The sequence below is a fragment of the Streptococcus mitis subsp. hohhotensis genome (assembly GCF_000722775.1).
In the GTDB taxonomy this organism is placed as follows: Bacteria; Bacillota; Bacilli; order Lactobacillales; family Streptococcaceae; genus Streptococcus; species Streptococcus carlssonii.
Genome location: NZ_JPFZ01000013.1, coordinates 1 through 195154, shown reverse-complemented (window position 1 = coordinate 195154; position 195154 = coordinate 1). Strand labels below are relative to the sequence as shown.

Below are 195154 nucleotides of genomic sequence, written 5' to 3'. Positions count from 1 at the left end.
CCGTGCAGAAACTGCTGATACAGAAAGACCAAAAGTATCAATTGACTATGATGATGCAGCATCTAGAACAATTTGGGTAACACCAACAGAAGAAACAAATATCACTGGACGTATCAAAATTACAGATAACAGCGGTAAGATTGTTAAAGGTTGGATGCAAAAAATGGGTAGTGGATCTGAAACTGATATAGGGTATGGATTACACAACTCTAATATTGATCGTGAAGCAACAGCCACAGCTGACCATCCAGCGACACTTAGCATTACTGGAAAATTACAAGCGCGCCTTAATGGAAATCCGTGGAAAAATGGTTCAACCGTAGTATCACGTAAAGTTCGTGCTAAAGATGCAAGTAACAATGAAATGGACAACGAAGGTTCATCTGATCCAGATGCTCAAGTATGGTTCAAAGTTCGTTCACAAAACGTAAAATACACAGAAGATTTAGCAAATAAAGCTGCAAACTTTGATAAGGTTGCTGTAGCTGATCCAGCACAACTTCAACAACCAGAATTGGATCAAATTAAAGCTAAATTACAAGAAGGTGACGGAAACAACCTTAACGGTAAGATTGCTACAGTTACTCAATCAGGAGATAAAGTTGTTATTACTTATAACGATGGAACAACAGCTGAAAGACCAGTAACTGACTTCACACGTGTAAACCAAGCACCAACAGCGGAATTTCCTTTCTCCAATGCAGCAGCTAAAGAAATTTATGTTTACGGTGCAGAAGAAAACTCATTTGATATTAAAATCAAAGATGATAGCGGAAAAATTTCAAGTGCAACAGTAAGACGAGGTGGTAACAGAGAATTTGATCCAGTTCCGGGTGCAACAAATAAAATTAGTACTCAATATGGATACACAGCGACTACTATTACTACTGAGACGCCAGCAACAGATGCAAATCCAGCGGTAATCACTTACTCAGGTACACCAGCGGCGACAGATGGTTTAAAACAAGATAAGTTAGATGCAGCGACTAGAGGAGAAACCCCAGCAGGTTTAACTTTAGGATGGCGTTTCCTACGAGTTGCAGATGCTGATGGAGGAGAAATTGGAGGAAGCGCAACAGGTGCAGATGATCCAGGTTCTTTCGTTGTTATCCTTAAACCACAAACTCAAAAATACGATGTTACAACACCTGAAAACGAAGCTGCTAAAGTACCAGTAGCTGATGCTAATAATGTAACAGCTGAAGAGTTCGCAAAAATAGTTGGTGCAAACAATGCAAACATCAAACTTCACTATTCTAAAACGAATACAGATGCTAACTTAGTTGCGAAACAAGGTCAAAATGTTGACGATAAAGATGCTAAGATTAAATCTGTTACAAAAGTAGATAACAATATGGTGGTAACGTATAAAGATGGATCTACAGATACATTACCATTAACTAAATTTGCCCGTACAAACGCAGCTCCAACAGTAGAAATTCCTTACTCTGTAGAGGGTAAAAAAGACGTTTACGTGTATGCGAACGAAGATTTTGAAATTCCTGTTAAATTTACAGATGATTCAGGAAAAGTAGCATCTGCTACAATTAAACGTGGTGGAAATCAGGATTCACCAGCTAAAGATGCATCTAATCCTGATGTTTTAGATAATCAGTACAATACAACAGTTGAAAAAATCTCTACAGAAACCCCAGCAACTGCTGAAAATCCAGCTATTGTAAAAATTAAAGGGAACATTTCAAAAGATAACTCTGGAATTGCTGAGAATAAATTCCCTAAAGAAGCAGGTCAAGAACTTACAATTGTAACTCGTTATGCAACAGCTACAGATACTGATGGTGCATTTATCGAGAATACTGCAACTTCTAATTCATATGCGACTGACCCAGGTTCATTCACTATCAAACTAAAAGCTCAAACAGCCAAATATGATATTAAAACTCCAGCTACAAAAGTTCCTGTAGTGGATGCTAATAATGTCACAGAAGCTGAGTTTAATGAGATTAAGAAAAATATTAAAATTCAATACTCTACCGAAAACCCAGATAAAAATCTAGCTGATAAAAAAGGTACAGAAGTAGAAAATCAAGATGATCGTATTGAATCTATTACAAAAGATGGGAACAATGTTGTAGTAACCTATAAAGACGGTTCTAAAGATAGCAGACCATTAACTGACTTTGCACGTACAAATCCAGCTCCAACAGTTGAACTTCCATACTCAAACCCAGATAAGAAACAAATCTATGTTTATACTGGTGAAAATACTGACTTAACATTCAAAGCTTCAGATGATGCAGAAGTTAAAGATTTGTACCTACGTGGACCAGGTGGTGTTGGAACTGATAACACTGCAGGTTATGGATTTACAACAGGTAAGATTGATAACGATGTAGTTACAAATGGCGAAGGAACAGTATCTGACGATAAGAGAACAGCAACTATCAAGATGACTGGTGTTACAACACTTACAGCTCCAAACCAATGGACAAGTTTTGTTGTTGCTAATGACAATGATAATGCTAGCTCATTCCCAACGGATCAGAACTTTGATGCTTCGACTGATGACGCAGTACGTCAACAAAAACCAGGATACGTTCAGTTCATCGTTAAATCTCAAACAGACAAGTACGATATCAAGGCGCCAACTGAAAAAGTAGCTGTAACAGATCCAGCTAACGTTACAGAAGCAGAATTAGCTAAAATCAAAGAAAAACTACAACTTGAGCACAATAAGAATAATGACGATGCAAATATCTCAAAAGATGCTCCAGTTACAGATAAAGATGCTAAAATTGCTTCAGTAACAAAAGATGACCAAGGAAATCTTGTAGTAACATACGCAGATGGTTCAAAAGATACAAGACCATTATCAGAGTTTGTAACTCTAGACAAACAACCTGCTATCGATGCGGTTAATAAAGCAGCTGACAAACAAATCCAAGCTATCAATGATAACGCAGCAGCAACTCAAGAAGAAAAAGATGCAGCAATCGCTAAAGTAAATGCAGATAAAGCTAAAGCTCTTGAAAATATTGCTAACTCTAATGCTACAACTAAACCTGAGTTAGATAAAGTAGAAAAAGCAGGAACTGATGCAATTGCAAAAGATAACCCAGTAGTATCTGCAAAACCAGAAGCTAAGAAAGCAATTGACGAGGCTGTTAAAGCTAAAGAAGCAGCAATTGACGCTCGTACTGATTTAACTCCAGAAGAGAAAACTAAAGCTAAAGAAGCAGCAAAAGCAGCAGCTGATAAAGCTAAGGAAGCTGTCGATGCAGCAACAACAGATGCAGAAGTTACTAAAGCTAAAGAAGCTGGAACTAAAGCAGTTGCAGATGTAACTCCAGTAGCCAAAGCGGAAGCTAAGAAAGCAATTGCAAAAGCATTAGAAGATAAAAATAGCGAAATTGATAAGCGTACAGACTTAACTGATGAAGAAAAACAGCAGCTAAGAATGAAGCAAAAGATAAAGCTGATGCACAATTAGCGAAAATTAAAGAACAACCTGATGCAGCAGCTACACCAGAAGCAGCTAAAACAGCTCAAGATGTAGTAGATGCAGCTAAGGAAACAGGTGTAGATGAAGTTACTGCAGTAAATCCAGTAGCTAAAGCTAAACCAGAAGCTAAAAAAGCAATCGATAAAGCGTTAGAAGCTAAAAACCAAGAAATCGATGCTCGCACAGATTTAACTCCAGAAGAGAAAACTAAAGCGAAAGAAGTAGCAAAAGCGCAAGCAGATGTAGCTAAAGATGCTGTTGATGCAGCAACTACAAATGCAGCAGTTGATAAAGCTAAAACAGATGGAACTACAGCAGTTGCAAATGTAACTCCAGTAGTTAAAGAAGCGGCTAAAAAAGCAATCGCAGATGAATTAGCAGAAAAAGAAAAAGCAATCGATGCACGTAAAGACTTAACAGATGCAGAGAAAGCAAAAGCTAAGGAAGAAGCACAAGCGAAAGCAAAAGAAGCAACAGACGCTATTAACAAGCAGCCAGATGTAGCAACTACACCAACAGCAGCTAAAACAGCTCAAGATGCAGTAGATGCAGCTAAAGCTAAAGGTGTAGCAGATGTTAAAGCTGTAAACCCAGTAGCGAAAGAAGCAGCTAAGCAAGCAATCGCAGATGAATTAGCTAAGAAAGTTGGAGAAATCGATGCACGTCCTGACTTAACTGACAAAGAAAAAGATGTAGCTAAGAAAGATGCTCAAGCAAAAGCTAAAAAAGCGACAGATGCTATTAACGCACAGCCAGATAACGCAGAAACACCAGAAAAAGCAGCAGAAGCACAAACAGCAGTAGATGGTGCAAAAGATAAAGGTGTAGCAGATGTTAAAGCTGTAAATCCAGTAGCGAAAGAAAAAGCTAAAGAAGAAATTGCAAAAGAGTTAGCTAAGAAAGAAGAAGCAATCGACGGGCGTAAAGACTTAACTGACGAAGAAAAAGATGCAGCTAAGAAAGATGCGCAAGCGAAAGCAAAAGAAGCAACAGATGCAATCGACGCTCAACCATCTATCGCAGAAACACCAGAAAAGCAGCAGAAGCTAAAAAAGCAGTAGATGGTGCAAAAGATAAAGGTGTAGCAGATGTTAAAGCTGTAGATCCAGTAGCGGCTAAGAAACCAGAAGCTAAAAAGCAGTAGATGAAGCTCTTAAAGCTAAAGTAGACGCAATTAACGCACGTGAAGACTTAACTCCAGCAGAAAAAGATGAAGCTAAGAAAGCAGCAGAGAAAGCAGCAGATGACGCTAGAAAGCAATCGATGCAGCAACAACAGATGCAGCAGTAGATGCAGCGGAAAAATGCTGGTACTGGAGAAGTTGCGAAAGTAAATCCAGTAGCGAAAGAAAAAGCTAAAGAAGAAATTGCAAAAGAGTTAGCTAAGAAAGAAGAAGCAATCGACGAGCGTAAAGACTTAACTGACGAAGAAAAAGCAGCAGCTAAGGAAGAAGCTCAAGCTAAAGCGAAAGAAGCAACAGATGCAATCAACGATCAACCAGCTAATGCAGAGACACCAGAAAAAGCAGCAGAAGCTCAAAAAGCAGTAGATGGTGCAAAAGCTAAAGGTGTAGCAGATGTTAAAGCTGTAAATCCAGAAGCAGTAACTAAACCAGCAGCCAAGAAAGCAATCGAAGATAAATTAGCAAAACAATTGGAAGATATTGCTAATACTCCAGATGCTACTGATGAAGAGAAGAAAGTTGCAGCAGATGCAGCTAAAGCTCAAGCAGAAGAAGCTAAGGAAGAAATCGATAAAGCTGGAACAGATGCAGATGTTAAGCAACTTCAAGAAGCAGCTGAAGGTGAAATTGAAAAATCTGTACCAGTTGTAGAAGATAAACCAAATGCTCGTAAAGCAATTGATGAAGAAGCAACAGCTAAGAAAGCAGAAATCGATGCGCGTAACGATCTAACTCCTGAAGCTAAAGCTAAATTAAAAGCTAAAGTAGATAAAGCTGCGGAAAAATCTAAAGCAGCAATTGATGCAGTAAGTAGTGTAGACGATGTTAATACAATAGAAGAAGCTGATAAGGCGGCTATTAAAGCAATTGGAGAAGTAAACAGACCAATTGATAAAGTATTAGTAAAAGATCCAAGTGCATTAACAGATGAAGAAAAAGCTAAAATCTTAGAAGAAGTTAAGAAAGTTAACCCAACAGCTAAAGAAGTTAAATATGATGAAAATGGAAACATCGAAGTAACAACAGAAGCTGGCGATAAAGGAATTATCAATCCGACAAAATTAGTGAAAACTGAGGACCAGTTAGATAACGGTAAAGGTGGAAATGACATTAACAAACCACTTGATAAAGTTATCGTAAAAGATCCATCGAACTTAACTGACGAAGAGAAAGCTAAGATTGTTGCTAAAGTTGAAGAGGTAAATCCAGATGCTATCGTAACAATCGATGAAAATGGAACTGTTTCTGTTTCTACTCCAGAAGGTAAAACTGCAGCAATTCCAGCATCAGAATTAGTAGGAACTAAAGAAGATACTTCTAACCCAGATGCAGGAAATAGTAAAATTGTTAAACCAGCAGACAAAGTAGCCGGTGAAGCAAATGATCCGGATGATCAAGCTAAAGTAGAAGAAAAATTAAGAGAATTAAACCCAGAAACTAAATCTGTTAAATTTGATGAAGATGGTAATGCGACAGTTACACTGAAAGATGGAACTACTGCGACAATCCCATCAGAAGATTTATTCAAATCAGAAGTAGATGCAACTAAACCAAATGCAGGTAACGACATCGTTAAACCAGCAGATAAGACAGTAGTAGCAAATCCAGAAAAACTTACAGACGCTGAGAAGAAAGCGATCGAAGATAAAGTTAAAGCTGTAAACCCAGATGCAACAGTAGTTGTAGATGATAAAGGAAATGCGACAGTCACAACTCCAGAAGGTAAGACAGCTGTAATTCCAGCAGCAGACTTGACGAAAGATCCAGAAGCTGCAACTAAACCAAATGCAGGTAACGACATCGTTAAACCAGCAGATAAGACAGTAGTAGCAAATCCAGAAAAACTTACAGACGCTGAGAAGAAAGCGATCGAAGATAAAGTTAAAGCTGTAAATCCAGATGCAACAGTAGTTGTAGATGATAAAGGAAATGCGACAGTCACAACTCCAGAAGGTAAGACAGCTGTAATTCCAGCAGCAGACTTGACGAAAGATCCAGAAGCTGCAACTAAACCAAATGCAGGCAACGACATCGTTAAACCAGCAGATAAGACAGTAGTAGCAAATCCAGAAAAACTTACAGACGCTGAGAAGAAAGCGATCGAAGATAAAGTTAAAGCTGTAAATCCAGATGCAACAGTAGTTGTAGATGATAAAGGAAATGCGACAGTCACAACACCAGAAGGTAAGACAGCTGTAATTCCAGCAGCAGACGTAACTAAGTCAGCAGCAGATGCAGGTAAAGCAAATGCAGGAAATGCAGTAAACACACCAGCAGCTAAGGTAGAAGTTAAAGATCCAGCCAAATTAACAGATGAAGAAAAAGCAAAAGTTAAGAAAGCAATTGAGGCAGTAAACCCAGGATCTAAAGTTGTAGTAGACGATAAAGGAAACGCAACAGTAACAACACCAGAAGGAAATACAGCCGTAATTCCAGCAGCAGCCGTAACTAAGTCAGCAGCAGATGCAGGTAAAGCAAATGCAGGAAATGCAGTAAACACACCAGCAGCTAAGGTAGAAGTTAAAGATCCAGCTAACTTAACAGACGCTGAGAAGAAAGCGATCGAAGATAAAGTTAAAGCAGTAAACCCAGGATCTAAAGTTGTAGTAGACGATAAAGGAAACGCAACAGTAACAACACCAGAAGGCAATACAGCCGTAATTCCAGCAGCAGCCGTAACTAAGTCAGCAGCAGATGCAGGTAAAGCAAATGCAGGAAATGCAGTAAACACACCAGCAGCTAAGGTAGAAGTTAAAGATCCAGCTAACTTAACAGACGCTGAGAAGAAAGCGATCGAAGATAAAGTTAAAGCAGTAAACCCAGGATCTAAAGTTGTAGTAGACGATAAAGGAAACGCAACAGTAACAACACCAGAAGGCAAAACAGCAACAATTCCAGCAACAGACTTAACTAAGTCAGCATCAGACGCAGGTAAAGCAAATGCAGGAAATGGAGCAAATACACCAGCAACTAAGACAGTAGTTAAAGATCCAGCTAACTTAACAGATGAAGAAAAAGCAAAAGTTAAGAAAGCAGTAGAGGATGTAAACCCAGGATCAACTGTAGTAGTAAATGATAAAGGTGATGTAATCGTTACTAAAGGTGATGGAACAGTATTAGTAATCCCAGAACTTGACTTAGTAATTCCAGAAGATAAATTAACTGATCCAACTCAACAAAATGGTGTAAATACACCAGCAACTAGAGTGTTAGTTGGAGATAAAGCTAAATTAACAGCTGATGAAATTGAAAAAGTTAAAGAATCAATTAAAGCAGTCAACCCAGGATCAACTGTAGTAGTAGACGAAAACGGAAATGCGACAGTAACAACTCCAGAAGGTAAGACAGCAACAATTCCAGCAGCTCAATTAGTTAAAGATGCTAAAGATGTTGCAGCTAAGAACAATGGTGAAAACATCAACGTTGACTTCGAAAAAGAAACAGTAGCAGACTTCAATAACTTAACAGATGCAGAAAAAGAAGCTGCAAAAGCTAAGATTAAAGGAGCAAATGCTGATGTAGTAGAAGTTATCTTCGACAAAGCAGGAAACGCAACTGTAATTACTAAAGATGGTAAAGTTTACACAATCGTAGCTAAAGATATCTTTAAACAACGTCCATATGTACCATCAAATGGTGGAGGCAATAACAGTGGTAACGGTAACGGAACTTCTGACAATAACGCAGCTAATAACACTGATGCAAAAGTGAATAAAGCTAAGTTAGAAGGTGCTATCCATCAATTAGATGAATTGATCATTAAAGAATCAGCTAAACTTGATGCAGAAACTGCAAAAGAAGCGAATGCATTATCAGCAGATGCTAAGAAAGTACTTGCTAATGCAGACGCAACTCAAGCAGAAGTGGATGCAATGGTTAAACGTATCGAAGACTTCATGGCGAAAGTTGCTCCATCAACTGATCATGCAACTCCAGCTAACGACCAAGCTGCTCAAACACCAGCTGTAGCTCCAGCTACAACTCAAGCAGCGGCTAATGCTGGTCAAACAGCATCAGCACAAGCAAATGCGCGTAAAGCAGCTAAAGAGTTGCCAAATACAGGTACAGCAGATTCTACTGTAGCTATGGTAGCAGCTGCCGCAAGTGCATTACTTGGTCTTGGTCTTGCAGGCCGTCGTCGTAAAGAAGACGAAGAAGCTTAATTGGTAGATTGTTTGATAAACATCAGATGATAAATCCGATTTTCAAAGCTTAAGCAAGTACCTCTCATAAGAAAATCTCCTAGCAGGAAAGTCTGCTAGGAGATTTTTGTATTTCAGGAAGTGGACAGCTGACTTGGTAACCAGCTGAGGGTGAAGGTTAGCTGATCAGCTTTTAGGAGGTCTTGGTGTTGAATAGTTGATACTAGAGTTGTGTCCAGTCGGCATTCTTTGACAAAGTTAAAATGGTTGTGGTTTTGCTTAGTATGAATATCTAGCCATTTATTTTCTTTAGCTAGGTAGATACGGAGGTGATTAAAGAGAGGGATTCCGAGATCATAGCTTGGTTTTCCTGGACAGGTCGGATAAAATCCGAGAGCTGACCAGATGTACCAGGCTGAGAGACTGCCATTGTCTTCATCGCCAGGATAGGCTTCCCAACTTGGGTGAAAGGCCTTCTGACGGAGCGTCTTGATGAGAAGGGCAGTGTAGTCAGGGTAGTTGCTGTAACGGAATAGATAAGGAATGTGGAAGCTAGGTTGGTTAGAAATGGCGAGTTGCCCAAAAGGAGCAGTAGCCATTTCGCTCATTTCGTGAATTTCGTAACCATAGCCTGTTGTCTCAAAGAGGGGAGCCTCCTGACAGGCTTTTAAAAGATAGTTGTTAAAGGCTTCTTTTCCACCCATAAGCTGGATCAAGCCTGGGATGTCGTGGAGGACACCTAAAGTTGCTTGGATGGTAGAGCATTCGGCATAGTCGCGTCCCCAACTATAAGGAGAAAAGTCAGGGCGGAAGTTACCTTGGCTGTCTCGCGCTCTCATGTAACCTGTCTCAGGATCAAATAGATGGCGGTAATTTTGTGATGCAGTCTTGTAGGTTTCAGCGATTGCTATTTTCCCTAGTTTTTCGGCACAGCTGGCGATACAAAAGTCGCTATAGGCATAGTCAAGAGTGTGACTGACACTTTCGTGGTGGTCGGTAGAGAGATAACCTAATTCTTGGTATTGGGCTAGTCCGTGGCGGCCATTGATGCCGAGAGGATCGGCCTTGCTGGCTGTTTCGAGCATAGCTTGGAGGAGTTCTTCTTCCAAGTCGGGAGCCATGTCCTTGCAGGCGCTATCTGCTATAATACCGTCTAAAAGTGTACCTGGCATCATGCCACGTTCATCTGGAGCCAGCCATTTTGGAAGAAAACCAGTATCGCGGTAGCTATTGAGGAAACCTTCTAAAAAGCGGTGATAGTGTTCCGGTATGACAAGGGCAAAGAGGGGGAAGGTGGTGCGGAAGGTATCCCAGAAACCATTGTTGCTGAAGAGGACACCGGGCTTGACAGTGCCAGTAGCCAGATCCATGTGGATGGCTTGCCCTGATTCATCAATCTCATAAAAAGTTTGAGGAAATAGGAAGAGTCTGTAAAGGCAGTGGTCAAAGAAGGTTCTGTCAGCCTCTCCTGTCTCGATAACGTCAAAACGATGGAGAAGATTTTCCCAGTCCGCTTGGGCACTTGCTTTACAGCTATCAAAATCTTCTTGGGGTAGATTGAGTAGTGCTTGAGAAGGGGAGATGAAAGAAGTGGCTAGCTGAATCTCAGCATGGCTATCTGCTAAGTCGATTCGCCAGTCTCCACCTTCTTGGCTAACAGCAAGAATATCCGTGTTTATTTGCAGAGAAGTGAACCGTATCAGTGGATTTTTGTTGGTTTCAGTTTTACCTTCTTGTCGCAGGGCAAGATTCCTCTTATCTACTTGCTCTACTGTCAGTTCATCTGCTGCGTGGAGATAGAGGGAGAGGGCTTTGCCTTGCTTTTGCTCCAAACGAATAGAAGCACCGTAGCAAGTCGGTGTGAGCTGGCTTTCAATCTGATAGCGCAGGGAGAAAATTTTCAGATAATGAGGTTGGAAAGAGGCCTTATCCATATCATAGGAAGACTGACGATGGAAGAGGCTGTCTCCACCTAGCTGGCCTGTGACAGGTGTCAGAAGGAGCCAAGAATAGTCCCCAATCCAAGGACTGGGCTGATGGGTCAATCGAATTCCCTGAAAGATGGGCAGATGCGGATCGAAAAACCAAGATCCTTCCTGGTCACTGGTCTGGGGTACAAAGTAATTCATCCCAAAAGGAACGCCTGTGTATGGCAGGGTATTTCCCCGAGAAAAGGCATGCTTGCTGGCAGTACCAAAGCGGGTATCGATGGTTTCAAGTAGTGGTTTCATAGTCTTTCCTTTAGCTGTTTTTCTACATTATATCAGAAAAAGATAACCTTTAGAAAAGGAGTTTCAAAGATAACTATTTTGTAGAAAAATGACTATCATTTGTGTATGTATTTTCTGTCTCAAAAGCTATATACTGAAAATGAAGCTTGTTTGAAAGAGGATACTGCACGATGATTTATTCAAAAGAAATTGTTAGAGACTGGCTAGATGAAGTGGCAGAGCGGGCTAAGGACCATCCAGAGTGGGTGGATGTTTTCGAGCGTTGCTACACCGACACCTTGGACAATACGGTTGAAATCCTAGAAGATGGTTCAACCTTTGTGCTCACAGGGGATATTCCTGCTATGTGGCTTCGGGATTCGACAGCCCAACTCAGACCCTACCTTCATGTGGCTAAAAAAGATGCCCTCCTGCGTCAGACCATTGCAGGTTTGGTTAAACGTCAGATGACCTTGATTCTCAAGGATCCTTATGCAAATTCCTTTAACATTGAGGAAAACTGGAAGGGGCACCACGAGACCGACCACACAGACCTTAATGGCTGGATTTGGGAACGCAAGTATGAGGTGGACTCGCTTTGCTATCCTTTGCAGTTGGCTTATCTCCTCTGGAAAGAAACTGGCGAGACTAGTCAATTTGATGAAACTTTTGTCACAGCGACTAAGGAAATTCTCCATCTGTGGACGGTAGAACAAGACCACAAGAACTCTCCTTATCGTTTTGTCCGGGATACGGACCGCAAGGAAGATACCTTGGTAAATGATGGCTTTGGCCCTGATTTTGCAGTGACAGGTATGACTTGGTCAGCCTTTCGTCCGAGCGATGACTGCTGTCAGTATAGTTACTTGATTCCGTCAAATATGTTTGCTGTAGTAGTCTTGGGTTATGTCCAAGAAATCTTTGCAGAACTAGACCTAGCTGATAGCGAGAGTATTATTGCTGATGCTAAGCGTCTCAAAGCGGAGATCCAAGAAGGCATCGAAAACTACGCCTACACAAGCAACAGCAAGGGCGAAAAGATTTATGCCTTTGAAGTGGATGGTCTAGGAAATGCCAGCATCATGGATGATCCAAACGTACCAAGTTTGTTGTCTGCACCTTATCTGGGCTACTGCGATGTCAACGATGAAGTGTATCAAGCAACTCGTCGTACCATTCTGAGCCCTGAAAATCCATATTTCTACCAAGGAGAATACGCTAGCGGTCTCGGAAGTTCTCATACCTTCTATCGCTATATCTGGCCAATCGCCCTTTCTATCCAAGGTTTGACAACAAGAGATAAGGTAGAGAAAAAATTCTTGCTGGATCAGCTGGTTGCTTGCGATGGTGGTACAGGTGTTATGCACGAAAGCTTCCACGTGGATGACCCAACTCTTTATTCTCGTGAATGGTTCTCTTGGGCTAACATGATGTTCTGTGAATTGGTCTTGGATTACTTGGATATCCGTTAAGGAGCTCGCTTTAGCGCAACTGATTCTTGGAAAGAATCACAAATTTACATTTAAAACGTTAACAATAAAAATTTAAATTTAGAATGAGGTTTTACTTCATGGAAAATGTTGTTGTACATATTATCTCACATAGTCACTGGGACCGTGAGTGGTACTTACCTTTTGAAAGCCACCGTATGCAGTTGGTGGAATTATTTGACAATCTTTTTGATCTCTTTGAAAATGACCCTGAGTTCAAGAGTTTCCATTTAGATGGGCAAACTATTGTCCTTGATGACTACTTGGAGATTCGCCCGGAAAATCGCGACAAAGTCCAACGCTACATTGACGAAGGAAAATTGAAGATTGGTCCCTTTTACATTTTGCAGGATGATTACTTGATCTCCAGTGAAGCCAATGTTCGCAATACATTGATTGGTCAAGCAGAATGTGCAAAATGGGGCAAATCAACCCAGATTGGTTACTTCCCAGATACCTTTGGAAATATGGGACAAGCTCCTCAAATCCTTCAAAAATCAGGCATTCATGTGGCAGCCTTTGGTCGTGGTGTGAAGCCGATTGGATTTGACAACCAAGTTCTCGAAGATGAGCAGTTTACTTCCCAGTTTTCAGAAATGTACTGGCAGGGTGCGGACGGAAGTCGTGTTCTTGGGATTCTCTTTGCCAACTGGTACAGTAACGGGAATGAAATCCCAGTTGATAAAGATGAGGCCTTGACCTTCTGGAAACAAAAATTGTCAGATGTGCGTGACTACGCTTCGACCAACCAATGGTTGATGATGAACGGATGTGACCATCAGCCTGTACAGAAAAATCTGAGCGAAGCCATTCGTGTGGCAAATGAACTCTTCCCAGATGTAACCTTTGTTCATAGTTCTTTTGATGAATATGTCCAAGCCGTGGAAAGTGCCCTGCCAGAGCAGTTATCGACTGTTACAGGTGAGTTGACCAGTCAGGAAACAGACGGCTGGTACACACTTGCCAACACTTCTTCATCTCGTATTTATCTCAAACAAGCCTTCCAAGAAAATAGCAATCTCCTAGAGCAAGTGGTAGAACCCTTGACAATTATCACTGGGGGTCATAACCACAAGGATCAGTTGACATATGCTTGGAAAACTCTTTTGCAAAATGCGCCGCATGATAGTATCTGTGGCTGTAGCGTGGACGAAGTTCACCGTGAGATGGAAACTCGTTTTGCCAAGGTTAACCAAGTCGGAACCTTTGTTAAGAGCAATCTTCTTAATGAGTGGAAGGGTAAAATTGCTACGTCTAAGGCTCAAAGTGATTATCTCTTTACTGTCATTAACACAGGCTTGCATGATAAGGTTGATACTGTCAGCACAGTGATTGATGTTGCGACTTGTGATTTCAAGGAATTGCACCCAACAGAAGGTTACAAGAAGATGGCTGCTCTTACCTTGCCAAGTTACCGTGTGGAGGACTTGGATGGGCGTCCTGTAGAGGCTAAAATCGAAGACCTTGGGGCTAATTTTGAGTACGATTTACCAAAAGACAAGTTCCGCCAAGCTCGTATCGCTCGACAAGTGCGCGTGACCATTCCAGTTCACCTAGCGCCGCTTTCTTGGACAACTTTCCAATTGCTGGAAGGAGAACAAGAACACCGCGACGGTATTTACCAAAACGGAGTGATTGATACGCCATTTATAACGGTGAGTGTGGATGACAACATCACAGTTTATGACAAGACAACTCACGAAGCCTATGAAGATTTTATCCGCTTCGAAGACCGTGGTGACATCGGAAACGAGTATATCTATTTCCAACCAAAAGGAACAGAGCCAATCTATGCAGAGCTTAAGGGCTACGAGGTCTTGGAAAACACAGCTCGCTACGCTAAGATTTTGCTCAAACATGAATTGACCGTGCCTGTCAGTGCAGATGAAAAGCTAGAAGAAGAGCAAAAAGGCATCATCGAGTTTATGAAGCGTGAAGCTGGACGTTCAGAAGAATTGATAAGTATTCCTCTTGAAACAGAGATGACTGTCTTCGTTGATAATCCACAAATCCGTTGCAAGACTCGCTTTACTAACACTGCCAAAGACCACCGTATCCGTCTCTTGGTCAAGACTCATAACACGCGTCCAAGCAATGATTCTGAAAGCATCTATGAGGTGGTGACACGACCAAACAAACCAGCATCTTCATGGGAAAATCCTGAAAATCCTCAACACCAACAAGCCTTTGTCAGTCTGTATGACGATGAAAAAGGTGTGACTGTATCTAACAAGGGATTGAATGAATACGAAATCCTTGGAGACGACACCATTGCAGTGACCATTCTGCGTGCGTCAGGTGAGCTAGGTGACTGGGGTTACTTCCCAACACCAGAAGCACAATGCTTGCGTGAGTTTGAAGTCGAGTTTGCGCTTGAATGCCACCAAGCCCAAGAACGCTTCTCAGCCTATCGTCGTGCTAAAGCCTTGCAGACACCATTTACCAGCCTTCAGCTTGCTAGACAAGAAGGAAGCGTGGCTGCGACTGGTAGCCTCTTGAGCCATTCTGTTCTCAGTATACCGCAAATCTGCCCAACTGCCTTTAAGGTAGCTGAAAATGAAGAAGGCTATGTCCTTCGTTACTACAATATGTGTAGTGAAAATGTGCGTGTACCGGAAAGTCAACATCTCTTCCTTGATCTACTTGAACGACCATATCCAGTTCATAGAGGCCTCATTTCACCACAAGAGATTCGTACAGAATTTATCAAAAAAGAAGAAATTTAATTTCAAAAAGTAAACATAAAGAGAAAGGAGGGGCGAAAAGGTAAGAACTAACTGCTGATTCGCCCCTTTTTATGGTAAAAACAATGACTATTGCAACGATTGATATCGGAGGGACTGGGATTAAGTTTGCCAGTCTGACTCCTGATGGGAAAATACTGAATAAGACAAGCATTCCAACGCCTGAAAATTTGGAGGATTTACTAGCGTGGATAGACCAGCGCTTGTCAGAACAGGATTATAGAGGGATTGCTATGAGCGTTCCAGGCGCGGTCAATCAAGAGACAGGTGTGATTGATGGCTTCAGTGCGGTGCCCTACATTCACGGCTTTTCTTGGTATGAGGCGCTTAGCTCTTATCAGATTCCTGTCCATCTAGAAAATGATGCCAACTGCGTTGGACTCAGTGAATTACTGGCTCATCCAGAACTTGAAAATGCAGCCTGTGTCGTGATTGGGACAGGGATTGGCGGAGCCATGATTATCAATGGTAGACTTCACCGAGGTCGCCACGGCTTGGGTGGAGAATTTGGCTACATGACAACTCTCGCCCCTGCTGAAAAGCTCAACAACTGGTCGCAACTAGCGTCAACTGGAAATATGGTACGATACGTGATTGAAAAATCTGGTCAGACTGATTGGGACGGTCGCAAGATTTACCAAGGGGCTGCAGCTGGGAATGCCCTTTGCCAAGAAGCCATTGAGCGCATGAACCGTAATCTGGCGCAAGGCTTGCTCAATATTCAGTATCTCATCGATCCAGATGTCATCAGTCTGGGAGGCTCTATCAGTCAAAATCCAGATTTTATTCAAGGTGTCAAGAAGGCTGTTGATAACTTTGTCGAGAACTACGAAGAATACACGGTGGCACCTGTCATCCAAGCCTGCACCTATCATGCAGATTCCAATCTCTACGGTGCCCTTGTCAACTGGCTACAGGAGGAAAACCAATGGTAAGATTTACAGGAATTAGTGACAAACAAGCGCAAGCTATTGAAGTATTAAAAAATCACATTTCTCTGCCAGATGTAGAGGTAGCAGTCGCTCAGTCTGATCAAGCCTCTATCTCTATCAAGGGTGAGGGTGGTCACTATCAACTAACTTATCGCAAACCTCACCAACTCTATCGTGCCTTGTCCTTGTTGGCAACAGTTATAGCAGAAGGTGACAAGGTAGAGATTAAGGAGAAGGCGGCTTATGAAGATTTAGCCTACATGGCTGACTGTTCGAGAAACGCGGTGCTAAATGTGGCTGCTGCCAAGCAGATGATTGAGGTCTTGGCTCTCATGGGCTACTCAACCTTTGAGCTTTACATGGAAGACACCTACCAGATTGAAGGGCAGCCTTACTTTGGCTATTTCCGTGGAGCTTATTCGGCTGAGGAATTGCAGGAAATCGAAGCCTATGCCCAGCAGTTTGATATGACCTTTGTGCCATGTATCCAGACCTTGGCTCACTTGTCAGCCTTCGTTAAATGGGGTGTCAAGGAAGTGCAAGAACTCCGTGATGTGGAGGATATTCTTCTCATTGGCGAAGAAAAGGTTTATGACCTGATTGATGGCATGTTTGCTACTCTATCTAAACTACAAACTCGCAAGGTCAATATCGGGATGGACGAAGCCCACTTGGTTGGTTTGGGACGCTACTTGATTCTGAATGGTGTTGTGGATCGTAGTCTCCTCATGTGCCAACACTTGGAGCGCGTGCTGGATATTGCTGATAAATATGGTTTCCACTGCCAGATGTGGAGCGATATGTTCTTTAAACTTATGTCAGCGGATGGTCAGTACGACCGTGATGTGGAAATTCCAGAAGAAACTCGTGTTTACCTCGACCGTCTCAAAGACAGAGTGACTTTGGTTTATTGGGACTATTATCAGGATAGCGAGGAAAAATACAATCGCAATTTCCGCAACCATCACAAGATTAGCCATGACCTTGCCTTTGCAGGTGGTGCTTGGAAGTGGATTGGTTTCACACCCAATAACCATTTCAGTCGTCTCATCGCTATTGAAGCCAATAAAGCCTGTCATGCCAATGATATCAAAGAAGTCATCGTGACGGGTTGGGGGGACAATGGTGGTGAGACCGCTCAGTTTTCTATCCTACCAAGTTTGCAAATCTGGGCAGAACTCAGCTATCGCAATGACCTAGACCGACTGTCTGCTCATTTCCAGACCAATACTGGTCTATCGGTTGAGGATTTCATGCAGATTGACCTTGCCAATCTCTTACCAGATCTACCAGGCAATCTCAGTGGGATCAATCCTAACCGCTATGTCTTTTATCAGGATGTTCTCTGTCCGATCCTTGACCGACACATGACACCTGAACAGGACAAACCGCACTTCGCTCAGGCTGCTGAGACGCTTGCTGATATTAAAGAAAAAGCTGGGAACTATGCCTATCTCTTTGGAACTCAGGCCCAGTTGAACCGAATTTTAAGTAGCAAAGTCGATGTGGGACGACGCATTCGTCAGGCCTATGAAGTAAACGATAAAGAAAGTCTGCAAGAAATTGCCAGACAAGAATTACCAAAACTTAGAAGCCAAATTGAAGACTTCCATGCCCTCTTTAGCCATCAATGGTTGAAAGAAAACAAGGTCTTTGGCTTGGATACGGTCGATATCCGTATGGGCGGACTCTTGCAACGCATCAAGCGAGCAGAAAGCCGTATCGAGGCTTATCTGGCTGGTCAGATTGACCGCATCGACGAGCTAGAAGTGGAAATCTTACCATTTACAGACTTCTACGCAGACAAGGACTTCGCAGCCACAACAGCCAACCAGTGGCATACCATTGCGACAGCTTCAACCATCTACACGACATAAGAAACAAGAACACCGTGCTATTACTCAGAGTGTTTCTCGTGAAACATCCCTTTCTTCAAAAGTACTCCACATAAAATAATTTGTGGAGTTTTTTCTATAATTAGTAGTTTAACCTAACCTGCAAATAGGAGTATACTAATAATGTAATCGTTATCAAAAGTCTAAAAAAGAATTTTTAGATGGATATCAAAATAAAAAGGGAGGAAATTATGAATAAGTTTTCAAAAACCTTGAGAGACAACTGGATCTTTCTCTTGATGGTTTTACCAGGGGCACTCTGGTTGATTCTATTCTTCTACATTCCAGTATTTGGGAACGTGGTTGCCTTCAAAGACTACCACATGACCAGTAATGGTTTCATAGATAGTATCATGAATAGTAAATGGGTCGGACTCGATAATTTCAGATTCTTATTTAGTTCAAGAGACGCCTTTATTATCACACGAAATACTGTCCTCTACAATCTTGGCTTTATTTTTATTGGCTTGATTGTATCTGTAGGGATTGCCATCATCCTCAGTGAACTCCGTTCTAAGAGAATGGTTAAGATCTTCCAAACTTCCATGTTGTTCCCTTACTTCTTGTCTTGGGTTATCATCAGTTTCTTTACAGATGCTTTCCTAAACATCGATAAAGGGGTGTTCAACCATTTCCTAGAATCTATCGGAATGAAGGAAATCAATTTCTACGCTAACTTGGGCATCTGGCCATATCTTCTACTTTTCCTAGGTATTTGGAAAGGTTTTGGATATAGCAGTGTCATGTACTATGCGACAATCATGGGAATTGATCCAACCTACTACGAAGCAGCGACAGTGGATGGGGCCAGCAAATGGCAACGAATTCGCAATGTAACTATTCCGCAGTTGACACCGCTGGTAACCGTATTGACTATCCTTGCAGTCGGAAATATCTTCCGTGCAGACTTTGGTCTCTTCTACCAAATCCCCCACAATGCTGGTCAGCTTTATAACGTAACCAATGTCTTGGACGTATATGTATATAATGGCTTGACTCAGACAGCGGATATAGGGATGGCTTCAGCGGCAGGTCTCTATCAATCAGTAGTCGGCTTGATTCTGGTTATCCTATCAAACTTACTTGCAAGACGAGTTGATCCAAACTCAGCCTTGTTCTAGAAAGGAGGAGAATATGGCAGAAAAGAAAATTAAAAAGAAAAAATTGATAATGTCGGCATTCACTCCTTCAGTAAGAAAGCAGATATCTTCTTCAGTATCATTTCTGGTTTGATCGCCCTATCTTGTATCCTACCCTTTGTATTCGTTATCGTGATTTCGGTGACAGATGAAAAGAGTATCCTGCAAAATGGATATAGCTTCTTCCCATCTCAATTTGGCTTAGACGGTTTTGAGTTCTTGGCACAGTTTAAGGATAAAATCCTCCAAGCCCTCTTCATCTCAGTCTTTGTAACAGTGGTGGGGACTATCACAAACGTTTTTATCACAACAACCTATGCCTACGCCATCTCGCGGACAACCTTTAAGTATCGCAGATTCTTTACGATTTTTGCCCTTCTTAGTATGTTGTTCAACGCTGGTTTGGTACCAGGCTATATTGTGGTGACTCGTTTACTTCAACTCGGTGATACAGTTTGGGCCTTGATTGTTCCAATGCTTCTCTCACCATTTAACATCATCTTGATGCGTTCCTTCTTCAAGAAGACTATCCCAGAAGCCATTCTTGAGTCCGCTCGTATCGATGGTGCTAGTGAGGCTCGGATCTTCTTCCAAATCTGTTTGCCATTGTCACTACCAGGTATCGCAACCATTACGCTCTTAACAGCTCTTGGTTTCTGGAATGACTGGTTCAACGCCCTTCTTTACATCAAGAGTGACAACTTGTATCCATTGCAATATTTGCTCATGCAAATCCAGCAAAATATGGACTACATCGCCAAAGCGGTCGGCCTCTCTGGTCAACTGGGCGTTGCACTACCGAAAGAAACAGGACGTATGGCCATGGTTGTGGTCGCAACCCTTCCAATCGCAATCTTGTATCCATTCTTCCAACGCTACTTTGTAAAAGGTTTGACTATCGGTGGTGTGAAAGAATAGTGCTTGTTGAGAAAAAATATTTCTCAGTTCCCAACTTCCCTTGTGTGAAGTTAATACTCTTCGAAAATTAAATTCAAACCGCGTCAACGTCGCCTTGCCGTACTCAAGTACAGCCTGCGGCTAGTTTTCTAGTTTGCTCTTTGATTTTCATTGAGTATAAGATCATTACATTGTTTATAAGTTTAAAATAAAAAAGGAGTTTTTGTCATGAAAAACTGGAAAAAATATGCTTTTGCATCTGCTAGTGTAGTCGCTTTGGCTGCTGGTCTCGCTGCTTGTGGAAACCTTTCAGGTAACAAAAAGGCTGCTGACTCAGCTTCAGGTGATAAGACTGTTATCAAAATGTACCAAATCGGTGACAAACCAGATAACTTGGATGAATTGCTAGAAAATGCTAACAAAATCATCGGTGAAAAAGTTGGTGCTAAATTGGATATCCAATACCTTGGATGGGGTGACTATGATAAGAAAATGTCAGTTATCACATCATCTGGTGAAAACTACGATATCGCATTTGCATCTAACTATGTTGTAAATGCTCAAAAAGGTGCTTATGCTGACTTGACAGAATTGTACAAAAAAGAAGGTAAAGACCTTTACAAAGCACTTGACCCAGCTTACATCAAGGGTAACAGCATTAACGGTAAAATTTACGCAGTTCCAGTTGCAGCCAACGTTGCATCATCTCAAAACTTCGCCTTCAACGGAACTCTTCTTGCTAAATACGGTATCGATATTTCAGGTGTCACTTCATACGAAACACTTGAACCAGTCTTGAAACAAATCAAAGAAAAAGCTCCAGATGTAGTACCATTTGCGGTTACTAAGAACTTCATCCCATCTGATAACTTTGACTACCCAGTTCCAAATGGACTTCCATTCGTTATCGACCTTGAAGGGGACACTACTAAGATCGTAAACCGTTACGAAGTGCCTCGCTTTAAAGAACACTTGAAGACTCTTCACAAATTCTATGAAGCTGGATACATTCCAAAAGACGTAGCAACAAGCGATACTTCATTTGACCTTCAACAAGATACTTGGTTCGTTCGTGAAGAAACAGTAGGACCAGCTGACTATGGTAACAGCTTGCTTTCACGTGTTGCCAACAAAGATATCCAAATCAAACCAATCACTAACTTCATCAAGAAAAACCAAACAACACAAGTTGCTAACTTTGTTATCTCAAACAACTCTAAGAACAAAGAAAAATCAATGGAAGTGTTGAATCTCTTGAACACTAACCCAGAACTCTTGAACGGCCTTGTTTACGGTCCAGAAGGCAAGAACTGGGAAAAACTTGCAGGTAAAGAAAACCGTGTTAAAGTCCTTGATGGCTACAAAGGAAACACTCACATGGGTGGATGGAACACTGGTAACAACTGGATTCTTTACATCAATGAAAACGTTACAGACCAACAAATCGAAGATTCTAAGAAACAATTGGCTGAAGCTAAAGAATCTCCAGCACTTGGATTCATCTTTAACACTGACAATGTGAAATCTGAAATCTCAGCTATCTCTAACACAATGCAACAATTCGATACAGCTATCAACACTGGTACTGTAGACCCAGACAAAGCTATTCCAGAATTGATGGAAAAATTGAAATCTGAAGGTGCCTACGAAAAAGTATTGAACGAAATGCAAAAACAATACGATGAATTCTTGAAAACAAAAATAATCAGCTAAATTGATTTCGTGTATTCATTCCTAATTCCTAAAAACTGAATCACTGTTTTCCTCAGGTTTATCTGGGGAGGCAGTGATTTTTTGAAACGATAGCATATATATCCATGTTTTCTTATCACTATTTAACCATTCAGGAAATTTCGAGAACCTTCTACAATTTCCAGTCAAATAAATTGCATTCGTTTTCTCAAGCAGGTATACTTATAGTTAGATGAAAAATTCTGAAAATTTAAGAATAGAAAAGAGAACAAATCTTATGGCAAAAGATATTCGTGTCTTACTTTACTACCTTTACACTCCAATTGAAAATGCAGAGCAATTTGCTGCAGACCACTTGGCTTTCTGTAAATCAATCGGCCTTAAAGGCCGTATCCTAGTCGCTGACGAGGGAATTAACGGAACAGTTTCAGGTGACTACGAAACAACTCAAAAATACATGGACTACGTTCACAGCCTCCCAGGTATGGAAGATCTTTGGTTCAAGATTGACGAAGAAAGTGAACAAGCCTTCAAGAAGATGTTTGTTCGCTACAAGAAAGAGATTGTCCACCTTGGTTTGGAAGACAACGACTTTGACAATGACATCAACCCACTTGAAACAACAGGTGCTTACTTGTCTCCAAAAGAGTTCAAAGAAGCTCTTCTTGACGAAGATACAGTTGTCCTTGACACACGTAACGATTATGAGTATGACCTAGGACATTTCCGTGGGGCTATCCGTCCAGATATCCGCAACTTCCGTGAGTTGCCACAGTGGGTTCGTGATAACAAAGAAAAATTCATGGATAAGCGTGTCGTAGTTTACTGTACAGGTGGAGTTCGCTGTGAGAAATTCTCAGGCTGGATGGTCCGTGAAGGCTACAAAGATGTTGGTCAATTGCACGGAGGAATTGCAACTTACGGTAAAGACCCAGAAGTCCAAGGTGAGCTTTGGGATGGGAAAATGTACGTCTTTGACGAGCGTATTGCCGTAGATGTTAACCATGTCAACCCAACTATCGTAGGAAAAGACTGGTTTGATGGAACACCATGTGAACGTTATGTCAACTGTGGAAATCCATTCTGTAACCGTCGTATCTTAACATCAGAAGAAAATGAAGACAAATACCTTCGTGGATGTTCACACGAGTGCCGTGTTCACCCACGTAACCGCTATGTTTCAGAAAATGAATTGACACAAGCTGAAGTTGTCGAGCGCCTAGCCGCTATCGGTGAAAGCTTGGATCAAGCAGCTACTGTATAAGATTAAACAGTCCTTAGGGGCTGTTTTTCTATGCTTTTTACTCAAAAATCTAAAGTTTGTTTCTGTATCTTTCAGGAAAATAAGGTATACTATATGTAAACGATTTCAAAGGAGTCCAGTTATGACGAAAACATTTTTAATTCCAAATAAACAGAGCATTTTAGGAGAACAAGAGATTTTGACTGCCAAGTCGATCTTGGCCTTGGTAGATGGTTTGGAGTCACATAGCTATGATGCTGTCTATCTCCGTCAGCCTCTTAACCGTCTTGAGTATATCGAGTGTGCGATAGTGAGGCAATCACAATTTCTCTTTAAGGTCAGTTATGCTGATGGTCAAAAGGGTTACCGTGTCGATCTTCCTGACCTACTTACGAAGACAGACTGGCAGATTATCAAATCATTTTTAGATGCTCTGCTTGCTTACACAGGAACTGAGATTGAAGGGCTAGATGGTTTTGACTTTGAAGCTTATTTCCAAGCAAGTATTCAAGCCCATTTGGCAGATAATGCAGCCCGTTTTACGATTTGCCAAGGAATTTTTAATCCTGTTTTCTTTAGTCATGAGGATTTGAAAAGCTTTTTAGAGGAAGATGGCTTGGCTCAGTTTGAAGCGCGTGTGCGTGCGGTTCAAGAGACAGATGCTTACTTTGCAAGAGTTTCCTTCTATCAGGATGGAGAAGAACAAGTTCACGGTGTTTACCATCTGGCTCAAGGAGTCAAGACAGTATTACCGAGAGAACCGTTTGTTCCTGTAGCCTATATTGAGCAATTGGTGGATAAGGAAGTGCAGTGGGAGATTGACTTGGTTCAAATCACAGGAGACGGCTCTAAACCAGAAGACTATGAAGCCATTGCCCGCTTGAACTATGCAAGATTCCTAGAGTCACTACCAAAAGCATTTTACCAGCAATTAGATGCCAATCAATTAGAAGTACAACCCATCCTAGGACAAGATTTTAAAGCATTAGCACAAGAAGAGTAAATCAGAAGCAGGTCAATCGACTTGCTTTTTGATATATAAAAAATCCTGCCATGGAAGACAGGATTGCTACTCAATGAAAATCAAAGAGCAAACTAGGAAGCTAGTCGCAGGCTGCTCAAAACACTGTTTTGAGGTTGTAGATAAGACTGACAAAGTCAGGAACATATATCTACGGTAAGGCGAAGCTGACGTGGTTTGAAGAGATTTTCGAAGAGTATGAAGTTTAAAGAAAGGCCAAGATACGAAGGTAATCTCCAATCAGTGCGACTTCAGCTACAAAGAAGAGGAGGATAATGACTCCGTTCACAAGGACAGACAAGAATAACTGATAGAAGGAGTCGGTTTCACTTGATTGACTAGGTCTCGTAATGATATGGAGGCTGGCAAGCAGAATGATTCCAATGCTAATCACACACAAGAGGGCTGTAAATCGTAGGCTGTCAAAGAAGGCAAAGAAACTAGCAATAGCAGTGAGGAAGATTGGAATTGCCAAGAGTTGACTATATTGTTGGAGAACCTTTTCTAGCGTCCAGTCCTTTTCTTGGTAGATAAATCGTCTCACAACGAAACTACCCAAGAGGAATGAAAAGAAGAAGAGTGTTGTTGCTACTAGGATAGAGATAATCGAAAAGAGATTTAATGAAGCAAATTGTTCAGGGAAGTGATTATGCATAGTTGCTATATGTCCATAGTAAGCATGTTTGATGTGGTAGATACTAAAGAAAAAGGAAGACGCAGAAAACAGAATGAGCAAGAGAAAGGCTGTGTAACTGTGTGTGCTACTTGTTTCAAGATTGCTCGTAGGAGATTTGAGAGCCTCCACTAGCCAAGACCAAAAATCAAGCGCTTGCTCTTTCCATCTATCCGTAGATTTTGGAGTTTGGTCGGGGATATAGGGACTTTCTAAGGATTGACTGATAAGAAGTGGCTCTTTCAAGATTGTTTTTTGCTGAGGAAGTGCTTCTTGACTCTCTTCAGCTATAGTGACTTTTTCTGTTCCTTTAGAAAGGTCTTGCTCTTCCTCAGTAGAATCTAATGCTTTCTTTTCTTCTATTTCTGTTCTCGCTTCACCGTTTTCAGGCGTTTCAATTTTCTCTTCTTGCTGGCTTTCAAGTTCGACTTCAGCTTGAGAGACTTCCTCCTCTACTTGAGTATTTTTTTCAATTGGTTTATCGAGATCGGCTATCGTTTCTTCAGCCTTGTCTGCAACCTCTTGAGCTTGCTCTTTAGGTTTGTTCTTGCTTGTTGTTTTTACAAAATCATTACTTTCAAACCATTCTTGTTTCATGGTAGAACCTCCTTTTTAGTTAGATAAATATGCTTCCATAGTAGCAGATGTAAGCGCTTTTGTCAACGATTTCTAGAAGAAGATTCGTGTTCCTCTGATTTGAGTAGATAGATATCCTGATCTGCCCTTGCGATGAGTTGATCTTTTGCATCTGCTTTTTCTGTTTTATAAGGATTGCTTAATCGTTCATCTTTGTTTTCTTCGTTTTTAAACGAACGCCTTCCTTCTCTTAAAAAATGATGAATAGAGCCATGTTTTGTTGAAAGATCTAAGTTGATTCTTTGTTTTTCTTCTTCGGAAAGTAGCAGTTGTAGGTCTGTTTTCGCCATCAATTCCACCTTACCGTGTACTTGGATTTTTTCAGCGTGGAAGTGATTTTCTGTTGACTCTAGCTGACTATCTGTCAGTTCTGTGCTAAAGATATTGATGATATTTGGTGTTGTGAGTTTACTGTTTTTGATACGACTTCCTTCAATTCGGAGGAGATAGCTGTTTGTATTGAGGGTCGCATTTTCAAGGCTAGCATTTATGATGGTGGTTTGTCCACGATTGGCTGACACGTTGATCCCTTTTAGACTTCTTCCTTTTGGAACTTGGAGAATAACTTCTTCAAAACGACGAGAGTAGCTACTTGCGATATGGAGAATCCCGCCAATTCCAGAAGAGAGAAATGGGGTTTCAGACAGTTTCTTATCAGTGAGGCTTAGAGTTTTGTCGTTTTGATTCGTAACAAGATCATGGTGAGCAGAGAGTGATGGATGGTAAGAAATGTGGATTTGATCATCCAAAGAGTCTGTGATGGTGAGTGCGTGTTGGTGGAGAGTAATTTCTAGGTTTTCGACTTCCTTGCCAAAGGTTAGCTCTTCCGTACGGCTATCATAGACAGGTTCTTTGGACATGGCAAGTAGGCTCTTAATTCCGTCAGATTGGATGCCTACAAAGAGCAGGAAAAAGCCGATAACGGTAGTCACAACACCAAAAATGAGAAATCCTTTTGTCAATTTACGCATGCTGGTCACCTCTCTTTCCTTTTTTGAGAACAAATTGCACTAGGCGAACAATGAGTAGGCCGAAGAAGCGGGCTACATAGGAAATACCTAGTAAGACTAGTGAAGAAGCACCGATGGCTAGTAAACCAGAGCCGAAAATCAAGATAAAGGCTGATTTAGCTTGGGCTAGGACAGTGAAACTTTCAACTAAAAATAGGAATCCGCCGATGATACCAAGTATGGAAACCGCAAAGAAAGCTAGAATGACAGTCAAGGCTGCCACAAGGATTGCGAACAGGGACACGAGGATGGCGATTCCCAGAGGAATACCGATGGGTGCTGCAAGGAGAGCTAACAAGGCGATATGCAAAATTTGTCGGTTATTCTTTTGAGCGGGTGCCTCATTGATTTTTTTATCGAGGAGATTGGAGAGGACTTCATGAGCTGCTTCTTTGGGAGTTCCTAAACTAGCGATGAGTTCTTCTTCTCCCTCGACTCCAGCATCGTCAAAGAGTTCTCTGAAATAGTCCATGGCTTCAATTTGGTCAGCCTGAGGCAGTTTTTTGAGATAGAGTTCTAGCTGAGTCAGGTATTCAGTTCTTGTCATGGCGGATACTCCCTTCTATGATGCCATTGATGGTGTCTGTATAGAGTGCCCATTCATCTTTTAGGGTCACGAGCTGTTCTATACCACCATTTGTCAAGGAGTAGTATTTGCGCATGCGACCTTGGAACTCTCTAGAATAGGTTGTCAGAAAGCTATTGCCTTCCAATTTTTTTAGGATAGGATAGAGTGTAGATTCTTTGATATTAGCGATCAGCTTAATGGTTTGGCTAATCTCATAACCATAAGAATCATCCTGCTCCAGTACGGCCAAGATGAGAAATTCAATCAAGGCAGAGGATGTTGGAAAGTACATGGGGAACCTCCTTTTCTAATGTGTAAGATTTTTATATATAATTTTTCTACACATACATTGTACATCTAAAAGAAAGCCCTGTCAAGAGAAATGTGTAAAATTTTTATATATAAAAAACTTCTAGCCAAAACTAGAAGTTTAGAGGATTTTATCAGCTCTGTCCACTGTAAAGAGGGCCACAGTCATCAGGATATCTACGAGCAAGAGAGCAGCTACAGCTGGTACCCAAGAGTGGAAAAGGTCAAAACTGTAACCAAATAGAGTTGGCCCAAAGGCTGCTAGGATATAGCCTCCTGTTTGAGACAAACCAGACAATTGGGCAGTCTTTTCAGGGGCGCTTGTCTTGAGTGAAAAGTTGACCATGAGATAAGGGAAGAGGGCGCTGGTTGCGGTTCCGATGAGGAGATGGATGGCAAGCCAGTAAAAGAAATTACCGATTGGGAAAAAGAGCATGGAAATGCCGACAACACCAGCTAGTGAAACCAGAGTGAGCATGAGCTGACGGTTGCGAGTAGACAAGCTGGTTGTCAGGCTTGGGATGGTCATTGAAAAAGGAATGCTAATCAGAGAGAAGATAGAAGTCAGCAAGCCAGCTTCGTGACTGGATAGGCCTGCATGGATGGCCATGGTAGGTAGCCAGGTCATAGCGGTATAAAAGAGCAAGGATTGAAAACCTGCAAAGACAATCACTGCCCAGACCTGTTTATTATGCATGACCTTTGTTTTGCTTTTTTGTTTGGTTTGTGGAGCCAGTCTGTGATTATAGCGGTGATTAGGCAGCCAGACCAAAAAAGTTGCTAGGCAGAGCAGGGTGAGGAGGATGATAAGTCCTTTCCAAGAACTGGCTTGTGTAATAGGCACAGCCAGATAGGAGGCCAGAGCCGTTGCAATCCCCATAGAGGTTACATATAAGGTGGTTAGAAAACCAATCTTCTTTGGTTGATTGGCTTGGATGAGACTAGGAAGCAGAACATTGATGACTGCGATACTTGCCCCAACCATCAAGGTTCCTAGATAGAGCAGGGGTAGATTGATTAGTCTAATGATAGAACCGATAGTCAAGAAGAAGAGGCTGTAGGTAAAGAGATGTTCTAAGCCAATTTTCTGAGCCAGTCGGGTAGAAAAGAGCGAGAAGAGGGTAAACATAAGGAGAGGAAGGCTGGTTAAGATACCAAGCGAACTAACTTCTACTCCTAGCCCTTGCGAAATATCTCCCAAAATAATGGGTAAAACAGTAAAAGGAGTCCGCAAGGAAACACCAATCAGGATAATACCTGGAACAAAAAAGAGTGATTGCTTTTTCATATAATACCTCTTCTAGTTGATTTTAATAACAGCTTATTTTAAGGCTTTCTCACTATAATGTCAAGTAAGGTTTCTGGCTTTCAAGATAAAAATGGGAAAGTCTTGAAAATTATGATAAAATAGTGGAAGGAAAAATTCAGGAGAGTAGTAGTGACTCAAAATGTTGAAAGTCTTCTCGTATCCATTGTAATCAGTGCATACAATGAAGAAAAATACCTGCCTGGTCTAATTGACGACTTAAAAAATCAAACCTATCCTAAAGAAAATATTGAAATTCTATTTATAAATGCTATGTCTACAGATGGGACAACAGCCATCATTCAGCAATTTATAAAAGAAGACACAGAGTTTAACTCAATTAGATTGTATAACAATCCTAAGAAAAATCAAGCTAGTGGTTTTAACCTGGGAGTTAAACATTCTGTAGGGGACCTTATTTTAAAAATTGATGCTCATTCAAAAGTTACTGAGAGTTTTGTAATGAATAATGTGGCTGTTATTCAACAAGGTGAATCTGTCTGTGGGGGACCTAGACCGACGATTGTTGAAGGAAAGGGAAAATGGGCAGAGACCTTGCATCTTGTTGAGGAAAATATGTTTGGCAGTAGCATTGCCAATTATCGAAATAGTTCCGAGGATAGATATGTTTCTTCTATTTTTCATGGGATGTATAAACGAGAGGTTTTCCAGAAGGTTGGTTTAGTAAATGAGCAACTTGGCCGAACTGAAGATAATGATATTCATTATAGAGTTCGAGAACATGGTTATAAAATCCGCTATAGCCCAAGTATTCTATCTTATCAGTATATTCGACCAACATTCAAGAAAATGCTGCATCAAAAGTATTCAAATGGTTTGTGGATTGGCTTGACAAGTCATGTTCAGCCTAAGTGTTTATCATTATTTCACTATGTTCCTTGTTTATTTGTTTTGAGTCTTGTGTTTAGTCTAGCATTGTTACCGATCACATTTGTATTCATAACTTTACTATTAGGTGCTTATTTTCTACTTTTGTCATTACTCACTTTGCTGACTTTATTAAAACATAAAAATGGATTTCTAATTGTGATGCCCTTTCTTTTATTTTCCATTCACTTTGCTTATGGCCTTGGAACGGTTGTAGGTTTAATTAGAGGATTTAAATGGAAGAAAGAGTACAAGGGAACAGTAATTTATTTGGAAAAATAAGCCAAATAAATTAAAATGTGCTACAATAACAATATAGTAAAACTCTTTTAAGGAGGAGTAGATTGACATGAATAAAAAACTAACAGATTATGTGATTGATCTGGTGGAAATTTTAAATAAACAACAAAAGCAGGTTTTCTGGGGAATATTTGATATTTTCAGTATGGTGGTTTCCATCATTGTATCTTATATTTTATTTTATGGGCTGATTAATCCAGCACCTGTTGACTACATCATCTATACGAGTTTGGCCTTCCTGTTCTATCAATTGATGATTGGATTTTGGGGGTTGAATGCTAGTATTAGTCGTTACAGCAAGATTACGGACTTTATGAAAATCTTTTTTGGTGTGACTGCTAGCAGTGTTTTGTCTTATGGAATCTGCTATGCCTTCTTGCCACTTTTTTCAATCCGTTTCATCATTCTCTTTATCTTGTTGAGTACCTTCTTGATTTTATTGCCACGGATTACTTGGCAGTTAATCTACTCTAGACGCAAAAAAGGCAGTGGTGATGGAGAACACCGTCGGACCTTCTTGATTGGTGCCGGTGATGGTGGGGCCCTCTTTATGGATAGTTACCAACATCCAACCAGTGATTTGGAACTTGTTGGTATTTTGGATAAGGATGCGAAGAAAAAAGGACAAAAACTTGGTGGGATTCCTGTTTTGGGTTCATATGATGAATTGCCTGAATTAGCCAAACGCCACCAAATCGAGCGTGTTATCGTTGCGATTCCGTCGCTTGACCCGTCAGAATATGAACGTATCTTACAGATGTGTAATAAGCTGGGTGTCAAATGTTACAAGATGCCTAAGGTTGAAACCGTTGTTCAGGGACTTCACCAAGCAGGTACTGGCTTCCAAAAAATTGATATTACGGACCTTTTGGGTCGTCAGGAAATTCGTCTTGACGAATCGCGTCTGGGAGCAGAACTGACAGGTAAGACAATCTTGGTTACAGGTGCTGGTGGCTCAATCGGTTCTGAAATCTGTCGCCAAGTTAGTCGCTTCAATCCTGAACGCGTCGTCTTGCTCGGTCACGGGGAAAATTCAATCTACCTTGTTTATCATGAATTGATTCGTAAGTTCCAAGGGATTGATTATGTGCCAGTTATCGCAGATATTCAAGACTACGACCGTCTCTTGCAAGTCTTTAAGCAGTACAAGCCAGCTATTGTTTATCATGCGGCTGCCCACAAGCACGTTCCTATGATGGAACGCAATCCAAAAGAAGCCTTCAAAAACAATATTCGTGGAACCTACAATGTTGCTAGAGCTGTTGATGAAGCTAAAGTACCTAAGATGGTTATGATTTCGACAGATAAGGCGGTTAATCCACCAAATGTTATGGGAGCAACCAAGCGCGTGGCTGAGTTGATTGTCACTGGCTTTAATCAACGTAGCCAATCGACCTACTGTGCAGTTCGTTTTGGGAATGTTCTTGGTAGCCGTGGTAGTGTGATTCCAGTCTTTGAACGTCAGATTGCTGAAGGTGGGCCTGTAACGGTGACAGACTTCCGCATGACCCGTTACTTTATGACTATTCCAGAAGCTAGCCGTCTGGTTATCCATGCTGGTGCTTATGCCAAGGATGGGGAAGTCTTTATCCTTGATATGGGTAAACCAGTCAAGATTTATGACTTGGCCAAGAAAATGGTCCTTCTAAGTGGCCATACCGAAAGCGAAATTCCAATTGTTGAAGTTGGAATCCGTCCAGGCGAAAAACTTTACGAAGAACTCTTGGTATCAACCGAACTTGTTGATAACCAAGTTATGGATAAGATTTTCGTTGGTAAGGTTAATGTTATGCCTCTAGAAGCCATCGATCAAAAGATTGAAGAGTTCCGTACTCTCAGTGGAGATGAATTGAAGCAAGCCATTATCGCCTTTGCTAATCAAACAACCCATGTTGAATAAAAAAGAAAAACGCATATTATCAGGTCAGTACAGAAGCACCTTGGTAATATGCGTTTTGTTATGTAGAGACTTGCTTCATTTTCTTCTGAAATAGAGTTGTCGCCCAGTCTATGTTATTGAAAATACGCCAAAACTTCTATGGGTTTGTGAGCGATATAATCAGGCTGATAGTTGAGCAAATCTGCTTGCTCTCCAAATCCCCAAGTGACGGCCAATTTCTGAATGCCTGTTTCTTGAGCTCCAAGCATATCAAACTTGGTATCTCCGATGATGATGGCTTGTTCCGGTGCTAGTTGATGTGTCTGCAAGGCTTGGCGAATGGCATCTGCCTTATGGGGTGCTTCAGGGCTGGAACCATAAATGCCATCAAAGAAATGATGGATTCCCAAGTTTTTAGTCATATCTTGAGCAGTTGGAGTATTCTTTGTAGTGGTGATGTAGAGAGGGTAATTCTTGGATAGTTCTTGAAGTAAGTCTACAATCTGAGGAAAGAGTTGAGCTTCATAGATTCCTTTTTCCTTGTAGTAGGAACGGTATATCTGGACAGCCTCAGAAATTTGTTCTTTAGGCAGGCAGGTCGCAAAACTACTTTCAAGAGGCGGCCCCATAAAACCACGAATAGTTTTGGCATCAGGGCTAGGCACCCCCAGCACCTTAAAGGTATGGGTAAAGGCATTGTGAATCCCGATAGAACTGTCAACGAGGGTTCCATCCAGATCGAAAAAGATAGCTGTGATAGAGATCATGGTTTCTCCTATTTGATAAGCTTATTCTCCGAAAATTTCTTTTTGGAGGCGACGACCAGTAGGTGTGGCAGCGAGTCCACCTTCAGCTGTTTCACGAAAGGCAGTTGGCATGCTTGCTCCTACTTGGTACATGGCATCGATAACTTCATCCACAGGAATTTTAGATTCGATACCTGCCAGGGCCATGTCTGCTGCGATGAAGGCAAAGCTAGCTCCCATGGCATTGCGTTTGACACAGGGAACTTCGACCAAGCCGGCAACAGGGTCACAGATGAGGCCTAGCATATTTTTAATGACAAAGGCAATGGCCTGGCTGGCCTGATAAGGTGTTCCGCCTGCAGCTAGAGTCAAGGCTGCAGCACTCATAGCAGATGCTGAACCAACCTCAGCTTGGCAACCGCCTTCAGCACCTGAGATAGAGGCGTTGTTTGCGATGACTAGTCCAAAGGCACCGGCAGCAAAGAGGAAATCCAGCTGTTGTTCGTGGCTGAGGTCTAATTTTTCAATAGCAGCTGTTAGAACTGAGGGCAGACAGCCAGCACTTCCTGCGGTCGGAGTGGCACAAACCAAGCCCATTTTAGCATTGTGTTCATTGACTGCGATGGCATTTCGGGCAGCCGAGAGAATCGTATAATCTGACAGAGTTTTTCCGTTTTTGATGTAGTGATCCAATTTGGCAGCATCTCCACCTGTCAGGCCACTACGAGATTTATTTTCATTGAGGCCAAGTTGGACAGAGGCTTTCATGACTTCCAGATTGCGTTCCATGAGAAGGAAGACTTCTTCACGTTCGCGACCGGTCAATTCAAACTCTGTTGTAATCATGAGTTCTGCGACATTTCCTTGAAAGTCCAGTTCTGCCTGCTCGACCAATTCTTTGATAGAATAAAACATGCTTCCTCCTATTTAAAGAAATTGACATTGTGGAGATGAGGGATTTTACGAATTTCTTCGATGGCCTCATCACAGTTGCGACTGTCGACTTCGATAATCATAATGGCTTTTTCACCAGCTTTTTCACGAGTAACATTCATCTGGGCGATATTGATACCATAGCGTGAAAGGGCTTCTGTTACGAGGGCAATCATACCTGGAATATCTTGATGAACAATGATGATAGTCGGTGTATTCATATTGAGAGAGACGGCAAAGCCATTGAGTTCGGTGACCTGAATATTCCCTCCACCGATAGAAATACCAGTTACGCTGATGGTCTTGTGGGCATTTTTGACGGTAATTTTAGTGGTGTTTGGGTGGGGGGCATTGCTGTCTTTCTGAATGGTCCAGACAATCTTGATGCCACGCTTGTGGGCAATCTCCAGACTATTTGGGATTTCAGGATCATCTGTATCCATGCCTAAAATACCTGCAACAAGGGCTAGGTCTGTCCCGTGACCACGATAGGTCTTGGCAAATGAGTTAAATAGTTGGAATTCGACTTCTGTCGGAGTATCATCAAAAATGGAAGAGACAATCTTCCCAATACGAACAGCACCAGCTGTATGGCTACTAGATGGGCCAATCATAACTGGTCCGATGATATCAAAGACAGATTGAAAACGAAGTGATTTCATCAGTTTCCCCTTATAAAAATTCTTATCTCTATTATATCAAAGAATAAAGGTCTTGGCTTTAATTGTAGATGAAAACCTTTCTAATACCTCAAATAGCATAAAAATAGTATCTTTTATGACAAAAAACACATTATTTAGGGAAATAAAAAATAATTTTGTAATATTTCTACATAAAAGTGTCAAGAAACAGTAATATTTAAAGGGTATGATAGAAGTATAGAAAGAAGGAGAATTTTCAAATATGAAATCAACAACTAAAAAGATTAAAACAACTCTTGCAGGAGTAGCTGCCTTGTTTGCAGTATTTGCTCCATCATTTGTGTCTGCTCAAGAATCATCAACTTACACTGTTAAAGAAGGTGATACACTTTCAGAAATCGCTGAAACTCACAACACAACTGTTGAGAAATTGGCAGAAAACAACCACATTGACAACATCCATATGATTTATGTTGGTCAAGAGTTGGTTATCGACGGTCCAGCAGCGCCAGTAGCACCAGCTTCAACGACTTATGAAGCTCCAGCTGCCCAAGATGAAGCTGTTTCAGCTACAGTGGCAGAAACTACAGAAGTAGCAGAAGAAGCTCCAGTGGCAAGCGCACCTGCAGCAGAAGAAACGGTTGCTTCAACTGTAAGCGGATCTGAAGCAGAAGCCAAAGAATGGATCGCTCAAAAAGAATCAGGCGGTAGCTACACAGCTACAAACGGACGTTACATCGGACGTTACCAATTGACAGATTCATACTTGAACGGTGACTACTCAGCTGAAAACCAAGAACGTGTAGCAGATGCCTATGTTGCAGGACGTTACGGTTCATGGACAGCCGCTAAAAACTTCTGGCTTAATAATGGCTGGTATTAAGAACTAACGAACAAATAATATGTAAAAGTCGAGGAATCTCCTCGACTTTTTATTTTTCCTTCGCTTGGTAATAGATCTCTACTTCTTTTTTGAGATGAGACAGCATAGAAGTTTCCTCGGTCAGCTCTAGAAGTGAGAAACCTTTTTGGATAAGTCTAGCCTCATCCCTACAAATCCCGATGCGGACATAGCAGATAGCAAGCCTATCGTAGCTTTTCTTGTTCTTAGCGTCCTCTAGTAAAGTATAGCAGATTTGTTGACACATGTTTTTGTCTTGATGGTATAAGTAAATGGTGGACAGATTGAGTAGGATTGCCATTCGCAAGTCATATAAATGTTGGTAGTTTTTATAGACTTCCAAGCGTTGCAAGATTTTTCCAGTGATGAGATGGAGGTGTTCAATAGGAAAGCTGAAAAGGATGGTATTGAGGATTTTTAGGTCATTTTCATACCATGTATCTTGTTTTTCAATTTTTTCCCAAAGTTTTTTGACAGTCTGTTTCACTTGGTTTGACAGTTGCTCTGTACCATGTTGACGGATATGAATGACAATTTCCAGCATATCCCTTATTTCTTCTATAGGAAGGTCGTGATGGGTCTTGAGATAGTTTTGGCATGTTTCAAAAAAATCAACTAGACTACTGCTGCCAATGATAGAACTCATATTGAGATAAGTTTGCATGATTTCTGTTCGTTGGTTAGGTTGATAGAGATGGCAGATATAGTCAAACTCTTCAAAACTCATATTAATCTGTCGGAGAAGAAATTCCATGTTTTCATATTTGGGAGTTACCTTGCCACTTTCAATCTTTGATAGGCTGGTTCTTGAAAGGACATCTCCGCAGATCTCTTCTTGGGTCAAACCTTTTGACTCACGTATTTCTTTATAAACATTTCCAAAATCGTAGCGCATGATTTCCTCCTTTTCGTGAAAAAAGTTAACAAATAATAAAATTCAATTAAAAATATTGTATCATAGTAATATAAAAAGTAGAAAATAAAAGTAAAATAAGCTTGATGTAATTTTAGAATGAGCTTAATGACTATAATGATGTAGCTAGAAAAGGGGTGGAAAAATGTTTAAAAATAAGGAACTTTTTCGAGTAGTCATGATATTTGTGATAGGAACTATCCTAATTTTAATGACACCCGTCTTATTTAAAGTTGTTATGGAACTATTTTCAAAATAAATAGGCCTCTGCTTTGGGCGGAGTAGTGAATCAGGAGGTTAAGTGATGAACTACAATTTAAAATATATCTTATCAGGACTATTTAGCATAGGCTTTATAGGTTTCCTAGTCTGGATGCGTTATTTTAATCAGAAGAAGGAAGAAGAGCATTCGGATGTGTCTTTTGAAGCGAGGTTAGATAGTGAGGTCAAGGCCTTATATAAACAACTAGGATTGGGTGAGGAGCCTCATTATTTCTTAGCGTATCGCTACCTACATCCTTGGTTCAACTTGGCGATTTTACCACCAACAGTTGAAATTTTCTTAACTAAAATAGCGCTGGTGATGGTAACTCCAGATGAACTACTGATAAGAAATCTTGGGAATGGGATGACTTTCACAAGTGAGCATCATCGCGATTTGCGGCAAGGACTTATCCGCATTCCAAAATCAGAGATGAAAGAATTTGAGATTCGCAACTGGAAAAGAGTTTTTATATTTGGCGATTTTTTGACAATTAAAACAAGCCAACATAGCTATTATTTGCAGGTTAGAGATGATGGACTTCAAAAAGGAAGTCTTTCTACCAAACATTTCTCTTACTTGAAACGACAAGATTTTCTCGGATTATTGACAGATAAACGGACATTCTGATTGACAATTGCCCTAGTGGCTTATTGTAAACTTTACAAATGAGCTGTAAACACTAGAATTCATTCAGAAAGGCAATTCCTATGAAAAATAAAATTTTAATCATTGTTTATATTTTAGCCTCGCTAATCATCAGTTTTATAATCTTTTCACTTTTGCATATTGATTTTAAATGGTGGACAACTCTGGCTATAAGTGCAGGATTTATTTACACCTACTTAAGGTCTAGCAAAAAATAAAAAGTACCTGCACCTATCTCGCTTTCGTCTCTTCACGGGAGGTATCTCTATGAAAAAAATCAGTCATCTTTGTATGCTCCTGCTCTTGCTGTGTACTACGTTTTTTGTCCTGAATGTAAATGTTACACGTGAAATAGTGCGGATTCAGGAGATGGGCAAGACAACTTATTCATTTGACTTGTACTTAAAAGATGTCACTAAACCGACAGAAACGATTCTCCAGTTTTTTGAAGAGGTTGCAAGTCAAGACAAGGTCTCTATTATCAAAGTAGATAATGGCGATGAGGCCGTCAAGGCTGGTGTTTTTGATAAAGATACCTTCCCCTACCAAGAGTTTGGGATTTCTTCTCTTGACTTTTCAAAGAATGAGAAGGGAGTCTACAGCAACCAGGACCTTCCCAATAATCTAGGAACCATTCCCACCTTTTTAAAGGTGAAACTCATTCGACTCCAGACCTTCCGATCCTATATTGAGGATAAATCCCATACTGTAAATGGGCGCTACATGATTACCTCCAGCAAAGAGATAGATCGCGATACCATTCTACAAAAGTGGAGTGATTTTTTCCAGATAGATAAGACGATTTTATTAGAACCCACTTACCGAAGTCAGGTTGGAGTGCTAAATCAAGCTTTGTTACTATCTATCATTATCTTTATCTTGGCAGTCTTGCTTGTGATTTTAATGACAGTGTATCAGCCGATGATGGAGATGAAACGAGTGGGGGTTCAAAAGTTACTTGGTTTTCAAAGCAGGGCGATTTTAGCTGCTTTTGTAAAGACTAATTTTTATCTTCTCTTGGGTGGAAGTCTTATTATTGACTTGGGACTATTTTTAGTGCTGGACTACAGACCAAAACTTCTGTTCCCAAGTTTACTCTTATCCCAATTTCTACTTTTACAGTTGTATTTGTTCATCAGTTGGTTGACTTACCTCTTAATCCAAAAAATGACAATCAGCTCTCTGCTGAAAGGTTTTTCATCTTTCAAATTTGGTCTTATCTTCAATTATGTGATGAAAATAGGGACAACTATTTTACTGACGGCCTTACTGATTGGGGTGGGCAGAAGTTTAGAACAAGAAAACAAAGAACTTGCTTATCAGCAACAGTGGGTAAGTCAAGGTAATTACCTGACCTTAGAAACCTTCAAACTCAATGATAATCTGTGGCAAGAAGAGCTAGCAGGTTCAGGGAAATCTACAGATTATTTCTATCGATTTTATCAGGATTTGGTAGAAAAAACGCAGGCGGGCTATGTGCAGAGTAGCAGTCTTCCTGTAAAAAATTTTGTCCAATCAGAACAGATTCAGCAATATCAGTTAACAGATACGGTGGATGTTTACTATGCCAATCGCAATTTTCTAAAGAGCAAGGGATTCAAGTTACCAGATACCAGCACTAAAAAAGTTATTTTGATGCCAGCCAGTGTCAAAGGACAAGAAGGCAAGAATCAGTTCTTGGGAAAATCCATCGCCTATCTTTCTATGAGGTATGAAGATCAGCAAAAGCAAACAATAGAAGATATGGATGTAGAAATTGCCTACTATGAAGGAGATTGGTCTTTCTTCCCTTATAATAATGAGCGAAAGGATAATCTCCACAATCCAATCATTAGTCTGGTAAATGATCAAGACATGATGTGGGAAGAAAAGACTCACTTGTCAACGACAGGTTTAAACAACCCGATGAAAATTGAAAATACAGAGCAAAATCAAAAAGTGATTACAGAGTTAGTCGATAACTTATCTGATGGTAGCTATTTAAAATTTTCATCGATTCAAGCAATTCAAGAGGGGATGGTTGATACCTATCGGGATTCTGTTCGTAATTTTAACGTTCTTTTTGCCTTATTTGCTCTTCTCAGTATGATTGTCTCCTACTTTTTACTCGTTACCACTTTCTTGTTGAAGCGCAGGGATATCATTACCAAGAAGTTTATGGGGTGGAAACTGGTCGATCGCTACCGTCCTCTCCTCGTTCTGCTCTTGCTGGGCTATAGTCTGCCTCTTCTAGTCTTGATTTTCTTTGCCCATGCGCTCTTGCCACTCCTACTTTTTGCAGGTTTTACATGTTTGGATATACTATTTGTACTAGGCTTGGCTTCTAGGATGGAGAAAAGAAGTCTAGTAGAGTTATTGAAAGGGGGCATCTTATGATTGAGTTGAAAAATATTACCAAAACCATTGGGGGAAAAGTGATTTTGGATAACTTATCTCTCAGGATTGATCAGGGGGATTTGGTAGCCATTGTTGGCAAGAGTGGTAGTGGTAAGTCGACCTTGTTAAATTTATTAGGTTTGATAGATGGTGATTATAGTGGACGGTATGAGATTTTTGGCCAGACAAATCTAGCGGTCAATTCTGCTAAGTCGCAAACAATAATCCGTGAACATATCTCTTATCTGTTTCAAAATTTTGCCCTGATTGATGATGAAACGGTCGAGTACAATCTCATGCTGGCACTGAAATATGTGAAATTGTCTAAGAAAGACCAGCTCAAAAAGGTGGAAGAGATTTTAGAGAGAGTAGGTTTGTCATCTACTTTGCATCAAAAGGTTTCCGAGTTGTCTGGTGGGGAGCAACAACGAATTGCAGTTGCTAGAGCCATCTTAAAACCCAGCCAGCTGATTTTAGCCGATGAGCCGACAGGTTCGCTGGATCCTGAAAATAGAGATTTGGTCTTGAAGTTTCTCTTAGAGATGAATCGAGAAGGGAAAACAGTCATTATCGTGACCCACGATGCTTATGTAGCCCAACAATGTCATCGTATCATTGAATTGGGCAAGGGGAAATGAGTTAGCTCTGCTTATTTTGACTGACTGAATACTCATGTTTTTCAGAGAGAAATAGCATAAATACGCCTAGTAATGACATTTTTATGTAGTATTTCTAGGTTTTTTTGTTTCAAATTGAAAAATTTTTCAATTTAGGCTTGACAAACGATGAGGATAGGAGTATTATTTATACAATAAAAAAGAATAAACATAAAGGAGGTTTTGTTATGAATAAGATGAAGAAGGTGTTGATGACGATGTTTGGTTTAGTGATGCTCCCCCTACTATTTGCTTGTAGTAACAATCAATCGGCTGGAATGGAAGCCATCAAGTCCAAAGGAAAATTGGTTGTAGCCCTCAATCCAGATTTTGCTCCATTTGAATATCAAAAAGTGGTTGATGGGAAAAATCAGATTGTGGGTTCAGATATCGAATTAGCCAAGGCTATCGCAACAGAACTAGGTGTCGAATTGGAACTATCTCCCATGAGTTTTGACAATGTACTGGCTAGTGTTCAATCAGGAAAAGCCGATCTTGCCATATCTGGTGTTTCTAAGACAGATGAACGGAGTAAGGTATTCGATTTTTCAACTCCCTACTATACTTCAAAAAATAAGCTCATTGTCAAAAAATCTGATTTAGCCACTTATCAGTCTGTCAACGACTTAGCGCAGAAAAAGGTCGGAGCGCAGAAAGGTTCGATTCAAGAGACGATGGCTAAAGATTTGCTTCAAAATTCTTCCCTCGTATCTCTGCCTAAAAATGGGAATTTAATCACAGATTTAAAATCAGGACAAGTGGATGCCGTTATCTTTGAAGAACCAGTTGCCAAGGGATTTGTGGAAAATAATCCTGATTTAGCAATCGCAGACCTCAATTTTGAAAAAGAGCAAGATGATTCCTACGCGGTAGCCATGAAAAAAGATAGCAAGGAATTAAAAGAGGCAGTTGATAAAACCATTCAAAAGTTGAAGGAGTCTGGAGAATTAGACAAACTCATTGAGGATGCATTTAAAGCGTCCATTGAAAAATAGAAAGAAGGAAAAGAACATGAGTAAAGAAAAAGTAATTTTGGCCTATTCTGGCGGTTTAGACACATCAGTTGCTATTACCTGGTTAAAGAAAGACTATGATGTTGTTGCAGTTTGTATGGATGTGGGTGAAGGGAAAGACTTAGATTTCATCCATGATAAGGCTCTCAAGGTTGGGGCAGTCGAATCTTATGTCATTGATGTTAAGGACGAATTTGCTACAGATTATGTGCTAGTGGCTCTCCAGTCACATGCCTACTATGAACAAAAGTACCCCTTGGTATCTGCCTTGAGCCGCCCTCTTATTTCTAAAAAATTGGTTGAAATCGCGCATCAGACAGGAGCGACTACAATTGCTCATGGTTGTACAGGTAAGGGGAATGACCAAGTACGTTTTGAAGTATCCATTGCAGCCTTGGCTCCCAATTTAAAAGTGATTGCGCCAGTTCGTGAATGGAAATGGTCTCGGGAGGAAGAAATTCATTATGCCAAGGAAAATGGAGTACCTGTTCCTGCTGACCTTGACAATCCCTACTCTGTCGACCAAAATCTTTGGGGACGTGCCAATGAGTGTGGTATTTTGGAAAATCCATGGAATCAGGCTCCAGAAGAAGCCTTTGGCATCACAACTTCTCCAGAGCAAGCTCCAGATATCCCAGAATACATTGATATTGAGTTTAGTGAAGGTGTCCCTGTTTCCCTTAATGGAGAAGGGTTAAAATTGGCAGATTTGATTCAAAAACTCAATGAAATAGCTGGAAAGCATGGAGTCGGACGGATTGACCACGTGGAAAATCGCTTGGTGGGGATTAAATCAAGAGAAATCTATGAGTGCCCAGGGGCAGTGACTCTGCTGACAGCTCATAAGGAAATTGAGGATTTGACGCTTGTGAGAGAAGTGGCTCATTTTAAACCAATTATAGAAAATGAATTATCAAATCTCATTTATAATGCTTTGTGGTTTAGTCCGGCTACGCAAGCCTTGATTGCTTATATTAAAGAGACTCAAAAAGTTGTCAATGGGACTGCAAAAGTCAAACTGTATAAGGGAAGCGCTCAGGTCGTGGCTCGGGAATCACCAAATTCACTTTACGATGAAAATTTGGCGACGTATACTAGTGCAGATACCTTTGACCAAGATGCAGCTGTTGGCTTTATTAAGTTGTGGGGACTTCCAACCAAGGTTCATTCTGAGGTTCAAAAAAGCGCCAAATAGGGCGATTGGATAGAGAGGTGGATGTGATATGGCTAAGAATACAAAATTATGGGGTGGTCGCTTTGAAGGTACTGTCGAAGACTGGGTAGAGCGCTTTGGTGCGAGTATATCTTTTGACCAGAAATTAGCTAAATTTGATGTGATTGGTTCCTTAGCCCACGTTCAGATGTTGGGTCAGACGGGTATTTTGAGTTTGAATGAGTCAGAAAAGATTCAAGAAGGTTTGAAAGAGCTTTTAGAAGAGTTAGAGGCAGGCCAACTTGACTTTGATATCGCAAACGAAGATATTCATATGAATATGGAAGTGTTGCTGACAGAAAAAATCGGTCCCCTTGCAGGGAAGTTACATACAGCTCGTTCTCGAAATGACCAAGTTGCGACAGATATGCACTTGTATCTCAAGGAGCAACTAGGCCATGTCCTAGATAAACTGGCTCATCTCAAGGGTATTTTATTAGACTTGGCGGAAAATCATGTGGAGACGATCATGTCGGGCTATACCCATCTGCAACATGCCCAACCTATTAGTTTTGCCCACCACCTGATGGCTTACTACAATATGTTTCAAAGAGACAGTGAACGCTTTGAATTTAATCAGAAGCATACAGACTTATGCCCTCTAGGTGCGGCAGCTTTGGCAGGAACGACTTTCCCCATTGATCGCCAATTGTCTAGCGATTTGCTGGAGTTTAAGCAACCTTATACAAATTCTTTGGATGCTGTTAGTGACCGCGATTTTATCTTAGAATTTCTATCCAATGCCAGCATACTCATGATGCACATGAGCCGTTTTTGCGAAGAAATGATCAATTGGTGTAGCTTTGAGTACCAATTCATTACCTTGTCAGATACGTTTACAACAGGTTCCTCTATTATGCCCCAAAAGAAAAATCCAGATATGGCTGAGTTGATTCGAGGAAAGACTGGTAGAGTTTATGGGAATCTGTTTGGACTATTGACAGTCATGAAGTCCTTGCCTTTAGCTTATAATAAGGATTTGCAAGAGGATAAGGAAGGAATGTTTGATACGGTCGAAACGATTTTAAATTCCCTTGATGTGTTGGCAGGTATGTTATCTAGCTTGCAGGTAAACAAGGAAAAAATGCAAGAGTCGACAGAGAAGGACTTTTCAAATGCAACTGAGTTGGCAGATTATTTGGCAGGGAAAGGCTTGCCATTTAGAGAGGCTCATGAGGTTGTGGGAAGATTAGTGTTAGACTCTATCAAGTCTGCTAAAAATATTCAAGATTGGACTTTGGAGGAATTGCAAACCTATCATTCCCTCATTGCTGAGGATATTTATGTCTACTTGCAACCTAAAACTGCTGTTCAAAGACGAAATTCTTTGGGAGGTACAGGGTTTGACCAAGTGAAATACCAGATAGAACAAGCTAAGAAAGAACTTAAAGGGAAAAATTGATTTGTTTGCAAAGTAAGAAAGAGAGGCTGAGATGATTTATCAGCCTCTTTCTTATCGTTAAAAAAGTGAGAGATATTGACTTTTGAAAAAAGATGTCATAATTGAGTTGGGATAAACGTAAAAGTCATACTTTCTCGTTAAATCGTTCGGCGATTCATGGTGACATGGACACATAGTAGTAAGCACACCATGTGGCTTGGCAGAGCTAAAAATTTCTGGCTTAACAACGGTTGGTATTAAGAAATAGGGAAAGAGCTTTGAATGGCTCTTTTTTCTTACATTTCTAGAAGTCTGTTCACTCTTTGTAGACAATATGACATAATCTTCTCAAAAAAGTAGTATAATGTTTTTATAGAATATAAATAGTGGTGGTTAGCATGCATGCATTATTAGCAACAAGATTAAAAAATAAGCGAAAAGAGCTGGGCTGGTCGCAAAAAGAATTGGCAGAAGGAATTTGCCAACAAACTCAGATAAGTCGCATGGAACAAGGCAAATATATGCCAGGAGCAGATTTGTTATATAAATTATCTGAAAAAATGGGCTTAAATATGGACTATTTCTTTTCAGGAGAAATTTCGAAAGAGTTTCTAGGCTTATCTGCTTTCAAGAGGTTGTCTGAAACATTGTTGGAAAATCAAGATTATGCCTCTTTGAAATATGCTTTTGAGGGAGAAAGAAAGCAACAGACTTCCTTATCTTTTGATGAAAAGATTTATCTGGACTGGATAGATGCCATTCTAACCTATCAATGTGAACATCAATTAAAACTAGCTATTTCAAAAATAGAGGACATCCTCAGTAGGATTAGTATTGATAAAGTGGACTATTTGTATATTTTGAATACCCTGCTGATTTTCTTAGGCTATGATGAGGATAAGGAGAAATTTGAACAACTATATGATCAGGTTTCCGTAGCTCTTTCAAAAATCGATACCAGTGTGCGTGAACAAATTGAGTTGTATATCAAAATAAAATACAATTATTGTTACCACCTTTGGAAACAGGAGGAGATGGATAAGTCCAGAGCGCTATTATTGGAGATAATTGAATTTTGTAACAAATATCATAGTAGCTTTAGGTTAGCAGATTTATATTGTTTGTTGGGAAATGTAACAGAGGATCTTGATATCTCTGTTGCTAAGGACTATTATATGAAAGCTAAGGTGCTCTATCTAATTGAAAATAATGAAGTTATGGCACTCAAGGTAGAACAATATCTGATCGATAAGTAGTCAGAGAATGTATGAGGCTGGGAAAAAAGTCTTTAAAATAAAAAAACGCATAATATCAGGTTTTGAAAAAACTGATACTATGCGTTTCATTATGGGGATATTTACTTCATTTTATCCTGAAATTGAGTTTTAGATTATCCTCTTCATACACAAAATATAACTATAATTCTTTTTTAAAAATATATGATTTTTTTACTTTAATTACTTGACAGTTTATATGTGCTAATTTATAATATAGGTGAAAGAAGGTGACAAGATGGGAAAATTAAAATCTGGACATTTGAAAGCGCTATCTATATTGCTTATTGTGCTAATTCTACTGAGTAATAGTCGAAGTTTTATTAGTACTACTCTAGTTACTCGAGGTATTGATACAGGAGCGTACTATTCTCCCAGTTAAGAGTAAGTTCGTTGTTTAAAATGAAATGAGATAGAAGGAAGGGGAGTCCAATGAGCTATCTAGTGATTACATAAGATTTTCTGTGAATGCTAATATCGTTTTTAAAGTAGTTATTCGATAAATTTGAATTAATTATAAAAATTAACCTTTTATAAATCATATCACCGTAACAGATATCATAATATGCATGATTCAAAAATGCTTAATATTGTAGCTATTTAGCATATATGGTATAAAAGTTAGATTAATTCTAAAGAATTGAGTATTTCTATGTTAAAAAAATATCCTTGTACGATGCAACATGATCAGTCAGATTGTGCTGCGGCAGTTGTTTCAACAGTTCTTTTATCTTACAAAAAGGAACTATCAATCATGAAGATTCGGGAAATTATTGGTACAGACATGTATGGAACGACTGTCAGTGGTATTGTTTCAGGTCTGAATAAGTTGAATTTTACAGTAAAAGCTGTTCGAGTAGCACTGGAAGATTTGACTCCAAAATTAACATTTCCTGCGATTCTTCAAGTTAAGAATGATTTAGGTCAAAATCATTTTGTGGTACTACATAGTATCAAAAGGAATAGTAAATTTTACGTAGCAGACCCTGCTAGTGGCATACGCAAGATGTCAAGTGACGAATTGGGAGAAATTTATCAAGGTATTACTCTTTTTATGGTCCCAAATTCTGATTTTGAAAGAGGAAAACTAAAGGGAAAAGGACTTCTGGATTTATTTGGAAGGTTAATTTTTAATCAAAAAGGCTTGATTAGTACAGTCGTATTAGCTTCTCTTGTTTTAAGCATCATTGGTATTTTATCGAGTCTCTTTTCAAAAGTTATCATGGACGAGGTGATTCCATATGCTTTAAAAAATAGTCTGTATATGTTCTTGATAGTATTTGGAATAGTGTCGTTCTTACAGACTCTTCTATCTGCATTTCGTCAGCACGTTCTTTTGTTTCTATCTCGAAAAATTGATATACCGGTTTTAATGGGATATTATGACCATATTATTCATCTTCCTTATAGTTTTTTTGGAAGTCGTAGAGTTGGTGATGTTTTAACAAGATTTCAAGATGCGATGACGATAAAGAATGTGTTTACGTCAGTCTCTATTTCATTAGTCATGGATATCACCTTGTCAGTTATTAGTGCGGTTGTCCTTTGGACTATTAATCAATCTTTATTTCTGATATTAGTTTTTATGGTTATTGTTAACATCATTCTTATATACTGTTTTAAAAAGCCTTATAAAAAAATTAATCATGAACAAATGGAAGCAAATGGACTTCTTAATTCACAGTTAATTGAATCCATTCGTAACATTGATACCATTAAGTCTCAGCATGACGAGGAACAACGTTTAAACAAAATTGAAGAAAAATTTGTTCATACTTTAGAAATTGGTTATAAAGAGGGTGTTTTGAAGAATATTCAGTCTACAATATCCTCAATGACCTCAACCATGGGTGGGTTATTATTTATGGGAGTGGGCGCCTTATTTATCATTGATGGAAAAATGACTATTGGGGACCTCTTGGTTTTTCAGACATTAAGTCAATATTTTACAGAACCTATTCAGAATCTAGTTGGTTTGCAGTTAACCTTTCAAGAGGTACAGGTTGCGGTTAGTCGACTTCAAGAATTGATGGAAGTAGATCGTGAAGACATTGCCTTGGATTATAGTATTAGAGACTTCACCTTGTGTGATGATATTGAGTTTAAAGATGTAACATTTGCCTATGGTTCGCGCCCACCTGTTATCAAGAACTTTAATTTGCGAATTAAACAAGGAGAAAAAATAGCTTTTGTTGGAGAAAGTGGAGCAGGAAAAAGTACGATAGTTCGTTTATTATTACGATTTATAAACCCTAGTGATGGGAAAATTTGTATAGGAGCAAATGACTTATCAGACCTTGACTATGGTAAATTACGTAAGAAAATTTCCTACATTCCTCAAACCATAGAACTCTTTACAGGGACAATTATTGATAATCTAAAAATTGGTAATCCTTCTGTCACATATGAGGATATGGTGAGAGTTTGTCGTATTGTTGGTATTCATGATACGATTCAACGTCTTCAAAATCGTTATGGCTCCTTCGTAGAAGAAGGCGGTCAAAATTTCTCGGGTGGTGAGAAACAACGATTGGCTATTGCAAGAGCACTGCTGAGTAAAGCTGACTTGTATATATTTGATGAGGCAACCTCTAACTTAGATTCATTTAGTGAACAGATTATTCAGGATTTAATCTTTAATAAAATAATAGATAAGACAACAATTGTAGTAGCCCACAGGCTGTCTACAATTCTTCGATGTGATAAGATATGTTTTTTGGAGAATGGTTCCATTGTAGAATATGGGACTCATGAGGAATTAATGGCTAAAAATGGAAAATATGCTAGAATGGTCGAGTTACAGAGCTTTTATATGAAGCAACAAGTAGAACCGTCGGTTATGTTAGATGCAGAGGAGGTTACTTATGGCTAAACTGGAGATTCAAGATAATAAAAAACTAGTATTAAAGTCAGTTATCTGTAAAAAGTTGTATGATATAAAAGTAGAAAATATAAATCAAGAGATTGAAAAGTTTTATCAACATTTGCAGTTGTTAAAAGCACAAATTTTTGGTCCATTAATTGTAAAAAGTTGTGGTACAACTATTCATGATGATGGATTAATAACGACTGATTTTGATTTTTATATTCAAGCTCATAATGCTCAACAGTACAGTAATATTTATGATGTACAGGATTCCATCTCTGTTCCATATTGTTTATATGTTCGTTTTGAAGATAGCCCTGAGTATATGCAGTATGCGTATTCTAAATTGGACCTATATGTCTATGAAAATGATATTCAAACGGATGGGATTGTCTATACAGTTTATGTTAATTCTTCTCCTGAAAAAATGGTAGTAGATATTTTTAGACCAATTGTAAGCCTATGAAATTATATAATAAATCAGAATTACGTTATTCTCGTATTTTCTTTGATAAGAGACCACCAGCTTTTGCGTTTATTCTCATTATTTCAACTGCTATTGTCTTAAGCGGTGCATTGATTGGTGCAGCTTATATACCCAAAAACTATATTGTAAAAGCGAATGGGAATTCAGTTATAACAGGTACAGAGTTCCTATCAGCAATTAGTTCAGGGAAAGTAGTTACTTTACATAAGTCAGAAGGAGATATGGTAAATGCTGGAGATGTCATTATTTCGTTATCAAGTGGACAAGAAGGTTTACAAGCGAGCTCTTTGAATAAACAATTGGAGAAGTTACGCGCAAAAGAAGCTATTTTTCAAAAATTTGAACAATCATTAAATGAGAAATACAATCATTTATCTAATTCTGGTGAAGAACAGGAATATTATGGGAAAGTTGAATACTATCTGTCTCAGTTAAACTCGGAAAATTATAATAATGGTACCCAGTATTCAAAGATTCAGGATGAATATACGAAGTTGAATAAAATAACAGCTGAAAGAAATCAGTTAGATGCCGACTTGCAAGCTCTACAAAATGAATTGCTTCAACTTCAACAGCAAGGAGACTCACCTTCTCTATCAGATACGACATCAGCTGATAACAAAGCTAAGTTAGAAACTAAGATATCAGAAATAACAACAAAAATCGAAGCATTAAAAACAAATATTACTTCTAAGAATAGCGAGATTGATAGTCAACAAAGCAATATTAAGGATATGAACCGTACCTATAATAATCCAACTTCTCAGGCTTATAATATTTATGCTCAATTAATTAGTGAGTTAGGTACTGCTCGTTCAAACAACAATAAAAGTATTACAGAGCTTGAGGCTAATCTTGGAGTGGCAACAGGTCAAGATAAAGCACATAGTATATTAGCGCCAAATGAAGGTACTCTGCATTATCTGGTACCTTTGAAACAAGGAATGTCTATTCAGCAGGGGCAAACGATAGCAGAAGTTTCAGGGAAAGAAAAAGGTTACTATGTAGAGGCTTTTGTACTTGCGAGTGATATTTCTCGTGTTTCAAAAGGAGCAAAAGTTGATGTTGCTATTACTGGTGTAAATAGTCAAAAATATGGAACACTGAAGGGACAAGTCAGACAGATTGATTCAGGAACAATTTCCCAAGAAACGAAAGAGGGGAATATTAGCCTTTATAAAGTCATGATAGAATTAGAAACCTTAACTCTAAAACATGGAAGTGAGACAGTCGTCCTCCAAAAGGATATGCCAGTTGAAGTGCGGATTGTCTATGATAAAGAAACCTATCTTGATTGGATTTTGGAAATGTTAAGTTTCAAGCAATAATTGGTTTTAAACATTAAGTCACCTATAAAATAAAGTAAGATAAAGGAAAGATATCTTATCTAGGTAACTAAGTGCTATAAACAAAGTCAACGATCACTTGTTAGGAAGCTATCCTAACCATGCTTAATAAAAAAGGAGAAAATAAATGGAACTCGTATTACCAAATAATTATGTTGCTCTTGAGCAAGAAGAGATGATGTATCTTGATGGGGGGGCTTATTTAAGTAAGAGTGATTGTCAAGGAATTTGTGCAGCTTTAGCTATGAGCCCAGGGACTTTTATAGCATTAGCTGGAGCTGCAGTTTTAACCAAAAAACTAATAAACTATATTAAAGTTGGAGGCCTTGGAGGTTGGCTTATTGGTGCAGCAGCAGGTGTATTGGCTGGGGCTGCAGGAAGAATAGCTTACTGTATTGGATATGGTGCTCTTAATAGAGGTTGTGATATTAACGGAAACCCCTATCCTTGGGATGGATTCATATCTGCGACAGTAAGATGAGTAATGTAGATAACATTCGAAAAATACATATTATCGTGTGGGGTGCCTATCTATTTTTATCATTAAGGGCGCCGTTAATTAGCAGTACTGAGTATTTCTTGCTTATTTTTTTAGCATTTATCTACTCAATAGTATCACTACCTCTATATTCTGTGAAAAATAAAATAGTATCTATCTGTCTAGCCATAAATTCGATTCTGTTAATGAGTTTTCCAATTTTAATCAATAAATTTTTCCCAGGAAACGTTTCTACTTATATCGTATTAATAAGTATTTTTATTCTGGAGTTCTTAATCTTTAATAAAATTGGTAGAGATTTTGATACTAGATTAGCTAGTGAATATAGGAAAATCAGTCAGTTTAAAAGTAAGATGTCTCAATCTCCTTGGATAAAATATTTAGAGATTTCTAGTTTTATATTAACTATATTTCCATTTATTCTTCATGGTACAGTTGATAATCGTGTATTGGCTCTTATCTTTTTGATAAAAATTTGTGTAGATACTACGATAAAGCTTCTATTAAACAGAATCTTTAATTCAAGTGAGATGATGAAAAGGAGGATATTTTCTCTTTTTGCACTAGATTTGATGGTCTATATATTTTTAAGTTATGTTTTAGTGATACAAAAAGACGGATATCTGTTTTCGATTCTACTAATTTTTTCTAATTTTTCAGTTCCATTTATCAAAGAAAAGGAATACGAATTATTTAAAAATAGCAAGTAATAGAAATATGGATTAAATCTTAGAACGGCTTAAAATCAGACATGATAAAGGAAAGCTATCTAGGTAACTAAGTGCTATAAACAAAGTTGACGATCACTTGTTAGGAAGCTATCCTAACCATGCTTAATAAAAAAGGAGAAAATAAATGGAACTCGTATTACCAAATAATTATGTTGCTCTTGAACAAGAAGAGATGATGTATCTTGATGGGGGTGGTGTTGGTTGTAACTGGTGGAACAAACGTGATAATATTGCTTACGCAATTAATATTGCTGCAGCTGCAGTTTCTGGAGGGATGTCAGTATACCAGACATATGCCATTAAAAAGTTAATTGCTAATCGTGGTATGATGAGCCGAGTCGTTAGAAGTGCTATAACAAGATATATTGGTGGAGTTAGTATGGCAACTATTACTAATGCTCTTAATATTGCGGCTACTGTTGCTGAAGTATTCTCATTAGGAGGAGCCATTGCATATGGTTTAGATATCGTAGACGGTAAATTTGATGGATATTTATGGGCGTAAAACTATAGCTATGAAACATTTTTTTGCAGGAATTGGTGAAATTCATTTTTTGTTATTTTTATTATATCTAAGCATGTCTACTAGTCCAATTATTGGACTAGTGATTGGATATACTAAAATAAATCTAATAAATTCTATTATTATAGCTCTTGGTATGATATTGGCATTAATTTTGGTATTATCAAGAGTGTATAGAAAATATTTTTATAGAGACGATGATGACTAAAGTTTTTATCAATAAAAACCAGTGGTTCGTAGATTATCACCCTCTTTCTTGTCTTCTCTAATCAAGCATGTTATAATGAATACTGCTCAAGCGACCTTCAATCGTGAAGCACACACGACCTTCAATCGTGAATAAACGAATAGATGGGAGACTTACCATGAGTGATAACTCTAAAACACGTGTTGTCGTGGGGATGAGTGGTGGTGTTGATTCGTCGGTGACGGCTCTTTTGCTCAAGGAGCAGGGCTACGATGTGATCGGTATCTTCATGAAGAACTGGGATGACACAGATGAAAACGGCGTCTGTACGGCGACCGAAGATTACAAGGATGTGGCTGCGGTAGCAGACCAGATCGGCATTCCCTACTACTCTGTCAATTTTGAAAAAGAGTATTGGGACCGCGTTTTTAAGTATTTCCTAGCGGAATACCGTGCAGGGCGCACGCCAAATCCAGACGTTATGTGCAACAAGGAAATCAAGTTCAAAGCCTTTTTGGACTATGCCATGACCTTGGGGGCAGACTATGTAGCGACTGGGCATTATGCTCGAGTGGCGCGTGATGAAGATGGTACTGTTCACATGCTGCGTGGCGTGGACAATGGCAAGGATCAGACCTATTTCCTCAGCCAACTTTCGCAAGAACAACTTCAAAAAACCATGTTCCCTCTGGGGCATTTGGAAAAGCCTGAAGTTCGCAGACTAGCAGAAGAAGCAGGACTTGCGACTGCTAAGAAGAAAGATTCGACAGGGATTTGCTTTATCGGAGAAAAGAACTTTAAAAACTTCCTCAGCAACTACCTGCCAGCTCAACCTGGTCGTATGATGACAGTGGATGGACGCGATATGGGCGAGCATGCAGGACTTATGTATTATACAATCGGTCAGCGTGGCGGTCTCGGTATCGGTGGACAACACGGTGGTGACAATGCCCCTTGGTTCGTTGTCGGAAAAGACCTAAGCAAGAATATTCTCTATGTAGGCCAAGGTTTCTACCATGATTCGCTCATGTCAACCAGCCTAGAGGCTAGCCAAGTCCACTTTACTCGTGATATGCCAGAGGAGTTTACGCTAGAATGTACGGCTAAATTCCGCTACCGTCAACCTGATTCGAAGGTGACCGTCCATGTCAAAGGAGATAAGGCAGAGGTCATCTTTGCAGAACCGCAACGCGCCATCACACCAGGACAGGCAGTTGTCTTTTACGATGGCGAAGAGTGTCTAGGTGGCGGTTTGATTGACAATGCTTACCGTGATGGACAAGTTTGTCAGTACATTTAGATTGACAAATTTTCTCAATTTGCTACAATAATAAAAGCAATAGAAATGATGGTCAAAGCTCATGGATGTTGCAGGCTTTTTTGTCCTGCACTTCTTTGGAGTTTTGACTGTTTTTGTATCGTTTAAGGGAAAGGACAAGAATGACTCAACAAGACTTTCGGACAAAAGTAGACAATACGGTTTTTGGTGTTCGGGCGACAGCTTTGATTGTCCAAAATCGCAAGCTCCTAGTTACCAAAGATAAGGGCAAGTATTACACAATTGGAGGTGCGATTCAAGTCAATGAAAGCACGGAAGACGCGGTAGTCCGTGAAGTGAAGGAAGAACTAGGTGTCAAAGCTCAAGCTGGACAGCTAGCTTTCGTAGTTGAAAATCGTTTTGAACAAGACGGTGTTTCCTATCACAATATCGAGTTTCATTATCTGGTGGATTTGCTTGAAGATGCCCCATTGACCATGCAGGAAGATGATAAAAGGCAGCCCTGTGAGTGGATTGACTTAGACCAGCTTAAGGGTATCAATCTAGTTCCAGCCTTTTTAAAAACGGCCCTACCAGATTGGGACGGCCAACTAAGACACATCCATCTTGAGGAATAGGAGAGAAACATGACTTATAATTTTACTGAAGAATACGATATTATTGTAATCGGTGCGGGACACGCTGGGGTCGAGGCTTCCTTAGCTGCTAGCCGTATGGGCTGTAAGGTCTTGCTTGCGACTATCAACATTGAAATGCTGGCTTTCATGCCTTGTAATCCCTCTATCGGTGGTTCTGCCAAGGGAATTGTCGTGCGTGAAGTTGATGCCCTCGGTGGCGAGATGGCTAAGACCATTGACAAGACTTACATCCAGATGAAGATGCTCAACACAGGTAAGGGGCCAGCTGTTCGTGCCCTTCGTGCGCAGGCTGACAAGGAGCTTTACTCTAAGGAGATGCGCAAGACAGTTGAAAATCAAGAAAATCTGACCCTTCGTCAAACCATGATTGATGAGATTTTGGTGGAAGATGGCAAGGTTGTCGGTGTGCGTACAGCTACCCATCAAGAGTATGCTGCCAAGGCTGTTATCGTGACGACAGGAACAGCCCTCCGTGGGGAAATTATCATTGGAGACCTTAAGTATTCATCAGGTCCTAACCACAGCCTAGCTTCGATTAACCTAGCTGACAATCTCAAGGAACTGGGCCTCGAAATCGGTCGTTTCAAGACGGGAACCCCTCCACGTGTCAAGGCTTCCTCTATCAACTACGATGTGACAGAGATTCAGCCAGGAGATGAAGCACCAAACCACTTCTCTTATACCTCGCGTGATGAGGATTATGTCAAGGACCAAGTGCCATGCTGGTTGACCTATACCAATGGTACCAGTCATGAGATTATCCAAAACAACCTCCACCGTGCGCCTATGTTCACAGGTGTGGTCAAGGGAGTGGGACCTCGTTACTGTCCGTCGATTGAAGACAAGATTGTACGCTTTGCGGACAAGGAACGCCACCAACTCTTCCTTGAGCCAGAAGGGCGCAATACTGAGGAAGTCTATGTTCAAGGACTTTCAACCAGTCTGCCTGAGGATGTCCAGCGTGACTTGGTTCATTCCATCAAAGGTTTGGAAAATGCAGAGATGATGCGGACAGGTTATGCCATTGAGTATGATATGGTCTTGCCTCATCAGTTGCGTGCGACTCTGGAAACCAAGAAAATCTCCGGACTTTTCACTGCTGGTCAGACAAATGGAACATCAGGTTATGAAGAAGCTGCTGGCCAAGGGATTATCGCGGGTATCAATGCGGCTTTGAAAGTCCAAGGCAAGCCTGAATTGATTTTGAAGCGCAGTGACGGTTATATCGGGGTGATGATTGATGACTTGGTGACCAAGGGAACCATTGAACCCTATCGTCTCTTGACAAGTCGTGCTGAGTACCGTCTCATTCTCCGCCATGACAATGCTGATATGCGTTTGACTGAGATGGGACGCGAGATTGGACTTGTGGACGATGAACGCTGGGATCGTTTTGAAATCAAGAAAAATCAATTTGAAAATGAGATGAAGCGCCTAGACAGCATCAAACTCAAGCCAGTCAAGGAAACCAATGCCAAGGTTGAGGAGATGGGCTTCAAGCCGTTGACAGATGCGGTGACAGCCAAGGAATTCCTTCGCCGTCCAGAAGTTTCTTACCAAGATGTGGTAGCCTTCATCGGACCAGCTGCAGAGGACTTGGATGACAAGATTATCGAATTGATTGAAACAGAAATCAAATACGAGGGTTACATCTCAAAAGCTATGGATCAGGTTGCCAAGATGAAACGCATGGAAGAAAAACGCATTCCAGCTAATATCGACTGGGATGACATTGACTCTATCGCAACCGAAGCCCGCCAGAAGTTTAAACTCATCAATCCAGAAACCATCGGCCAAGCCAGCCGTATTTCGGGAGTAAACCCAGCAGATATTTCTATTTTGATGGTGTATTTGGAAGGTAAAAATCGTAGTATTTCTAAAACTCTTCAAAAATCAAAATGATACGTCGTCGGCTTCTTACGAATGAGTTCAAAGCTTGGCTTTGATTCATCTCCAGCCTCCCATAGTTCCCCGAACTATGGGAGCTAACTCAAGTTATGCTTTCGCCTAGCCTTCTAGTCTGATTTCGATTTTTATTGAGTTTCAATCTCAAAAGAAAGCATAGAGAAAAACAGCTCCGTTTTCGGGGCTGTTTTCTTGCTTTATTCTTCATCTGGTGTGAGGATCATAGGGATGATAATCGGTTCACGTTCTGTATTTTCATAAAGGAAGGGGCGAATAGCGTTGACAATGGCACCATTGACAGATTGCACGCTAGCATCCTTATTTTTCAGTGCGATACGAATGGCATTGAAGAGGATGCGTTGGCTTTGGCGAATCAAGTCGCCAGACTCTCTCATGTAGACAAAGCCTCGACTGAGGATGTCTGGTCCAGACAGAATCATCTGCGATTTGAAGTCAACAGTTGCGACTGCCAGAACGACACCGTCTTCAGATAGATCACGACGATCTTTGAGGACAGCTGCGCCGATTTCACCGATACGATTTCCATCGACATAGATATCTTGGGCGTTGAAATGACCTGCTATACGAGCTGAGTCAGCAGTGAGGGCAAGCACATCACCATTGCTCATGATAAAGATATTGTCCTTCTCAACACCAGTATCTACCGCTAGTCCAGCGTGGACTTTTTGCATGCGGTATTCACCGTGGACAGGCATGAAGTATTTTGGCTTAATCAAGCGGAGCATGAGTTTTTGCTCTTGCTGACCACCGTGTCCAGATGTATGGATATTGTTAACCTTACCGTGGATAACTTCGACACCAGCTTCAGAAATGATGTTAATCAGCTTGTTGACGCTAGTCGTGTTTCCAGGGATTGGGCTAGAAGAGAAGATAACGGTATCACCTGGTTGAAGTTGCACCTGACGGTGGGTTCCGTTGGCGATACGAGAGAGGGCTGCCATTGGCTCGCCCTGACTACCTGTACAGAGGATGAGAATCTCGCCTGCAGGGTAGTCTTTGATTTCATTTGGCTCGATAAAGGTTCCCTTAGGAGCTTTGATGTAACCAAGCTCAATTCCGTTGACAATAGCCTTTTCCATAGAACGGCCAAAGACCGCAATCTTACGTCCAGTCTTAACAGCAGCTTCTGTTGCTTGCTGGAGACGGAAGATATTTGAGGCAAAGGATGCAAAGATGATACGTCCTTCGATGCCTTGTATAATCTTCATAATGGACTGGCCAACGACTTTTTCAGAGTTGGTAAAGGTTGGCACTTCTGCATTTGTCGAGTCCGAGAGAAGACAGAGCACGCCTTCTTCACCAAGAGCCGCCATACGGTGCAAGTCTGCTGGTTCACCAACTGGAGTAAAGTCAAACTTAAAGTCCCCCGTACAGACGATTTTCCCTTGAGGAGTATGAATGACAATTCCCAAAGGCTCTGGAATAGAGTGAGTGGTTCTAAAGAAAGTTGCCTTGAGATTTTTAAAGGTCAACTCAGTATTGTGGTTGATTTCGTAAAGTTTGGCGTTGCGCAAGAGGCCGTGTTCTTCGAGTTTCCCACGAATCAAAGCCAAGGCAAGCGGTCCAGCATAGATAGGGACATTTGCTTGCTTGAGCAGGAATGGAATCCCACCGATGTGGTCCTCGTGTCCGTGGGTAATCAAAACAGCCTTGACGCGGTCGATGTTGTCTACGATGTAAGAGTAGTCAGGAATGACATAGTCGATACCCAGCAAGTCATCTTCTGGGAATTTAATCCCAGCATCGACGATGATAATCTCGTCTTGGTATTCAATTCCGTATGTGTTTTTCCCGATTTCTCCCAGACCACCGATGGCAAAAACGCCGACTTCTTCAGGTTTAAGAGTATAGGCCATATTAGAACTCCGTAATTTCGAAGGCGCCAGTTTCTTTTTCGTAATCTAGCAATTTGTCAGACAAGCGTTCGATATACTCGATGTTGTACTCTGGGCGATTTTCTTCGACAAGTTGGCGAGCAGCGATACGGCCCTCAAGTTCTGAGCTGGCATCGATGTCTAGGTAAAGTGCGCGTGTTGTTTCACGGCGTGGGCTACGTTCTTTTGTTTCTTGATAAAAAACTTTGTAAATCATATAGTTCCTTTCTATTTACAGGTCAGCTTATTCCAAACTTTTAGCATAGATTTGCTTGATTTCATTCCATTTTGTGTCTAGATTGACCTTGATTCGTTACAATTATTTCAATTATACCACAAAATGAAAGATTAGTAAAAGACAGAAACGAGAAAGTCACAGGACGATTTCCTTGGTAAGCGCTTGCAAAAACAAAGAAAATGTGTTATATTGATAACGGAAGTGAAATTTATTGCTTGTCATAATTCCATATAGATTTTAAGTCAAGGAGGTTGCCCTATGTATAACTTATTTGCTTTTGCTATCGGAGCTCGCTTGGTAGCTTTTATTGTTTTTGTTGCTTGCGTTTATGGAGGGAATCTTCTATTTGCCAAAATGGAACGACGACAAACCAAGTTCTTGTGGAAAATGACCTTTGTGACTCTCTACTCGCTTTTTCTCCTCCTCGTGACCTATGTCGTTTGGTTTGTATTTTACTTTGGATTAAATGCTTAGATGCCCTGCTTATGCTGGGGCATTTTTGTTTGGGGATAAAGAAAATTCCCATGTGCCAGCTTTTGTAGTATAATAGTAAGCAGACAAAAAGATAGGAATGTGTTATGAAAGTATTAGCTTTTGATACGTCCAGCAAGGCTCTTTCTCTCGCTATTTTAGAGGACAAGCAGGTTCTTGCCGAGACGACGATTAATATCAAGAAAAATCACAGTATTACCCTCATGCCAGCCATTGATTTTTTGATGGAGAGTTTGGACTGGACGCCCAAGGATTTGGACCGAATCGTGGTGGCAGAGGGGCCAGGTAGCTACACAGGCTTGCGAATTGCGGTCGCAACTGCCAAGACTTTGGCTCATACTCTGAACATTGAGTTAGTTGGTATGTCTAGCCTCTTGGCTCTGGTGCCCTACCAACAAGAAGGTTTGTTCGTTCCTTTGATGGATGCGCGTCGCAACAATGTTTACGCAGGATTTTATGAAAATGCCAAACCTGTCATGCCAGAAGCACACCTGCCTTTTGAGCGAGTGCTTGAGCTAATCAAGGGTGCTAGTCAAGTAACCTTTGTTGGAGAAGTTGGCCCCTTTGTTGAGCAGATTCAAGAACACTTGCCAAGGACTAATTACAAAGAAACCTTACCAAATGCAGCCAATCTTGCTCTTTTGGCTTGGGACAAGGAAGCAGACTCCTTGCATGATTTTGTGCCTAACTACCTCAAGCGTGTCGAGGCTGAGGAAAACTGGCTCAAGAACCACACCGAATCTGGCGAGTCTTACATTAAACGCCTATGATAGAAATCAAACGAACTCAACAGCAACCTGATCTGGCTCAAGCCATCTACGCTGTTATGGCAGCTGTTTACCCAGTCAGTCTTTGGACGCTAGAACAAATTCAAGCAGATTTGTCCCAAGACCAGACTTGGTATGCTCTAGCTTATGATGGGGCAGAAGTGATTGGCTTTCTAGCTGTTCAGGAGAATCTTTTTGAGGCAGAAGTCTTGCAAATCGCTGTTAAAGGAGCCTATCAGGGTCAGGGAATTGCGTCAGCCTTGTTTTCTCAATTGCCGACAGATAAGGAGATTTTCCTCGAAGTCAGAAAGTCAAATCAACGAGCGCAAGCATTTTACAAGAAAGAAAAGATGGCGGTCATCGCTGAGCGCAAGGCCTACTACCATGATCCAGTCGAGGACGCCATCATCATGAAGAGAGAAATAGATGAAGGATAGATATATTTTAGCATTTGAGACATCCTGTGATGAGACCAGTGTCGCCGTTTTGAAAAACGACGATGAGCTCTTGTCCAATGTCATTGCTAGTCAAATTGAGAGTCACAAACGTTTTGGGGGCGTCGTGCCGGAAGTAGCCAGTCGTCACCATGTCGAGGTCATTACAGCCTGTATCGAGGAGGCGCTAGCAGAAGCAGGAATTACTGAAAACGACGTGACAGCTGTTGCGGTTACCTATGGACCGGGCTTGGTCGGAGCCTTACTAGTTGGTTTGTCAGCTGCTAAGGCTTTTGCTTGGGCACATGGACTTCCACTTATCCCTGTTAACCACATGGCTGGTCACCTCATGGCAGCTCAGAGCGTGGAGCCTTTGGAGTTTCCCTTGCTAGCCCTCTTGGTCAGCGGTGGACACACAGAGTTGGTTTATGTTTCGGAGGCTGGTGACTACAAGATTGTTGGGGAAACGCGAGATGACGCGGTTGGTGAGGCCTATGATAAGGTCGGCCGTGTCATGGGCTTGACCTATCCTGCCGGTCGTGAGATTGACGAGCTAGCTCATCAGGGGCAGGATATTTATGATTTTCCTCGTGCCATGATTAAGGAAGATAATCTGGAGTTTTCATTCTCAGGTTTGAAATCTGCCTTTATCAATCTTCACCACAATGCAGAGCAAAAGGGAGAAAGCTTGTCCACAGAGGACTTGTGTGCTTCCTTCCAAGCAGCTGTCTTGGATATTCTTATGGCTAAAACCAAGAAGGCTTTGGAGAAATACCCTGTTAAAACCCTTGTCGTGGCAGGTGGTGTGGCAGCCAATAAAGGTCTCAGAGAACGCCTAGCAACTGAAATCACAGATGTCAAGGTCATCATTCCACCTCTGCGCCTCTGCGGAGACAATGCAGGAATGATTGCCTATGCCAGCGTCAGCGAGTGGAACAAAGAAAACTTTGCAAACTTGGACCTCAATGCCAAACCAAGTCTCGCTTTTGATACGATGGAATAAGGAGTCAGCTTAAGGCTGGCTTTTTTGCTCTCTTAAATGTCAGAATATTTTGACAAAACTATAAAAATAATGATATAATATGCAAAATCTAGGAGGTGACAAGATGATTGAGAGAATGGAATTGGGGGAATTTTACAAGGAATTGCGCTTGGCTAGAAAGCTCAAGCAGTCAGATGTGGCTTGTGCTGGACTAACAGCCTCTCAGTTGTCAAAGTTTGAGCTAGGGCAGTCTATGCTATCTGCGGATAAGTTGATTCTAGCCATCCAAGGGATCAATATGAATTTTGATGAGTTTGGTCATAAGCTCAACAATTATCAAGAATCCCTACATATGCAAATTGGTAGAAAGGTTGTGGATCGCTTTGCCCACCAAGATATAGCTGGTTTAGTGCAACTATTAGAGGAGGTCAAACAAGAACAGATGGCAGAGACCTATCGTCGTTTGAATGCTATTGTAATCAAAGATGCCATCCATTCCTTAGATAAAAGCTATCCGCTAGCAGAGGAGGATAGCGAATTTTTGACCACCTACCTCTATGCTATTGAGTCTTGGACCTGGTTTGAACTCTATCTCTTTTGCAATACCATGCCCTTCTTGAGCAACCAAGATTTGATATTTTTATCAACCTCGTTACTTGAAAAATCCAAGGAATTTAAAGAGTTAGTACATAATAGACTGTATATGAAAAGTGGATTTCTGAATATTATATCAGAACTCATGGAGCGCAAGCTATTTTCTTATATTCCAATCTTTGAAGCTGAGCTGGAGCGCATGCTCCGTCCATACGATGTTTTTGAAAAAGTATTGTGGCAGTTTTTAAAGAAAATGCAGATTTTTCTTCAAACCAAAGGAAGCAATCAAAAAGAGATTGAACACTTTATCCAATCTCTGCAAGTATTAGAAAATCCACAATTGACAGCCCTTTTTGAATTGCGTTTGCAGCAATACAAAGAGCTTATCGATTAGTTAGAAATGGGAAAAAGATAATAATATCAGCAACGATCGTCAATAATGTTAAAACTTGTTTCTTCATATTACTTCCCTCCTCATTAGTAATAACTTTATTATACCAGGGAAATAATCAAATCTACCAAAATCGCAAATAAGAAATTGCTACAAGAAAAAATGTCAAATATGCGATTTTCTAAAATAAGCTAATTTTCGTGTTATACTGTCCTTGTAAAGCACTTGAAGCAAATCCTAGGTCGCAGAAGTGGTTTACAAATGAAGATAATTGAAGGAGTGTAAAAGATGTTAAATTTACAATTTGCAGAAACAATGGAATTGACAGAAGCTGAGTTGCAAGATGTTAGAGGAGGAAATATCGTAAATTCTATGGGAGGTGGCGGAAGAGGCGGTATATCTGGTTGGGGTGTCCCAGGAATTTACCCTGGTTGGGGCAATCAAGGGATGAGTCCTAATCGTGGAGCTTTTGATTGGACTATAGATTTAGCAGATGGATTGTTTGGTCGTCGTAGAAGATAGGCTCTTATAGGAGATAATAGGATGAAGAAAATGAAAGAAATGAAATTTCACCTAGCAACTGGATTGTTGATTTTGACTTATTACCTCATTTTTAATGTCACATCAGGCTTAGATTTTATGGTTGCTTTGTCTGATAATATGTACTATGTGTTCCAAGTTTTATTGGTACTTATTCTGGGAACTATAGCTACAATTGCTTTTGTCAAAAGTGAACATTGGAAAGAGTGTGGTCGTTTCCAGTTTCGTTGGTCTTACCTGGGTGTTTTCCTTCTTTCTTTTTTCTTATTGTTCGTGTGGGCAAATCTAACAACCTATATCTTTCCTCGTACCCAGAATGGAAGTGTAGTCGTGGAGGTAGCCACCAGTTTAACAGGAACTAGCTATTTTGTTACGCGAATACTTTATACTAGTATTATCGCACCTGTATCAGAAGAGGTTGTTTGTCGTGGCTTTTTGATGACAAGTTTATCTAAAGTTAAAAGATACTATCTTGATGTTCTTGTTTCCGCTGCCATATTTGGGGCTATGCATGTTTTGCAGTATGGTTGGATAACGACAGATTTCATAAAGTATTTTGGAATGGGCTTGATATTTTGTATGATGTTTCGTTACACTCGCTCCATCTATTGGGCTATAGCTCTGCATGCTTCATGGAATAGTTTCTTACTCATTGTTACTTTATTGGTGTTTGGATATTAGAAAGATGAAATATGAAAAAGATAATTTCTAAATACTATTTTATTGTAGTTGTTATGCTTATCATTGCTGACCAGTTCTTCATTCGTTTGCTTTTACATAGCGATCTTGCTGCTGGTTTATCCGACTTTGCCTATTATTTGTCGGATATGATGTTGCATTTTCTTGTCGTTTTTATTGCTTTTTTTGCTATGATTTGGTCGGGGAAATGGCAACAAATCAACAGTAGAAAGTTTAAAGGATCCTATCTTTTCTATTCCTTCCTAGCTTTGCTTGCTTTTGTTGTTTGGAATTTTGTCACCTTTTTTCTTTTCCCGCCTACCAAAAATGAAATTTCTTATCAACTGGATGTTCCTACTTTTACAGGAGCTACAGCATTTTTGATGTATTTTCTCTATCCTGTGATTGCAGGTCCCATTTTTGAAGACATGATTTATCGTGGATTGGTGATGACTGCTCTGGAAAAAGGAAAGAAGTGGGGACTAGATGTGCTTGGCTCAGCTACATTATTTGGAATTTTGCACATTAGTAATCACGGTTGGGTTTTGACAGACTTTTTCGTATATATGGGTGGCGGTCTCATATTTGCAGTCTTGTTTAGGGTAACCAAGTCCATTTATTGGCCTATTGGACTGCATATAGTCTACAATGGTATTGGTCAGCTTTTGATGTTACTGTAATTTTGGTTGTTAGTAGTATCGCGGTCTATTCTTGGGGAAAGATTCCCATTTGAATTTAAAAAGGAGTTGTAATGAAAGTATTTCTTCAAAATAGAGATTTTAGGCAATTAACTATCAACCAGTGGATTTCAACGCTTGGGGATACGATTTTTTATCTGGCCTTCCTGAATTATGTGGCAGATGCCTCTTTTGCTCCTTTGGCGATTTTACTCATCACGATTTCAGAAACCCTTCCTCAAGTTCTACAAATCTTTCTGGGAGTTTTGGCGGATTTTCAACATCATCGTGTCTTGAAATACACAGTCATTAGTTTTGCAAAATTTTTGCTTTACTCTATAGTATCCTTATCGCTTTCAGGGCAGTCCTTTTCCTTGCTATTAGTAGCATTTATTTGTCTGATCAACCTCCTGTCTGACACATTGAGTTATTTTTCAGGCGCCATGCTGACTCCGATTTTCATTAGAATTATTGGGCAAGACCATCTGGCAGAAGCTATTGGGTTTAAACAATCAACTGTTAGTTTAGCGAAAACAATCAGTAATATTCTAGGAGGAGTCTTACTAGGTATTCTATCTATCCAGTTTATTTCCTTGCTGAACGCTCTTACCTTTTTAATCGCATTTTTAGGTATCCTTTTCATAAAAACTGACCTCTTGAAAGTAGAAAAAACGATTAGCTATCAAGAAGGACTCTCTGTAAAATCCTTTTGCCAGCATTTGCTCCAATCATCGAAATTGATATGGAATATGAATAAGGTGCTCTTGGTTTTGTTTATTATTTCTATTAGTCAAGCAGTGATAAATGTTACAGTTCCTGTTTCTACTCTGTTTTTGAGGAATCAGCCCTTTTTGAATTTACAAACAGGTCAATCTCTTGCCTTGTTATCCACCCTTGAGCTGTCAGCTCTTATTGTCGGAAGCCTTGTGAGTGGCTATCTGAAGAATACAATCTCTATAAAACTAGCCCTATATGCCTCGCTTATTATCCAATTACTCCTTTTAGTTGGCTTTGTGGCAGTTCGTTTTGACTGGATTCTTATCTTTAGTGCCTTGGATGCTTTTTTCGCAGGTATTCTCTCTCCTCGATTACAGGAACTCGTTTTTAAACAAATACCTGAGGAGTCAATGGGAGCAGTTCAATCCTCTATCGGTGCTATTACGGTTGTTTTACCGAGCTTATTTACAATAGCTTTGGTAACCATTGCTACTAGCTTTGGAACTCTGGCAGTTAGCTTTGTTTTACTGATATTTCTTCTAGTTGCCTTTGCCATGCTACTAAATATCAGTGAAAATATTTAGCGGAGAATTTGTATAATATATGTTTGAGACTGGATTGCCAGTCTTTTTATGATAGCTACAATCAGCAGACTTTTTTCTCTTTCCTGAATGTGTTATAATAGTCCATGCTGTGGCTGGAACCTTTTCAGCCCATTTATTAAGACAATATGAGGAGAAAGATGAAAGAAAAAGGATTTTGGGAGGGGGCGCAGGCAGCCATGCCAACGGCCCTTGGTTATGTCAGTATTGGCCTTGCCTGCGGGATTATTGGTGCGCCCTATGTGACGCCTGTTGAGATGGGCTTGATGAGCCTCTTTGTTTATGCTGGGAGCGCCCAGTTTGCCATGTTGGCCTTGATTGCAGTGCAGGCACCTGTGGCAGCCATTGCCATGACGGTTTTTCTAATCAATTTGCGTCTCTTTTTGTTGAGTTTGCATGCGTCGACCTATTTCCGTCATACCAGTCTTTGGCACAATATCGGTATGTCTAGTATCTTGACAGATGAGACCTATGGCGTTTTAATGGGCGAATTAGCCTATACAGATAAGGTCAATCCTATGTGGATGCACGGGAACAATCTCAACAGCTATGTGGCTTGGTTTGTGGGAACAGTTGTCGGAACGGCTTTGGGTGGCCTGCTACCAAATCCAGAAATCTTTGGATTGGATTTTGCCCTTGTTGGGATGTTTATCGGAATTTTTGCTTCGCAATTCCAGATTATGCAAAGACGGATTCCTGTCCGCAATCTGCTCATTATCCTAGCGGTTGTTGCGGTGTCCTTCTTTTTGCTCTTGACAGTGGTGTCTCAGTCACTAGCTGTTCTGTTTGCGACGCTACTTGGTTGTACAATGGGGGTGGTTTTAGATGGTCAGTAAGTATCTTTTATTAGCAGTTATTTTCTCTGGCTTGGTGACTTGGATTCCCCGTATGATTCCCTTCATCTTGGTCAAGTATAAGGGTCTGCCTGCGATAGTTGAGCGTTTTTTGAAGTTCTTGCCCGTTTCTATTATCTTTGCCTTGATTCTTTCAAGCGTAGTGACAGGCAAGGTTGGTAGTCTTCCTCAAATCAAATGGCTGGACTTCTTAGCAGTCTTTCCAACCGCTTGGGTAGCCTTTCGCTACCGCAATCTAGTCGGAACAGTTCTCTTTGGAGTAGTCTTGATTGCCGTCTTGCGCTTGGTCTTTTAAATTAGCCATAAAAAAAACTTATCACAGAGATAAATATCATATAATGGCGTAAATGGTCTTTTTCTGTTAAGATTATAAGGTATTCTATTTTGGAGGAAATGACATGAAAAAAATCGTTAAATACTCATCTCTTGCGGCCCTTGCTCTTGTTGCTGCAGGTGTGCTTGCGGCTTGTTCAGGTGGTGCTAAGAAGGAAGGAGAAGCAGCTAGCAAGAAAGAAATTATCGTTGCAACCAATGCTTCACCAAAACCATTCAACTATGAAGAAAATGGCGAATTGACTGGTTATGAGATTGAACTAGTTCGCGCCATCTTTAAGGACTCTAACAAGTATGATGTCAAGTTTGAGAAGACAGAATGGTCAGGAGTCTTTGCAGGACTTGATGCTGACCGTTACCAAATGGCCGTTAACAACATCAGCTACACTAAAGAACGTGCTGAAAAATACCTTTATGCAGCTCCAACTGCTAAAAACCCTAACGTTCTTGTAGTGAAAAAAGACGACTCTAGCATCAAATCGCTTGATGATATCGGTGGAAAATCAACAGAAGTTGTTCAAGGGACAACATCTGCTAAACAGTTAGAAGACTACAACAAACAACACTCAGATAATCCAACTGTCCTTAACTATACTAGAGCTGACTTCCAACAAATCATGGGACGCTTGAGCGATGGCCAGTTTGACTACAAGATTTTTGATAAAATCGGTGTTGAAACAGTTATCAAAAACCAAGGTTTGGATAACTTGAAAGTTATCGAACTTCCAAGCGACCAACAACCTTACGTTTACCCACTTCTTGCCAAAGGTCAAGATGAGTTGAAAACATTTGTAGACAAACGTATCCAAGAGCTCTACAAAGACGGAACTCTTGAAAAATTGTCAAAACAATTCTTCGGAGACACTTATCTACCAGCAGAAGCTGATATTAAATAATTTCTTGAAATCATCCATTCTGAATAAGATGGGTGATTTCTCAGTTTTTAGGGATATAGTTTTAAACTATATATCTGACTACATAATAACAATTTGTGAAATCAAACAAATTGTGAGATACTAGTACGGTATTATTTTTAAGGAGAAAGAATCATGAAAATCAAAAAATGGCTTGGTGTAGCAGCCCTTGCTACAGTCGCAGGTTTGGCTCTTGTCGCTTGCGGAAACTCAGAAAAGAAAGCAGACAATGCAACAACTATCAAAATCGCAACTGTTAACCGTAGCGGTTCTGAAGAAAAACGTTGGGACAAAATCCAAGAATTGGTTAAAAAAGACGGTATCACTTTGGAATTTACAGAGTTCACAGACTACTCACAACCAAACAAGGCAACTGCTGACGGCGAAGTAGACTTGAACGCTTTCCAACACTACAACTTCTTGAACAACTGGAACAAAGAAAATGGGAAAGACCTTGTAGCGATTGCTGATACTTACATCTCTCCAATCCGCCTTTACTCAGGTTTGAATGGAAGTGACAATAAGTACACTAAAGTAGAAGACATCCCAGCAAACGGAGAAATTGCTGTACCGAACGATGCTACAAACGAAAGCCGTGCGCTTTACTTGCTTCAATCAGCTGGCTTGATTAAATTGGATGTTTCTGGGACAGCCCTTGCAACAGTTGCTAACATCAAAGAAAATCCAAAGAACTTGAAAATCACTGAATTGGACGCTAGCCAAACAGCTCGTTCATTGTCATCAGTTGACGCTGCCGTTGTAAACAATACCTTCGTTACAGAAGCAAAATTGGACTACAAGAAAGCACTTTTCAAAGAACAAGCTGATGAAAATTCAAAACAATGGTACAACATCATCGTTGCGAAAAAAGATTGGGAAACATCACCTAAGGCTGATGCTATCAAGAAAGTTGTTGCAGCTTACCATACAGATGAAGTGAAAAAAGTTATCGAAGAAACATCAGACGGTTTGGATCAACCAGTTTGGTAATAAGAAACAGGGAGGTGGGAGAGAAGATTCCACCTCTTGCTTTTGTATAGAGCATGGATTGTAAAGAAGACTATAGGTTCATAGAAAGGTAGAGAGAATATGGTTTTTCCTAGCGAACAAGAACAGATTGAAAAATTTGAAAAGGATCATGTGGCCCAGCATTATTTTGAGGTTTTGCGTACCTTGATTTCTAAGAAGTCGGTCTTTGCCCAACAGGTTGGACTTAAGGAAGTTGCCAACTATCTGGGTGAGATTTTCAAGCGTGTTGGAGCTGAAGTGGAGATTGATGAGACTTATACAGCGCCCTTTGTCATGGCGCATTTCAAGAGTTCGCGTCCAGATGCCAAGACCTTGATTTTCTATAACCACTATGACACTGTGCCAGCGGATGGGGATCAGGTCTGGACAGAGGATCCCTTTACGCTTTCGGTCCGCAATGGCTTCATGTATGGGCGTGGGGTTGATGACGACAAGGGTCATATCACGGCTCGTTTGAGTGCTTTGAGAAAATACATGCAGCACCACGATGACCTGCCTGTCAATATTAGTTTTATCATGGAGGGAGCGGAGGAATCGGCCTCGACAGACCTAGATAAGTATCTGGAAAAACATGCGGATAAACTCCGTGGTGCAGATTTGTTGGTCTGGGAACAAGGGACCAAAAATGCTTTGGAACAGCTAGAAATTTCCGGTGGAAATAAGGGGATTGTAACCTTTGATGCCAAGGTAAAAAGTGCTGATGTCGATATCCACTCTAGTTATGGTGGGGTTGTGGAGTCAGCTCCATGGTATCTCCTTCAAGCCCTACAGTCTCTTCGTGCGGCAGATGGCCGTATCTTGGTTGAAGGCTTGTACGAAGAAGTGCAGGAGCCAAATGAACGAGAATTGGCCTTGGTGGATGCCTATGCTCAACGCAATCCTGGGGAAATCAGCCAGATTTATGGCTTGGAATTGCCTCTCTTACAAGAGGACCGTGTAGCCTTTCTAAAACGTTTCTTTTTTGAGCCAGCTCTTAATATCGAAGGGATTCAGTCAGGTTATCAAGGACAAGGAGTCAAAACGATTTTACCAGCAGAAGCCAGCGCTAAGCTAGAGGTTCGTTTGGTTCCTGGCCTAGAACCGCATGATGTTCTGGAAAAAATTCGGAAACAGCTAGACAAAAATGGCTTTGATAAGGTAGAATTATACTATACCTTGGGAGAGATGAGCTATCGAAGCGATATGAGCGCACCAGCCATTCTCAATGTGATCGAGTTGGCCAAGAAATTCTATCCACAGGGCGTTTCAGTCTTGCCGACTACAGCTGGGACAGGGCCTATGCATACGGTCTTTGATGCCCTAGAGGTGCCAATGGTGGCCTTCGGTCTAGGAAATGCCAATAGTCGAGACCACGGTGGGGATGAAAATGTGCGAATCGCCGATTATTACACCCATATTGAATTAGTAGAGGAGCTGATTAGAAGCTATGAGTAGAGATATTATCAAGTTAGATCAGATCGATGTGACTTTTCATCAAAAGAAGAGAACCATCACAGCGGTCAAGGATGTGACTATTCACATCCAAGAAGGGGATATCTACGGAATCGTTGGATATTCTGGAGCAGGGAAATCAACCCTTGTACGGGTGATTAACCTTTTGCAAAAGCCATCTGCAGGGAAAATTACCATTGACGATGATGTGATTTTTGATGGTAAGGTCACCTTGACGGCAGAGCAGTTGCGTCGTAAACGTCAAGATATCGGAATGATCTTCCAGCATTTTAACCTGATGAGCCAAAAGACAGCAGAGGAGAATGTAGCCTTTGCCCTCAAACACTCTGGACTCAGTAAGGAAGAAAAGAAGGCTAAAGTAGCCAAGTTGCTGGACTTGGTTGGCTTGGCAGACCGTGCTGAAAACTACCCTTCACAACTATCTGGAGGGCAAAAACAGCGTGTGGCCATTGCGCGTGCCTTGGCAAATGATCCAAAAATCTTGATTTCAGACGAGTCAACTTCTGCCCTTGACCCTAAGACAACCAAGCAGATTTTGGCCTTGTTGCAAGATTTGAACCAAAAATTAGGCTTGACTGTTGTCTTGATTACGCATGAAATGCAGATTGTCAAAGATATTGCCAATCGTGTAGCAGTTATGCAGGATGGGCATTTGATTGAGGAGGGTAGTGTCCTTGAAATCTTCTCAGATCCTAAACAACCTTTGACTCAAGACTTTATCTCAACAGCCACAGGCATTGATGAAGCTATGGTCAAAATCGAGAAGCAAGAAATCGTGGAACACTTGTCTGAAAACAGCCTTTTGGTGCAGCTCAAGTATGCAGGGGCTTCAACGGATGAGCCACTTTTGAATGAATTGTACAAGCGTTACCAAGTAACGGCTAATATCCTCTATGGAAATATCGAAATTTTGGATGGTACTCCTGTTGGAGAATTGGTGGTGGTCTTGTCAGGTGAAAAAGCAGCGTTGGCAGGTGCCCAAGAAGCCATTCGTCAAGCAGGTGTGCAGCTAAAAGTATTGAAGGGAGGACAGTAAGATGGAATCATTGATTCAAACCTATTTACCAAATGTTTATAAAATGGGCTGGGCTGGTCAAGCAGGCTGGGGAACAGCCATCTACCTAACCCTTTATATGACAGTTCTTTCCTTTATTATTGGAGGTTTCTTGGGGCTGGTGGCAGGTCTTTTCCTTGTCTTGACAGCGCCGGGTGGTGTTTTGGAAAATAAAGTTGTTTTTTGGATTTTGGATAAGATTACCTCTATTTTCCGTGCGGTACCATTTATCATTCTCTTGGCAGTCTTGTCACCCTTCTCTCATCTAATCGTAGGAACAAGCATTGGTCCAAATGCGGCTATCGTACCGTTATCTTTTGCAGTCTTTGCCTTCTTTGCCCGTCAAGTACAGGTGGTATTGGCTGAGCTAGATGGTGGTGTCATTGAGGCGGCTCAAGCTAGCGGAGCGACATTCTGGGATATCGTAGGTGTTTACCTATCAGAAGGCCTTCCAGATTTGATCCGTGTGACGACTGTAACCTTGATTTCACTAGTCGGTGAAACAGCCATGGCGGGAGCGGTCGGAGCAGGTGGTATTGGTAACGTAGCTATCGCCTATGGATTTAACCGTTACAATCACGATGTGACCATTTTGGCAACTATCATTATCATTTTGATTATCTTTGCAATCCAATTCTTGGGAGATTTCCTGACCAAGAAATTGAGTCATAAATAAAAAAGAGCCGTGTGGCTCTTTTTTAGTAATCAGATTTTTTGTGCCAATTTTTTACTCAAGGCTTGTCCAATCAAAGCACCCACTAGGGCTCCGATGACAATACTTGCGATAAATAGAAGGACGGTTCCAGGGTTTGGTGCGACCATGATACGGTCGATATATTCTTGCGATTTTCCTCTTGCCAGAAGGGTAGCCATATAGGCTTTGGGAGTAATCCACATAAGCAAGATTGGTCCTGTTGTACTAAAGGCAAAAATAAGGAAAGAAAGGAGGTTTTTTGTTTGGTCCTTGTATTTTCCGAGTTTAGCTACTCCATCTGCTAGGAGGCCACAGATAATTCCAGGAAGGAAGGCACCGGCACCGTGTTTAGTTCCCAAGAAAAAGAGGGCAATGACAAGGCCGATAGTGGTAATGGCTCCAAAGCGCGGAACTTTTGCGACTAGGATCATATAGACGCTACCGCCGACAAGGGCAGTAAAGGCAGGCGCATAAAACATGTTTCCAGCTTGGTCAAAGAGATTGCCCAAAAGGACACCAATCCCCATGCAGAGGAAGTAAAGAACTGCAAAAAGCAGTGTAGTTAAGATAGATTTCTTCATGAATTGTCTCCTGATAATTTTTTCACAATTCTCATTTTACCATGGTTTGGTGGGATTGTAAATGGATACTAGAAGTTTTTGAAAACGCTTGAAATATGATATAATAGTTTCATAGTTATTTTTAGGGGGATATCATGGGGAGATTTTTAGACTTTGTCTTTAATCGTTTCTTTTTAGGGATGATTGCGACAGCCTTCTTTTGGCTATTAACTTTAGCAGGAGGGATTATCCTTGGTCTAGCGCCGGCTAGTGCCACCTTGATGAGCCTATATGCAGAACATGGTTATAGCTTTCGGGAATACAGTTTGAAGGAGGCTTGGTCTCTTTACAAGCAAAATTTTGTCTCAAGCAACCTGATTTTCTATAGTTTTTTAGGAGTGGATCTAGTTTTGGTTTATGGCTTGTATCTCTTGGTGCAATTGCCTCATCAGACTATTATTCATTTGATTGCGACCTTTTTGAATGTCCTAGTAGTTGCCCTGATCTTTTTGGCCTATACAGTGTCTTTGAAATTACAAGTTTATTTTGATTTGTCCTATCGAAATAGTCTCAAACTATCCTTGATTGGCATCTTTATGAGTCTAGCAGCTGTGGCCAAGGTTCTCCTTGGGACAGTGCTACTTGTGGCAATTGGTTACTATATGCCTGCTCTACTTTTCTTTGTAGGAATTGGGATGTGGCATTTCTTTATCAGTGATATGTTGGAACCGGTCTATGAAAGTATCCATGAAAAATTGGCGACAAAATAGAATGAAGCAGTTTTGGCTACATACGCTTCTGAGAACCTACAGTTCAGTTATGATGATTATTATTGCGAGTTTTGCAATCTTACTCTCCTATGCTGACTGGGATTCACGGGAAAAGGAAGCTCAGAGAGTAGCCCAGCGTGTAACCACTCGAACAGTCGAAGAGGTGGAGTATTATTATCGCGAATCAGCCCAGCTAGCGCAAGATTTAGTAGCCAATCAAGACCGTATACAAGGGGTTTATAAGTACTTTAGCCTGTCAACTTCTGAGTATTTTTATTGGCTGTTGGAGCATCAAGCAGCTTCGTCAACTTCTATTTCTCTGTATGAAAATATCGATGACCTATATGTTCAGAATGACTATATAACGGGTGTTGCAATCGTCTTGCAGGACTTTAAAGAAGTTTATGTTTCGAGCAGAAATGAGAGAGGGGGTCATTCGGTACTTGCGGAAGGCTTTAAACCGGAGGCCAATAGTTTTGGAGTTCCTATTTTAGATCCAGCGACGGATCAATCTATAGGGGTTGTTTATATTTCCTTGGATCCAGAAATCTTATACCATGCTGTAGACAATACCCGAGGTCATATCCCGATGGCTGTTACTGTGACATCACCATTTGATACGGAGATTTTTCATATTGGTGAGAGGGTCGATAGGGAACATGAGAACTGGTTTGTCGGTGTGACCTCTCATGGCTATCAGGTTCAGGTGGCAGTTCCCAAAAATTTTGTTTTACAAGGAACGGTGACCAGCTCTGCTTTGATTGTGGGCTTGAGCCTTCTCTTTATTGTCATTCTCTATCTGACTTTGAGGCAGACATTTGCTAATTATCAAAAGCAGGTAGTGGATTTGGTGGATTCCATCCAAGCTATTGCCCAAGGAGAGGAAGGTCTTCGTATTGACACACTTGAAAAGGATCAGGAATTGCTCTTAATCGCGGAGACCACCAATGATATGTTGGATCGATTGGAAAAGAACATCCATGATATTTACCAGTTAGAGCTTAGTCAAAAAGATGCCAATATGCGAGCCCTGCAGGCGCAAATCAATCCTCATTTCATGTATAATACGCTGGAATTCTTGCGCATGTATGCAGTTATGCAGAGTCAAGACGAGTTGGCGGATATCATTTATGAGTTCAGTAGTCTCTTGCGTAACAATATTTCCGACGAAAGAGAAACTCTTCTCAAACAGGAATTAGAATTTTGCCGTAAATACAGCTATCTCTGCATGGTTCGCTATCCCAAGTCCATTGCCTATGGTTTCAAGATAGATCCAGAGTTAGAGAATATGAAGATTCCCAAGTTTACCTTGCAACCGCTGGTAGAAAACTATTTCGCGCATGGTGTTGACCATAGACGGACAGATAATGTGATTAGCATCAAGGCTCTTAAACGAGATGGTTTTGTGGAAATTTTAGTGGTCGATAATGGCCGTGGAATGTCGGCTGAAAAGCTGGCAAATATCCGAGAAAAATTAAGTCAGAGACATTTTGAACACCAGGCAAGCTATAGTGCAAAAAGGCAGTCTATCGGGATTGCCAATGTCCATGAGCGTTTTGTGCTCTATTTTGGGGACCGCTATGCCATTACTATAGAGTCTACAGAGCAAGCCGGTGTTCAGTATCGTATTACAATTCAAGATGAGTAGAAAGGGAGAAAATGTATAAAGTATTATTAGTAGATGATGAGTACATGGTGACAGAAGGTCTGAAACGTTTGATTCCCTTTGATAAGTGGGATATGGAGGTCGTCGCAACAGCCAGTCATGCCGATGAAGCCCTAGAATATGTTCAGGAAAATCCCGTCGATGTCATCATTTCAGATGTCAATATGCCCGACAAAACAGGGCTTGATATGATTCGGGAAATGAAAGAAATCTTACCAGATGCTGCCTATATCCTGCTCTCAGGTTATCAGGAGTTTGATTATGTAAAAAGAGCTATGAACCTTAGTGTGGTGGACTATCTGGTTAAGCCTGTTGATAAGGTAGAGTTAGGAAATCTGCTGGAGAAGATTGCAGGTCAGCTTGGAGAGAGAAGAAAGAAAAGTCAGACTCTCAGTCAAGATTTAGACGATGCTGGATTTGTCAGTTATTTAGGAGGTAAGGAGAATTGGTGGATAGGTCTATCCAAGGAAAAGCAAGGTTCCTTCACCATTCCCTACTATGTCTTGGGTCAAGACTGGCAGATTTTTATTTCTGATCAACCCCTAGATGGTTTAGTCGTTACTCCCTTTGAAGCTCCCTATCAAGAACACTTTGAACGCTGGAAGTTGAATGCTGAGAAAGCCCTCTTTTACGGCTCTGTAAATCTACAACAGTCTCAGAGTCTATTTGCCTACTACGAACCGATTTATAGGGTTATCATTCAGGGGAATCTCAATCAAATCGTGGAAGAGTTAAACCTCTTGGAGAAGGTGGTTCTTGAAAATACGCCGCGTGTTCCGATTACCAAACAGCTTTTTATCCAGTTTGTCATGGATGTTTTCCACTTGTTTGAACATCTCAAAGCTGATGATATGACGAATATCGTCAAAACGATTCATGCTATTCAATCCTTCGATGAATTGGTTCCTTATATCAAGGAAACTCTGACTCGATTCTTTGGGCAATATCGTATGAATGAAAATGTGGTCAGTGTGCTGGAAGTCATTGGGCGTGATTATCAGAAAGAACTTTCCCTCAAGGATATCAGTAAGGATCTTTTTATCAATCCTGTCTATCTGGGTCAGTTGATTAAGCGAGAAACCAATTCTACCTTCGCAGAGTTACTAAATAAACAACGCATTAAGGCTGCCCAGCAGCTCTTACTTTCAACCAGTGACAGTATCGAAGATATTTGTTATGCTGTTGGTTACAGTAACGTGGGATATTTCTATAAAGTGTTCCGAAAATTGTGCGGAAAATCACCAAAAGCCTACCGAAAACAGGTAGAAACGATACTATAAGACTTGTATTCCCTTACAAAAGGTGCTATAATATCAATAATAACATCAGGAGGTTCTATCATGAAAAAGAAACCGATTTATCTATGGGTCTTGCTAATCTTGTCTGCTCTTATTTCAGTTTCATCTCTGTTTGGAATGTTGGGTCCCATACCTAGCAAAGAAGTCCTTCGTTCCGCTGCCGCTCAGAAACAGGTTGCAGGGGTCAGTGCTCAGCAGGTAGAAGATAGCATTAATTATAGCTATAGAGTGGCAGAAATATCTCATTCTATTTTTAATGTTGCTTTGATTGTGCTATCTGCTATTTTAGTTGTAGTAGCGATTGTCTTCCTTATTCGTAAGAATTTGCAATATGCAAACTATACTTATGTTGGCTATGTTTTGTTAGCTATTATCGGTTCGATTTATGGCTATGTTGGTTTACAGGACGCTGTGCAGTTGGTTCAAGATGAGACTATGCGTTTGACAATGAGTATTGGTTCAAAAGCTGTCAGCATTTTCTATATCGTCATCAATATTCTCTTCCTAGCCCTTGTCTTCTATAAGATGTGGCGACAACAGAAAGCCTTGGCAGAAGAGGAAACAGAAGAAGTTGCTTAAGTATTGACAAAAAAGAGCTATCAAGTTACAATCTTGGTAGTTCTTTTTCGATTATAGATAAAATCATGGAGGTACATATGAAGACAATTTCTTTAGTTTATATCAGTCTGAGTGGCAATACTGAGAGTTTTGTGACACGCTTGAAAGACTATCTCTTGTCCCAGTACGAGGGAATTGAGGTTCAAAAGATTCATATCAAAGATTTGGTCAAGGAAGGCCAAGATTTCTATGAAATGGACCATCCCTATGTCGCTTTTTTGCCAACCTACCTAGAAGGTGGGAATGGCGTTGATAACGGAGATGTCGAGATTTTGACAACACCAGTGGGGGATTTTATCGCCTATGGTGACAATGCTAGTAAGTGTTTTGGCGTGGTTGGCTCAGGAAATCGTAACTTTAATAATCAATACTGCCTGACAGCCAAGCAATACAGTCAACGTTTTGGTTTCCCTGTCTTGGCTGACTTTGAAATGCGAGGCATGCTGGGAGATATCAAACATGTCGCAGCAATTATCGCAGATTTGTATGAGTTGGAAAGAGAGAATTAATACTTAATGAAAATCAAAGAGCAAACTAGGAAGCTAGTCGCAGGTTGCTCAAAGCACAGCTTTGAGGTTGCAGATAGAGCTGATGTGGTTTGAAGAGATTTTCGAATAGTATAAAGTTCTTATAAGAGGTGGTTGAAGTTGTTCAACTGTTTTTTGAGTATAAACAGTCTTTGAGAACGTAAAAAAGCATAAGTTCAGGTCTTCAAAACCTTGTTCTTATGCTTTTTATCATAGAAATATTTACTGAATTTTCTCTTGAAATGAAACCTTATACTCAATGAAAATCAAAGAGCAAACTAGGAAACTAGCCGCAGGCTGTACTTGAGTACGGCAAGGCGACGTTGACGTGGTTTGAATTTGATTTACGAAGAGTATTATCTTCATCTCGCGCTTTGTTAGTTATCCTGCTTTTCCGATTGCAAGTGCATAGATAAAGAAGATGGCGAAACCAAAGAGGAAAATCAATCCTGCAATGGCAAGATGCTTGAGCCAAGAAGGAAGATTTTTGTTTTCACGCGTTACCAAGACATAATTCAAAAGAGCGAAGAAAGGTGTTGTCAGGAAAGAACCAATCATAGCAAAGCGAAGCATAGTTGAAACCTGACCAGCGAAGAACTTGATAATGACGATACCGATGATAGCAGTGATGGTCATCCAGATGTTCAAAGATTTACTACTGTCTTCTTTTTGACTGATTAGCAGTCGGAGAGATTCCTGATTGACACGAGAGTAACCATCGATAACAGTAATAACTGTTCCAAAGATACACAGGAAGGCAATAAAGGTAATCAAGTAACGGGACCACTCGCCAAGAACAGAGGCATACATGCCCACGAATTGAGAGATGTATTTGGCTGAAGCAGCTTCAACTGCTTGCCCTGTAGGATATTGAATCAATGCTCCCAGTGCTACAAAGAACACAGCTAGGATAGCTGTTCCAATGTAACCAACGTTAAAGTCAAATAGAGCGTCCTCGGTGTTAAAGTTGACGGTCTTTTTCTTTTCAGCAGACCAAAGTGAATTGATAGCTGAAATTTCAATAGGAGCTGGCATCCATCCTAAGAGGGAGACGATGAAGGGTAGAGCTGCCATTTGCCAAGGTGTTTTCTCGACAAAATCAGAGCTGTATTCGGGATGCTTGATCGCCGCGATGATAACTGCAAGAACAGTTGCAATGGTCAAAGCTGACATGATCCATTTTGCCATGCCGTCTAAGAGTTTGTAGCCTCCAAAGAGTAACATAGCCCAAATGATTGCAACGAGAATGAGGGACCACTGAGTGATGCTAAGTCCAATCATTGGGAAGGCACTGGCGATGATAGCTGAGCACAGAATGGCGACACCAGCTGTGTTGACCATAGCCGAAAAGACATTGAGGATAAAGAAAATCCAGAGATAGAGTTTTCCTTTTTCGGCATAACCTTCAACCAAAGTCTTTCCAGTATCAGCGGTGTATTCAGCACCAAAACGGAAAAATGGATATTTAAAGACATTGGCTAAGATGACCAAGAGGAGTAGCGACCACCCATAAGAACCACCAGCTTGAGTGGAAGATACAATGTGAGAACCACCAACAGCGGCAGAAGCCATTAGGATTCCAGGCCCCATTGCTTTTAGTTTACTTGTCCAGGTTGATTGATTTAACGAAATAGCTTGTGACATGATAGATGCTCCTTTTAGAATTTTCAGAATAATCTGGATATGTAATCTATATTCTACAAAAAACTTTGGGAAAATGCAAGAATATTTTGAAAAAAGATAGAAAATTACAGAAAATTTACAAAGAAGATCTGAAAATAACCGCTATGATAGAAAGGTGCAGCAGGATAAAGAAAAACCGAGAAGTTTCTTTCTCGGATTTGCTTATTATGAGGTTCTTACTTTCTATGCTCCAAGAGTTGATTGATATGGTCTACTTTTTTTGATGCTTTTTTATAGGAAATAGTCCAAATGATGAGGTAGACAATCGCAAACTCGATAATGAGCTGGAGATAGAAGAACCAGTGGAAAGGGAACCAACCTGCTAGGGTTGCTAGTGGGACAAAGCCAACCAGCATGAGGAAGAAATGGGAAAGCGTCGCACGAAGCATGCTCCAGTCACGGCTGAATAATCGTTTGCCAAAGTTGAAGAGAATACCAATGGCTGCCCAGATAAGAGTGCAGTAGAGCAAGACCAAGGCACCGTGAACTTGATGTTGAGTCATCATTTGTCCGATGAGAGAGTCGGGACTTAACGGGGCGTAGGTACTTGGTGCATAAATGAGTGAAAAGATGATAGAGAGGATGAGACCGATGAGGACACCAGTAGCTGCGTCGTGGAAGATTTGTTTTTTCATAGTTCTAATTTCTCCTTGATGGTTTTTAGGTAACGGCGTGAAGAGTAGGTGAAGCTTTCATTTTTCAAGAAAATTTCTACTAGGCCGTTGGGGGTGAGCTTGAGATGAGAGATGGAATCGATATTGATGATTTCTGATTGGGAAATTTGGATAAAATTGGTTGGCAGAATTTCAAGGACCTGATAGAGTCGCAAATCAATGCTGTAGGTCTGACTCGCCGTTTCTGCTAGAACCTTCCGATTCTCGATATAGAAGCGCTGAATCTTGCCAATCTCAACGAGATAGACCTGATTATCTATTTTACCTTTGATTTTTTCTTTTCGGTCAAGATTTTCTGCGAACTCGATGACTTTCTGGACTTTATCTGTCGGCTGAGGTGCTTGAACAATCAGCTTTTCCTCTTCGTAAGTTTCACTAATCTGTAGTTCTACTTTCATAAATTTCTCTCCTTGTTTTTCATACAAAATTGTGATCACTTCTTGTACACCTTTATTAAACACTATTTTACGACACCTGGCAAGGGACTTTGTCTATGTGGAGGGATTTGGATCCTATGTGGTGCTTGCTTTTCTGTCCTATCTGAAATATGGTATAATAGCACTAATCAATTTCTAGGAAAACAGATACAGAAAGGGGCTGAAAAATGTCTCATATTATTGAATTGCCAGAGGTGTTGGCAAACCAAATCGCGGCTGGAGAGGTTATTGAACGTCCTGCCAGTGTGGTCAAAGAGTTGGTAGAAAATGCTATTGATGCGGGATCTAGTCAGATTATCATTGAGATTGAGGAAGCAGGTCTCAAGAAGATTCAAATCACGGATAATGGTCATGGAATTGCCCACGATGAGGTAGAGCTGGCTCTGCGTCGTCATGCGACCAGTAAAATAAAAAATCAGGCAGATCTCTTTCGGATTCGGACGCTTGGTTTTCGTGGTGAAGCCCTTCCTTCTATCGCGTCTGTCAGTGTACTGACTCTGTTGACGGCTATGGATGGTGCAAGTCACGGAACTCAGCTAGTCGCGCGTGGGGGTGAAGTAGAAGAAGTCATCCCAGCGACCAGTCCTGTGGGGACCAAGGTTTGTGTGGAGGACCTCTTTTTTAACACGCCTGCCCGCCTCAAGTATATGAAGAGTCAGCAAGCGGAGTTGTCTCATATCATTGATATTGTCAATCGTCTGGGTTTGGCCCATCCTGAGATTTCTTTCAGTTTGATTAGTGATGGTAAGGAAATGACGCGGACAGCTGGGACTGGTCAACTGCGTCAAGCTATTGCAGGGATTTACGGTTTGGCGAGTGCCAAGAAGATGATTGAAATTGAGAATTCTGACCTTGATTTCGAAATTACAGGTTTTGTGTCCTTGCCTGAGTTGACTCGAGCTAATCGCAATTATATTAGCCTCTTCATCAATGGCCGTTATATCAAGAACTTTTTACTCAATCGTGCTATTCTTGACGGCTATGGTAGTAAGCTTATGGTAGGTCGTTTTCCACTGGCTGTCATTCATATTCATATCGACCCTTATCTAGCGGATGTCAATGTGCATCCAACCAAGCAAGAGGTGCGGATTTCCAAGGAAAAAGAACTGATGACCTTGGTTTCAGAAGCTATTGCAAATAGTCTCAAGGAACAAACCTTGATTCCAGATGCCTTGGAAAATCTTGCTAAATCGACCGTGCGCAATCGTGAGAAGGTGGAGCAAACTATTCTCCCACTCAAAGAAAATACGCTCTACTATGAGAATACTGAGCCGACAAGACCTAGTCAAGCTGAAGTAGCTGATTATCAGGTAGAATTGACTGATGAAGGACAGGATTTGACTTTATTTGCCAAGGAAACCCTGGACCGATTGACCAAGCCAGCAAAACTGCATTTTGCAGAGAGAAAGCCAGCTAACTATGACCAACTAGACCATCCGGAGTTAGACCTAGCTAGTCTTGATAAGGCTTATGACAAACTGGAGCGAGAAGAATCATCCAGCTTCCCAGAGTTGGAATTTTTCGGGCAAATGCATGGAACCTATCTCTTTGCCCAAGGGCGAGATGGACTTTACATCATAGACCAGCATGCGGCTCAGGAACGGGTTAAGTACGAGGAGTACCGTGAAAGCATTGGCGATGTTGACCAGAGCCAGCAGCAACTACTAGTGCCCTATATCTTTGAATTTCCAGCGGATGATGCCCTTCGTCTTAAGGAAAGAATGGCACTTTTGGAGGAAGTTGGAGTCTTTCTAGCAGAGTACGGGGAAAATCAATTCATCCTACGTGAACATCCTATTTGGATGGCAGAAGAAGAGATTGAGTCAGGCATCTATGAGATGTGCGACATGCTCCTTTTGACCAAGGAAGTTTCTATCAAGAAATATCGAGCAGAGCTGGCTATTATGATGTCCTGCAAGCGATCTATCAAGGCCAATCATCGTATTGACGACCATTCGGCTAGACAGCTCCTCTATCAACTTTCTCAATGTGATAATCCCTACAACTGTCCCCACGGACGTCCTGTTTTGGTGCATTTTACAAAGTCGGATATGGAAAAGATGTTCAGACGCATTCAGGAAAATCACACCAGTCTCCGTGAGTTGGGGAAATATTAAACTAAAAGGAAAACTATGTACGAATATCTAAAAGGAATCATTACCAAAATCACTGCTAAATACATTGTTCTTGAAGTCAACGGTATCGGTTATATCTTGCATGTGGCCAATCCCTATGCCTACTCAGGACAGGTCAATCAGGAGGCTCAGATTTATGTGCATCAGGTTGTGCGTGAGGATGCTCATCTGCTTTATGGATTTCGCTCAGAAGACGAGAAAAAGCTCTTTCTCAGTCTGATTTCGGTTTCTGGGATTGGCCCTGTATCAGCTCTTGCTATTATCGCTGCCGATGACAATGCTGGCTTGGTTCAAGCCATCGAAACCAAGAATATCACTTATTTGACCAAGTTTCCTAAAATTGGTAAGAAAACAGCCCAGCAGATGGTGCTGGACTTGGAAGGCAAAGTAGTAGTTGCAGGAGATGACCTTCCTGCCAAGGTGGCAGTACAAGCTAGCGCTGAAAACCAAGAATTGGAAGAAGCCATGGAAGCAATGTTGGCGCTGGGCTACAAGGCAACAGAGCTCAAGAAAATCAAGAAATTCTTTGAAGGAACGACAGATACAGCAGAAAACTATATTAAGTCTGCCCTCAAAATGTTGGTCAAATAGGAGCAGAGCATGACAAAACGTTGTTCGTGGGTCAAGATGACCAATCCGCTCTATATCGCCTATCATGATGAAGAGTGGGGCCAGCCCCTCCATGATGACCAAGCATTGTTTGAGTTATTGTGTATGGAGACCTATCAGGCAGGCCTGTCTTGGGAAACGGTGCTCAACAAACGCCAAGCTTTCCGTCAAGCCTTTCATGGCTATCAAATTCAAGCGGTCGCAGAGATGACCGATACCGAATTGGAAGCCTTGCTGGAGAATCCAGCTATCATCCGAAATAGAGCCAAGATTTTTGCTACACGCGCTAACGCCCAAGCCTTTCTACGACTACAGGCAGAATATGGCTCTTTTGATGCCTATCTTTGGTCCTTTGTTGAGGGGAAAACGATCGTCAATGATGTTCCCGATTACCGCCAAGCCCCAGCTAAAACCGCTTTGTCTGAGAAATTAGCCAAAGATCTCAAAAAACGAGACTTCAAGTTTACAGGCCCAGTCGCTGTTTTGTCTTTCCTACAGGCTGCAGGGATAGTTGATGACCACGAGAATGATTGTGAGTGGAAAAGCGGTCGTTAGTATGTACAGGTAACTAGCATATCTGAGAATATAGAAAAAAGCTGAGAAATTTTTCCCAGCTTTTTATATATACTATTAGATTTGTTAGAGTGAAGTCAAAAAAGTGATTCCACCTAAAATAACACCAGCTGAATTTGGAATGATTAGTATCCAATCCTTCTTAGGTTCCTTTGTCCATCCATAAATAACCCAGATTAAGCAAGATATAGCAGCTGATAAAGGTTGAAATGGTTGAGCTTTATTTCCCTGTAAATTAGCGATAATTTGAGGTATGTAGGCAATAAATACTATGATTCCAATAAAGGCACCAATAGAACCTACGATTCGATTAATTTTTTGTTTTGTCATATACACCTCCTTCAAAAGGATATCATAGAAATTAGCGAAATGCAATAAATTCAGATACAAATTGTAACGAAAACGAATACAAAAGCACAAAAATAGAGACACTATTTATTTTTTGTTATAGTCAAAGCGAATGACTTGTTTCTGTGCATCTACATGGGCATAGACTCCAAAGGGGATAATTGCTCTTGGAGTCGCGTGGCCGACATTCAGATTATAGACAATCGGGATATTGCTGTCAATGATATCCAATAGCGCCTCTTTATAGTCGTCATAGAAAGTTTCATCCATAGGTTTTCCGACTAAGAGTCCACTGATGACCGCGAATATGCCAGTGTCCTTTAAAGCCCGCAACATCTTTTTGAAGTCTTCTGGCTCAGGCTTTTCTTCGCTTGTTTCTAGCAAGAGGATCTTTCCTTCCCAGTCTGACAAGTCAGGGAAAAGTTTGTATTTTTGGCAGAGCTCAGTGCTATCTGCGTATCGAGAGTTGTCAAAGATATCGTAGAGGGATTCGAGGCAACCGCCGAGGATTTCCCCCTCGAACTGGGCATTTCCTTGTAACAAGTCAAAACCAGTATTTGTATGACTGATACGAGGTGTTCCTAGAGCCTTGGGACTAAAATCAGTTCGTTCCTCATACCAAACGTCACTAGGGCGGATTTCTGAGATTCTTCCCGTCTCAATCAATTCTTTAAAGTAGTGAAGGCTATAGGGCAACATCTCCTTGTCTAATTCACAAATGTCTGCTAAGAAGGATTGACCATAAAAAGTCTTGATTCCTAGTTTATGCAACATGAGATGGTTCATAGTTGTATCCGAGAAGCCAAGAAAAATCTTTTGTTTGATAACCTTTTGTAGTTGCTCATTTTCAAAAAGATAAGGTAGTAAGCGATAGGTATCGTCTCCACCGATGGCGCATAGGATCATGTCGATGCTATCATCAGAAAAGGCATGAATCAAATCCTCTGCACGAGCTTCAGGATGGTCCTTGATAAAGTCTAATCCTTTTAGCGAATGAGGCAAAAAGGTAGGATTGAGTCCCAGGTTCTTGAGACGTTGGACACCCAAGTCCACTTCGTGTTTGACAAAGTCCTCTCCGATAATGCCACTAGATAAACTAACAACACCAATAGTAGAAACCATATTTCTTCCTCCTAGAAATTGATTGAGCCTATTTTATCATAAAAGATGGGAGAAAACTATAGGGAAAAGGGTAGAGGGAAGCTTGTAGGCAAGCAAGTGAAAAAGCAACCGCTGGTGCAGTTGCTTTTCGTTTTCTAATCAGTAATCTCGCTAGATATGAGTTACTTGGTCAACTCTTGATTATAGGAGAGAGCCAAATCAATCCAGTAAGGCAATTCTTTTTGGCCTTCTATATCTAAGTCTATATACCCATGATAAAGGCGCCCCCTCATCAATGTAGTATGAGCTCCTGTTCGGGGTAGAACTTGCTTCTCCATTTCCTTGCCAATTCTGACCATAACCAGTTCATCCTTTCTGGAACTGACAGTAAGGACCATTTTACCACGAATCATAAAGGCCAGGCCACCAAACAGCTTCTTTTCTTCTAGCTCTTCTTCGAAAATTTGGGGAGGAAGTTTGAGCGCTAGAATTTTTCGAATCTGCTGAGCTAAAGATTGACTATATGCCATAGCTCTTTCCTTTTCTTAGTAACGTGTTGGCCCTGCACTTGCGCTGCGGATGTTCAAGCGTTTTTTGAGATAGAAGCGAAGGGCTAGGAGGGCTGCTCCGATAATAGCCAGTGGCAATGGAGCAAGTACTGGATTAAGGCTAGCTGGTAGGAAGCTTGTTGCAAAGAAGACAAGCAACCAAAGGAACATAGAAGCTAGGATAACCAGTACAGATTTCCAGAAAGGTGGGCGTTGACTGCGATCCATGTCTGGTCCATAATACTGGTAAACAAAGTAGTACATCAAGTAGAAGGCAAATCCACCAACCAGTCCAACTAATAGGAGAGTAATTAAACCGTAACCGATAGCTTGATCTGCTGAGAAGAAGGTTGTGAGGGCACTGACGAGGGCAAAGAGGCTAGTGATGAAAAAAGCTGAGTCCATAATCATGAGTTTTGGATCATCATTTTCTCTTGGATGCTCTTTTTCATATTGTTCCTTGACAGTGAAACTATGAGCCCAATGGGTTGGTGCGCCATAGAGGGAACGAGCAGTCGTACCCTTGGCTTGCTCTTCAAGGATTTGAGGAATGACTTCCTCAAAAATAGTCTTGATTTCAGCGTCTGTTTTCCCATCTTTGATGAATTGTTGGGTAGCGATGTGGACAAACTCTTGGTTTTTCTTTGTTAATTTTTGTAGATCAATCTGAGACATAGGAACTCCTCTTAGAACCATTTTTTATGGATGAGATAGAGAGTGAGCGAGACACTCATAGCAAAGGCGATAAAGACGATTAACCAAAAGGCATTTGGCTCGCCGTTTAGGGGGATTTCATTATCCTTAAAGTTCATCCCGTAGGCAGAAAAGACCATGGTTGGGATGGACATGACGATGGTCACAAGGGCCAAGGTTTTCATGATGTTGTTCTGGTTGTTAGAAATGATAGAGGCGAAGGTCTCTGTCATAGAATGCAAGACGTTTCCATAAATGTCTGCCATCTCGATGGCCTGTTGGGTTTCAATCAGGGTATCTTCAAGCAGGTCTTCATCCTCAAGGTATTTCTTGATATTACTTGTTGAGCTGGTCAATTTCTTAATCACACGCTCATTTGTTTTGAGGGAAGCCTTGAAATAGACGATGGTTTTTTCTAATTCCATGAGTTCAATCAATTCTTCATTACGAGTTGATTGATGCAGTTGACTTTCGATTTGTTCACTCTTGCGGTCAATCGAACGAAGGGCTGTTAGGTAAAGCTCTGCATTGCGATAAAGAATCTGGAAGATAAAACGCGAACGCATAAAAGTATAGAAATTACGCAATCGACGGTTGATAAAGACATCAAGGACAGGTAGTGGTTCCAAACACGTAGTGATAATGGTTTCCTCAGTGATGATGATACCAAGCGGGATGGTTACGTAGTAGGTGCGGTTATTTCTTTCTTCTGTGACCGGCACGTCAACGATAATCAGGGTATACTCGTCTTCAATGGTAATACGAGACATTTCTTCCGCATCGAGCGGTGCTCGAAGGTCCGCAATATCGATATCGAAGGCGTTAGCGATTTCGAGTGATTCATTTTGAGTCGGATTGACGAGATTGATCCAAGTACCCGGTTCAAGCGTATCGATCTCTTTAAATTCAGTTGTTGTAGAGAGAAAAACTTGTTTCATATCCCTTATCCTTTCTCATTTTTCAGATTTTTTCACACCGTACTATTATACTACAAATTCAGCCTTTTGGGTAATAGAATCTCACTTTTTTTGGTATAATGGTAAGCAATAATGGACTAGAAAGAACAAAGATGCAAGATAAAATTGTCATTCATGGGGCGCGTGCCCATAATTTAAAAAATATTGACGTGGAAATTCCACGAGACAAGTTGGTTGTCGTGACCGGTTTGTCAGGTTCAGGGAAATCCAGTCTGGCCTTTGATACCCTCTATGCGGAGGGACAACGTCGCTATGTGGAGAGTTTGTCAGCCTACGCTCGCCAGTTTTTGGGAAATATGGAGAAGCCTGATGTAGATGCCATTGATGGCCTCAGCCCAGCTATTTCCATCGACCAGAAAACGACTAGTAAAAATCCTCGCTCGACCGTGGGAACCACGACTGAAATCAATGACTATCTGCGTCTCCTCTACGCGCGTGTGGGAACGCCTTACTGTATCAACGGGCATGGAGCTATCAAGGCTTCTTCTGTGGAACAAATCGTGGATAAGGTTTTGGAGTTACCTGAACGCCAGCGCTTGCAGATTTTGGCCCCTGTCATCCGCAAGAAAAAAGGCCAACATAAGAGTGTTATCGAGAAGGTTCAGAAAGATGGGTATGTCCGTGTCCGTGTGGATGGGGAAGTCTATGATGTGACCGAAGTGCCAGAGTTGTCCAAGAGCAAGCAACACAATATTGATGTCGTGGTTGACCGTATTGTTATCAAGGAGGGCATTCGTAGTCGTCTCTTTGATTCCATTGAGGCTGCCCTTTGTATTGCAGAAGGTTATGTCATTATCGACACCATGGACGACTCTGAGTTGCTCTTCTCTGAGCATTATGCCTGCCCAGTTTGTGGTTTTACTGTTCCAGAGTTAGAGCCGCGTCTCTTCTCCTTCAATGCTCCTTTTGGTTCTTGTAGTGAGTGTGACGGCTTGGGCATCAAGCTGGAGGTGGATACTGATTTGGTAGTACCAGATGCCAGCAAAACCTTACGTGAGGGGGCGCTAGCACCTTGGAATCCTATCTCATCTAACTACTATCCAAACATGCTAGAGCAGGCTATGACAGCCTTTGGAGTGGATATGGATAAGCCTTTTGAGGACTTATCAGAAGAGGATAAGAACTTGATTCTCTACGGCTCAGATGGTAAGGAATTCCATTTCCACTATGAGAATGAATTTGGTGGCGTGCGCGATATCGATATTCCTTTTGAGGGAGTTGTCAATAATATCAAGCGTCGCTACCATGAAACTAATAGTGACTACACCCGCACCCAGATGCGTCTTTACATGAATGAGCTGACCTGCGGAACTTGTCACGGCTATCGCCTCAATGACCAGGCCTTGTCTGTCCGTGTGGGTGGCGAGCAAGGGCCACATATCGGAGAAATTTCAGACCTGTCTATCGCAGACCACTTGGACTTGGTGAGCCAGCTGATCTTGTCTGAAAATGAAGCCATCATCGCTCGTCCCATTCTCAAGGAAATCAAGGACCGCTTGACCTTCCTCAATAATGTAGGCCTCAACTATCTGACCCTATCTCGATCGGCAGGAACCCTTTCAGGTGGGGAAAGCCAGCGTATTCGCTTGGCGACCCAGATTGGTTCCAACCTATCAGGTGTCCTTTATATCCTGGATGAGCCGTCAATCGGTCTCCACCAGAGGGACAATGACCGCCTGATTGCCAGTTTGAAAAAAATGCGAGATTTGGGCAATACTCTCATCGTAGTGGAACATGATGAAGATACCATGCGCGAAGCGGACTATCTGATTGACGTTGGTCCTGGTGCAGGTGTTTTTGGTGGGGAGATTGTTGCTGCAGGTACGCCCAAACAGGTGGCTCGTAACAGCAAGTCTATCACAGGCCAGTATTTATCAGGTAAACGTGCTATTCCAGTACCAGAAGAGCGTCGTGTGGGAAATGGTCGCTTTATCGAGGTGACGGGAGCGCGTGAGAACAACCTGCAAAATGTCACAGCTCGTTTCCCATTAGGAAAATTCATCGCGGTGACAGGGGTATCAGGTTCAGGGAAATCGACCTTAATCAACAGTATCCTCAAAAAAGCCATTGCCCAGAAGCTTAACCGCAATTCAGACAAGCCTGGCAAATTCAAGACCATTACCGGTATTGAGCATGTAGACCGCTTGATTGATATTGACCAGAGTCCAATTGGACGAACGCCGAGGTCTAACCCTGCTACCTATACAGGAGTTTTTGACGATATACGTGACCTTTTTGCCCAGACAAATGAAGCCAAGATTCGAGGCTACAAGAAGGGTCGTTTCAGTTTCAACGTCAAGGGTGGTCGTTGTGAAGCCTGCTCAGGTGATGGGATTATCAAGATTGAGATGCACTTCTTGCCAGATGTTTATGTAGCTTGTGAAGTTTGCCACGGGACCCGTTACAACAGTGAAACCCTAGAAGTCCATTACAAGGAAAAAAATATCTCGCAGGTCTTGGATATGACTGTCAACGATGCGGTGGAGTTCTTCCAACACATTCCGAAAATTCATCGTAAACTTCAGACCATCAAGGATGTGGGGCTAGGCTATGTAACGCTAGGGCAACCTGCTACCACCCTTTCTGGGGGAGAAGCCCAGCGTATGAAGCTGGCTAGTGAACTCCACAAACGATCGACAGGAAAATCTTTCTACATTCTGGACGAGCCGACGACAGGGCTTCATACCGAGGATATCGCTCGCTTGCTTAAGGTTTTAGCTCGCTTTGTCGATGATGGCAATACAGTTCTTGTCATTGAGCACAATCTGGATGTTATCAAGACGGCAGACCATATTATTGACTTGGGACCTGAGGGCGGTGTCGGTGGTGGAACCATCATCGCAACAGGAACTCCAGAAGAAGTAGCTGCTAACCAAGCCAGCTACACAGGACATTATTTGAAAGGAAAATTACATCATGAATAAACGCGTACAAGCATTTCTAGATAAAATGCAAGAAAAAGAACTAGATGGCATCATCATCAATAACCTTAAAAACGTCTATTATTTGACTGGTTTTTGGGGCTCAAACGGAACAGTCTTTATCAGCCGTGACCGTCAGGTCTTGGTGACAGACTCTCGCTATATCATTGCAGCCAAGCAAGAAACCAGTGGTTTTGAGATTGTGGCTGACCGTGATGAATTGGCTGTCATTGCAGGAATTGTCAAGGACATGGGCTTGTCTCGAATCGGTTTTGAAGATGAGATTTCAGTGTCTTATTATCACCGTATGCAGGCAACCTTTGAGGGAATTGATTTGCTTCCACAAACTCAGTTTGTCGAAGGTCTTCGAATGATTAAGGATGAAGTGGAGATTGCAGCTATTCGCAAGGCTTGTTCAATCTCAGACCAAGCTTTCCGCGACGCGCTTGACTTTATTAAGCCAGGAAAGACTGAAATTGAGATTGCCAACTTCCTTGACTTCCGTATGCGTGAGTTGGGAGCTTCAGGCCTATCATTTGATACTATTTTAGCAAGTGGCATCAACTCTTCCAAACCTCATGCCCATCCTATGCACAAACCAGTGGAGCTAGGAGAAGCCATTACAATGGACTTCGGTTGCCTTTATGACCACTATGTCAGTGATATGACACGGACTATCTATCTAGGGCATGTTAGCGACGAGCAGGCAGAAATTTACAATACGGTTTTGAAAGCCAACCAAGCCTTGATTGACCAGGCTAAGGCAGGATTAGGTTTCCGTGACTTTGACAAAATCCCTCGTGATATTATCATCGAGGCAGGCTATGGCGACTACTTTACCCACGGTATTGGCCACGGCATTGGTCTGGATATCCATGAGGAACCATACTTTAGCCAGACTTCTACAGAAACTATTAAGGCAGGTATGGCATTGACAGATGAGCCAGGTATCTATATCGAAGGCAAATACGGCGTTCGTATCGAGGATGATATTCTGATTACAGAGACAGGTTGTGAATTATTGACCCTAGCTCCAAAAGAGTTGATAGTTATTTAAGAGTTAAACAACTCAAATAATTGACTTTTAAATTTTAAAGGTTTATACTGAAAGAAGAAAACGGTAGGTGAGGCTACCATAGGGATACGGATGACTACCGCAAAGCAGTGGAGACACTACTCGTTGGTCAACAGTCCTGGTCGCGAAGGCCAAGACTAAGCTCATTTCATTGCCCTATGGAGTTAAAGCTTGAACGAAAAACAGATAATTAGTTTTTTAATCCTGCCATTTTATGGTGGGATTTTCTACTGTTTAAAACAAAGAAAGGAGACAGACGATGCAAATTGACGACCATCCGGAACCGCACATACACAGCCAATCGCTGATTTGTGTCGTTCTGCCCTTATAAAGTGATTGGTCTCTGTGTATGAAACACATCATTCATACAGATAGGAGAAACCAATGAAAACAACAAAAGAAAGATTAGCAACAGCTATTCATACATCTTTAAACGAAACTCTATCTTTTTATAAGACAAGTCTAACAGGCTTGACTGAGGAGCAGGTGGAGAAAAATCGTGACCTATATGGTGAAAATACCATCACAAAGGGTCAAGAAGACAGTATCCTCAAAAAAATTTACGAATCCATTATCAATCCTTTTACGATCATCTTACTGGTCATCGCCGTGATTTCCTTGGTGACCAATGTCTGGTTGGCAAAACCAGGTCAAGAGGATCCGACGACTTCTATAATCATCGTTGTCCTAGTCCTCATTTCTGGTGGCATACGCTTTGTCCAAGAACTACGTAGTGATAAGGCTGCGACCAATCTATCAAAAATGATTGTCAACACAGCGACTGTCATTCGTCAAGGAGAAATTCAAGAAGTACCTATCGATGATTTGGTAGTGGGTGACGTGGTTAAATTAAGCGCTGGAGACATGATTCCAGCAGATCTTCTTTTATTTGAGTCGCGCGATTTCTTTGTACAACAGTCGGGCTTGACAGGTGAAAGTGAATCGGTTGAAAAATTGGCCTTGACCAAGGCAACAGTTCAACAATCTGATAGTCTGCTAGAAGCAGAAGCGCTCGCCTTTATGGGAACCAATGTCTTGTCTGGTAGTGCCAAGGCCGTGGTTTTAGCAGTTGGTGATGATACCATGATGGGGGCCATTGAGCAGACTTTGAACACCTATGACGAGCCTACTTCGTTTGAGCGGGAGATGAATAGTATTTCGTGGCTCTTGATTCGTTTGATGCTGGTCATGGTGCCCATCGTTTTCTTGTCCAATGGTTTAACAGATGGAGATTGGTTAGAAGCTGGCGTATTTGCTTTGAGTGTTGGTGTTGGATTGACACCTGAGATGCTTCCTATGATTATCACGGCCAGTCTAGCAAAGGGCTCCATCATTATGGCCAAGGAAAAAGTAGTTATCAAGAAACTCAATGCCATACAGGACTTAGGGGCGATTGATATTTTGTGTACAGATAAGACAGGAACTCTAACCCAAGACGAAATTGTCCTTGAATATCCCTTGGACATCCACGGACGCTTGGATTTGACCGTCTTGAGACGAGCTTATCTCAATTCTTATTTTCAAACGGGCTTGAAAAATTTGATGGACAGAGCCATCATCAAACGGACTGAAAAGGAAGCCAAAGAACACACCCTCTTACAAAATCTGGCTCAAACTTTTCAAAAAATAGATGAGCTTCCCTTTGATTTTGAACGTAGACGGATGAGTGTTATCGTTAAGGATGAACACGAAGTTGTTAGTTTGGTAACCAAGGGTGCCCTAGAGGAAATGTTGACGATTTCCAGTTATGCGGAATACCAAGGAGTGACTACTCCCTTGACAGATGTTATTAGAGAAGAAATTTTAACAGAAGTCAGACAACTAAATCAACAAGGTTTGCGTGTCTTAGGAGTGGCCTATAAGTCAGGTTTGAAGGAAGGTCATGCCTATACAGTTGATGATGAAGGGGATATGATTCTAACTGGTTATTTAGCCTTCCTAGATCCTCCTAAACCATCTGCTGCACCAGCAATTAAGGCTCTGTTAGAGCATGGGGTTCAAACAAAGATTTTGACGGGAGACAACGAAAAAGTTACCCAAGCAGTCTGTGAAAAGGTTGGTTTGGATATCAATCAGATGCTGTTAGGATCTGAAATTGATCAGATGAGTGATCAAGAATTGGCCCAAGCCGTAGAGGAGGTAACCGTCTTCGCCAAACTTTCTCCTGACCAAAAAGCAAGGATTATTTTGCAATTTAAGGCTAATGGTCATGCTGTAGGCTATATGGGGGATGGAATCAATGACGCTCCTTCTATGAAAGTTGCAGATGTGGGGATTTCTGTTGATACAGCAGTAGATATTGCCAAAGAAACAGCTGATGTTATCCTACTTGATAAGGATCTCATGGTGCTTGAAAAAGGACTTGTTGAAGGGCGTAAGGTCTATGCCAATATGACTAAATATATCAAAATGACAGTGAGTTCTAATTTTGGGAATATCTTATCCCTATTGGTCTCTGGAATCTTTTTGCCATTTTTACCAATGGCACCAGTCCATTTGATTATCCTAAATCTAGTCTATGATTTGTCTTGTATTGCCTTGCCTTTTGACAAGGTGGATAAAGATTTTTTGAGAAATCCGCATACCTGGGAAGCTAAGTCCATCACACGTTTCATGGTTTGGATGGGGCCTATATCTTCTGCCTTTGATATTTTGACCTTTATTTTGCTCTATTTTATCATTGTACCCATGACGACAGGTCAAGCCTATGTTCATGGGGCAGAATCTGCCGTAGGATTTATTGTCTTGTTTCAGACAGGTTGGTTTATCGAGTCCATGTGGTCACAGACCATGGTTATCCATATGCTGCGTTCAGCCAAAATTCCCTTTTTACAAAGTCGTCCAGCTTGGCTAGTCCTTGTGACAACCTTATTGGCTGCAGCCTTTGTGACCTTCCTTCCCTACAGTCCACTAGCTAGCCTTCTCCATCTAACTCCTTTAAAACCGATTTATTTCATCTTTTTACTTTTCATCATTATTTTGTATATGATTAGTGTGACAATTGTGAAAAAAATCTATATCAAGAAATATCAAGAATGGCTGTAAATTTCATTTTGTCAAGAAAAAAGTACGAAAATGACGAAAAAAGTCAAAAAAATTTAAAAATAGGTCGCAAGTCGGATGTTTTTTATGGTATAATAGACTAAACTGATAGTAACATGTAGCGAAAGGGGTAGGTACATGATTAAAATTTATACAGTCTCAAGTTGTACTAGCTGTAAAAAAGCAAAAACCTGGCTCAATGCCCACCAGTTAAGTTATAAAGAACAAAATCTTGGTAAAGAAGGAATTACGCGAGAAGAATTACTGGATATTCTGACAAAAACAGATAACGGAATAGCCAGTATCGTCTCGTCTAAAAATCGCTATGCCAAAGCCCTTGGAGTGGATATTGAAGATTTGAGTGTCAACGAAGTCCTCAATCTGATTATGGAAACACCGAGAATTTTAAAGAGCCCAATCCTTGTAGATGAAAAACGCCTGCAAGTTGGCTATAAGGAAGACGATATTCGTGCCTTCCTACCACGCTCTGTCCGTAATGTAGAAAATGCAGAAGCACGTTTGCGTGCAGCTCTATAAACATCAAGGCTGGGAGCAATTCCCAGTCTTATTCTATTTTAATTTCAAAAAGAAAGAAGAAAGAAATGAAAAAAATAGTTCTTGTTAGTCTAGCTTTCCTTTTTGTCCTGGTTGGTTGCGGACAGAAAAAAGAAACTGGACCAGCTACAAAAACAGAAAAGGATACGCTTCAATCGGCATTGCCAGTTATTGAGAATGCTGAGAAGAACACAGTTGTCACCAAGACTTTGGTCTTGCCCAAGTCAGATGATGGCAGCCAGCAAACCCAAACCATTACTTATAAAGACAAGACTTTTTTGAACCTAACCATTCAACAAAAACGTCCAGTCTCTGATGAGTTGAAGACCTATATTGACCAACATGGAGTGGAAGAAACCCAAAAAGCTCTTCTCGAGGCGGAGGAGAAGGATGAGTCCATCATAGAAGCTCGTAAATTGGCAGGATTTAAGCTTGAAACTAAACTATTAAGTGCAACAGAACTTCAAACAACGACTAGTTTTGATTTTCAAGTTTTGGATGTCAAGAAGGCTTCTCAATTGGAATATCTGAAGAATATTGGCTTGGAAAATCTCTTGAAGAATGAACCAAGCAAATATATTTCAGACAGATTGGCAAATGGCGCGACAGAACAGTAGAAAATCCAAATAAATAGACTGCCTGAATTGTAGAACGTAAGGAATTATGCTATAATGGTACTATTCTAAGGAAAGAGGGTGTTAGAATGGGATTTACTGAAGAAACAGTACGTTTTAAATTGGACGATTCCAATAAAAAAGAAATTAGCGAAACTTTGACTGATGTCTATGCTTCGTTGAACGATAAGGGCTACAACCCAATTAACCAAATTGTAGGCTACGTATTGAGTGGAGACCCTGCCTACGTTCCTCGTTATAATAATGCACGAAATCAAATCCGTAAGTATGAGCGTGATGAAATCGTTGAGGAATTGGTCCGCTACTACCTTAAAGGACAAGGAGTCGATCTATAACCTATGAGAATTATGGGATTGGACGTCGGTTCAAAAACGGTAGGGGTGGCGATTAGCGATCCGCTCGGTTTTACAGCTCAAGGGCTTGAAATCATCCAAATCAATGAGGAGCAAGGCCAATTTGGTTTTGACCGCGTTAAGGAGTTGGTTGATACTTACAAGGTGGAACGATTTGTAGTAGGCTTGCCTAAAAACATGAACAATACAAGCGGACCGCGCGTGGAAGCTAGTCAAGCATACGGAGCAAAGCTAGAAGAGCTTTTTGGTTTACCAGTAGACTATCAGGATGAACGCTTGACAACAGTTGCCGCTGAGCGCATGTTGATTGAACAAGCAGATATCAGTCGCAATAAGCGCAAGAAAGTCATTGATAAGTTAGCAGCTCAGCTGATTTTACAAAATTATTTAGATAGAAAATTTTAATATAAAGGAGAGGCTATGTCACACGATCATAACCACGATCACGAAGAACGTGAATTAATTACATTAGTAGATGAGCAAGGAAATGAAACCTTGTTTGAAATCCTTTTGACGATTGACGGAAAAGAAGAATTTGGTAAAAACTATGTTCTTCTAGTACCAGTTAACGCAGAAGAAGACGAAGACGGACAAGTTGAAATTCAAGCTTACTCATTCATCGAAAACGAAGATGGAACAGAAGGCGAATTGCAACCAATCCCAGAAGACTCAGAAGACGAATGGAACATGATTGAAGAAGTCTTCAATAGTTTTATGGAGGAGTAAAAATGTTCAGTGAACATTTTTACCCCAGTTCCTTAAAATAAGAGAGAACTGGTAAGTCCGGGGGACGTGTTTAGCCCTGCGCTAGAAAATAGAAACGCAGGCATATCCAGTGGATGTTTTTACCCCACGTTAACTTCATAGTAGCTAGTGATTAGCTAACCAGGTAAGAGGTCGGGACGAAAATCCTGACCTCATTTTTTGTTATCTACGGAATTTTACTAGATAATTGATTAGACTTTTGTCAAGGAGATGTGTATGTTTGAAGTGGAAGAATGGCTTCATAGTCGGATTGGTTTGAATTTTAGGTCAGGTTTAGGCCGAATGCAGCAAGCAGTGGATTTGTTGGGGAATCCCGAGAAGTCTTATCCTATTATCCACGTAACAGGAACTAATGGAAAAGGATCTACCATTGCTTTTATGAGGGAGTTATTTATGGGACATGGCAAAAAAGTTGCGACCTTTACCTCCCCTCATATCGTCTCTATTAATGATCGAATCTGCATTAATGGGCAACCTATAGCAGACACAGACTTCATCCGTTTGGCTGAGCAGGTCAAGGAGATGGAAAAAATGCTTCTGCAAACTCATGACCAGTTGTCCTTTTTTGAATTGCTGACCTTGATTGCTTTTCTTTATTTTAGAGAGCAAGAGGTGGATTTGGTTCTACTAGAAGTGGGAATTGGTGGCTTACTTGACACAACCAATGTGGTAACTGGAGAGATTGCTGTCATTACCTCCATCGGACTTGACCATCAGGAGACTCTGGGTGATAGTATAGCAGCAATCGCAGAGCAGAAAGCTGGTATTTTTAAGGCTGGTAAAAAGGCAGTGATTGCTAAGTTGCCTTCAGAAGCTAGGCTTGTATGTCAGAAAAAAGCCGAATCTTTAGCTGTTGACCTTTATCAGGCAGGTCAGGATTTTTCAATGCTGAATGGTGATTTTTCAAGTTCTTTGGGAACTTTTTCGCAGTTGAAAATAGGATTGGAAGGAACTTATCAGCAGGAAAATGCGGCCTTGGCGTTGCAAACTTTTCTTCTTTTTATGGGAGAAAGAAAGGAAGTTGTTGATGAGCAGGTTGTAAGACAGGCTTTGGAGAAGACCCATTGGGCTGGCCGTTTGGAGCGTATTCGTCCTCAGATTTACTTGGATGGTGCTCATAACCTTCCTGCCTTGACTCGCTTGGTTGAGTTTATCAAAGAAAAAGAGCGGGAAGGATATCATCCTCAAATCCTATTTGGAGCCTTGAAACGTAAGGATTATCAAGGGATGTTAGGTTATCTGACTGAAAATTTGACTCAGGTGGAACTCAAGGTGACTGGTTTTGACTATCAAGGTTCTCTGGACGAGACAGATGTAACAGGTTACCATGTAATTCCCTCTTACCGAGAATTTATCAGCAGTTTTGAAGAAAGAGCCGATACCAAGGACTTGTTATTCATTACAGGGTCTCTCTATTTTATCTCAGAAGTACGGAGCCACATACTGGGGCATGAGCAGATAAGTTGACCACTTTAGTAAGTCTTAGTCTCTTAGTAGCTTGTTCACAAAGAGTTCAACAGGTTCAACAACCAGCAGCTCAACCGCAAACACAACAAACTCAGCAATCACAATCTGCTGCTTCATCTTCCACAGAAAATACAAACCGGGCAACGACAAGTTCTTCACAGAATGCGCCTGAGGCTCAACCAACTAATATTGATGGAACTTATACTGGTCAGGACGAAGGAGACCGTATCACTTTAGTGGTAACTGGAACAACTGGCACCTGGATACAGGTAGAAACTGATGGGGAACAAGAAATCAAGCAGGTTAGCTTTGATGCCGCTAATCAACGAATGATTATTGGGATTGGGGATGATGTCAAGATTTATGCAATCAATGGCAGTCAGATGATTATCGACGATATGGATAGAGAAGCGTCTGATCGCATTGTTTTATCAAAATAGACTAGAAGGAGACTGGATTTTTTAGTCTCTTTTGCTTTTGCTCAGAAAAATGATTATAAATACTTGCCTTCTACCGAATACCTGAGTTATACTAGTTTTAATTACCTGTTTTTATCATTCAAACTATCAAGGAGGGGATATGAAATATAGAAAATTTCAATTATTGATGTCCAAGTATGGTTTTAGTCTTTCGATTATGCTGCTTGAACTGTGTCTTGTTTTTGGTCTCTTTCTTTATTTAGGGCGTATGGCCCCTATTCTTTGGGTTGTTCTCTTAATCTTCATGAGTATGGCGACTATCGTAGCGATTGTCAATCGTTCCATGGCGCCTGAAAGCAAGGTAATGTGGTTAGTGGTGACTTTTGTTCCGGTCATTGGCCCCTTGCTCTATCTGATGTTTGGTGAAAGACGATTATCCAAAAAAGAAATCAAGCAGTTGGACAAACTTGGTTCTATGCATTTTCGGGAGGATAATAGCAAAGCTCTCCGCCAGAAATTGAAGGAAGAGGATAAGGCGGCTTACGGAGTTATCAAATCTTTGTTAAGTATGGATAGTAACGCCGATGTCTATGATCGAACAGACTCACAATTCTTTTCTTCGGGTGAAAGCATGTGGCAATATATGTTGGAAGACCTCAAGAAAGCTGAAAAGTTTATCTTTCTAGAGTATTATATTGTCGAAGAAGGTCTGATGTGGAATAGCATACTAGACATACTAGAGCAAAAGGCAGCTCAAGGTGTAGAGATCAAGATGCTCTATGATGATATCGGCTGTATGGCAACTTTGCCTGGAGACTATACTATTCAACTTCGTAGTCGAGGAATTGAAGCCCATAAATTTAACAAGGTGGTTCCTCGCTTGACGGTGGCTTACAACAATCGGGACCATCGTAAAATCCTTGTCATAGATGGTCAGGTAGCCTATACAGGAGGCATTAACTTAGCCGATGAGTACATCAATCATGTAGAACGCTTTGGCTACTGGAAGGACAGTGGGATTCGCATAGATGGTCTTGGTGTCAAGGCTCTCACCCGTCTCTTTTTGATGACTTGGTATATCAATCGTGGGGAAATCAGCGATTTTGACCAGTATCACTTGGAAAATCAGCCTTGTTCTGGCCAAGGGCTCTGCATTCCTTACGGTAGTGGACCCAAGCCCATCTTCCGTGCCCAGGTAGGGAAAAAAGTCTATCAAAGTTTGATTAATCAGGCCACTGATTCAGTCTATATCACAACGCCCTATTTGATTATTGACTATGACTTAACAGAGAGTATTAAAAATGCGGCCATGAGGGGTGTTGATGTCCGTATTGTGACCCCTTTCATTCCAGATAAGAAATTAATCCAACTCATCACAAGAGGGGCCTATCCGGATTTGTTGTCAGCAGGAGTAAGGATTTTTGAGTATAGTCCAGGCTTTATCCACAGTAAACAAATCTTAGTGGATAAGGACTTTGCTGCAGTTGGGACCATTAACTTAGATTATAGAAGTTTGCTTCACCACTATGAAAATGCAGTCTTGCTATATAAAACAGAATCAATCGCTGAGATTCAAAAAGATTTTCAAGAGATTTTTTCAGCATCGCAAGAAATTTTCCCTCATACGATAAAAAATAGCTGGTATCAAAAGCTTGTAAAAGAAATCGCCCAGTTATTCGCCCCTATCTTATAAGAAATCTAGGACTGAGGACACAAACCAGTCCTCTTTTTCTTGTCTTTTACGAATAAGAAGATGTAGGAGGAAAGATGCTGACCCAGAAAGAATTGAACTATATCATGACATTTAAACAGACACATTTACACCGATTTCGAGAAATTGAAACCTTTGTGAAACTATACAAAAAATCACTCAAACACCCATCGCAAGCTGACAATCCTAGGACTTTTTGATATACTAAGACAGATAAATTGAATAGGAGAAACGATATGAGTGTGTATGGTAGAGTAGAAGAAGTTCATCAGGAGAATCGTGAACCTCTAGAATACCAAATCGAACAAGAATCGCATCATCGTGAATCAAGTCGTCTTCCTTTGGTAAAAATTTTACTATGGAGTACGCTTGTAACAGGGATAACTCTAGGAGTACCGCTATTACTCGATTTAATGAGTGCACAGGAAGTGCAGGATTTTTATGCAGGTTGGGCCCTTCATCAGACAGGGAAGATTTACAGCGACTATTATGGAAGTCAAGGTTTGCTTTATTATTTGCTGACTTACGTGACTCAGGGCGGATTTTTCTTTGCCATTTTTGAGTGGTTAGCCTTGGTAGCAGGAGGATTTTTCCTCTTTCGATCGGCAGACACCTTGACAGAGCAAGGAGACCAAGCTGGACAACTGGTGACTATTTTTTATATGCTAGTTACAGGTCTTGCGTTTGGTGGAGGTTATGCGACTCTTTTAGCGCTTCCCTTCTTATTCGCGGCCTTTAGTTTAGTTGCTGCTTACCTAAGCAATCCAAGCCATGATAAGGGATTTGTACGGATTGGGCTGGCTTTGGCAGGCGGATTTTTCTTTGCTCCCTTGTCATCTCTCCTGTTTATTGCTGTAGTGAGTTTAGGCTTGTTGGTCTTTAACCTTGGGCATAGACGCTTTGCGCATGGATTTTATCAGTTTCTTGCAGTGGCTTTAGGTTTCTCACTGGTCTTTTATCCAACTGCCTACTATAGTGTTGCAACAGGAAGTTTTGAGGATGCGATTAGTGGAATTTTGTATCCAATTCATTCCATTCGTTTGACTTCTGTTTCGGCATTGTTAGAAAATGTTTTGTTTTACGGGTTGTTGGCTCTTGGCATAGGAGTTTTGGTTTTTGTCTTTTTAGGTCTCTTTCAATCTAAATCCTCTAAACTATATGTCATCTCAGTGCCTGCGAGTCTATTCCTGATTTTAGGTTTGGTAGTGATTTTCTTTACACAGGATCCCCTACATGCCTCGCGTTTGATGCTCATTTTCCCTGTCTTTCTTCTGCTTTTAGTATCCAATATCAAGGGGCAACAGAGTGGTCGTAGCGTTAGAAGAAGACGCAGAGAAGAGCCTGTTGGTCTCTGGCATCGCTATACTAAGGGGAATCTTTACCTACCGATTTTAACTCTGTTATATCTTTTGGCTGTTCCTTTTTTGATGAGGTTTGTCCTTTATCCAGTACCTTATCAAGAACGTGAGCGTCTTGCTGATTTGGTGAAAGAGGAGACAAGTACGGAAGATGCTATCTATGCATGGGATGATACTGCAACTCTTTATCGTAAGAGTGAGCGCTTGTCGCCATCGGCTATTTTGTCCCCGATGCACTATACAGCAACTGAGGAAAATCGGAATAAGCTACTCAATGACTTGAAAGAAAAACAACCCAAGGTGATTGTGGTGAACGATAAGGTAGCAGTCTGGTCTGAAGTGGAAACAATCTTGAAAGAAAATTACCAACCAGTAAAGACTGATTACTCAGAGTTTAAAGTCTATAAAATTAAATAACTAAATCAATATCTTGTGTATTTTTAAAAATTTTAGGATTTTTAACACAAGATATTGATTTTTCTTTTTAGAGTGGTATAATACTTTTTAGAAAGAACATTTTAGAAAAGAGCATGCATATGATTGCACTAGAAGAAAAAATTACAATTTTGCCAACTCTCTTCGTCGAGAAACGAGATGGGAGACGTGTTGTATTTGATGTGGACAAGATTGACAAGGCTCTCCACAAGGCGGCTGACAAGGTTATGGATGTGACACCCTTGGTTGAAAAGCGCCTAAATGCTCTGACCGAGCGAATTGTCACAGAAATTCATAGTCGCTTTCCAAAGGGAGTTAAGATTTACGAAATCCAAAATATCGTAGAACATGAACTGCTTGAAGCTAAAGAATATGCGCTGGCTGAAGAGTATATCACTTATCGAACACAGAGGGATTTTGAGCGCTCAAAAGCGACAGATATTAACTTTAGTATCCATAAGCTTCTCAACAAAGACCAGGCAGTTGTCAATGAAAATGCTAATAAAGACAGCGATGTCTTTAATACCCAGCGTGATTTGACAGCGGGCATCGTTGGAAAATCAATCGGACTGCAAATGCTTCCTAAGCACGTAGCCAATGCCCACCAAAAGGGGGATATCCACTATCATGATTTGGATTATAGCCCCTACACACCTATGACCAACTGCTGTTTGATTGATTTTAAAGGTATGTTGGAAAATGGTTTTAAGATTGGGAATGCGGAGGTAGAGAGTCCCAAGTCTATTCAGACTGCGACAGCTCAGATTTCCCAAATCATTGCCAACGTTGCTTCTAGCCAGTATGGAGGCTGTTCAGCCGACCGTATCGATGAAGTTTTGGCGCCGTACGCAGAGAAGAATTACCAAAAACATCTCAAAGATGCAGAAGAATGGGTCTTGCCTGAAAAACGGGAAGATTATGCTTGGAAGAAAACCCAAAAAGACATCTACGATGCCATGCAATCTCTCGAGTATGAAATCAACACTCTCTTTACTTCAAATGGACAAACACCTTTTACTTCTCTAGGCTTTGGTCTAGGAACTAGTCGTTTTGAACGTGAAATTCAAAAAGCTATCTTAAACATTCGAATTAAGGGCCTCGGTTCAGAACATCGTACGGCTATCTTCCCTAAACTGATTTTTACTCTGAAAAGAGGTCTTAACTTGGAAGAAGGGACTCCCAACTACGACATTAAGCAGTTGGCTCTTGAGTGTGCAACCAAGCGGATGTACCCAGACGTCTTGTCTTACGATAAGATTGTTGACTTGACAGGTTCTTTTAAGGTGCCTATGGGTTGCCGTTCGTTTCTTCAAGGGTGGAAGGATGAAAATGGTGTAGAAGTCAATTCGGGTCGTATGAATCTGGGTGTTGTGACGGTTAACCTGCCTCGTATTGCTCTTGAGTCTGAGGGCGACATGAATAAGTTCTGGGAAATCTTCAACGAGCGGATGAATATCGCTGAAGATGCTCTTGTTTATCGTGTCGAACGCACTAAAGAGGCGACGCCAGCGAATGCTCCTATCCTTTATCAGTACGGTGCTTTTGGCCATCGTTTAGGTAAAGAAGAAAGTGTTGACCAGCTCTTTAAGAATCGTCGCGCAACCGTTTCTCTGGGTTACATCGGTTTGTATGAAGTAGCGACTGTTTTCTTTGGTAACAGCTGGGAAAGCAATCCAGATGCTAAGGAATTCACGCTGGATATCATTCGTGATATGAAACGCCGTGTAGAAGAGTGGTCTGACCAATATGGCTACCATTTCTCTATCTACTCAACACCGTCCGAAAGCTTGACAGACCGTTTCTGCCGACTAGATACAGACAAGTTCGGCTCTATTCCTGATATCACAGATAAGGAATACTACACTAACTCTTTCCACTACGATGTTCGTAAAAATCCAACACCGTTTGAAAAATTGGACTTTGAGAAAGTCTATCCAGAAGCAGGTGCGTCAGGTGGTTTTATCCACTACTGTGAGTATCCAGTTCTTCAGCAAAATCCAAAGGCCTTGGAAGCTGTCTGGGACTATGCCTATGACCGTGTAGGCTATCTAGGCACCAATACTCCGATTGACCGTTGCTACAAGTGTGATTTTGAAGGGGATTTTGAACCAACTGAAAGAGGATTTGCTTGTCCAAACTGTGGCAATAGCGACCCTAAAACAGTAGATGTGGTCAAACGAACTTGTGGCTACCTAGGTAATCCTCAAGCGCGTCCGATGGTTAATGGACGTCACAAGGAAATCGCTGCGCGTGTCAAACATATGAATGGCTCAACGATTAAAATGGCTGGCCATCAAGTAACAAATTAGAAAGAAATGAGATGGGAAAATATCAATTAGACGATAAGGGTCGCGCACAAGTGACCCGTTATCACGAGAAACACTCTAAAGGTGGAGCTGGTAAAAAAGAACGCTTGCTCAACCTCAGAGAACAATTTTTAAATAAGAATAAGAAAAAATAAAAGTGAGAGTCAGCTCTCGCTTTTCTCATAGTGGGAGGTAAGGATGGAATTACGCAGACCAAGATTATCAGATAAAGAAACAGTTTTAGACATGATGGCAGAGTTTGAAAAGAGCCAATCAGCCCATGATGGTGGATTTTGGGATACAGAGAACTTTGTGTATGAAGAGTGGTTGGAAACAAATATGCAAAAAGAGATGGGAATAAACTTGCCTGAAAATCGTGTTCCTTCTATTCAATTTGTATCATTTGATGATATAGGTCGTGCTCTAGGATTTTTGAATCTGCGATTAAGACTGAATGAGGATTTACTGAATTATGCTGGCCACATTGGCTACTCTATTCGTCCATCTGAAAGAGGGAAAAGTTATGCTAAGGAAACTCTCCGTCAGGGCTTGCAAGTCGCTAAGGAAAAGAACATCAAGAAAGCTCTGGTGACCTGTAGTGTGAATAATCCTGCTAGTAGAGCAGTCATTCTAGCAAATGGTGGAATATTTGAGGATGCTCGTAATGGAGTCGAGCGTTATTGGATAGAGGTAGCGAATGAATAATCCAAAACCACAAGAATGGAAAAGCGAGGAACTTAGTCAAGGTCGTATCATTGACTACAAGGCCTTTAACTTTGTAGATGGAGAAGGCGTGCGTAACTCTCTCTATGTATCAGGCTGTATGTTTCACTGCGAGGGATGTTATAATGTTGCGACTTGGTCTTTTAATGCTGGCATTCCCTATACAGCAGAATTAGAAGAGCAGATCATGGCAGATCTTGCTCAGCCCTATGTTCAAGGCTTGACCTTACTGGGAGGGGAGCCCTTTCTCAATACGGGTATTCTCTTGCCGCTCGTTAAGCGCATTCGGAAGGAATTGCCAGATAAAGACATCTGGTCCTGGACGGGCTATACTTGGGAAGAAATGATGTTGGAAACTCCAGATAAACTGGAATTATTGTCGCTAATAGACATCCTTGTCGATGGACGGTATGACCGAACTAAGAGGAATCTCATGCTCCAGTTTCGAGGTTCGTCCAATCAACGAATTATCGATGTGCAAAAATCGCTCCAAAGTGGGCAAGTAGTGATTTGGGACAAGCTCAATGACGGAAAAGAAAGCTATGAACAGGTGAAGAGAGAGTAACTTTCTTCTATAAAATACTTAAATAAATGACCTGTCAAAAAAGAAAACATTTTCATGTTAAAAATTTTAAAAAACAGCAACAAATCCCTTGCAATCGCAGGGGCTTTGTGTTATTCTATTATGGTGCTGTAAATTACAGCCTTAGCTTTGATGCAAGAGGTTGCGACACGCTCGGTTGCATTGCCACGCAACACCGCGTCGGTTTTCTTGTGGAGCTAGCCTATTATCTTAAATAGACGAAAAGGAGAAAAAGATGGCAAACAAAAAAATCCGTATCCGTTTGAAAGCTTACGAACACCGTACGCTTGACACAGCGGCTGCAAAAATCGTAGAATCAGCTACTCGTACAGGTGCACAAGTTGCGGGTCCAATCCCACTTCCAACTGAACGTAGCCTCTACACAATCATTCGTGCGACTCACAAATACAAAGACTCTCGCGAACAATTTGAAATGCGTACACACAAACGTTTGATCGATATCGTTAACCCAACTCAAAAAACAGTTGATGCTTTGATGAAATTGGATCTTCCAAGTGGTGTAAACGTAGAAATCAAACTTTAATCTAAAATATAAAAGAGCAGAGGCTGGTGTTTCAATCTAATTGAACACGGGCTAAACTCGGTGTGAAAAAGATAAACTTCCTAGTGTCTGCTAGACACTGCGTCAGTTTCCTGTTTTCACTTTGAGTTTGACGCCCTTTGTATCTTAGACTTGAGCATAAAAAACGCTCGTTAAAAACTTTTTGAATAAAAAATATAGAAAAGGAACTATTTTCTCATGACAAAAGGAATCTTAGGGAAAAAAGTGGGAATGACTCAAATCTTCACTGAAGCTGGCGAATTGATCCCTGTCACAGTTATTGAAGCAACTCCAAACGTTGTTCTTCAAGTTAAAACTGTTGAAACAGACGGATACAACGCTATCCAAGTTGGTTTCGATGACAAACGCGAAGTATTGAGCAACAAACCTGCTAAAGGACATGTAGCGAAAGCTAACACGGCTCCTAAGCGCTTCATTCGTGAATTCAAAAACGTTGAAGGCTTGGAAGTTGGCGCTGAAATCACAGTTGAAACATTCGCGGCTGGAGACGTTGTTGATGTAACTGGTACTTCTAAAGGTAAAGGTTTCCAAGGTGTTATCAAACGCCACGGACAATCACGTGGACCAATGGCTCACGGTTCTCGTTACCACCGTCGTCCAGGTTCTATGGGACCTGTTGCACCTAACCGCGTATTTAAAGGTAAAAACCTTGCAGGACGTATGGGTGGCGACCGCGTAACAATTCAAAACCTTGAAGTTGTACAAGTTGTTCCAGAAAAGAACGTTATCCTTATCAAAGGTAACGTACCAGGTGCTAAGAAATCTCTTATCACTATCAAATCAGCAGTTAAAGCTGGTAAATAATAAAGAAAGGGGAAATCAGTCACAATGGCAAACGTAACATTATTTGACCAAACTGGTAAAGAAGCTGGCCAAGTTGTTCTTAACGATGCAGTATTTGGTATCGAACCAAATGAATCAGTTGTGTTTGATGTGATCATCAGCCAACGCGCAAGCCTTCGCCAAGGAACACACGCTGTTAAAAACCGCTCTGCAGTATCAGGTGGTGGACGCAAACCATGGCGTCAAAAAGGAACTGGACGTGCTCGTCAAGGTTCTATCCGCTCACCACAATGGCGTGGTGGTGGTGTTGTCTTCGGACCAACTCCACGTTCATACGGCTACAAACTTCCACAAAAAGTTCGTCGCCTAGCTCTTAAATCAGTTTACTCTGAAAAAGTTGCTGAAAACAAATTTGTAGCCGTTGATTCTCTTGAATTTACAGCTCCAAAAACTGCTGAATTTGCAAAAGTTCTTGCAGCATTGAGCATCGATTCTAAAGTTCTTGTTATCCTTGAAGAAGGAAATGAATTCGCAGCTCTTTCAGCTCGTAACCTTCCAAACGTGAAAGTTGCAACTGCTACAACTGCAAGTGTTCTTGACATCGCAAATAGCGACAAACTTCTTGTCACACAAGCAGCTATCTCTAAAATCGAGGAGGTTCTTGCATAATGAATTTGTATGATGTTATCAAAAAACCTGTCATCACTGAAAGCTCAATGGCTCAACTTGAAGCAGGAAAATATGTATTTGAAGTTGACACTCGTGCACACAAACTTTTGATCAAGCAAGCTGTTGAAGCTGCTTTCGAAGGTGTTAAAGTTGCCAACGTTAACACAATCAACGTAAAACCAAAAGCTAAACGTGTTGGACGTTACACTGGTTTTACTAACAAAACTAAAAAAGCTATCATCACACTTACAGCTGATTCAAAAGCAATCGAGTTGTTTGTTGCTGAAGCTGAATAATCTAAGGAGGAAATATCGTGGGAATTCGTGTTTATAAACCAACAACAAACGGTCGCCGTAATATGACTTCTTTGGATTTCGCTGAAATCACAACAAGCACTCCTGAAAAATCATTGCTTGTTGCATTGAAGAGCAAGGCTGGTCGTAACAACAACGGTCGTATCACTGTTCGTCACCAAGGTGGTGGACACAAACGTTTCTACCGTTTGGTTGACTTCAAACGTAACAAAGACAACGTTGAAGCAGTTGTTAAAACTATCGAGTACGATCCAAACCGTTCTGCAAACATCGCTCTTGTACACTACACTGACGGTGTGAAAGCATACATCATCGCTCCAAAAGGTCTTGAAGTAGGTCAACGTATCGTTTCAGGTCCAGAAGCAGATATCAAAGTCGGAAACGCTCTTCCACTTGCTAACATCCCAGTTGGTACTTTGATCCACAACATCGAGTTGAAACCAGGTCGTGGTGGTGAATTGGTACGTGCTGCTGGAGCATCTGCTCAAGTATTGGGTTCTGAAGGTAAATACGTTCTTGTTCGTCTTCAATCAGGTGAAGTTCGTATGATTCTTGGAACTTGCCGTGCTACAGTTGGTGTTGTCGGAAACGAACAACATGGACTTGTAAACCTTGGTAAAGCAGGACGTAGCCGTTGGAAAGGTATCCGCCCAACAGTTCGTGGTTCTGTAATGAACCCTAATGATCACCCACACGGTGGTGGTGAAGGTAAAGCACCAGTTGGTCGTAAAGCACCATCTACTCCATGGGGCAAACCTGCTCTTGGTCTTAAAACTCGTAACAAGAAAGCGAAATCTGACAAACTTATCGTTCGTCGTCGCAACGAGAAATAATATTAAACTAGTCGCTTAAGCAACTAGTAAATCCGCCAGCTCGGTAGCGCTCCATGTGAGCGCAAGCCGCTGTGGTACAACATTTAAAGGAGAAAATATAAAAATGGGACGCAGTCTTAAAAAAGGACCTTTCGTCGATGAGCATTTGATGAAAAAAGTTGAAGCTCAAGCTAACGACGAAAAGAAAAAAGTTATTAAAACTTGGTCACGTCGTTCAACGATCTTCCCAAGTTTCATTGGTTACACTATTGCAGTTTATGACGGACGTAAACACGTACCTGTTTACATCCAAGAAGACATGGTAGGTCACAAACTTGGTGAATTTGCACCAACTCGTACTTACAAAGGTCACGCTGCAGACGACAAGAAAACACGTAGAAAATAAGGAGAACATAAATGGCAGAAATTACTTCAGCTAAAGCAATGGCTCGTACAGTACGTGTTTCACCTCGTAAATCACGTCTTGTTCTTGATAACATCCGTGGTAAAAGCGTAGCCGATGCAATCGCAATTTTGACATTCACTCCAAACAAAGCTGCTGAAATCATCTTGAAAGTTTTGAACTCAGCTGTAGCTAACGCTGAAAACAACTTTGGTTTGGATAAAGCTAACTTGGTAGTATCTGAAGCATTCGCAAACGAAGGACCAACTATGAAACGTTTCCGTCCACGTGCGAAAGGTTCAGCTTCACCAATCAACAAACGTACAGCTCACATCACTGTAGCTGTTGCAGAAAAATAAGGAGGTAAAATCGTGGGTCAAAAAGTACATCCAATTGGTATGCGTGTCGGCATCATCCGTGATTGGGATGCCAAATGGTATGCTGAAAAAGAATACGCGGATTACCTTCATGAAGATCTTGCAATCCGTAAATTCGTTCAAAAAGAACTTGCTGACGCAGCAGTTTCAACTATCGAAATCGAACGCGCAGTAAACAAAGTTAACGTTTCACTTCACACTGCTAAACCAGGTATGGTAATCGGTAAAGGTGGTGCTAACGTTGATGCACTCCGTGCAAAACTTAACAAATTGACTGGAAAACAAGTACACATCAACATCATCGAAATCAAACAACCTGATTTGGATGCTCATCTTGTAGGTGAAGGAATTGCTCGTCAATTGGAGCAACGTGTTGCTTTCCGTCGTGCACAAAAACAAGCAATCCAGCGTGCAATGCGTGCTGGAGCTAAAGGAATCAAAACTCAAGTATCAGGTCGTTTGAACGGTGCAGATATCGCCCGTGCTGAAGGATACTCTGAAGGAACTGTTCCACTTCACACACTTCGTGCAGATATCGATTACGCTTGGGAAGAAGCAGATACTACATACGGTAAACTTGGTGTTAAAGTATGGATCTACCGTGGTGAAGTTCTTCCAGCTCGCAAAAACACTAAAGGAGGTAAATAACCAATGTTAGTACCTAAACGTGTTAAACACCGTCGTGAATTCCGTGGAAAAATGCGCGGTGAAGCAAAAGGTGGAAAAGAAGTAGCATTCGGTGAATACGGTCTTCAAGCTACAACTAGCCACTGGATCACTAACCGCCAAATCGAAGCTGCTCGTATCGCCATGACTCGTTACATGAAACGTGGTGGTAAAGTTTGGATTAAAATCTTCCCACACAAATCATACACTGCTAAAGCTATCGGTGTGCGTATGGGATCTGGTAAAGGGGCACCTGAAGGTTGGGTAGCACCAGTTAAACGTGGTAAAGTGATGTTCGAAATCGCTGGTGTATCTGAAGAGATCGCTCGCGAAGCGCTTCGTCTTGCTAGCCACAAATTGCCAGTTAAATGTAAATTCGTAAAACGTGAAGCAGAATAAGGAGAAGGCATGAAACTTAATGAAGTAAAAGAATTTGTTAAAGAACTTCGTGGTCTTTCTCAAGAAGAACTCGCGAAGCGCGAAAACGAATTGAAAAAAGAATTGTTTGAACTTCGTTTCCAAGCTGCTACTGGTCAATTGGAACAAACAGCTCGCTTGAAAGAAGTTAAAAAACAAATCGCTCGTATCAAAACAGTTCAATCTGAAGCGAAATAATAGACTAGGGAAGGAGAAATTTCAATGGAACGCAATAATCGTAAAGTTCTTGTTGGACGTGTTGTATCTGACAAAATGGACAAGACAATCACAGTTGTAGTTGAAACAAAACGTAACCACCCAGTCTATGGTAAACGTATTAACTACTCTAAAAAATACAAAGCTCATGATGAAAACAATGTTGCCAAAGAAGGCGATATCGTACGTATCATGGAAACTCGCCCGCTTTCAGCTACAAAACGTTTCCGTCTTGTAGAAGTTGTTGAAGAAGCGGTCATCATCTAATCAAACCTGAAAGGAGAAAACTGAAATGATTCAAACAGAAACTCGTTTGAAAGTCGCAGACAACAGCGGTGCTCGCGAAATCTTGACTATCAAAGTTCTTGGTGGTTCAGGACGTAAATTTGCAAACATCGGTGATGTTATCGTGGCATCTGTAAAACAAGCTACTCCTGGTGGTGCGGTTAAAAAAGGTGACGTTGTTAAAGCAGTTATCGTTCGTACTAAATCAGGTGCTCGTCGTGCTGATGGTTCATACATCAAATTTGACGAAAACGCAGCAGTTATCATCCGTGAAGACAAAACTCCTCGCGGAACACGTATCTTTGGCCCAGTTGCACGTGAATTGCGTGAAGGTGGCTTCATGAAGATCGTGTCACTTGCTCCAGAAGTACTTTAATTTTTAGAAACAAACTAGTCCCCTGGATTTACCTCCAGGGTGCCCTTATGGGCGTAAGAAAAATCAAGGAGAAACCTAATGTTTGTAAAAAAAGGCGACAAAGTTCGCGTAATCGCTGGTAAAGATAAGGGAACAGAAGCTGTTGTCCTTACTGCCCTTCCAAAAGTAAACAAAGTTATCGTTGAAGGTGTTAACATCGTTAAGAAACACCAACGTCCAACTAACGAGCTTCCTCAAGGTGGTATCATCGAGAAAGAAGCAGCTATCCACGTATCAAACGTTCAAGTTTTGGACAAAAATGGTGTAGCTGGTCGTGTTGGTTACAAATTTGTAGACGGTAAAAAAGTTCGCTACAACAAAAAATCAGGCGAAGTGCTTGATTAATCACGAAGGAAAGGAGAAGTATAATGGCAAATCGTTTAAAAGAAAAATATCTTAATGAAGTAGTTCCTGCTTTGACAGAACAATTCAACTACTCATCAGTGATGGCTGTGCCTAAAGTAGATAAGATCGTTTTGAACATGGGTGTTGGTGAAGCTGTATCAAACGCTAAAAGCCTTGAAAAAGCTGCTGAAGAATTGGCACTTATCTCAGGTCAAAAACCACTTATCACTAAAGCTAAAAAATCAATCGCCGGCTTCCGTCTTCGTGAAGGTGTTGCGATCGGTGCAAAAGTTACCCTTCGTGGTGAACGTATGTACGAATTCTTGGATAAATTGGTTTCAGTTTCACTTCCACGTGTACGTGACTTCCACGGTGTTCCAACAAAATCATTTGATGGACGCGGAAACTACACACTTGGTGTGAAAGAACAATTGATCTTCCCAGAAATCAACTTCGATGACGTTGACAAAACTCGTGGTCTTGACATCGTTATCGTAACAACTGCTAACACTGACGAAGAGTCACGTGCATTGCTTACAGGCCTTGGAATGCCTTTTGCAAAATAATATAGGAGGTAAATCTAATGGCTAAAAAATCAATGATTGCTAAGAACAAACGTCCAGCGAAGTTCTCTACTCAAGCTTATACTCGTTGTGAAAAATGTGGTCGTCCACATTCAGTTTACCGCAAATTTAAACTTTGCCGTGTTTGCTTCCGTGAATTAGCTTACAAAGGACAAATCCCTGGTGTAACAAAAGCATCTTGGTAATTTAAGATATCAAGGGCGTCAAAACTCCAAGTGAAAATAGGAAACTTGACGAAGAAACTAAAGTTTCTAGGAAAGTTTATCTTTTTCACACAGAGTTTAGCCCGGGTTCAGTTGGGCTTGCCAATTTGAACACGAGCTACAGCTTTGGCAAAAAAGACCAATTTTCTTTGGAGCATCGCTCCTGCATCAAATTGCCTATTTTTGCTCTTGCTGTTACGCTCTTTGTATCATGTATTAACTAGCAAGTGCAACTTGCAAACTACTAGTAAGAGGAGAAAAACAAAATGGTTATGACTGACCCAATCGCAGACTTCCTAACTCGTATTCGTAACGCTAACCAAGCGAAACACGAAGTACTTGAAGTACCTGCATCAAACATCAAAAAAGGGATTGCTGAAATCCTTAAACGCGAAGGTTTTGTAAAAAACGTTGAAATCATCGAAGATGACAAACAAGGCATCATCCGTGTATTCCTTAAATACGGACCAAACGGTGAAAAAGTTATCACTAACTTGAAACGTGTTTCTAAACCAGGACTTCGTGTCTACAAAAAACGTGAAGACCTTCCAAAAGTTCTTAACGGACTTGGAATTGCTATCCTTTCAACTTCTGAAGGTTTGCTTACTGATAAAGAAGCACGCCAAAAGAATGTTGGTGGGGAAGTTATCGCTTACGTTTGGTAATATTTAGCTCCCAATTTCTTTGTGACTCTTCGTTATCGTCTCTTGCCTAACCCAAAGTTATGCCTGCGAGACGATGCCTAGATTCACTTTGAAATTGAAACCTAAATGTTCCTTTAAATCGAGAAATCGATTTACCCCCGTGAAAACTGGCCGTTCTGGCCTGACAATTTAACAGGAGAAAATAAACATGTCACGTATTGGTAATAAAGTTATCGTGTTGCCTGCTGGTGTTGAAATCACTAACAATGACAACGTTGTAACTGTAAAAGGACCTAAAGGAGAACTTACTCGTGAGTTCTCAAAAGATATTGAAATCCGTGTGGAAGGTACTGAAGTAACTCTTCACCGTCCAAACGATTCAAAAGAAATGAAAACTATCCACGGAACTACTCGTGCCCTTTTGAACAACATGGTTGTTGGTGTATCAGAAGGATTCAAGAAAGAACTTGAAATGCGCGGGGTTGGTTACCGTGCACAACTTCAAGGATCTAAACTTGTTTTGGCTGTTGGTAAATCTCATCCAGACGAAGTTGAAGCTCCAGAAGGAATTACTTTTGAACTTCCAAACCCAACAACAATCGTTGTTAGCGGAATTTCAAAAGAAGTAGTTGGTCAAACAGCTGCTTACGTACGTAGCCTTCGTTCACCAGAACCATATAAAGGTAAAGGTATCCGTTACGTTGGTGAATTCGTTCGCCGTAAAGAAGGTAAAACAGGTAAATAATGTTGAGTGGTTGATTCTCAACCATCAACCTATTTTCCAACTTTGTGCATAGCACACGATTTAAAACTAAAGAGGTGAAAACTGTGATTTCAAAACCAGATAAAAACAAACTCCGCCAAAAACGCCACCGTCGCGTTCGCGGAAAACTCTCTGGAACTGCTGATCGCCCACGTTTGAACGTATTCCGTTCTAATACAGGCATCTACGCTCAAGTGATTGATGACGTAGCGGGTGTAACGCTCGCAAGTGCTTCAACTCTTGACAAAGAAGTTTCAAAAGGAACTAAAACTGAACAAGCCGTTGCTGTCGGTAAACTCGTTGCAGAACGTGCAAACGCTAAAGGTATTTCAGAAGTGGTGTTCGACCGCGGTGGATATCTATATCACGGACGTGTGAAAGCTTTGGCTGATGCAGCTCGTGAAAACGGATTGAAATTCTAATAGGAGGACACTAGAAAATGGCATTTAAAGACAATGCAGTTGAATTAGAAGAACGCGTAGTTGCTGTCAACCGTGTTACAAAAGTTGTTAAAGGTGGACGTCGTCTTCGTTTCGCAGCTCTTGTTGTTGTTGGTGACCACAACGGTCGCGTAGGATTTGGTACTGGTAAAGCTCAAGAAGTTCCAGAAGCAATCCGTAAAGCAGTAGATGATGCTAAGAAAAACTTGATCGAAGTTCCTATGGTTGGAACAACAATCCCACACGAAGTTCTTTCAGAATTCGGTGGAGCTAAAGTATTGTTGAAACCTGCTGTAGAAGGTTCTGGAGTTGCCGCTGGTGGTGCAGTTCGTGCCGTTGTGGAATTGGCAGGTGTGGCAGATATTACATCTAAATCACTTGGTTCTAACACTCCAATCAACATTGTTCGTGCAACTGTTGAAGGTTTGAAACAATTGAAACGCGCTGAAGAAGTTGCTGCCCTTCGTGGTATTTCAGTTTCTGATTTGGCATAAGAAAGGGGATAAAATGGCTCAAATTAAAATTACTTTGACTAAGTCTCCAATCGGACGCATTCCATCACAACGTAAAACTGTTGTAGCACTTGGACTTGGCAAATTGAACAGCTCTGTTATTAAAGAAGATAACGCTGCTATCCGTGGTATGATCACTGCAGTATCTCACTTGGTAACAGTTGAAGAAGTAAACTAATGAATTTTTAGGGGATGTGCACTATACCATCCCCTAAAACTAGATATAGTCATCTATGATGACGTCGTATAGGCGAGTTGATGGGGGAGACAACCTTTTCTCCCTTATCGGCGCTAGCATTTTACAAAAGAGGAGAAAATAAAAATGAAACTTCATGAATTGAAACCTGCAGAAGGTTCTCGTAAAGTACGTAACCGCGTTGGTCGTGGTACTTCATCAGGTAACGGTAAAACATCTGGTCGTGGTCAAAAAGGTCAAAAAGCTCGTAGCGGTGGCGGAGTTCGCCTTGGTTTTGAAGGTGGACAAACTCCATTGTTCCGTCGTCTTCCAAAACGTGGATTCACTAACATCAACGCTAAAGAATACGCAATTGTGAACCTTGACCAATTGAACGTCTTTGAAGATGGTGCTGAAGTTACTCCAGTTGTTCTTATCGAAGCAGGAATTGTTAAAGCTGAAAAATCAGGTATTAAAGTTCTTGGTAACGGTGAGTTGACTAAGAAATTGACTGTGAAAGCAGCTAAATTCTCTAAATCAGCTGAAGAAGCTATCACTGCTAAAGGTGGTTCAGTAGAAGTCATCTAAGAGAGGTGACCTATGTTTTTTAAATTATTAAGAGAAGCTCTTAAAGTCAAGCAAGTTCGATCAAAAATTTTATTTACAATTTTTATCGTTTTGGTCTTTCGTATCGGAACTAGCATTACAGTTCCTGGTGTGAATGCCAATAGCTTGAATGCTTTAAGTGGATTATCCTTCTTAAACATGTTGAGCTTGGTCTCAGGGAATGCCATGAAAAACTTCTCAGTTTTTGCTCTTGGTGTTAGTCCCTACATTACGGCCTCTATCGTTGTCCAACTCTTGCAAATGGATATTTTACCCAAATTTGTAGAGTGGGGTAAACAAGGGGAAGTAGGTCGAAGAAAATTAAATCAAGCTACTCGTTATATTGCTCTTGTTCTAGCCTTTGTGCAATCTATCGGGATTACAGCTGGTTTTAATACTTTGGCTGGAGCTCAATTGTTGAAAACAGCTCTTACTCCACAAGTCTTTATCATGATTGGTATCATCTTAACAGCTGGTAGTATGATTGTGACTTGGTTGGGAGAGCAAATTACAGATAAGGGATACGGAAATGGTGTTTCTATGATTATCTTTGCCGGGATTGTTGCCTCAATTCCAGAGATGATTCAGGGCATCTATGTGGACTACTTTGTGAACGTCCCAAGTAGCCGTATCAACTCATCTATCATTTTCGTAATCATTTTGATTATTACTGTATTGTTGATCATTTATTTTACAACTTATGTTCAACAAGCAGAATACAAAATTCCAATCCAATATACTAAGGTTGCACAAGGTGCTCCATCTAGCTCTTACCTTCCTTTGAAGGTAAACCCTGCTGGAGTTATCCCTGTTATCTTCGCAAGTTCGATTACTGCAGCGCCTGCGGCTATTCTTCAGTTTTTGAGCGCTACAGGTCATGATTGGGCTTGGGTAAGAACAGCACAAGAAATGCTGGCAACAACTTCACCAACTGGTATTGCCATGTATGCTTTATTGATTATTCTCTTTACATTCTTCTATACGTTTGTACAGATTAATCCTGAAAAAGCGGCAGAGAACCTACAAAAGAGCGGTGCCTATATCCACGGAGTTCGTCCTGGTAAAGGTACAGAAGAATATATGTCTAAACTTCTTCGTCGTCTTGCAACGGTTGGATCTCTCTTCCTTGGTGTAATTTCTATTTTACCGATCGTAGCAAAAGATGTTTTCGGACTTTCAGAAGCAGTTGCTTTTGGAGGAACCAGTCTTTTGATCATTATCTCTACAGGTATTGAAGGAATCAAACAATTGGAAGGCTACCTATTGAAACGTAAGTATGTTGGTTTCATGGATAGAACAGAATAAAAGTATTTACTGATACTCTTCGAAAATCTCTTCAAACCACGTCAGCTTTATCTGCAACCTCAAAGCAGTGCTTTGAGCAACCTGCGGCTAGCTTCCTAGTTTGCTCTTTGATTTTCATTGAGTATGAATCAGTAAATACTGAGGGAGTGGAGGTTTAAACTCAGACATTTGTGAGAGTTTGGTCTCCCCTCTTCTATTTTGTTTTTAAATAGGGGTGAAAAGATGTTTTGCTTCTATTTAAAAATAAAATAAGGAGATCAAATCATGAATCTTTTGATTATGGGCTTACCTGGTGCAGGTAAGGGAACTCAAGCAGCAAAAATCGTAGAACAATTCCATGTTGCACATATCTCAACAGGTGATATGTTCCGTGCTGCTATGGCAAATCAAACTGAAATGGGTGTTCTTGCTAAGTCATACATTGACAAGGGTGAATTGGTTCCTGACGAAGTTACAAATGGAATCGTAAAAGAACGTCTTTCACAAGATGATATTAAAGAAACGGGATTCTTGTTGGATGGTTACCCACGTACAATCGAGCAAGCTCATGCCTTGGACAAAACATTGGCTGAACTTGGCATTGAACTAGAAGGTGTCATCAACATTGAAGTGAATCCAGATAGCCTCTTGGAACGCTTGAGTGGCCGTATCATCCACCGCGTAACTGGAGAAACTTTCCACAAGGTCTTTAACCCACCAGTTGACTATAAAGAAGAAGATTACTACCAACGTGAAGATGATAAGCCTGAGACAGTAAAACGTCGTTTGGATGTGAATATTGCTCAAGGGGAACCAATCATTGCTCACTACCGTGCCAAAGGTTTGGTTCATGACATCGAAGGTAATCAAGATATCAATGATGTCTTCTCAGATATCGAAAAAGTATTGACAAATTTGAAATAAAGCGTTTTTCACACTTGCAAAAATCCGCTACAAATGTTATACTAAGATAGTCTGACTTATAATTGTTGTCTCTGTGTCTAGAGGCATCGAATCGAAATTTATGGAGGTGCTTTTGCGTGGCAAAAGACGATGTGATTGAAGTTGAAGGCAAAGTAGTTGATACAATGCCGAATGCAATGTTTACGGTTGAACTTGAAAATGGACATCAGATTTTAGCAACAGTTTCTGGTAAAATTCGTAAAAACTATATTCGTATTTTAGCGGGAGATCGTGTTACTGTCGAAATGAGTCCATATGACTTGACACGTGGACGTATCACTTACCGCTTTAAATAATCGAAAAACTTGGAGGGATAAGAAATGAAAGTAAGACCATCGGTCAAACCAATTTGCGAATACTGTAAAGTTATTCGTCGTAATGGTCGTGTTATGGTAATTTGCCCAGCAAATCCAAAACACAAACAACGTCAAGGATAAGATAGAAAGGAGAAAACATGGCTCGTATTGCTGGAGTTGACATTCCAAATGACAAACGCGTAGTAATCTCATTGACTTATGTTTATGGTATCGGACTTGCAACATCTAAGAAAATTTTGGCTGCTGCTGGAATCTCAGAAGATGTTCGTGTACGTGATCTTACATCAGATCAAGAAGATGCTATCCGTCGTGAAGTGGATGCAATCAAAGTTGAAGGTGACCTTCGTCGTGAAGTAAACTTGAACATCAAACGTTTGATGGAAATCGGTTCATACCGTGGTATCCGTCACCGTCGTGGACTTCCTGTCCGTGGACAAAACACTAAAAACAACGCTCGCACTCGTAAAGGTAAAGCTGTTGCGATTGCTGGTAAGAAAAAATAATATAGGAGGTAAAAGTCTTGGCTAAACCAACACGTAAACGTCGTGTGAAAAAGAATATCGAATCTGGTATTGCTCATATTCACGCTACATTTAATAACACTATTGTTATGATTACTGATGTGCATGGTAATGCAATTGCTTGGTCATCAGCTGGTGCTCTTGGTTTCAAAGGTTCTCGTAAATCTACACCATTCGCTGCTCAAATGGCTTCTGAAGCTGCTGCTAAATCTGCACAAGAACACGGTCTTAAATCAGTTGAAGTTACTGTAAAAGGTCCAGGTTCTGGTCGTGAGTCAGCTATTCGTGCGCTTGCTGCCGCTGGTCTTGAAGTAACAGCAATTCGTGATGTGACTCCAGTGCCACACAATGGTGCTCGTCCTCCAAAACGTCGCCGTGTATAATCATCGCATTACACTGCTTTTCGTTTAAGAGGGAGTAACTAAATGATCGAGTTTGAAAAACCAAATATAACAAAAATTGATGAAAATAAAGATTATGGCAAGTTTGTAATCGAACCACTTGAACGTGGCTACGGTACAACTCTTGGTAACTCTCTTCGTCGTGTACTTCTAGCTTCTCTACCAGGAGCAGCTGTGACATCTATCAACATTGATGGTGTGTTACATGAGTTTGACACAGTTCCAGGTGTTCGTGAAGACGTGATGCAAATCATTCTGAACATTAAAGGAATTGCAGTGAAATCGTACGTTGAAGACGAAAAAATCATCGAACTAGATGTTGAAGGTCCTGCTGAAGTAACAGCTGGTGACATTTTGACAGATAGCGATATTGAAATTGTAAATCCAGATCATTATCTCTTTACAATCGGTGAAGGTTCTTCCCTAAAAGCGACTATGACTGTTAACAGTGGTCGTGGATATGTACCTGCTGATGAAAATAAAAAGGATAATGCACCAGTTGGGACACTTGCTGTAGATTCTATTTATACACCAGTTACCAAAGTCAACTATCAAGTTGAACCTGCTCGTGTAGGTAGCAATGATGGATTTGACAAACTAACCCTTGAAATCTTGACAAATGGAACAATTATTCCAGAAGATGCTTTAGGGCTTTCAGCACGTATTTTGACAGAACATCTTGATTTGTTTACAAATCTGACTGAGATTGCTAAGTCAACTGAAGTGATGAAAGAAGCTGATACTGAATCTGACGACCGTATTTTGGATCGTACGATTGAGGAACTGGACTTGTCTGTGCGTTCATACAACTGTTTGAAACGTGCCGGTATCAATACTGTGCATGATTTGACAGAAAAATCTGAAGCAGAGATGATGAAAGTACGAAATCTTGGACGCAAGAGTTTGGAAGAAGTGAAACTCAAACTCATTGATTTGGGTCTTGGATTAAAAGATAAATAAAGGAGGAATAAATGGCTTACCGTAAACTAGGACGCACTAGCTCACAACGTAAAGCAATGCTTCGCGATTTGACAACTGACCTTTTGATCAACGAATCAATCGTGACAACTGAAGCTCGTGCTAAAGAAATCCGTAAAACTGTTGAAAAAATGATTACTCTAGGTAAACGTGGTGATTTGCATGCACGTCGTCAAGCAGCTGCTTTCGTACGTAATGAAATCGCATCTGAAAACTATGATGAAGCAACTGATAAGTACACTTCTACTACAGCACTTCAAAAATTGTTCTCAGAAATCGCACCTCGTTATGCTGAACGTAACGGTGGATACACTCGTATCCTTAAAACTGAACCACGTCGTGGTGATGCAGCGCCAATGGCGATCATCGAATTAGTATAAAATCATCAATTTTGTTGAGTGTTATGATGATGGAGTCTTGTGCTCTTAGTCTAGCTCTGGTCTACCGCTAGGATTTCGGTCCTAGCGGGAACACTCATCATAAGTTGGGATAGTAGACGCTTGTTTACGAAATTGTTTTTTGCTTAAGAACAACTTCGTAAGCAGGCGTTTTTGAGTATTTTAGTTAGAATTATGCTATACTATTTGAAAAGAATCCTGTTTAATGTTCAGGTTTCTTATTTTAAGAAGAATTGGAGTTTGCTTATGAAAGCGATTATAACTGTTGTTGGTAAAGATAAATCTGGAATTGTTGCAGGTGTTTCTGGTAAAATTGCAGAATTGGGTTTGAATATTGATGATATCTCTCAAACTGTTTTGGATGAATATTTCACGATGATGGCTGTTGTCTCTAGTGATGAAAAGCAGGATTTTACTTATCTGCGAAATGAGTTTGAAACTTTTGGGCAAACTTTGAATGTGAAAATCAATATTCAGAGTGCAGCGATTTTCGAAGCTATGTATAATATCTAGGAGGTTATCATGGATATTAGACAAGTTACTGAAACCATCGCTATGATTGAGGAGCAAAACTTCGATATCAGAACTATTACCATGGGGATTTCCCTATTAGACTGTATTGATCCAGATATCAATCGTGCTGCGGAGAAAATTTATCAAAAGATTACGACCAAGGCAGCTAATTTAGTGGCTGTTGGTGATGAAATTGCTGCTGAGTTGGGAATTCCTATCGTTAATAAGCGTGTATCGGTGACTCCTATTTCTCTGATTGGGGCCGCGACAGATGCGACGGACTACGTGATTCTGGCAAAAGCGCTTGATAAGGCTGCGAAAGAGATTGGTGTGGATTTTATTGGTGGTTTTTCTGCCTTAGTACAAAAAGGTTATCAAAAGGGAGATGAGATTCTCATCAATTCTATTCCTCGTGCTTTGGCTGAGACGGATAAGGTCTGCTCGTCAGTTAATATCGGCTCAACCAAGTCTGGTATCAATATGACGGCTGTGGCAGATATGGGACGTGTTATCAAGGAAACGGCTAATCTATCAGATATGGGAGCAGCCAAGTTGGTTGTATTTGCTAATGCTGTTGAGGACAATCCGTTTATGGCGGGTGCCTTTCATGGTGTTGGGGAAGCAGATGTTATCATCAATGTCGGAGTTTCTGGTCCTGGTGTGGTCAAGCGTGCCTTGGAAAAAGTTCGTGGAGAGAGTTTTGATGTAGTAGCCGAAACGGTCAAGAAGACTGCCTTCAAGATTACTCGTATCGGTCAATTGGTTGGTCAGATGGCTAGTGAGAGACTGGGTGTGGAGTTTGGTATTGTGGACTTGAGTTTGGCGCCAACTCCTGCGGTTGGAGATTCTGTTGCACGTGTCCTTGAGGAAATGGGGCTAGAAACAGTTGGAACGCATGGAACGACGGCTGCCTTGGCTCTCTTGAATGACCAAGTTAAGAAGGGTGGAGTGATGGCCTGCAACCAAGTTGGTGGTTTGTCTGGTGCCTTTATCCCTGTTTCAGAGGATGAAGGAATGATTGCTGCAGTGCAAAATGGCTCTCTTAATTTGGAAAAACTAGAAGCTATGACGGCTATCTGTTCTGTTGGTTTGGATATGATTGCCATCCCAGAAGATACGCCTGCTGAAACCATTGCTGCCATGATTGCGGATGAAGCCGCAATTGGAGTCATTAACATGAAAACAACGGCTGTTCGTATCATTCCAAAAGGAAAAGAAGGCGATATGATTGAGTTTGGTGGCCTATTAGGAACTGCGCCTGTTATGAAGGTCAATGGGGCTTCGTCTGTTGATTTCATCTCTCGCGGTGGACAAATTCCAGCACCAATTCATAGTTTTAAAAATTAAGAAAATAGGAGAAATTGATGAAAAAAGAAATGAAACGTGCTTTAGTAGCTTTAGGACTGTCGACATTACTAGTCCCAAGTTTTACCAATCAAGTAGTTTATGCACAAGAAGAAAGCCATGAAACTGTAACTCAGGTAACTTTAGAATTCTTTAAAAATGAAGTAGAGCAAGCTAAGAAATCTTATAAAGAGTTTTTAAGTAAGAATAAAGAAAAATTATTAAATGAAGCGGATCAAGTAGATTGGAGTATCCTTTCCTTTTCTCAGGATGATATAAAAATAATTAAGAATAATGCTATAGAAAGACTTAATAAAGAATACCAATCTTTTTTAGAAGAGATAGAAGGAGTGGAAAAAGAAGCATTAGAGACTTCAAAGGATTTTCAAGGTGCTGTAAATAGATTACATGATTCTATGAGTTACCGTATTAACACAAATTTTGACTCTAGTTATAGAATCAAAAAAGAAGCTTTAAATTTAGTAATATTAAAGAAAAAGGAAAAATTAATTCCTAAAATAAAGGCAAATCAAGATTATACGGCTAGAGAAAAATCAAATGTGTTAGAAAATCTTGAGTCGACAATTGATTTTAAAAATTTTGAACCTGATAGTTATTATGATAAGACAAGTGTAAATGAATATTTAAAGAAACTTATTCCGATTATGTCAGATGAGTTCCATATCTATATTTCACTTCCGATAGAGAGATATCGTAAAGAAATTAAAGCAGTTGCTTTTATGGAGAAAACAGCTATTAGTAGTGATGATTTTCTTTCTAAATCTGAGAAGATCGCTTTATTGAATAATGTTGAGGATATATTAGAAGAGGGACTAGCAAAAATTGGCACACACTCTGGTGGTTACATTCCTGATAATGGAACTGATATTGTTAATATGCTATCTCCTGAAGAGTTATCTGTATTTACTAAGCGTATCGAAGATGTTTACCAAGGAAAAGCTAATCCTAAGGTGACAAAAGAAGAGGCTATTCAAGCAGTTTCTACTGGAACTTCATCCTCAGTTTCAGCTTTGACTTCCACTCAATCTACCGTCACTGTTAAAGAAGATACTAAGAAAGATCATCAAGCAAGTAAGTGGTTTAAAGAGTCTGGCAAATGGTACTACAATGACCTGTCTGGCAATCTTGTAAGAAACCGTTGGGTAGGGCGTTATTATCTAAAAGCAGATGCTTCAATGGCTGTAAGTGAATGGATTTATGATGAAGATTATAAGAGCTGGTTTTATGTAGATTCAACTGGTAGTTATGTGGAGAAAGCTTGGCAGGGTGAATACTACCTAAAACGTGGCGGTTACATGGCTAAGAGTGAGTGGGTATTTGATTCTCAGTATGATAGTTGGTATTATCTGAACCAAGATGGTAAGTACGCTCGCAATCAATGGATTAAGGATGGGGATAAGTGGTATTACTTGTTAGCTGATGGGAAATTGGCAAAAAATATGACCATTAACGGCTATAAAGTAAATGAAAAAGGTGAATGGGTATAATTTTTTAAGTTCTATTTAAGGTTGGATGTGTATACTATAATCATTAAATAAAGACCTCCTAATATTATTTGAAACAGATAACACTGATTTAGTTTGAATTTGATTTTCATCTAATATCTTTATTTAATAGAACTCCTAAACTTTTTCATAATAATCTCCTGCAAAAGTCGCCTGTATGGGTGGCTTTTGTTTTATCATCCATGATATAATAGAAGCAAACGGAGGACGGAAAATGGTAAAAGTACGATTGTATTTGGTACGTCATGGCAAGACTATGTTTAACACGATTGGTCGCGCGCAAGGTTGGAGCGATACTCCCTTAACAGCTGAAGGTGAGCGAGGGATTCAAGAATTAGGAATCGGTTTGCGAGAATCTGGTCTACAGTTTGAGCGTGCTTATTCGAGTGATTCTGGTCGCACTATTCAGACAATGGGAATTATCCTTGATGAACTTGGCTTGCAGGGAAAAATCCCTTATCGCATGGACAAGCGTATCAGAGAATGGTGTTTTGGTAGTTTTGACGGAGCCTACGATGGCGATCTTTTCATGGGCATTATTCCTCGTATCTTTAATGTGGACCATGTTCATCAATTGTCTTATGCTGAACTGGCTGAGGGCTTGGTAGAGGTCGATACAGCTGGTTGGGCTGAAGGCTGGGAAAAACTCAGTGGTCGAATCAAGGAAGGTTTTGAAGCGATTGCCAAAGAAATGGAAGAACAAGGTGGGGGCAATGCTCTCGTTGTCAGCCATGGAATGACCATTGGAACCATTGTTTATCTGATTAATGGTATGCATCCGCATGGTCTCGATAATGGTAGCGTGACAATCCTTGAATATGAGGACGGGCAGTTTAGCGTTGAAGTTGTCGGTGACCGTAGTTACCGAGAACTAGGACGGGAGAAGATGGAGGAAGCCTCTATTTAATTAGTCTAGACTTGCTTGCTCTGAACTAGGGATTTAATAAGAATATCAAGATAAGAAAAAACAGCCGAGGATAATCTTTTCGGCTGTTTTTGATGGGGGAAACTAAAGTGTAATGCTGTTGCTTTTAGAGATTTTCATAAACAAGAGCAAGGAAGCTACTGTTAGAACAGTCAGGATAGTTGACAAGGCTGCGGCTACGCCGTAATTCCCTCTGAGAACCTCTGTATAAATGGCTACAGTCATTGTTCTTGTTTTGACATTGTAGAGGAGGATAGAAGTAGAGAGTTCTGAAATCATTGTGACCCAAGATAGGATGGCTCCAGAAATAATACCAGATAGCATCATTGGAGTTGTAATCTTGGCAAAGGTATTGAGACGGCTACTTCCTAAGCTTTCCGCGGCTTCTTCAATACTTGGTGCTATTTGTTGCAAGCTAGCAACAGATGAGCGAATAGTATACGGTAATCTTCTGACAGATAGGGACATAATCAAGATGAAAGCTGTCCCTGTAATCATAAGAAATCCACTTCCAAATAGACCGGTATTGAAGGAAGAAATGAAGGCAATCCCTAGAACGGTTCCTGGTACAATATAAGGGACCATACTGAGGCTGTCAATTAAGTTTGTAAACAAATTCCGTTTTCTAACGGCTAGGTAGGAGATAAATGTTGCGAATAGGACAACTAGAACTAAGGCAATCAAAGGGATACGAATGGTATTGAAAATAGCAGATCCCATACGATTGAAAGCTACCTTGTAACTGTTTAGAGAATAACCTGTGACAAATACCATACCTGATGTTTTTAGGAAAGAAGTATAAATCAAGTAGACTTGAGGTAGAACAGAGAACAAGATAATTCCGTAGACTGTTGCATAAATGGCAGCCATTTTTCCTTTTGTAGTTTTTTTAGGCTCAATTGGATGGAGCGAATTCATACTGAAACTGTAGCGGTTTGAGATGTATTTTTGGATAAGGAAAATTGCCAAGGCAATGATAATCGCCATAATTGCTAAAGCAGATGCAAAAGCAGAATTTCCTCCAACCTCGCTAATGAATTGGGTATAAATCAGGACAGGGAAAGTCCGATATCCTTCACCAATCAACATAGGCGTTCCAAAGTCTGAGAATGCTCTCATAAATACAAGTAGGGCAGCTGCTAGTAAGGTTGGAACTAGGAGAGGTAAAACAACTGTTACGATACGCTTAAATCCGAAGGAACCCATGCTTTCAGCGGCTTCAAGTAGAGAATTGTCAATACTTTTCATTGTCCCAGCAACGTATAGAAATACTAGTGGGAATAATTGTAGTGTAAAGACAAGTACAATTCCTTTGAATCCATAAATATCAATAGCTGGAAGATGAAAGGCATTTGTCAGGAATTTAGTAATGACCCCATTTCGTCCCAGCAAGAGAATCCAGGAGTAGGCTCCCACGAAAGGAGCTGACATAGAAGCAATGATAATCAATATTTGTAGAAATTTCTTTCCCTTGAAGTCATACATAGAGAAGAGATAAGCTAATAGGGTTCCTACAACTAAGGAAGTGACAGTAGCGGTAATGGAAACCTTGAAACTGTTGACAAGTGTCTCAGAGTAGTATGCTTTACTAAAGAAAGTGACAAAATTAGCTAGTGAGAATTGTCCTTCATGTATAAGTGCTTGCTTGAGCACAGTAACGATAGGATAAACGAGAAAGACAAGATAGGTAAGAAAGATGAAGAAAGAGGAGGCTGTCCAAATATTTAGTTTTTTACGTTCCATGGTTGACTCCTTTTATCAGGTTTTGAGAACCATCTGCAGAAAAGACGTTTAATTTTTGAGTATTGATTCGTAGACGAATACGATCGCCTTTTTGTAGATCTTCTTCAAAAGTTGATTCTTCGCTAACTTGAATTTTTGAGGCAAAGCCTGTCTCGATGAAATATTCAGTATTCAGTCCAAGATAGACGCTATCGCTAATAGTTCCTTCAATATCTCCAGATTCATCTTTGATAAACTCTTCAGGACGAATGCTTACATGAATAGCTTGTGCTTCAGCCTGATCAAGGGCTGGCATTCGAAGGGCATAGCCATCTGAAAAGACGATATAAGCGCCGTCGCTCCGTTTTTCGAGATTGGCAGGGATGATATTTGTGCGTCCGATAAAGGTTGCTACAAACTCATTAGCTGGTTTATGATAGAGTTCTTTTGGTCGGCCGATTTGTTGGATAACCCCATCTTTCATAACAGCAATTTGATCTGAAATAGCCATGGCTTCTTCTTGGTCGTGGGTTACATAAACGGTTGTAATTCCCACTTCGTGTTGGATTTCTCGAATGGCTTGACGCATATCCAAGCGAAGTTTGGCATCTAGGTTACTAAGTGGCTCGTCCATGAGGAGAACACTTGGATTAACAGCTAAGGCGCGTGCCAGGGCGACACGTTGTTGTTGTCCACCACTAAGTTTATCGGGCTTCCGATCCGCATATTGAGCAATTTGCATGAGTTCAAGATACTTGTTGGTCTGTTGGACCAATTCTTCTTTTGGAACCTTCTTTTGCTTGAGACCAAAAGCAACATTATCTCGGACAGTCAAATGTGGGAAAATAGCGTAGTTTTGGAAAACCATCCCGATATTGCGTTTGCTGGGTTCCATATTATTGATTTTTGTATCATCGAAGTAAAATTCTCCACCTTCGATACTGTTGAAACCTGCAATCATACGAAGAAGGGTCGTTTTCCCACACCCTGAAGGCCCAAGAAGGGTAAAGAGACTTCCTTTTGGAATTGTAATGTTCAAATTCTCAATAACAGGGACATCGTGATAGATTTTTTTTGCGTTAATAATTTTGATCTCACTCATAGTGAACCTCTTTTACTGTTTAGATTGGATATCTGTAAAGACTTCGTTGTATTTTTTAACGATATCTGATTTATTCTTGATGACATAATCATAATCTTCAGTGAGTGTTTTGATTTTGTCAATTGGTTTCATATTTTCGCTCGTTTTAGCATTTTTACGAACAGGACGGTTAGTAGTGGTTGTACCAAGTGTATCTTGTACTTCTTGAGAGATTATAAAATCGATAAATTTCTTGGCATTTTCCATATTTTTAGCTTTTTTAACGATAGCAGCACTAGCAGGTAGGAAGACTGTTCCTTCTTTCGGATAGACTACCTTAATGTTAGCTCCGTCATTTAAGAGTTTAACTGCTGGATCTTCATAAGAGAGACCAACAGCCATTTCTCCGTCAGCAACTGCTTTATAGACACCAGATGAGCTTGAACCGATTTTGCCATCAATAAGTGTGAAGAGATCTTTTACATAAGACCAAGCTTTATCGTCTTTGTAACCACCTTGAGCTTGTAGCATATTTGTTAATTGAGCAAAGGCGCTAGAAGAGTTTGCTGGGTCAGCAGTTGCGATTTTTCCTTTTAGTTCAGGTTTGAGAAGGTCGCTATATCCTTCGATGTTCATGCCTTTCGTTAAATCAGGATTGACGATTAAAACACTACCATCCAGTGTATAAGGCGTAGAGTAGCCAGTTGTGTTTTGATATTCTTTGATAACATTATCATTTTCTTTTGAAGTATAGTTTTCAAAGAGTTCTCCGTGGGTAGCATATTGTGTATAAGAACCACCAAAGATGACATCGGCTACAGGAGCTTCTTTTTCTGACTCTAGTTTTTTGAAAAGTTCTCCAGTACCAGCTTGAATCAGTTCTACTTTGATACCATATTTTTCTTCAAAGGCAGGAATAGTTGCTCCGATTAAGCCCTCTGAGTTTGGTGAATAAACGACTAGCGAACCGCCGTCTCCTTTATCAGATGAACCGCCATCGGCAGATTCATTAGAAGAACAAGCAGCAAGACCAAAAAGGGCTAGTCCGCAAGCAGCATAATACATCCATTTCTTTTTCATGATGGATACCTCCGTTATGTTATTTAAGTTTATTTTAAAATAATGTAAGCGTTTTTAAAACCGATAATTCTATTCTATTAGAGTAAAATTCTCTACAAAAACGGAAGTAATCTTTTTGATTTTATACTAGGGTACGACAGTTAATCTTTGGAAAGTCAAATTTTATTTTTTAGATTGGATATCTGTGAAAATATCATTGTACTTTTTAAGAATAGCAGATTTGTTCTTGATGACATAATCTGAATCTTCAGTGGCAACATTGATTTCTGTCATAGCCTTCATATTTTTATTGGTTTTAGCATTTTTACGAATGGGTCTGATTGTAGTTTCAGTTCCTAGCTTATCTTGGATTTCTTGAGAAAGGAGGAAATCGATAAACTTCTTAGCATTTTCCATATGTTTGGCGTTTTTGATGATAGCTGCGTTACCAGGTAAAAAAACGGTTCCTTCTTTTGGATAAATAACTTTTACATCAACCCCATCATTTAAGAGTTTTAAGGCAGGATCTTCATAGGTGAGTCCTACAGCCATTTCTCCATCGGCGACAGCTTTGTAAACATTTGAAGAGCTAGATGCAATCTTTCCATCTACTAGGGTAAAGAGATTTTTCACATAGGTCCAAGCTTGTTCATTTTCGTATCCACCTTGGTCTACAAGCATGTTGGTTAACTGAGCAAAAGCGCTAGAAGCATTACTTGGATCAGCAGTAGCAATTTTTCCTTTTAATTTAGGATTGAGTAGATCATTGTAGCCTTCAATTTTAATATCTTTTGTAAGAGCTGAATTGGCAATGATAACACTGACATCCAGTGTGTAAGGTGTGTAGAATCCTGTTTTATTTTGATATTCAGGGATTATCTGATCGTTCTCTTGAGAAATATAAGGTTCAAAAAGATTTTCGTTAGAAGAGAAGAGGGCGTAGGAGCCTCCGAAAATGACATCAGCTACAGGGGATTCTTTTTCGGCCTCAGCTTTTTTGAACAATTCACCAGTGCTGGCTTGTACTAAGTCAACCTTAATACCATATTTTTCTTCGAAGGCTGGGATTGTTTCTTCGATAAGGTCTTCAGGGTTAGGCGAGTAGACAACCAAAGTGCTATCTGAATCTTTTTCAGTGCTAGTTTCCGCTTCTATAGGTGAAGAACATCCTGATAAAGAAAGGAATATCCAGCCACAAGAGAGAAAGAATAGTATTTTTTTCATAAGTATCTCCTTTTTTACGAACATTTTCTCTACCTAGATTATTAATGTTTTTAAATTGTAGAGTTCTACAGGATATAATAAAAACCTTAAAGAAATCTAAAACGAAAAATAGGAAATGAGTTCCTAGAGCAAGGATGGGTAAACTGTAGCTGGGATTTCGATGGGAAGTATAAAATAAAAAGATTGCTACAATAGAGTTGAGCAATCCTTTTACATCAATGATTTTTATCCATAAGTTTTAATTCTTTTGGAGAAATATGGAGATACTTTTTAAAAACTTTTGCAAAATATTTATAGTCTGAAAATCCAACTTGTTCAGAGATATCGCTTAGGGGGGAATTGGGGGACTCAGCTATTTTATCTATAGCTTGCTTGAGGCGGTAGCGTAAGATATATTCATTTAGCGTCATTGGGAAGTCTTCTTTGATAACCTTATATAGATAACTTTCACTATATCCTAGATTCTCTGCAATGCTAGAAATGGTAAAGTGCATGCAGTAGTGTTGGTGCACAAATTCAAGAATTTGCTGAATGATTTGGTTTTGTGTATCAATTTGTTGGATAGAGGTAAGTAAAGTTTGATATTCTTCTAAAAAAGGAGTTTCTTGATAAGTGCTAACTCGTAATCGCAAAACAATTTTTTGAAGACATTCTGTCAACTCCTTGGTATCAATTGGTTTGGATAAGAAATCAACTGCTCCATATTGCATGGCTTTTTTTGCATTTTGAAAATCGTTATAACCTGATAAGATAACTTTTTCATAGGAGAGAGTACGAGTGGCTTCGAACATCATAAAAGCATCCATAATTGGCATTGTGATGTCTGTTAAGACAATATGAGGTTCTTTCTCTTGGATGAGTTTCATTCCCTCTTGACCGTGACTGGCAGTTCCTACGACTTGGATACCTAGGGCAGAGTAGTCTACGGCAATCTCTAGCCATTTTCGAATGAGGTGTTCATCTTCTACGATAATGAGCTTAAACATGAGTTAGTCCTTTCGTTATAAATTTGACCCAAGTTTCTCCATGGCGATTGACTCCTAAATCTAGCTGGACATCAGAAAAGAAATTGCTCAATCGTTTGTAGCTGTTAACGATGCCATGCTGGGTATGAGGGCTTTCTAAAGAGTCTAAAATAGCGAGTCGCTCTTGTTTTGTGAGTCCTCCAGCATTATCCTTGACTAAAAAAGTTAGAGAATCTGCTTCCAAGGTAATTTGGATATCAATATGAAGATCAATACGGTATTGCATCCCATATTTTATAGCATTTTCTACGAGAGGAAGCAAGAAAAGTTTAGGAATAGGCTGATTATCAACAGTTTCTGGGCAGACAATATCATAGGAAAAGTGCTCGAAACGAATCTTATGAATCATAAGGTAATCCTCTATAATCTTTAAATCCTGACAAATGGTTGTTTCTTTTTCTAAATCGGTGATACTGTAGCGAAGAATGCGCGTGAGGTTTTGAATCAGGTCTTGTGTGAGAGCAGCATCCATTAAAGAAGTGATTTTAATCGTCTCAAGTGTATTGTAGAGAAAATGAGGATTGAACTGAGCTTCCAGCATTTTTCTTTCAAAAATCCACTTTTCTTTTTCTATGGTCAACATTTTTTGATGAAGTTGATCTAATTCGTACAACATATTGTTGATTTTTTCTGCCATAAACTCAAACTCATCACCTGTTTGTAGAGAAAGCCTTTTTTCTACTTGTTTAGGAATTTCTTGAAGTTGGTAAACTAAGCTTTCAATAGGAACAGCGTTGTGTGTAGCAATCTTATGAGCAATTCGCCTTGCTTGCCAGAAGTAGAGGAAGAATATACATAAGGTGAGAATGGAGGCTAGGCCGAGTAAGCTAGGAATGGGAAAAAAGGATTGAAAAGTATAGATTGAAAAAATAGCACCGACTTTTTCTTTTTGAACAATAAGCGGTTCATTCGCATACCAGTGGGTGCGAGAGTGTAGGAGTTTTTCATCAAATTTTTCAAGAGTGGAACGAGTAAACTGATTTGTATTGTTGGAAAACATATTTCCAAAGTTATCGGTAATGATGTATTTAGAATTTATCATTGGGAAACTTGAGATGAAATCATTCTCATTTACGAAAGCAATAGTATAGGCCTTAACTCGTTGGTTTTGAAGTAGTGGTTTGATAAAGAGTGTGTAATGTTGCTTATCTGAAGAGAGTGCAATTTTTTCTGTAACTTTATCTTGAGAAGGATTTTGAATGAGCAGTTTTAGATAGTAGGGAGATAAAATACTTTCTTGATGATTGCGATTGGTACTGAATAGTAATTCACCTGTATCGCTTAGGATAATGAGGTCAGAACTAAGTTTTAATTTAGCTTTTGTCTCGTAAAATAAGCTAAAGACTTCTCTCTCTGTGTGTTTGCCGTCCAAAAATCCAAGAATCATTTTATGGTTCATAGTGGTTAGGAGCTCATTATTTGCTTCTTTCATTTCTTGAACCTGTTTGACAATCTGTCTCGTGTCTTTGGAGAGTTGCTGCTTTTGTAAAAAATAGGAAAAACCAAAAAGTAAAATGAGTAGTAAAAGTGAGGTCACAAAGGCTGCGATAGAGCTTCTATGGAGAATTTCTTTTTGGAGAGATTTTTTAAAGGAATGAGACATCCGCTACCTCCTTGGAAGGGTTTTCTGTTATAAGTATAGCAGTTTAAAAATTCTAGAGCAAGGTAAAATAGAAAAGTATAGAATAGAACGAGACCAAATTCCCTCAAAAATGGTATAATAGTAACATCACAAAATTGGAGAGAGACCATGAGTTTTTACAATCATAAAGAAATTGAGCCTAAGTGGCAGGGCTACTGGGCAGAACATCATACCTTTAAGACAGGAACAGATGCATCAAAACCTAAGTTTTATGCGCTTGATATGTTCCCTTATCCATCTGGAGCGGGTCTGCACGTAGGGCACCCAGAAGGTTACACAGCAACGGATATCCTCAGCCGTTACAAACGTGCGCAAGGCTACAATGTCCTTCACCCAATGGGGTGGGATGCTTTTGGTTTGCCTGCAGAGCAATACGCTATGGATACTGGTAATGACCCAGCGGAATTTACGGCTGAAAACATTGCCAACTTCAAACGACAAATCAATGCGCTTGGATTTTCTTATGACTGGGATCGTGAAGTCAATACAACAGATCCAAACTACTACAAGTGGACGCAATGGATTTTCACCAAGCTTTACGAAAAAGGTTTGGCCTATGAAGCGGAAGTGCCCGTAAACTGGGTTGAGGAACTAGGAACAGCCATTGCAAACGAAGAAGTCCTTCCTGATGGAACTTCTGAGCGTGGTGGCTATCCTGTTGTCCGTAAACCGATGCGTCAATGGATGCTTAAAATTACGGCCTATGCGGAGCGCTTGCTCAATGACTTAGACGAGCTTGACTGGCCAGAGTCTATCAAGGACATGCAACGCAACTGGATTGGTAAATCAACTGGTGCTAATGTAACTTTTAAAGTTAAGGGAACAGACAAGGAATTCACAGTCTTTACCACTCGTCCTGATACTCTTTTCGGAGCGACTTTCACCGTTTTGGCTCCTGAGCATGACTTGGTTGATGCTATCACAAGTTCAGAGCAAGCGGAAGCAGTAGCAGACTACAAACACCAAGCTAGCCTCAAGTCTGACTTGGCTCGTACAGACCTTGCCAAGGAAAAAACAGGGGTTTGGACTGGTGCTTATGCCGTCAACCCTGTCAATGGTAAGGAAATTCCAATCTGGATTGCCGACTACGTATTGTCTAGCTATGGAACAGGTGCTGTCATGGCTGTGCCTGCCCACGATCAACGTGACTGGGAATTTGCCAAACAATTTGACCTTCCAATCGTTGAAGTACTTGAAGGTGGAAATGTTGAAGAAGCTGCCTACACAGAAGATGGACTTCATGTCAATTCAGACTTCCTAGATGGACTCAACAAAGAAGACGCTATTGCTAAGATCGTGGCTTGGTTGGAAGAAAACAGCTGTGGTCAAGAGAAGGTTACCTACCGTCTCCGCGATTGGCTCTTTAGCCGTCAACGTTACTGGGGTGAGCCAATTCCTATCATTCATTGGGAAGATGGAACTTCAACAGCTGTTCCTGAAAGTGAATTGCCACTTGTCTTGCCTGTAACCAAGGATATCCGCCCTTCAGGTACTGGTGAAAGTCCACTAGCTAACTTGACAGATTGGCTTGAAGTGACTCGTGAAGATGGTGTCAAAGGTCGTCGTGAAACAAACACTATGCCACAATGGGCAGGTTCAAGCTGGTACTACCTTCGCTATATTGACCCACACAATACTGAGAAATTGGCTGATGAGGATCTTCTCAAACAATGGTTGCCAGTAGATATCTACGTGGGTGGTGCGGAACATGCTGTACTTCACTTGCTTTATGCTCGTTTCTGGCACAAATTCCTCTACGATCTCGGTGTTGTTCCAACTAAGGAACCATTCCAAAAACTCTTTAACCAAGGAATGATTTTGGGAACAAGCTACCGTGACCACCGTGGGGCTCTTGTGGCAACCGATAAGGTTGAAAAACGTGACGGTTCTTTCTTCCATGTGGAAACAGGGGAAGAGTTGGAGCAAGCGCCAGCCAAGATGTCTAAATCGCTCAAGAACGTTGTTAACCCAGATGATGTGGTGGAACAATACGGTGCCGATACCCTTCGTGTCTATGAAATGTTTATGGGACCACTTGATGCTTCGATTGCTTGGTCAGAAGAAGGTCTGGAAGGAAGCCGTAAGTTCCTTGACCGTGTTTACCGTTTGATTACAAGCAAGGAAATTGTTGCAGAAAACAATGGCTCTCTCGACAAGGTCTACAATGAAACAGTCAAATCTGTCACTGAGCAAATCGAGTCTATGAAATTCAACACAGCCATTGCCCAACTTATGGTCTTTGTCAACGCTGCTAACAAGGAAGAAAAGCTCTATGTAGACTACGCCAAAGGCTTCATCCAATTGATTGCTCCATTTGCACCTCACTTGGCAGAAGAACTCTGGCAAACTGTTGCAGCAACAGGTGAATCAATCTCTTACGTGGCTTGGCCAACGTGGGACGAAAGCAAATTGGTTGAAGACGAAATCGAAATCGTTGTCCAAATCAAAGGAAAAGTCCGTGCTAAACTCATGGTCGCTAAAGACTTGTCACGCGAAGAATTGCAAGAAATTGCTCTCGCTGATGAAAAAGTCAAAGCAGAAATTGACGGTAAGGACATCGTGAAAGTGATTAGTGTACCGAATAAATTGGTTAATATTGTTGTGAAATAAGATAGGAATCCTTCAGAGTAGAATCTGGGGGATTTTTTGAATATTCTTATGAAAGTATGATATACTATGGGCAACTATAAAGTTTGAAAAGTGAAACAAGGAGAATACTATGCCAGTAAATGAATATGGTCAAATGATTGGGGAGTCAATGGGAGGTTATACTCCAGGTGAATTGCCTTCTATTGATTTCTTAGAAGGGCGATATGCTCGAATAGAAGCTCTTTCAGTGGAAAAGCATGCGGAGGATTTATTAGCTGTTTATGGTCCGGATACTCCTCGGGAGATGTGGACCTACCTCTTTCAGGAGTCAGTGGCAAATCTGGAGGAGTTGGTTAGCCTTTTAAATCAGATGTTGGCTCGTAAGGACCGTTTTTACTATGCAATTATAGACAGGTCAACTGGTAAGGCTTTGGGAACTTTTTCTCTCATGCGTATTGATCAGAATAACCGAGTAATAGAAGTGGGAGCTGTCACTTTTTCTCCAGAGCTCAGGGGGACACGGATAGGAACAGAAGCCCAGTATCTCCTAGCTCGCTATGTTTTTGAGGAGCTGAACTATCGTCGCTACGAGTGGAAATGCGATGCTCTTAACCTGCCATCCAGACGAGCAGCAGAACGTTTGGGATTTATTTATGAAGGAACCTTCCGTCAGGCAGTGGTTTATAAGGGGCGTACGAGGGATACGGATTGGTTGTCTATGATTGATAAGGACTGGCCTAAAGTCAAATCTCGTTTGGAAACATGGTTGGCGCCTGAAAATTTTGATAAAAATGGACGGCAGTACAAGAGCTTGAGAGAATTCTAAGAGGTGATGACATGATAACTATTAGAAAGCAAGAAATTGTCAAGCTAGAGGATATTTTGCATCTCTATCAGGCAGTCGGTTGGACAAATTATACCCATCAACCTCAGATGCTGGAGAAGGCCTTATCTCATTCATTAGCGATTTATGTGGCACTTGATTGCGATGCTGTGGTGGGCTTGATTCGTTTGGTTGGAGATGGATTCTCATCAGTACTGGTTCAGGATTTAATCGTTTTACCAATCTATCAGCGCCAAGGGATTAGTAGCTCCTTGATGAAAGAGGCTTTAGAGGATTACAAAGATGCTTATCAAGTCCAGCTGGTGACAGAACAGACAGAAAAAAACGTGGGATTTTATCGTTCTTTGGGTTTTGAAGACTTATCTACCTATGATTGTATAGGAATGACTTGGATAAACAGAGAAAAATAATAAAACTTGTTTGTTCTTAAGTAAAGTTTAAGGATGGTCTAGTATTATATAGTTATTAAATAAAGACCTCCTAACTTTATTTAATGAAATCCTAAAACTTTTTTCATCATAATCTCCTAATGAAGCCACCCAATCAGGTGGCTTTTTTCGTGGGTAGGTGATGGTGATAGAATTTTTTTGCAGAATAGTAAAATTTGAGAAAAGTTAAGCTAGTTTTAAGCTTCGTCTTGTATCATATAGTTATTAAATAAAGACCTCCTAACTTTATTTAATAAAATCCTAAACTTTTCTTTTTCATAATAATCTCCCTTAACTCCACCCAATCAGGTGGAGTTTTTTGGCTTTATTTCAAGCTTTTGGGGACTATTTTAAACATCATTTTCCGATAACTTTTACTTAATCTTATAAACTTTATTGGACAGATTCTAAAGTTGGAGAAGCTGAATTGATGAAGATATAAACCTTTGACAAAATGTGTGAACTATGGGATAATAAAAAGTAATTAAGTATTGTGTCTATATCATAGGCTAGAAAAGACCCCAAGCTCACGTCCAAATAAGCTTGGGGTCTTTTTTGACACTATTTATCCTTGTTTAGCCATTTATCGACTAATACCCTTCGAAAATCTCTTCAAACCACGTCAGCTTCACCTTGCCGTACTCCAGTACAGCCTGGGGTTAGCTTCCTAGTTTGTTCTTTGATTTTCATTGAGTGTAAGCGAAGAATGACACCGACCACAATTGGTCCGATGATAGTTTTGAGTACTAATTCCATCATGGGCTATCTCACCTCCTTTCGTAGGCGGTGTAGCAGTGCCGTAGAATATCATACCACATAAGTGCCAAACTCGGGAGTCAGCCAATCGGGTGGCTTTTTTGTTTGTGGCTTGGATTTTTGCTATAATAGAAACATGAGTAGAATTTTAGACAATGAGATAATGGGGGATGAGGAGTTAGTAGAACGCACGCTCCGTCCTCAGTATTTACGTGAATATATCGGGCAGGATAAGGTCAAGGACCAGCTTCAAATCTTTATCGAAGCCGCTAAAATGCGGGATGAAGCGCTGGATCATGTCCTCCTTTTCGGGCCTCCAGGTTTGGGGAAGACGACCATGGCCTTTGTTATTGCCAACGAACTGGGTGTTAATCTCAAGCAGACGTCGGGTCCTGTTATCGAAAAAGCTGGTGATCTGGTAGCGATTTTGAATGACTTAGAGCCTGGGGATGTCCTTTTTATTGATGAGATTCATCGCTTGCCCATGTCTGTGGAAGAGGTGCTTTATAGTGCCATGGAGGACTTCTACATTGATATCATGATTGGTGCTGGTGAAGGCAGTCGCAGTGTTCATTTGGAGTTGCCACCTTTTACCTTGATTGGTGCGACGACTCGGGCTGGTATGCTCTCAAATCCACTACGGGCACGTTTTGGGATTACAGGTCATATGGAGTATTATACCCATGCTGATTTGACAGAAATTGTTGAGCGGACGGCAGATATTTTTGAGATGGAAATCACTCATGAGGCAGCATCTGAGTTGGCCCTACGTAGTCGTGGGACCCCTCGTATTGCCAATCGTCTCCTCAAGCGCGTGCGCGATTTTGCCCAGATTATGGGGAATGGGGTTATCGATGATCTTATTACCGATAAGGCTTTGACCATGCTGGATGTTGACCATGAAGGTCTAGACTATGTGGACCAGAAAATCCTTCGCACCATGATTGAGATGTACGGTGGTGGCCCTGTTGGTCTAGGAACTCTTTCTGTTAACATAGCAGAAGAACGTGAGACAGTGGAAGACATGTATGAGCCTTACTTAATTCAAAAAGGTTTTATCATGCGGACGCGGTCTGGACGGGTGGCGACTGCTAAGGCATATGAGCATTTAGGTTATGAATACAGTGAAAAATGAGCAAGAAATTCTAGAGGCTTTTAGAGAAAATCCGGATATGATGGCTATTCTAGAAACTATCCGAAACCTTGGTCTGAAAGACTCGTGGTTGGCAGCAGGTTCTGTCAGAAATTTCATCTGGAATCTCTTGTCAGACAAATCCCCTTTTGACTGTGAAACAGATGTAGATGTAATTTTCTTTGATCCAGATTTTTCTTATGAGAAAACCTTATTACTGGAGAAAAAACTGCGAGAGGATTTTCCTCAGTACCAGTGGGAATTGAAAAATCAAGTCTATATGCACCAGCACAGCCCTCATACTGCTCCCTATAGCAGCTCTTGTGATGCTATGAGTAAGTATCCAGAACGATGTACGGCTGTTGGACTACGCTTGAATGAAGAATCAGATTTTGAACTCTATGCACCTTATGGTTTGGAGGATATTTTGAATTTTCAAGTTCATCCAACTCCTCATTTTTTAGAGAATGAAGACCGAATGGAACTTTATAGAACACGTCTATCCAAGAAAAATTGGCAGGAGAAATGGAAAAATTTGATTTTTAAAAATACTTAAGGAAACTTTAAGCTAGGAAGTGTATACTAAGTACATAAGTTAAGAAGACCTTAACTTAAACTCCTAAAACTTTTTCATAATAATCTCCCTATAAAAAATAGAGTCGCCCAATCAGGCGACTTATTTTTTTGAAAAATGGTCTTTGTGCCTGAGAATAATACTCAATGAAAATCAAAGACCAAACTAGGAAGCTAGCCGCAGGTTGCTCAAAACACTGTTTTGAGGTTGCAGATAGAGCTGACGTGGTTTGAAGAGATTTTCGAAGAGTATAAATAGCTTAGTGATAGAAGAAAATGGGGAAATATGGTATAATGAAACGATAGATTTTTGAATAGGAATAAGATCATGTTTGGATTTTTTAAGAAAGATAAGGCTGTGGAAGTAGAGGTTCCGACACAGGTTCCTGCTCATATCGGCATCATCATGGATGGAAATGGCCGTTGGGCTAAAAAACGTATGCAACCGCGAGTCTTCGGACACAAGGCGGGCATGGAAGCATTGCAAACTGTGACCAAGGCAGCCAACAAACTAGGCGTTAAGGTTATTACGGTCTATGCTTTTTCTACAGAAAACTGGACCCGTCCAGATCAGGAAGTTAAGTTTATCATGAACTTGCCAGTAGAGTTTTATGATAATTATGTCCCGGAATTGCATGCGAATAATGTTAAGATTCAAATGATTGGGGAGACAGATCGCCTGCCTAAGCAAACCTTTGAAGCTCTGACCAAGGCTGAGGAATTGACTAAGAACAACACAGGTTTGATTCTTAATTTTGCCCTCAACTATGGTGGACGTGCTGAGATTACACAGGCTCTTAAGTTGATTTCTCAGGATGTGTTAGATGCCAAAATCAACCCAGGTGACATCACAGAGGAATTGATTGGCAACTATCTCTTCACCCAGCATTTGCCTAAGGAGTTACGAGACCCAGACTTGATTATCCGTACTAGTGGAGAATTGCGTTTAAGCAATTTCCTTCCATGGCAGGGAGCCTACAGTGAGCTCTATTTTACAGATACCTTGTGGCCTGATTTTGACGAGGCGGCCTTGCAGGAAGCCATTCTTGCCTACAATCGTCGTCATCGCCGATTTGGAGGAGTTTAGGAGGAAATATGACACAGGATTTACAGAAAAGAACCTTGTTTGCAGGGATTGCCCTGGCTATTTTCCTACCAATTTTAATGATTGGGGGCCTCTTGCTTCAGATAGCAATTGGAATCATAGCCATGCTAGCCATGCATGAACTTTTAAAGATGAGAGGTCTAGAGACCATGACGATGGAGGGCCTCTTAACCCTCTTTGCCACCTTTGCCTTGACCATTCCCTTGGAGAATTATCTGACTTTTTTGCCAGTTGATGGGAATGTGGTTGCCTATAGTGTTTTGATTTCAATCATGTTAGGAACGACTGTGTTTAGCAAGTCGTATACGATTGAGGATGCGGTTTTCCCTCTTGCTATGAGTTTCTATGTGGGCTTTGGTTTTAATGCTCTATTAGATGCTAGAATTGCAGGTTTAGATAAGGCACTATTAGCCTTATGTATTGTTTGGGCAACAGACAGTGGTGCCTATCTTGTTGGGATGAACTATGGTAAACGAAAATTAGCTCCGACAGTTTCTCCAAATAAAACCTTTGAGGGTGCCTTGGGTGGTATTTTAGGTGCTATTTTAGTAACCATCATCTTTATGATGTTTGACAGTACAGTTGCTCTTCCGTATGGAATTTACAAGATGTCGGTCTTTGCTATTTTCTTTAGCATTGCTGGACAATTTGGTGACTTACTAGAAAGTTCGATTAAGCGTCACTTTGGTGTTAAGGATTCTGGGAAATTTATCCCTGGACATGGTGGTGTTTTGGATCGTTTCGATAGTATGTTGCTTGTATTTCCAATCATGCACTTGTTTGGACTCTTTTAATCAAAAGACGGAGGAAGTACTATGCTCGGAATTTTAACCTTTATTCTGGTTTTCGGGATTATTGTGGTGGTGCACGAGTTCGGACACTTCTACTTTGCCAAGAAATCAGGGATTCTAGTGCGTGAATTTGCCATCGGTATGGGACCCAAAATCTTTGCTCATATTGGCAAGGATGGAACGGCCTACACTATCCGAATTTTGCCTCTGGGTGGCTATGTCCGTATGGCCGGTTGGGGTGATGATACGACTGAAATCAAGACAGGTACTCCTGTTAGTTTGACCCTTACTGACGACGGTAAGGTTAAACGCATAAACCTATCCGGTAAAAAATTGGATCAAACAGCCCTCCCTATGCAGGTGACCCAGTTTGATTTTGAAGATAAGCTCTTTATTAAGGGCTTGGTTCTGGAAGAAGAAAAAACATTTGCAGTGTATCACGATGCAACGGTTGTGGAAGCAGATGGTACTGAGGTTCGGATTGCTCCCTTGGATGTGCAATATCAAAATGCAACTATCTGGGGCAAACTCATTACCAACTTTGCAGGTCCTATGAATAACTTTATCTTAGGTGTCGTTGTTTTTTGGATTTTAATCTTTATGCAGGGTGGAGTCAGAGATGTAGCTACCAACCAGTTTCATGTCATGCCCCAAGGGGCTTTGGCCAAGGTGGGAATGCCAGAAACGGCACAGATTACCAAGATTGGCTCACATGAGATTAGTAACTGGGAAAGCTTGATCCAGGCTGTGGAAGCAGAAACCAAAGATAAGACGGCCCCGACTTTGGATGTGACTATTTCTGAAAAGGGGAGTGAAAAACAAATCACTGTTACTCCTGAAGAAAGTCAAGGCGGTTACCTTCTAGGTGTTCAACCGGGAATTAAGTCGGACTTTCTATCCATGTTTGTGGGTGGATTCACAACCGCAGCCGACTCAGCTCTCCGAATTCTATCGGCTCTGAAAAATCTGATTTTCCAACCGGATTTGAACAAGCTAGGTGGACCTGTTGCCATCTTTAAGGCAAGTAGTGATGCTGCTAAAAATGGAATTGAGAATGTCTTGTACCTCTTGGCAATGATTTCCATCAATATCGGGATTTTTAATCTTATTCCGATTCCAGCTCTGGATGGTGGTAAGATTGTGCTCAATATCCTGGAAGCCATTCGCCGCAAACCATTGAAACAAGAAATTGAAACCTATGTCACCTTGGCCGGAGTGGTCATCATGGTTGTCTTGATGATTGCTGTGACCTGGAATGACATTATGCGACTCTTTTTTAGATAATCGAGGAATATTATGAAACAAAGTAAAATGCCTATCCCAACGCTTCGCGAAATGCCAAGCGATGCTCAAGTTATCAGCCATGCTCTTATGTTGCGAGCTGGTTATGTTCGTCAAGTATCTGCAGGTGTTTATTCTTACCTACCACTTGCCAACCGTGTGATTGAAAAAGCCAAAAACATCATGCGCCAAGAATTTGATAAGATTGGTGCAGTTGAGATGTTGGCTCCTGCCCTTCTCAGTGCAGAATTGTGGCGCGAATCAGGTCGTTACGAAACTTATGGTGAAGACCTTTACAAGCTAAAAAACCGTGAAAAATCAGACTTTATCCTAGGTCCAACTCACGAAGAAACTTTTACAGCTATTGTTCGTGATTCTGTTAAGTCTTACAAGCAATTGCCGCTTAACCTTTATCAAATCCAACCTAAGTATCGTGATGAAAAACGTCCACGTAATGGACTTCTTCGTACACGTGAGTTTATCATGAAAGATGCTTACAGTTTCCACGCTAACTATGATAGCTTGGACAGTGTTTACGATGAGTACAAGGCTGCCTATGAGCGTATTTTCACTCGTAGTGGCTTAGACTTCAAGGCTATCATCGGTGACGGTGGAGCCATGGGTGGTAAGGACAGCCAAGAATTTATGGCGATTACACCTGCTCGTACAGATCTTGACCGCTGGGTTGTCTTGGACAAGTCAGTTGCCTCATTTGATGAAATTCCTACAGAAGTGCAAGAAGAAATCAAGGCAGAATTGCTCAAATGGATGGTTTCTGGTGAAGATACTATTGCTTACTCAAGTGAGTCTAGCTATGCTGCTAACTTGGAAATGGCAACAAACGAGTACAAACCAAGCAACCGTGTTGTCGCTGAAGAAGAAGTGACTCGTGTTGCAACGCCAGATGTTAAATCAATTGATGAAGTGGCAGCCTTCCTCAACGTTCCAGAAGAACAAACGATCAAAACCCTATTCTACATGGCAGATGGTGAGCTTGTTGCAGCCCTTCTAGTTGGAAATGACCAGCTCAACGAAGTCAAGTTGAAAAACCATTTGGGAGCAGATTTCTTTGACGTTGCTAGCGAAGAAGAAGTGTCAAACGTTGTTCAAGCAGGATTTGGTTCACTTGGCCCAGTTGGTTTGCCAGAGAATGTTAAAATCATTGCAGACCGTAAGGTGCAAGATGTTCGCAATGCAGTTGTGGGTGCTAACGAAGATGGCTATCACTTGACTGGTGTGAACCCAGGTCGTGACTTTACTGCAGAATATGTGGATATCCGTGAAGTTCGTGAGGGTGAAATTTCTCCAGACGGACAAGGTGTCCTTAACTTTGCGCGTGGTATCGAAATTGGGCACATCTTCAAACTCGGAACTCGTTACTCAGCAAGCATGGGAGCAGATGTCTTGGATGAAAATGGCCGTGCTGTGCCAATTATCATGGGATGTTACGGTATCGGTGTCAGCCGTCTCCTTTCAGCAGTGATGGAGCAACACGCTCGCCTCTTTGTTAACAAAACACCAAAAGGCGAATACCGTTACGCTTGGGGAATCAATTTCCCTAAAGAATTGGCGCCATTTGATGTGCACTTGATTACTGTCAATGTCAAGGACGAAGAAGCGCAAGCCTTGACAGAAAAACTTGAAGCAAGCTTGATGGGAGCTGGTTACGAAGTCTTGACAGATGACCGTAACGAACGTGTCGGAGTCAAATTCAGCGATAGTGACTTGATTGGATTGCCAATCCGCATTACTGTTGGGAAGAAGGCGGCCGACGGCATCGTAGAAGTCAAGATCAAAGCGACTGGTGACACCATCGAGGTTCATGCAGATAACGTGCTTGAAACGCTTGAAATTCTCAGCAAGAAATAAAAACTATAATCAGAAGAAAAACAAGGAAAAAATGTAACTAGTTTTTGCCTTGTTTTTTCTGTATAATAGGAAAAATAAGTATATAAAGAGGTAAATGTATGCTAAGATTTCCAAAGGATTTTGTCTGGGGGTCCTCCACTTCTGGGCCGCAGACAGAAGGGCGTGTAGCGGGTGACGGTAAGGGAGATAATCTCTGGGATTATTGGTACCAAGTAGAGCCAAATCGTTACTATAATGGGATTGGTCCAGATAAGACATCGACCTTTTATGAAAATTGGGAGCAGGATATCGAGCTTTTGTTAGAGACTGGTCATACGGCCTTTCGGACTTCTATCCAGTGGTCACGGATTTTTCCACAAGGGCGTGGAAAAGTCAATGCTCAAGGTGTGGATTTCTATCGTAAGGTTTTTGAGGCTATTAAGGCCAAAGGGATTCGTCTTTTAGTCAATCTTTATCATTTTGATTTGCCTTTTGCCCTTCAAGAGGATGGTGATGGTTGGGAAAATAAGGCGACTGTCTCAGCCTATGAAGACTATGCTCGTTTTTGTTTTGAGACTTATGGAGATTTAGTGGATCAATGGATTACCTTTAACGAGCCCATCGTTCCGGTAGAATTTGGCTATTTTTACGATGCCCATTATCCACATAAGGTGGATGCAGAGGCAGCGGTTAAAGTAGCCTATCACACACAATTAGCCAGCAGTCGAGCGGTCAAGGCCTGTCATGAACTCTTGCCTGATTCTAAGATTGGGATTGTCCTCAACTTGACACCGGCTTATCCACGTAGCCAGCATCCTGCTGATGTTAAGGCTGCTCGTATTGCGGAGCTTTTTCAAGCTCAATCTTTTTTAGACCCATCTGTTTTGGGGACTTATCCACAGGAGTTGGTAGAAATCTTGCATGAACACGGTCTCTTACCTGATACTACGGAGGAGGAGTTGGAACTCATTCGTGACAATACGGTGGACTTCCTTGGTGTCAACTACTATCAACCTTTGCGTGTTATGGCACCTCGATTTGCTAAGCATCCAGAGAGTCCACTCTTACCAGAACATTTTTACGAGCCTTATGTGATGCCTGGACGTAAAATCAATCCTCATCGTGGCTGGGAGATTTATGAGCAAGGGATTTATGACATTGCCCAAAATATCAAGGAAAATTATGGTAATATCGAGTGGATGTTGACAGAGAATGGTATGGGTGTTGAAGGGGAAGAAAAATTCCGTGAGAATGGAATGATTCAAGATGATTACCGTATTGACTTTGTAAAAGGTCATCTTCGTGAACTTCACCGTGCTATTGAAGATGGAGCCAACTGTAAGGGCTACTTAATCTGGACCTTTATCGATTGCTGGTCATGGCTCAATAGCTATAAAAATCGCTATGGCTTGGTCGAATTAGACTTGGAAACGCAAGAACGTCGTCTGAAGAAATCAGGGTACTGGTTCAAGGAATTAAGCGATAATAATGGATTTTAAAAAAGGACTCTGACTGATTATCCTAATTGGTCAGAGTCTTTTGCTTACAGGAGCGTAATTTGAACTATACCAATTTTTACTCTTGACAAGTGAAAGAAACAAGTATATACTGTTTTTGCTGGTTCTATAAAAGAGGAATTAGACTATACCAATTTTAAGGAGAAAGCACAGCTGGTCTGTGTCGTATATACTATGTGTGGAATTGTTGGTGTTGTTGGAAACACAAATGCAACTGATATTTTGATTCAAGGGCTTGAAAAGCTCGAATACCGTGGCTATGATTCTGCGGGAATTTTTGTCCTAGGTGGTGCTGAAAACCATCTAGTCAAGGCTGTTGGTCGTATTGCAGAATTGTCTGCCAAGACAGCTGGTGTTGAGGGAACAACTGGGATCGGACATACTCGTTGGGCTACTCACGGGAAACCAACTGAGGACAATGCTCACCCACACCGCTCTGAGACAGAACGTTTTGTCTTGGTTCACAATGGGGTCATTGAGAACTACCTTGAAATCAAGGAAGAATACCTTGCAGGTCACCACTTCAAAGGGCAAACAGATACGGAAATCGCCGTTCACTTGATTGGAAAATTTGCGGAAGAAGACGGTTTGTCAGTTCTTGAAGCCTTCAAAAAAGCCCTTCACATCATCCGTGGTTCTTATGCTTTTGCCTTGGTTGACTCACAAACTCCGGAAGTCATCTACGTGGCTAAAAATAAATCACCACTTTTGATTGGTCTTGGAGAAGGCTATAACATGGTCTGCTCAGATGCTATGGCTATGATTCGTGAGACCAACCAATACATGGAAATTCATGACCAAGAGTTGGTCATCGTCAAGGCTGACAGTGTAGAAGTTCAAGACTATGATGGTAATAGTCGTGAGCGTGCTAGCTACACTGCTGAGCTTGATTTGTCAGATATCGGTAAGGGAACTTATCCTTACTACATGCTCAAGGAAATTGATGAGCAACCAACTGTTATGCGTAAACTCATCCAAGCCTACACAGATGAGGCTGGTCAAGTTGTCGTAGACCCAGCTATCATCAAGGCTGTTCAAGATGCAGACCGTATCTACATCCTTGCAGCTGGGACATCTTACCACGCAGGATTTGCTTCTAAGAAGATGCTGGAAGAATTGACAGATACGCCAGTTGAACTTGGAATCTCATCTGAGTGGGGCTACGGTATGCCACTTCTCAGCAAGAAACCACTTTTCATCTTTATCAGCCAGTCTGGTGAAACAGCGGATAGCCGTCAGGTTTTGGTCAAGGCTAATGAAATGGGAATCCCAAGCTTGACAGTGACAAACGTCCCAGGTTCAACTCTTTCTCGTGAAGCCAACCATACCATGCTCCTTCATGCAGGACCTGAAATTGCCGTAGCCTCAACCAAGGCTTATACAGCGCAAATCGCAGCCCTTGCCTTTCTTGCAAAAGCAGTAGGAGAAGCAAATGGTAATGCTAAAGCGCAAGCCTTTGACCTGGTTCATGAGTTGTCAATCGTAGCTCAGTCTATCGAATCTACTCTTTCAGAGAAAGAAACCATTGAAGCCAAGGTTCGTGAGCTTCTTGAAACAACTCGCAACGCCTTTTATATTGGGCGTGGTCAAGATTACTACGTAGCTATGGAAGCAAGTCTCAAACTCAAAGAGATTTCTTACATCCAGTGTGAAGGCTTTGCTGCAGGAGAACTCAAGCATGGAACCATTGCCTTGATTGAAGAAGGAACACCTGTCTTGGCGCTCTTGTCAGATCCAGTCCTTGCCAACCACACTCGTGGAAATATCCAAGAGGTCGCAGCTCGTGGTGCCAAAGTTCTCACTATCGCAGAAGAAAATGTTGCTAAAGAGACAGATGACATCGTTCTTACGACCGTCCACCCTTACCTCTCACCAATTTCAATGGTCGTACCAACACAATTGGTCGCTTACTTTGCAACCCTTCACCGTGGCCTTGATGTGGATAAACCACGTAATCTTGCTAAGTCAGTAACGGTAGAATAAGCTAAAAAAGTCTAGTTATCTAGGCTTTTTCTTGTGAGCAAATTGGTTGCTTGTACTCAAGATTCGTGTTAGAATAATTTTTCAAAATGAAGGACAGAGGTAGACAAGGAGAATTGCAATGGTAGAATTAGGAATTTCAACATTTGGGGAAACAACGGAGCTTGAAGGGATTGGACAGACTTACAGTCATGCCGAACGCATTCGTCAGTTGGTGGCAGAAATTGAACTGGCTGACAAGGTTGGTTTGGATGTGTATGGGATTGGGGAACATCATCGGGAAGATTTTGCAGTATCTGCCCCAGAGATTGTCCTGGCAGCTGGGGCAGTCAATACCAAGAAAATCCGTTTGACCAGTGCAGTCAGCATCCTCTCAAGTATGGATCCGATTCGCTTGTTCCAACAGTATGCCACTATCGATGCCTTGTCTAATGGACGTGCGGAGATTATGGCCGGAAGGGGTTCTTTCACGGAATCTTTTCCCTTGTTTGGATATGATTTGAAAGACTACGAAGCCCTCTTTGATGAGAAATTAGACTTGCTCCAGTTAGTCAATGAAAAGACAAGGCTAGACTGGAAAGGGCGATTGACCCAAACAATCTCTGGTAAAGAAGTTTATCCTCGTCCAGTTCAGGAAAAATTGCCCTTGTGGATAGCGACAGGTGGTCATGTCGAATCAACAGTGAAGATTGCTCAGGCAGGCCTACCGATTGTCTATGCTATTATTGGTGGCAATCCGCGTTATTTTAAAAAGTTGATTCAGGCTTATCGTGAGATTGGGAGCGAAGCAGGTCATGCCAGTCATGCACTAAAGGTTGGAGCCCATTCTTGGGGTTGGATTGCGGAAGATGGCGAGCAGGCGGTGAAAGATTATTTCCATCCGACCAAGCAAGTGGTGGATGCTATTTCTAAAGATCGTCCGCACTGGCAGGAATTGCGTTATGAGCAATATTTGGAGCAAGTTGGGCCAAATGGTGCTATGTTTGTGGGCAATCCAGATCAGGTGGCCGAAAAATTGATTCGCATGATTGAAGACTTAGGTTTGGACCGCTTTATGTTGCACTTACCTCTTGGTTCTATGCCTCATGACCAGGTTCTGAGAGCTATTGAACTCTTCGGCACACAAGTTGCACCCAAAGTATGGGATTATTTTGCCATGAAAGAGGCCTAATAAAAAATCCTAATCAGGCTGATAAAAAATCTATATAACAACTATTTTAAAAAAGTAATAAACAAAAAAGAATCTCTGAAAAGCTAGTAGAATCAAGCTTTCCAGAGATTTTTTCGTTATTGATATAAACAATATCAATCAAGTCGATAGTCAATATATATTGGGAAAAGGTCAAAAGGAGTGGTAAGATGGTTTCAATCCAAATGGAAGGAGAAAAGTATGACAAGTAAAAGAGAGCTAGTTTTTAAAGCCATCCGAGGAGAAGAGGTGGAACGAGTTCCTGTAGGCTTTTGGTTTCATTTTGTAACACTGGAGGAAAAAGGGCAAGGTTTAAATAACCCACGTATCTTTCAAAAAAGTGTAGAGGGACATCGGAAGTACGTTGAAAGAATTCATCCTGATTTTGTCAAAATGATGAGTGACGGATTTTTCATTTATCCAAGTAATGTCTACAGTCCTTTGGTTTCAAGTATTCAGGAGCTGGCTTCTATTGAGTCGATTGGTGAAAACCATCCTTGGATTCAGCAACAAGTAGAAGTGGTAGAAGCTATTCGAGCGACCTTCACTGAGGACATTGCATCATTTTACAATATTTTTTCTCCGATTTCCTACCTGAAAAGGTGGTTTCGTACAGAAACTTCTAGAGGTGATAAGGAGGTTGCTAATCTATTACTCGAAAATCCAGAGTTATTCAGTGAAATTTTAGATGTGATAGCAGAGGATATCGCTATCCTAACTAAAAAAATCATTCAGGATAGTGGAGCAGATGGAATCTATCTCAGTACACAAGAAATTCAGGATGAGCGCATCACAGCAGAATTGTATCAGACCTATATTGAGCCAAGCAACATAAAGGTTTTAGAAGCTGCCAATCAGGTAGGTGGGGTAAATATCCTGCATATCTGCGGTTTACAAGGTGCCAGTAACAATGTGACTATTTTCAAAGATTATCCAGCCCAGGTTTTCAATTGGGCAACCCACCATGAAGCAGTCAGTTTACCTCAAGGTCAGGAGCTATTTTATGGCAAAGCGGTCTTGGGTGGTTTTGAAAATGGGAAGCAGAGCATGCTTTATGGAGGTAGTAAGGCTAAACTACAAGAGGAAACCAAACGATTGTTGGCTGAAGCTGGGACTAGAGGGGTCCTTCTTGGAGCGGATTGCACAGTTCCAGATGACTTTGAATTAGAAAGATTGGACTGGATTCGTCAGGCTGCTATTTTAGAATAGGAGGACCTTATGAAAAGAAAAAAGTGGCTATTGGTAGGGATGGCCCTCGGCTTTGTCATCTTACTTGCGATCAGTCTTACAAAGGGACTGAATTGTAAGGAAGGTCCAAGATGTCACGGTATTCAGGATTTTCAGAAAGGAAGTCTTCCCTTTATTCAAATAAATGATATTGCCAGTGTTTTATTAGTTGAAAAAGAAAGAAATGGAGAATAAAGATGTCAGAAAAAAGAGAATGGGTTTTAAAAGCATTTAGAGGAGAAATAGTCGATCGTGTGCCAGTTGGTTTTTGGCACCACTTTACATCAGAAGAGGAATGGGTAAAGGGATTTTCAAATCCTGTGATTATTGAAAAGAACATACAAGGTCATAAAAAATTTATACGTGACCTACATCCAGACTTTATCAAGTTGATGAGTGATGGCTATTTTGCTTATCCAAATCCAGTTATTGCCAAAGGGAAGTCACTCCAAGAGCTGTCGGAGATTCAACCTCTGGGTGAAGATCATCCGTGGATTAGAGAGCAGGTAGAATTAGTGAAGAAGATTAAGCAGGAGTTTACGGAGGACATTGTTGCTATTTACAATATTTTTGCGCCTGTGACCTACCTCAAATGGTTACTTGGAGAAGTGTCTGGTGGAGATGATCTCATTGCAGATTTCTTAGTTCAAGATTCTCAGAAATTGAAAAAAGTACTTGATGTGATTGCGCAAGATATCGCTAGCTTGAGTCAAGCTATTATTAAAGATGCAGGAGCAGACGGTATTTATCTCAGTGTGCAAAGTATTCAGGATGCGCGTGTTTCTGCTGAAGCCTATCAGGAGATTATTGCGCCGAGTGAACTGACTGTTTTAAATGCAGCTAAGTTGGTTGGCGGGGTAAATATCCTTCACATCTGTGGCTATGAGGGAGCTAGAAATGATATTCATATCTTTGCCGACTATCCAGCTCATGTTTTTAACTGGGCAGTTGGTCCAGAAGGGATTAGTCTAAAAGAAGGTCGTGAGATTTTCAAGGGTCGTGCTGTTCTGGGAGGATTTGAAAACGGCAAAGATGGCCTTCTCTATCGAGGCAGTAAGGAAGAAATTCAAGCTGAAACCAAACGCTTGATAGAAGAAACAGGTAAAGATGGCCTCATACTTGGAGCAGATTGTACCATTCCGAGCGATATTGCAGTGGAACGTATCCAGTGGGTGAGAGAAGCATTAGATAAATAAAGGAGAAGAATATGAGTAAGAAAACATGGATTATTGGTGGAGTTGCGGTTGCGGCAGTGCTTGGAGCAACAATTATTGGTAGAACTTTGGCGGGAGCATCTGCTAAAGGTGCAGATGCAGCTTCGTCTGGACAAGTAACAACTTTAAAAGTTGCCCATACCCAAAACTATGTCCCTTATGATTTTGTTGACGAAAAAGGGGAATCAGATGGTTATGAAGTCGCTGTTTTAAAGGCGGTTGATGAGAAATTAGCTGATTATAAATTTGAGTATACTGGAACTAGTGATGACGATCTCTTGATTGGACTTGAGTCTGGCAAGTACGATATTGGAACTAAAGGTGCTTGGTATACAGATGAACGGGCTAAGAAATTCATTATTCCATCTGAGCCAGTAGGAGCCAGCATTATTGGTTTTACTGTTAGAAAAGAAGATGAAGCCAAATATAAGAATATTGATGATTTCGCCAAAAACAAAGGAAAATTAGTACCAATCTCTCCTCAAAATGCCCAGTGGAATGTTATTAATAGCTATAATGAGAAACATAAGGATACACCAATTGAGTTGACGGCTGCTGAATCCTTCAAAGTGGCAGATGCTTATGCTTGGGTTTTAGAAGGACGTTACGATGCCTTCTTTGATATCAAGTTGTCTTTTGAAAAAGCAGTGACAGCAGAGGATGGTTCTTACCACCAATATGCGGACAAACTTAGCTGGTTCCCTTATAAAGGAATCCCGACCTATCCATTAATTCACCGTGATGAAAAGGGTGAGAAGTTTGCTAAAGAGTATGAAAAAGCGATTAAAGAATTAAAAGAAGACGGTACTCTAGCTAAACTTTCTCAAAAATACTTTAAAGAAGATGTCTTTAGTTACGTTGATAAAGATTAGATAAATAATCAGGCATGTTATACTCTTCGAAAATCTCTTCAAACCGCGTCAACGTCGCCTTGCCGTAGGTATGGTTACTGACTTCGTCAGTTCTATCCACAACCTCAAAACACTGTTTTGAGTAATCTGCGGATAGTTTCCTAGTTTGCTTTTTGATTTTCATTGAGTATTAGAAAGAGGTTTACATGGTTTCATATGATTTTTCAAGAGTGTTCCAATTTTTACCCACCTTATGGCAGGCTCTTCCGATGACCTTGTCCATTCTCTTTTTTACTACAATCCTTGGTTCCCTTTTCGGTGGCTTATTGGCTTGGACTCAAGTGGGAGAAGATAAGACTTTTGCAGGTCTTTCCAAGGGTTATATTTTCACTCTTCGCTGTACTCCTCCTATTGTTTTACTATTCCTTGTCTTTTATGGTTTACCTGAATTTTTAAAATGGTGGTTGAATTTAGATATCAACAACTGGTCTAAGACGGTCTTCGTCTTATTCACCATGGTCTTGCTATTTGCGGCTACCATTGCAGAAGTATTTAAGGCGTCCTATCAGGCAATTCCCAAAGGTCAGATGGAAGCTGGAGTCAGTATTGGTCTGACACCTAGTCAAACATTCTGGAGAATCATTTTTCCTCAGGCATTTCAAGTGGCTCTTCCAAATATGACGACCGCTATTCTAAATTTGATGCGGGACGCTGCCCTAGCATATACGATTGGTTTTGTGGATGTCATGGGAGCTGGGAATCTCTTAATCAGTCGCAATTTGGGGAATTACTCTCTTGAAACCTATACAGCGGTTGCCATTCTTTATTGGGGTGTAGCCTTGGCTGTTTCCTTCTTGAGTCGCTTGTTAGAAAAATCTTTGGAAACGAAAGGGAGATAGGATATGGATTTAGACTATATTGCAAAAACCTTTTTAGAGACCTTAAAAGGGGTACCGACCACCTTGATTATCATGATTGTAGCCATGGTCTTAAGTTTTCTACCAGCCTTGTTTTTAGCTCTGGGACAAATATATAAAGTCAAAGGTGTTCGAACTTTCTCTCTCGTGTATCTAGCTTTTATAAGAGCAACACCTCCGATTTTGCTGATTCTTTTCTTTTATAGTTTGTTTCCAAGTTTGCTCAATCAATTTCTCAAAAGCATAGGAAGTGATGTTGACATCTTTAAACTCAATCCCATCTATTATGCTTTTATTATCTATAGCCTGATGACAACAGGTAGTTTATCAGAAATCTTACGTTCGGCTATTTTGACTGTGGATAAGGGACAATTAGAAGCTGCACAAGCGATTGGCTTAACCACTAGTCAAGCTTATGTGAGGATTGTTTTTCCACAGGCCTTGCGGTCAGCCTTGCCTAATCTGGCTAATCTAGTCATAAATATTGTAAAAGGAACCTCTTTGGTCTTTGTGATGACCATTAAGGATATTACAGCCATTGCCCGTGTTGAAGCGTCTTATGGTTATCAGTATTTTGAATCCTATTTTGTGATCTTTCTACAATACATTCTTATTTGCGGATTGATTCAATGGGGCTTTTCAATCTTAGAGAAACGCTATATTCAAAGAGAAAAGGGACAAGTAGTGCCCAGTACAGGTTTAGCATAGGAGGAGACAATGTTACAAGTAGAACATGTTGCAAAAAAATTTGGAGACAGACAAGTCCTAGAAGATGTTAATCTCAATGTCAACCAAGGGGATGTGGTTGTAATATTGGGCCCATCTGGATCAGGTAAAACGACTTTTCTCAGATGTCTCAATCATTTAGAAAAGGCTGATAGTGGCTCTTTGAAGCTTGCTGATAAAGAATACGATCTTGGCAAATTGACCAAAAAAGATATTTTAGAAATTCGCCAGAAGACCGCCTTTGTTTTTCAACATTATAATTTATTTGCTAATAAAACGGCCTTGGAAAATATTTTAGAGGGCCTGGTGATTGCTCGGAAAATTCCTAAGGAAGAAGCCATCAAACGTGCGGAAGCTGCCTTAGAAAAAGTTGGTTTACTAGCTTATAAAGATTACTATCCCTCTCAGCTTTCTGGAGGCCAGCAACAACGAATCGGCATTGCGCGTGCCATCGCTGTGAAACCAGAGGTCATTTTATTAGATGAGCCAACATCGGCCTTGGATCCAGAGTTGGTAGGGGATGTTTTAGATGTTTTAAAACAGTTGGCTAAAGAAGGTGTTACTATGGTAGTAGTGACGCATGAGATGGGTTTTGCTAGAGACGTGGCCAATCATGTTATTTTTATGGACGGTGGGAAAATTGTTGAAGAAAATGATGCCCATCAATTCTTTAATCGTCCAAAAGAAGAAAGAACCAAGCAATTTTTGGCACGAATACTTTCGGATGCGACCTATAGTGTAGAATATATGATTTGATAGATAGGCTTATCAGGGCAAAAATTAATCCCCCGAGCGTTAAGGCTTGGGGGATTGTTCTATAGGAGGGCTAGTTTAGTTCTCTTTTTTGTTTTTTAGCAAGAAGCCGAGACCTAGAAGGGTAAGGAGACTAATTCCTGCAAACAGGAGTTTGTTATCGTTTTTGGTTCCTGTATTTGGAAGTTCAGCTTGTTTAGCTGGAGTTGCAGGTATATTTTCCTTGTTAGAGTTATCTACCGATTCGTTTCGAACAGCTTCACTTACAGATGATGCTTGTACTTCTTGTGCTGGTTGTGAAACTTGTGTAGTTTGTGAATCAGTTGTAGCTTGGCTAGGTTTATTTTCTTCATCAGCTACTTTTGTATCTGGTTTAGTAGAATCAGGTTTAGCTTGTGGAGCTGGATCTGTATTTTGATGTTCAGGTTTGTTTGATCGGTTTGGAATATCGCTTGTACTGTGCTCTTGACCTTGACCTTGTTCTTGTCTAGAATTTGAAAGGTCAAATTCTAGTTTATCTTTCATAGCTGGACGGCTTTGAGAGACTCGAAGAACAGTAGCTGTAAGGGCATTTAATTTCAAGCCTTTTTCAGTCCACTCAAGTCCTTTCGGGTTGGCAATTCCTACTGGTCCTGCTTGGTTTTCATCTGCCAAAACTTCAGCATTTCTGAGGTGTGCAAAGGCAGTTCCCAAATTAAATTCACGAGCTTTTTCGTCCGCATTGACAAAGACTGCGTAGATATCACCGTTTGGAGCAGTGATTTGGTAGCCAATCACTACATCCTCTTTCTCCACACCATTTTGACCTGGGACAGTGATGAGTTGGACACGGTCTTTGATATCTTGGAGACTCTTAAGTCGGAAGGCATCTGTAGATTGACGAAGGGCAATCAAACCTTTCATATAGTCACGGCTCTTGACATTCTCAGGATATGCTTTTCCATCTGTAGCCTTAGTCCAGTCAAACTTGTTAATAGCATCACTCGAATCGTAAGAGTCATGGATGAAGTAAGGATAGTCAAATGGATTGCCGTCCTTATCACGCAACAAGTGAGATTTGTTTGGAACCTTATCCTCTGCTACTGGAGTCTTGTAGGCTGGGTCACGGAATTGTTTGGTGCGACCATATTCCTGACCAGAGTGGATAAATGGAGTTCCTTGAGCTGTCAAGACCATGAGGTTTCCAAGTCGCAAACGACGGTGGATTTCAGCATAGTTCTTAGCCTTGCTTGGGTCTTTTTTGATAGACTGGGCAATGATGTCAAAGAGTGTCAAGTTATCATGGGCTGCGATGTACTGGATAACATCTCCAGGGCTGTCTGCTTCAAAGTTGGTTGGTTGAGCAATGAGATTTTTGAAGATAGTGTTGACATCACGTTTGCCACCTGTGATAAAAGCAGGTTGACCTTCATTTGGATAACCAGATTTGAGGTTGTTACGGATGTCATCTGAGAAGACAGCGACAGTATCGGTATGTTTCATCCAATCTTGGTCAGCAGCTTTAGTAGGCATGTTTTCATCACCGGCATAGGTTCTCCAACCTTCGCCTAACATGATTAGATTTGGATTGAGGGCGCGTGCAGCCTTGTAAGCTTCTTCGATAGAAGCGGCGTCATGGTCTCCCATCATATCGAAGCGGAATCCATCTACTTTGTAGGTATCAACTAGGTATTTGATAGAGTCAACTAGGAGCCGTTTGGTCATATGGTGGGTTGTCCCCAAACGTCCACCACCAAAGCTAGTTCGAGGTGTTCCGTCAGCATCCATAAAGTGGTAGTAGTTTGGTTCTAGGTCTTCAAAGATATCGACTTTGGCTGTATGGTTATACACTACGTCCAGGATAGCTCCCATGCCACGTTTGTGGATCTCGTTGATGAGATTTTTAAATTCTGCGATTCGTTTTTCTGGATTTTTAGGATCGCTTGAGTACATACCAGTCAAGGAGAAGTAGTTTTGAGGGTCATATCCCCAGTTGTAGTTGCTGTTGCTTGAAGCATAGTCAGACAAGCGTTCATGGTTTTTCAATTCGTTGACAAAGTAGTAAGACAAGACTGGAAGGAGTTGGATGTGGGTTACACCCAAGTCTTTGAGGTAGTCTAGTTTTTCAATGAAAGCTTCAAAGGTACCAAATGGCTTGGTCAAGTCTTTTGCGATGGCAGGATCTGAAGTGAAGTCACGAACATGGGCTTCATAGATGACAGCATCTTCGCGCGATTTGAAGTTGCGAATCTTACCATAAGTCAAGTCTTGAGGTCCTAGTTTAGCTGGATTTACAAAGGCAGCTTTAGCCACTTTATGGGCATCGTCAATCTTAGCATCGTCACTATTCCAAGCAGCGAGGGATTTAGCGTAAGGATCGAGTGCAAGAACAGTTTTACCTTGACGCTCGATTTGGTATTGATAATAGTAGCCAGTGAAATCTGTGATTCCTAATTTGTTTGTGCTATCTAGAGTTTGTTTCCAAGTTCCTCTTTCCCCTTTTTCAAGAGCGACAGTTCCAACTACTTTGTCAGGGTCATTCTTGTCGTAGACAACAACAGAAACCTTATCAGCACTTGGTGACCAAAGGGTTAAATCAACTTGTTTTCCTTCTTCTTTTAAGTCAGCTCCAAGTTTCCCATCATAGCTGTAAGTCTCATCTTTAAGGCGCCAGCTTGTTTTGGTAGTGAATTGGTCGGAATTGTAGCTAACAGTATATGGATGTTTTGTATCTGAGAAATCTCCGCTGTAGGTCACTTTCTTACCAGCCTCATCGATTGCAACATCAGTGATAGTTACTTTGTTTCCTAGGTGATTAGTGATGTTGGAGTGTTTCAGGATATCTTCTTTTTTGGCACCGACTAGTGTTGAAAAACTACTTTCAATGCTAGAAGTTCCTACGTGTTGAGCTCCTGTCATGCGGATATCGTGCACATAATAGGGGTTGGTGTAGATGGTTTCATCATCGTCTTTTAGGAAAATTTGGCTATGATTTTTCAAATCTGTGAACTTATAATCTTCTTTACGGATTTTCACATCGTCTCCTTGTTTCTTTCTGTCTAGTAATAAAAATCCAAGATCTTTAGCTGCATCTTTGAGTGGAATATCGATATAGCGACCATATTTGCCTGTAGCCGTAAAGTCTGTTCCGTTAGGCCATTCGCCACTGCTTGGATTTTTCACATCTCCCCAGTACCAGAGAGATTTCTTGTCATAGTTGCCATCTGTACGGTAGTAGTTGACGCGAATAGTTCCTGCAGGTTGTGGCTCGTAAGAGAAAACCTTGTAATCTTGGTCTAACCAAGCCTCATTCATCTTTGGTGCCAGTTTTTCTACCGATTTATCGCCGGTTAGATTTTTTCCGGCTGTATTATTGATGAGGAAGCTAATTTTTTTGGCTTGTTCTCCCTTTAATTTGACATCTAGGTAGTAGCCGTAGTCATCTTTTTTGGCATCCTTAAAGGACAAAGCTCCGTTAGGCCAGTTTTCAGAAGGTTTTTCAACATCGTCCCAAGTCCATAGTCCTTGACTATCCTTGTTTTCTTCAGGAAGTTTTTTGACGTGGATACGGAAGTAATTGTCTTCGATTGGCTCTTCTGCCTTAGTTTTAGTCGTAGTAGAAGTAGTTGGTTCGCTTGAACGACCTTGTCCGGTTTGTGGTGCCGAATCAGCGGGAGTTGCAGCAGGAGTGGTTGCCTCTGTTGCAGGTTGTTCTTCTTTTTTCTCTAGGGAAGCGTTTGCATTGTTAGGTGAAGAAAAATCGCTTTCGTTCTTTCCAGCGATGTCTGCTGTATCAGTAAGAGGTTGAGTAATGGTGTTAGTCGCTTCAGCACGAGCTGTTGTGGTTTCGTTGGCTGAGATAGTTGGTGTAGCCATGGCAAGTAGGACAAGGCTTGCGCCGATAAGGACAGAACCAGTTCCATTTTTGAGGGAACGGATGCTGTAAACCATTTTTTTCTCAGTTTGAGCTGGTGTTTTTCTCATGATGATTCTCCAATCAATAAATTTCTATATCAGTATAGCATGTAGTAAAACAATATGCAAGCGTTTTCTCGAAATTAAAACAAAAGAAAATCGCAACAGGTTTTCTGTTACGACTAAGCTAGTCTTTCTTTATGAATTTGTGAACCCAAAAGGTGGAGGTGGTGAAATAGTTCTACAGTAGAAAGATTCCGACTACAAATAATGGGTTTCGGACAGTTGGAAACAGGGAAGGTAGTGATAACAATATCGTGTGGAATTTGATTGAAGATTGAGGAAGAGATACTGGACTTTTCCCAAGAGTCAAACAGATAGAGATTGTTACCGTAGTGGGAAAGGGTGTCAATTAGGTTTTGTGCGTGCTCACTATCTAGATGACTAATGACCAAAACACGAATTTTGGGAAGTTTTTGAAGTAATTGAACTAAAATTCGTTGTCCTTGGATCGAAAAGGCATAAACTAGATCTTGTAGCTTACTTGGGTGACTCTCTAGACCAATCTCAGCTAGATACGTCTGAAATTTACTTTTACTTACTTCAAATAGTTTTGGAAATTCTTTTTGGTAATTGGTTAAAATCAGAGACTTTTGCTTTTCAAGAGACTTGCTGCTAAGTGGGTGTAGAAAATCAGATTGGGCAGTATAGTGGAGGAGCCAAATCAATTCTTCGCGATTTGCAATCTGTAGGTGAAGTTCTTTAGATAATTCTTCTAAGATTTGACTCAATAAACGATAGGATTTTTGAATCTGATGAATATCTACTATCGCTTCATTACAAGGTTTATTTGTGATTTGAGGCAACTTTGCTGGTGTTGAAAATAGCTGTTCCAGTGCTTCTTTTGTAGGTTCAAAATGGAGTTTTTTAGCCAGTTTTTTGATATCCTGTTCAAACTGCGGAATTTGCATGAGAGAGCTGTAGTGACTGGTTAAAAGGGGAGTAGGATTTTCAATAAAGTATTTCCTCTTAAAGCGCTCCAGATTGATAGCTAGGGTATATTTGATTTGTCGTAGATTGCTGAGGTTGAGTGAAACTTGTTGGGCCTTCAAAAATAACTGAATCAAATCAGTCAAATACTCTTCGGAAATAGAAGGGAAGGGCCAATCAAGAAAGCTGTAACTTTGGCTAAAGTAGTCCAGATAAAAGGAGCGAATGTCCTCTTCTGCCCCCATCATGTTCAAAGGGGAAGGTTGTATGCTGATGCCATAATGTTGCGGAAGTTTAGTATTTAGATGTTGGATGATTTCCTGAACTCGTTCGCAGCTAATCATAAGTTCCTGAAATATTTGGTCAAGTGATTGTTCCTCTTTGAAAAATAGACAGTTCAAAAAAGAATAAGTTGGAGATTGTTCAAAGATAGCAATCCTAGGGTCTAAGGAGTTTCGGGCTTCAAACTGCAACTGAATACCTTCTTTTGTTGAGCGAATAAGGAGGTTAGGAAATAATTGCTCGAGCTTTAAAAGGTGTTCTTGCAATTCTTCGATTGAAAAATTCAGCTTCTCAGCCAAGACTGGAATTTCTATCCAATCTTGGTGTTTGGTTAGTTCTTCCAGTAACGTTAGCAAATTCTGTTCTGTTTCAGAAAGCAAAATATCCATAACAAACCTCCTTATATATTTATACATATATATATTAAAAGAAAAACCAAGTAAAGTCAAGAAAAACAGCCTAAGATAAAATAGGGAAATCGTAATTTACTATATTTTTCTTGAACAATTAAACTGAAAATGAAGTTTGCAAAGTAATCATTGAATTTAATTTTTTATAGGAAAAGATTTTGTCAAAAAATCGTTAATCCCCTTGAAAAATCTAGCTAAATAGGGTATAATATGAGTAATCATTTGTCGTAGGTTTTGTCTGAAATATTGTCCAGACAAGGCTCACAGCAGTTAAATCTTCTGAAAAAGTCAGATTTAGCTGCTCTTTTTGTGCTTTTTTTCAGGATTTTGAGTATTTGTAACAAAGACTTAAAGATTCTGAAAATTCGTCAAGAGGACACGGTGATAGGGGTTTTACAACCATATGACGATTAGAAAGCCTGATTGACAAGGCTTGGAACTTATTTACAAAGGAGAATCATCTTGGCAGGACATGACGTTCAATACGGGAAACATCGTACCCGTCGTAGTTTTTCAAGAATCAAAGAAGTTCTTGACTTACCAAATTTGATTGAAATTCAAACTGACTCATTCAAAGATTTCCTAGACCATGGTCTGAAGGAAGTGTTTGAAGATGTATTGCCAATTTCAAACTTCACAGACACAATGGAGTTGGAATTTGTTGGATATGAAATCAAGGAACCAAAATATACGCTAGAAGAAGCTCGTATCCACGATGCTAGCTACTCAGCACCAATTTTTGTAACCTTCCGCTTGATCAATAAAGAAACAGGCGAAATCAAAACTCAAGAAGTTTTCTTTGGTGATTTCCCAATCATGACAGAAATGGGTACCTTCATCATCAATGGTGGTGAACGTATCATCGTATCTCAGTTGGTCCGCTCACCAGGTGTTTACTTTAACGATAAAGTTGATAAAAACGGTAAAGTGGGCTATGGTTCAACTGTTATCCCTAACCGTGGAGCTTGGTTGGAACTTGAAAGCGACTCAAAAGACATCGCCTACACTCGTATCGACCGTACTCGTAAGATTCCATTTACAACCTTGGTTCGTGCGCTTGGTTTCTCAGGTGATGATGAAATCTTTGATATCTTTGGTGATAGCGAATTGGTTCGCAACACTGTTGAAAAAGATATCCACAAGAACCCAATGGACTCTCGTACCGACGAAGCTTTGAAAGAAATTTACGAACGTCTTCGTCCAGGTGAGCCTAAGACTGCTGAAAGCTCACGTAGCTTGCTTGTGGCTCGTTTCTTTGACCCACGTCGTTATGACTTGGCAGCTGTCGGTCGTTATAAAATCAATAAAAAACTCAATGTTAAAACACGCTTGCTTAACCAAACTATTGCTGAGCCATTGGTAGACCCTGAAACAGGCGAAATCTTGGTAGAAGCTGGAACAATCATGACTCGTAGCGTGATTGAAAGCATTGAAAGCCATTTGGATGGCGACTTGAACAAGATTGTCTACATTCCAAATGATGCAGCGGTTGTGACTGAGCCTGTTGTTCTTCAAAAATTCAAGGTTGTTGCACCAACTGATCCAGACCGTGTTGTAACCATCATCGGTAATGCTAATCCAGATGACAAGGTTCGTATCGTCACTCCTGCAGATATCCTTGCTGAGATGAGCTACTTCCTCAACTTGGCTGAAGGACTTGGCCGTGTTGATGATATCGACCACCTTGGGAACCGTCGTATCCGTGCGGTTGGTGAATTGCTTGCCAACCAAGTACGCCTTGGACTTTCTCGTATGGAACGTAATGTCCGTGAACGTATGTCTGTTCAGGACAACGAAGTCTTGACACCACAACAAATCATCAATATCCGTCCTGTAACAGCTGCGGTGAAAGAATTCTTTGGTTCATCACAGTTGTCACAATTCATGGACCAACACAACCCACTTTCTGAGTTGTCTCACAAACGCCGTTTGTCAGCCTTAGGACCTGGTGGTTTGACACGTGACCGTGCTGGATATGAAGTACGTGACGTGCACTACACTCACTATGGTCGTATGTGTCCAATCGAGACACCTGAAGGACCTAACATCGGTTTGATTAATAACTTGTCATCTTACGGACATTTGAACAAGTATGGTTTTGTTCAAACACCATACCGTAAGGTTGACCGTGAAACAGGTGTTGTCACAAACGAAATCGTTTGGTTGACAGCCGATGAAGAAGATGAATTTACTGTAGCACAGGCTAATTCTCGTCTGAATGAAGATGGAACCTTTGCTGAAAAAGTTGTCATGGGACGTCACCAAGGGGTCAACCAAGAGTATCCAGCTAATGTTGTTGACTACATGGATGTATCACCAAAACAGGTAGTTGCCGTTGCGACAGCATGTATTCCTTTCTTGGAAAACGATGACTCCAACCGTGCCCTCATGGGAGCCAACATGCAACGTCAGGCTGTGCCATTGATCAATCCTCAAGCACCTTATGTTGGTACTGGTATGGAATACCAAGCAGCTCATGACTCTGGAGCGGCTGTGATTGCTCAGTATGATGGTAAAGTTACTTACGCAGATGCTGACAAGGTAGAAGTTCGTCGTGAAGATGGTTCATTGGACGTTTACCACATCCAAAAATTCCGTCGTTCAAACTCAGGTACTGCTTACAACCAACGCACTCTCGTAAAAGTTGGCGATGTCGTTGAAAAAGGCGATTTCATCGCTGACGGGCCTTCTATGGAAAATGGAGAAATGGCGCTTGGGCAAAACCCAATCGTTGCCTACATGACTTGGGAAGGTTACAACTTCGAGGATGCCGTTATCATGAGCGAACGCTTGGTGAAAGACGATGTCTACACATCTGTCCACCTTGAAGAATACGAATCAGAAACACGCGATACAAAGCTTGGGCCTGAAGAAATTACTCGTGAAATTCCAAACGTTGGTGAAGATGCCCTTAAAGACCTTGACGAAATGGGTATTATCCGTATCGGTGCTGAGGTTAAAGAAGGTGATATCCTTGTAGGTAAAGTAACACCTAAGGGTGAGAAGGACCTTTCAGCTGAAGAACGTCTCTTGCACGCTATCTTCGGAGACAAATCTCGTGAAGTACGTGACACTTCTCTTCGTGTACCACACGGTGCCGATGGTGTCGTTCGTGATGTTAAGATCTTTACACGTGCAAATGGAGATGAGTTGCAATCAGGTGTCAACATGCTGGTTCGCGTCTACATCGCTCAAAAACGTAAGATCAAGGTCGGAGATAAGATGGCCGGACGTCACGGAAATAAAGGGGTTGTCTCTCGTATCGTTCCTGTAGAAGACATGCCTTACCTTCCAGACGGAACTCCAGTCGATATCATGTTGAACCCACTTGGGGTGCCATCACGTATGAATATCGGTCAGGTTATGGAGCTCCACCTTGGTATGGCGGCGCGTACTCTTGGTATTCACATCGCGACACCAGTCTTTGACGGAGCAAGTTCTGAAGACCTTTGGTCAACTGTTAAAGAAGCTGGTATGGATAGCGATGCCAAAACGATCCTTTACGATGGACGTACTGGTGAGCCGTTTGATAACCGCGTGTCAGTTGGTGTCATGTACATGATCAAACTCCACCACATGGTTGATGATAAATTGCACGCGCGTTCAGTCGGACCTTACTCAACCGTTACCCAACAACCACTCGGAGGTAAAGCTCAGTTTGGTGGACAACGTTTTGGTGAGATGGAGGTTTGGGCTCTTGAAGCCTACGGTGCGTCAAATGTCCTTCAAGAAATCTTGACTTACAAGTCTGACGATATTAACGGACGTTTGAAAGCTTATGAAGCTATTACAAAAGGAAAACCAATTCCAAAACCAGGTGTTCCAGAATCCTTCCGAGTTCTTGTCAAAGAATTGCAATCTCTTGGTCTTGACATGCGTGTCCTAGACGAAGATGACCAAGAAGTGGAACTTCGTGACTTGGATGAAGGAATGGACGAAGATGTCATCCACGTAGATGACCTTGAAAAAGCCCGCGAAAAAGCAGCCCAAGAGGCTAAAGCAGCCTTTGAAGCTGAAGAAGCTGAGAAAGCAACAAAAGCGGAAGCAACAGAAGAAGCTGCTGAAGAAGAATAAGCAGTTCACTTAGAATAGAAAGGGAAGAAATAGTGGTTGATGTAAATCGTTTTAAAAGTATGCAAATCACCCTAGCTTCTCCAAGCAAAGTCCGTTCATGGTCTTATGGAGAAGTAAAAAAACCTGAAACAATCAATTACCGTACCTTGAAACCAGAACGTGAAGGTCTCTTTGATGAAGTTATCTTTGGACCTACAAAAGACTGGGAATGTGCTTGTGGTAAGTACAAACGCATTCGTTACAGAGGAATTGTTTGTGACCGTTGTGGGGTTGAAGTAACGCGTACAAAAGTTCGTCGTGAGCGTATGGGGCACATCGAGTTGAAAGCTCCTGTATCTCACATCTGGTACTTCAAGGGAATTCCAAGCCGTATGGGCTTGACTCTTGATATGAGCCCTCGTGCCCTCGAGGAAGTTATCTACTTTGCGGCTTATGTGGTGATTGATCCTAAGGATACACCACTTGAGCACAAGTCTATCATGACAGAGCGCGAATACCGCGAGCGCTTGCGTGAGTATGGTTATGGATCATTCGTTGCCAAGATGGGTGCCGAAGCCATCCAAGACCTTTTGAAACAAGTAGATCTTGAAAAAGAAATTGCTGAACTCAAAGAAGAGTTGAAAACAGCTACTGGACAAAAACGTGTCAAAGCCATCCGTCGTTTGGATGTTTTGGATGCCTTTTACAAGTCTGGAAACAAACCTGAATGGATGATTCTCAACATCCTTCCAGTTATTCCACCAGATCTTCGTCCAATGTTGCAGTTGGATGGTGGCCGTTTTGCCTCATCTGACTTGAATGACCTTTACCGCCGTGTTATCAACCGTAACAACCGTTTGGCTCGTTTGCTTGAGTTGAATGCGCCTGGTATCATCGTTCAAAATGAGAAACGTATGCTTCAAGAAGCGGTTGACGCTTTGATTGACAATGGTCGTCGTGGTCGTCCAATCACAGGACCAGGTAGCCGTCCACTGAAATCATTGAGCCACATGCTTAAAGGTAAACAAGGACGCTTCCGTCAAAACTTGCTCGGTAAACGTGTTGACTTCTCAGGACGTTCCGTTATCGCCGTTGGTCCAACACTTAAGATGTACCAATGTGGTGTGCCGCGTGAAATGGCAATCGAGCTCTTTAAACCATTTGTGATGCGTGAAATCGTTGCTCGTGATATCGTGCAAAACGTCAAAGCAGCTAAACGCTTGGTGGAACGCGGAGACGAGCGTATCTGGGATATTCTTGAAGAAGTGATTAAAGAACACCCAGTGCTTTTGAACCGCGCACCGACCCTTCACCGTTTGGGTATCCAAGCCTTCGAGCCAGTCTTGATTGATGGTAAAGCCCTTCGCTTGCACCCACTTGTCTGTGAAGCCTACAATGCCGACTTTGACGGGGACCAAATGGCCATCCACGTACCGCTTTCAGAAGAAGCCCAAGCAGAAGCTCGTATCTTGATGCTCGCTGCTGAGCACATCTTGAACCCGAAAGATGGTAAACCAGTTGTTACTCCATCACAGGACATGGTTTTGGGTAACTACTACTTGACTATGGAAGAAGCTGGTCGTGAAGGTGAAGGAATGGTCTTCAAAGACCGTGACGAAGCGGTTATGGCTTACCGTAATGGTTATGTTCACCTTCACTCACGTGTTGGTATCGCAACAGACAGCCTCAACAAGCCTTGGACAGAAGAGCAAAAACACAAGGTCTTGCTTACAACAGTTGGTAAAATCCTCTTCAACGACATCATGCCAGAGGGTTTACCATACTTGCAAGAACCAAACAATGCCAACTTGACAGAAGGCGTTCCAGCTAAATACTTCTTGCCACTTGGTGGAGATATCAAGGAAGCAATCAGCAAACTTGAACTCAATCCTCCATTCAAGAAGAAAAACCTTGGAAATATCATCGCTGAAATCTTCAAACGTTTCCGTACGACAGAAACTTCTGCTCTACTTGACCGCATGAAGAACCTCGGTTACCACCACTCAACTCTTGCAGGATTGACAGTGGGTATCGCCGATATCCCAGTCGTTGATGACAAGGCTGAAATCATTGAAGAATCACACAAACGTGTAGAACAAATCACAAAACAATTCCGTCGTGGTATGATCACAGACGACGAGCGTTACAATGCTGTTACAGCTGAATGGCGTGCTGCCCGTGAAAAACTAGAGAAACGTTTGATTGCCAACCAAGATCCTAAGAACCCAATCGTTATGATGATGGACTCTGGAGCCCGTGGTAACATCTCAAACTTCTCACAGCTTGCCGGAATGCGTGGTCTGATGGCTGCTCCGAACGGACGTATCATGGAATTGCCAATCCTTTCAAACTTCCGAGAAGGTTTGTCAGTACTCGAAATGTTCTTCTCAACTCACGGTGCGCGTAAAGGTATGACCGATACGGCCCTTAAGACAGCCGACTCAGGTTACTTGACTCGTCGTTTGGTTGACGTTGCCCAAGACGTTATCATCCGTGAGGATGACTGTGGAACAGACCGTGGTCTCTTGATCCGTTCTATTGCAGAAGGAAAAGAGATGATCGAGTCTCTAGAAGAACGTCTCAATGGTCGTTACACTAAGAAAACTGTTAAACATCCAGAAACTGGTGCAGTGATTATCGGTCCAAATGAGTTGATTACAGAAGACAAGGCGCGTGAAATTGTTAATGCTGGTGTGGAAGAAGTGACTATCCGTTCCGTATTTACATGTAACACTCGTCACGGTGTCTGCCGTCACTGTTATGGTATTAACTTGGCGACTGGTGATGCGGTTGAAGTTGGTGAAGCAGTTGGTACAATCGCTGCCCAATCTATCGGGGAACCTGGTACACAGCTTACAATGCGTACCTTCCACACGGGTGGGGTTGCCTCAAATACCGATATCACTCAGGGTCTTCCTCGTGTCCAAGAAATCTTTGAAGCCCGTAATCCTAAAGGGGAAGCGGTTATCACAGAGGTTAAAGGACAAGTTACCGCTATCGAAGAAGATGCATCAACTCGTACTAAGAAAGTCTTTGTTAAGGGTGAAACTGGCGAAGGGGAATATGTCGTTCCATTTACAGCTCGTATGCGTGTTGAAGTTGGAGACCAAGTAGCGCGTGGTGCCGCTCTGACAGAAGGTTCTATCCAACCAAAACGTCTCCTTGCAGTTCGTGATGTCTTGTCAGTTGAAACTTACCTTCTCGGTGAAGTACAAAAAGTTTACCGTAGCCAAGGGGTAGAAATCGGTGACAAACACATCGAGGTAATGGTTCGTCAAATGATCCGTAAAGTCCGTGTCATGGATCCAGGTGATACAGACCTTCTCATGGGTACCCTTATGGATATCAATGACTTTACAGATGCTAACAAAGATGTCCTTATCGCAGGTGGAGTTCCAGCGACAGGTCGCCCAGTCCTTATGGGAATTACCAAAGCCTCACTTGAAACCAACAGTTTCTTGTCAGCGGCTTCCTTCCAGGAAACAACTCGTGTCCTTACGGATGCGGCTATCCGTGGTAAGAAAGACCATCTCCTTGGACTTAAAGAAAATGTTATCATCGGTAAGATCATCCCAGCAGGTACTGGTATGGCCCGTTACCGTAACCTTGAACCACATGCTATCAACGAAGAAGAATACCTTAACCCTCCAGTAGAGGAAGAAGGAAATGAAGAAACAACAGAAGTAGTTGTGGATACTGCCGTTGAAACTGTGGAAGAAACAGTAGAATAAAAGAGAATGGAGAACCTTCGGGTTCTCTTTTATTTTCTGAAAACTTTCTCCGTTTTTCCATAAAATGTGGTAAAATAAAAGAAAGAAGCTGACAAAGGAGACAGGTATGGAACAAACATTTTTTATCATTAAACCAGATGGTGTAAAAAGAGGACTAGTAGGTGAAGTGTTGAAACGCATCGAACAGCGTGGCTTTACAATCGAAAAATTGGAGTTGCGTACAAAGGTTTCAGAAGAGTTGATTGACCAGCACTATCAGGACTTGGTTGGTCAGAGTTTTTACCCACCGATTCGTGAATTTATGACTTCAGGACCGGTTCTTGTAGGTATCATTTCGGGTCCCAAAGTAATCGAAACTTGGCGGACTATGATGGGTGCGACTCGTCCAGAAGAAGCTTTACCAGGAACGATTCGAGGTGATTTTGCAAAAGCTGCTGGAGAAAACCAAGCTATTCAAAATGTTGTACATGGTTCAGATTCAGAAGAGTCAGCTAAGCGAGAAATTGCTCTTTGGTTTTAAGAGTGGATTGGCTCAATCAATTGGTTAAAAGCTCATTTGAATAGAAAGTATAGTCACATAAAAAAGAAAGGACTAACTTCGTCCTTTCTCATTCTTAGCTTTTCTTCAACCCACTACAGTAGATAAACATACTGAATAGCTACTGTCTTGACTCATTTAATTCTTAAAAATTGATAGAGTTGACCAATGGTAGAAAAAAGCTCTTTTTACTAAGTTAAGTATCAACTACAGTTACGATTAGCATTCGTTACCGAACCCATTCGCCATTATAATTGACAGAATAGCCATCTACGGTCGTATTCACTGCCAAAGCACCTGAGCTATAAGCATAGTACCATTTACTACCGACCTGGAACCAACCAGTTGCCATTGCTCCTGATGAACGAAGGTAGTACCAATGGTTACCAACATATACCCAACCTGTCTTCATATCACCATTTTTATTATCTAAATAATACCAAGTTGAACCATCTTGATACCAACCAATTGCCATTGCACCTGATGAACGGAGATAGTACCACTTATTGCCAATTTGCTTCCAACCAGTTTGCATGATACCAGTTTCTGAATCTAGATAGTACCAAGCTGAACCATCATTTATCCAACCTACACGTCTTTCACCGCCAAGATTCTTATTCCCAGAATTTCCTGTTTTTGCTAGGTAATACCAGTTAGATTGATCATAAAGCCAACCTGTCTTTAAATAATGATCTTGATCAAAGTAGTAGTATGCTAATTTAAGAACTTCGGGACCTTCCCAGCCTTCACCATGTTTTTTCCCAACGGTTAAGGAATATTTTAGCTCTAATTCTTGCCAACCAACAAACTCTTGTAGCACTCCATTTTCGTCAAAGTAGTACCATTCTGGCATTGGGGAACCTTCTAATCTGATACCATTAGGGTAAGGACCAATTGTATATCCTTTAACTGGCATTGGAATGTACTGCCAACCAACAACCATTTCGCCATTATAATCAAAATAATAGGTCTTCCCATCAATCACTCGCCAGTCCGTTTCTTTGAGGTCCCCCTTTTTGTAATAGGTTCTACCGTTTTCTTGGACAAACTGCCATCCTTCAGAGTTATCTGCAAATACTGTATTCGTAGCTAGCAAACCAAAGAAAATTACTGTTAGTCCAGCTTGCATAGTTTTTTTCAAAAGTTTCATTTATATATACCTCCAATATTAAATCCACTCACCAGATGAAGCGAAATTATAAACTTTACCATTTGTCTATTCTTCTGAACAAACTGTTGATAGGGAATTGTATTACCAAATGCAAGAACACTTAGTAATACAAATATAACTATTTTTTTAATTCCACGATTTCTCCTCATCTTATATTATGAACCTCCTTTCTTTCTGCTTAATTCTAACACACATATGAAAATCAGCCAAATTTTTATGTCTACTTTGACTTTTTTTTTTCTTATTACCATAAAGAATTATTCATTCCTTTAACTTGCTATTTTGAACTAAAAATTTTATAATGAAATTAAGCAAATAGGAAGGTTTATTATCTTTAATGAATACACTCGCAGAGAAATTCAGATTGAAAAGAAAAGAGTTGAGACTCTCCCAACAAACTCTTGCAGAAGGAATTTGTGAACAAAGCCAGATTAGTAAAATTGAGAGAGGGCATTTCATTCCCTCCGCAGACCTTTTGTTCAAACTCTCACAACGACTTGAAGTGCCATTAGATTATTTTTTTAATGAACAAATTGAAATTAAATCTAACCTCTCTAATTTCAAGCAATTATCTGCTCGACTATTAGATGACAGAAATTATGACGATTTGGAATATATTTATAGAATAGAGATTGAACGAAGTACTTTTCTAACACTAGAAGACCGAACTTACCTTGAATGGATTAAAGCTATTATTGATTTCTATCAATATGACAGTAAGTGTGAGGCTATTTCTTCATTGGAAAATATATTATTAAAAGTCTCTTCAAATACTCTGATTTATTTAAAGGCGTTGAATACTCTATCTAATTTCTATTCCTTAGTGGGTCGTGAACAAGAATATGAGGCGAACTACTCTCATTTGATGGAGTTATATCAGACAAAAAATTTTGAGCATCAAGAGTTTTTATTTGGCTACATCAGAGTTCGTTACAACTACGCTCACTACCTAGTATCAAAGGAAAAATATAACGAAGCCATCCAAGAAGCTCTTGAGACGATTGAACTCTGTAAACAAAGACAGACAAGCTACCAACTGGCTCCTCTACTTATTCTTGTAGGAAATGCTGGAGCTAAATTTCTAGACAGAGAACAAGTCAAAAATTATTATATAGAAGCAAGAGAGTTATGTAAGATTTATAACAATCCTTTAATGTTGATGAAGATAGAAAATTATTTAAAAGAATTAGATACTGTTTAGTTAATCTTGACATTATAGTTTTTCTGAAACGTTAAATAACCTGTAAGGCTGATAGTGAAATTAATACTATTAGCCTTATTTCAATTTATATTCTTCCAAAATCTCTTCAAACCACGTCAGCTCTATCTGCAACCTCAAAACAGTGTTTTGAGCAATCTGCGGCTAGCTTCCTAGTTTACTCTTTGATTTTTACTGAGTATTAGTATCTGGTGTTTGTTTAGCGTCTAAAAGAGACATTTGAGAAGATTGGAAACAGTTCTCTCTTTTCTCCTAGTATAATGATTGGTAGGAAGGGAGAGAAAAGATGAAATCAATGAGAGTCTTATTTTTGTTAGCTTTAATTCAAATCAGTTTGAGTAGCTGTTTCCTATGGAAGGAATGCATCTTGTCCTTTAAACAAAGTACAGCTTTTTTCATCGGAAGTATGGTCTTCGTTTCAGGAATCTGTGCTGGAGTAAATTATCTTTATACCCGTAAGCAAGAAGTCCATAGTGTCCTAGCCAGTAAGAAGTCAGTGAAGCTTCTTTACAGTATCCTGCTCTTAATTAATTTGTTAGGAGCTGTTCTTGTCCTGTCAGATAACTTGTTCATCAAAAATACGTTGCAGCAAGAATTAGTTGATTTTTTATTGCCATCCTTCTTTTTCCTATTTGGGCTAGATTTGCTGATTTTTTTACCCTTGAAAAAATACATGCGCGATTTGCTTGCTATGCTAGACAGAAAAAAGACAGTTTTGGTGACTATTTTAGCAACACTTCTCTTCTTAAGAAATCCAATGACCATTGTCTCACTTCTGATGTATATTGGACTGGGTTTGTTTTTTGCAGCCTATCTTGTCCCAAATTCTGTTAAAAAGGAAGTTTCCTTTTATGGTCATATTTTCCGAGATCTTGTATTGGTCATTGCTACGCTCATTTTCTTTTAGAGAAAGCTTGTTTTTATGGATGTTATGATGGTAAGTTTAGCAGTAAAATAGACACAAAAGAAAAGTTTTTGGTATAATAAGAATATGTACACAAAAAGTGAAGAAGAGTTGCAAGCCTTAGGGGAGCGTTTGGGTCATCTATTAGAAAAGAATGATGTTTTAATCTTAACTGGAGAACTGGGTGCAGGTAAAACGACCTTTACTAAAGGACTTGCTAAGGGATTACAGATTTCCCAGATGATTAAGAGTCCAACCTATACTATCGTAAGAGAGTATGAAGGTCGTCTTCCGCTTTACCACCTAGATGTTTATCGAATTGAAGGAGATGCTGATTCTATTGATTTAGATGAGTTTCTCTTTGGTGGCGGAGTGACTGTTATTGAGTGGGGAAATCTCTTAGGAGATGCCTTACCAGATACTTATTTAGAGTTGGAAATTCTAAAAGAAGAAGACGGTCGCAGATTACATTTCCAAGCAAAGGGTTTGCGTGCAGAAAAGCTTTTAGAGGAGCTTCAACATGGAGTATGAATTGCTCATTAGGGAAGCAGAGTCTAAAGATGCAGCTGAATTAGTGGCCTTTTTAAATCGTGTAAGTTTGGAAACAGATTTTACCAGCTTAGACGGAGATGGTATTCTCTTGACCAGTGAGGAGATGGAAATATTCCTCAACAAGCAAGCTAGTTCGGACAATCAGATAACCTTACTTGCCTTGCTGAATGATGAAATTGCTGGTATTATAAATATTACAGCTGACCAGCGCAAGAGAGTCCGTCATATTGGAGATCTCTTCATTGTGATTGGAAAAAGATATTGGAATAATAGATTGGGAAGTTTGTTGCTAGAAGAAGTCATAGAGTGGGCACAAGCAAGTGGCATTCTACGTCGTCTCCAACTGACTGTCCAAACTCGTAATCAAGCAGCAGTTCATCTGTATCAAAAGCATGGCTTTGTAATTGAAGGTCGCCAAGAGCGTGGAGCATATATAGAAGAAGGGAAATTTATCGATGTTTACTTGATGGGTAAACTGATAGATTAGTAGAAATATGGTTAAAAAAATTATTGGAATGGTGCTAGCTTTTCTAGCTGTGACAGTTTTGGGTGTCGGTGTTTTTGCTTATACTATTTATCAGCAAGGCACACAAACCTTATCAAAGACCTATAAAAAAATCGGCGAAGAAACCAAGGTTATTGAAGCAACAGAGCCTTTGACCATTCTGTTAATGGGGGTTGATACTGGGAATGTGGAGCGTACAGATCAGTGGGCTGGAAATAGTGATTCCATGATTCTCTTGACTGTCAATCCACATACTAAGAAGACCATGATGCTGAGTTTGGAGCGTGATATCCTGACTAAAATTCAACATAAAGATGGTAGTATTGAAGAAGCGAAGTTAAACGCTGCCTATGCTGGTGGCGGTGCAGAACTTGCTATAGAAACAATTCAAAAGATGATGAATATCCATATCGATCGCTACATTATGGTTAATATGCAAGGATTGCAACAATTGGTAGATGCAGTGGGTGGGATTACGGTTAATAATACACTAGGTTTCCCAATCTCTATCAGTGACCAAGAAGAATTTAATACCATTTCTATCGGTGTTGGAGAGCAGACAATAAATGGAGAAGAAGCGCTTGTTTATTCACGCATGCGTTATCAAGACCCAGAAGGAGACTATGGTCGTCAAAAGCGTCAGCGTGAAGTCATTCAAAAAGTTGTTGAAAAAGTTCTTAGTTTGAATAGTGTCAGTCACTACCAATCTATTTTAAAAGCCCTAAGTACTAATATGCAGACTAATATTGATTTATCTGCGAAAAGTATTCCAAGCTTGTTGGGCTATAAAGATTCATTTAAAACCATTGAAACACAACAGTTGAAGGGTGAAGGGGAGATGCTACAAGGCGTTTCTTATCAAATTGTTACGAGAAACCATATGTTGGAAATGCAGAATCTTTTGAGACGTTCTTTGGGACAAGAAGAAGTCACTCAGCTTGAAACAAATGTTGTCTTATTTGAAGATTTATTTGGACGGGTGCCTGTTAGTGACGAAGATAATTAACTTTCTTTATACAAATAAAAAAATCAATCGTGGGAAATTTCCTGCGATTTTTTCAAAAAAATACGAATAGATAGGTAGGAGGAAGTATGAAAGCAGAAATTATTGCTGTTGGAACAGAGATTTTGACAGGACAGATTGTCAATACCAATGCTCAGTTTTTATCAGAAAAACTAGCAGAGATTGGGGTAGATGTATATTTTCAGACGGCTGTAGGAGACAATGAAGCCCGTCTCTTATCCCTGCTTGAGATTGCCAGTCAACGTAGCAGTCTGGTGATTTTGACAGGTGGTTTAGGGCCAACTGAGGACGACCTAACCAAACAAACCTTGGCTAAATTCTTAGGGAAAGCATTGGTATTCGATCCTCAGGCGCAGGAGAAGTTGGATGTCTTTTTTGCCCAGAGACCAGACTATGTCCGAACACCGAATAACGAAAGACAAGCTCAACTTGTAGAAGGGGCGACTTCACTACCGAATGAAACAGGACTGGCTGTGGGAGGAATATTGGAAGTCGATAGAGTGACCTACGTTGTCCTTCCAGGTCCACCAAGTGAATTAAAACCCATGGTTTTAAACCAACTTCTACCTAAGTTGATGACAGGGAGTAAGCTATATTCCCGAGTTCTTCGTTTCTTTGGGATTGGCGAAAGTCAGTTGGTTACGATTTTAGCTGATTTAATTGATAATCAAACAGATCCGACCTTGGCCCCTTATGCTAAGACAGGAGAAGTCACTCTGCGTCTGTCAACAAAAGCTAGCAGCCAAGAAGAGGCGAATCAAGCGCTGGATATCTTGGAAAATCAAATCTTGAATTGCCAAACTTTTGAAGGCCTTTCTTTACGAGAACTTTGTTATGGTTATGGGGAAGAAACTAGTTTAGCTAGCATTGTGGTAGAAGAACTGAAAAGGCAAGGGAAAACCATCACGGCTGCTGAGAGTTTGACGGCAGGGCTTTTCCAAGCTACTGTGGCGGATTTTTCGGGTGCTTCAAGTATATTTAAGGGTGGTTTTGTAACCTATAGCCTGGAGAAAAAATCAAAGATGTTGGATATTCCTGTCAAGGATTTGGAAGAATATGGTGTTGTGTCTGAATTTACAGCTCAGAAGATGGCTGAGCAGGCACGAAGCAAGACCCAGTCTGATTTTGGCCTTAGTTTGACTGGAGTAGCAGGGCCAGATAGCCTAGAAGGTCACCCAGCTGGGACAGTCTTCATAGGCTTGGCTCAAGAGCAAGGAACTGAAGTCATCAAGGTGAATATTGGAGGCAGAAGTCGAGCAGATGTGCGTCACATTGCGGTTATGCATGCCTTTAACCTAGTTCGCAAGGCTTTATTAAGTGACTAACTTTTGATATAATAGTAGATAGGTCTGAGGACCATTAGAATGTAGGAGAATAGAATGGCGAAAAAACCAAAAAATTAGATGAAATTTCAAAAAAATTCGGGGCAGAACGTGAAAAAGCCTTGAATGATGCTCTTAAATTGATTGAGAAAGACTTTGGTAAAGGGTCAATCATGCGTTTGGGTGAACGTGCTGAGCAAAAGGTGCAAGTGATGAGTTCAGGTTCTTTAGCTCTTGACATTGCCCTTGGTTCAGGTGGTTATCCTAAGGGACGTATCATCGAAATCTACGGACCAGAGTCATCTGGTAAGACAACGGTTGCCCTTCATGCAGTTGCGCAAGCACAAAAAGAAGGTGGGATTGCAGCCTTTATCGATGCGGAACATGCCCTTGATCCAGCTTATGCTGCGGCTCTTGGTGTCAACATTGACGAATTGCTCTTGTCTCAACCAGACTCAGGAGAGCAAGGTCTTGAAATTGCAGGAAAATTGATTGACTCAGGTGCTGTGGATCTTGTTGTAGTCGACTCAGTTGCTGCCCTTGTACCTCGTGCGGAAATTGATGGCGATATCGGAGATAGCCACGTTGGTTTGCAGGCTCGTATGATGAGCCAGGCTATGCGTAAGCTCGGTGCCTCTATCAATAAAACCAAAACAATTGCCATCTTTATCAACCAATTGCGTGAAAAAGTTGGAGTGATGTTTGGAAATCCAGAAACAACTCCTGGTGGACGTGCTCTGAAATTCTACGCATCAGTCCGTTTGGATGTTCGTGGAAGTACGCAAATCAAGGGAACTGGTGACCAAAAAGATACTAATGTCGGTAAAGAAACTAAGATCAAGGTCGTGAAAAACAAGGTGGCTCCACCATTTAAGGAAGCCTTCGTTGAAATCATGTACGGAGAAGGGATTTCTAAGACTGGTGAACTCTTGAAAATCGCAAGCGATTTGGATATCATCAAAAAAGCAGGAGCTTGGTACTCTTACAAGGATGAGAAAATCGGGCAAGGTTCTGAAAATGCGAAGAAATACTTGGCAGATCACCCAGAAATCTTTGATGAAATTGACCATCAAGTCCGTGTTCAATTTGGTTTGGTTGATGGAGAAGAAGCTTCTGTAGAAGGTGTTGAAGTTAAAAAAGATGAAGCAGTTCAAGCAGATTCTGTGAATGAAGAAGTTACACTTGACCTAGGCGATGAGCTTGAAATCGAAATTGAAGAATAATACTCTTCGAAAATCAAATTCAAACCACGTCAGCGTCGCCTTACCGTACTCAAGTACAGCTTACGGCTAGTTTCCTAGTTTGCTTTTTGATTTTCATTGAGTATAAGCTATTAAAGTAGTGGAGCAAATCCGCTGCTTTTTAGTTGCTTGTTCTGGTTTTCAGCTTGCGCATAGTTTGCTGTTTCTTGTCGCTCCTCTAGAAAGCTGATATAATAGCCTTATGAATAAAAAACGAACAGTGGACCTGATACATGGTCCGATTCTTCCCTCGCTCTTAAGCTTCGCCTTCCCAATCTTGCTATCAAATATTTTTCAACAGCTCTATAATACTGCTGATGTCTTGATTGTTGGGCGTTTTCTTGGTCAAGAATCCTTGGCTGCAGTAGGAGCGACGACAGCAATTTTTGACCTGATTGTAGGTTTTACTCTTGGTGTTGGAAATGGGATGGGGATTGTCATTGCTCGTTATTACGGGGCTCGGAATTTCACTAAAATAAAGGAAGCAGTAGCAGCTACCTGGATTTTAGGTGCTCTTTTGAGTGTTGTAGTTATGCTGCTGGGCTTTCTTGGCTTGTATCCACTCTTGCAATATTTAGATACTCCTGCAGAAATCCTTCCCCAGTCCTATCAATATATTTCTATGATTGTGACCTGTGTAGGTGTCAGCTTTGCTTATAATCTTTTTGCAGGTTTGTTGCGGTCCATTGGGGACAGTCTGGCTGCGCTTGGTTTTTTGATTTTCTCTGCTCTGGTTAATGTGGTTCTGGATCTCTATTTTATTACGCAATTGCATCTTGGAGTTCAATCCGCGGGACTTGCTACCATCATTTCGCAAGGCTTATCAGCGGTTCTTTGCTTTTACTATATCCGCAAGAGTGTTCCAGAACTGCTCCCGCAACTCAAGCATTTCAAATGGGATAAGGCCTTATACGCTGATCTCTTGGAGCAAGGTTTGGCTATGGGCTTGATGAGTTCAATTGTATCTATCGGCAGTGTGATTTTACAGTCTTCTGTTAATACCTTTGGTGCAGTGATTATTAGTGCCCAGACGGCAGCTCGACGCATTATGGCCTTCGCCCTTCTTCCTATGACCGCTATTTCTGCCTCGATGACGACCTTTGCTTCTCAGAATCTAGGAGCTAAGCGACCAGACCGCATTGTTCAAGGTCTTCGAATCGGCAGTCGTTTAAGTATATCCTGGGCAGTTTTTGTTTGTATCTTCCTCTTTTTTGCCAGTCCAGCCTTGGTTTCCTTCTTGGCTAGTTCGACGGATAGCTATTTGGTAGAAAATGGTAGTCTGTACTTGCAAATCAGCTCGGCTTTTTATCCTATTTTGAGTCTCTTGTTGATTTATCGCAATTGCTTGCAGGGCTTGGGGCAAAAAATCCTTCCTCTGGTTTCTAGCTTTATCGAACTAATCGGGAAAATCGCTTTTGTGGTCTTGATTATCCCTTGGGCAGGCTATAAGGGAGTTATTCTTTGCGAACCCCTAATCTGGGTTGCCATGACCATTCAACTGTACTTCTCATTATTCCGTCACCCCTTGATAAAAGAAGGCAAGGCAATCTTGGCAACTAAAGTGCTCTCCTAGCTGTATTTGCTAAATAAAATCTATTTCCTCTAGTGAAAATCGAAAAAACTTGTGTTATAATAAGAAAGATTAAAATGTGAAAAAAGGAGATTCCTAATGGGACGTAAATGGGCCAATATCGTAGCCAAGAAAACGGCTAAAGATGGAGCTAACTCTAAAGTATATGCAAAATTTGGTGTAGAAATCTATGTAGCAGCTAAAAAAGGTGATCCAGATCCAGAATCAAACTCAGCTTTGAAATTCGTTATCGACCGTGCTAAACAAGCCCAAGTGCCAAAACACGTTATCGATAAGGCTTTGGACAAGGCTAAAGGAAACACAGACGAAACCTTTACAGAAGGACGTTACGAAGGTTTTGGACCAAATGGTTCTATGTTGATCGTGGATACTTTGACTTCAAATGTCAACCGTACAGCGGCCAACGTCCGTGCAGCCTTTGGTAAAAACGGCGGAAACATGGGCGCTTCAGGTTCGGTTTCATACCTCTTTGACAACAAGGGAGTTATCGTATTTGCAGGTGAAGATGCCGATGCAGTCTTTGAGCAATTGCTTGAAGCAGATGTGGATGTGGACGATGTAGAAGCAGAAGAAGGTACAATCACAGTTTACACAGCTCCAACTGACCTTCATAAGGCTATCGTTGCCCTTCGTGAGTCAGGTATCGAAGAATTCCAAGTGACTGAATTGGAAATGATTCCTCAGTCAGAAGTGGAATTGTCAGGCGATGACCTTGAAACCTTTGAAAAACTTTACAGCGTTCTTGAGGACGACGAAGACGTACAAAAAATCTACACAAACGTAGACGGATTCTAATAGAAAAACGAACAGTTTTACTAGCTGTTCGTTTTTTTGATATTTGAACTTAGACTCAGGTTTCAGAATCGTTTTGTTGCTTGCTTTTTTCTAGACCTAGACCGACTGCATGTTTTTGGACGAGCAAGAGCTGTCCATCGTCCTGTTTTGCAAAAGTTAAGGTAACAGTCTTGATCTTGTCTCCAATGGAGATATAGGTGATTTTTTTCGTATTGTAACCCCCAAGAGTGAAGTCAAACTCGGAATCTGGCTGTCCGTGTTTGTCGATAATATCCTTGTAGTCGGTACCACCTTTTCCTTTGTTGTCACGGTCACCTTCGATTAAGGCGTCGAACTGTTCTTGGGTCCAGGTGAAGGTATCGTCTGTCGAGCCGCTTTCTTCTTCGCGTTCCATTGAGGCACTCGTATCTATGTAGGAACGGTTAAACTCTCTGGCATACTCTTTGTAGACATCAGCGTATAGTACCTGAGTCGTAAAGAAAAGTACAACAGAGGCAACTGCCAGGGATGTTCCGATAATAGCCATTATTTTCCGTTTTTTGTGGTTGACGATAAGGTCGATAATCCCCAAGATAAATGCGACGATGGCGATGAACAACGATAGATAGTTAATAAACGGGATCCAGGATCCTAAAAGTGCGATGGCTCCAAAAATGGTTGCTAAGATTCCTAAAACTCTTTGTTCTTCTGGTTTCATTTGAAAGTTTTCTCTCCTCATTAAGTGAATGGATTTCTACCCACAGTAGTGAGTACTTATTATATAAAAACTCTTGCCTAATGTCAATTTAAACCAAGATAGTTCTCATGGAAACTTTTTTTCTTGACATCTCTTTTCAAAGTGGTAAAATAGTTCTCATGAAAACTTAATTAGTTCCTAGGAGAACTAAATGTGATGGTTAGAAAGGAGATAGCATGGATAAACCGATGTTGGTCTTTAAGCGTTTTGGTCACCAGATTCATTTGATGGTGCAAAAGGAAGCCAAACGTAGTGGCATTGAATTTATGGGTGGACCTCAAGGTCAGGTTGTACGTTTTTTGGATAATCGTGAGAAAAACCAAGACTTGGTCTTGATTAAAGATATCGAGCAGGAACTCAATATTACCAAGTCTGTTGCTAGTAATTTGGTCAAGCGTATGGTGCAAAATGGTTTGGTGGAATTGGAGGCGAGTCCTAGCGATAAGCGGGCAAAATTTGTTCGTTTGACGGACAAAGCACATTCTCAAATGAAGCAGGTTAAGGCCTTTTTTGAACGAATTGATAAGCAGTTGATGGAAGACATTGATGAAGATGAATTACTGATTTTTGAGAAAGTTCTCAGTCAACTACAGGAAAATATCAAGGGAATAGGAGGAGAGAATGAAGAAATTAGCCAAACGAATTAGTAGAAAAGAATGGGGGATGATTTTACTAGTCATTCTCTTTACTTGCTTTTCGGTCTATCTAGAGCTGGAAGTGCCAACCTATATCTCGAAAATTACGGATTTGCTAGGTAGTCAAGGAACTAATTTAGATGAGTTGTGGCAGCCTGCAAGCATGATGGTGGGAATGTCCTTTCTTGCCTTCTTGTCCGTAGTTGCAGTTGGATTTTTTGCATCCCGAGTGGCGGCTTCTTATACTAGTAGGCTGAGAAGTGATATTTTTAACCGAGTTTTGGATTACTCTCAGACAGAGATTAAGAAATTCTCTATTCCCAGTCTTTTAACTCGTACTACCAATGACATTACTCAAGTTCAAATGTTGATTACCATGGGCTTGCAAGTGGTAACGCGTGGTCCGATTATGGCTATCTGGGCTATCGGGAAGATTTCAGGCCATTCAGAATACTGGCTCTGGGCCGTTCTTGTAGCAGTGATTGTCAATGTTTTGATGACGACAGTCTTGATGACGCTAGCCTTTCCAAAACAGTCCTTGATTCAGGGGTTGACAGATAAACTGAACAGTATTACTCGTGAGAGTTTAACAGGTATTCGTGTCGTTCGCGCCTACAATGCTGAAGAATACCAAAATGAAAAATTTGCAGCAGCAAATGATGAATTGACACGCTTGAATTTGTTTGTCAACCGTCTTATGGCTATTTTGAATCCTATCATGATGGGGATTTCAAGTGGTTTGAGTGTGGCGATTTACTGGATTGGGGCCTATGTGATTAACGACGCTGCTCCGATAGCGCGTCTGCCTCTCTTTAGTGACATGATTGTTTTCATGTCTTATGCTATGCAGGTTGTCATGGGCTTCCTTCTTATGGGAGCACTCTTCATCGTTCTTCCCCGAACTATGGTCTCTGCTAAGCGGATTAATCAGGTTCTAGATTTGCATTCTTCTATCCAAAACCCTGCTCAAGTGCAGCTGGCTGATGAAAACCTCAAAGGTCAGGTCGAGTTTAAGGATGTGACCTTCCGCTATGCGGCAAATTCGGAGGCGGTTATTGAGCATGTTAGCTTTAGAGCAGACGCTGGTCAAGCAGTGGCCTTTATTGGTTCAACGGGTTCAGGTAAATCAACTCTGGTCAATCTGATTCCACGTTTCTACGACGTATCAGCAGGAGAAATTCTGGTGGACGGTGTCAATGTTCAAGACTATGCCTTAGAAGATTTGCGCAACAAGGTTGGTTATATTCCTCAGAAAGCGGTTCTCTTTTCAGGTGATGTCAAGGACAATCTAGACTTTGGACAAAGTCAAGAAACACCACTTAGTGAGCAGGCTATGTGGCAGGCTTTGGAGTTGGCTCAGTCTAAGAACTTTATCGAAGACAAGGAAGCGGGCTTAGCGTCAGAAGTGGCCCAAGGAGGAACTAACTTCTCAGGTGGTCAAAGACAGCGTCTGGCCATTGCGCGTGCCTTAGCTCGGAAGCCAGAAATCCTCATCTTTGATGACTCCTTCTCAGCCTTGGACTACAAGACAGACCGTGTCCTACGCCAAGAGTTAGCAGAGAAAACCAAGTCTATGACCAAGCTTATCGTCGCACAGCGTATTTCAACGATTATGGACGCAGATTTGATTTTGGTCTTGGATCAAGGGAAAGTCGTGGGACAAGGCACCCACAGGGAACTTCTAGCTAATAACGAAGTTTACCAAGAAATTGCCTATTCACAACTATCGAAGGAGGAATTGGAACATGGAAAATAAGAAAATGTCTCTCTGGAAACAGAGTAAACCCTATCTTGCAGGCCTCCAGTTTGCCCTTCTGATAGCCTTTCTAGCAACAATCCTATCCAATATCATTACTGTATATGGTCCGACTCGCATCAAGGAAATGACTAATATTATTGCCAGTGGTTTGGAAACAAGTGTGGATGTCGTGGCGGTTGCAGCTATTGGTGGTTTTTTGGCCGTGATTTATGTGATCGGACTTTTATCAAATTATTTACAGGCATTTCTGTTTACAACAGCTATTCAACGTTTTTCAGAGCGTTTGAGAAGAGCTATTGCAGAGAAAATCAATCGCCTTCCATTGGGATATTTTGATGGACATTCTCAAGGGGATACCTTGTCTCGTGTAACCAATGACGTTGACACTGCAGCCCAGTCCCTCAATCAAAGTCTGGGAACAGTTCTTTCATCTAGTTTACTGGTCGTGGCAGTCTTGGTAACCATGTTTGGGATGAACTGGATTTTAGCCTTGGTGACGGTTGTTTCAACTCTTGTTGGATTTGCTTTCGTGTCCGTCTTTATGGGCAAATCACAGGGTTTCTTTAAGAGTCAGCAACAGGATTTGGCAGCTGTCAATGGTTATGTGGAGGAAATGTACTCTGGCCATAATGTAGTGACTAGTTACAATGCTATCGAGAGCACGAAAGAAGAGTTTGCGAAATTAAACAATCGTCTGTATGACAGTATCTGGAAGTCTCAGTTTATTTCAGGGATTATGATGCCGATTATGATGTTTATTGGGAACTTTAGCTATGCCTTGGTGATTATCGTTGGTGCAGCCTTGGCCTTAAATGGACACATCAGTATCGGGATTATCGTTGCCTTTATGGCCTACGTTCGTATCTTTTCTCAGCCCCTTTCACAAATTGCCCAAGGGGTTACTAGTCTTCAGCAGGCTAGTGCAGCCATGGGACGCGTCTTCGAATTTCTAGCTGAAGAGGAGATGGAAGATGAATCCCATAAAGCAAGACAATTGAGCGATATGAAAGGTCAAGTGGTCTTTGATCGAGTTTCCTTTGGTTACACACCAGAGCGAACTATTATCCATGACTTTTCTGCGATAGCTCATGCAGGTCAAAAGGTTGCCATTGTCGGACCGACTGGGGCTGGTAAGACAACTATTGTCAATCTTTTGATGAAGTTCTATGAGATTGATAAGGGAAGTATCCGTATCGATGGTGTGGATACCAAAGAGATGAAGCGTTCGGAAGTACACGATGCCTTTTCAATGGTCTTGCAGGATACTTGGCTCTTTGAAGGAACCATTCGCGACAATCTTATCTATAACCAAAAGGGGATTAGTAATGAGCGCGTGATTGAAGCCAGCAAGTCTGTAGGGATTCACCACTTTATCATGACTCTACCAGATGGTTACGATACCGTCTTGGATGATACAGTGACCTTGTCTGTCGGGCAAAAACAACTCTTAACCATTGCTCGTGCTTTGCTGAAAGATGCACCGCTCTTGATTTTAGATGAGGCGACCTCTTCTGTTGATACTCGGACGGAGGAATTGATTCAGAAAGCTATGGATCGTTTGATGGAGGGGAGAACTTCCTTTGTCATCGCCCACCGCTTGTCTACTATCCGAAATGCTGATCTGATTCTGGTTATGAAGGATGGCAATATCATCGAGCAAGGAAATCATGATGAGCTAATGGCGCAAGCTGGTTTCTACGCTGACCTCTATAACAGTCAATTTACAGAAGATGAAGCAGAAGAATAAACCCAAAGAAGGCTTGACGGCCTTCTTTTTCTGCACTATACTAGAAGACAAGTGCTTCCCTGCAAGCAAAATTTGAGTAAGTGATGAGAAAATATATGAAAAATTATCAAGAATGGTATGACTACATTGCTGCTAACATTGAAAATAGGCCCTTTCTTCTGAGCTTGTTAAGAACTTTCAATCGCTTCATGACGGTAGTTATGCCTATAATTTATCTAACCTTGTTAGCAACTATCTATCTCCAACAAGGACTTGGGAAACAGGTCGGAATCTATTTGTTTATCCCTGCGTCAGGTTTTGTGATTTTGTCCTTTCTTCGTAAGAAAATCAATGCCCCTAGGCCTTATGAGGAATGGGATATTAAACCCTTGCTTGACAGAGATAGTCCTGGTCAGTCTATGCCCAGTCGTCATGTCTTTTCAGCAACCATTATCTCCATGGCTTGCTTACATGCTAGTTTATCTGTAGGGGTTATCTTGTTGGTTTTTTCAACCCTCCTCGGTCTAGTGAGAGTCTTGGGTGGAGTGCATTTTCCCAAGGATGTAGTAGTTGGTTATATTTGTGGTCTTGCGTGGGGTGTGATTTTCTTTCTATTTTGACCTGTAAGTTAAGGCGGTCCAACAACCACTTACGGAGTTAAAGTAACCACTTGCTTTTTTGCTCTTGTTTTCTTATTTTCCCTTTGATATAGTAGAGTCAGAAAGGAGATGGAATGAAGTTACGAATCGAAATTGACAGCAATTTAGAGGAAACTGAAATTATCATCAAGGCAGCGGCTTTGACAGATGAGATTGCGGATTTGCAGAGACTCTTGCAAGAGTCCAAGTCTCCTCGGTTGATTTTTTACAAGGGGACGGGCGAATATTATCTGGACTTGTCGGAAATTCTCTTCTTTGAGACGGAAGGTAGCAAGATTTATGCCCATACCCAGAAAGATGCCTACGAGGTTCGGCTTAAACTCTATGAGTTAGAGACTATCCTTCCTCGTTATTTTAGTCGGGTATCCAAGTCAACTATCGCTAATATTCGGCAAATCTATTCGGTGGACAAGTCCTTTTCAGGAACGGGCACCATTTCCTTTTATCAGACCCACAAGGAGATTCATGTCTCACGACATTACCAATCCCTCCTAAAAGAAAATCTAAGAAACATGAGGTAAGAACATGAAAAAGAAAGTATTTGGTATTGTGTTGCTAGTATTGGCAGCATGGATTTTATTACAGGGACATTATGGTGTCCCATCTTTGGAGACTAAGTATTCTCCTTTCATCTTTATTGCTTTTCTCCTTTATAAGGCGGTAGAATCTTTTCTTAGGCATCATTGGACAACAGCTACTTTTTTAGCATTAATAGCGTTAAATATAGTGAATCTTTTTTATAATTGGATTCAGCTATCTCCTGTTTCACTTATTTTGGCTAGTATTTTGATTGTAATGGGTGTCAGCGCACTCACTCATTCTAACAGAACTTGGAATGGGAAAAAATGGTGGTATGATGGTGAAAAAACCATTTTTATAGACAAGGAAGTCGCTTTTGGGACTGGGACTTTCTACAAGCAAAACCAAGAATTGGTAGAAGACCAAGTAGAAGTTGGTTTTGGCAATGCCAAGATATATTATGATAATGCAGAGATTTTAGGAGATACCGCAACCCTGAAAGTGGAAGTTGGTTTTGGCAATGCAGTTATCTATGTTCCTCAACATTGGAGAGTTGATTTAAAGGTGGAAACTTTCTGTGGTGTAGCCAAGGCAGATACTTCTCTAGCCCCAACCAGCAAAACCTTGATTATCCGTGGGGATGTGGCTTTTGGAAAGTTGGGAATTGTCTACGTTAAATAAAAAAATCTTCCAATTCCCTTGCAAAAATGAAGAAAGTGTGATAACATAGTACGGTATGTGGTGCTAGCACATCCGCTATATTAGATCTAATAGGAGGAAAACACAATGGCTAAAGTATGTTACTTTACAGGTCGTAAGACTGTATCAGGAAACAACCGTTCACACGCGATGAACCAAACAAAACGTGCCGTAAAACCAAACCTTCAAAAAGTTACTGTTCTTATCGATGGTAAACCTAAAAAAGTTTGGGCTTCAGCTCGTGCTTTGAAATCAGGTAAAGTTGAACGCGTTTAATAATAAAAGTAAGGAGACCTTAGGGTCTTTTTTCTTTTACTGTAGATATAAAATCATTTGAAAAATAGAGTAAATATCCGCTGATACAGTATTCTGCTTTTACACTTGGGCTGAAATATGATAAAATAGAGTATCAACTAGTTGAGGTAAAAAGGATGACTGTAAAAATTAATACAAAAGATGGTCAAATCGAACTAACAGATGAAGTGATTGCAACTGTCGTAGGCGGTGCAACAACTGAGATTTTTGGTGTGGTCGGTATGGCTAGTAAAAATGCCCTCAAAGATAATTTCCAAGCCCTTCTAGGGAAGGAAAATTATTCCAAAGGTGTCGTCGTAAAGGCGGCCGAAGATGGCAGTATTGCAGTTGATGTATATACCGTGTTGAGCTACGGAACAAAGATTAGCGAAGTGTCAAAAAACATTCAAGAGCGTGTTCGTTTTAGCTTGGAAAACCAGCTTGGAATTACTGCTCAGACTGTAAATGTCTACATTCAAAATATCAAAGTTGTAGGAGAATAACCGTGTCAAAAATTACTACTAGCTTATTTCAAGAAATGGTGCAGGCTGCATCAACTCGCTTGAATAAGCAAGCTGAATATGTCAATTCATTAAACGTCTTTCCAGTTCCAGATGGAGATACTGGAACAAACATGGGAATGACCATTGAAAATGGAGCTAAAGAAGTTGCAGACAAGCCAGCTTCTACAGTTGGCGAGGTAGCGAGCATTCTTGCCAAAGGTCTTTTGATGGGTGCGCGTGGGAACTCAGGTGTTATTACGTCTCAGCTTTTCCGTGGATTTTCACAAGCTATCAAGGATAAAGACGAGTTAACAGGTCAAGACTTGGCCCTTGCTTTCCAATCAGGTGTAGAAGTTGCCTACAAGGCAGTTATGAAGCCAGTTGAAGGAACGATTTTGACAGTTTCTCGTGGGGCTGCTATCGGTGCTAAGAAAAAAGCTGAGCAAACAGATGATGCTGTTGAAGTCATGCGTGCAGCCTTGGAAGGTGCTAAAACAGCTCTAGCTAAAACACCAGACATGCTTCCAGTATTGAAAGAAGTTGGCGTTGTGGATTCAGGTGGTCAAGGACTGGTCTTCATCTATGAAGGTTTCCTTTCAGCCCTTACTGGTGAATATATTGCATCTGAGGACTTTGTAGCGACTCCGGCCAACATGAGTGAAATGATCAATGCTGAACATCATAAGTCTGTAGCTGGTCACGTAGCGACTGAGGACATTACCTTTGGTTACTGTACTGAAATCATGGTAGCTCTTAAGCAAGGTCCCACCTATGCTAAAGATTTTGACTACGACGAGTTCCGTAACTACTTGAATGAACTTGGGGATTCTCTCCTTGTTGTTAACGATGATGAAATTGTCAAAGTCCATGTCCATACAGAAGATCCAGGACTTGTTATGCAAGAAGGTCTCAAATATGGTAGCTTGGTCAAGGTAAAAGTTGACAATATGCGGAACCAACACGAAGCGCAGGTTGAGAAAGAAGCTGCTCAAGTTAGCAAGCCTGCTGAAGAAAAAGAGTATGCTCTGATTGCTGTAGTGGCTGGTAAAGGTCTAGCAGATATCTTCCGTTCTCAAGGTGTAGATTATGTTATTGAAGGCGGTCAAACCATGAACCCTTCAACAGAAGACTTTATCAAGGCTGTTGAACAGGTCAATGCTCGTAACATCATCTTCCTGCCAAACAACAAAAACATCTTCATGGCAGCTCAATCTGCAGCAGAAGTTTTGGAGCAACCAGCAGTAGTGGTAGAGACTCGTACTTTGCCACAAGGTTTGACAAGTCTTCTTGCCTTTGATCCAAGCAAGTCCATCGAAGAAAACCAAGAGCGTATGACAGCTGCTCTTAGCGATGTCGTTAGCGGAAGCGTCACAACAGCTGTGCGTGATACAACCATTGATGGCTTAGAAATCCATGAAAATGATAATCTTGGTATGGTGGATGGGAAAATCCTCGTGTCAAATCCTGACATGCACCAAACCTTGACTGAAACATTGAAACATATGTTGGATGAAGATAGTGAAATCGTAACCTTCTATGTCGGTGAAGACGGAAGCGAAGAACTTGCCAATGAAATTGCTCAAGAAATCGCAGAAGAATTCGAAGATGTTGAAGTCGAAATCCACCAAGGCCAACAACCTGTTTACCCATACCTATTTAGTGTAGAATAAGATTAATAAAGGACTGAGAAATCAGTTCTTTTTTCTTTTTTAGTAAATGAAATCGGTATCTTTTTAATAAAAACAAAAATAACATTCATAAATAAACGTTAAAATAGAAAATTCAGAAAATTTCTTCTTTTCTCTTGAAAAATTTTGAAAAAATGGTATGATAGTAACAAGTTATTTTTAAGAGAAGAGAAAGGGGAACAATGGAGAAAATCAGTTTAGAATCTCCTAAGACGGGGTCGGACCTAGTTTTGGAAACACTTCGTGATTTAGGAATTGATACCATCTTTGGTTATCCTGGGGGTGCAGTCTTGCCTTTTTATGATGCGATATATAATTTTAAAGGCATTCGCCACATTCTAGGACGCCATGAGCAAGGTTGTCTGCATGAAGCTGAAGGTTATGCCAAATCAACTGGAAAGTTGGGTGTTGCTGTCGTCACTAGCGGACCGGGAGCAACAAATGCCATTACAGGGATTGCGGATGCCATGAGCGATAGCGTTCCCCTTTTGGTCTTTACAGGTCAGGTGGCGCGAGCAGGTATTGGGAAGGATGCCTTTCAGGAGGCAGACATCGTGGGAATTACCATGCCAATCACTAAGTACAATTATCAAGTTCGTGAGACAGCTGATATCCCTCGAATCATTACGGAAGCTGTCCATATCGCAACTACAGGCCGTCCAGGGCCGGTCGTAATTGACCTACCTAAAGACGTATCTGCTTTAGAAACCGACTTTATCTATTCACCAGAAGTGAATCTACCAAGCTATCAGCCGACTCTTGAGCCAAATGATATGCAAATTAAGAAAATCTTGAAGCAATTATCCAAGGCTAAAAAACCAGTCTTGTTAGCTGGTGGTGGGATTAGTTATGCTGAAGCAGCTGCAGAATTAAATGAATTTGCAGAGCGCTATCAAATTCCAGTGGTAACCAGCCTTTTGGGACAAGGAACGATTGCAACAAGTCATCCACTCTTCCTTGGAATGGGGGGGATGCACGGATCATTCGCAGCAAATATTGCTATGACGGAAGCTGATTTTATGATTAGTATTGGTTGCCGTTTCGATGACCGCTTGACGGGAAATCCTAAGACCTTCGCTAAGAATGCTAAGGTTGCCCACATTGATATTGACCCTGCCGAGATTGGCAAGATTATCAGTGCTGATATTCCAGTAGTTGGAGATGCTAAGAAAGCCTTGCAAATGTTACTAGCAGAACCGACAGTTCATAACAATACTGAAAAATGGATTGAAAAAGTCACTAAAGACAAGAACCGCGTTCGTTCTTATGATAAGAAAGAGCGTGTGGTTCAGCCACAAGCTGTTATTGAACGAATTGGTGAATTGACGAATGGAAATGCCATTGTGGTCACAGACGTTGGTCAACACCAAATGTGGACAGCCCAGTATTATCCCTACCAAAATGAACGTCAGTTAGTGACTTCAGGTGGTTTGGGAACGATGGGGTTTGGAATCCCAGCAGCAATCGGTGCCAAAATTGCTAACCCAGATAAGGAAGTAGTCTTGTTTGTTGGGGATGGTGGTTTCCAAATGACCAACCAGGAATTGGCTATTTTGAACATTTACAAGGTGCCAATCAAGGTGGTGATGCTAAACAATCACTCACTTGGAATGGTTCGCCAATGGCAGGAATCCTTCTATGAAGGTAGAACGTCTGAGTCGGTCTTTGATACCCTTCCTGATTTCCAACTGATGGCGCAGGCTTATGGTATTAAAAACTATAAGTTTGATAATCCTGAGACCTTGGCTCAAGACCTTGAAGTGATCACTGAGGATGTTCCTATGCTAATCGAGGTAGATATTTCTCGTAAGGAACAGGTGTTACCAATGGTACCAGCTGGTAAGAGTAATCATGAGATGTTGGGGGTGAAGTTCCATGCGTAGAATGTTAACAGCAAAACTACAAAATCGTTCAGGAGTCCTCAATCGCTTTACTGGCGTTCTGTCTCGTCGCCAGGTTAATATCGAAAGTATCTCTGTTGGAGCAACAGAAGATCCGAATGTATCGCGCATCACCATTATTATTGATGTAGCTTCACATGATGAAGTGGAGCAAATTATTAAGCAACTTAATCGTCAGATTGATGTGATTCGCATTCGTGATATTACAGACAAGCCTCATTTGGAGCGCGAGGTGATTTTGGTTAAGATGTCAGCGCCAGCTGAGAAGCGTGCTGAGATTCTAGCGATTATTCAACCTTTCCGTGCAACGGTGGTAGATGTAGCGCCAAGCTCGATTACTATTCAAATGACAGGAAATGCTGAAAAGAGTGAAGCTCTATTGCGAGTCATTCGACCATACGGTATTCGCAATATCGCTCGTACGGGTGCAACTGGATTTACCCGCGATTAATACTCTTCGAAAATCAAATTCAAACCACGTCAGCTTCGCCTTGCCGTACTCAAGTACAGCCTGTGGCTAGCTTCCTAGTTTGCTCTTTGATTTTCATTGAGTATAAAAATCCAACTTAAATTTGTTAAACCAGCCTAAAAGGCAATAAATAATAGAAAAGAGAGAAAAACTATGGCAGTTCAAATGGAATATGAAAAAGATGTTAAAGTAGCAGCACTTGACGGTAAAAAAATCGCCGTTATCGGTTATGGTTCACAAGGACATGCGCATGCTCAAAACTTGCGTGATTCAGGTCGTGACGTTATTATCGGTGTACGTCCAGGTAAATCTTTTGACAAAGCAAAAGAAGATGGATTTGACACTTACACAGTAGCAGAAGCAACTAAATTGGCTGACGTTATCATGATTTTGGCACCAGACGAAATCCAACAAGAATTGTACGAAGCAGAAATCGCTCCAAACTTGGAAGCTGGAAATGCAGTTGGATTTGCTCATGGTTTCAACATTCACTTCGAATTTATCAAAGTTCCTGCGGATGTGGATGTCTTTATGTGTGCTCCTAAAGGACCAGGACACTTGGTACGTCGTACTTATGAAGAAGGATTTGGTGTTCCAGCTCTTTACGCAGTATACCAAGATGCAACAGGAAATGCTAAAAACATTGCTATGGACTGGTGTAAAGGTGTTGGAGCAGCTCGTGTAGGTCTTCTTGAAACAACATACAAAGAAGAAACTGAAGAAGATTTGTTTGGTGAACAAGCTGTACTTTGTGGTGGTTTGACTGCCCTTATCGAAGCAGGTTTCGAAGTCTTGACAGAAGCAGGTTACGCTCCAGAATTGGCATACTTTGAAGTTCTTCACGAAATGAAATTAATCGTTGACTTGATTTATGAAGGTGGATTCAAGAAAATGCGTCAATCTATTTCAAACACTGCTGAGTACGGTGACTATGTATCAGGTCCACGTGTAATTACTGAGCAAGTTAAAGAAAACATGAAAGCTGTCTTGGCTGATATCCAAAATGGTAAATTTGCAAATGACTTTGTAAATGACTATAAAGCTGGACGTCCAAAATTGACTGCTTACCGTGAACAAGCAGCTAACCTTGAAATTGAAAAAGTTGGTGCAGAATTGCGTAAAGCAATGCCATTCGTTGGTAAAAACGACGATGATGCATTTAAAATCTATAACTAATTGATAGAAATTAAGGTGAAGGCGAGTTGGGGGACTAACTCGCTTTTATAATCAATTCATATCTCTTTTTAAGAGGATGGATTGCGATAGTATGAAATAGTCTAGGAGAAAATGATGTTAAGTTCAAAAGATATAATCAAGGCTCATAAGGTCTTGAATGGTGTGGTCGTTAATACACCGCTTGATTATGACCATTATTTATCGGAGAAGTATGGTGCTAAGATTTATTTGAAAAAGGAAAATGCCCAACGTGTTCGTTCTTTTAAAATTCGTGGTGCCTATTATGCTATTTCTCAGCTCAGCAAAGAAGAGCGTGAGCGTGGGGTAGTCTGTGCCTCTGCGGGAAATCATGCGCAGGGAGTTGCCTATACTTGTAATGAGATGAAAATTCCTGCTACTATTTTTATGCCCATTACTACTCCGCAACAAAAAATTGGTCAAGTTCGCTTTTTTGGTGGGGATTTCGTGACCATTAAACTAGTTGGAGATACCTTTGATGCTTCAGCTAAAGCAGCTCAAGAATTTACAGTCTCTGAAAATCGTACCTTTATTGATCCCTTTGATGATGCTCATGTCCAAGCAGGTCAAGGGACTGTTGCTTATGAGATTTTAGAAGAAGCTCGAAAAGAATCGATTGATTTTGATGCTGTCTTGGTTCCTGTTGGTGGTGGCGGTCTCATTGCCGGGATTTCTACCTATATCAAGGAAACAAGTCCAGAGATTGAGGTTATCGGAGTAGAGGCGAATGGAGCGCGTTCCATGAAGGCTGCCTTTGAAGCTGGTGGTCCAGTCAGACTCAAAGAAATTGACAAATTTGCGGATGGGATTGCTGTACAAAAGGTAGGTCAATTGACCTATGAGGCAACTCGTCAACATGTTCAAACTTTGGTAGGTGTCGATGAGGGATTGATTTCTGAAACCTTGATTGACCTTTACTCTAAGCAAGGGATTGTCGCAGAACCTGCTGGAGCGGCTAGTATTGCTTCTTTAGAAGTTTTAGCTGAATATATCAAGGGGAAAACCATTTGTTGTATCATTTCTGGAGGAAATAATGATATCAACCGTATGCCAGAAATGGAAGAGCGTGCTTTGATTTATGATGGGATTAAGCATTATTTTGTGGTCAATTTTCCACAGCGTCCAGGAGCATTGCGTGAATTTGTAAATGATATCTTGGGGCCAAATGATGATATCACACGTTTTGAGTATATCAAACGAGCTAGCAAGGGAACAGGTCCAGTATTGATTGGGATCGCTTTGGCAGATAAGCATGATTATGCAGGATTGATTCGTCGCATGGAAGGTTTTGATCCAGCTTATATTAACTTAAATGGTAATGAAACGCTCTATAATATGCTTGTCTGAGGACTAATAAAAAAATATCATATTATTTGCACAACTGATGTATAGGTGTTATAATGAGGGTGAAGAAAGGGGGCGATTCCTATGGACTTAGGAAATCTATCGTGCTATTTCTACTACAACTCACTATAGCACCTATTATTTTTGATTCTGTTTATATTGAGGCGACAGAATTACTTACTATATATAAGGAAATTTTTTGAAATCCCCAATTGTATATATCCCTAATTTGAACTTTCACTAAATATAATAGGAATCAGAAAAAATAATCAATGTTTATGAGATGGTTGTTAGGTGAGTCGGCTGAAAAAACTCGTGAGATAAACAATAGTGCTAGACATGAAACAGCAAGTGCTGCTGTTTTCAAATGACTAGCTGGAAAGCGGGTGTGTAATCAGAAGGTGCAAGATTGGACAAAGTAAGTAGTACCGGTTGTGAAATAAATAAGATATAGATAAGGACAGGAAAGGAACCAAAGAAGGAGAAAGAAAACGGAATGGATTAGAGATAGTGTGGAGTGAAAGACTATCTTTAGTGGACTTGTTGATTTAAAAGGAATATATAGAATGAAATAGTAAATCCTGTCTATCCTATTGAGAAACTGGCATTCAGTATACATGAATATTTTTACAAGTTTAAAGTTTAATAATGCAATTGTTTTTTAGGAGCATACTAATGGGTTATAGTAAGCAAAAACCTATATATTATCGGCTTTAAAAAGGAAGTAAGAAGATTCTAGATCATTTATTTTATTGAATATATGTTTTTTTATTGACAAAAGACATAAAAACGTATAGAATAATATAACGTAAAGAAGAAAATAGGAGAAGAACATGGCTAAGTCAAACTTTGAAAAAGTAGAATCAGTTGTTGGCTGGGTTCGTGATAAGAAAATCACAGGCTACCGTATCTCTAAAGAAACGAATGCGCGTGAAATGTCTATCATTGCTCTAGCGCAGGGTCGTGCAAAAGTAAAAAATATTTCATTTGAAACAGCTCTAGGTTTAATTGATTTCTATGAAAAAAATCATGAAAAATTTGAAGATTAATCTTTGGATAATGGCGGATTCTTGAATAAGGTCTGCCTTTTCATTTTGATACTCAATGAAAATCAAAGAGCAAACTAGGAAGCTAGCCGTAGGCTGCTCAAAGCACTGCTTTGAGGTTGTAAATAAGACTGACAGAGTCAGTAACATATACCTACGGCAAGGCGAAGCTGACGTGGTTTGAAGAGATTTTCGAAGAGTATGAGGACAGCAAAAAGACTGCACGATTGATGCAGCCTTTTCTTTTTATTTGAGATAGCGTTGAAGGAACTCTTTTGTACGGTCTTCTTTAGGATTGGTGAAGAGGTCTTCTGGTTTGCCTTCTTCAGCGATTACACCCTTATCCATGAAGATAACACGGTGAGAGACATCACGGGCGAATTCCATTTCGTGGGTTACGACAATCATAGTCAAGCCTTCTTGAGCCAGATCTTGCATGATTTTGAGGACTTCTCCAACCATTTCTGGATCGAGAGCTGATGTTGGTTCATCAAAGAGAATAGCGTCCGGATTCATTGAAAGGGCACGAGCGATGGCCACACGTTGTTTTTGACCACCTGAGAGTTGTTTTGGTTTCGCTTGCCAGTAGCGTTCTCCCATGCCGACCTTTTCCAGGTTTTCTTTGGCAATCTTTTCAGCTTCTGTACGTTCGCGTTTAAGGACAGTCGTCTGAGCGACAATTGTGTTTTCAAGCACGTTGAGATTTTCAAAGAGGTTAAAGGATTGGAAAACCATTCCCAACTTTTCACGGTATTGCGTGAGGTCATAGCCTTTTTCGAGGACGTTTTGTCCATGATAAAGGATTTGTCCATCAGTTGGCGTTTCAAGTAGGTTAATAGAGCGTAGGAAGGTTGATTTTCCGCTTCCAGAGCTTCCGATGATAGAGATGACCTCTCCCTTGTGGACGGTGAGAGAAATGTCTTTTAACACTTCGTTTTGTCCATAGGATTTTTTGAGGTGTTTAATTTCAAGGATTGCTTGTGTCATTATTTCAAATCCTCCGTTTGCATTTGGTTAGCACCTGTAGTATAGGTATCCATGTCCATTCGGCGCTCGATGAAGCGTAGGATACGTGTTACGGTGAAGGTGAGGACAAAGTAAATTACGGCGATGATTGTAAATGTCTGGAAGTATTGATAGGTTTGCGTCGCCACGGTATTTCCTGAGAAATAAAGTTCGACAACAGAGATAACGTTCAATACAGATGTATCTTTGATATTGATGACAAATTCATTACCAGTTGCTGGTAGGATATTGCGGACAACCTGAGGTAGGACAATCTTACGCATGGTTTGGTTATGAGTCATACCAAGAGCAGTCGCAGCTTCAAATTGTCCCTTGTCAACTGCTAGGATACCACCACGGACGATTTCAGTCATGTAGGCACCGGTATTGATTGAAACGATGAAGATAGCAGCCAGTGTACGGTCAAGGTTGATACCGAAAGCTTGGGCAGTTCCATAGTAGATAACCATCGATTGAACGATCATTGGTGTACCACGGAAAATTTCAATGTAGACATTGAGGATCCAGCCGATTAGTTTTTGTAGGCCATAAATGGCTTTATTCTCAGAGAGAGGAGCAGTACGGAAAACACCAATGGCAAGACCGATAATGAGACCTATGATGGTTCCGACGATAGAGATTAAAAGAGTGATACCAGCACCACGCAAAAGTTGTTGCCAGTTTTCAGAAAGAATTTTAGCGACTTGGCTAAAGAAACTACTGCTAGTCTCTTCAGTTGTTGTAGCTTCGGCAGGTTGTTCCTTGATCATACGATCCATCAAGGCAACTTGGTCGTCTTTTGAAATGGTTTCAATGCTGGCATTGATTTGGCTAATACGATTGTCATCTTTACGAAGTCCAATGGCGATAGCTGTATCTTCTTCCCCAGTTTTGAAACCTGGTTCTACTTGAACCATCTTGAACTTAGAGTTGGCAGCTTCAGCAGTCAGAGCTTCTGGTCGTTCAGAAACATAAGCATCGATAACACCAGCCTCAAGTGCTTGGCGCATTTGAGCGAAGTCTCCCATGGCTGTTTCTTTTTTAGCACCCGGGATTTGTGTAATCAAGTCGTAGAGGTAGACACCTTGTTGAGAAGTGATTTTCGCACCGTTAAAGTCATCCAAAGATTTTGCATTTGCGTAGGCAGAATCTTTTTTGACAAGCAAAACTGGTTCGCTAGTGTAGTAACTGCTTGAAAAGGCAATTTCTTGTTTGCGTTCGGCAGTTGGACTCATACCTGCGATAATCATGTCAATCTTACCAGAAGTAAGGGCAGGGACTAGACCTTCCCACTTTGTTTTAACAACCAAAGGTTCTTTACCTAAGTCCTTAGCGATTTTCTTGGCGATTTGAACATCGTATCCGTTAGCATACTGGTTAGTCCCATCGATTTTGACAGCTCCATTGCTATCATCATCCTGAGTCCAGTTAAAGGGAGCATATGCTGCTTCCATCCCGATGCGTAAATATTCATCGGCTTGGGCAACATTGACAAGTCCCAGCATCAGCAAGAGACTTGTGAAAATAGATAAGTATATTTTTCTCATGATTTCTCCTATTTCTAATCTATTAAAAAATAACTGTCTCCTATTTTATCGAAAAAAACTCTATTTTTCAATATAGGTAAGCCCTTACTTGAGAAAAAATGATATAATGATAGCAAAGATAAAAAGGGGGCTTAGTTGATGAAAAAAACTTTTTTCTTACTAGTTTTAGGCTTGTTTTGCCTTCTGCCACTCTCTGTTTTTGCCATTGATTTCAAGATAAACTCTTACCAAGGGGATTTGTATATTCATGCAGACAATACGGCAGAATTTAGACAGAAGATAGTTTACCAGTTTGAGGAGGACTTTAAGGGCCAAATCGTGGGACTTGGACGTGCTGGCAAGATGCCTAGTGGATTTGACATTGATCCTCATCCAAAGGTTCAGGCTGCGAAAAACGGTGCTGAACTAGCAG

188 protein-coding genes, 1 pseudogene and 1 riboswitch are annotated in these 195154 nt (G+C 40.9%); of the genes and pseudogenes, 152 read left to right on the top strand and 37 right to left on the bottom strand.

Annotation, left to right across the window (positions count from 1 at the left end; all coding sequences use genetic code 11):
* Together SK608_RS09800 and SK608_RS11995 are read left to right on the top strand one after the other, a co-directional pair.
* The coding region (locus SK608_RS09800) for a DUF1542 domain-containing protein (RefSeq protein WP_033678666.1) at positions 1 to 3451 on the top strand (3451 nt) is incomplete at its 5' end.
* Between the two features lie 5 nt (positions 3452 to 3456).
* Positions 3457 to 3744 (top strand): annotated as a pseudogene (locus SK608_RS11995) (DUF1542 domain-containing protein); the annotation flags it as partial.
* Positions 3745 to 3995: 251 nt separating this feature from the next.
* On the opposite strand, the gene SK608_RS11370 reads toward SK608_RS11995, so the two are convergent.
* On the bottom strand, positions 3996 to 4145 hold the full coding sequence (locus SK608_RS11370) for a hypothetical protein (RefSeq protein WP_160165263.1): 150 nt from the start codon (positions 4143 to 4145) through the stop codon (positions 3996 to 3998).
* Here SK608_RS11370 and SK608_RS11990 point away from each other — a divergent pair.
* Both SK608_RS11990 and SK608_RS09790 read left to right on the top strand, forming a co-directional pair.
* On the top strand, positions 4084 to 4524 hold the full coding sequence (locus SK608_RS11990) for a DUF1542 domain-containing protein (protein ID WP_152548861.1): 441 nt from the start codon (positions 4084 to 4086) through the stop codon (positions 4522 to 4524). The two genes, SK608_RS11370 and SK608_RS11990, sit on opposite strands and share 62 nt — an antisense overlap.
* Before the next feature lie 229 nt (positions 4525 to 4753).
* Positions 4754 to 8809, top strand: a complete 4056-nt coding sequence (locus tag SK608_RS09790; protein ID WP_033678662.1) for a MiiA motif-containing surface protein — start codon at positions 4754 to 4756, stop codon at positions 8807 to 8809.
* 113 nt (positions 8810 to 8922) lie between these two features.
* On the opposite strand, the gene SK608_RS09785 is transcribed toward SK608_RS09790, so the two are convergent.
* Complete coding sequence (locus tag SK608_RS09785) at positions 8923 to 11019, bottom strand: GH92 family glycosyl hydrolase (protein WP_033678660.1); 2097 nt, start codon at positions 11017 to 11019, stop codon at positions 8923 to 8925.
* A gap of 170 nt (positions 11020 to 11189) precedes the next feature.
* Here SK608_RS09785 and SK608_RS09780 point away from each other — a divergent pair, with 170 nt between their 5' ends.
* The 9 genes from SK608_RS09780 (at position 11190) to SK608_RS09740 (ending at position 24033) form a co-directional block, all read left to right on the top strand.
* Positions 11190 to 12470 carry a glycoside hydrolase family 125 protein gene (locus tag SK608_RS09780; protein WP_033678658.1) on the top strand — a complete coding sequence of 427 codons (1281 nt, stop codon included), beginning with the start codon at positions 11190 to 11192 and terminating at the stop codon, positions 12468 to 12470.
* Positions 12471 to 12568: 98 nt separating this feature from the next.
* Complete coding sequence (locus tag SK608_RS09775; protein ID WP_033678656.1) at positions 12569 to 15214, top strand: alpha-mannosidase; 2646 nt, start codon at positions 12569 to 12571, stop codon at positions 15212 to 15214.
* A gap of 83 nt (positions 15215 to 15297) precedes the next feature.
* Positions 15298 to 16167 (top strand): ROK family protein, encoded by an 870-nt coding sequence (locus tag SK608_RS09770; RefSeq protein WP_033678672.1) that lies wholly within the window; start codon positions 15298 to 15300, stop codon positions 16165 to 16167.
* Positions 16161 to 18041 (top strand): beta-N-acetylhexosaminidase, encoded by a 1881-nt coding sequence (locus SK608_RS09765; RefSeq protein WP_033678654.1) that lies wholly within the window; start codon positions 16161 to 16163, stop codon positions 18039 to 18041. The genes SK608_RS09770 and SK608_RS09765 overlap by 7 nt, the downstream gene beginning before the upstream one ends.
* 209 nt (positions 18042 to 18250) lie before the next feature.
* Complete coding sequence (locus tag SK608_RS09760; RefSeq protein WP_033678652.1) at positions 18251 to 19180, top strand: ABC transporter permease; 930 nt, start codon at positions 18251 to 18253, stop codon at positions 19178 to 19180.
* An 84-nt stretch (positions 19181 to 19264) separates the two neighbouring features.
* Positions 19265 to 20116, top strand: coding sequence for a carbohydrate ABC transporter permease (locus tag SK608_RS09755; RefSeq protein ID WP_235202175.1), 852 nt, complete (start codon positions 19265 to 19267; stop codon positions 20114 to 20116).
* 207 nt (positions 20117 to 20323) lie between these two features.
* Positions 20324 to 21808, top strand: a complete 1485-nt coding sequence (locus SK608_RS09750; RefSeq protein ID WP_033678648.1) for an ABC transporter substrate-binding protein — start codon at positions 20324 to 20326, stop codon at positions 21806 to 21808.
* Positions 21809 to 22064: 256 nt separating this feature from the next.
* The gene (trhO, locus tag SK608_RS09745; RefSeq protein ID WP_001030024.1) at positions 22065 to 23051 is read left to right on the top strand and encodes an oxygen-dependent tRNA uridine(34) hydroxylase TrhO; all 987 of its coding nucleotides are present in this window, start codon (positions 22065 to 22067) and stop codon (positions 23049 to 23051) included.
* 121 nt (positions 23052 to 23172) lie between these two features.
* On the top strand, positions 23173 to 24033 hold the full coding sequence (locus tag SK608_RS09740; protein ID WP_033678646.1) for a DUF4299 family protein: 861 nt from the start codon (positions 23173 to 23175) through the stop codon (positions 24031 to 24033).
* A gap of 223 nt (positions 24034 to 24256) precedes the next feature.
* Here SK608_RS09740 and SK608_RS09735 read toward each other — a convergent pair whose 3' ends face one another.
* From SK608_RS09735 to SK608_RS09715, 5 genes are all read right to left on the bottom strand, one after another.
* A complete protein-coding gene (locus tag SK608_RS09735) occupies positions 24257 to 25321 on the bottom strand; it encodes a DUF6574 domain-containing protein (protein WP_033678644.1) in 1065 nt (354 codons plus the stop codon).
* A gap of 62 nt (positions 25322 to 25383) precedes the next feature.
* A complete protein-coding gene (locus tag SK608_RS09730) occupies positions 25384 to 26331 on the bottom strand; it encodes a DUF4097 family beta strand repeat-containing protein (protein ID WP_033678642.1) in 948 nt (315 codons plus the stop codon).
* Positions 26324 to 26917 carry a DUF1700 domain-containing protein gene (locus SK608_RS09725; protein ID WP_000198700.1) on the bottom strand — a complete coding sequence of 198 codons (594 nt, stop codon included), beginning with the start codon at positions 26915 to 26917 and terminating at the stop codon, positions 26324 to 26326. Before SK608_RS09725 ends, SK608_RS09730 begins: the two co-directional genes overlap by 8 nt.
* Positions 26904 to 27230 (bottom strand): PadR family transcriptional regulator, encoded by a 327-nt coding sequence (locus tag SK608_RS09720; protein WP_000273858.1) that lies wholly within the window; start codon positions 27228 to 27230, stop codon positions 26904 to 26906. Before SK608_RS09720 ends, SK608_RS09725 begins: the two co-directional genes overlap by 14 nt.
* A 138-nt stretch (positions 27231 to 27368) precedes the next feature.
* Positions 27369 to 28535: a CynX/NimT family MFS transporter gene (locus SK608_RS09715; RefSeq protein WP_033678640.1), complete on the bottom strand. Its 1167-nt coding sequence runs from the start codon at positions 28533 to 28535 to the stop codon at positions 27369 to 27371.
* Between the two features lie 150 nt (positions 28536 to 28685).
* Between SK608_RS09715 and SK608_RS09710 the strand changes: the two genes are divergently transcribed.
* Positions 28686 to 29723: a glycosyltransferase family 2 protein gene (locus tag SK608_RS09710; protein ID WP_374702229.1), complete on the top strand. Its 1038-nt coding sequence runs from the start codon at positions 28686 to 28688 to the stop codon at positions 29721 to 29723.
* Positions 29724 to 29790: 67 nt separating this feature from the next.
* Positions 29791 to 31641, top strand: a complete 1851-nt coding sequence (locus tag SK608_RS09705) for a polysaccharide biosynthesis protein (protein ID WP_033678638.1) — start codon at positions 29791 to 29793, stop codon at positions 31639 to 31641.
* Between the two features lie 113 nt (positions 31642 to 31754).
* On the opposite strand, the gene SK608_RS09700 is transcribed toward SK608_RS09705, so the two are convergent.
* From SK608_RS09700 to sdaAB, 3 genes are read right to left on the bottom strand one after another with little or no spacing between them, the layout of a single operon-like run.
* Positions 31755 to 32387: an HAD family hydrolase gene (locus SK608_RS09700; protein WP_033678636.1), complete on the bottom strand. Its 633-nt coding sequence runs from the start codon at positions 32385 to 32387 to the stop codon at positions 31755 to 31757.
* A 21-nt stretch (positions 32388 to 32408) separates the two neighbouring features.
* Entirely contained in the window at positions 32409 to 33281 is an 873-nt protein-coding gene (gene sdaAA, locus SK608_RS09695; RefSeq protein WP_000500050.1) for an L-serine ammonia-lyase, iron-sulfur-dependent, subunit alpha, read from the bottom strand.
* An 8-nt stretch (positions 33282 to 33289) separates the two neighbouring features.
* Positions 33290 to 33961 carry an L-serine ammonia-lyase, iron-sulfur-dependent subunit beta gene (gene sdaAB / locus SK608_RS09690; protein ID WP_000838912.1) on the bottom strand — a complete coding sequence of 224 codons (672 nt, stop codon included), beginning with the start codon at positions 33959 to 33961 and terminating at the stop codon, positions 33290 to 33292.
* A 241-nt stretch (positions 33962 to 34202) separates the two neighbouring features.
* On the opposite strand from sdaAB, the gene apf reads away from it, so the two are divergent.
* Entirely contained in the window at positions 34203 to 34823 is a 621-nt protein-coding gene (gene apf / locus SK608_RS09685) for an aggregation-promoting factor (RefSeq protein ID WP_033678635.1), read from the top strand.
* Positions 34824 to 34872: 49 nt separating this feature from the next.
* Here apf and SK608_RS09680 read toward each other — a convergent pair whose 3' ends face one another.
* Complete coding sequence (locus tag SK608_RS09680; RefSeq protein WP_033678634.1) at positions 34873 to 35736, bottom strand: helix-turn-helix domain-containing protein; 864 nt, start codon at positions 35734 to 35736, stop codon at positions 34873 to 34875.
* Between the two features lie 322 nt (positions 35737 to 36058).
* Between SK608_RS09680 and SK608_RS09670 the strand changes: the two genes are divergently transcribed.
* The 17 genes from SK608_RS09670 to mnmG all read left to right on the top strand — a co-directional run bounded on the left by SK608_RS09670 (position 36059) and on the right by mnmG (position 55035).
* Positions 36059 to 36646, top strand: a complete 588-nt coding sequence (locus SK608_RS09670) for a hypothetical protein (protein ID WP_033678632.1) — start codon at positions 36059 to 36061, stop codon at positions 36644 to 36646.
* 285 nt (positions 36647 to 36931) lie between these two features.
* Entirely contained in the window at positions 36932 to 39040 is a 2109-nt protein-coding gene (locus SK608_RS09665) for an amino acid ABC transporter permease (RefSeq protein WP_033678630.1), read from the top strand.
* The gene (locus tag SK608_RS09660; protein ID WP_033678628.1) at positions 39037 to 39678 is read left to right on the top strand and encodes an ABC transporter ATP-binding protein; all 642 of its coding nucleotides are present in this window, start codon (positions 39037 to 39039) and stop codon (positions 39676 to 39678) included. The genes SK608_RS09665 and SK608_RS09660 overlap by 4 nt, the downstream gene beginning before the upstream one ends.
* 206 nt (positions 39679 to 39884) lie before the next feature.
* A complete protein-coding gene (locus SK608_RS09655) occupies positions 39885 to 40691 on the top strand; it encodes an ABC transporter substrate-binding protein (protein ID WP_033678626.1) in 807 nt (268 codons plus the stop codon).
* A 16-nt stretch (positions 40692 to 40707) separates the two neighbouring features.
* Entirely contained in the window at positions 40708 to 41904 is a 1197-nt protein-coding gene (locus tag SK608_RS09650; protein WP_033678624.1) for an argininosuccinate synthase, read from the top strand.
* 28 nt (positions 41905 to 41932) lie between these two features.
* Positions 41933 to 43324: an argininosuccinate lyase gene (gene argH, locus SK608_RS09645; protein WP_033678623.1), complete on the top strand. Its 1392-nt coding sequence runs from the start codon at positions 41933 to 41935 to the stop codon at positions 43322 to 43324.
* A gap of 377 nt (positions 43325 to 43701) precedes the next feature.
* Positions 43702 to 44559 (top strand): helix-turn-helix domain-containing protein, encoded by an 858-nt coding sequence (locus tag SK608_RS09640; RefSeq protein ID WP_033678621.1) that lies wholly within the window; start codon positions 43702 to 43704, stop codon positions 44557 to 44559.
* A gap of 670 nt (positions 44560 to 45229) precedes the next feature.
* Positions 45230 to 47449, top strand: coding sequence for a peptidase domain-containing ABC transporter (locus tag SK608_RS09635; protein ID WP_000915351.1), 2220 nt, complete (start codon positions 45230 to 45232; stop codon positions 47447 to 47449).
* Positions 47442 to 47909 (top strand): hypothetical protein, encoded by a 468-nt coding sequence (locus SK608_RS09630; RefSeq protein WP_033678619.1) that lies wholly within the window; start codon positions 47442 to 47444, stop codon positions 47907 to 47909. Before SK608_RS09635 ends, SK608_RS09630 begins: the two co-directional genes overlap by 8 nt.
* Positions 47906 to 49258 (top strand): beta-barrel domain-containing protein, encoded by a 1353-nt coding sequence (locus SK608_RS09625; protein ID WP_000781031.1) that lies wholly within the window; start codon positions 47906 to 47908, stop codon positions 49256 to 49258. Before SK608_RS09630 ends, SK608_RS09625 begins: the two co-directional genes overlap by 4 nt.
* Before the next feature lie 145 nt (positions 49259 to 49403).
* Entirely contained in the window at positions 49404 to 49757 is a 354-nt protein-coding gene (locus SK608_RS09620) for a hypothetical protein (protein ID WP_033678616.1), read from the top strand.
* Positions 49754 to 50485, top strand: coding sequence for a hypothetical protein (locus SK608_RS09615; RefSeq protein ID WP_000072936.1), 732 nt, complete (start codon positions 49754 to 49756; stop codon positions 50483 to 50485). Before SK608_RS09620 ends, SK608_RS09615 begins: the two co-directional genes overlap by 4 nt.
* 145 nt (positions 50486 to 50630) lie before the next feature.
* Entirely contained in the window at positions 50631 to 51011 is a 381-nt protein-coding gene (locus SK608_RS09610) for a hypothetical protein (protein ID WP_033678613.1), read from the top strand.
* Complete coding sequence (locus SK608_RS09605) at positions 50992 to 51237, top strand: hypothetical protein (RefSeq protein WP_000356083.1); 246 nt, start codon at positions 50992 to 50994, stop codon at positions 51235 to 51237. The genes SK608_RS09610 and SK608_RS09605 overlap by 20 nt, the downstream gene beginning before the upstream one ends.
* A gap of 157 nt (positions 51238 to 51394) precedes the next feature.
* Positions 51395 to 52516: a tRNA 2-thiouridine(34) synthase MnmA gene (gene mnmA / locus SK608_RS09600; protein WP_033678611.1), complete on the top strand. Its 1122-nt coding sequence runs from the start codon at positions 51395 to 51397 to the stop codon at positions 52514 to 52516.
* A 140-nt stretch (positions 52517 to 52656) separates the two neighbouring features.
* Positions 52657 to 53112 (top strand): NUDIX hydrolase, encoded by a 456-nt coding sequence (locus SK608_RS09595; RefSeq protein ID WP_033678609.1) that lies wholly within the window; start codon positions 52657 to 52659, stop codon positions 53110 to 53112.
* 9 nt (positions 53113 to 53121) lie between these two features.
* Positions 53122 to 55035, top strand: a complete 1914-nt coding sequence (mnmG, locus tag SK608_RS09590; RefSeq protein ID WP_033678607.1) for a tRNA uridine-5-carboxymethylaminomethyl(34) synthesis enzyme MnmG — start codon at positions 53122 to 53124, stop codon at positions 55033 to 55035.
* A gap of 200 nt (positions 55036 to 55235) precedes the next feature.
* Here the strand turns inward: mnmG and rnjA are convergent, their stop codons facing one another.
* A complete protein-coding gene (gene rnjA, locus SK608_RS09585) occupies positions 55236 to 56915 on the bottom strand; it encodes a ribonuclease J1 (protein ID WP_004263010.1) in 1680 nt (559 codons plus the stop codon).
* 1 nt (position 56916) lies between these two features.
* Positions 56917 to 57150: a DNA-dependent RNA polymerase subunit epsilon gene (locus tag SK608_RS09580; protein ID WP_000639575.1), complete on the bottom strand. Its 234-nt coding sequence runs from the start codon at positions 57148 to 57150 to the stop codon at positions 56917 to 56919.
* Between the two features lie 279 nt (positions 57151 to 57429).
* Here SK608_RS09580 and SK608_RS09575 point away from each other — a divergent pair, with 279 nt between their 5' ends.
* The 16 genes from SK608_RS09575 (at position 57430) to SK608_RS09500 (ending at position 70357) form a co-directional block, all read left to right on the top strand.
* Entirely contained in the window at positions 57430 to 57645 is a 216-nt protein-coding gene (locus SK608_RS09575) for a hypothetical protein (protein WP_033678603.1), read from the top strand.
* Between the two features lie 104 nt (positions 57646 to 57749).
* A complete protein-coding gene (gene tsaB / locus SK608_RS09570; RefSeq protein WP_033678600.1) occupies positions 57750 to 58433 on the top strand; it encodes a tRNA (adenosine(37)-N6)-threonylcarbamoyltransferase complex dimerization subunit type 1 TsaB in 684 nt (227 codons plus the stop codon).
* Entirely contained in the window at positions 58430 to 58867 is a 438-nt protein-coding gene (rimI, locus tag SK608_RS09565; protein ID WP_033678596.1) for a ribosomal protein S18-alanine N-acetyltransferase, read from the top strand. The genes tsaB and rimI overlap by 4 nt, the downstream gene beginning before the upstream one ends.
* On the top strand, positions 58857 to 59867 hold the full coding sequence (gene tsaD / locus SK608_RS09560) for a tRNA (adenosine(37)-N6)-threonylcarbamoyltransferase complex transferase subunit TsaD (RefSeq protein WP_033678591.1): 1011 nt from the start codon (positions 58857 to 58859) through the stop codon (positions 59865 to 59867). Before rimI ends, tsaD begins: the two co-directional genes overlap by 11 nt.
* A 103-nt stretch (positions 59868 to 59970) precedes the next feature.
* The gene (locus tag SK608_RS09555) at positions 59971 to 60834 is read left to right on the top strand and encodes an XRE/MutR family transcriptional regulator (protein WP_033678589.1); all 864 of its coding nucleotides are present in this window, start codon (positions 59971 to 59973) and stop codon (positions 60832 to 60834) included.
* Between the two features lie 285 nt (positions 60835 to 61119).
* Entirely contained in the window at positions 61120 to 61353 is a 234-nt protein-coding gene (locus SK608_RS09550; RefSeq protein ID WP_000933478.1) for a hypothetical protein, read from the top strand.
* Positions 61354 to 61374: 21 nt separating this feature from the next.
* Positions 61375 to 62052 (top strand): CPBP family intramembrane glutamic endopeptidase, encoded by a 678-nt coding sequence (locus tag SK608_RS09545; RefSeq protein ID WP_023945162.1) that lies wholly within the window; start codon positions 61375 to 61377, stop codon positions 62050 to 62052.
* Positions 62053 to 62063: 11 nt separating this feature from the next.
* A complete protein-coding gene (locus SK608_RS09540) occupies positions 62064 to 62729 on the top strand; it encodes a CPBP family intramembrane glutamic endopeptidase (RefSeq protein WP_033678582.1) in 666 nt (221 codons plus the stop codon).
* A gap of 71 nt (positions 62730 to 62800) precedes the next feature.
* Positions 62801 to 64027: an MFS transporter gene (locus tag SK608_RS09535; protein WP_033678580.1), complete on the top strand. Its 1227-nt coding sequence runs from the start codon at positions 62801 to 62803 to the stop codon at positions 64025 to 64027.
* Positions 64028 to 64185: 158 nt separating this feature from the next.
* The gene (locus SK608_RS09530) at positions 64186 to 64881 is read left to right on the top strand and encodes an AzlC family ABC transporter permease (RefSeq protein ID WP_082242508.1); all 696 of its coding nucleotides are present in this window, start codon (positions 64186 to 64188) and stop codon (positions 64879 to 64881) included.
* Complete coding sequence (locus SK608_RS09525) at positions 64871 to 65194, top strand: AzlD domain-containing protein (RefSeq protein ID WP_000253936.1); 324 nt, start codon at positions 64871 to 64873, stop codon at positions 65192 to 65194. The genes SK608_RS09530 and SK608_RS09525 overlap by 11 nt, the downstream gene beginning before the upstream one ends.
* Before the next feature lie 103 nt (positions 65195 to 65297).
* Positions 65298 to 66128, top strand: a complete 831-nt coding sequence (locus SK608_RS09520) for an amino acid ABC transporter substrate-binding protein (RefSeq protein WP_033678575.1) — start codon at positions 65298 to 65300, stop codon at positions 66126 to 66128.
* 153 nt (positions 66129 to 66281) lie between these two features.
* Positions 66282 to 67136 (top strand): MetQ/NlpA family ABC transporter substrate-binding protein, encoded by an 855-nt coding sequence (locus SK608_RS09515; protein ID WP_033678572.1) that lies wholly within the window; start codon positions 66282 to 66284, stop codon positions 67134 to 67136.
* Between the two features lie 99 nt (positions 67137 to 67235).
* On the top strand, positions 67236 to 68609 hold the full coding sequence (locus SK608_RS09510; RefSeq protein WP_033678570.1) for a M20 family metallopeptidase: 1374 nt from the start codon (positions 67236 to 67238) through the stop codon (positions 68607 to 68609).
* A complete protein-coding gene (locus tag SK608_RS09505) occupies positions 68602 to 69663 on the top strand; it encodes a methionine ABC transporter ATP-binding protein (RefSeq protein ID WP_000085667.1) in 1062 nt (353 codons plus the stop codon). Before SK608_RS09510 ends, SK608_RS09505 begins: the two co-directional genes overlap by 8 nt.
* Position 69664: 1 nt before the next feature.
* Complete coding sequence (locus SK608_RS09500) at positions 69665 to 70357, top strand: methionine ABC transporter permease (RefSeq protein WP_000444647.1); 693 nt, start codon at positions 69665 to 69667, stop codon at positions 70355 to 70357.
* Between the two features lie 29 nt (positions 70358 to 70386).
* Here the strand turns inward: SK608_RS09500 and SK608_RS09495 are convergent, their stop codons facing one another.
* Positions 70387 to 70956 (bottom strand): MptD family putative ECF transporter S component, encoded by a 570-nt coding sequence (locus SK608_RS09495; protein WP_033678565.1) that lies wholly within the window; start codon positions 70954 to 70956, stop codon positions 70387 to 70389.
* 134 nt (positions 70957 to 71090) lie between these two features.
* Between SK608_RS09495 and SK608_RS09490 the strand changes: the two genes are divergently transcribed.
* The 5 genes from SK608_RS09490 to nrdI all read left to right on the top strand — a co-directional run bounded on the left by SK608_RS09490 (position 71091) and on the right by nrdI (position 75796).
* Positions 71091 to 71705, top strand: coding sequence for a YesL family protein (locus SK608_RS09490; RefSeq protein ID WP_000532348.1), 615 nt, complete (start codon positions 71091 to 71093; stop codon positions 71703 to 71705).
* Complete coding sequence (locus SK608_RS09485) at positions 71683 to 73353, top strand: sensor histidine kinase (RefSeq protein ID WP_284697445.1); 1671 nt, start codon at positions 71683 to 71685, stop codon at positions 73351 to 73353. The genes SK608_RS09490 and SK608_RS09485 overlap by 23 nt, the downstream gene beginning before the upstream one ends.
* 11 nt (positions 73354 to 73364) lie before the next feature.
* A complete protein-coding gene (locus SK608_RS09480) occupies positions 73365 to 74651 on the top strand; it encodes a response regulator transcription factor (RefSeq protein ID WP_033678562.1) in 1287 nt (428 codons plus the stop codon).
* A 60-nt stretch (positions 74652 to 74711) separates the two neighbouring features.
* A complete protein-coding gene (locus SK608_RS09475; RefSeq protein ID WP_000729038.1) occupies positions 74712 to 75248 on the top strand; it encodes an ABC transporter permease in 537 nt (178 codons plus the stop codon).
* A 77-nt stretch (positions 75249 to 75325) separates the two neighbouring features.
* The gene (gene nrdI, locus SK608_RS09470) at positions 75326 to 75796 is read left to right on the top strand and encodes a class Ib ribonucleoside-diphosphate reductase assembly flavoprotein NrdI (RefSeq protein ID WP_000849611.1); all 471 of its coding nucleotides are present in this window, start codon (positions 75326 to 75328) and stop codon (positions 75794 to 75796) included.
* A 399-nt stretch (positions 75797 to 76195) separates the two neighbouring features.
* Here nrdI and SK608_RS09465 read toward each other — a convergent pair whose 3' ends face one another.
* From SK608_RS09465 to SK608_RS09455, 3 genes are all read right to left on the bottom strand, one after another.
* Complete coding sequence (locus tag SK608_RS09465) at positions 76196 to 77458, bottom strand: NRAMP family divalent metal transporter (RefSeq protein ID WP_033678559.1); 1263 nt, start codon at positions 77456 to 77458, stop codon at positions 76196 to 76198.
* A gap of 215 nt (positions 77459 to 77673) precedes the next feature.
* Positions 77674 to 78132, bottom strand: coding sequence for a DUF3021 domain-containing protein (locus tag SK608_RS09460; protein WP_033678556.1), 459 nt, complete (start codon positions 78130 to 78132; stop codon positions 77674 to 77676).
* Positions 78129 to 78569: a LytTR family DNA-binding domain-containing protein gene (locus SK608_RS09455; protein WP_033678553.1), complete on the bottom strand. Its 441-nt coding sequence runs from the start codon at positions 78567 to 78569 to the stop codon at positions 78129 to 78131. The genes SK608_RS09460 and SK608_RS09455 overlap by 4 nt, the downstream gene beginning before the upstream one ends.
* Before the next feature lie 206 nt (positions 78570 to 78775).
* Between SK608_RS09455 and mutL the strand changes: the two genes are divergently transcribed.
* The 3 genes from mutL to SK608_RS09440 are packed head-to-tail and all read left to right on the top strand — an operon-like array spanning position 78776 to position 81907.
* Positions 78776 to 80725, top strand: a complete 1950-nt coding sequence (gene mutL, locus SK608_RS09450; protein WP_033678550.1) for a DNA mismatch repair endonuclease MutL — start codon at positions 78776 to 78778, stop codon at positions 80723 to 80725.
* 15 nt (positions 80726 to 80740) lie between these two features.
* The gene (gene ruvA, locus SK608_RS09445; protein WP_000273423.1) at positions 80741 to 81334 is read left to right on the top strand and encodes a Holliday junction branch migration protein RuvA; all 594 of its coding nucleotides are present in this window, start codon (positions 80741 to 80743) and stop codon (positions 81332 to 81334) included.
* Between the two features lie 9 nt (positions 81335 to 81343).
* Complete coding sequence (locus SK608_RS09440; protein ID WP_033678547.1) at positions 81344 to 81907, top strand: DNA-3-methyladenine glycosylase I; 564 nt, start codon at positions 81344 to 81346, stop codon at positions 81905 to 81907.
* A gap of 84 nt (positions 81908 to 81991) precedes the next feature.
* Here SK608_RS09440 and SK608_RS09435 read toward each other — a convergent pair whose 3' ends face one another.
* The 5 genes from SK608_RS09435 to SK608_RS09415 form a co-directional block, all read right to left on the bottom strand.
* Positions 81992 to 82255 carry a SemiSWEET family transporter gene (locus SK608_RS09435; RefSeq protein ID WP_000166114.1) on the bottom strand — a complete coding sequence of 88 codons (264 nt, stop codon included), beginning with the start codon at positions 82253 to 82255 and terminating at the stop codon, positions 81992 to 81994.
* Between the two features lie 105 nt (positions 82256 to 82360).
* Positions 82361 to 83395 (bottom strand): S66 family peptidase, encoded by a 1035-nt coding sequence (locus SK608_RS09430; RefSeq protein ID WP_033678544.1) that lies wholly within the window; start codon positions 83393 to 83395, stop codon positions 82361 to 82363.
* Between the two features lie 161 nt (positions 83396 to 83556).
* Positions 83557 to 83904 carry a hypothetical protein gene (locus SK608_RS09425; RefSeq protein WP_000331824.1) on the bottom strand — a complete coding sequence of 116 codons (348 nt, stop codon included), beginning with the start codon at positions 83902 to 83904 and terminating at the stop codon, positions 83557 to 83559.
* A gap of 15 nt (positions 83905 to 83919) precedes the next feature.
* On the bottom strand, positions 83920 to 84597 hold the full coding sequence (locus SK608_RS09420) for a DUF1129 domain-containing protein (protein ID WP_033678542.1): 678 nt from the start codon (positions 84595 to 84597) through the stop codon (positions 83920 to 83922).
* 11 nt (positions 84598 to 84608) lie between these two features.
* Positions 84609 to 85553, bottom strand: coding sequence for a magnesium transporter CorA family protein (locus tag SK608_RS09415; RefSeq protein ID WP_000815623.1), 945 nt, complete (start codon positions 85551 to 85553; stop codon positions 84609 to 84611).
* 131 nt (positions 85554 to 85684) lie between these two features.
* Between SK608_RS09415 and uvrA the strand changes: the two genes are divergently transcribed.
* The 49 genes from uvrA (at position 85685) to SK608_RS09160 (ending at position 123304) form a co-directional block, all read left to right on the top strand.
* Positions 85685 to 88516, top strand: a complete 2832-nt coding sequence (gene uvrA, locus SK608_RS09410; RefSeq protein ID WP_033678539.1) for an excinuclease ABC subunit UvrA — start codon at positions 85685 to 85687, stop codon at positions 88514 to 88516.
* Complete coding sequence (locus SK608_RS09405) at positions 88509 to 89570, top strand: M24 family metallopeptidase (protein WP_033678537.1); 1062 nt, start codon at positions 88509 to 88511, stop codon at positions 89568 to 89570. Before uvrA ends, SK608_RS09405 begins: the two co-directional genes overlap by 8 nt.
* A 57-nt stretch (positions 89571 to 89627) precedes the next feature.
* Positions 89628 to 89778: riboswitch (M-box (ykoK) riboswitch) on the top strand.
* 194 nt (positions 89779 to 89972) lie between these two features.
* Positions 89973 to 92633: a magnesium-translocating P-type ATPase gene (gene mgtA, locus SK608_RS09400; RefSeq protein ID WP_033678536.1), complete on the top strand. Its 2661-nt coding sequence runs from the start codon at positions 89973 to 89975 to the stop codon at positions 92631 to 92633.
* A gap of 135 nt (positions 92634 to 92768) precedes the next feature.
* Complete coding sequence (gene spx / locus SK608_RS09390) at positions 92769 to 93167, top strand: transcriptional regulator Spx (RefSeq protein ID WP_000591165.1); 399 nt, start codon at positions 92769 to 92771, stop codon at positions 93165 to 93167.
* Between the two features lie 65 nt (positions 93168 to 93232).
* Positions 93233 to 93802, top strand: coding sequence for an SP0191 family lipoprotein (locus SK608_RS09385; RefSeq protein ID WP_000725132.1), 570 nt, complete (start codon positions 93233 to 93235; stop codon positions 93800 to 93802).
* Positions 93803 to 93888: 86 nt separating this feature from the next.
* Positions 93889 to 94155 carry an IreB family regulatory phosphoprotein gene (locus tag SK608_RS09380; protein ID WP_000507059.1) on the top strand — a complete coding sequence of 89 codons (267 nt, stop codon included), beginning with the start codon at positions 93889 to 93891 and terminating at the stop codon, positions 94153 to 94155.
* Between the two features lie 3 nt (positions 94156 to 94158).
* Positions 94159 to 94578: a Holliday junction resolvase RuvX gene (ruvX, locus tag SK608_RS09375; protein WP_004239076.1), complete on the top strand. Its 420-nt coding sequence runs from the start codon at positions 94159 to 94161 to the stop codon at positions 94576 to 94578.
* A gap of 15 nt (positions 94579 to 94593) precedes the next feature.
* Positions 94594 to 94899, top strand: a complete 306-nt coding sequence (locus SK608_RS09370; protein ID WP_000017620.1) for a DUF1292 domain-containing protein — start codon at positions 94594 to 94596, stop codon at positions 94897 to 94899.
* A gap of 255 nt (positions 94900 to 95154) precedes the next feature.
* Positions 95155 to 96405, top strand: coding sequence for a bifunctional folylpolyglutamate synthase/dihydrofolate synthase (locus SK608_RS09365; protein ID WP_000464319.1), 1251 nt, complete (start codon positions 95155 to 95157; stop codon positions 96403 to 96405).
* The gene (locus SK608_RS09360) at positions 96402 to 96845 is read left to right on the top strand and encodes an SP_0198 family lipoprotein (RefSeq protein ID WP_000210275.1); all 444 of its coding nucleotides are present in this window, start codon (positions 96402 to 96404) and stop codon (positions 96843 to 96845) included. Before SK608_RS09365 ends, SK608_RS09360 begins: the two co-directional genes overlap by 4 nt.
* Positions 96846 to 96984: 139 nt before the next feature.
* The gene (gene cls / locus SK608_RS09355; protein ID WP_033678526.1) at positions 96985 to 98517 is read left to right on the top strand and encodes a cardiolipin synthase; all 1533 of its coding nucleotides are present in this window, start codon (positions 96985 to 96987) and stop codon (positions 98515 to 98517) included.
* 254 nt (positions 98518 to 98771) lie between these two features.
* On the top strand, positions 98772 to 100310 hold the full coding sequence (locus SK608_RS09345) for a hypothetical protein (RefSeq protein ID WP_033678524.1): 1539 nt from the start codon (positions 98772 to 98774) through the stop codon (positions 100308 to 100310).
* Positions 100311 to 100429: 119 nt separating this feature from the next.
* On the top strand, positions 100430 to 102637 hold the full coding sequence (gene nrdD, locus SK608_RS09340) for an anaerobic ribonucleoside-triphosphate reductase (RefSeq protein WP_033678523.1): 2208 nt from the start codon (positions 100430 to 100432) through the stop codon (positions 102635 to 102637).
* Positions 102638 to 102648: 11 nt separating this feature from the next.
* Positions 102649 to 102789, top strand: a complete 141-nt coding sequence (locus SK608_RS09335; RefSeq protein WP_000521618.1) for a hypothetical protein — start codon at positions 102649 to 102651, stop codon at positions 102787 to 102789.
* A 43-nt stretch (positions 102790 to 102832) separates the two neighbouring features.
* Complete coding sequence (locus tag SK608_RS09330; protein WP_000423428.1) at positions 102833 to 103339, top strand: GNAT family N-acetyltransferase; 507 nt, start codon at positions 102833 to 102835, stop codon at positions 103337 to 103339.
* Positions 103332 to 103922, top strand: a complete 591-nt coding sequence (nrdG, locus tag SK608_RS09325) for an anaerobic ribonucleoside-triphosphate reductase activating protein (protein WP_033678521.1) — start codon at positions 103332 to 103334, stop codon at positions 103920 to 103922. Before SK608_RS09330 ends, nrdG begins: the two co-directional genes overlap by 8 nt.
* 253 nt (positions 103923 to 104175) lie before the next feature.
* Positions 104176 to 104484, top strand: a complete 309-nt coding sequence (gene rpsJ / locus SK608_RS09320; protein WP_001284513.1) for a 30S ribosomal protein S10 — start codon at positions 104176 to 104178, stop codon at positions 104482 to 104484.
* Between the two features lie 216 nt (positions 104485 to 104700).
* Positions 104701 to 105327 carry a 50S ribosomal protein L3 gene (gene rplC, locus SK608_RS09315; RefSeq protein WP_000160197.1) on the top strand — a complete coding sequence of 209 codons (627 nt, stop codon included), beginning with the start codon at positions 104701 to 104703 and terminating at the stop codon, positions 105325 to 105327.
* Between the two features lie 24 nt (positions 105328 to 105351).
* Positions 105352 to 105975, top strand: coding sequence for a 50S ribosomal protein L4 (gene rplD, locus SK608_RS09310; RefSeq protein ID WP_000024539.1), 624 nt, complete (start codon positions 105352 to 105354; stop codon positions 105973 to 105975).
* Positions 105975 to 106271, top strand: coding sequence for a 50S ribosomal protein L23 (locus tag SK608_RS09305; RefSeq protein ID WP_033678519.1), 297 nt, complete (start codon positions 105975 to 105977; stop codon positions 106269 to 106271). Before rplD ends, SK608_RS09305 begins: the two co-directional genes overlap by 1 nt.
* Before the next feature lie 17 nt (positions 106272 to 106288).
* Positions 106289 to 107122 carry a 50S ribosomal protein L2 gene (rplB, locus tag SK608_RS09300; protein WP_000512911.1) on the top strand — a complete coding sequence of 278 codons (834 nt, stop codon included), beginning with the start codon at positions 106289 to 106291 and terminating at the stop codon, positions 107120 to 107122.
* Between the two features lie 103 nt (positions 107123 to 107225).
* A complete protein-coding gene (rpsS, locus tag SK608_RS09295; RefSeq protein WP_000533766.1) occupies positions 107226 to 107507 on the top strand; it encodes a 30S ribosomal protein S19 in 282 nt (93 codons plus the stop codon).
* Between the two features lie 11 nt (positions 107508 to 107518).
* The gene (gene rplV / locus SK608_RS09290; RefSeq protein WP_000818137.1) at positions 107519 to 107863 is read left to right on the top strand and encodes a 50S ribosomal protein L22; all 345 of its coding nucleotides are present in this window, start codon (positions 107519 to 107521) and stop codon (positions 107861 to 107863) included.
* A gap of 12 nt (positions 107864 to 107875) precedes the next feature.
* Complete coding sequence (gene rpsC / locus SK608_RS09285) at positions 107876 to 108529, top strand: 30S ribosomal protein S3 (RefSeq protein ID WP_000529936.1); 654 nt, start codon at positions 107876 to 107878, stop codon at positions 108527 to 108529.
* A 3-nt stretch (positions 108530 to 108532) separates the two neighbouring features.
* Positions 108533 to 108946, top strand: a complete 414-nt coding sequence (rplP, locus tag SK608_RS09280; protein ID WP_000960946.1) for a 50S ribosomal protein L16 — start codon at positions 108533 to 108535, stop codon at positions 108944 to 108946.
* A gap of 9 nt (positions 108947 to 108955) precedes the next feature.
* A complete protein-coding gene (gene rpmC, locus SK608_RS09275) occupies positions 108956 to 109162 on the top strand; it encodes a 50S ribosomal protein L29 (protein WP_000772918.1) in 207 nt (68 codons plus the stop codon).
* 24 nt (positions 109163 to 109186) lie between these two features.
* Entirely contained in the window at positions 109187 to 109447 is a 261-nt protein-coding gene (rpsQ, locus tag SK608_RS09270) for a 30S ribosomal protein S17 (RefSeq protein WP_000440801.1), read from the top strand.
* Between the two features lie 25 nt (positions 109448 to 109472).
* Positions 109473 to 109841 carry a 50S ribosomal protein L14 gene (gene rplN / locus SK608_RS09265; RefSeq protein WP_000616545.1) on the top strand — a complete coding sequence of 123 codons (369 nt, stop codon included), beginning with the start codon at positions 109473 to 109475 and terminating at the stop codon, positions 109839 to 109841.
* 78 nt (positions 109842 to 109919) lie between these two features.
* Positions 109920 to 110225 (top strand): 50S ribosomal protein L24, encoded by a 306-nt coding sequence (gene rplX, locus SK608_RS09260; RefSeq protein ID WP_000497691.1) that lies wholly within the window; start codon positions 109920 to 109922, stop codon positions 110223 to 110225.
* Positions 110226 to 110248: 23 nt separating this feature from the next.
* The gene (gene rplE / locus SK608_RS09255) at positions 110249 to 110791 is read left to right on the top strand and encodes a 50S ribosomal protein L5 (protein WP_000013542.1); all 543 of its coding nucleotides are present in this window, start codon (positions 110249 to 110251) and stop codon (positions 110789 to 110791) included.
* A 17-nt stretch (positions 110792 to 110808) separates the two neighbouring features.
* A complete protein-coding gene (locus tag SK608_RS09250; protein ID WP_001085697.1) occupies positions 110809 to 110994 on the top strand; it encodes a type Z 30S ribosomal protein S14 in 186 nt (61 codons plus the stop codon).
* Between the two features lie 284 nt (positions 110995 to 111278).
* Complete coding sequence (gene rpsH / locus SK608_RS09245; protein WP_000245504.1) at positions 111279 to 111677, top strand: 30S ribosomal protein S8; 399 nt, start codon at positions 111279 to 111281, stop codon at positions 111675 to 111677.
* Positions 111678 to 111864: 187 nt separating this feature from the next.
* Positions 111865 to 112401 carry a 50S ribosomal protein L6 gene (gene rplF / locus SK608_RS09240; protein ID WP_000086626.1) on the top strand — a complete coding sequence of 179 codons (537 nt, stop codon included), beginning with the start codon at positions 111865 to 111867 and terminating at the stop codon, positions 112399 to 112401.
* An 83-nt stretch (positions 112402 to 112484) separates the two neighbouring features.
* Positions 112485 to 112841, top strand: coding sequence for a 50S ribosomal protein L18 (gene rplR, locus SK608_RS09235; protein WP_000624044.1), 357 nt, complete (start codon positions 112485 to 112487; stop codon positions 112839 to 112841).
* A gap of 17 nt (positions 112842 to 112858) precedes the next feature.
* Positions 112859 to 113353 carry a 30S ribosomal protein S5 gene (gene rpsE, locus SK608_RS09230; RefSeq protein WP_000874202.1) on the top strand — a complete coding sequence of 165 codons (495 nt, stop codon included), beginning with the start codon at positions 112859 to 112861 and terminating at the stop codon, positions 113351 to 113353.
* 13 nt (positions 113354 to 113366) lie between these two features.
* Positions 113367 to 113549 carry a 50S ribosomal protein L30 gene (gene rpmD, locus SK608_RS09225; RefSeq protein WP_000057241.1) on the top strand — a complete coding sequence of 61 codons (183 nt, stop codon included), beginning with the start codon at positions 113367 to 113369 and terminating at the stop codon, positions 113547 to 113549.
* A 144-nt stretch (positions 113550 to 113693) separates the two neighbouring features.
* Entirely contained in the window at positions 113694 to 114134 is a 441-nt protein-coding gene (rplO, locus tag SK608_RS09220; RefSeq protein WP_000766088.1) for a 50S ribosomal protein L15, read from the top strand.
* A 12-nt stretch (positions 114135 to 114146) separates the two neighbouring features.
* Complete coding sequence (secY, locus tag SK608_RS09215; RefSeq protein ID WP_000465403.1) at positions 114147 to 115457, top strand: preprotein translocase subunit SecY; 1311 nt, start codon at positions 114147 to 114149, stop codon at positions 115455 to 115457.
* A 264-nt stretch (positions 115458 to 115721) separates the two neighbouring features.
* Positions 115722 to 116360 carry an adenylate kinase gene (locus tag SK608_RS09210; protein ID WP_001050436.1) on the top strand — a complete coding sequence of 213 codons (639 nt, stop codon included), beginning with the start codon at positions 115722 to 115724 and terminating at the stop codon, positions 116358 to 116360.
* A gap of 116 nt (positions 116361 to 116476) precedes the next feature.
* Entirely contained in the window at positions 116477 to 116695 is a 219-nt protein-coding gene (infA, locus tag SK608_RS09205; RefSeq protein ID WP_001029883.1) for a translation initiation factor IF-1, read from the top strand.
* A gap of 24 nt (positions 116696 to 116719) precedes the next feature.
* Complete coding sequence (gene rpmJ, locus SK608_RS09200) at positions 116720 to 116836, top strand: 50S ribosomal protein L36 (RefSeq protein ID WP_001808836.1); 117 nt, start codon at positions 116720 to 116722, stop codon at positions 116834 to 116836.
* A 17-nt stretch (positions 116837 to 116853) separates the two neighbouring features.
* Positions 116854 to 117219, top strand: a complete 366-nt coding sequence (gene rpsM / locus SK608_RS09195; protein WP_000090781.1) for a 30S ribosomal protein S13 — start codon at positions 116854 to 116856, stop codon at positions 117217 to 117219.
* Positions 117220 to 117236: 17 nt separating this feature from the next.
* On the top strand, positions 117237 to 117620 hold the full coding sequence (rpsK, locus tag SK608_RS09190) for a 30S ribosomal protein S11 (RefSeq protein ID WP_001118385.1): 384 nt from the start codon (positions 117237 to 117239) through the stop codon (positions 117618 to 117620).
* Positions 117621 to 117662: 42 nt separating this feature from the next.
* Complete coding sequence (locus SK608_RS09185; protein WP_000568988.1) at positions 117663 to 118598, top strand: DNA-directed RNA polymerase subunit alpha; 936 nt, start codon at positions 117663 to 117665, stop codon at positions 118596 to 118598.
* A gap of 11 nt (positions 118599 to 118609) precedes the next feature.
* On the top strand, positions 118610 to 118996 hold the full coding sequence (gene rplQ, locus SK608_RS09180) for a 50S ribosomal protein L17 (RefSeq protein ID WP_000331493.1): 387 nt from the start codon (positions 118610 to 118612) through the stop codon (positions 118994 to 118996).
* A gap of 264 nt (positions 118997 to 119260) precedes the next feature.
* Entirely contained in the window at positions 119261 to 119527 is a 267-nt protein-coding gene (locus tag SK608_RS09175) for an ACT domain-containing protein (RefSeq protein ID WP_000644126.1), read from the top strand.
* Between the two features lie 9 nt (positions 119528 to 119536).
* On the top strand, positions 119537 to 120874 hold the full coding sequence (locus SK608_RS09170; RefSeq protein ID WP_033678515.1) for a PFL family protein: 1338 nt from the start codon (positions 119537 to 119539) through the stop codon (positions 120872 to 120874).
* A 17-nt stretch (positions 120875 to 120891) separates the two neighbouring features.
* Positions 120892 to 122379, top strand: coding sequence for an N-acetylmuramoyl-L-alanine amidase family protein (locus SK608_RS09165; protein WP_033678512.1), 1488 nt, complete (start codon positions 120892 to 120894; stop codon positions 122377 to 122379).
* Positions 122380 to 122611: 232 nt separating this feature from the next.
* Positions 122612 to 123304 carry a histidine phosphatase family protein gene (locus tag SK608_RS09160; RefSeq protein WP_000241548.1) on the top strand — a complete coding sequence of 231 codons (693 nt, stop codon included), beginning with the start codon at positions 122612 to 122614 and terminating at the stop codon, positions 123302 to 123304.
* A 102-nt stretch (positions 123305 to 123406) separates the two neighbouring features.
* Here the strand turns inward: SK608_RS09160 and SK608_RS09155 are convergent, their stop codons facing one another.
* The 6 genes from SK608_RS09155 to SK608_RS09130 all read right to left on the bottom strand — a co-directional run bounded on the left by SK608_RS09155 (position 123407) and on the right by SK608_RS09130 (position 131036).
* On the bottom strand, positions 123407 to 125065 hold the full coding sequence (locus tag SK608_RS09155) for an ABC transporter permease (RefSeq protein ID WP_033678509.1): 1659 nt from the start codon (positions 125063 to 125065) through the stop codon (positions 123407 to 123409).
* A complete protein-coding gene (locus SK608_RS09150) occupies positions 125055 to 126146 on the bottom strand; it encodes an ABC transporter ATP-binding protein (protein ID WP_033678506.1) in 1092 nt (363 codons plus the stop codon). Before SK608_RS09150 ends, SK608_RS09155 begins: the two co-directional genes overlap by 11 nt.
* Before the next feature lie 12 nt (positions 126147 to 126158).
* Positions 126159 to 127205 (bottom strand): ABC transporter substrate-binding protein, encoded by a 1047-nt coding sequence (locus SK608_RS09145; protein ID WP_000731166.1) that lies wholly within the window; start codon positions 127203 to 127205, stop codon positions 126159 to 126161.
* A gap of 162 nt (positions 127206 to 127367) precedes the next feature.
* Positions 127368 to 128408 (bottom strand): ABC transporter substrate-binding protein, encoded by a 1041-nt coding sequence (locus SK608_RS09140; protein WP_033678504.1) that lies wholly within the window; start codon positions 128406 to 128408, stop codon positions 127368 to 127370.
* A gap of 215 nt (positions 128409 to 128623) precedes the next feature.
* Positions 128624 to 129394: a response regulator transcription factor gene (locus SK608_RS10940; protein WP_082242503.1), complete on the bottom strand. Its 771-nt coding sequence runs from the start codon at positions 129392 to 129394 to the stop codon at positions 128624 to 128626.
* Positions 129387 to 131036 (bottom strand): sensor histidine kinase, encoded by a 1650-nt coding sequence (locus SK608_RS09130; protein ID WP_033678502.1) that lies wholly within the window; start codon positions 131034 to 131036, stop codon positions 129387 to 129389. The genes SK608_RS10940 and SK608_RS09130 overlap by 8 nt, the downstream gene beginning before the upstream one ends.
* 147 nt (positions 131037 to 131183) lie before the next feature.
* On the opposite strand from SK608_RS09130, the gene leuS reads away from it, so the two are divergent.
* The 3 genes from leuS to SK608_RS09115 all read left to right on the top strand — a co-directional run bounded on the left by leuS (position 131184) and on the right by SK608_RS09115 (position 134918).
* Complete coding sequence (gene leuS, locus SK608_RS09125) at positions 131184 to 133685, top strand: leucine--tRNA ligase (protein WP_033678500.1); 2502 nt, start codon at positions 131184 to 131186, stop codon at positions 133683 to 133685.
* Positions 133686 to 133794: 109 nt separating this feature from the next.
* Positions 133795 to 134490 carry a GNAT family N-acetyltransferase gene (locus tag SK608_RS09120; protein WP_033678498.1) on the top strand — a complete coding sequence of 232 codons (696 nt, stop codon included), beginning with the start codon at positions 133795 to 133797 and terminating at the stop codon, positions 134488 to 134490.
* An 11-nt stretch (positions 134491 to 134501) separates the two neighbouring features.
* Complete coding sequence (locus tag SK608_RS09115; protein WP_033678495.1) at positions 134502 to 134918, top strand: GNAT family N-acetyltransferase; 417 nt, start codon at positions 134502 to 134504, stop codon at positions 134916 to 134918.
* Between the two features lie 630 nt (positions 134919 to 135548).
* Here SK608_RS09115 and SK608_RS11835 read toward each other — a convergent pair.
* Positions 135549 to 135695, bottom strand: coding sequence for a type I addiction module toxin, Fst family (locus SK608_RS11835; RefSeq protein ID WP_235202173.1), 147 nt, complete (start codon positions 135693 to 135695; stop codon positions 135549 to 135551).
* A gap of 133 nt (positions 135696 to 135828) precedes the next feature.
* Here SK608_RS11835 and ruvB point away from each other — a divergent pair, with 133 nt between their 5' ends.
* The 13 genes from ruvB (at position 135829) to SK608_RS09045 (ending at position 150421) form a co-directional block, all read left to right on the top strand.
* The gene (gene ruvB / locus SK608_RS09110; RefSeq protein ID WP_082242501.1) at positions 135829 to 136827 is read left to right on the top strand and encodes a Holliday junction branch migration DNA helicase RuvB; all 999 of its coding nucleotides are present in this window, start codon (positions 135829 to 135831) and stop codon (positions 136825 to 136827) included.
* Positions 136808 to 137380, top strand: coding sequence for a nucleotidyltransferase family protein (locus SK608_RS09105; RefSeq protein ID WP_033678489.1), 573 nt, complete (start codon positions 136808 to 136810; stop codon positions 137378 to 137380). The genes ruvB and SK608_RS09105 overlap by 20 nt, the downstream gene beginning before the upstream one ends.
* Before the next feature lie 345 nt (positions 137381 to 137725).
* Positions 137726 to 138484 (top strand): undecaprenyl pyrophosphate synthase, encoded by a 759-nt coding sequence (locus SK608_RS09095; protein WP_000466722.1) that lies wholly within the window; start codon positions 137726 to 137728, stop codon positions 138482 to 138484.
* Between the two features lie 8 nt (positions 138485 to 138492).
* Positions 138493 to 139296, top strand: a complete 804-nt coding sequence (locus SK608_RS09090) for a phosphatidate cytidylyltransferase (protein ID WP_000189853.1) — start codon at positions 138493 to 138495, stop codon at positions 139294 to 139296.
* A 21-nt stretch (positions 139297 to 139317) separates the two neighbouring features.
* Positions 139318 to 140577 (top strand): RIP metalloprotease RseP, encoded by a 1260-nt coding sequence (rseP, locus tag SK608_RS09085; protein ID WP_033678486.1) that lies wholly within the window; start codon positions 139318 to 139320, stop codon positions 140575 to 140577.
* A gap of 12 nt (positions 140578 to 140589) precedes the next feature.
* Positions 140590 to 142443 (top strand): proline--tRNA ligase, encoded by a 1854-nt coding sequence (locus tag SK608_RS09080; RefSeq protein ID WP_033678484.1) that lies wholly within the window; start codon positions 140590 to 140592, stop codon positions 142441 to 142443.
* Between the two features lie 98 nt (positions 142444 to 142541).
* Entirely contained in the window at positions 142542 to 143921 is a 1380-nt protein-coding gene (gene bglA / locus SK608_RS09075; RefSeq protein ID WP_033678481.1) for a 6-phospho-beta-glucosidase, read from the top strand.
* A 192-nt stretch (positions 143922 to 144113) separates the two neighbouring features.
* Positions 144114 to 145922, top strand: a complete 1809-nt coding sequence (glmS, locus tag SK608_RS09070) for a glutamine--fructose-6-phosphate transaminase (isomerizing) (protein WP_033678479.1) — start codon at positions 144114 to 144116, stop codon at positions 145920 to 145922.
* A 118-nt stretch (positions 145923 to 146040) separates the two neighbouring features.
* The gene (locus tag SK608_RS09065; protein ID WP_033678477.1) at positions 146041 to 147090 is read left to right on the top strand and encodes an LLM class flavin-dependent oxidoreductase; all 1050 of its coding nucleotides are present in this window, start codon (positions 146041 to 146043) and stop codon (positions 147088 to 147090) included.
* A 219-nt stretch (positions 147091 to 147309) separates the two neighbouring features.
* Entirely contained in the window at positions 147310 to 148317 is a 1008-nt protein-coding gene (locus SK608_RS09060; RefSeq protein WP_082242499.1) for a uroporphyrinogen decarboxylase family protein, read from the top strand.
* Between the two features lie 9 nt (positions 148318 to 148326).
* Entirely contained in the window at positions 148327 to 148530 is a 204-nt protein-coding gene (locus SK608_RS09055; RefSeq protein WP_033678464.1) for a hypothetical protein, read from the top strand.
* Positions 148531 to 148532: 2 nt separating this feature from the next.
* Entirely contained in the window at positions 148533 to 149531 is a 999-nt protein-coding gene (locus SK608_RS09050) for a uroporphyrinogen decarboxylase family protein (RefSeq protein ID WP_033678460.1), read from the top strand.
* Between the two features lie 11 nt (positions 149532 to 149542).
* On the top strand, positions 149543 to 150421 hold the full coding sequence (locus SK608_RS09045) for a transporter substrate-binding domain-containing protein (RefSeq protein ID WP_033678457.1): 879 nt from the start codon (positions 149543 to 149545) through the stop codon (positions 150419 to 150421).
* Here SK608_RS09045 and SK608_RS10925 read toward each other — a convergent pair.
* On the bottom strand, positions 150399 to 150584 hold the full coding sequence (locus SK608_RS10925; RefSeq protein WP_033678455.1) for a hypothetical protein: 186 nt from the start codon (positions 150582 to 150584) through the stop codon (positions 150399 to 150401). The two genes, SK608_RS09045 and SK608_RS10925, sit on opposite strands and share 23 nt — an antisense overlap.
* A gap of 22 nt (positions 150585 to 150606) precedes the next feature.
* Here SK608_RS10925 and SK608_RS09035 point away from each other — a divergent pair, with 22 nt between their 5' ends.
* Genes SK608_RS09035 through SK608_RS09025 form a run of 3 tightly spaced genes read left to right on the top strand, consistent with a single transcriptional unit; the run spans position 150607 to position 152799 of the window.
* Positions 150607 to 151299 carry an amino acid ABC transporter permease gene (locus SK608_RS09035; RefSeq protein WP_033678452.1) on the top strand — a complete coding sequence of 231 codons (693 nt, stop codon included), beginning with the start codon at positions 150607 to 150609 and terminating at the stop codon, positions 151297 to 151299.
* 3 nt (positions 151300 to 151302) lie between these two features.
* Complete coding sequence (locus SK608_RS09030; RefSeq protein WP_033678449.1) at positions 151303 to 152025, top strand: amino acid ABC transporter permease; 723 nt, start codon at positions 151303 to 151305, stop codon at positions 152023 to 152025.
* Positions 152026 to 152034: 9 nt separating this feature from the next.
* Positions 152035 to 152799 carry an amino acid ABC transporter ATP-binding protein gene (locus SK608_RS09025; RefSeq protein ID WP_033678447.1) on the top strand — a complete coding sequence of 255 codons (765 nt, stop codon included), beginning with the start codon at positions 152035 to 152037 and terminating at the stop codon, positions 152797 to 152799.
* A gap of 75 nt (positions 152800 to 152874) precedes the next feature.
* On the opposite strand, the gene SK608_RS09020 is transcribed toward SK608_RS09025, so the two are convergent.
* A complete protein-coding gene (locus SK608_RS09020) occupies positions 152875 to 156759 on the bottom strand; it encodes a pullulanase (RefSeq protein ID WP_033678445.1) in 3885 nt (1294 codons plus the stop codon).
* 113 nt (positions 156760 to 156872) lie between these two features.
* Positions 156873 to 158351, bottom strand: coding sequence for an AcpB/EbpR/MafR family transcriptional regulator (locus tag SK608_RS09015; protein WP_033678443.1), 1479 nt, complete (start codon positions 158349 to 158351; stop codon positions 156873 to 156875).
* Between the two features lie 483 nt (positions 158352 to 158834).
* Here SK608_RS09015 and rpoB point away from each other — a divergent pair, with 483 nt between their 5' ends.
* From rpoB to ndk, 3 genes are all read left to right on the top strand, one after another.
* Positions 158835 to 162446, top strand: coding sequence for a DNA-directed RNA polymerase subunit beta (gene rpoB, locus SK608_RS09010; protein WP_033678441.1), 3612 nt, complete (start codon positions 158835 to 158837; stop codon positions 162444 to 162446).
* A gap of 32 nt (positions 162447 to 162478) precedes the next feature.
* The gene (gene rpoC / locus SK608_RS09005; protein WP_000228740.1) at positions 162479 to 166156 is read left to right on the top strand and encodes a DNA-directed RNA polymerase subunit beta'; all 3678 of its coding nucleotides are present in this window, start codon (positions 162479 to 162481) and stop codon (positions 166154 to 166156) included.
* Positions 166157 to 166262: 106 nt separating this feature from the next.
* Positions 166263 to 166676, top strand: a complete 414-nt coding sequence (ndk, locus tag SK608_RS09000; RefSeq protein WP_033678439.1) for a nucleoside-diphosphate kinase — start codon at positions 166263 to 166265, stop codon at positions 166674 to 166676.
* A gap of 247 nt (positions 166677 to 166923) precedes the next feature.
* On the opposite strand, the gene cbpJ is transcribed toward ndk, so the two are convergent.
* Both cbpJ and SK608_RS12060 read right to left on the bottom strand, forming a co-directional pair.
* Positions 166924 to 167844 carry a choline-binding protein CbpJ gene (cbpJ, locus tag SK608_RS08995; protein WP_033678436.1) on the bottom strand — a complete coding sequence of 307 codons (921 nt, stop codon included), beginning with the start codon at positions 167842 to 167844 and terminating at the stop codon, positions 166924 to 166926.
* Positions 167841 to 168014 carry a PhrA family quorum-sensing system peptide gene (locus tag SK608_RS12060; RefSeq protein ID WP_023945399.1) on the bottom strand — a complete coding sequence of 58 codons (174 nt, stop codon included), beginning with the start codon at positions 168012 to 168014 and terminating at the stop codon, positions 167841 to 167843. The genes cbpJ and SK608_RS12060 overlap by 4 nt, the downstream gene beginning before the upstream one ends.
* A 188-nt stretch (positions 168015 to 168202) precedes the next feature.
* Here SK608_RS12060 and SK608_RS08985 point away from each other — a divergent pair, with 188 nt between their 5' ends.
* The 9 genes from SK608_RS08985 (at position 168203) to SK608_RS08945 (ending at position 177018) form a co-directional block, all read left to right on the top strand.
* Positions 168203 to 169066 (top strand): helix-turn-helix domain-containing protein, encoded by an 864-nt coding sequence (locus SK608_RS08985; RefSeq protein WP_033678433.1) that lies wholly within the window; start codon positions 168203 to 168205, stop codon positions 169064 to 169066.
* Between the two features lie 304 nt (positions 169067 to 169370).
* Positions 169371 to 169991 (top strand): hypothetical protein, encoded by a 621-nt coding sequence (locus tag SK608_RS08980; RefSeq protein ID WP_033678430.1) that lies wholly within the window; start codon positions 169371 to 169373, stop codon positions 169989 to 169991.
* Between the two features lie 84 nt (positions 169992 to 170075).
* Positions 170076 to 170519, top strand: coding sequence for a tRNA (adenosine(37)-N6)-threonylcarbamoyltransferase complex ATPase subunit type 1 TsaE (gene tsaE / locus SK608_RS08975; protein WP_033678427.1), 444 nt, complete (start codon positions 170076 to 170078; stop codon positions 170517 to 170519).
* Complete coding sequence (locus SK608_RS08970; protein ID WP_033678424.1) at positions 170509 to 171027, top strand: GNAT family N-acetyltransferase; 519 nt, start codon at positions 170509 to 170511, stop codon at positions 171025 to 171027. Before tsaE ends, SK608_RS08970 begins: the two co-directional genes overlap by 11 nt.
* A 7-nt stretch (positions 171028 to 171034) precedes the next feature.
* Positions 171035 to 172051, top strand: coding sequence for a glycopolymer--peptidoglycan transferase LytR (gene lytR / locus SK608_RS08965; protein ID WP_033678421.1), 1017 nt, complete (start codon positions 171035 to 171037; stop codon positions 172049 to 172051).
* Positions 172052 to 172137: 86 nt separating this feature from the next.
* Positions 172138 to 173394: a competence/damage-inducible protein A gene (locus SK608_RS08960; protein ID WP_033678417.1), complete on the top strand. Its 1257-nt coding sequence runs from the start codon at positions 172138 to 172140 to the stop codon at positions 173392 to 173394.
* A gap of 83 nt (positions 173395 to 173477) precedes the next feature.
* The gene (gene recA / locus SK608_RS08955) at positions 173478 to 174614 is read left to right on the top strand and encodes a recombinase RecA (protein ID WP_033678414.1); all 1137 of its coding nucleotides are present in this window, start codon (positions 173478 to 173480) and stop codon (positions 174612 to 174614) included.
* A 220-nt stretch (positions 174615 to 174834) separates the two neighbouring features.
* On the top strand, positions 174835 to 176205 hold the full coding sequence (locus SK608_RS08950) for an MATE family efflux transporter (protein ID WP_033678411.1): 1371 nt from the start codon (positions 174835 to 174837) through the stop codon (positions 176203 to 176205).
* A 96-nt stretch (positions 176206 to 176301) separates the two neighbouring features.
* Positions 176302 to 177018 carry a YebC/PmpR family DNA-binding transcriptional regulator gene (locus tag SK608_RS08945; RefSeq protein ID WP_000532882.1) on the top strand — a complete coding sequence of 239 codons (717 nt, stop codon included), beginning with the start codon at positions 176302 to 176304 and terminating at the stop codon, positions 177016 to 177018.
* Between the two features lie 55 nt (positions 177019 to 177073).
* Here SK608_RS08945 and SK608_RS08940 read toward each other — a convergent pair whose 3' ends face one another.
* On the bottom strand, positions 177074 to 177715 hold the full coding sequence (locus SK608_RS08940; RefSeq protein ID WP_033678408.1) for a DUF308 domain-containing protein: 642 nt from the start codon (positions 177713 to 177715) through the stop codon (positions 177074 to 177076).
* 215 nt (positions 177716 to 177930) lie between these two features.
* On the opposite strand from SK608_RS08940, the gene SK608_RS08935 reads away from it, so the two are divergent.
* The 14 genes from SK608_RS08935 to SK608_RS08870 all read left to right on the top strand — a co-directional run bounded on the left by SK608_RS08935 (position 177931) and on the right by SK608_RS08870 (position 192193).
* A complete protein-coding gene (locus SK608_RS08935; RefSeq protein ID WP_033678407.1) occupies positions 177931 to 178401 on the top strand; it encodes a MarR family winged helix-turn-helix transcriptional regulator in 471 nt (156 codons plus the stop codon).
* On the top strand, positions 178376 to 180145 hold the full coding sequence (locus tag SK608_RS08930) for an ABC transporter ATP-binding protein (RefSeq protein WP_033678404.1): 1770 nt from the start codon (positions 178376 to 178378) through the stop codon (positions 180143 to 180145). Before SK608_RS08935 ends, SK608_RS08930 begins: the two co-directional genes overlap by 26 nt.
* Positions 180135 to 181895, top strand: a complete 1761-nt coding sequence (locus SK608_RS08925) for an ABC transporter ATP-binding protein (RefSeq protein ID WP_033678401.1) — start codon at positions 180135 to 180137, stop codon at positions 181893 to 181895. Before SK608_RS08930 ends, SK608_RS08925 begins: the two co-directional genes overlap by 11 nt.
* A gap of 95 nt (positions 181896 to 181990) precedes the next feature.
* Positions 181991 to 182494 carry a phosphatase PAP2 family protein gene (locus SK608_RS08920; RefSeq protein ID WP_033678398.1) on the top strand — a complete coding sequence of 168 codons (504 nt, stop codon included), beginning with the start codon at positions 181991 to 181993 and terminating at the stop codon, positions 182492 to 182494.
* A 113-nt stretch (positions 182495 to 182607) separates the two neighbouring features.
* Complete coding sequence (locus tag SK608_RS08915) at positions 182608 to 183054, top strand: LytTR family DNA-binding domain-containing protein (protein WP_033678395.1); 447 nt, start codon at positions 182608 to 182610, stop codon at positions 183052 to 183054.
* A gap of 4 nt (positions 183055 to 183058) precedes the next feature.
* Complete coding sequence (locus tag SK608_RS08910) at positions 183059 to 183733, top strand: membrane protein (protein WP_033678392.1); 675 nt, start codon at positions 183059 to 183061, stop codon at positions 183731 to 183733.
* A 105-nt stretch (positions 183734 to 183838) separates the two neighbouring features.
* Positions 183839 to 184027: a 50S ribosomal protein L28 gene (rpmB, locus tag SK608_RS08905; protein WP_001140948.1), complete on the top strand. Its 189-nt coding sequence runs from the start codon at positions 183839 to 183841 to the stop codon at positions 184025 to 184027.
* Between the two features lie 155 nt (positions 184028 to 184182).
* Positions 184183 to 184548, top strand: a complete 366-nt coding sequence (locus SK608_RS08900) for an Asp23/Gls24 family envelope stress response protein (protein WP_000216442.1) — start codon at positions 184183 to 184185, stop codon at positions 184546 to 184548.
* Positions 184549 to 184550: 2 nt separating this feature from the next.
* Complete coding sequence (locus SK608_RS08895; protein WP_033678388.1) at positions 184551 to 186218, top strand: DAK2 domain-containing protein; 1668 nt, start codon at positions 184551 to 184553, stop codon at positions 186216 to 186218.
* A gap of 200 nt (positions 186219 to 186418) precedes the next feature.
* Positions 186419 to 188119, top strand: a complete 1701-nt coding sequence (locus SK608_RS08890; protein ID WP_033678385.1) for an acetolactate synthase large subunit — start codon at positions 186419 to 186421, stop codon at positions 188117 to 188119.
* Entirely contained in the window at positions 188112 to 188588 is a 477-nt protein-coding gene (gene ilvN / locus SK608_RS08885; RefSeq protein WP_001253803.1) for an acetolactate synthase small subunit, read from the top strand. The genes SK608_RS08890 and ilvN overlap by 8 nt, the downstream gene beginning before the upstream one ends.
* A gap of 171 nt (positions 188589 to 188759) precedes the next feature.
* Positions 188760 to 189782, top strand: a complete 1023-nt coding sequence (ilvC, locus tag SK608_RS08880) for a ketol-acid reductoisomerase (RefSeq protein ID WP_000290683.1) — start codon at positions 188760 to 188762, stop codon at positions 189780 to 189782.
* 114 nt (positions 189783 to 189896) lie between these two features.
* A complete protein-coding gene (gene ilvA, locus SK608_RS08875) occupies positions 189897 to 191147 on the top strand; it encodes a threonine ammonia-lyase IlvA (protein WP_033678382.1) in 1251 nt (416 codons plus the stop codon).
* A gap of 830 nt (positions 191148 to 191977) precedes the next feature.
* On the top strand, positions 191978 to 192193 hold the full coding sequence (locus SK608_RS08870; protein WP_001130036.1) for a capsule biosynthesis transcriptional regulator: 216 nt from the start codon (positions 191978 to 191980) through the stop codon (positions 192191 to 192193).
* A gap of 243 nt (positions 192194 to 192436) precedes the next feature.
* Here the strand turns inward: SK608_RS08870 and SK608_RS08865 are convergent, their stop codons facing one another.
* Positions 192437 to 193177: an amino acid ABC transporter ATP-binding protein gene (locus SK608_RS08865; protein WP_000189477.1), complete on the bottom strand. Its 741-nt coding sequence runs from the start codon at positions 193175 to 193177 to the stop codon at positions 192437 to 192439.
* Positions 193177 to 194742 (bottom strand): ABC transporter substrate-binding protein/permease, encoded by a 1566-nt coding sequence (locus tag SK608_RS08860; RefSeq protein ID WP_033678379.1) that lies wholly within the window; start codon positions 194740 to 194742, stop codon positions 193177 to 193179. Before SK608_RS08860 ends, SK608_RS08865 begins: the two co-directional genes overlap by 1 nt.
* Positions 194743 to 194880: 138 nt before the next feature.
* Between SK608_RS08860 and SK608_RS08855 the strand changes: the two genes are divergently transcribed.
* Positions 194881 to 195154: DUF2207 domain-containing protein (locus SK608_RS08855; RefSeq protein WP_033678376.1), on the top strand; the 274-nt coding region annotated here is incomplete at its 3' end.

Bases quoted from the DNA above. Each gene is read 5' to 3' on its own strand.
- SK608_RS09790 (WP_033678662.1), top strand. From the start codon at position 4,754: ATGCAGCGGAAAAATGCTGGTACTGGAGAAGTTGCGAAAGTAAATCCA.
- SK608_RS09785 (WP_033678660.1), bottom strand. From the start codon at position 11,019: ATGAAACCACTACTTGAAACCATCGATACCCGCTTTGGTACTGCCAGC.
- SK608_RS09780 (WP_033678658.1), top strand. From the start codon at position 11,190: ATGATTTATTCAAAAGAAATTGTTAGAGACTGGCTAGATGAAGTGGCA.
- SK608_RS09775 (WP_033678656.1), top strand. From the start codon at position 12,569: ATGGAAAATGTTGTTGTACATATTATCTCACATAGTCACTGGGACCGT.
- SK608_RS09770 (WP_033678672.1), top strand. From the start codon at position 15,298: ATGACTATTGCAACGATTGATATCGGAGGGACTGGGATTAAGTTTGCC.
- SK608_RS09765 (WP_033678654.1), top strand. From the start codon at position 16,161: ATGGTAAGATTTACAGGAATTAGTGACAAACAAGCGCAAGCTATTGAA.
- SK608_RS09760 (WP_033678652.1), top strand. From the start codon at position 18,251: ATGAATAAGTTTTCAAAAACCTTGAGAGACAACTGGATCTTTCTCTTG.
- SK608_RS09750 (WP_033678648.1), top strand. From the start codon at position 20,324: ATGAAAAACTGGAAAAAATATGCTTTTGCATCTGCTAGTGTAGTCGCT.
- trhO (WP_001030024.1), top strand. From the start codon at position 22,065: ATGGCAAAAGATATTCGTGTCTTACTTTACTACCTTTACACTCCAATT.
- SK608_RS09740 (WP_033678646.1), top strand. From the start codon at position 23,173: ATGACGAAAACATTTTTAATTCCAAATAAACAGAGCATTTTAGGAGAA.
- SK608_RS09735 (WP_033678644.1), bottom strand. From the start codon at position 25,321: ATGAAACAAGAATGGTTTGAAAGTAATGATTTTGTAAAAACAACAAGC.
- SK608_RS09730 (WP_033678642.1), bottom strand. From the start codon at position 26,331: ATGCGTAAATTGACAAAAGGATTTCTCATTTTTGGTGTTGTGACTACC.
- SK608_RS09725 (WP_000198700.1), bottom strand. From the start codon at position 26,917: ATGACAAGAACTGAATACCTGACTCAGCTAGAACTCTATCTCAAAAAA.
- SK608_RS09720 (WP_000273858.1), bottom strand. From the start codon at position 27,230: ATGTACTTTCCAACATCCTCTGCCTTGATTGAATTTCTCATCTTGGCC.
- SK608_RS09715 (WP_033678640.1), bottom strand. From the start codon at position 28,535: ATGAAAAAGCAATCACTCTTTTTTGTTCCAGGTATTATCCTGATTGGT.
- SK608_RS09705 (WP_033678638.1), top strand. From the start codon at position 29,791: ATGAATAAAAAACTAACAGATTATGTGATTGATCTGGTGGAAATTTTA.
- SK608_RS09700 (WP_033678636.1), bottom strand. From the start codon at position 32,387: ATGATCTCTATCACAGCTATCTTTTTCGATCTGGATGGAACCCTCGTT.
- sdaAA (WP_000500050.1), bottom strand. From the start codon at position 33,281: ATGTTTTATTCTATCAAAGAATTGGTCGAGCAGGCAGAACTGGACTTT.
- sdaAB (WP_000838912.1), bottom strand. From the start codon at position 33,961: ATGAAATCACTTCGTTTTCAATCTGTCTTTGATATCATCGGACCAGTT.
- apf (WP_033678635.1), top strand. From the start codon at position 34,203: ATGAAATCAACAACTAAAAAGATTAAAACAACTCTTGCAGGAGTAGCT.
- SK608_RS09680 (WP_033678634.1), bottom strand. From the start codon at position 35,736: ATGCGCTACGATTTTGGAAATGTTTATAAAGAAATACGTGAGTCAAAA.
- SK608_RS09670 (WP_033678632.1), top strand. From the start codon at position 36,059: ATGAACTACAATTTAAAATATATCTTATCAGGACTATTTAGCATAGGC.
- SK608_RS09665 (WP_033678630.1), top strand. From the start codon at position 36,932: ATGAAAAAAATCAGTCATCTTTGTATGCTCCTGCTCTTGCTGTGTACT.
- SK608_RS09660 (WP_033678628.1), top strand. From the start codon at position 39,037: ATGATTGAGTTGAAAAATATTACCAAAACCATTGGGGGAAAAGTGATT.
- SK608_RS09655 (WP_033678626.1), top strand. From the start codon at position 39,885: ATGAATAAGATGAAGAAGGTGTTGATGACGATGTTTGGTTTAGTGATG.
- SK608_RS09650 (WP_033678624.1), top strand. From the start codon at position 40,708: ATGAGTAAAGAAAAAGTAATTTTGGCCTATTCTGGCGGTTTAGACACA.
- argH (WP_033678623.1), top strand. From the start codon at position 41,933: ATGGCTAAGAATACAAAATTATGGGGTGGTCGCTTTGAAGGTACTGTC.
- SK608_RS09640 (WP_033678621.1), top strand. From the start codon at position 43,702: ATGCATGCATTATTAGCAACAAGATTAAAAAATAAGCGAAAAGAGCTG.
- SK608_RS09635 (WP_000915351.1), top strand. From the start codon at position 45,230: ATGTTAAAAAAATATCCTTGTACGATGCAACATGATCAGTCAGATTGT.
- SK608_RS09630 (WP_033678619.1), top strand. From the start codon at position 47,442: ATGGCTAAACTGGAGATTCAAGATAATAAAAAACTAGTATTAAAGTCA.
- SK608_RS09625 (WP_000781031.1), top strand. From the start codon at position 47,906: ATGAAATTATATAATAAATCAGAATTACGTTATTCTCGTATTTTCTTT.
- SK608_RS09620 (WP_033678616.1), top strand. From the start codon at position 49,404: ATGGAACTCGTATTACCAAATAATTATGTTGCTCTTGAGCAAGAAGAG.
- SK608_RS09615 (WP_000072936.1), top strand. From the start codon at position 49,754: ATGAGTAATGTAGATAACATTCGAAAAATACATATTATCGTGTGGGGT.
- SK608_RS09610 (WP_033678613.1), top strand. From the start codon at position 50,631: ATGGAACTCGTATTACCAAATAATTATGTTGCTCTTGAACAAGAAGAG.
- SK608_RS09605 (WP_000356083.1), top strand. From the start codon at position 50,992: ATGGATATTTATGGGCGTAAAACTATAGCTATGAAACATTTTTTTGCA.
- mnmA (WP_033678611.1), top strand. From the start codon at position 51,395: ATGAGTGATAACTCTAAAACACGTGTTGTCGTGGGGATGAGTGGTGGT.
- SK608_RS09595 (WP_033678609.1), top strand. From the start codon at position 52,657: ATGACTCAACAAGACTTTCGGACAAAAGTAGACAATACGGTTTTTGGT.
- mnmG (WP_033678607.1), top strand. From the start codon at position 53,122: ATGACTTATAATTTTACTGAAGAATACGATATTATTGTAATCGGTGCG.
- rnjA (WP_004263010.1), bottom strand. From the start codon at position 56,915: ATGGCCTATACTCTTAAACCTGAAGAAGTCGGCGTTTTTGCCATCGGT.
- SK608_RS09580 (WP_000639575.1), bottom strand. From the start codon at position 57,150: ATGATTTACAAAGTTTTTTATCAAGAAACAAAAGAACGTAGCCCACGC.
- SK608_RS09575 (WP_033678603.1), top strand. From the start codon at position 57,430: ATGTATAACTTATTTGCTTTTGCTATCGGAGCTCGCTTGGTAGCTTTT.
- tsaB (WP_033678600.1), top strand. From the start codon at position 57,750: ATGAAAGTATTAGCTTTTGATACGTCCAGCAAGGCTCTTTCTCTCGCT.
- rimI (WP_033678596.1), top strand. From the start codon at position 58,430: ATGATAGAAATCAAACGAACTCAACAGCAACCTGATCTGGCTCAAGCC.
- tsaD (WP_033678591.1), top strand. From the start codon at position 58,857: ATGAAGGATAGATATATTTTAGCATTTGAGACATCCTGTGATGAGACC.
- SK608_RS09555 (WP_033678589.1), top strand. From the start codon at position 59,971: ATGATTGAGAGAATGGAATTGGGGGAATTTTACAAGGAATTGCGCTTG.
- SK608_RS09550 (WP_000933478.1), top strand. From the start codon at position 61,120: ATGTTAAATTTACAATTTGCAGAAACAATGGAATTGACAGAAGCTGAG.
- SK608_RS09545 (WP_023945162.1), top strand. From the start codon at position 61,375: ATGAAGAAAATGAAAGAAATGAAATTTCACCTAGCAACTGGATTGTTG.
- SK608_RS09540 (WP_033678582.1), top strand. From the start codon at position 62,064: ATGAAAAAGATAATTTCTAAATACTATTTTATTGTAGTTGTTATGCTT.
- SK608_RS09535 (WP_033678580.1), top strand. From the start codon at position 62,801: ATGAAAGTATTTCTTCAAAATAGAGATTTTAGGCAATTAACTATCAAC.
- SK608_RS09530 (WP_082242508.1), top strand. From the start codon at position 64,186: ATGAAAGAAAAAGGATTTTGGGAGGGGGCGCAGGCAGCCATGCCAACG.
- SK608_RS09525 (WP_000253936.1), top strand. From the start codon at position 64,871: ATGGTCAGTAAGTATCTTTTATTAGCAGTTATTTTCTCTGGCTTGGTG.
- SK608_RS09520 (WP_033678575.1), top strand. From the start codon at position 65,298: ATGAAAAAAATCGTTAAATACTCATCTCTTGCGGCCCTTGCTCTTGTT.
- SK608_RS09515 (WP_033678572.1), top strand. From the start codon at position 66,282: ATGAAAATCAAAAAATGGCTTGGTGTAGCAGCCCTTGCTACAGTCGCA.
- SK608_RS09510 (WP_033678570.1), top strand. From the start codon at position 67,236: ATGGTTTTTCCTAGCGAACAAGAACAGATTGAAAAATTTGAAAAGGAT.
- SK608_RS09505 (WP_000085667.1), top strand. From the start codon at position 68,602: ATGAGTAGAGATATTATCAAGTTAGATCAGATCGATGTGACTTTTCAT.
- SK608_RS09500 (WP_000444647.1), top strand. From the start codon at position 69,665: ATGGAATCATTGATTCAAACCTATTTACCAAATGTTTATAAAATGGGC.
- SK608_RS09495 (WP_033678565.1), bottom strand. From the start codon at position 70,956: ATGAAGAAATCTATCTTAACTACACTGCTTTTTGCAGTTCTTTACTTC.
- SK608_RS09490 (WP_000532348.1), top strand. From the start codon at position 71,091: ATGGGGAGATTTTTAGACTTTGTCTTTAATCGTTTCTTTTTAGGGATG.
- SK608_RS09485 (WP_284697445.1), top strand. From the start codon at position 71,683: ATGAAAAATTGGCGACAAAATAGAATGAAGCAGTTTTGGCTACATACG.
- SK608_RS09480 (WP_033678562.1), top strand. From the start codon at position 73,365: ATGTATAAAGTATTATTAGTAGATGATGAGTACATGGTGACAGAAGGT.
- SK608_RS09475 (WP_000729038.1), top strand. From the start codon at position 74,712: ATGAAAAAGAAACCGATTTATCTATGGGTCTTGCTAATCTTGTCTGCT.
- nrdI (WP_000849611.1), top strand. From the start codon at position 75,326: ATGAAGACAATTTCTTTAGTTTATATCAGTCTGAGTGGCAATACTGAG.
- SK608_RS09465 (WP_033678559.1), bottom strand. From the start codon at position 77,458: ATGTCACAAGCTATTTCGTTAAATCAATCAACCTGGACAAGTAAACTA.
- SK608_RS09460 (WP_033678556.1), bottom strand. From the start codon at position 78,132: ATGAAAAAACAAATCTTCCACGACGCAGCTACTGGTGTCCTCATCGGT.
- SK608_RS09455 (WP_033678553.1), bottom strand. From the start codon at position 78,569: ATGAAAGTAGAACTACAGATTAGTGAAACTTACGAAGAGGAAAAGCTG.
- mutL (WP_033678550.1), top strand. From the start codon at position 78,776: ATGTCTCATATTATTGAATTGCCAGAGGTGTTGGCAAACCAAATCGCG.
- ruvA (WP_000273423.1), top strand. From the start codon at position 80,741: ATGTACGAATATCTAAAAGGAATCATTACCAAAATCACTGCTAAATAC.
- SK608_RS09440 (WP_033678547.1), top strand. From the start codon at position 81,344: ATGACAAAACGTTGTTCGTGGGTCAAGATGACCAATCCGCTCTATATC.
- SK608_RS09435 (WP_000166114.1), bottom strand. From the start codon at position 82,255: ATGACAAAACAAAAAATTAATCGAATCGTAGGTTCTATTGGTGCCTTT.
- SK608_RS09430 (WP_033678544.1), bottom strand. From the start codon at position 83,395: ATGGTTTCTACTATTGGTGTTGTTAGTTTATCTAGTGGCATTATCGGA.
- SK608_RS09425 (WP_000331824.1), bottom strand. From the start codon at position 83,904: ATGGCATATAGTCAATCTTTAGCTCAGCAGATTCGAAAAATTCTAGCG.
- SK608_RS09420 (WP_033678542.1), bottom strand. From the start codon at position 84,597: ATGTCTCAGATTGATCTACAAAAATTAACAAAGAAAAACCAAGAGTTT.
- SK608_RS09415 (WP_000815623.1), bottom strand. From the start codon at position 85,553: ATGAAACAAGTTTTTCTCTCTACAACAACTGAATTTAAAGAGATCGAT.
- uvrA (WP_033678539.1), top strand. From the start codon at position 85,685: ATGCAAGATAAAATTGTCATTCATGGGGCGCGTGCCCATAATTTAAAA.
- SK608_RS09405 (WP_033678537.1), top strand. From the start codon at position 88,509: ATGAATAAACGCGTACAAGCATTTCTAGATAAAATGCAAGAAAAAGAA.
- mgtA (WP_033678536.1), top strand. From the start codon at position 89,973: ATGAAAACAACAAAAGAAAGATTAGCAACAGCTATTCATACATCTTTA.
- spx (WP_000591165.1), top strand. From the start codon at position 92,769: ATGATTAAAATTTATACAGTCTCAAGTTGTACTAGCTGTAAAAAAGCA.
- SK608_RS09385 (WP_000725132.1), top strand. From the start codon at position 93,233: ATGAAAAAAATAGTTCTTGTTAGTCTAGCTTTCCTTTTTGTCCTGGTT.
- SK608_RS09380 (WP_000507059.1), top strand. From the start codon at position 93,889: ATGGGATTTACTGAAGAAACAGTACGTTTTAAATTGGACGATTCCAAT.
- ruvX (WP_004239076.1), top strand. From the start codon at position 94,159: ATGAGAATTATGGGATTGGACGTCGGTTCAAAAACGGTAGGGGTGGCG.
- SK608_RS09370 (WP_000017620.1), top strand. From the start codon at position 94,594: ATGTCACACGATCATAACCACGATCACGAAGAACGTGAATTAATTACA.
- SK608_RS09365 (WP_000464319.1), top strand. From the start codon at position 95,155: ATGTTTGAAGTGGAAGAATGGCTTCATAGTCGGATTGGTTTGAATTTT.
- cls (WP_033678526.1), top strand. From the start codon at position 96,985: ATGAAATATAGAAAATTTCAATTATTGATGTCCAAGTATGGTTTTAGT.
- SK608_RS09345 (WP_033678524.1), top strand. From the start codon at position 98,772: ATGAGTGTGTATGGTAGAGTAGAAGAAGTTCATCAGGAGAATCGTGAA.
- nrdD (WP_033678523.1), top strand. From the start codon at position 100,430: ATGATTGCACTAGAAGAAAAAATTACAATTTTGCCAACTCTCTTCGTC.
- SK608_RS09335 (WP_000521618.1), top strand. From the start codon at position 102,649: ATGGGAAAATATCAATTAGACGATAAGGGTCGCGCACAAGTGACCCGT.
- SK608_RS09330 (WP_000423428.1), top strand. From the start codon at position 102,833: ATGGAATTACGCAGACCAAGATTATCAGATAAAGAAACAGTTTTAGAC.
- nrdG (WP_033678521.1), top strand. From the start codon at position 103,332: ATGAATAATCCAAAACCACAAGAATGGAAAAGCGAGGAACTTAGTCAA.
- rpsJ (WP_001284513.1), top strand. From the start codon at position 104,176: ATGGCAAACAAAAAAATCCGTATCCGTTTGAAAGCTTACGAACACCGT.
- rplC (WP_000160197.1), top strand. From the start codon at position 104,701: ATGACAAAAGGAATCTTAGGGAAAAAAGTGGGAATGACTCAAATCTTC.
- rplD (WP_000024539.1), top strand. From the start codon at position 105,352: ATGGCAAACGTAACATTATTTGACCAAACTGGTAAAGAAGCTGGCCAA.
- SK608_RS09305 (WP_033678519.1), top strand. From the start codon at position 105,975: ATGAATTTGTATGATGTTATCAAAAAACCTGTCATCACTGAAAGCTCA.
- rpsS (WP_000533766.1), top strand. From the start codon at position 107,226: ATGGGACGCAGTCTTAAAAAAGGACCTTTCGTCGATGAGCATTTGATG.
- rplV (WP_000818137.1), top strand. From the start codon at position 107,519: ATGGCAGAAATTACTTCAGCTAAAGCAATGGCTCGTACAGTACGTGTT.
- rplP (WP_000960946.1), top strand. From the start codon at position 108,533: ATGTTAGTACCTAAACGTGTTAAACACCGTCGTGAATTCCGTGGAAAA.
- rpmC (WP_000772918.1), top strand. From the start codon at position 108,956: ATGAAACTTAATGAAGTAAAAGAATTTGTTAAAGAACTTCGTGGTCTT.
- rpsQ (WP_000440801.1), top strand. From the start codon at position 109,187: ATGGAACGCAATAATCGTAAAGTTCTTGTTGGACGTGTTGTATCTGAC.
- rplN (WP_000616545.1), top strand. From the start codon at position 109,473: ATGATTCAAACAGAAACTCGTTTGAAAGTCGCAGACAACAGCGGTGCT.
- rplX (WP_000497691.1), top strand. From the start codon at position 109,920: ATGTTTGTAAAAAAAGGCGACAAAGTTCGCGTAATCGCTGGTAAAGAT.
- rplE (WP_000013542.1), top strand. From the start codon at position 110,249: ATGGCAAATCGTTTAAAAGAAAAATATCTTAATGAAGTAGTTCCTGCT.
- SK608_RS09250 (WP_001085697.1), top strand. From the start codon at position 110,809: ATGGCTAAAAAATCAATGATTGCTAAGAACAAACGTCCAGCGAAGTTC.
- rpsH (WP_000245504.1), top strand. From the start codon at position 111,279: ATGGTTATGACTGACCCAATCGCAGACTTCCTAACTCGTATTCGTAAC.
- rplF (WP_000086626.1), top strand. From the start codon at position 111,865: ATGTCACGTATTGGTAATAAAGTTATCGTGTTGCCTGCTGGTGTTGAA.
- rpsE (WP_000874202.1), top strand. From the start codon at position 112,859: ATGGCATTTAAAGACAATGCAGTTGAATTAGAAGAACGCGTAGTTGCT.
- rpmD (WP_000057241.1), top strand. From the start codon at position 113,367: ATGGCTCAAATTAAAATTACTTTGACTAAGTCTCCAATCGGACGCATT.
- rplO (WP_000766088.1), top strand. From the start codon at position 113,694: ATGAAACTTCATGAATTGAAACCTGCAGAAGGTTCTCGTAAAGTACGT.
- secY (WP_000465403.1), top strand. From the start codon at position 114,147: ATGTTTTTTAAATTATTAAGAGAAGCTCTTAAAGTCAAGCAAGTTCGA.
- SK608_RS09210 (WP_001050436.1), top strand. From the start codon at position 115,722: ATGAATCTTTTGATTATGGGCTTACCTGGTGCAGGTAAGGGAACTCAA.
- rpmJ (WP_001808836.1), top strand. From the start codon at position 116,720: ATGAAAGTAAGACCATCGGTCAAACCAATTTGCGAATACTGTAAAGTT.
- rpsM (WP_000090781.1), top strand. From the start codon at position 116,854: ATGGCTCGTATTGCTGGAGTTGACATTCCAAATGACAAACGCGTAGTA.
- SK608_RS09185 (WP_000568988.1), top strand. From the start codon at position 117,663: ATGATCGAGTTTGAAAAACCAAATATAACAAAAATTGATGAAAATAAA.
- rplQ (WP_000331493.1), top strand. From the start codon at position 118,610: ATGGCTTACCGTAAACTAGGACGCACTAGCTCACAACGTAAAGCAATG.
- SK608_RS09175 (WP_000644126.1), top strand. From the start codon at position 119,261: ATGAAAGCGATTATAACTGTTGTTGGTAAAGATAAATCTGGAATTGTT.
- SK608_RS09170 (WP_033678515.1), top strand. From the start codon at position 119,537: ATGGATATTAGACAAGTTACTGAAACCATCGCTATGATTGAGGAGCAA.
- SK608_RS09165 (WP_033678512.1), top strand. From the start codon at position 120,892: ATGAAAAAAGAAATGAAACGTGCTTTAGTAGCTTTAGGACTGTCGACA.
- SK608_RS09160 (WP_000241548.1), top strand. From the start codon at position 122,612: ATGGTAAAAGTACGATTGTATTTGGTACGTCATGGCAAGACTATGTTT.
- SK608_RS09155 (WP_033678509.1), bottom strand. From the start codon at position 125,065: ATGGAACGTAAAAAACTAAATATTTGGACAGCCTCCTCTTTCTTCATC.
- SK608_RS09150 (WP_033678506.1), bottom strand. From the start codon at position 126,146: ATGAGTGAGATCAAAATTATTAACGCAAAAAAAATCTATCACGATGTC.
- SK608_RS09145 (WP_000731166.1), bottom strand. From the start codon at position 127,205: ATGAAAAAGAAATGGATGTATTATGCTGCTTGCGGACTAGCCCTTTTT.
- SK608_RS09140 (WP_033678504.1), bottom strand. From the start codon at position 128,408: ATGAAAAAAATACTATTCTTTCTCTCTTGTGGCTGGATATTCCTTTCT.
- SK608_RS10940 (WP_082242503.1), bottom strand. From the start codon at position 129,394: ATGTTTAAGCTCATTATCGTAGAAGATGAACACCTCATTCGAAAATGG.
- SK608_RS09130 (WP_033678502.1), bottom strand. From the start codon at position 131,036: ATGTCTCATTCCTTTAAAAAATCTCTCCAAAAAGAAATTCTCCATAGA.
- leuS (WP_033678500.1), top strand. From the start codon at position 131,184: ATGAGTTTTTACAATCATAAAGAAATTGAGCCTAAGTGGCAGGGCTAC.
- SK608_RS09120 (WP_033678498.1), top strand. From the start codon at position 133,795: ATGCCAGTAAATGAATATGGTCAAATGATTGGGGAGTCAATGGGAGGT.
- SK608_RS09115 (WP_033678495.1), top strand. From the start codon at position 134,502: ATGATAACTATTAGAAAGCAAGAAATTGTCAAGCTAGAGGATATTTTG.
- SK608_RS11835 (WP_235202173.1), bottom strand. From the start codon at position 135,695: ATGATGGAATTAGTACTCAAAACTATCATCGGACCAATTGTGGTCGGT.
- ruvB (WP_082242501.1), top strand. From the start codon at position 135,829: ATGAGTAGAATTTTAGACAATGAGATAATGGGGGATGAGGAGTTAGTA.
- SK608_RS09105 (WP_033678489.1), top strand. From the start codon at position 136,808: ATGAATACAGTGAAAAATGAGCAAGAAATTCTAGAGGCTTTTAGAGAA.
- SK608_RS09095 (WP_000466722.1), top strand. From the start codon at position 137,726: ATGTTTGGATTTTTTAAGAAAGATAAGGCTGTGGAAGTAGAGGTTCCG.
- SK608_RS09090 (WP_000189853.1), top strand. From the start codon at position 138,493: ATGACACAGGATTTACAGAAAAGAACCTTGTTTGCAGGGATTGCCCTG.
- rseP (WP_033678486.1), top strand. From the start codon at position 139,318: ATGCTCGGAATTTTAACCTTTATTCTGGTTTTCGGGATTATTGTGGTG.
- SK608_RS09080 (WP_033678484.1), top strand. From the start codon at position 140,590: ATGAAACAAAGTAAAATGCCTATCCCAACGCTTCGCGAAATGCCAAGC.
- bglA (WP_033678481.1), top strand. From the start codon at position 142,542: ATGCTAAGATTTCCAAAGGATTTTGTCTGGGGGTCCTCCACTTCTGGG.
- glmS (WP_033678479.1), top strand. From the start codon at position 144,114: ATGTGTGGAATTGTTGGTGTTGTTGGAAACACAAATGCAACTGATATT.
- SK608_RS09065 (WP_033678477.1), top strand. From the start codon at position 146,041: ATGGTAGAATTAGGAATTTCAACATTTGGGGAAACAACGGAGCTTGAA.
- SK608_RS09060 (WP_082242499.1), top strand. From the start codon at position 147,310: ATGACAAGTAAAAGAGAGCTAGTTTTTAAAGCCATCCGAGGAGAAGAG.
- SK608_RS09055 (WP_033678464.1), top strand. From the start codon at position 148,327: ATGAAAAGAAAAAAGTGGCTATTGGTAGGGATGGCCCTCGGCTTTGTC.
- SK608_RS09050 (WP_033678460.1), top strand. From the start codon at position 148,533: ATGTCAGAAAAAAGAGAATGGGTTTTAAAAGCATTTAGAGGAGAAATA.
- SK608_RS09045 (WP_033678457.1), top strand. From the start codon at position 149,543: ATGAGTAAGAAAACATGGATTATTGGTGGAGTTGCGGTTGCGGCAGTG.
- SK608_RS10925 (WP_033678455.1), bottom strand. From the start codon at position 150,584: ATGAAAATCAAAAAGCAAACTAGGAAACTATCCGCAGATTACTCAAAA.
- SK608_RS09035 (WP_033678452.1), top strand. From the start codon at position 150,607: ATGGTTTCATATGATTTTTCAAGAGTGTTCCAATTTTTACCCACCTTA.
- SK608_RS09030 (WP_033678449.1), top strand. From the start codon at position 151,303: ATGGATTTAGACTATATTGCAAAAACCTTTTTAGAGACCTTAAAAGGG.
- SK608_RS09025 (WP_033678447.1), top strand. From the start codon at position 152,035: ATGTTACAAGTAGAACATGTTGCAAAAAAATTTGGAGACAGACAAGTC.
- SK608_RS09020 (WP_033678445.1), bottom strand. From the start codon at position 156,759: ATGAGAAAAACACCAGCTCAAACTGAGAAAAAAATGGTTTACAGCATC.
- SK608_RS09015 (WP_033678443.1), bottom strand. From the start codon at position 158,351: ATGGATATTTTGCTTTCTGAAACAGAACAGAATTTGCTAACGTTACTG.
- ndk (WP_033678439.1), top strand. From the start codon at position 166,263: ATGGAACAAACATTTTTTATCATTAAACCAGATGGTGTAAAAAGAGGA.
- cbpJ (WP_033678436.1), bottom strand. From the start codon at position 167,844: ATGAAACTTTTGAAAAAAACTATGCAAGCTGGACTAACAGTAATTTTC.
- SK608_RS12060 (WP_023945399.1), bottom strand. From the start codon at position 168,014: ATGAGGAGAAATCGTGGAATTAAAAAAATAGTTATATTTGTATTACTA.
- SK608_RS08985 (WP_033678433.1), top strand. From the start codon at position 168,203: ATGAATACACTCGCAGAGAAATTCAGATTGAAAAGAAAAGAGTTGAGA.
- SK608_RS08980 (WP_033678430.1), top strand. From the start codon at position 169,371: ATGAAATCAATGAGAGTCTTATTTTTGTTAGCTTTAATTCAAATCAGT.
- tsaE (WP_033678427.1), top strand. From the start codon at position 170,076: ATGTACACAAAAAGTGAAGAAGAGTTGCAAGCCTTAGGGGAGCGTTTG.
- SK608_RS08970 (WP_033678424.1), top strand. From the start codon at position 170,509: ATGGAGTATGAATTGCTCATTAGGGAAGCAGAGTCTAAAGATGCAGCT.
- lytR (WP_033678421.1), top strand. From the start codon at position 171,035: ATGGTTAAAAAAATTATTGGAATGGTGCTAGCTTTTCTAGCTGTGACA.
- SK608_RS08960 (WP_033678417.1), top strand. From the start codon at position 172,138: ATGAAAGCAGAAATTATTGCTGTTGGAACAGAGATTTTGACAGGACAG.
- SK608_RS08950 (WP_033678411.1), top strand. From the start codon at position 174,835: ATGAATAAAAAACGAACAGTGGACCTGATACATGGTCCGATTCTTCCC.
- SK608_RS08945 (WP_000532882.1), top strand. From the start codon at position 176,302: ATGGGACGTAAATGGGCCAATATCGTAGCCAAGAAAACGGCTAAAGAT.
- SK608_RS08940 (WP_033678408.1), bottom strand. From the start codon at position 177,715: ATGAAACCAGAAGAACAAAGAGTTTTAGGAATCTTAGCAACCATTTTT.
- SK608_RS08935 (WP_033678407.1), top strand. From the start codon at position 177,931: ATGGATAAACCGATGTTGGTCTTTAAGCGTTTTGGTCACCAGATTCAT.
- SK608_RS08930 (WP_033678404.1), top strand. From the start codon at position 178,376: ATGAAGAAATTAGCCAAACGAATTAGTAGAAAAGAATGGGGGATGATT.
- SK608_RS08925 (WP_033678401.1), top strand. From the start codon at position 180,135: ATGGAAAATAAGAAAATGTCTCTCTGGAAACAGAGTAAACCCTATCTT.
- SK608_RS08920 (WP_033678398.1), top strand. From the start codon at position 181,991: ATGAAAAATTATCAAGAATGGTATGACTACATTGCTGCTAACATTGAA.
- SK608_RS08915 (WP_033678395.1), top strand. From the start codon at position 182,608: ATGAAGTTACGAATCGAAATTGACAGCAATTTAGAGGAAACTGAAATT.
- SK608_RS08910 (WP_033678392.1), top strand. From the start codon at position 183,059: ATGAAAAAGAAAGTATTTGGTATTGTGTTGCTAGTATTGGCAGCATGG.
- rpmB (WP_001140948.1), top strand. From the start codon at position 183,839: ATGGCTAAAGTATGTTACTTTACAGGTCGTAAGACTGTATCAGGAAAC.
- SK608_RS08900 (WP_000216442.1), top strand. From the start codon at position 184,183: ATGACTGTAAAAATTAATACAAAAGATGGTCAAATCGAACTAACAGAT.
- SK608_RS08890 (WP_033678385.1), top strand. From the start codon at position 186,419: ATGGAGAAAATCAGTTTAGAATCTCCTAAGACGGGGTCGGACCTAGTT.
- ilvN (WP_001253803.1), top strand. From the start codon at position 188,112: ATGCGTAGAATGTTAACAGCAAAACTACAAAATCGTTCAGGAGTCCTC.
- ilvC (WP_000290683.1), top strand. From the start codon at position 188,760: ATGGCAGTTCAAATGGAATATGAAAAAGATGTTAAAGTAGCAGCACTT.
- ilvA (WP_033678382.1), top strand. From the start codon at position 189,897: ATGTTAAGTTCAAAAGATATAATCAAGGCTCATAAGGTCTTGAATGGT.
- SK608_RS08870 (WP_001130036.1), top strand. From the start codon at position 191,978: ATGGCTAAGTCAAACTTTGAAAAAGTAGAATCAGTTGTTGGCTGGGTT.
- SK608_RS08865 (WP_000189477.1), bottom strand. From the start codon at position 193,177: ATGACACAAGCAATCCTTGAAATTAAACACCTCAAAAAATCCTATGGA.
- SK608_RS08860 (WP_033678379.1), bottom strand. From the start codon at position 194,742: ATGAGAAAAATATACTTATCTATTTTCACAAGTCTCTTGCTGATGCTG.